Source organism: Allobosea sp. AK1 (genome assembly GCF_006714945.1).
GTDB classification, from domain to species: domain Bacteria; phylum Pseudomonadota; class Alphaproteobacteria; order Rhizobiales; family Beijerinckiaceae; genus Allobosea; species Allobosea robiniae.
This window is the reverse complement of the sequence record NZ_VFMG01000001.1, coordinates 829184-1047767: the sequence shown is the minus strand read 5'-3', so window position 1 is coordinate 1047767 and position 218584 is coordinate 829184. Positions and strand designations below refer to the sequence as shown.

General features: G+C 67.1%; 222 protein-coding genes and 1 tRNA gene (2 of these 223 cut by a window edge). 111 read left to right on the top strand and 112 right to left on the bottom strand.

Annotation, left to right across the window (positions count from 1 at the left end):
* Positions 1 to 679, bottom strand: partial view of a lyase family protein gene (locus FHT98_RS05420; protein ID WP_142112944.1) — the beginning only. Its footprint begins 860 nt before the window's first position; 679 of the gene's 1539 nt are visible here — the first part of the coding sequence; it begins with the start codon at positions 677 to 679; its stop codon lies beyond the left edge, outside the window.
* Positions 680 to 1009: 330 nt separating this feature from the next.
* On the opposite strand from FHT98_RS05420, the gene FHT98_RS05415 reads away from it, so the two are divergent.
* Complete coding sequence (locus FHT98_RS05415) at positions 1010 to 1525, top strand: GNAT family N-acetyltransferase (protein ID WP_142112942.1); 516 nt, start codon at positions 1010 to 1012, stop codon at positions 1523 to 1525.
* Here the strand turns inward: FHT98_RS05415 and FHT98_RS05410 are convergent.
* The 4 genes from FHT98_RS05410 to FHT98_RS05395 all read right to left on the bottom strand — a co-directional run bounded on the left by FHT98_RS05410 (position 1509) and on the right by FHT98_RS05395 (position 8550).
* Entirely contained in the window at positions 1509 to 3599 is a 2091-nt protein-coding gene (locus FHT98_RS05410; RefSeq protein ID WP_142112940.1) for a hypothetical protein, read from the bottom strand. The genes FHT98_RS05415 and FHT98_RS05410 overlap by 17 nt on opposite strands.
* A 169-nt stretch (positions 3600 to 3768) precedes the next feature.
* Complete coding sequence (locus FHT98_RS05405) at positions 3769 to 6594, bottom strand: DUF4159 domain-containing protein (RefSeq protein ID WP_142112939.1); 2826 nt, start codon at positions 6592 to 6594, stop codon at positions 3769 to 3771.
* 11 nt (positions 6595 to 6605) lie between these two features.
* Positions 6606 to 7523, bottom strand: a complete 918-nt coding sequence (locus tag FHT98_RS05400; protein ID WP_142112937.1) for a DUF58 domain-containing protein — start codon at positions 7521 to 7523, stop codon at positions 6606 to 6608.
* Between the two features lie 4 nt (positions 7524 to 7527).
* Positions 7528 to 8550: an AAA family ATPase gene (locus tag FHT98_RS05395; protein WP_244511926.1), complete on the bottom strand. Its 1023-nt coding sequence runs from the start codon at positions 8548 to 8550 to the stop codon at positions 7528 to 7530.
* Positions 8551 to 8742: 192 nt separating this feature from the next.
* Between FHT98_RS05395 and FHT98_RS05390 the strand changes: the two genes are divergently transcribed.
* Genes FHT98_RS05390 through FHT98_RS05375 form a run of 4 tightly spaced genes read left to right on the top strand, consistent with a single transcriptional unit; the run spans position 8743 to position 11516 of the window.
* On the top strand, positions 8743 to 9330 hold the full coding sequence (locus FHT98_RS05390) for a DUF1285 domain-containing protein (protein ID WP_142112934.1): 588 nt from the start codon (positions 8743 to 8745) through the stop codon (positions 9328 to 9330).
* On the top strand, positions 9324 to 9983 hold the full coding sequence (locus tag FHT98_RS05385) for a CoA pyrophosphatase (protein ID WP_349236262.1): 660 nt from the start codon (positions 9324 to 9326) through the stop codon (positions 9981 to 9983). The genes FHT98_RS05390 and FHT98_RS05385 overlap by 7 nt, the downstream gene beginning before the upstream one ends.
* Before the next feature lie 43 nt (positions 9984 to 10026).
* The gene (locus tag FHT98_RS05380) at positions 10027 to 10284 is read left to right on the top strand and encodes a DUF6111 family protein (protein WP_091856648.1); all 258 of its coding nucleotides are present in this window, start codon (positions 10027 to 10029) and stop codon (positions 10282 to 10284) included.
* Entirely contained in the window at positions 10281 to 11516 is a 1236-nt protein-coding gene (locus FHT98_RS05375) for a CCA tRNA nucleotidyltransferase (RefSeq protein ID WP_142112932.1), read from the top strand. The genes FHT98_RS05380 and FHT98_RS05375 overlap by 4 nt, the downstream gene beginning before the upstream one ends.
* A 27-nt stretch (positions 11517 to 11543) precedes the next feature.
* On the opposite strand, the gene hemF is transcribed toward FHT98_RS05375, so the two are convergent.
* From hemF to FHT98_RS05360, 3 genes are all read right to left on the bottom strand, one after another.
* Positions 11544 to 12470: an oxygen-dependent coproporphyrinogen oxidase gene (hemF, locus tag FHT98_RS05370; protein WP_142112929.1), complete on the bottom strand. Its 927-nt coding sequence runs from the start codon at positions 12468 to 12470 to the stop codon at positions 11544 to 11546.
* Complete coding sequence (locus tag FHT98_RS05365) at positions 12448 to 12945, bottom strand: tRNA (cytidine(34)-2'-O)-methyltransferase (RefSeq protein WP_142112927.1); 498 nt, start codon at positions 12943 to 12945, stop codon at positions 12448 to 12450. The genes hemF and FHT98_RS05365 overlap by 23 nt, the downstream gene beginning before the upstream one ends.
* A gap of 143 nt (positions 12946 to 13088) precedes the next feature.
* Positions 13089 to 13637, bottom strand: coding sequence for a hypothetical protein (locus tag FHT98_RS05360; protein WP_142112925.1), 549 nt, complete (start codon positions 13635 to 13637; stop codon positions 13089 to 13091).
* Positions 13638 to 14122: 485 nt separating this feature from the next.
* Here FHT98_RS05360 and FHT98_RS05355 point away from each other — a divergent pair, with 485 nt between their 5' ends.
* From FHT98_RS05355 to FHT98_RS05315, 9 genes are all read left to right on the top strand, one after another.
* On the top strand, positions 14123 to 15988 hold the full coding sequence (locus FHT98_RS05355; protein ID WP_061969519.1) for an ABC transporter ATP-binding protein: 1866 nt from the start codon (positions 14123 to 14125) through the stop codon (positions 15986 to 15988).
* Between the two features lie 192 nt (positions 15989 to 16180).
* A complete protein-coding gene (gene petA, locus FHT98_RS05350; RefSeq protein ID WP_282568642.1) occupies positions 16181 to 16729 on the top strand; it encodes a ubiquinol-cytochrome c reductase iron-sulfur subunit in 549 nt (182 codons plus the stop codon).
* Between the two features lie 53 nt (positions 16730 to 16782).
* Complete coding sequence (locus FHT98_RS05345; protein WP_061969516.1) at positions 16783 to 18063, top strand: cytochrome b; 1281 nt, start codon at positions 16783 to 16785, stop codon at positions 18061 to 18063.
* Between the two features lie 7 nt (positions 18064 to 18070).
* Positions 18071 to 18952, top strand: coding sequence for a cytochrome c1 (locus FHT98_RS05340; protein ID WP_061969514.1), 882 nt, complete (start codon positions 18071 to 18073; stop codon positions 18950 to 18952).
* 294 nt (positions 18953 to 19246) lie between these two features.
* A complete protein-coding gene (locus tag FHT98_RS05335) occupies positions 19247 to 20125 on the top strand; it encodes an S-methyl-5'-thioadenosine phosphorylase (protein ID WP_142112923.1) in 879 nt (292 codons plus the stop codon).
* A gap of 71 nt (positions 20126 to 20196) precedes the next feature.
* Entirely contained in the window at positions 20197 to 20724 is a 528-nt protein-coding gene (locus tag FHT98_RS05330) for an adenine phosphoribosyltransferase (protein ID WP_061970256.1), read from the top strand.
* A gap of 6 nt (positions 20725 to 20730) precedes the next feature.
* Complete coding sequence (gene mtnA, locus FHT98_RS05325; protein ID WP_142112921.1) at positions 20731 to 21840, top strand: S-methyl-5-thioribose-1-phosphate isomerase; 1110 nt, start codon at positions 20731 to 20733, stop codon at positions 21838 to 21840.
* Positions 21837 to 22481 carry a class II aldolase/adducin family protein gene (locus tag FHT98_RS05320; protein ID WP_142112919.1) on the top strand — a complete coding sequence of 215 codons (645 nt, stop codon included), beginning with the start codon at positions 21837 to 21839 and terminating at the stop codon, positions 22479 to 22481. The genes mtnA and FHT98_RS05320 overlap by 4 nt, the downstream gene beginning before the upstream one ends.
* Before the next feature lie 237 nt (positions 22482 to 22718).
* The gene (locus tag FHT98_RS05315; RefSeq protein WP_248309146.1) at positions 22719 to 23825 is read left to right on the top strand and encodes a GGDEF domain-containing protein; all 1107 of its coding nucleotides are present in this window, start codon (positions 22719 to 22721) and stop codon (positions 23823 to 23825) included.
* 15 nt (positions 23826 to 23840) lie between these two features.
* Here FHT98_RS05315 and FHT98_RS05310 read toward each other — a convergent pair whose 3' ends face one another.
* Entirely contained in the window at positions 23841 to 24854 is a 1014-nt protein-coding gene (locus tag FHT98_RS05310) for a MaoC family dehydratase (protein WP_142112914.1), read from the bottom strand.
* Between the two features lie 14 nt (positions 24855 to 24868).
* A complete protein-coding gene (gene ychF, locus FHT98_RS05305) occupies positions 24869 to 25966 on the bottom strand; it encodes a redox-regulated ATPase YchF (protein ID WP_091856275.1) in 1098 nt (365 codons plus the stop codon).
* 206 nt (positions 25967 to 26172) lie between these two features.
* Between ychF and FHT98_RS05300 the strand changes: the two genes are divergently transcribed.
* Positions 26173 to 26778 (top strand): DUF5666 domain-containing protein, encoded by a 606-nt coding sequence (locus FHT98_RS05300; protein WP_142112912.1) that lies wholly within the window; start codon positions 26173 to 26175, stop codon positions 26776 to 26778.
* 3 nt (positions 26779 to 26781) lie between these two features.
* Here the strand turns inward: FHT98_RS05300 and pth are convergent, their stop codons facing one another.
* From pth to FHT98_RS05265, 7 genes are all read right to left on the bottom strand, one after another.
* On the bottom strand, positions 26782 to 27396 hold the full coding sequence (gene pth / locus FHT98_RS05295) for an aminoacyl-tRNA hydrolase (protein ID WP_061969501.1): 615 nt from the start codon (positions 27394 to 27396) through the stop codon (positions 26782 to 26784).
* A 150-nt stretch (positions 27397 to 27546) separates the two neighbouring features.
* Complete coding sequence (locus FHT98_RS05290) at positions 27547 to 28167, bottom strand: 50S ribosomal protein L25/general stress protein Ctc (RefSeq protein WP_061969500.1); 621 nt, start codon at positions 28165 to 28167, stop codon at positions 27547 to 27549.
* Between the two features lie 135 nt (positions 28168 to 28302).
* Complete coding sequence (locus FHT98_RS05285) at positions 28303 to 30156, bottom strand: putative bifunctional diguanylate cyclase/phosphodiesterase (protein ID WP_142112910.1); 1854 nt, start codon at positions 30154 to 30156, stop codon at positions 28303 to 28305.
* Between the two features lie 108 nt (positions 30157 to 30264).
* A complete protein-coding gene (locus FHT98_RS05280) occupies positions 30265 to 30828 on the bottom strand; it encodes a VUT family protein (protein ID WP_061969498.1) in 564 nt (187 codons plus the stop codon).
* Positions 30825 to 31547 (bottom strand): 7-cyano-7-deazaguanine synthase QueC, encoded by a 723-nt coding sequence (gene queC / locus FHT98_RS05275; protein ID WP_142112908.1) that lies wholly within the window; start codon positions 31545 to 31547, stop codon positions 30825 to 30827. The genes FHT98_RS05280 and queC overlap by 4 nt, the downstream gene beginning before the upstream one ends.
* 11 nt (positions 31548 to 31558) lie before the next feature.
* Positions 31559 to 32503 (bottom strand): ribose-phosphate pyrophosphokinase, encoded by a 945-nt coding sequence (locus FHT98_RS05270; protein ID WP_061969495.1) that lies wholly within the window; start codon positions 32501 to 32503, stop codon positions 31559 to 31561.
* A 196-nt stretch (positions 32504 to 32699) separates the two neighbouring features.
* A complete protein-coding gene (locus FHT98_RS05265) occupies positions 32700 to 33260 on the bottom strand; it encodes a hypothetical protein (protein WP_061969493.1) in 561 nt (186 codons plus the stop codon).
* A gap of 242 nt (positions 33261 to 33502) precedes the next feature.
* On the opposite strand from FHT98_RS05265, the gene FHT98_RS05260 reads away from it, so the two are divergent.
* The 6 genes from FHT98_RS05260 to FHT98_RS05235 all read left to right on the top strand — a co-directional run bounded on the left by FHT98_RS05260 (position 33503) and on the right by FHT98_RS05235 (position 38778).
* Complete coding sequence (locus FHT98_RS05260) at positions 33503 to 33757, top strand: accessory factor UbiK family protein (protein WP_047577935.1); 255 nt, start codon at positions 33503 to 33505, stop codon at positions 33755 to 33757.
* Between the two features lie 325 nt (positions 33758 to 34082).
* Positions 34083 to 34589: a type III secretion system chaperone family protein gene (locus FHT98_RS05255; protein ID WP_061969490.1), complete on the top strand. Its 507-nt coding sequence runs from the start codon at positions 34083 to 34085 to the stop codon at positions 34587 to 34589.
* 115 nt (positions 34590 to 34704) lie between these two features.
* Positions 34705 to 35526: a pyrroline-5-carboxylate reductase gene (proC, locus tag FHT98_RS05250; RefSeq protein ID WP_142112906.1), complete on the top strand. Its 822-nt coding sequence runs from the start codon at positions 34705 to 34707 to the stop codon at positions 35524 to 35526.
* Positions 35527 to 35592: 66 nt separating this feature from the next.
* Positions 35593 to 36330 (top strand): TetR/AcrR family transcriptional regulator, encoded by a 738-nt coding sequence (locus tag FHT98_RS05245; protein ID WP_142112904.1) that lies wholly within the window; start codon positions 35593 to 35595, stop codon positions 36328 to 36330.
* A gap of 121 nt (positions 36331 to 36451) precedes the next feature.
* A complete protein-coding gene (locus FHT98_RS05240; RefSeq protein ID WP_142112902.1) occupies positions 36452 to 38422 on the top strand; it encodes a methyl-accepting chemotaxis protein in 1971 nt (656 codons plus the stop codon).
* Positions 38419 to 38778: a tRNA-binding protein gene (locus FHT98_RS05235; protein ID WP_091856284.1), complete on the top strand. Its 360-nt coding sequence runs from the start codon at positions 38419 to 38421 to the stop codon at positions 38776 to 38778. The genes FHT98_RS05240 and FHT98_RS05235 overlap by 4 nt, the downstream gene beginning before the upstream one ends.
* Before the next feature lies 1 nt (position 38779).
* Here FHT98_RS05235 and FHT98_RS05230 read toward each other — a convergent pair whose 3' ends face one another.
* Positions 38780 to 39706 (bottom strand): pyridoxamine 5'-phosphate oxidase family protein, encoded by a 927-nt coding sequence (locus tag FHT98_RS05230; RefSeq protein ID WP_142112900.1) that lies wholly within the window; start codon positions 39704 to 39706, stop codon positions 38780 to 38782.
* On the bottom strand, positions 39696 to 40334 hold the full coding sequence (locus FHT98_RS05225) for a glutathione S-transferase (RefSeq protein WP_142112898.1): 639 nt from the start codon (positions 40332 to 40334) through the stop codon (positions 39696 to 39698). The genes FHT98_RS05230 and FHT98_RS05225 overlap by 11 nt, the downstream gene beginning before the upstream one ends.
* A gap of 99 nt (positions 40335 to 40433) precedes the next feature.
* On the opposite strand from FHT98_RS05225, the gene FHT98_RS05220 reads away from it, so the two are divergent.
* Entirely contained in the window at positions 40434 to 41333 is a 900-nt protein-coding gene (locus tag FHT98_RS05220; RefSeq protein WP_142112896.1) for a LysR family transcriptional regulator, read from the top strand.
* An 8-nt stretch (positions 41334 to 41341) separates the two neighbouring features.
* Here FHT98_RS05220 and FHT98_RS05215 read toward each other — a convergent pair whose 3' ends face one another.
* The 3 genes from FHT98_RS05215 to FHT98_RS05205 all read right to left on the bottom strand — a co-directional run bounded on the left by FHT98_RS05215 (position 41342) and on the right by FHT98_RS05205 (position 44127).
* Positions 41342 to 42760 carry an ATP-binding protein gene (locus tag FHT98_RS05215; RefSeq protein WP_465246928.1) on the bottom strand — a complete coding sequence of 473 codons (1419 nt, stop codon included), beginning with the start codon at positions 42758 to 42760 and terminating at the stop codon, positions 41342 to 41344.
* Between the two features lie 35 nt (positions 42761 to 42795).
* Positions 42796 to 43539 carry a response regulator gene (locus FHT98_RS05210; protein ID WP_061969476.1) on the bottom strand — a complete coding sequence of 248 codons (744 nt, stop codon included), beginning with the start codon at positions 43537 to 43539 and terminating at the stop codon, positions 42796 to 42798.
* 84 nt (positions 43540 to 43623) lie between these two features.
* Positions 43624 to 44127 carry a MarR family winged helix-turn-helix transcriptional regulator gene (locus FHT98_RS05205; RefSeq protein ID WP_413813546.1) on the bottom strand — a complete coding sequence of 168 codons (504 nt, stop codon included), beginning with the start codon at positions 44125 to 44127 and terminating at the stop codon, positions 43624 to 43626.
* A 183-nt stretch (positions 44128 to 44310) separates the two neighbouring features.
* On the opposite strand from FHT98_RS05205, the gene FHT98_RS05200 reads away from it, so the two are divergent.
* On the top strand, positions 44311 to 45198 hold the full coding sequence (locus tag FHT98_RS05200; protein WP_061969474.1) for a branched-chain amino acid aminotransferase: 888 nt from the start codon (positions 44311 to 44313) through the stop codon (positions 45196 to 45198).
* A gap of 109 nt (positions 45199 to 45307) precedes the next feature.
* Here the strand turns inward: FHT98_RS05200 and FHT98_RS05195 are convergent, their stop codons facing one another.
* The 4 genes from FHT98_RS05195 to uvrC all read right to left on the bottom strand — a co-directional run bounded on the left by FHT98_RS05195 (position 45308) and on the right by uvrC (position 48858).
* Entirely contained in the window at positions 45308 to 45766 is a 459-nt protein-coding gene (locus tag FHT98_RS05195; RefSeq protein WP_142112893.1) for a molybdenum cofactor biosynthesis protein MoaE, read from the bottom strand.
* 3 nt (positions 45767 to 45769) lie between these two features.
* Complete coding sequence (gene moaD, locus FHT98_RS05190) at positions 45770 to 46063, bottom strand: molybdopterin converting factor subunit 1 (RefSeq protein WP_113584593.1); 294 nt, start codon at positions 46061 to 46063, stop codon at positions 45770 to 45772.
* Positions 46060 to 46671 carry a CDP-diacylglycerol--glycerol-3-phosphate 3-phosphatidyltransferase gene (pgsA, locus tag FHT98_RS05185; RefSeq protein ID WP_061970249.1) on the bottom strand — a complete coding sequence of 204 codons (612 nt, stop codon included), beginning with the start codon at positions 46669 to 46671 and terminating at the stop codon, positions 46060 to 46062. Before pgsA ends, moaD begins: the two co-directional genes overlap by 4 nt.
* A 66-nt stretch (positions 46672 to 46737) precedes the next feature.
* Positions 46738 to 48858 (bottom strand): excinuclease ABC subunit UvrC, encoded by a 2121-nt coding sequence (gene uvrC, locus FHT98_RS05180; protein ID WP_142112891.1) that lies wholly within the window; start codon positions 48856 to 48858, stop codon positions 46738 to 46740.
* 380 nt (positions 48859 to 49238) lie between these two features.
* Between uvrC and FHT98_RS05175 the strand changes: the two genes are divergently transcribed.
* The 3 genes from FHT98_RS05175 (at position 49239) to FHT98_RS05165 (ending at position 50182) form a co-directional block, all read left to right on the top strand.
* Positions 49239 to 49448 carry a cold-shock protein gene (locus FHT98_RS05175; RefSeq protein ID WP_061969466.1) on the top strand — a complete coding sequence of 70 codons (210 nt, stop codon included), beginning with the start codon at positions 49239 to 49241 and terminating at the stop codon, positions 49446 to 49448.
* Positions 49449 to 49588: 140 nt separating this feature from the next.
* Positions 49589 to 49879: a 30S ribosomal protein S21 gene (gene rpsU, locus FHT98_RS05170; RefSeq protein ID WP_091856290.1), complete on the top strand. Its 291-nt coding sequence runs from the start codon at positions 49589 to 49591 to the stop codon at positions 49877 to 49879.
* Between the two features lie 42 nt (positions 49880 to 49921).
* A complete protein-coding gene (locus FHT98_RS05165; protein ID WP_061969462.1) occupies positions 49922 to 50182 on the top strand; it encodes a hypothetical protein in 261 nt (86 codons plus the stop codon).
* Between the two features lie 149 nt (positions 50183 to 50331).
* On the opposite strand, the gene FHT98_RS05160 is transcribed toward FHT98_RS05165, so the two are convergent.
* The gene (locus FHT98_RS05160) at positions 50332 to 50685 is read right to left on the bottom strand and encodes a cupin domain-containing protein (RefSeq protein WP_142112889.1); all 354 of its coding nucleotides are present in this window, start codon (positions 50683 to 50685) and stop codon (positions 50332 to 50334) included.
* Between the two features lie 119 nt (positions 50686 to 50804).
* Here FHT98_RS05160 and FHT98_RS05155 point away from each other — a divergent pair, with 119 nt between their 5' ends.
* The 8 genes from FHT98_RS05155 to FHT98_RS05120 all read left to right on the top strand — a co-directional run bounded on the left by FHT98_RS05155 (position 50805) and on the right by FHT98_RS05120 (position 57069).
* Complete coding sequence (locus tag FHT98_RS05155) at positions 50805 to 51323, top strand: MarR family winged helix-turn-helix transcriptional regulator (RefSeq protein WP_142112887.1); 519 nt, start codon at positions 50805 to 50807, stop codon at positions 51321 to 51323.
* Positions 51320 to 51892, top strand: a complete 573-nt coding sequence (locus tag FHT98_RS05150) for a chloramphenicol phosphotransferase CPT family protein (protein WP_142112885.1) — start codon at positions 51320 to 51322, stop codon at positions 51890 to 51892. The genes FHT98_RS05155 and FHT98_RS05150 overlap by 4 nt, the downstream gene beginning before the upstream one ends.
* Before the next feature lie 142 nt (positions 51893 to 52034).
* The gene (locus FHT98_RS05145) at positions 52035 to 53054 is read left to right on the top strand and encodes an NADP-dependent oxidoreductase (RefSeq protein WP_142112883.1); all 1020 of its coding nucleotides are present in this window, start codon (positions 52035 to 52037) and stop codon (positions 53052 to 53054) included.
* Between the two features lie 84 nt (positions 53055 to 53138).
* Positions 53139 to 53993 (top strand): prolipoprotein diacylglyceryl transferase, encoded by an 855-nt coding sequence (gene lgt / locus FHT98_RS05140; RefSeq protein ID WP_142112881.1) that lies wholly within the window; start codon positions 53139 to 53141, stop codon positions 53991 to 53993.
* On the top strand, positions 53990 to 55081 hold the full coding sequence (locus tag FHT98_RS05135; RefSeq protein WP_142112879.1) for a class I SAM-dependent methyltransferase: 1092 nt from the start codon (positions 53990 to 53992) through the stop codon (positions 55079 to 55081). Before lgt ends, FHT98_RS05135 begins: the two co-directional genes overlap by 4 nt.
* 42 nt (positions 55082 to 55123) lie before the next feature.
* A complete protein-coding gene (pgeF, locus tag FHT98_RS05130) occupies positions 55124 to 55888 on the top strand; it encodes a peptidoglycan editing factor PgeF (protein WP_142112877.1) in 765 nt (254 codons plus the stop codon).
* A 140-nt stretch (positions 55889 to 56028) separates the two neighbouring features.
* Entirely contained in the window at positions 56029 to 56313 is a 285-nt protein-coding gene (locus FHT98_RS05125) for a hypothetical protein (protein WP_142112875.1), read from the top strand.
* 126 nt (positions 56314 to 56439) lie between these two features.
* Positions 56440 to 57069 (top strand): 2-hydroxychromene-2-carboxylate isomerase, encoded by a 630-nt coding sequence (locus FHT98_RS05120; protein ID WP_142112873.1) that lies wholly within the window; start codon positions 56440 to 56442, stop codon positions 57067 to 57069.
* Positions 57070 to 57072: 3 nt separating this feature from the next.
* On the opposite strand, the gene FHT98_RS05115 is transcribed toward FHT98_RS05120, so the two are convergent.
* A complete protein-coding gene (locus FHT98_RS05115; RefSeq protein WP_142112870.1) occupies positions 57073 to 57819 on the bottom strand; it encodes an SDR family oxidoreductase in 747 nt (248 codons plus the stop codon).
* Complete coding sequence (locus FHT98_RS05110; protein WP_061969445.1) at positions 57812 to 58627, bottom strand: glycosyltransferase family 2 protein; 816 nt, start codon at positions 58625 to 58627, stop codon at positions 57812 to 57814. The genes FHT98_RS05115 and FHT98_RS05110 overlap by 8 nt, the downstream gene beginning before the upstream one ends.
* A gap of 373 nt (positions 58628 to 59000) precedes the next feature.
* On the opposite strand from FHT98_RS05110, the gene FHT98_RS05105 reads away from it, so the two are divergent.
* Positions 59001 to 59651 carry an outer membrane protein gene (locus tag FHT98_RS05105; RefSeq protein ID WP_061969443.1) on the top strand — a complete coding sequence of 217 codons (651 nt, stop codon included), beginning with the start codon at positions 59001 to 59003 and terminating at the stop codon, positions 59649 to 59651.
* A 159-nt stretch (positions 59652 to 59810) separates the two neighbouring features.
* On the opposite strand, the gene FHT98_RS05100 is transcribed toward FHT98_RS05105, so the two are convergent.
* The 4 genes from FHT98_RS05100 to FHT98_RS05085 all read right to left on the bottom strand — a co-directional run bounded on the left by FHT98_RS05100 (position 59811) and on the right by FHT98_RS05085 (position 62503).
* Positions 59811 to 60413: a glutathione S-transferase gene (locus tag FHT98_RS05100; protein ID WP_142112868.1), complete on the bottom strand. Its 603-nt coding sequence runs from the start codon at positions 60411 to 60413 to the stop codon at positions 59811 to 59813.
* A gap of 34 nt (positions 60414 to 60447) precedes the next feature.
* Positions 60448 to 61299: a 23S rRNA (adenine(2030)-N(6))-methyltransferase RlmJ gene (locus tag FHT98_RS05095; protein ID WP_142112866.1), complete on the bottom strand. Its 852-nt coding sequence runs from the start codon at positions 61297 to 61299 to the stop codon at positions 60448 to 60450.
* Positions 61300 to 61362: 63 nt separating this feature from the next.
* Positions 61363 to 62028, bottom strand: a complete 666-nt coding sequence (locus FHT98_RS05090) for a ribonuclease T2 family protein (protein ID WP_142112864.1) — start codon at positions 62026 to 62028, stop codon at positions 61363 to 61365.
* Positions 62029 to 62044: 16 nt separating this feature from the next.
* Positions 62045 to 62503 carry a hypothetical protein gene (locus tag FHT98_RS05085; protein WP_142112862.1) on the bottom strand — a complete coding sequence of 153 codons (459 nt, stop codon included), beginning with the start codon at positions 62501 to 62503 and terminating at the stop codon, positions 62045 to 62047.
* Positions 62504 to 62676: 173 nt separating this feature from the next.
* On the opposite strand from FHT98_RS05085, the gene FHT98_RS05080 reads away from it, so the two are divergent.
* A complete protein-coding gene (locus tag FHT98_RS05080; RefSeq protein ID WP_061969434.1) occupies positions 62677 to 63312 on the top strand; it encodes a pyridoxamine 5'-phosphate oxidase family protein in 636 nt (211 codons plus the stop codon).
* A gap of 10 nt (positions 63313 to 63322) precedes the next feature.
* Here FHT98_RS05080 and FHT98_RS05075 read toward each other — a convergent pair whose 3' ends face one another.
* The gene (locus FHT98_RS05075; protein ID WP_061969432.1) at positions 63323 to 63736 is read right to left on the bottom strand and encodes a hypothetical protein; all 414 of its coding nucleotides are present in this window, start codon (positions 63734 to 63736) and stop codon (positions 63323 to 63325) included.
* A 133-nt stretch (positions 63737 to 63869) separates the two neighbouring features.
* Positions 63870 to 64781: a DMT family transporter gene (locus FHT98_RS05070; protein ID WP_061969430.1), complete on the bottom strand. Its 912-nt coding sequence runs from the start codon at positions 64779 to 64781 to the stop codon at positions 63870 to 63872.
* Positions 64782 to 64916: 135 nt separating this feature from the next.
* On the opposite strand from FHT98_RS05070, the gene FHT98_RS05065 reads away from it, so the two are divergent.
* Positions 64917 to 65240, top strand: a complete 324-nt coding sequence (locus FHT98_RS05065) for an ArsR/SmtB family transcription factor (protein ID WP_061969428.1) — start codon at positions 64917 to 64919, stop codon at positions 65238 to 65240.
* Positions 65237 to 65791: an SRPBCC family protein gene (locus tag FHT98_RS05060; protein WP_061969426.1), complete on the top strand. Its 555-nt coding sequence runs from the start codon at positions 65237 to 65239 to the stop codon at positions 65789 to 65791. Before FHT98_RS05065 ends, FHT98_RS05060 begins: the two co-directional genes overlap by 4 nt.
* Here the strand turns inward: FHT98_RS05060 and FHT98_RS05055 are convergent, their stop codons facing one another.
* The 4 genes from FHT98_RS05055 to FHT98_RS05040 form a co-directional block, all read right to left on the bottom strand.
* On the bottom strand, positions 65792 to 66316 hold the full coding sequence (locus FHT98_RS05055) for a winged helix DNA-binding protein (protein WP_061969424.1): 525 nt from the start codon (positions 66314 to 66316) through the stop codon (positions 65792 to 65794).
* A gap of 167 nt (positions 66317 to 66483) precedes the next feature.
* Positions 66484 to 67479, bottom strand: coding sequence for a TRAP transporter substrate-binding protein (locus FHT98_RS05050; protein WP_061969422.1), 996 nt, complete (start codon positions 67477 to 67479; stop codon positions 66484 to 66486).
* A gap of 35 nt (positions 67480 to 67514) precedes the next feature.
* Positions 67515 to 68825 carry a TRAP transporter large permease gene (locus FHT98_RS05045; RefSeq protein WP_142112859.1) on the bottom strand — a complete coding sequence of 437 codons (1311 nt, stop codon included), beginning with the start codon at positions 68823 to 68825 and terminating at the stop codon, positions 67515 to 67517.
* Positions 68826 to 68829: 4 nt separating this feature from the next.
* Positions 68830 to 69378, bottom strand: a complete 549-nt coding sequence (locus tag FHT98_RS05040) for a TRAP transporter small permease (protein ID WP_091856304.1) — start codon at positions 69376 to 69378, stop codon at positions 68830 to 68832.
* 223 nt (positions 69379 to 69601) lie between these two features.
* On the opposite strand from FHT98_RS05040, the gene FHT98_RS05035 reads away from it, so the two are divergent.
* Together FHT98_RS05035 and FHT98_RS05030 are read left to right on the top strand one after the other, a co-directional pair.
* Positions 69602 to 73201 carry a hydantoinase B/oxoprolinase family protein gene (locus FHT98_RS05035; RefSeq protein ID WP_142112857.1) on the top strand — a complete coding sequence of 1200 codons (3600 nt, stop codon included), beginning with the start codon at positions 69602 to 69604 and terminating at the stop codon, positions 73199 to 73201.
* A gap of 176 nt (positions 73202 to 73377) precedes the next feature.
* Positions 73378 to 74073, top strand: coding sequence for an SDR family oxidoreductase (locus tag FHT98_RS05030; RefSeq protein WP_185745073.1), 696 nt, complete (start codon positions 73378 to 73380; stop codon positions 74071 to 74073).
* Positions 74074 to 74085: 12 nt separating this feature from the next.
* Here the strand turns inward: FHT98_RS05030 and FHT98_RS05025 are convergent, their stop codons facing one another.
* The gene (locus FHT98_RS05025; RefSeq protein WP_142112852.1) at positions 74086 to 74703 is read right to left on the bottom strand and encodes a LysE family translocator; all 618 of its coding nucleotides are present in this window, start codon (positions 74701 to 74703) and stop codon (positions 74086 to 74088) included.
* Positions 74704 to 74811: 108 nt separating this feature from the next.
* On the opposite strand from FHT98_RS05025, the gene FHT98_RS05020 reads away from it, so the two are divergent.
* Positions 74812 to 75375 (top strand): GNAT family N-acetyltransferase, encoded by a 564-nt coding sequence (locus FHT98_RS05020; protein WP_248309145.1) that lies wholly within the window; start codon positions 74812 to 74814, stop codon positions 75373 to 75375.
* Between the two features lie 16 nt (positions 75376 to 75391).
* Here FHT98_RS05020 and FHT98_RS05015 read toward each other — a convergent pair whose 3' ends face one another.
* Positions 75392 to 76384, bottom strand: a complete 993-nt coding sequence (locus tag FHT98_RS05015; RefSeq protein WP_142112848.1) for an alpha/beta hydrolase — start codon at positions 76382 to 76384, stop codon at positions 75392 to 75394.
* Positions 76385 to 76597: 213 nt separating this feature from the next.
* On the opposite strand from FHT98_RS05015, the gene FHT98_RS05010 reads away from it, so the two are divergent.
* From FHT98_RS05010 to FHT98_RS05000, 3 genes are all read left to right on the top strand, one after another.
* Positions 76598 to 78244 carry a methyl-accepting chemotaxis protein gene (locus FHT98_RS05010; RefSeq protein ID WP_185745072.1) on the top strand — a complete coding sequence of 549 codons (1647 nt, stop codon included), beginning with the start codon at positions 76598 to 76600 and terminating at the stop codon, positions 78242 to 78244.
* Between the two features lie 81 nt (positions 78245 to 78325).
* A complete protein-coding gene (locus FHT98_RS05005) occupies positions 78326 to 79417 on the top strand; it encodes an ATP-dependent DNA helicase (protein ID WP_142112844.1) in 1092 nt (363 codons plus the stop codon).
* A 23-nt stretch (positions 79418 to 79440) separates the two neighbouring features.
* Positions 79441 to 79827, top strand: coding sequence for a DUF1801 domain-containing protein (locus FHT98_RS05000; protein ID WP_142112842.1), 387 nt, complete (start codon positions 79441 to 79443; stop codon positions 79825 to 79827).
* Between the two features lie 121 nt (positions 79828 to 79948).
* Here the strand turns inward: FHT98_RS05000 and FHT98_RS04995 are convergent, their stop codons facing one another.
* From FHT98_RS04995 to rplS, 11 genes are all read right to left on the bottom strand, one after another.
* Positions 79949 to 81022, bottom strand: coding sequence for a tetratricopeptide repeat protein (locus tag FHT98_RS04995; RefSeq protein WP_142112841.1), 1074 nt, complete (start codon positions 81020 to 81022; stop codon positions 79949 to 79951).
* A gap of 26 nt (positions 81023 to 81048) precedes the next feature.
* Positions 81049 to 81651 carry a 3-isopropylmalate dehydratase small subunit gene (gene leuD, locus FHT98_RS04990; protein WP_142112839.1) on the bottom strand — a complete coding sequence of 201 codons (603 nt, stop codon included), beginning with the start codon at positions 81649 to 81651 and terminating at the stop codon, positions 81049 to 81051.
* Positions 81652 to 81701: 50 nt separating this feature from the next.
* Entirely contained in the window at positions 81702 to 82334 is a 633-nt protein-coding gene (locus FHT98_RS04985; protein WP_142112837.1) for a LysE family translocator, read from the bottom strand.
* A gap of 3 nt (positions 82335 to 82337) precedes the next feature.
* On the bottom strand, positions 82338 to 82787 hold the full coding sequence (locus tag FHT98_RS04980; RefSeq protein WP_082617550.1) for a metallopeptidase family protein: 450 nt from the start codon (positions 82785 to 82787) through the stop codon (positions 82338 to 82340).
* Positions 82787 to 83032 (bottom strand): hypothetical protein, encoded by a 246-nt coding sequence (locus FHT98_RS04975; RefSeq protein ID WP_142112835.1) that lies wholly within the window; start codon positions 83030 to 83032, stop codon positions 82787 to 82789. Before FHT98_RS04975 ends, FHT98_RS04980 begins: the two co-directional genes overlap by 1 nt.
* A 23-nt stretch (positions 83033 to 83055) precedes the next feature.
* A complete protein-coding gene (gene leuC / locus FHT98_RS04970; protein ID WP_142112833.1) occupies positions 83056 to 84474 on the bottom strand; it encodes a 3-isopropylmalate dehydratase large subunit in 1419 nt (472 codons plus the stop codon).
* 111 nt (positions 84475 to 84585) lie between these two features.
* Complete coding sequence (locus FHT98_RS26135) at positions 84586 to 84738, bottom strand: hypothetical protein (RefSeq protein WP_156407152.1); 153 nt, start codon at positions 84736 to 84738, stop codon at positions 84586 to 84588.
* A 79-nt stretch (positions 84739 to 84817) separates the two neighbouring features.
* Complete coding sequence (locus FHT98_RS04965; protein ID WP_142112831.1) at positions 84818 to 85861, bottom strand: HlyD family secretion protein; 1044 nt, start codon at positions 85859 to 85861, stop codon at positions 84818 to 84820.
* A gap of 14 nt (positions 85862 to 85875) precedes the next feature.
* Positions 85876 to 87507 carry an efflux MFS transporter permease gene (locus tag FHT98_RS04960; RefSeq protein ID WP_142112829.1) on the bottom strand — a complete coding sequence of 544 codons (1632 nt, stop codon included), beginning with the start codon at positions 87505 to 87507 and terminating at the stop codon, positions 85876 to 85878.
* A complete protein-coding gene (locus tag FHT98_RS04955; protein WP_061969384.1) occupies positions 87504 to 87953 on the bottom strand; it encodes a MarR family winged helix-turn-helix transcriptional regulator in 450 nt (149 codons plus the stop codon). Before FHT98_RS04955 ends, FHT98_RS04960 begins: the two co-directional genes overlap by 4 nt.
* Before the next feature lie 177 nt (positions 87954 to 88130).
* On the bottom strand, positions 88131 to 88526 hold the full coding sequence (gene rplS / locus FHT98_RS04950) for a 50S ribosomal protein L19 (protein WP_091856317.1): 396 nt from the start codon (positions 88524 to 88526) through the stop codon (positions 88131 to 88133).
* 179 nt (positions 88527 to 88705) lie between these two features.
* Between rplS and FHT98_RS04945 the strand changes: the two genes are divergently transcribed.
* Positions 88706 to 89494, top strand: coding sequence for an SDR family NAD(P)-dependent oxidoreductase (locus tag FHT98_RS04945; RefSeq protein ID WP_142112827.1), 789 nt, complete (start codon positions 88706 to 88708; stop codon positions 89492 to 89494).
* Positions 89495 to 89514: 20 nt separating this feature from the next.
* Here the strand turns inward: FHT98_RS04945 and FHT98_RS04940 are convergent, their stop codons facing one another.
* Positions 89515 to 89682 carry a hypothetical protein gene (locus tag FHT98_RS04940; RefSeq protein WP_248309144.1) on the bottom strand — a complete coding sequence of 56 codons (168 nt, stop codon included), beginning with the start codon at positions 89680 to 89682 and terminating at the stop codon, positions 89515 to 89517.
* Between the two features lie 449 nt (positions 89683 to 90131).
* On the opposite strand from FHT98_RS04940, the gene FHT98_RS04935 reads away from it, so the two are divergent.
* From FHT98_RS04935 to FHT98_RS04925, 3 genes are all read left to right on the top strand, one after another.
* Positions 90132 to 92216 carry an elongation factor G gene (locus FHT98_RS04935; protein WP_142112824.1) on the top strand — a complete coding sequence of 695 codons (2085 nt, stop codon included), beginning with the start codon at positions 90132 to 90134 and terminating at the stop codon, positions 92214 to 92216.
* Between the two features lie 212 nt (positions 92217 to 92428).
* Positions 92429 to 94144: an AMP-binding protein gene (locus FHT98_RS04930; protein WP_142112822.1), complete on the top strand. Its 1716-nt coding sequence runs from the start codon at positions 92429 to 92431 to the stop codon at positions 94142 to 94144.
* Between the two features lie 99 nt (positions 94145 to 94243).
* Positions 94244 to 95353, top strand: a complete 1110-nt coding sequence (locus FHT98_RS04925) for a sulfite oxidase (protein ID WP_142112820.1) — start codon at positions 94244 to 94246, stop codon at positions 95351 to 95353.
* A gap of 126 nt (positions 95354 to 95479) precedes the next feature.
* On the opposite strand, the gene mtaB is transcribed toward FHT98_RS04925, so the two are convergent.
* Both mtaB and dapF read right to left on the bottom strand, forming a co-directional pair.
* The gene (mtaB, locus tag FHT98_RS04920; RefSeq protein ID WP_142112818.1) at positions 95480 to 96751 is read right to left on the bottom strand and encodes a tRNA (N(6)-L-threonylcarbamoyladenosine(37)-C(2))-methylthiotransferase MtaB; all 1272 of its coding nucleotides are present in this window, start codon (positions 96749 to 96751) and stop codon (positions 95480 to 95482) included.
* An 11-nt stretch (positions 96752 to 96762) separates the two neighbouring features.
* A complete protein-coding gene (gene dapF / locus FHT98_RS04915; RefSeq protein WP_142112816.1) occupies positions 96763 to 97647 on the bottom strand; it encodes a diaminopimelate epimerase in 885 nt (294 codons plus the stop codon).
* 201 nt (positions 97648 to 97848) lie between these two features.
* Between dapF and FHT98_RS04910 the strand changes: the two genes are divergently transcribed.
* Positions 97849 to 98676: a GyrI-like domain-containing protein gene (locus tag FHT98_RS04910; RefSeq protein ID WP_142112814.1), complete on the top strand. Its 828-nt coding sequence runs from the start codon at positions 97849 to 97851 to the stop codon at positions 98674 to 98676.
* Between the two features lie 113 nt (positions 98677 to 98789).
* On the opposite strand, the gene FHT98_RS04905 is transcribed toward FHT98_RS04910, so the two are convergent.
* The 4 genes from FHT98_RS04905 to FHT98_RS04890 form a co-directional block, all read right to left on the bottom strand.
* Complete coding sequence (locus FHT98_RS04905) at positions 98790 to 99848, bottom strand: MBL fold metallo-hydrolase (protein ID WP_185745071.1); 1059 nt, start codon at positions 99846 to 99848, stop codon at positions 98790 to 98792.
* A 59-nt stretch (positions 99849 to 99907) separates the two neighbouring features.
* Complete coding sequence (locus FHT98_RS04900; protein WP_142112812.1) at positions 99908 to 100534, bottom strand: LysE family translocator; 627 nt, start codon at positions 100532 to 100534, stop codon at positions 99908 to 99910.
* 81 nt (positions 100535 to 100615) lie between these two features.
* Positions 100616 to 100957, bottom strand: a complete 342-nt coding sequence (locus FHT98_RS04895) for a hypothetical protein (RefSeq protein WP_142112810.1) — start codon at positions 100955 to 100957, stop codon at positions 100616 to 100618.
* 162 nt (positions 100958 to 101119) lie between these two features.
* Positions 101120 to 101677 (bottom strand): CAP domain-containing protein, encoded by a 558-nt coding sequence (locus tag FHT98_RS04890; protein WP_061969358.1) that lies wholly within the window; start codon positions 101675 to 101677, stop codon positions 101120 to 101122.
* Positions 101678 to 102150: 473 nt separating this feature from the next.
* Here FHT98_RS04890 and ffh point away from each other — a divergent pair, with 473 nt between their 5' ends.
* The 5 genes from ffh (at position 102151) to trmD (ending at position 106124) form a co-directional block, all read left to right on the top strand.
* Entirely contained in the window at positions 102151 to 103725 is a 1575-nt protein-coding gene (gene ffh, locus FHT98_RS04885) for a signal recognition particle protein (RefSeq protein ID WP_061969355.1), read from the top strand.
* A 51-nt stretch (positions 103726 to 103776) separates the two neighbouring features.
* On the top strand, positions 103777 to 104145 hold the full coding sequence (gene rpsP / locus FHT98_RS04880) for a 30S ribosomal protein S16 (RefSeq protein WP_061969352.1): 369 nt from the start codon (positions 103777 to 103779) through the stop codon (positions 104143 to 104145).
* Positions 104146 to 104244: 99 nt separating this feature from the next.
* Positions 104245 to 104763 carry a ribosome maturation factor RimM gene (gene rimM / locus FHT98_RS04875; protein ID WP_142112807.1) on the top strand — a complete coding sequence of 173 codons (519 nt, stop codon included), beginning with the start codon at positions 104245 to 104247 and terminating at the stop codon, positions 104761 to 104763.
* Entirely contained in the window at positions 104753 to 105424 is a 672-nt protein-coding gene (locus FHT98_RS04870) for an HAD family hydrolase (protein WP_113584627.1), read from the top strand. The genes rimM and FHT98_RS04870 overlap by 11 nt, the downstream gene beginning before the upstream one ends.
* Positions 105425 to 105428: 4 nt before the next feature.
* Positions 105429 to 106124, top strand: a complete 696-nt coding sequence (trmD, locus tag FHT98_RS04865; protein ID WP_113584628.1) for a tRNA (guanosine(37)-N1)-methyltransferase TrmD — start codon at positions 105429 to 105431, stop codon at positions 106122 to 106124.
* Here the strand turns inward: trmD and FHT98_RS04860 are convergent.
* Positions 106115 to 106537 (bottom strand): rhodanese-like domain-containing protein, encoded by a 423-nt coding sequence (locus FHT98_RS04860; RefSeq protein ID WP_113584629.1) that lies wholly within the window; start codon positions 106535 to 106537, stop codon positions 106115 to 106117. The two genes, trmD and FHT98_RS04860, sit on opposite strands and share 10 nt — an antisense overlap.
* A gap of 5 nt (positions 106538 to 106542) precedes the next feature.
* A complete protein-coding gene (locus FHT98_RS04855; RefSeq protein WP_091856331.1) occupies positions 106543 to 107745 on the bottom strand; it encodes a pyridoxal phosphate-dependent aminotransferase in 1203 nt (400 codons plus the stop codon).
* A 163-nt stretch (positions 107746 to 107908) separates the two neighbouring features.
* Here FHT98_RS04855 and FHT98_RS04850 point away from each other — a divergent pair, with 163 nt between their 5' ends.
* On the top strand, positions 107909 to 108388 hold the full coding sequence (locus FHT98_RS04850) for a YaiI/YqxD family protein (RefSeq protein ID WP_142112805.1): 480 nt from the start codon (positions 107909 to 107911) through the stop codon (positions 108386 to 108388).
* Between the two features lie 3 nt (positions 108389 to 108391).
* Here the strand turns inward: FHT98_RS04850 and FHT98_RS04845 are convergent, their stop codons facing one another.
* Positions 108392 to 109204, bottom strand: a complete 813-nt coding sequence (locus FHT98_RS04845; RefSeq protein ID WP_142112803.1) for a crotonase/enoyl-CoA hydratase family protein — start codon at positions 109202 to 109204, stop codon at positions 108392 to 108394.
* Positions 109205 to 109345: 141 nt separating this feature from the next.
* On the opposite strand from FHT98_RS04845, the gene FHT98_RS04840 reads away from it, so the two are divergent.
* Positions 109346 to 110320, top strand: a complete 975-nt coding sequence (locus FHT98_RS04840) for a Bug family tripartite tricarboxylate transporter substrate binding protein (RefSeq protein ID WP_185745070.1) — start codon at positions 109346 to 109348, stop codon at positions 110318 to 110320.
* Positions 110321 to 110478: 158 nt separating this feature from the next.
* Entirely contained in the window at positions 110479 to 111612 is a 1134-nt protein-coding gene (locus tag FHT98_RS04835) for a PQQ-dependent sugar dehydrogenase (protein WP_142112799.1), read from the top strand.
* 7 nt (positions 111613 to 111619) lie between these two features.
* Here FHT98_RS04835 and FHT98_RS04830 read toward each other — a convergent pair whose 3' ends face one another.
* The 3 genes from FHT98_RS04830 to FHT98_RS04820 are packed head-to-tail and all read right to left on the bottom strand — an operon-like array spanning position 111620 to position 112629.
* The gene (locus FHT98_RS04830) at positions 111620 to 111922 is read right to left on the bottom strand and encodes a hypothetical protein (RefSeq protein WP_142112797.1); all 303 of its coding nucleotides are present in this window, start codon (positions 111920 to 111922) and stop codon (positions 111620 to 111622) included.
* Between the two features lie 38 nt (positions 111923 to 111960).
* Positions 111961 to 112317 (bottom strand): DMT family protein, encoded by a 357-nt coding sequence (locus FHT98_RS04825; protein ID WP_142112796.1) that lies wholly within the window; start codon positions 112315 to 112317, stop codon positions 111961 to 111963.
* Between the two features lie 51 nt (positions 112318 to 112368).
* Positions 112369 to 112629 (bottom strand): SemiSWEET family sugar transporter, encoded by a 261-nt coding sequence (locus tag FHT98_RS04820; RefSeq protein WP_142112794.1) that lies wholly within the window; start codon positions 112627 to 112629, stop codon positions 112369 to 112371.
* Positions 112630 to 112764: 135 nt separating this feature from the next.
* Between FHT98_RS04820 and FHT98_RS04815 the strand changes: the two genes are divergently transcribed.
* From FHT98_RS04815 to FHT98_RS04790, 6 genes are all read left to right on the top strand, one after another.
* On the top strand, positions 112765 to 113949 hold the full coding sequence (locus FHT98_RS04815; RefSeq protein WP_142112792.1) for a lytic murein transglycosylase: 1185 nt from the start codon (positions 112765 to 112767) through the stop codon (positions 113947 to 113949).
* A 77-nt stretch (positions 113950 to 114026) separates the two neighbouring features.
* A complete protein-coding gene (locus FHT98_RS04810; protein WP_113584633.1) occupies positions 114027 to 114416 on the top strand; it encodes a RidA family protein in 390 nt (129 codons plus the stop codon).
* Positions 114417 to 114523: 107 nt separating this feature from the next.
* Positions 114524 to 115633: a 3-isopropylmalate dehydrogenase gene (leuB, locus tag FHT98_RS04805; RefSeq protein ID WP_142112790.1), complete on the top strand. Its 1110-nt coding sequence runs from the start codon at positions 114524 to 114526 to the stop codon at positions 115631 to 115633.
* Between the two features lie 104 nt (positions 115634 to 115737).
* Positions 115738 to 116694 (top strand): protein-methionine-sulfoxide reductase catalytic subunit MsrP, encoded by a 957-nt coding sequence (gene msrP, locus FHT98_RS04800; RefSeq protein WP_142112788.1) that lies wholly within the window; start codon positions 115738 to 115740, stop codon positions 116692 to 116694.
* Between the two features lie 90 nt (positions 116695 to 116784).
* On the top strand, positions 116785 to 117360 hold the full coding sequence (locus FHT98_RS04795; RefSeq protein WP_061969321.1) for a methylated-DNA--[protein]-cysteine S-methyltransferase: 576 nt from the start codon (positions 116785 to 116787) through the stop codon (positions 117358 to 117360).
* A gap of 126 nt (positions 117361 to 117486) precedes the next feature.
* Positions 117487 to 118038, top strand: coding sequence for an NADPH-dependent FMN reductase (locus FHT98_RS04790; RefSeq protein WP_061969319.1), 552 nt, complete (start codon positions 117487 to 117489; stop codon positions 118036 to 118038).
* Positions 118039 to 118602: 564 nt separating this feature from the next.
* Here FHT98_RS04790 and FHT98_RS04785 read toward each other — a convergent pair.
* The 3 genes from FHT98_RS04785 to FHT98_RS04775 form a co-directional block, all read right to left on the bottom strand.
* Positions 118603 to 119493, bottom strand: a complete 891-nt coding sequence (locus FHT98_RS04785; protein ID WP_061969317.1) for a LysR family transcriptional regulator — start codon at positions 119491 to 119493, stop codon at positions 118603 to 118605.
* 143 nt (positions 119494 to 119636) lie between these two features.
* A complete protein-coding gene (gene trxB, locus FHT98_RS04780; RefSeq protein ID WP_142112786.1) occupies positions 119637 to 120602 on the bottom strand; it encodes a thioredoxin-disulfide reductase in 966 nt (321 codons plus the stop codon).
* Between the two features lie 87 nt (positions 120603 to 120689).
* Positions 120690 to 121700, bottom strand: a complete 1011-nt coding sequence (locus tag FHT98_RS04775) for a mitochondrial fission ELM1 family protein (protein WP_082617547.1) — start codon at positions 121698 to 121700, stop codon at positions 120690 to 120692.
* Between the two features lie 61 nt (positions 121701 to 121761).
* Between FHT98_RS04775 and FHT98_RS04770 the strand changes: the two genes are divergently transcribed.
* Entirely contained in the window at positions 121762 to 122226 is a 465-nt protein-coding gene (locus FHT98_RS04770; RefSeq protein ID WP_142115676.1) for an Lrp/AsnC family transcriptional regulator, read from the top strand.
* 11 nt (positions 122227 to 122237) lie between these two features.
* Here the strand turns inward: FHT98_RS04770 and FHT98_RS04765 are convergent, their stop codons facing one another.
* On the bottom strand, positions 122238 to 122729 hold the full coding sequence (locus tag FHT98_RS04765; RefSeq protein WP_142112784.1) for a hypothetical protein: 492 nt from the start codon (positions 122727 to 122729) through the stop codon (positions 122238 to 122240).
* A gap of 178 nt (positions 122730 to 122907) precedes the next feature.
* Between FHT98_RS04765 and FHT98_RS04760 the strand changes: the two genes are divergently transcribed.
* Positions 122908 to 123519 carry a MarC family protein gene (locus FHT98_RS04760; RefSeq protein ID WP_200959664.1) on the top strand — a complete coding sequence of 204 codons (612 nt, stop codon included), beginning with the start codon at positions 122908 to 122910 and terminating at the stop codon, positions 123517 to 123519.
* Positions 123520 to 123636: 117 nt separating this feature from the next.
* On the opposite strand, the gene greA is transcribed toward FHT98_RS04760, so the two are convergent.
* The 3 genes from greA to FHT98_RS04745 form a co-directional block, all read right to left on the bottom strand.
* The gene (gene greA / locus FHT98_RS04755; RefSeq protein WP_142112782.1) at positions 123637 to 124110 is read right to left on the bottom strand and encodes a transcription elongation factor GreA; all 474 of its coding nucleotides are present in this window, start codon (positions 124108 to 124110) and stop codon (positions 123637 to 123639) included.
* Between the two features lie 102 nt (positions 124111 to 124212).
* Positions 124213 to 127530, bottom strand: coding sequence for a carbamoyl-phosphate synthase large subunit (carB, locus tag FHT98_RS04750; RefSeq protein ID WP_142112780.1), 3318 nt, complete (start codon positions 127528 to 127530; stop codon positions 124213 to 124215).
* Positions 127531 to 127672: 142 nt separating this feature from the next.
* On the bottom strand, positions 127673 to 128887 hold the full coding sequence (locus FHT98_RS04745) for an MFS transporter (protein ID WP_142112778.1): 1215 nt from the start codon (positions 128885 to 128887) through the stop codon (positions 127673 to 127675).
* Between the two features lie 151 nt (positions 128888 to 129038).
* Between FHT98_RS04745 and FHT98_RS04740 the strand changes: the two genes are divergently transcribed.
* From FHT98_RS04740 to FHT98_RS04725, 4 genes are all read left to right on the top strand, one after another.
* Positions 129039 to 129407, top strand: a complete 369-nt coding sequence (locus tag FHT98_RS04740; RefSeq protein ID WP_082617545.1) for an ArsR/SmtB family transcription factor — start codon at positions 129039 to 129041, stop codon at positions 129405 to 129407.
* Positions 129408 to 129525: 118 nt separating this feature from the next.
* On the top strand, positions 129526 to 130587 hold the full coding sequence (locus FHT98_RS04735; protein ID WP_142112775.1) for a class I SAM-dependent methyltransferase: 1062 nt from the start codon (positions 129526 to 129528) through the stop codon (positions 130585 to 130587).
* Between the two features lie 144 nt (positions 130588 to 130731).
* Positions 130732 to 132039, top strand: coding sequence for a hypothetical protein (locus FHT98_RS04730; RefSeq protein ID WP_142112773.1), 1308 nt, complete (start codon positions 130732 to 130734; stop codon positions 132037 to 132039).
* 40 nt (positions 132040 to 132079) lie between these two features.
* Entirely contained in the window at positions 132080 to 132484 is a 405-nt protein-coding gene (locus FHT98_RS04725; protein WP_142112771.1) for a GtrA family protein, read from the top strand.
* Between the two features lie 31 nt (positions 132485 to 132515).
* On the opposite strand, the gene FHT98_RS04720 is transcribed toward FHT98_RS04725, so the two are convergent.
* The 3 genes from FHT98_RS04720 to FHT98_RS04710 form a co-directional block, all read right to left on the bottom strand.
* On the bottom strand, positions 132516 to 132986 hold the full coding sequence (locus tag FHT98_RS04720; protein WP_142112769.1) for a hypothetical protein: 471 nt from the start codon (positions 132984 to 132986) through the stop codon (positions 132516 to 132518).
* Positions 132987 to 132990: 4 nt separating this feature from the next.
* A complete protein-coding gene (locus FHT98_RS04715; protein WP_142112766.1) occupies positions 132991 to 133788 on the bottom strand; it encodes a hypothetical protein in 798 nt (265 codons plus the stop codon).
* Positions 133789 to 133921: 133 nt separating this feature from the next.
* The gene (locus FHT98_RS04710) at positions 133922 to 134617 is read right to left on the bottom strand and encodes a class I SAM-dependent methyltransferase (RefSeq protein ID WP_142112764.1); all 696 of its coding nucleotides are present in this window, start codon (positions 134615 to 134617) and stop codon (positions 133922 to 133924) included.
* 147 nt (positions 134618 to 134764) lie between these two features.
* Between FHT98_RS04710 and FHT98_RS04705 the strand changes: the two genes are divergently transcribed.
* The gene (locus tag FHT98_RS04705; RefSeq protein ID WP_142112762.1) at positions 134765 to 136018 is read left to right on the top strand and encodes an SAM-dependent methyltransferase; all 1254 of its coding nucleotides are present in this window, start codon (positions 134765 to 134767) and stop codon (positions 136016 to 136018) included.
* On the opposite strand, the gene FHT98_RS04700 is transcribed toward FHT98_RS04705, so the two are convergent.
* Positions 136019 to 136927, bottom strand: a complete 909-nt coding sequence (locus FHT98_RS04700) for a DMT family transporter (protein ID WP_142112759.1) — start codon at positions 136925 to 136927, stop codon at positions 136019 to 136021.
* A 91-nt stretch (positions 136928 to 137018) separates the two neighbouring features.
* Between FHT98_RS04700 and FHT98_RS04695 the strand changes: the two genes are divergently transcribed.
* The gene (locus FHT98_RS04695) at positions 137019 to 137951 is read left to right on the top strand and encodes a LysR family transcriptional regulator (RefSeq protein ID WP_142112757.1); all 933 of its coding nucleotides are present in this window, start codon (positions 137019 to 137021) and stop codon (positions 137949 to 137951) included.
* Positions 137952 to 137954: 3 nt separating this feature from the next.
* Here FHT98_RS04695 and FHT98_RS04690 read toward each other — a convergent pair whose 3' ends face one another.
* The 4 genes from FHT98_RS04690 to carA form a co-directional block, all read right to left on the bottom strand.
* Entirely contained in the window at positions 137955 to 138386 is a 432-nt protein-coding gene (locus FHT98_RS04690) for a group III truncated hemoglobin (protein WP_061969290.1), read from the bottom strand.
* Positions 138387 to 138437: 51 nt separating this feature from the next.
* Complete coding sequence (locus FHT98_RS04685) at positions 138438 to 139256, bottom strand: prephenate dehydrogenase (protein ID WP_142112755.1); 819 nt, start codon at positions 139254 to 139256, stop codon at positions 138438 to 138440.
* 173 nt (positions 139257 to 139429) lie between these two features.
* Positions 139430 to 139759, bottom strand: coding sequence for an NIPSNAP family protein (locus tag FHT98_RS04680; protein WP_061970231.1), 330 nt, complete (start codon positions 139757 to 139759; stop codon positions 139430 to 139432).
* Between the two features lie 29 nt (positions 139760 to 139788).
* A complete protein-coding gene (gene carA / locus FHT98_RS04675) occupies positions 139789 to 140997 on the bottom strand; it encodes a glutamine-hydrolyzing carbamoyl-phosphate synthase small subunit (protein ID WP_142112753.1) in 1209 nt (402 codons plus the stop codon).
* A 155-nt stretch (positions 140998 to 141152) separates the two neighbouring features.
* Between carA and FHT98_RS04670 the strand changes: the two genes are divergently transcribed.
* The 3 genes from FHT98_RS04670 (at position 141153) to rpoD (ending at position 145837) form a co-directional block, all read left to right on the top strand.
* Entirely contained in the window at positions 141153 to 141614 is a 462-nt protein-coding gene (locus FHT98_RS04670; protein ID WP_142112751.1) for a GatB/YqeY domain-containing protein, read from the top strand.
* 118 nt (positions 141615 to 141732) lie between these two features.
* A complete protein-coding gene (gene dnaG, locus FHT98_RS04665) occupies positions 141733 to 143631 on the top strand; it encodes a DNA primase (RefSeq protein ID WP_091856355.1) in 1899 nt (632 codons plus the stop codon).
* Between the two features lie 196 nt (positions 143632 to 143827).
* Entirely contained in the window at positions 143828 to 145837 is a 2010-nt protein-coding gene (rpoD, locus tag FHT98_RS04660) for an RNA polymerase sigma factor RpoD (RefSeq protein WP_061969278.1), read from the top strand.
* A gap of 58 nt (positions 145838 to 145895) precedes the next feature.
* On the opposite strand, the gene FHT98_RS04655 is transcribed toward rpoD, so the two are convergent.
* Positions 145896 to 146378, bottom strand: coding sequence for an SRPBCC family protein (locus FHT98_RS04655; RefSeq protein ID WP_061969276.1), 483 nt, complete (start codon positions 146376 to 146378; stop codon positions 145896 to 145898).
* On the bottom strand, positions 146375 to 146719 hold the full coding sequence (locus FHT98_RS04650) for an ArsR/SmtB family transcription factor (protein ID WP_142112750.1): 345 nt from the start codon (positions 146717 to 146719) through the stop codon (positions 146375 to 146377). The genes FHT98_RS04655 and FHT98_RS04650 overlap by 4 nt, the downstream gene beginning before the upstream one ends.
* A 119-nt stretch (positions 146720 to 146838) precedes the next feature.
* Here FHT98_RS04650 and FHT98_RS04645 point away from each other — a divergent pair, with 119 nt between their 5' ends.
* Positions 146839 to 147450 (top strand): LysE family translocator, encoded by a 612-nt coding sequence (locus FHT98_RS04645; RefSeq protein WP_061969272.1) that lies wholly within the window; start codon positions 146839 to 146841, stop codon positions 147448 to 147450.
* Positions 147450 to 147875, top strand: a complete 426-nt coding sequence (locus FHT98_RS04640; RefSeq protein WP_142112748.1) for a secondary thiamine-phosphate synthase enzyme YjbQ — start codon at positions 147450 to 147452, stop codon at positions 147873 to 147875. Before FHT98_RS04645 ends, FHT98_RS04640 begins: the two co-directional genes overlap by 1 nt.
* A 3-nt stretch (positions 147876 to 147878) precedes the next feature.
* Here FHT98_RS04640 and FHT98_RS04635 read toward each other — a convergent pair whose 3' ends face one another.
* Positions 147879 to 148130 (bottom strand): DUF2798 domain-containing protein, encoded by a 252-nt coding sequence (locus tag FHT98_RS04635; RefSeq protein ID WP_142112747.1) that lies wholly within the window; start codon positions 148128 to 148130, stop codon positions 147879 to 147881.
* A gap of 149 nt (positions 148131 to 148279) precedes the next feature.
* On the bottom strand, positions 148280 to 148597 hold the full coding sequence (locus FHT98_RS04630; RefSeq protein WP_142112746.1) for a hypothetical protein: 318 nt from the start codon (positions 148595 to 148597) through the stop codon (positions 148280 to 148282).
* Positions 148598 to 148807: 210 nt separating this feature from the next.
* On the opposite strand from FHT98_RS04630, the gene FHT98_RS04625 reads away from it, so the two are divergent.
* Together FHT98_RS04625 and FHT98_RS04620 are read left to right on the top strand one after the other, a co-directional pair.
* Positions 148808 to 149095 carry an HlyU family transcriptional regulator gene (locus FHT98_RS04625; protein ID WP_061969263.1) on the top strand — a complete coding sequence of 96 codons (288 nt, stop codon included), beginning with the start codon at positions 148808 to 148810 and terminating at the stop codon, positions 149093 to 149095.
* 128 nt (positions 149096 to 149223) lie between these two features.
* Positions 149224 to 150459 (top strand): MFS transporter, encoded by a 1236-nt coding sequence (locus FHT98_RS04620; protein ID WP_061969261.1) that lies wholly within the window; start codon positions 149224 to 149226, stop codon positions 150457 to 150459.
* Here the strand turns inward: FHT98_RS04620 and FHT98_RS04615 are convergent.
* Positions 150444 to 150881 carry a VOC family protein gene (locus FHT98_RS04615; RefSeq protein ID WP_091856362.1) on the bottom strand — a complete coding sequence of 146 codons (438 nt, stop codon included), beginning with the start codon at positions 150879 to 150881 and terminating at the stop codon, positions 150444 to 150446. The two genes, FHT98_RS04620 and FHT98_RS04615, sit on opposite strands and share 16 nt — an antisense overlap.
* A 136-nt stretch (positions 150882 to 151017) precedes the next feature.
* Here FHT98_RS04615 and FHT98_RS04610 point away from each other — a divergent pair, with 136 nt between their 5' ends.
* The 3 genes from FHT98_RS04610 (at position 151018) to FHT98_RS04600 (ending at position 154443) form a co-directional block, all read left to right on the top strand.
* Positions 151018 to 151425, top strand: coding sequence for an acyl-CoA thioesterase (locus tag FHT98_RS04610; protein WP_061969257.1), 408 nt, complete (start codon positions 151018 to 151020; stop codon positions 151423 to 151425).
* A gap of 411 nt (positions 151426 to 151836) precedes the next feature.
* Positions 151837 to 154242 carry a methyl-accepting chemotaxis protein gene (locus FHT98_RS04605; RefSeq protein WP_142112745.1) on the top strand — a complete coding sequence of 802 codons (2406 nt, stop codon included), beginning with the start codon at positions 151837 to 151839 and terminating at the stop codon, positions 154240 to 154242.
* Between the two features lie 125 nt (positions 154243 to 154367).
* A tRNA-Ile gene (locus FHT98_RS04600) sits at positions 154368 to 154443 on the top strand.
* A 90-nt stretch (positions 154444 to 154533) separates the two neighbouring features.
* On the opposite strand, the gene nhaA is transcribed toward FHT98_RS04600, so the two are convergent.
* Entirely contained in the window at positions 154534 to 156372 is a 1839-nt protein-coding gene (nhaA, locus tag FHT98_RS04595) for a Na+/H+ antiporter NhaA (protein ID WP_142112744.1), read from the bottom strand.
* 160 nt (positions 156373 to 156532) lie between these two features.
* Between nhaA and FHT98_RS04590 the strand changes: the two genes are divergently transcribed.
* Positions 156533 to 157087 carry an NADPH-dependent FMN reductase gene (locus FHT98_RS04590; RefSeq protein ID WP_061970229.1) on the top strand — a complete coding sequence of 185 codons (555 nt, stop codon included), beginning with the start codon at positions 156533 to 156535 and terminating at the stop codon, positions 157085 to 157087.
* A 196-nt stretch (positions 157088 to 157283) separates the two neighbouring features.
* On the opposite strand, the gene FHT98_RS04585 is transcribed toward FHT98_RS04590, so the two are convergent.
* Positions 157284 to 158237, bottom strand: a complete 954-nt coding sequence (locus FHT98_RS04585) for a ring-cleaving dioxygenase (protein ID WP_142112743.1) — start codon at positions 158235 to 158237, stop codon at positions 157284 to 157286.
* Positions 158238 to 158507: 270 nt separating this feature from the next.
* Here FHT98_RS04585 and FHT98_RS04580 point away from each other — a divergent pair, with 270 nt between their 5' ends.
* Positions 158508 to 158855, top strand: a complete 348-nt coding sequence (locus tag FHT98_RS04580; protein ID WP_091856366.1) for a hypothetical protein — start codon at positions 158508 to 158510, stop codon at positions 158853 to 158855.
* A 10-nt stretch (positions 158856 to 158865) separates the two neighbouring features.
* On the opposite strand, the gene FHT98_RS04575 is transcribed toward FHT98_RS04580, so the two are convergent.
* The 3 genes from FHT98_RS04575 to FHT98_RS04565 form a co-directional block, all read right to left on the bottom strand.
* The gene (locus FHT98_RS04575; protein WP_142112741.1) at positions 158866 to 159549 is read right to left on the bottom strand and encodes a metallophosphoesterase family protein; all 684 of its coding nucleotides are present in this window, start codon (positions 159547 to 159549) and stop codon (positions 158866 to 158868) included.
* A 62-nt stretch (positions 159550 to 159611) separates the two neighbouring features.
* Positions 159612 to 160259 carry a LysE family translocator gene (locus tag FHT98_RS04570; protein WP_142112739.1) on the bottom strand — a complete coding sequence of 216 codons (648 nt, stop codon included), beginning with the start codon at positions 160257 to 160259 and terminating at the stop codon, positions 159612 to 159614.
* 31 nt (positions 160260 to 160290) lie between these two features.
* Positions 160291 to 160914 (bottom strand): FMN-binding negative transcriptional regulator, encoded by a 624-nt coding sequence (locus tag FHT98_RS04565; RefSeq protein WP_142112737.1) that lies wholly within the window; start codon positions 160912 to 160914, stop codon positions 160291 to 160293.
* A 75-nt stretch (positions 160915 to 160989) separates the two neighbouring features.
* Between FHT98_RS04565 and pdxR the strand changes: the two genes are divergently transcribed.
* Positions 160990 to 162417 (top strand): MocR-like pyridoxine biosynthesis transcription factor PdxR, encoded by a 1428-nt coding sequence (gene pdxR / locus FHT98_RS04560; RefSeq protein WP_142112735.1) that lies wholly within the window; start codon positions 160990 to 160992, stop codon positions 162415 to 162417.
* Between the two features lie 2 nt (positions 162418 to 162419).
* Here pdxR and FHT98_RS04555 read toward each other — a convergent pair whose 3' ends face one another.
* The gene (locus FHT98_RS04555) at positions 162420 to 163046 is read right to left on the bottom strand and encodes a TetR/AcrR family transcriptional regulator (RefSeq protein WP_142112733.1); all 627 of its coding nucleotides are present in this window, start codon (positions 163044 to 163046) and stop codon (positions 162420 to 162422) included.
* Between the two features lie 8 nt (positions 163047 to 163054).
* Entirely contained in the window at positions 163055 to 164248 is a 1194-nt protein-coding gene (locus FHT98_RS04550; protein ID WP_142112731.1) for a CaiB/BaiF CoA transferase family protein, read from the bottom strand.
* 112 nt (positions 164249 to 164360) lie between these two features.
* Between FHT98_RS04550 and FHT98_RS04545 the strand changes: the two genes are divergently transcribed.
* Positions 164361 to 165512 (top strand): acyl-CoA dehydrogenase family protein, encoded by a 1152-nt coding sequence (locus FHT98_RS04545; protein ID WP_142112729.1) that lies wholly within the window; start codon positions 164361 to 164363, stop codon positions 165510 to 165512.
* Positions 165513 to 165518: 6 nt separating this feature from the next.
* On the opposite strand, the gene FHT98_RS04540 is transcribed toward FHT98_RS04545, so the two are convergent.
* The 4 genes from FHT98_RS04540 to FHT98_RS04525 all read right to left on the bottom strand — a co-directional run bounded on the left by FHT98_RS04540 (position 165519) and on the right by FHT98_RS04525 (position 169669).
* Positions 165519 to 166391, bottom strand: a complete 873-nt coding sequence (locus FHT98_RS04540) for an ABC transporter permease (protein ID WP_142112727.1) — start codon at positions 166389 to 166391, stop codon at positions 165519 to 165521.
* A complete protein-coding gene (locus tag FHT98_RS04535) occupies positions 166391 to 167308 on the bottom strand; it encodes an ABC transporter permease (RefSeq protein WP_142112725.1) in 918 nt (305 codons plus the stop codon). The genes FHT98_RS04540 and FHT98_RS04535 overlap by 1 nt, the downstream gene beginning before the upstream one ends.
* Positions 167309 to 167403: 95 nt before the next feature.
* Positions 167404 to 168927 (bottom strand): ABC transporter substrate-binding protein, encoded by a 1524-nt coding sequence (locus FHT98_RS04530; RefSeq protein ID WP_113584668.1) that lies wholly within the window; start codon positions 168925 to 168927, stop codon positions 167404 to 167406.
* A 76-nt stretch (positions 168928 to 169003) separates the two neighbouring features.
* Positions 169004 to 169669, bottom strand: a complete 666-nt coding sequence (locus FHT98_RS04525) for an RraA family protein (protein ID WP_142112723.1) — start codon at positions 169667 to 169669, stop codon at positions 169004 to 169006.
* Positions 169670 to 169821: 152 nt separating this feature from the next.
* Between FHT98_RS04525 and FHT98_RS04520 the strand changes: the two genes are divergently transcribed.
* Positions 169822 to 170802, top strand: coding sequence for a LysR family transcriptional regulator (locus FHT98_RS04520; RefSeq protein WP_248309142.1), 981 nt, complete (start codon positions 169822 to 169824; stop codon positions 170800 to 170802).
* On the opposite strand, the gene FHT98_RS04515 is transcribed toward FHT98_RS04520, so the two are convergent.
* The 3 genes from FHT98_RS04515 to FHT98_RS04505 all read right to left on the bottom strand — a co-directional run bounded on the left by FHT98_RS04515 (position 170780) and on the right by FHT98_RS04505 (position 174565).
* Positions 170780 to 172024: a Zn-dependent hydrolase gene (locus FHT98_RS04515; RefSeq protein WP_142112719.1), complete on the bottom strand. Its 1245-nt coding sequence runs from the start codon at positions 172022 to 172024 to the stop codon at positions 170780 to 170782. The genes FHT98_RS04520 and FHT98_RS04515 overlap by 23 nt on opposite strands.
* A 151-nt stretch (positions 172025 to 172175) precedes the next feature.
* Positions 172176 to 173429 (bottom strand): hypothetical protein, encoded by a 1254-nt coding sequence (locus tag FHT98_RS04510; RefSeq protein ID WP_142112717.1) that lies wholly within the window; start codon positions 173427 to 173429, stop codon positions 172176 to 172178.
* Positions 173426 to 174565 (bottom strand): glycosyltransferase family 4 protein, encoded by a 1140-nt coding sequence (locus FHT98_RS04505; protein ID WP_142112715.1) that lies wholly within the window; start codon positions 174563 to 174565, stop codon positions 173426 to 173428. The genes FHT98_RS04510 and FHT98_RS04505 overlap by 4 nt, the downstream gene beginning before the upstream one ends.
* A gap of 173 nt (positions 174566 to 174738) precedes the next feature.
* Between FHT98_RS04505 and FHT98_RS04500 the strand changes: the two genes are divergently transcribed.
* Together FHT98_RS04500 and FHT98_RS04495 are read left to right on the top strand one after the other, a co-directional pair.
* A complete protein-coding gene (locus tag FHT98_RS04500; RefSeq protein WP_142112713.1) occupies positions 174739 to 175908 on the top strand; it encodes a DUF1972 domain-containing protein in 1170 nt (389 codons plus the stop codon).
* Entirely contained in the window at positions 175905 to 177149 is a 1245-nt protein-coding gene (locus FHT98_RS04495) for a glycoside hydrolase family 5 protein (protein WP_142112711.1), read from the top strand. The genes FHT98_RS04500 and FHT98_RS04495 overlap by 4 nt, the downstream gene beginning before the upstream one ends.
* On the opposite strand, the gene FHT98_RS04490 is transcribed toward FHT98_RS04495, so the two are convergent.
* Positions 177091 to 178443 carry a VpsF family polysaccharide biosynthesis protein gene (locus tag FHT98_RS04490; RefSeq protein ID WP_185745069.1) on the bottom strand — a complete coding sequence of 451 codons (1353 nt, stop codon included), beginning with the start codon at positions 178441 to 178443 and terminating at the stop codon, positions 177091 to 177093. The genes FHT98_RS04495 and FHT98_RS04490 overlap by 59 nt on opposite strands.
* Positions 178443 to 180584, bottom strand: a complete 2142-nt coding sequence (locus FHT98_RS04485) for a GumC family protein (protein ID WP_142112709.1) — start codon at positions 180582 to 180584, stop codon at positions 178443 to 178445. The genes FHT98_RS04490 and FHT98_RS04485 overlap by 1 nt, the downstream gene beginning before the upstream one ends.
* A 206-nt stretch (positions 180585 to 180790) precedes the next feature.
* Between FHT98_RS04485 and FHT98_RS04480 the strand changes: the two genes are divergently transcribed.
* Positions 180791 to 182311 carry a glucosamine inositolphosphorylceramide transferase family protein gene (locus FHT98_RS04480; RefSeq protein WP_142112707.1) on the top strand — a complete coding sequence of 507 codons (1521 nt, stop codon included), beginning with the start codon at positions 180791 to 180793 and terminating at the stop codon, positions 182309 to 182311.
* On the opposite strand, the gene FHT98_RS04475 is transcribed toward FHT98_RS04480, so the two are convergent.
* The 10 genes from FHT98_RS04475 to FHT98_RS04430 form a co-directional block, all read right to left on the bottom strand.
* On the bottom strand, positions 182235 to 183398 hold the full coding sequence (locus tag FHT98_RS04475; protein ID WP_142112704.1) for a GNAT family N-acetyltransferase: 1164 nt from the start codon (positions 183396 to 183398) through the stop codon (positions 182235 to 182237). The genes FHT98_RS04480 and FHT98_RS04475 overlap by 77 nt on opposite strands.
* Positions 183395 to 184405 carry a sterol desaturase family protein gene (locus FHT98_RS04470; protein WP_248309141.1) on the bottom strand — a complete coding sequence of 337 codons (1011 nt, stop codon included), beginning with the start codon at positions 184403 to 184405 and terminating at the stop codon, positions 183395 to 183397. The genes FHT98_RS04475 and FHT98_RS04470 overlap by 4 nt, the downstream gene beginning before the upstream one ends.
* A 149-nt stretch (positions 184406 to 184554) precedes the next feature.
* Positions 184555 to 185577 (bottom strand): GGDEF domain-containing response regulator, encoded by a 1023-nt coding sequence (locus tag FHT98_RS04465; protein WP_142112702.1) that lies wholly within the window; start codon positions 185575 to 185577, stop codon positions 184555 to 184557.
* Positions 185578 to 185590: 13 nt separating this feature from the next.
* The gene (cheB, locus tag FHT98_RS04460) at positions 185591 to 186610 is read right to left on the bottom strand and encodes a chemotaxis response regulator protein-glutamate methylesterase (RefSeq protein WP_142112700.1); all 1020 of its coding nucleotides are present in this window, start codon (positions 186608 to 186610) and stop codon (positions 185591 to 185593) included.
* 28 nt (positions 186611 to 186638) lie between these two features.
* Positions 186639 to 188903, bottom strand: a complete 2265-nt coding sequence (locus tag FHT98_RS04455) for a hybrid sensor histidine kinase/response regulator (RefSeq protein WP_142112698.1) — start codon at positions 188901 to 188903, stop codon at positions 186639 to 186641.
* Positions 188900 to 189574: a chemotaxis protein CheW gene (locus FHT98_RS04450; RefSeq protein WP_248309140.1), complete on the bottom strand. Its 675-nt coding sequence runs from the start codon at positions 189572 to 189574 to the stop codon at positions 188900 to 188902. The genes FHT98_RS04455 and FHT98_RS04450 overlap by 4 nt, the downstream gene beginning before the upstream one ends.
* Positions 189575 to 189594: 20 nt before the next feature.
* The gene (locus FHT98_RS04445) at positions 189595 to 190872 is read right to left on the bottom strand and encodes a CheR family methyltransferase (RefSeq protein ID WP_142112693.1); all 1278 of its coding nucleotides are present in this window, start codon (positions 190870 to 190872) and stop codon (positions 189595 to 189597) included.
* Positions 190872 to 191336, bottom strand: coding sequence for a chemotaxis protein CheW (locus FHT98_RS04440; RefSeq protein WP_142112691.1), 465 nt, complete (start codon positions 191334 to 191336; stop codon positions 190872 to 190874). The genes FHT98_RS04445 and FHT98_RS04440 overlap by 1 nt, the downstream gene beginning before the upstream one ends.
* A gap of 26 nt (positions 191337 to 191362) precedes the next feature.
* Positions 191363 to 193000: a methyl-accepting chemotaxis protein gene (locus tag FHT98_RS04435; protein WP_091856390.1), complete on the bottom strand. Its 1638-nt coding sequence runs from the start codon at positions 192998 to 193000 to the stop codon at positions 191363 to 191365.
* A 146-nt stretch (positions 193001 to 193146) separates the two neighbouring features.
* On the bottom strand, positions 193147 to 194424 hold the full coding sequence (locus tag FHT98_RS04430; RefSeq protein ID WP_142112688.1) for an NAD(P)/FAD-dependent oxidoreductase: 1278 nt from the start codon (positions 194422 to 194424) through the stop codon (positions 193147 to 193149).
* A gap of 140 nt (positions 194425 to 194564) precedes the next feature.
* Here FHT98_RS04430 and FHT98_RS04425 point away from each other — a divergent pair, with 140 nt between their 5' ends.
* The 12 genes from FHT98_RS04425 (at position 194565) to FHT98_RS04370 (ending at position 208242) form a co-directional block, all read left to right on the top strand.
* The gene (locus tag FHT98_RS04425) at positions 194565 to 195443 is read left to right on the top strand and encodes a MurR/RpiR family transcriptional regulator (protein WP_142112686.1); all 879 of its coding nucleotides are present in this window, start codon (positions 194565 to 194567) and stop codon (positions 195441 to 195443) included.
* A 52-nt stretch (positions 195444 to 195495) separates the two neighbouring features.
* Positions 195496 to 197064, top strand: a complete 1569-nt coding sequence (locus FHT98_RS04420; protein WP_142112684.1) for an ABC transporter substrate-binding protein — start codon at positions 195496 to 195498, stop codon at positions 197062 to 197064.
* 33 nt (positions 197065 to 197097) lie between these two features.
* Positions 197098 to 198030, top strand: coding sequence for an ABC transporter permease (locus FHT98_RS04415; protein WP_061969193.1), 933 nt, complete (start codon positions 197098 to 197100; stop codon positions 198028 to 198030).
* On the top strand, positions 198027 to 198872 hold the full coding sequence (locus FHT98_RS04410) for an ABC transporter permease (protein ID WP_061969191.1): 846 nt from the start codon (positions 198027 to 198029) through the stop codon (positions 198870 to 198872). Before FHT98_RS04415 ends, FHT98_RS04410 begins: the two co-directional genes overlap by 4 nt.
* 41 nt (positions 198873 to 198913) lie before the next feature.
* Positions 198914 to 200401 carry a M81 family metallopeptidase gene (locus tag FHT98_RS04405; protein WP_142112682.1) on the top strand — a complete coding sequence of 496 codons (1488 nt, stop codon included), beginning with the start codon at positions 198914 to 198916 and terminating at the stop codon, positions 200399 to 200401.
* A 122-nt stretch (positions 200402 to 200523) separates the two neighbouring features.
* Positions 200524 to 201420: a helix-turn-helix domain-containing protein gene (locus tag FHT98_RS04400; RefSeq protein ID WP_061969187.1), complete on the top strand. Its 897-nt coding sequence runs from the start codon at positions 200524 to 200526 to the stop codon at positions 201418 to 201420.
* Between the two features lie 390 nt (positions 201421 to 201810).
* On the top strand, positions 201811 to 203058 hold the full coding sequence (locus FHT98_RS04395) for an MFS transporter (RefSeq protein ID WP_091856397.1): 1248 nt from the start codon (positions 201811 to 201813) through the stop codon (positions 203056 to 203058).
* Positions 203059 to 203065: 7 nt separating this feature from the next.
* Positions 203066 to 203911, top strand: a complete 846-nt coding sequence (locus tag FHT98_RS04390; protein ID WP_142112680.1) for a dihydroorotate dehydrogenase electron transfer subunit — start codon at positions 203066 to 203068, stop codon at positions 203909 to 203911.
* Positions 203908 to 204879: a dihydroorotate dehydrogenase gene (locus tag FHT98_RS04385; RefSeq protein WP_142112678.1), complete on the top strand. Its 972-nt coding sequence runs from the start codon at positions 203908 to 203910 to the stop codon at positions 204877 to 204879. The genes FHT98_RS04390 and FHT98_RS04385 overlap by 4 nt, the downstream gene beginning before the upstream one ends.
* The gene (locus FHT98_RS04380; protein ID WP_142112676.1) at positions 204876 to 206171 is read left to right on the top strand and encodes a Zn-dependent hydrolase; all 1296 of its coding nucleotides are present in this window, start codon (positions 204876 to 204878) and stop codon (positions 206169 to 206171) included. Before FHT98_RS04385 ends, FHT98_RS04380 begins: the two co-directional genes overlap by 4 nt.
* The gene (locus FHT98_RS04375; protein WP_091856401.1) at positions 206168 to 206869 is read left to right on the top strand and encodes an orotate phosphoribosyltransferase; all 702 of its coding nucleotides are present in this window, start codon (positions 206168 to 206170) and stop codon (positions 206867 to 206869) included. The genes FHT98_RS04380 and FHT98_RS04375 overlap by 4 nt, the downstream gene beginning before the upstream one ends.
* A 152-nt stretch (positions 206870 to 207021) precedes the next feature.
* The gene (locus FHT98_RS04370) at positions 207022 to 208242 is read left to right on the top strand and encodes an MFS transporter (RefSeq protein ID WP_142112674.1); all 1221 of its coding nucleotides are present in this window, start codon (positions 207022 to 207024) and stop codon (positions 208240 to 208242) included.
* Between the two features lie 58 nt (positions 208243 to 208300).
* Here the strand turns inward: FHT98_RS04370 and FHT98_RS04365 are convergent, their stop codons facing one another.
* On the bottom strand, positions 208301 to 209047 hold the full coding sequence (locus FHT98_RS04365; RefSeq protein ID WP_142112672.1) for a superoxide dismutase: 747 nt from the start codon (positions 209045 to 209047) through the stop codon (positions 208301 to 208303).
* Positions 209048 to 209295: 248 nt separating this feature from the next.
* On the opposite strand from FHT98_RS04365, the gene FHT98_RS04360 reads away from it, so the two are divergent.
* From FHT98_RS04360 to cheB (FHT98_RS04315), 10 genes are all read left to right on the top strand, one after another.
* Positions 209296 to 210768, top strand: a complete 1473-nt coding sequence (locus FHT98_RS04360) for a methyl-accepting chemotaxis protein (protein ID WP_142112670.1) — start codon at positions 209296 to 209298, stop codon at positions 210766 to 210768.
* A gap of 56 nt (positions 210769 to 210824) precedes the next feature.
* Positions 210825 to 211292, top strand: coding sequence for a response regulator (locus FHT98_RS04355; RefSeq protein ID WP_061966736.1), 468 nt, complete (start codon positions 210825 to 210827; stop codon positions 211290 to 211292).
* A 123-nt stretch (positions 211293 to 211415) separates the two neighbouring features.
* Positions 211416 to 211697: an STAS domain-containing protein gene (locus FHT98_RS04350; RefSeq protein ID WP_061966737.1), complete on the top strand. Its 282-nt coding sequence runs from the start codon at positions 211416 to 211418 to the stop codon at positions 211695 to 211697.
* A gap of 5 nt (positions 211698 to 211702) precedes the next feature.
* Positions 211703 to 212062, top strand: coding sequence for a response regulator (locus FHT98_RS04345; protein WP_091856406.1), 360 nt, complete (start codon positions 211703 to 211705; stop codon positions 212060 to 212062).
* Between the two features lie 10 nt (positions 212063 to 212072).
* Positions 212073 to 214376: a chemotaxis protein CheA gene (locus tag FHT98_RS04340; protein ID WP_142112668.1), complete on the top strand. Its 2304-nt coding sequence runs from the start codon at positions 212073 to 212075 to the stop codon at positions 214374 to 214376.
* Positions 214373 to 214885 (top strand): chemotaxis protein CheW, encoded by a 513-nt coding sequence (locus FHT98_RS04335; RefSeq protein WP_082617344.1) that lies wholly within the window; start codon positions 214373 to 214375, stop codon positions 214883 to 214885. The genes FHT98_RS04340 and FHT98_RS04335 overlap by 4 nt, the downstream gene beginning before the upstream one ends.
* Positions 214886 to 214950: 65 nt before the next feature.
* Positions 214951 to 216759: a methyl-accepting chemotaxis protein gene (locus FHT98_RS04330; RefSeq protein WP_142112665.1), complete on the top strand. Its 1809-nt coding sequence runs from the start codon at positions 214951 to 214953 to the stop codon at positions 216757 to 216759.
* A 1-nt stretch (position 216760) separates the two neighbouring features.
* On the top strand, positions 216761 to 217639 hold the full coding sequence (locus tag FHT98_RS04325; protein ID WP_244492787.1) for a CheR family methyltransferase: 879 nt from the start codon (positions 216761 to 216763) through the stop codon (positions 217637 to 217639).
* Positions 217636 to 218229 carry a hypothetical protein gene (locus FHT98_RS04320; protein WP_061966743.1) on the top strand — a complete coding sequence of 198 codons (594 nt, stop codon included), beginning with the start codon at positions 217636 to 217638 and terminating at the stop codon, positions 218227 to 218229. Before FHT98_RS04325 ends, FHT98_RS04320 begins: the two co-directional genes overlap by 4 nt.
* Positions 218229 to 218584: the 5' portion of a chemotaxis-specific protein-glutamate methyltransferase CheB gene (gene cheB, locus FHT98_RS04315; RefSeq protein WP_142112663.1), read on the top strand. The gene runs 748 nt beyond the window's last position; the window shows 356 of its 1104 coding nt (coding positions 1-356); its start codon is at positions 218229 to 218231; its stop codon lies beyond the right edge, outside the window. Before FHT98_RS04320 ends, cheB (FHT98_RS04315) begins: the two co-directional genes overlap by 1 nt.

The window sequence follows — 218584 nt, the reverse complement described above, 5'->3', positions numbered from 1 at the left end:
AGGCGTTCTCGACGAGGCCGGCGAATCCGAGATAGTCAGCCATGCGCTGGCGATCGAGCGGCCAGCTCGTGCCGTTGAGCACGGTCGTACCCATCGGCGAAAGGTCGACGCGGGCATAGGTTTCGCGGATGCGCTGTGCGTCGCGGTCGAGGCCGGCGGCGAGGCCCAGAAGATAATGGCCATAGCTGTTGGGCTGGGCGGCGACGCCGTTGGTGTAGTTGGGCACGACGGTGTCGCGATGCGTCGCCGCGAGATCGACCATGGTCCGTGTCGCCCGGTTGAGCTGGTCGGCCAGCAACAAGAGCCGGTCGCGCATGATCGCGGCGCGGTAGGTCGCATGCATGTCCTGGCTGGAGCGGCCGGCATGGATCAGCGTGACCTCGACCCCGGCTTCCTTGATCATCAGGGGCTCGAAGGTGATGACGGTCGAGGGGCGCTTGGCGCCGGGCTGGCCGCCGGCTTCGATCACTTTGGCGATGCCTTTCGCCAGCTTCGGCGCCAGCGACCGATCGAGCAGGCCCTGCTCCGAATTGATGACCGTGCTCGCCTTGTTGATCTCGCCGAGCCAGAAGAACTCGTCCCGGACGGGTTCTTTCGGTGGTGCCGTCTGCTGGGCGTGGGCGGGCAGGGAGATCGCCGTCAGAAGGAGGGCGGCGGCGAGCGGTTTCAATCCGGGCATCGATTCCTCCGTTCCGAAAGGCGATGGCGCTCTCGGTGTCTGTGGCCCTGTTTCCCCACCTGAAACTGGAGTTGAGACCAAAGCGGCGGGGCCGGCAAGCCATCGCAGGACCAGCGCAAAGCGGGGGCCGTCTGGCCGCGCATCAGATTCTTCCGAAAAGTGGATTCCCCTTTTCGGCCCGATGCTGTAGAGGCGCTTTCATGATGATCCGGCTGAGCCTGCGAGACCTGCGACGACCGGCGCGCTGAATGCGCCCTCCCGGTCATGCGCTCGCACGCGCCTGCCTTCGCTCTGCCGATCCGCCTCCCGCCGCGCTACACGTCGATCATCATGACATCCCTGCCTCTGACCATCCGCCACGAACTCCCCGTGGACGCCGCCGCGATCGAGCGCCTGCATGAGCGCGCCTTCGGCCCCGGCCGCTTCGCCCGCACCGCCTTCCGCCTGCGCGAGGGCGTGCCGCCCGAGCCGGCCCTGTCCTTCGCCAGCCATGTCGGCACCTTCCTCGTCGGTTCGGTGAAGGTGACTGCGGTCCTCGCCGGCGGCCACAAGGCGCTGATGCTCGGGCCGCTGACCGTCGATCCGGCTTTCGAGGGCCGGGGGATCGGTGCAGCCTTGATGAACCGCTCGATCGAGGCCGCGCGCGAGGCCGGTCACGACCTGATCCTGCTGATCGGTGACGCGCCCTATTACGCCCGCTTCGGCTTCAAGGTCCTGCCGCCTGGCCAGTTCGTACTGCCAGGGCCGGCCGATCCGGCGCGCTTCCTGGCCCTGGAGCTGGTCGAGGGTGTGCTGAAGCAGCGCAGCGGGGCGGTGACCTCGATGCGCTTCAGCTCTGACGCCTGAGGCGCCTGCCGCTCTCGCCAAGCCAGCCGGCGACGAGGGCGCCGAACAGCACGGCAAGGCCGAGCAGGCCGATGAAGAGCGGCGAGATGCGCACGCCGCGCACGATGCCGGAATCGCTGATCCGGAGGCCGATCCAGTCATTGCCGGCGAACTGGCTGCCCGAACGCACCGGCACGATGCGCGGCAGGTTGACGGCCGAGCCGCTCTCGCGGCCGATGCGGCGCGAGGAGCCGCCTGTCGCCTGCGCCAATTGCTGGAGCGCGCCGGGGTCGCTGACCACTTCCATCAGCTCGCGCGGGTTCTCCGGGCCGACGCTGGCGAAGGCGGTGAGGTTGTCGGCTGTCAGCCGGTAGAGCCCGAGATCGCTGGTCGGGATGCGGGCGGTGAACAGGCCGGGGCGGCCGGGCTCCAGCGTCACCGTGCGCGACTGGCCGTCGGGGCCGGTGATGATGACGGGCGAGGGGTTGTCGCGCAGCGTCTGGCGCTCGACCTCGACGGTGGCGCCGCGCACCGTGGCGCGCAAGGCCTCCTCCTCCAGCTCCGGCTCCTTCATCAGCCAGTGGCTGAGGCGGCGCAGCAGGTCGAGATAGGGGCCGCCATCGCGGAAGCCCCGCGCCCAGAGCCAGGCATGGTCGGACAGGAAAAGCGCGACGCGGCCCTTCTGCTCGCGTGCGAGCATCAGGAGCGGCCGCTCGCCCGGGCCGGTCATGACGGGGGCGGTGCCGGCTCGCGCCTGGGCGCCGACCATGCGCAGCCATTCGCCCCAGCGCGGCGGCGAGACTTCCGAGCCCGACAGGTCGCGCGTGACAGGGTGGCGCTTGCCGGGTTCGCTGACCTCTGCACGATAGGCCTCGTCGATGACGCTGCCATCGGGCAGGGCCGGCAGGATCTGGCCGAGCGGGGTGCGTGCCAGCGTCTGCGAGCCCGCATATTCCGGACCTGCCGCGACGAGCAGCGCGCCGCCGTCTCGGACATAGCGGACGATGTTCTCGAAATAGAGCAGCGGCAGGATCGACTGGTTGGCGTAGCGGTCAAAGATGATCAGGTCGAATTCCTTGATCTTGACCTGGAACAGCTCGCGCGTCGGGAAGGCGATCAGCGAGAGCTCGTTGATCGGCGTGCCGTCCTGCTTCTCCGGCGGGCGCAGGATGGTGAAATGCACGAGGTCGACATTGGCGTCGGCCTTGAGGAGGTTGCGCCAGGTGCGCTCGCCCGGATGCGGCTCGCCCGAGACCAGGAGCACGCGCAGCTTGTCGCGGACACCTTCGATGGTGATGACCGCGCGATTGTTCGCCAGCGTCAGTTCGTTCTCGATCGGCTGCGCCTCGATCTCGACGACGTTCGGCCCGCCGCGATCGATGCGGACGGGGACCTGCACGGTCTGGCCGGTCGCGACCTCACGGCGGGCGATGATCTCGCCGTCGCGGCGGATGGTGAGGCCGGCGCGGCCGGGGCCACCCTTGTCGACGACGCGCAGCCGGATGATCTGGTCCTTGCCGACAATGCCGAAGCGCGGCGAATCGACCAGCACGATGCGGCGGTCGATCTCGGCATTGCGGCCGGTGGTCAGGACATGCAGCGGCGCGCGCAGGCCGAGCACCTCGGCATTGGGCGGAGCATCGTGGGCGAGGCCGTCGGTGATCGCGATCGCGCCGGCGACGCGCTCCGAGGGCACATCGGCAAGGCTCGTCGACAAAGCCTCGAACAGGCGGGTGCCGTCATTCGTGCCTTGCGCGTCGCGCAGCTCGACGATCCGCGGCTCGACATTGGGAACGCCGCGCAACTGGCGCTCGATCTCGGCGACGGCGGCATCGGTCTGGGCCGCGCGGTCGGCAAGACGGTTGGAGGCGGAACGGTCGACCACGACGGCGACGACGTCCTTGACCGGCTCGCGATCCTCGAAGACCAGCGAGGGGTCGGCCAGCGCCGCTGTCAGCACGACAAGGGCGAGCGCGCGCAGGATGGCGCTGCGGCCGGCGAGGACGATGGCGGCGCCGGCAGCCAGAGCCGCAAGCACGGCGAGGCCGATCAAGAGCGGCAGGGGCACCATCGGGGCGAGGGAGACGCTCCACATCAGCGGGCTCCTCCTTGCTTTCCACCCTCAGCCCTCATCCTGAGGAGCGCCGCAGGCGCGTCTCGAAGGATGGTCCAGATGATTCCGGAGCCTCCTGAAACATCCTTCGAGACGCCGTTCCTGACAGAACGGCTCCTCAGGATGAGGGCTGAGGAGAAGAGATCGGACATCACTGGCCCAGCCTTTCCAGCAGGGCCGGGACATGGACCTGGTCGGCCTTGTAGTTGCCGGTGAGCGCGTACATGACGAGGTTGATGCCGCCGCGCAGCGCCATCTCGCGCTGGCGCGGGTCACCGCCGGAGAGCGGCACCAGCCCTTCGCCGCGGCGGTCGATCGCCCAGGCGGCGGCGAGGTCGTTGGCGGTGATGACGATCGGCGAGACATTGTCGCCGGCCCGCGCCGGGCGGCGCCCGTCGCTATCGGCGGGCGGCAGGGTCTCGACCCAGGTCGTGCCGGTGTCGTAGCGGCCGACGAGCTCGTCGAGGATGTAGAAGGTCTTGGTCAGGACGTGGTCGCGCGGCAGCGGCTCCAGCTCGGGGATGTCGAGCGTCTGCAGCATGCGCTTGAGCTGGTCGCCCTCGGGCGTGGTGCCGCCGCCGGGGCGGGCGCTCATGGCGTCGCGGGTGTCGAAGATCACGAGGCCGCCGCCCTTCATATAGGCTTCGAGCTTGCGCAAGGTCTCGGCCGTGGGGAGCGGGCGGCCGGCGACGATCGGCCAGTAGAGCACCGGGAAGAAGGCGAGTTCGTCGCGCTCGACGCTGACACCGACGGGATCGCCCGGCTCCAGCGCCGTACGGGCGCCGAGCACGGTGTTGAGACCGGTCAGCCCGGCCTTCGACATGTCGTCGACGGGTTTGTCGCCGGTGACGACATAGGCGAGCCGCGTCTGTGCGCCATTGGCAAGCAGGGCACGCGGGATCGGCGGGCGGGTATCGGCCTGCGCATTCGGTGCGGGTTGCTGGGCTCGTGCGGAATCGGGCGCAAGCGCGAAGGCGGCCGCGAGCGCGATCAGGATCGCGGCGGGCGCGGCGGCCCTGCGCAGACGCGCGACGTTGAGACGGCCGCCGAGCCAGAGCGTCGCCAGCGTGTCGATGACGAGCAGCAGCAGGGCGAGGACCAGCATCGGCGGGCGGATGTCGCGCGCGATCGGCTCGTCGATCGGCAGCACGGATACACCCAGGCTGGCGAGGTCCAGCGCCGCGAGCGTGTCGGTCGGCGTCAGCGCATTGACTGCGAGCGAGCCGTCGGTCGGGCCGTAGAGGCCGGGCGGATGGGCGAGCGTGGCGCGGCTGGCATAGTTGCGCGCCACCGGCTGGGCGGTCGCCGGTGCCGCGCGGAACTGGCCGATGCCGTCGAGCACGCGGGTCGGGGACAGGGTCTCGACCTTGGTCTCGTCGCCTTGCGTTTCGACGGTGGGGCCGTTGCCGGCGAGGTTGACGATCTTGCGGAGCATGTCGACGAAGAGGCCCGAGAGCGGAAGGTTCGACCAGGTGGTGTCGGCGGTGACATGAACCATGGCGATCAGGCCGTCGCCACGCCGCTCGGCGGTGACGACCGGCGTGCCATCCTCGAGCGCGGCCCAGGTCTTGCGCGACAGGTTCGGTTCCGGCTCGGCCAGGATCTGGCGGCTGACGCGGATGTCGTCGCTGATGGTCAGGCCGAAGAACGGGCTTTCGCGGGTGAAGGGTGCGAGCTTGCGCGGGCTTTCCCAGGACAGGCCGCCGCCGAGCGTGCGTCCGCCGCGGCGCAGCCGCACCGGCGTCAATTCGTCGGAAGCGGCGGCGAGGCGGGCGCCGGCGAAGCGCAGCAGCACGCCGCCGCGCTCGACGAAGCTCGTCACCTTCTCGGCGGTCTCGCGATCGAGCGCGCCGATATCGGCGAGGACCAGCACCGAGAGGTTCTGCGCCAGCATTTCGCCGATCGGATCGGTCGAGCCCTGCCGCGGCTCGCGGATCTCGGCGAAGGGCTGGAGCGCGCGGGAGAGGTAATAGGTCGGCGAGAGCAAGGGCTGGGCGGTGTCGGCGGTCGCGCCGGAGACGAGGCCGATGCGGCGGCGCTTGGCGCGGTCGTCCAGCAGTGCAACCGCGCCGGCACTGCGCTCGCCGATGATCTCCAGCCGCGAAACGGCGTTGCGCACCTCGATCGGCAGGGTGAGCCGGGCGGTCGTCTCCAGATTGCTGCCTTCGAAGATGAAGGGCGCGTTGCCGAGCGGCAGGCCCTTGAGATCGAGCGCGCGGACCTGGCCCGTCGCGGGGGCGCTGGCGACGGGACGCAGCACCTTGACGGTCAGGGCACCGGCGAGGTTCTCGGGGGCGGCGAGGGCAAGCTGCGCGGGCGGAGCGGCGTGGATCGCGAGGCGGCGTGCTTCGGCATCCTGCTTCAGCCGGGCGAGGAAGCTGCCGTCGTCGGAGACGCCGAGGCCGTCGGCGACCCAGACGATCTCGGCGGTGGGCGCGCTCTGCAGGAAGGCCTCGATGCGCGGGAGATATGCGGCGCGGTCCGGAGCGTGCGGCTGGAGCGGGAGGGCCCGCAAACGGTCGAGCGCAATGCGGGGCTCGGCCAGCGCGATGGCGGCAGGAGCTTCGGCGAGACCGACGACGGCGACCGGGCGGCCTTCGCGGGTCGCGGCGGCGATGCGCGATTCGGCGACGGATACGCGCTCCGGCCAGTCGGTCGCGGCGCCGAAGCCGTTATCGATCAGGAGCAGGACCGGGCCGCGCGAAGGCGCCGCATCCCGCACGGGATTCCAGACCGGGCCGGCGACGGCGAGAATGGCGAGCGCGGCGACCGCCATGCGTAGCGCCAGCAGCCACCAGGGCGTATGGGCCGGCGTCTCACGCTTGGCGATCAGGTCCGCCATGATCTTCAGCGGCGGGAAATCGATGCGGCGCGGGCGCGGCGGGGTGACGCGCAGGATCAGCCAGAGCGCCGGCAGCAAGGCGAGCGCCGCGAGAGCGAGCGGGGCGGAGAAGCTGAAGGGCAGGGCGCTGAGCATCGGCGATCCCCTCAGAAGCCGGAAGCGCTGCGCGAGGCGGCAATGAGGCTCGCGATGCGCAGCACCGCTTCGCTGGCCGGACGATCGGTGCGATGCAGCGTCAGGGTCCAGCCGGCCCTGCGGCAGGCCTCGGCGATGGCCTCGCGATGGGCGGCGAGACGCTGGCGGTATTCATCGCCCCAGGCCCCGGCGTCGCCGACGCGCAGGGTCAGCCCGTCCTCCAGATCGAAGAGCTCGGCCTGGCCGCTGAAGGGGAAGGTTTCCTCGATCGGATCGGCGATCAGCAGGACATGGCCGCGGGCGCCCGATGACGCCAGCGTGGCGATCCTCTGGGCCAGCGCCGAGGCGGGCGACAGCCCGTCGGTGATGATGATCGCGTCCGCCAGCCGGGGCAGGGGCGCTTCCGGCGGAAGGTCCGAGGGGGTGTTGCGCTCGTCCGCGATGACGGCCTGCGCCAGCAACTCGACGATACGACGGGAGGCCAACGCCCGCGTCAATCCGATATGGCCGACGCGTTCGCCGCCCTCGACCATCGTTTCGGCCAGCGCGAAGCCTGCGACCAGCGCGCGGTCGAGCTTCGAGGCCATGGCGAGCGAGGAGGCGAAGCCCATCGAGGGGGAGCGGTCGATCCAGAGCCAGATCGAATGCGAGGCTTCCCATTCGCGTTCGCGGACGAAGAGGTGGCCGTCGCGGGCGGAGCGGCGCCAGTCGATGCGCGAGGCCGATTCGCCGGCGACCAGCGGGCGGTACTGCCAGAAGGTCTCGCCCGGACCGGCGCGGCGCCTTCCATGGATGCCATGGATGCTGGCCGAGACGCGGCGGGCCTCCAGGATCAGGCGCGGCAGGCGCGCGGCGAGGTCGAGCGCATCCGTGAGGACCGGCCGCGATGGCCGCCTTTCGCTCGGACCCAGGACGCGCGTGCGCAGCATCGGCCTATCCCAGCCGTTCCACGAGCTTGCCGATCAGGCCCTCGACGGTCTCGCCATCGGCGCGGGCGGCGAAGGTGAGCGCAACGCGGTGCTTCAGGACGGGGATGGCGAGCGCCGCGACATCGTCGACGGAGGGGGCGAGCCGGCCCTCGACGAGGGCGCGTGCGCGCACGGCGAGCGTCAGCGACTGGCTGGCGCGGGGGCCGGGGCCCCAGGAGAGCTTGTCGGTGACCGAGGCCTCGCCCTCGCCGGGGCGGGCGGAGCGGACGAGGTCGAGGATCGCATCGACGATCGCCTCGCCGACCGGCAGGCGCCGGACGAGGCGCTGGATCGACATCAGCGTCTCCGCCGTCATCGCCGCGGCGGGCTTGTATTCGGCGGCGCCGGTGGTCTCCAGCAGGATCCGCCGCTCGGCCTCGCGGTCGGGATAGCCGACATCGATCTCGAGCAGGAAGCGGTCGAGCTGGGCTTCGGGCAGCGGATAGGTGCCCTCCTGCTCGATCGGGTTCTGCGTCGCCAGCACATGGAAGGGGGCGGGGAGGTCGTAGCGCTCGCCGGCGACCGTGACATGGTGCTCCTGCATCGCCTGGAGCAGGGCGGACTGCGTGCGCGGCGAGGCGCGGTTGATCTCGTCCGCCATCAGGAGCTGGGCGAAGACCGGCCCCTTGATGAAGCGGAAATGGCGCTTGCCGTCGCTCGATTCGTCGAGCACCTCGGAGCCGAGAATGTCGGACGGCATCAGGTCCGGCGTGAACTGGACGCGCCGTGCGGCGAGGCCGAGCACGGTGCCCATCGCCTCGACGAGCTTGGTCTTGGCGAGGCCGGGAACGCCGACGAGCAAGCCGTGGCCGCCCGAAAGCAGCGTCACCAGCGAGAGATCGACGACCTTCTGCTGGCCGAAGATGACCTGGCCGATCTCCTTGCGCGCCGCGCCGATGGCGCCGAGTGCCGCTTCCGCCGCCTCGACGATGCCTGTGTCGAGGTCGATCGGCGAGGTGCTCTCGTTTGCCCGGGCTTGCGCCGCCATGTCGGTCTCCTTCACCTTCGTCGCGAGGGCGCAGGCGCCCTGCGTCATCATCCAGGGAGTGTGGACGGGCCATCCTGCCGGCTCAAGCACCGAATGGAACGGTACACATCATCCGGCTTCACGATTATGTGGAGTTCAAGGCGGAAACGCGATGCAGCCACGATGCCGCAGCCGGGGAGCAGAGAGATCGAGATGACGGGACCGGGCCAGGCGATGGAGCGGTTGATGGCCTCGCTCGGTGGCGGCAAGGCGCGCGGCCTGCCGCCGGTGGAGCGCTGGGACCCGCCTTTCTGCGGCGATCTCGACATGCGCATCGCCGCGGATGGCACCTGGTTCTACATGGGCACGCCGATCGGCCGGCCGGCGCTGGTGAAGCTGTTCTCCTCGGTGTTGAAGCGCGAGGGTGACGATTACTTTCTCGTGACCCCGGTCGAGAAGGTCGGGATCACGGTCGATGACGCGCCGTTCCAGGCTGTCGAGATGCAGGTCGATGGCGAGGGCGATGGCCGGACGATCGCGTTCCGGACTCAGGTCGACGATCTCGTCGACGTGGGGCCGGACCACGCTTTACGTTTCGCGCGGGCTGCGCAGGACGGGTTGAAGCCCTATGTCCATATCCGGCGGGGCCTCTGGGCCCGGCTGACGCGGGCGCTGACCTATGACCTGCTGGCGCTCGGCGAGATCAGGGAGGTCGAGGGCACGGCGATGTTCGGGATCGCCGCCGCGGGGCAGTTTTATCCGGCACTGCCGGCGAGCGAGATCGAGGGTATCGGGTGCTGAACACAATCGAGTCTGCCCTCAACCTCAGTGCCGAGGGCTTCGCGACCTTGGCGCGCGAACGGCTGAGGGCCGAGCCGCCAGCGTTGGGGGATGTGATCAGCCGACCGCGCGGCGACCATGAGAATCAGTCTTCGCCGGTGCCGATCCCCGACGAGAAGCGGGCCGTGCCGGCTGCCGTGCTGATCGGCATCGTGCCGCGCCCCGAGGGGCCGACCGTGTTGCTGACGCAGCGTGCCGCGGCGCTCCGCAACCATTCGGCGCAGGTCGCCTTTCCCGGCGGGCGTGTCGATGCCGTCGATGGCTCGCCGATCGTCACGGCCTTGCGCGAGACCGAGGAGGAGATCGGCCTGTCGCGCTCCCATATCCGCACGCTCGGCTTCCTCGACGCCTATCTGACAGGCACCGGCTACCGGATCGTGCCGGTGGTCGCGCTGGTCGAGCCGCCCTTCTCGCTGACGATCAACCATAACGAGGTCGACGAGGCCTTCGAGACGCCACTCTCCTTCCTGCTCGACCCTGCCAACCACAAGCGCGAGGGCCGGGAGTGGAAGGGGCATTTCCGCACCTACTATGCGATGCCGTTCCAGGATCGCTATATCTGGGGGGCGACCGCCGGCATGATCCGCAACCTCTACGAGCGGCTGGCCGGATAAGACTGTACTGCGCGGAGGACGCGCCGAGGAAACGACGAAGCCGATGCTGCGCGCGATCATCGAAGAGGTTCTGCTCTTCGTCCTGCCCTTCTGCATTTTCGCAGGCTATCTCGTCATCAACAGGCGCAATCCCTTCGATGTCGAGCACTGGAGCCCACATGTCTTTCGCCTGGCGGTCGTGGGCTTCGTGCTGGCGATCGCCGTGCTGATCTATGGTGGCTTCATCGCGCCGCGCAGCGAGGGCGCCTACGAGCCGCCGCATATGGAGAACGGGGTTCTGGTGCCCGGCCGTTTCAAATGAGCGGGGACCGCGCCGGCGAGATCGCGCGCTTCCTGATGCAGCCGGCGCTGGCGCGGTTGCTGCTGGCGCTCGATGGAGACGGCGAGGAGACGCGCGTCGTTGGCGGTGCGGTGCGCAACCTCCTCATCGGCGAACCGGCAAGCGATATCGATCTCGCGACGACCGCCCTGCCGGAAGAGACGATACGGCGTGGACGAGCGGCAGGCTTCAAGGCGGTGCCGACCGGCATCGAGCACGGCACGGTGACGCTCGTCGCGGATGGCGCGAGCTTCGAGGTGACGACGCTCCGGCGCGATGTCGAGACGGATGGGCGCCGCGCGAAGGTCGTGTTCGGCCGCGATTTCGCAGCCGATGCGCTCAGGCGCGATTTCACCATCAATGCGCTCGGGCTCGGCCGAGACGGCCGGTTGCATGACTATTGCGGCGGGCTCGACGATCTCGCCGGGCGGCGCGTGTGCTTCATCGGAGAGGCGGATGCCCGCATCCGGGAGGATTACCTGCGCATCCTGCGCTTCTTCCGCTTCCATGCCCGCTATGGAGCGGGAGAGCCCGATGCGGAGGGACTGCGTGCCTGCATCGCCGGCCGCGAGGGGCTTGCCGGATTGTCGCGCGAGCGGGTTCGGGCTGAGCTGCTGAAGCTCCTCGTTGCGCCTGGCGTCGTCGCGACCATACGGGCGATGGCCGGCGCCGGGCTGCTGATGCCGGTGATCGGTGGCGTGCCACATCTCTCGCGCTTCGCCGCAGTCGCGGAGGATGACGGCGCCGACGTCTATCCGGCGTTTCGGCTGGCGGCACTGTCGGTTGCAGTGGGCGAGGATGCGTTGCGCCTGCGCGACCGGTTGCGGCTTTCGAACGAGGAGTTCGACCGGATCGAGCGCCTTGCGCGAGCGCTGGAAGGCCTGGGTGGACGGGCAAATCTTCCCAGCATTGCCAAGTTGCGCCACGTCGCGCATGGCGCGGGGGACGACGCCGCGGCTGCCGCGCTCGTTCTGTTGAATGTTTCCGCGGGTAGCGAAGACCGGAATGGCGTGCAGTGCCTCATCGGCGAACTCGGCCGGACGCCGCGCTTCGAGCCGACGGGCAAGGATGTCATCGGGCTCGGCATCTCGCCCGGGCCGCGCGTCGGACAGACGCTTGCGACGGCCCGGCAGAGCTGGATCGAGGCCGGCTGCCCGACCGGGGCGGACAAGCAGATGGAGTTCGTCAAGACGGCCCTGGCCGCTGCCCGCTAGCGCGGGCTGCGCCGGGAAGCTCTGCCCTCAGGGCCAGCGCACCGTCGGCGGCATGGAGGACAGGATCGACGCGACGTTGCCGCCGGTCTTCAGCCCGAAGATCGTGCCGCGGTCATAGAGCAGGTTGAATTCGACATAGCGTCCGCGCCGCACCTGCTGCTCGTGGCGCTCGGCCTCACTCCAGGGCTTGCCGATATTGCAGCGCAGGATGTTCGGGTAGCTGTCGAGGAAAGCCTCGCCGACGGCCCGTGTGAAGGCGAAATCGGCTTCGACGTCGCCGGTCCAGATGTAGTCGTAGAAGATGCCGCCGATGCCGCGCGGCTCGTTGCGGTGCTTCAGGAAGAAATACTCGTCGCACCAGCTCTTGAAGCGCGGATAGTCCGCCACGGCCGGAAATTCCTCGCAGGGTGCACGCATCGCGGCGTGGAAGGCCTGCGTATCCGGATCGTCCTGGTTGCGGCGCGCCTCCAGCACCGGCGTCAGGTCGGCGCCGCCGCCGAACCAGGGTTTCGTGGTGACGACGAGCCGCGTGTTCATGTGCACGGTCGGCGCATGCGGGTTCCAGGGATGGGCGATCAGCGAAATCCCCGTCGCATGGAAGCGCGGATCTTCCGCCGCGCCGGGGATCTGGCCGGCAAAATCCGGGTGGAAGGTGCCGTGGACCGTCGAGACGTGGACGCCGACCTTCTCGAAGACGCGGCCCTTCATGATCGACATGACGCCGCCGCCTCCGGGCGCGCCGTCATGGTTGGTGCGCTGCCACGGCGCGCGGACGAAGCGCCCGGGCGCATCCGCCTCGGGCGGGAAGGGGCCGGCGGCCTCGTCCTCGACCGCCTCGAAGGCGGCGCAGATGCGATCGCGCAGGGTCTCGAACCAGGCTGCGGCGCGGGGTTTCAATGCCGCAACGATAGCGGGATCGGCGGAAGGGGATTCAGCGGGCTTGGGCGTGACCATCATCTGTTCCATCGCGGCCCGGGAAGCCGCCAGTCTGTCGCAAGGCCTCGCCCATTACCATTGCCGCCGCCAGTGCGACATTGAGCGAGCGCAATCCCGACCGCATCGGAATGTGCAGGCTGGCCTCGGCGGCGGCGTGCACCTCGGCCGTCACGCCGGCCGATTCGCGCCCGACCAGGACGATGTCACCGGGGCGGAAGGCGAAATCGGGCAGGGCGGTCTCGCCGTCGGTCTCGGCCAGGACGAGGCGATGGCCTTGCGCCCGGCGCCAGTTCTCGAAGGCAGAGAAGGAATCGTGGCGCCGGACGGCGGCGCGCTCGAGATAATCCATGCCGGAGCGGCGGAAATGTCGGTCCGAGACATCGAAGGCTGTCGGCTCGACGATGTCGACGGCGATGCCGAGGCAGGCGGCCATGCGGATCATCGTGCCGGCGTTCTGCGGGATGTCCGGCTGGAAAAGGGCGAGGCGAAGCATGCGCCGGTGATGACGCGCGATGTCGTAAAGCGTCAAGCCTGGTCGACGAAAGCGCTTCGCCGTGCATGCCCGGCCGGGCTGAACCGGGAGAGGCTTTCGGCTCGAAGCCGACAGGCCTTCCCGATTCTCGCGGCGCTGCAGGCTCAGTTGATGCCGACACCGACGCCGACGCCACCCGAGCCGCTGCCAACACCGGCACCCACGCCGACGCCATCGCCGCCGATGCCGACGCCCGCTGCTGCGCCGAGCCCGCCGGCAGCATTGCCAAGTCCGGCGCCCAGGCCGGCACCCAGACCGTCGTTTCCGATGCCGGCTCCAGCTGCCGCGCCGACTCCGCCGGAGGAACTGCCGATTCCGGCGCCCAATCCGGCTCCGATGCCGCCATTGCCGGCGCCGACGCCTGCGGCAGCTCCCAGACCGCTATTGCCCGAGCCGGCATTCGCCGCTGCACCGATGCCCAAGCCGCCATTGCCCACCGCCGCGCCTGCTCCGACATTGGCGCCGAGGCTGCCGGCATTGGCGCCGACGCCAACTCCGGCGCCGAGCCCTCCGCCGGCCCCCGTTCCGGGCGAGCTCGGGCTGCCTGGATTGTTCGGATTGCCCGGCGTTCCGGGGTTACCCGGAGTGCCGGGGTTGCCTGGGTTGCCGGGATTTCCCGGATTGTTTCCGACGACGCCTGGTCGGGAACCCATCGAAGATCCGCGCGAGCTCACGACAGGGCTTTGCAGCGCAGCCAGCCTGATGCATTTGCTTTTGGCGGCACCGCGGAGGCCGTCGCATCCATCGAACGAGGTATATTCGGCTGTGCTGTTGCAAGCAGCGAGGAGTGTGCAAGCGCTGATGGCGCTGAGTATTCGCAATCGCATAGCTCTCTCCTTGGCGAGTTAATCTATGCGGTCGAGAACATATCTCATTGATTATAGGTTCCTTCGTCGTGATCTGAAGGGTATTGAAATATATACGTTTAAGTCGCCGATTTAATGTTTATTAGAGATTTATTTTCTGCTTTTCTTGCCAAGGCAGCGCGGTCGTCCCGCCCTAATGCCGCCACCCGGTGGGTCTAGCGGGGTTCCGGCGTCGCCTGTCCGCACCGCTCCTGACAAGGGGTGGCGCAGGAAGAACCGGTATCCCGAATTGTCGTTTGTTCCACCCCCTCATTCCCGGTAGCGAAGCAGACATGTTCGCTCCGCTCTTCCGCTGGCTCGAAAGCCGAATCGACGTCTTTGCCCGCTTCGACGAGCAGGAGACGCCGCCGCGCGGCGTCTGGCCCTTCATGTGGCACCACATCAAGGGCGTGAAGGGCTGGATGGCCCTGATCATGCTGACGGGCCTGGGCTTCAGCGGCATCGAGGCGGCGATGTATCTGATGGTCGGCTGGTTCGTCGACCTGCTCTCGACGCAGTCGCCGGAGACGATCTTCCGCGACCATGGCTGGCTCCTGGCCGGCGCGGCCTTCCTGCTCGTCGTCGTCCGGCCGCTGATCTATTTCGCCAACCACGCCATCGTCGACCAGGTCGTGGTGCCGCAGATCACCAACCAGATCCGCTGGCGCAACCATGTCTACACGCTCGGCCACGCGCTGGGCTACTTCCAGAACGATTTCGCCGGGCGCCTCTCCGCGCGTGTCATCCAGGCCGGGCAGGCGATCCGGGGTGCGACGATCGAGGTCATCGACGACCTCTGGTACGCGCTGGTCTTCGCCACGGTCGCGATCGGCTTCTTCGGCAAGACCAGCCCGTGGCTGGCGCTGCCGGTGATCCTGTGGCTTGCGGCCTATGTCGTGCTGCTGATCTATTTCGTGCCGCGGGCCAAGCGGCGCTCGGAGGCGAACTCGCTGGGGCGCTCGACCACGACGGGGCGCATCGTCGATTCCTATACGAACATCCTGACGGTGAAGCTGTTCGCCCGGGCCGATGCCGAGCGCTCGGCGGTGCGCGACTCGTTGTCGCGCTGGAACGCTTCCTTCCTCAATCTGTCGCGCCTGATCACCGGCGTCAGCGTCATCCTGCAGACGATGAACAGCCTGCTCGTGGTGGCCACGGCCTGGCTTGCGCTGCTGCTCTGGAGCCAGGGCGAGATGACGCCGGGCGCGGTCGCGGCCGCCATCGGGCTCGTGCTCCGGCTGGTGCAGATGTCGGGCTGGCTGATCCATCTGGTGCGCGGCATCTTCGAGAATATCGGCTCGGTGCAGGAGAGCATGGAGACGATCGCCAAGCCGCACGACCTGCCGGATGCGCCGGGCGCGGTGCCGCTGGTCGTCGACAAGGGCGCGATCAGCTTCGAGAAGATCCGCTTCAACTACGGCCGGGGGCAGGGGCTGTTCGACGGGCTCGATCTCCAGATCAAGCCGGGCGAGCGGATCGGGCTGGTCGGCCCGTCTGGCGCCGGCAAGTCGACCTTGGTGAACCTGCTGCTCCGGCTCTATCCGCTCGAGGGCGGGCGCATCCTGATCGACGGGCAGGACATCGCCCACGTCACGCAGGATAGCCTGCGAGCCCAGATCGGCATGGTGACGCAGGATAATTCGCTGCTGCACCGCTCGATCGGCGACAATATCGCCTATGGCCGCATCGGCGCGAGCGAAGCCGAAATCGCGCTCGCGGCGCAGCAGGCTGAGGCGCATGGCTTCATCCTGGGCCTCGGCGACCAGGACGGGCGCCAGGGCTTCGATTCGCGCGTCGGCGAGCGCGGCGTGAAGCTTTCGGGCGGACAGCGCCAGCGCATCGCGATCGCCCGCGTGCTGCTCAAGGATGCGCCGATCCTGATTCTCGACGAGGCGACCTCGGCGCTCGATTCCGAGGTCGAGGCGGCGATCCAGCAGCAGCTCGCTGCCCTGATGCAGGGCAAGACCGTGATCGCGATCGCGCACCGGCTATCGACCATCGCCGCGCTCGACCGGCTGATCGTGCTCGATGGCGGGCGGATCGCCGATATCGGCAGCCATAACGAGTTGATCGCGCGCGGCGGGCTCTATGCCCGGCTCTGGGCACGCCAATCAGGCGGCTTCCTGGCCGCGGCCGATCCGGAAAAGCTCGCCGTCTGAACGCCTTCGCCGGCGGACTGTGCGCCATGCATGGCCGAGGCGTTCGCGACAGTAGACTTCGTCCAATCTGCATGTCAAAGAGCCGAAGGTGACGCACCGCCGCATTGCGGCGGCAGCGACGCGCCCCTATGAGGGCGAGAGGCGACAATTTCGAGCTGTTACAGCTCGCAAGACGTGTAAGAGGTTTGGATCGTGGCGCACGCGACCGATACATCGACCGGAACAACCCGCCGCGATTTCCTGATGCTTGCCACCGGCGCCGCCGGCGCGGTCGGCATCGGGGCGCTCGTCGTCCCCCTGGTCAGCCAGATGGCGCCCGATGCGCAGACCGTGGCTGCCGGCGCGCCGGTCGATGTCGACCTGGCCCCCATCGCCGAAGGCCAGGCGATCAAGCTGTTCTGGCGCGGCAAGCCGATCTTCGTGCGCCATCGCACCAAGAAGGAAATCGACGAGGCGCTGGCCGTCGACATCGCGACCCTGCGCGATCCGCAGACCGACCAGCAGCGCACCAAGGCCGGCCACGAGCAGTATCTGGTCGTCTTCGGCAACTGCACCCATCTCGGCTGCATTCCGCTGGGCACCGCGCCCGGCGAATCGAAGGGCGATTTCGACGGCTGGTTCTGCCCCTGCCACGGTTCGCACTACGATTCCTCCGGCCGCATCCGCAAGGGGCCGGCGCCGCTCAACCTGCCGGTGCCGCCTTACGCTTTCACGGCGGACACCAAGATCAAGATCGGCTGAGCGATGCGCTCGACGCTTTCCTGCCAAGATGAGACAGCCTTGAGGCATTCTTCATGAGTGGTCACAGTTCCTACGTCCCGAAGACCGGCATCGAACGCTGGCTCGATGTGCGCCTGCCGATCATCCGGCTCGCCCATGATTCGGCGGTTTCCTATCCGGTGCCGCGCAACCTGAACTATCTGTGGACCTTCGGCGGCATCCTCGCTTTCATGCTGGTGGCGCAGATCGTCACAGGCATCGTCCTGGCGATGCACTACACGGCCAATTCGATGCTCGCCTTCAATTCGGTCGAGCACATCATGCGCGACGTGAACTATGGCTGGCTCCTGCGCTACCTGCACTCCAACGGCGCCTCGATGTTCTTCATCGCCGTCTACGTGCACATCTTCCGCGGGCTTTATTATGGCTCGTACAAGGCGCCGCGCGAGCTGCTCTGGATTCTCGGCGTGGTCATCTTCCTGCTGATGATGGCGACGGCGTTCATGGGCTACGTGCTGCCCTGGGGCCAGATGTCCTTCTGGGGCGCGACCGTCATCACCAACCTGTTCTCGGCCCTGCCGGTGGTCGGCGAGACGATCGTCACCTTCCTGTGGGGCGGTTACTCGGTCGACAACCCGACGCTGAACCGCTTCTTCTCGCTGCACTACCTGCTGCCGTTCATGATCTTCGGCGTCGTCGGGCTGCATATCTGGGCGCTGCACGTCGTCGGCCAGAACAACCCGACCGGCGTCGAGGTGAAGAACGTCCAGAAGGATACCGTGCCGTTCACGCCCTACGCGACCGTCAAGGACATCTTCGGCATGGTCGTGTTCATGATCCTGTTCGCCTGGTTCGTGTTCTACCAGCCGAACTTCATGGGCCATGCCGACAACTATATCCCGGCGAACCCGGCCTCGACCCCGGCGCATATCGTCCCGGAATGGTATTTCCTGCCGTTCTACGCGATCCTGCGCGCCATTCCCGACAAGCTCGGCGGCGTCATGGCGATGGGCGGAGCCATCGTGGTGCTCGCCTTCCTGCCCTGGATCGACACCTCCAAGGTCAAGTCGATGAGCTATCGGCCGATCGGGCGCCAGCTGTTCTGGGCCTTCGTCGTGGTCTGCATCGGCCTCGGCTATCTCGGCGCGATGCCGGCGGAAGGCGGCTACGTCATCGCCTCGCAGATCTTCACCGTGCTGTATTTCGGCTTCTTCGTCGCGCTCTTCGTCGTCGGCCTGTTCGAGCGGCCGAAGGCGCTGCCGACCTCGATCGCCGACTCGGTGCTCGCTTCCAAGGGCGGGTCGGCGGCGCGCGTCGCGACCGCCACCGCTGCCGAACCGAACGTCAAGGGCTGACGGAACCATGAGCAGAACATCGTTTCGTCTCGCCCTGACCGGGCTCACTGCTGCCCTCTCGCTGGCGCTGTTCCAGCCGGCCGCGCAGGCGGCCGAGGCCGGCCCGAAGCCGCCGGCGCTGAGCTGGTCGTTCTCGGGACCGTTCGGCAAGTTCGACCGGGCCCAGCTGCAGCGCGGCTTCAAGGTCTTCAAGGAAGTCTGCGCGAGCTGCCATGGTGCCAGCCTCGTCGCCTTCCGCAACCTGTCGCAGCCCGGCGGCCCCGAATTCACGCCCGGCCAGGTCGCCGCGCTCGCCGCGACCTACCAGGTCAAGGACGGCCCGAACGACCAGGGCGAGATGTTCGATCGCCCCGGCCGTGCGGCCGACCGCTTCCCGTCGCCGTTCCCCAACGAGCAGGCGGCCCGCGCGGCCCAGGGCGGCGCCTATCCGCCGGACTTCTCGGTGCTTGCCAAGGCGCGCACCTATACCCGCGGCTTCCCGACCTTCATCTTCGATATGTTCACGCAGTATCAGGAGCAGGGGCCGGACTACATCCATGCCCTGATGGTGGGCTACAAGGAGCCGCCGGCCGGCTTCCCCGCGCTGCTGCCCGGGCAGAACTATAACGAGTACATGCCCGGCCATCTGATCGCGATGCCGAAGCCGCTGAGCGATGGGCAGGTCGAGTATCCGAAGGGCGCGGACGGCAAGTCGCCGGTGCCTGAGACGGTCGACCAGTATGCCCGCGACGTCGCCGCCTTCATGGTCTGGATGGCGGAGCCGCATCTGGAGGCGCGCAAGCGCCTGGGCATGCAGGTGATGGCGTTCCTCACCATCTTCGCCTTCCTGCTCTACTACACCAAGAAGAAGGTGTGGTCGCGCATGCCGGACGGCTCGCCGGCTCACTGAGGCAGGCTGGATATCGTTTCAGAAAAGGCCCCGGCGACGGGGCCTTTTTTTGTTTTGCAGCCGTCATTTTCGGACGAAGCGAAGCGTAGATCCGGGAATGACGGGCAGGGGAGGATTCCAGAGCCTTCTTCGGCGAGAGATGCTCGGGTCAGGGCCGAGCATGACGGCGTCCGGTCCGGCCGTATTGCGACCGTCATCGAAAGGTGGTCCTTTCCGCGCCCGTATTTGTTGTCGCATCGAATCCTTCCGAAAAATGGCTTCCACTTTTCGGTTCGATGCTCGAGGAAATCGACCATGAGCGAAGCCGTTCTCGGAATCATCGGCGGATCGGGCATCTACGATCTGCCGGGCCTGACCGACCTGCGCGAGGAGCGCATCGAAAGCCCGTGGGGCGAGCCTTCGGATGTCTTGCGGATCGGCCGGATCGGCCAGACGAAGATCGTCTTCCTTCCTCGCCACGGGCGCGGCCACGCGATCCCGCCCTCCGAGATCAACTACCGGGCCAATATCGACGTGATGAAGCGGGCGGGGGTGACCGATCTCGTCTCGCTCTCCGCCTGCGGCTCCTATAAGGCCGAGCTCTATCCCGGCCTGTTCGTGCTGGTCGACCAGTTCGTCGACCGGACGAGCCGGCGCGAGAATTCCTTCTTCGGCCGGGGCTGCGTCGCCCATGTCTCCGTCGCCCATCCGGTCGGGCCCGCCCTGCAGGCGCGGATCGCAGCGGCGGCGCAGGCCGAGGCACTGCCCTTCGTCCGCGGCGGGACGCTGGTCACGATGGAAGGCCCGCAATTCTCGACCTATGCGGAATCGATGATCTATCGCGGTCTCGGCTACGACCTGATCGGCATGACGGCGATGCCCGAGGCCAAGCTCGCCCGCGAAGCCGAAATCACCTATGCCACGGTCGCGATGGTGACCGACTACGACTGCTGGCACGAGCTGCACGGCGCCGTCGATGTCGCCTCGGTCATCGCCGTGCTGCACGACAATGCCGACAAGGCGCGGCGCCTCGTGGCGCGGCTCGCCGCCGATTTCCCGGGGCAGCGCGAGCCGTGCCCGGCGGGCTCCCATAACGCGCTCGACAACGCCATCGTGACGGCGCCGGCCTTCCGGGATCCGGCGCTGCTGGCGAAGCTCGACGCCGTCGCCGGGCGTGTGCTCGAGGCGGCGTGATGGCGGCGCCCTTGACGAAGCCGGCCCGGCGTCGGACCAAGGCCTCCGTCAGTTCTTCCGAGACGGTGTCCATGAACCTTGCCGACAGCATCCGCGCGATCCCCGATTATCCTCGGCCCGGCATCGTCTTTCGCGACATCACCACGCTGCTCGGCGACGCGCGGGCCTTCCGCCGGGCGGTCGACGAACTGGTGCAGCCCTTCGCTGGCCTGAAGATCGCCAAGATCGCCGGGATCGAGGCGCGCGGCTTCATCCTGGGCGGGGCGGTGGCGCATCAGCTTTCGGCCGGCTTCGTGCCCGTTCGCAAGAAGGGCAAGCTGCCGCTGGAGACGCTGCGCGCGACCTATGCGCTCGAATACGGCACGGACGAGATCGAGATCCATCGCGACGCGGTGCAGCCGGGCGAGCGCGTCCTGCTGGTCGACGACCTGATCGCCACGGGCGGCACCGCGGAGGCGGCGGTCAACTTGCTCGCGGGGTTAGGCGCGGAGGTCGTTGCGGCCTGCTTCATCGTCGACCTTCCGGAACTCGGCGGCGCCGACAAGATCCGGCGGCTCGGCGTGCCCGTGCGCACGCTGGTCTCGTTCGGCGGGCATTGAGCGGGGATGAAGATCAACGGCCAGCATTACCGGACGATCTGGCTCGCGCAGGATGGCTGGCGCGTCGTCGTGATCGACCAGACGCGCTTGCCGTTCCGCTTCGAGACCGTGGCGCTCGGCTCGGCCGAGCAGGCGGCGGACGCGATCCGCAGCATGGTCGTGCGCGGGGCGCCGTTGATCGGTGCGACCGCCGCCTATGGCGTGGCGCTGGCGATGCGGACGGACGCCTCCGACGCAGCGCTGGAGGCTGCGCTCGCCCTGCTCGGCGCGACGCGACCGACCGCCGTCAATCTGCACTGGGCGCTGGCGCGGATGCGGGGCGTCCTCGCAAGCCTGCCCGCGACGGCGCGTGCCGAGGCGGCCTATGCGGAAGCCGCGGCGATCTGCGAAGAGGACGTCGCCTTGTGCCGTGCGATCGGCGAGCACGGCCTGCCATTGATCGCGGAGATCGCGGCGCGAAAGCCCGTCGGCGAGCCGGTCAACATCCTCACCCATTGCAATGCCGGCTGGCTTGCCACGGTGGACTGGGGCACGGCGCTAGCGCCGATCTATCTCGCCCATGATGCCGGCATTCCCATCCATGTCTGGGTCGACGAGACCCGGCCCCGCAACCAGGGCGCGGCCCTGACGGCCTACGAGCTCGGCTCCCATGGCGTGCCGCATACGGTGATCGTGGACAATGCTGGCGGCCATCTGATGCAGCACGGGCAGGTCGATCTGGTGATCGTCGGCACCGACCGCACCACGGCGGCGTGCGATGTCGCCAACAAGATCGGGACCTATCTCAAGGCTCTCGCGGCGCATGACAACGGCGTGCCCTTCTATGTCGCGCTGCCTTCGCCGACGATCGACTGGAGCATCAGCGACGGCCTCGCCGATATCCCGATCGAGGAGCGCGCGGCCCGCGAGGTCACGCATCTCTCCGGGCTCGCCGATGACGGTGAGGTCAGGTCCGTGCGCATCGTCGCGCCGGGCAGTGGTGCGGCCAACCCGGCCTTCGACGTGACGCCGGCGCGGCTCGTCACCAGGCTCATCACCGAGCGCGGCGTCTGCGCGGCCAGCGTTGAGGGCCTCGCACAACTCTTTCCCGACCTGGCGAGCAGAGGCACGGCATGACCGAAACGGAATTGCGGCAGGAGATCGTCTCGGTCGCGCAGGCGATCGACCGGGCGGGATTCTGCCCGTCGAAATCGGGCAATGTCTCGGCTCGTTTTGGCGATGGCCTGCTGATCACGCCGTCGGGCCTGCCCTATGCCCGGACGCGGCCTGAGGACCTGATCCATCTCAGCCTCGACGGCACGATCCTGAGTGGCAGCCGCAAGCCGTCCTCCGAATGGCCTTTCCATGTCGCGATCTACCGGGCGCGGCCCGGTGCGCAGGCGATCGTGCACACCCATTCGCCGCGCGCCACGGCCTTGTCTTCCACGCGGCGCGGCATCCCGGCCTTCCATTACATGATCGCGCTTTGCGGCGGTGCCGATGTGCGCTGCGCCGAGTACGCGACCTTCGGCACGCCCGAGTTGGCCGAGAACGCGGTGAAGGCGCTGGAGGGCCGCAAGGCCGTGCTGCTCGCCAATCACGGCGTGATCGCGCTCGGCCAGACCCTGGCGGGCGCGCATACCATCGTCGCTGAGGTCGAGAACCTCGCCGGGCAATATCTCGACATCCTCGCGGCAGGGATCGAGCCGGTCATCCTCGATGCCGCCGAAATGGAGCGCGTCGGCGCCAAATTCGCGGGCTACGGCAAGGTCGGCTGAGCCGCGTCAGAGCGCCCGATCGGGCAGGCAGGCCGCCGGCCGGGCAAATGCGGCCGACCGGTTTAAGTTTTCGGCAATGGCAACACCGGCATAACGGTTGCCGCCTTCCTCGCCTGGCAAGAGACCTTCGTGTCGCTCGACTATCAGTCCCTCCTGACGGCTTTCACCCTTTCGGGATGCGGATTGGCCGCAGCCTTCCTTGTGAGCTGGCTCGTTTCCAGGAAGGAAGGCTTCCTGATGGCCTGGACAATCGGCGTCGCGCTGATGGCCGTCGGCGTGCTGATCTATGGCGGCTATGTCAGGACGATGTCGCCGATCGTGGGGGCAGCCGGGTACACGGTTCTTCTGACGGGCCTCGCCTTCGTCTTCGGTGCCGGCCGCGAATTTCGCACGCGGGTTCTGCCCTGGCGCAGCATGGCCATCATGGCAATCGCGTCGTCGGCAGCCATGGCTGTGCCCATGCTGGCCGGCTATAACGGCATCGCGATCATCGGGCTCAATGTCGCGGCCGCGGCCATTCTGTTCGCAACAGCCTGGGACTATTGGCTCGGCCGGGCCGAAGCCAGGCTGGCGATCATGCTGTTGACCGGCCTGTATGTCCTGACCGGGCTATCCTTCGTTCCTTGCGCCGTTCTGCTGTTGCTGGATGGCCGCTGGGCTCTGCCGGGCATCCCCTCGAACTGGGCGGAAGACCTCAATATCGTCGTCTGCCTGACCACGCTCGCCGGCATCGGCGCGCTGTCCCTGGCCTTGAACCAGGCGCGGCTGGCGCGCGGCCACAAGCGCGACGCGGAAACCGATCCGCTGACGGGCCTGCTCAACCGGCGCGCGCTGCTCGACCGCATCGCGACCGAGATCGAAGGGCCCGCCGCCCTGATCATCTTCGACATCGATCACTTCAAGCGGATCAACGACATCCACGGCCACCTGGCGGGAGACGAGGTGTTGCGGGCGTTCGGGGAGATCCTGCTGTCATGCCGGTCGCAAGGACTGGCCGCACGGCTCGGCGGCGAGGAATTCGCACTGCTGCTGCCGGGCGATTCTCTTGTCGCGGCGGCCATCGCGGCCGAAAACGTGCGGGGGCGCCTCGTCAAACGTCGTTTCGCAGCGAGCGGTGCGGCGTTCGGGTGCACGCTCAGCGCAGGCGTCGCTCATGCGAAGGACAGCGTCATCGATTTCGATGCCTTGCTTCACGAGGCGGACAAGGGGCTCTACGCAGCCAAGCGGAGCGGGCGCGACCGGGTCGTGGTCGCATCGGACGATGAAGCGTTCCTCGCCCAGATGCGGTCTTCCTCCGAGGTGCCGCGCGGGCCTGTCGATCTCGTCAGGCTCAAGACCGGCTGAGGTCCGTCTTCGCGGTCAATCCGGCTTGCGCTCGACGAAGACGCAACCGTCGAAGCTGAAGACCTCTTCGCCGTGCTGGTTGATGCCGGTGTTGCGGTGGAAGAACAGTCCCCATTGCGGGCGCGAGGCGCTCTCGCGCTTGTCGATCACCTGCGAATGGTAGGTGATCCGGTCCCCGGCAAAGACAGGTTTCGTCCAGCGCAGGTTCCTGAAGCCTGGAGAGGAGCCGAGGCGCGCGGGGCGGTCTGACGCCACCGCGAGCTGGCGCTTGCGATGCAGAACCATGCAGGCCATCCAGACTGCGGCCGTGTGCCAGCCGGATGCGGCGAGCCTGCCGAAGGAGCTCCGGCGCGCCGCCGCCTCGTCCATGTGGAAGGGCTGGGGATCGAAACTGCGGGCGAAGGCGACGATCTCCTCGGGCGTGAAGACGAAGCTGCCGAGTTCGCTGCTCTCGCCGACCGAAAGCTCCTCGAAGAAGCGCGGCGGCTCGGGCGGCTCGGAGGAGGCTTCCAGCGGGCTCTCGATGGCGGGGCGCTCATAGACGGGGGCATGATCCAGCCAGGGACCGGCCGGATGCCGGCCGATGGCGGAGCCTTGGCGGCCGAACATGATCCAGTTGGTCTGCTCCAGCACCGGCTCGTCGCGCTGGTTCAGCAGTTCGAGCCGGAAGCGCACGAGGCCCATCTCGGGGCGCGAGCGCGAGGCCTTGCTTTCCAGCACGGTGCGCCGGGCGCTGACGCTGTCGCCGGGGAGGAGGGGACGCAGCCACTTCACCTCGTCGATGCCCGGCGCGCCCATGCTGGCGGCATCGAGCAGGAAATCCTCCGCCATGAGTCGCATCAGCAGCGCGCAGCTATGCCAGCCGGAGCCGATCAGGCGGCCGACGAAGCTCGCCTTGGCGGCCTCGGGATCGACATGGAAATCCTGCGCGTCATAGCGCGAGGCGAAGGCGACGATGTCGTCCTGCGAGACGTCGAGGCTGCGCGATCGGGCGCTCTCACCCGGGACGAAATCCTCGAAATACGACATCGCCGGCAGGGCCCTCAGTTCGCGAAGCGGAAATGCAGTACGTCGCCATCGGCGACGACGTATTCCTTGCCTTCGAGGCGGAACTTGCCGGCCTCGCGCGCACCGGATTCGCCCTTGTTGGCGATGTAGTCGTCGAAGGCGATGGTTTCGGCGCGGATATAGCCCTTCTCGAAATCGGTATGGATCACGCCGGCGGCCTGCGGCCCCTTGGTGCCCTTCTCGATCGTCCAGGCGCGCGCTTCCTTCGGGCCGACGGTGAAATAGGTGACGAGATGGAGCAGGCTGTAGCCGGCGCGGATCACGCGGTTCAGGCCGGGTTCGTCGAGGCCAACGGCCTCCAGGTAGTCCTTCTGGTCTGCGACCGGGAGCACGGCGATTTCGCTCTCGATCTTGGCGGAGACGACGACGGCGACTGCGTTCTCCTCGGCGGCGCGAGCCTTCACCTGTTCGGAGAAGGCGTTGCCCTTGTCGGCGCTGGCTTCCTCGACATTACAGACATAGAGCACGGGCTTGGACGAGAGCAGGCCGAGTGTCTCGAAGGTGCGGCGCTCGTCGGCCGCGACCTGGACGAGGCGGGCCGGCTTGCCGTCGCGCAGCAGCACGAGGCAGCGATTCATCAAATCGGCCAGCTCCTTGGCCTCCTTGTCGCCGGTCTTGGCCTTCTTCTCCAGCGGCAGGACGCGCTTCTCGAGGCTTTCGAGATCGGCCAGCATCAATTCGGTCTCGATGATCTCGATGTCGTTGATCGGAGCGACCTTGCCCTCGACATGGGTGATGTCGCCGTCCTCGAAGCAGCGCACGACATGGGCGATTGCGTCGCATTCGCGGATATTGGCGAGGAACTGGTTGCCGAGCCCTTCGCCGCGCGAGGCGCCGCGCACCAGGCCGGCGATGTCGACGAAGGTCAGCCGCGTCGGGATGATCTCCTTGGAGCCGGCGATGGCGGCGAGCTTCTCCAGCCGCTCGTCGGGTACGGCGACGTCACCGACATTCGGCTCGATCGTGCAGAACGGATAGTTCGCGGCCTGGGCCGCGGCCGTCTGCGTCAGCGCGTTGAAGAGGGTCGACTTGCCGACATTAGGCAGGCCGACGATGCCACATTTGAAACCCATGATCGCCTGTTCCGTTGCCCGTGGCGGATCGCCTATGCCGGGCGTGAAGCTTTGAAAGTTGCGGCCTTATTGGGGGGCTTGCGCGATAAAGACAAGTGCCGCGCGCCTGATGGCCGATGTGCCCCTCACGCGAACGTGCATGGCAGGCGGGCTGATGCGGGTGCTGGATCGGGCGGGCCGCCTGTCGCGGCGTTCGGAGCCTCGTCATGAAGCGTTTTCGTCTTGCGTTCGCCCTGTCGGCCTTCGCCCTTGCCGGCGGCATGGCCGTTGCCCAGGCGCCAGGAACGCGGTTGCGCGGCACGGTCGAGCGCGTGGAAGGGGCGACGTTGGAGCTCAAGGCGGCGGACGGCCGGGAGCTCAAGGTCGCGCTCGCGCCCGGCTACTCGGTCGGCGGCATGGTGGCGGCGAAGGCAAGCGATATCGCCAAAGGCAGCTTCATCGGCGTCGGCGCCAAGCCGCAGGCTGACGGCACCTTGCTCGCGGTACAGGTCGTGATCTTCCCGGAGGCGATGCGCGGCACGGGCGAGGGGCACCGGCCCTGGGGCGTGCTGCCGGATGCGACCATGACCAATGCGACGGTGGCCGAGACGGTCTCGCGGGTCGACGGCGCCAATCTGGTGCTGAGCTATCCGGGTGGCGAGCAGAAGGTGGCGATCACGCCGGAGGCGACGATCCTGATGGCAGCGCCTGCCGAGGCGAGCGAGCTCAAGCCTGGCGCGCAGGTCGCGATGACGGCGAGCCGGCAGGCGGATGGCAGCTACAGCACGAGCCGGATCACCGTGGCGAAGGCGGGTGCCAAGCTTCCGCTCTGAAGATCAGCCGTCGCTCTTTTCACCGAGCCGCTTCACGGCGCCGTGGCCACGCGCATCCATGAAGAGATGGACCTTGTTCTGGAAGCCGGCGTCGTCATGGGCGGCGAGGAGGGCCGCATGGTCGGCGCAGGCCGTGCAGAGATCCTCGACCCAGGGCTGCTCGGCCTTGCCGAAATCGTTCAGCACGTAGCTGTGCACCAGTTCCTTGAGGCCGGGATGGCCGATGCCCATGCGCACGCGGCGATAGTCGTTGCCGATCGCAGCCGTCGTCGAGCGCAGGCCGTTATGCCCGGCATTGCCGCCGCCGAGCTTGACGCGCAGCTTGGCGGGGGCGAGATCGAGCTCGTCATGGAAGACGACGACATCGGCCGGCGCGACCTTGAAGAAGCGCGCGGCCTCGCCGATCGCGCGGCCCGACTCGTTCATGTAGGTCTGCGGCTTGAGCAGGATGACCTTTTCGGTGCCGATCGTGGCCTCGCAGGCCTCCGCCTGGAAGCGGGCGCGCCAGGGCGAGGCGCGGTGCAGGCGCGCGATCTCGCCAAGGGCCATGAAGCCGATATTGTGGCGGTTGCGGGCATAGCGCGCGCCGGGATTGCCGAGGCCGGCGAAAATCAGCATGGCGAGGCTCCGCAGACTTGTTCGTTCAGCATCGGATCCGCCCGAAGGCCGGACACCGTTTTCCGGTTCGATGCCATAGCAAAACGGCCGGGAAACCCGGCCGTCTCGTGAGCGTTCGAGGTGAAAGCGGCGCCGGCTGGCGCCGTTTCATCAGGCCTTGGCTTCAGCCGCGGCTTCCTCAGTCTCGGCGGCCTCAGGCTCGGCCTCGACGGTCGGCGCGGAGATCGTGACGATCGTGGCGTCAGCGCCGACAGAGAGCTTGGCGCCGGCCGGGAGCTTGATCGCGTCGGCATGGACGGAGTCGCCGACGTTCAGGCCGGCAACCGAAATGTCGATGGAATCCGGGATGCTGTCCGGCTCGACGGTGACTTCGAGGGCGTGCTCGATGATCTGGACCAGGCCGCCGCTCTTGACGCCGGGGCTGGCTTCCTGACCGGTGACGTGAACCGGAACCTGGACCGTGACGGTCTGGCCCTTGGCGACGCGCAGGAAGTCGACATGGATCGGGAAATCCTTGACCGGGTCGAGCTGGTAATCGCGCGGAATGACGCGCTGCTTCTTACCGGCGACGGCGATCTCGAAGATCGTGGTCAGGAAGTGGCCGCCGAAAATCAGCTGGCGGGTCTTGTTGGCGTCGAGCGCGATGGCTTCGGGAGCAGCGCCCCCACCATAGATCACGGCAGGCGTCTGGCCCTGGCGGCGAACAGCACGGGCGGCCCCCTTGCCGACCTGTGCGCGCGCCGAAGCCTCGATTTGCTTCACGGCGGTCATGTTGGATGTCCTTGACTTGTAAATGACAAGGCCGCCACGTGGCGGCCATCGGATTTATGCGTTCAGAGCCTCCAAGGGTGTCAGCCGAACGCTGGGGTGCTCATAGGCGAAAACCGCCGCGATCTCAAGCCCGGCTCAGGCGGCGTTGGCGACAAGGCCGCGCGTGGGGACGGTCGCCTGGATCGGCTGGGCGAAGCGCTGCAGCCATTCGCGGATGATCGAGGCCGGAACCGGCGGCGAATAGAGGTAGCCCTGGCCGAGGCCGCAGCCCATTTCGCTGAGGCGCTCGGCCTGCGCCTGCTTCTCGATGCCCTCTGCGACGATCTTCATGCCGAGGCGGCGGGTCATCGTCAGCAGGGCCTCGATGATGATCTCGCTGCGGGCGCCGCTGTCGATCGAGCCGACGAAGGAGCGGTCGATCTTGATGATGTCGATCGGGAAATCGAGCAGGTGGGTCAGGGAGGCGAAGCCGGTGCCGAAATCGTCGAGCGCGACCGGCGAGCCATTGGCGCGCAGCGCTTCCATGGTGCGCGCGACGCCGTCCTTGCGCCCGCCCATGAAGACCTGCTCGGTGACCTCGATCACGAGCTGCTGCAGCGGTACGCCGGCCTTCTCCAGCGTGCGGGTGGCGCGCTGGACGAGGTCGCCCTTCTGGAAGTCGGCCGAGGTGACGTTGACCGCGACATGCTGGAAATTCAGGCCGCTCGCGCGCCACTCGGCCATGTCGGTGGCCACCGCCGTCAGCATCTGGGTCGTGGTACGATGGGCGATCTTCGGATCGCGCAGGGCGTCCTGGAATTCGCCGGCCGCGATGATGCGGCCGTCGTCGAGGCGCATCCGGGCCAGGGCTTCGAGGCCGACGACTTCGTTGGTGTCGAGGCGGATGACCGGCTGGTAATAGGGGATGATCCGGTCGTCGCCGAGAGCGCCCGCGACATCCCGCCGGGTGCGGATGCGATGCATCATCGCGCTGCGCAATTGCCTGCGAAAGCGGACATAGCGGCCGCGCCGGGTTTCCTTGGCGTGGTAGAGCGCGAGGTCGGCGTTCTGCCGCAGCGTGACGGTGTCCTGGCCGTCCTCGCCGGCGATGACCCCGCCGATGGTAATGCCCGGCACGAGGCTGTGGCCGTCATGGTCGAACGGAACCGCGACCGCCGCCATCGCGGCCGAGGCGAAGGCACGCATACGCGCAGGTTCCCTGCAATCGGGGACGAGAACGGCGAACTCGTCGCCGCCGATCCGGCAGGTGAGGCAGCCGGCCAGCGCGACGTCGAGCCGCCGGCCGACCACGGCGATCAGCGCATCCCCGGCGGCGTGGCCGAGCGTGTCATTGACCGTCTTGAGATGATCGATGTCGATCAGCATCAACCCGTAGCGGCGGCCGGCCGCGCTCATCTCCGCGATGGCGCTGTTGAATTGGCTGCGGTTCGGCAGTCCGGTCAGCGTATCGAAATAGGCGAGGCGGTGATTGCGGGTGCGGACTTCGTCATGCTCGATGGCGATGGCGCAGAGATGGACACAGGTCGCGACGATCCGGCGTTCGAGCGCTCCCGCACGGCGAGCCGTCCTGAAATAGAAGGCGAACGCACCGACCACCCGCCCGTCGCGCGCCTTGATCGGCGTCGACCAGCAGGCGCGCAGGCCGAGCGGCAGGGCGAGATCGGTATAGGCCCGCCAGAGTGGATCGGTGGCGATGTCGGTGACTTCGACGGGCTCGCCGCGGAAGATCGCGGTTCCGCAGGAGCCGACCTCCGGGCCTGCCGGCACGCCCTTGATGGCGCCGACATAGTGCGGGGGCAGGCTGGGCGAGGCGAGAGGCTGGAGGCAGCACTGGTTGTCGATGGCGACGACCGAGCAGATGACGCCGGGCGAGATCGCCTCGGCACGATGACACAGGCGCTCCATGCATGCGATCAGAGGCTCGCCACGCGCGATATCTTCAAGAATATCGTTCTGCAGAGCCTGCAGGCGGCCCGAAGGTCTGGTCACGGAGTTCCCGACAGAGTGCTCGTCGAAGAACCCCGATCCTGGCGCAAATGCCTTAAAGTCAGATTGAGGCGACGCCTCAAACTTTACGCGGCGGCGCGATGCCTGGAATCAGGCGGCGACCAGGCCCAGCCGCTCGTCGCGGCGGCGCAGGAGGTGCATCAGCGGCAAGGCGAGCAGCACCATCCAGGCCTTGCCGATGATCTGGCCGGCGAGAAAGTCGAGGCTGCCGAAGGCGAGATGCAGGAAGACGAGGCTGTCGACGACGAGGCCGATCACGCTGGAGGCGAAGACGGCCGTGACGAAGCGCCGGCGCTGCAGGGGCGTGTAGACCGCGAAATCGGCGAGCTCCGAGAGCAGGAAGGCCGCGACCGAGGCCAGCACGATGGCGGGCGGGGCGAGCATCGCGGAGATCAGGGTGCCGACCGCGATGGCGCCGAGACCGGCGAGCGGGCCAAGGCGGCGCTGGACGATGTCGCGCAATACCAGGGCAAGGCCGACCATCAGGACACCGCTCGGCGCCATCACGCCCGGCCAGACCGGGACGAGGCAGGGACCGTTCGGCACGCAGACCGCGCCGGCATTGCCGATCATCCAGTTGGCGGCGGGAATGGTCAGGCCGAACAGGACGAGGGCGATAACGCCTTCCGTCAAGCGCTGGCGGTCACGGGTCATAGGTCAAGTCCGCTGTCGTCGGGGGCTGCGAGGTAAGCCGCGAAGCCTTTTGATCGCAAATCGCAGGCCGGGCAATGGCCGCAGCCGTAACCCCAGCCATGCCGGGTCGTCCTGTCGCCGAGATAGCAGCTATGGCTGTCCTCAATCACGAGATCGAGCAGGGCCTGGCCGCCGATTTCGCGGGCGAGCGCGAAGGTCTGCGCCTTGTCGCGCCACATCAGCGGCGTGTGCAGCACGAGCCGGCGGTCGAGCCCGAGATTGAGCGCGACCTGCATCGCCTTGATCGTGTCGTCGCGGCAATCGGGATAGCCGGAATAATCGGTCTCGCAGACACCGAGCACGATGTGCTTGAGGTCGCGGCGATAGGCGAGCGCCGCGGCGAAGGTCAGGAAGATCAGGTTGCGGCCGGGCACGAAGGTCGAGGGCAGGCCGGCATCCGTGAAAGCGATCTCGGTCTCGCGGGTCAGGGCCGTCTCGGAGATCGCGCCGAGCACCTTGAGATCGACGACATGATCGGGGCCGAGCCGCTCGGCATAGCGGGCCGAGAGCGTGGGAAGCTTGGCGCGGATCGTCTCGCGGCATTCCATCTCGATGCGATGGCGCTGGCCATAGTCGAAGCCGATCGTCTCGACCGCGTCGAAGCGGTCGAGCGCCCAAGCCAGGGTCGTGGTGGAATCCTGGCCGCCGGAAAACAGGACGAGGGCGCGGGAGTTACCCAAGCCGGAACCTCTCAGTCGAACAGGCTCGACACGCTGGTCTCGCTCGCGGTGCGCTCGATCGCCTCGCCCATCAGGCCGGCAATCGAGATGACGCGGATATTGCGCGCGACCTTCACGGCCTCGGTCGGCATGATCGAGTCGGTGATCACCAGCTCCTTGAGCTTGGACGAGGCGATGCGGGCGACCGCGCCGCCGGAGAGCACGCCGTGGGTGATATAGGCGAAGACCTCCTTGGCACCCTGCTCGAGCAGGGCGTCGGCTGCATTCACCAGCGTGCCGCCGGAATCGACGATATCATCGATCAGGATGCAGGAGCGGCCCTCGACCGAGCCGATGATGTTCATGACCTCGGATTCGCCCGGCCGGTCACGGCGCTTGTCGACGATGGCGAGCGGGGCGTCGATGCGCTTGGCGAGCGCGCGCGCCCGGACCACGCCGCCGACGTCCGGCGAGACGACCATGGCGTTTTTCCATTCCAGCCGGTCCTTGATGTCGCGCGCCATCAGCGGGGCGCCGAACAGGTTGTCGGTCGGGATGTCGAAGAAGCCCTGGATCTGGCCGGCATGCAGATCGAGCGTCAGCACGCGGTCGACGCCGGCATGGGTGATCAGGTTGGAGACGAGCTTGGCCGAGATCGGCGTACGGCCGGAGGCGCGCCGATCCTGGCGGGCATAGCCGAAATAGGGGATCACCGCCGTGATGCGGCGCGCCGAGGAGCGGCGCAGCGCATCGGTGATGATCAGCAATTCCATCAGGTGGTCGTTGGTCGGGAACGAGGTCGACTGGATGATGAAGACATCCTGTCCGCGCACGTTCTCCTGGATCTCTACGAAGACCTCCATATCGGCGAAGCGCCGGACGGAGGCCTTGGCGAGAGGGATGCTGAGATGGTTGCAGATCGCCTCGGCCAGCGGACGATTGGAGTTGCCGGCGACGACTTTGAAGTGAGAGGCCATGCCGTAGCGCACCGTTGCATCAAGGCTGAGCAGGGAGGGCCGGCATTGCCGGCTCAATTCGAACGGCTCTTAACAGCGCGGTTGGATGGAGTCGACCGCTGCAGTGCAATATCGATGGCCAAAAAGCGCAGGGCGCTGCGCCGTGACCCGGAAACCACTGCCGCAGCGTCGCTGCACAGCGGGTCCTGGCGTGGCCTCAGCTCTTCTTCGGGTCCGTCGCAGCGACGCGGGTGCCCGGCTTCGCGGGTTTGCCGGTCTTGGTCTCGGTCTTGAGCGTCTCGACGGCGGGCGTGGTCACGAGAAAGCCCGCGATCGCATCCATCGAGTCGGAAGCGGCCTTGGCGACGACCGTCTGATCGATGCCGGCCCAGGGGTCGGAACCGCCGCTGCGCTTGCCGATGCTCTCGCCCTGTACGCGCTGGGCGCGCTGCTTGGTCGAATCATAGACATCCCAGACGAAGGCGAGCGAGGTCTGGCCGTCCTCGGTCGGCTGTGCCGTGAGGTAGCCCTTGACGCGGAAGCGCGCCGGCTTGTTGCCGGGGACGATCTCCATCTTGCGCTCGGCGGCGGCTTCGCCGAGCAGGCCCGCGAAGCTGGTGGTGACGTTTTCGGGCGCTCCGGAGATGCTCTGGACCGAGACCGGAACGCCCGGCGCATCGACGCGCGGACGGGCCGCGGTCTGGGTGGTTTCCTGGCAGCCGGCGACAGCCAGCGCAAAAACCGGCCCCAGAACGAGGCCGCTAAAACGGTTGATCATGACGCCTCCCGCCCTTTGGGCTGTGGACCGCTTCGAGATTCCCTGTGCCGCTGTTCTAGGCTCAACGGATGGCGAGGTCCAGATCGGGCAGGTCGAGCGCCTCGGCGGCGGCTTCGCCGGCGAGATGAAGTCCGGCCCATCGGGGCAGCGGGCATGCCCGACATCCGGTCGCAATTGCGGCTCCCGCCTGTGCTGCCTATAGGCTGTCGGCAGAGAGTTTCGCGCCTTTAAGGGAGAGAGCCATGGTGAACCCCGGCAACCGTATCCTCGACGATATCGCCCGTCTGGCCACCGATGCCGCCGGCGCGGCACAGGGCGTGCGGCGCGAGGTCGAGACGGTGGTCAAGACGCAGATCGAGCGCCTGCTGCGCGATCTCGACGTCGTCACCCGCGAGGAATTCGAGGCGGTGCGCGAGATGGCGCTGATCGCCCGCGAGGAGAACGACAAGCTCGCCGCGCGGCTGAAGGCGCTGGAGGAGAAGCTCGGCAAGGCCTGAGAACGGGCCGGGGCTGCTTCAAGAGCGGCCCCCGGTTGCCCTCAGGTTATGTCCACAGCCATGTGCTGTGGACAGCCCTTCGGGGGGATTGAGCCCGCCGGCCGAATCCGCGGAGCTTGGCGCCGTGTTGGGAGCGTCACAGCGCCTGCGCTATCGTCGGTGGAAAGAATTGATTCGTCGGGCGGATTCGTCCTGCCGCGCCGAATGGGAGCGCCTCTTTCAGAGGGGTTCCGGAGGTGTGTTGCGTTCCTTCGGCTTTCCAGTCGCCGTGTTCCTGTTCTCGAACGCGCCGGAGCCTTTCGCTCCGGAAGGTGGACCCTAGGGCATGATGGACCTCGATATGGATGCCGAGCTGGATCGGCCTTCCAACCCGCTTGACCTGTTTGAACGCCTCGCCGCCCTCAACGACTGGTCATTCGATCGCGACAGCGAAGATGAGCTCTCGGTCTCCGTGACCGGCGGCTGGTCGGAATACCATGTCGCGATCACCTGGCTCGCCGAGGTGGAAGCGCTGCATATCGCCTGCGCCTTCGACCTCAAGGTGCCGGAGCGGCGGCGTGGCGAGGTGCTGCAGCTCGTCAGCCTCGTCAACGAGCAGCTCTGGCTCGGCCATTTCGACCTCTGGAGCAGCGAAAGCGTGGTGATGTACCGCCACGCCCTGCTGCTTTCCGGTGGGGCCGAGCCGACCGAAGAGCAGGCGATCGCGCTGGTCAAGGCTGCGGTCGAGGCCTGCGAGCGCTACTATCAGGCCTTCCAGTTCGTCGTCTGGGCCGGCAAGACCGCGAAGGAAGGCATGGAGGGCGCGATCCTGGAGACGGTCGGCGAGGCCTGAGGTCGCGCCGACGTGATGGCCGGGCTTGACCGGGCCACCTCTTGCAGGCTCTGGTTCCGACATGCTCAGGCGCCAGCCCGGCATGACGCCCTGTTCCCAAGCGACGAGAACCGCCATGACCGCTTCCCTGCCGCAATCGCTCGTCCTCATCGGCGCCGGCAAGATGGGCGGCGCGATGCTGGAGGGCTGGCTGCGCATCGGCATCGATCCCCGGGGAATCAGCCTGATCGATCCCAAGCCGTCGGACGAGATGGTCGCGCTTGCCAACGACAAGGGCATGCGCCTCAATCCGTCCGCCAAGGATATTCCCGCCGCCGATGTCGTCGTGCTGGCGACCAAGCCGCAGATGCTCGATACGGCCGCGCCTGCGGTGCAGGCCTTCATCCATCCGAGGACGCTGCTGATCTCGATCCTCGCCGGCAAGACGCTGGGCGATCTTTCGGCGCGCCTGCCCAATGCCGGCGCGATCATCCGTGCCATGCCGAACCTGCCGGCCGCGGTGCAGCGCGGTGCGACCGCCGCGGCTCCCGGCAAGGGCGTGAGCGCGGCGCAGCGCGCCACCGCCGACGCGCTGCTCGGCAGCATCGGCAAGGTCGAGTGGCTCGACGACGAGGGGCTGATCGATGCGGTGACGGCCGTGTCCGGTTCGGGCCCGGCCTATGTCTTCCATCTCGTCGAGTGCCTCGCGGCTGCTGGCAAGGATGCCGGCCTGCCCGCCGATGTCGCGGAGCGCCTGGCCCGCGCGACTGTGGAGGGTGCCGGCGAGTTGCTGTTCCAGTCGCCGCTTCCGCCCGGCACGCTGCGCCAGAACGTGACCTCGCCCGGTGGCACGACGGCAGCGGCACTCGAGGTGCTGATGGCCGAAGACGGCATGAAGCCGCTGATGCGCAAGGCGGTGGCTGCTGCGAAACGTCGCGCTGGCGAGCTTTCCGGCTGAACCGCCTTCCACCTGCCACGATAGCGGCCTAACCTCTTCTCATTGCGAAGCGAGAGGAGCTGCCCCATGGCCCGCAAACCCGTTTCCACCCCGCCCCAGGCGGCGCCGCCTGCGGCCGATCCGCGCCGTCGCGCCGTCGATGCGCTGATGAAGCTCGCCGTCGAGCGACGCTGGGACGAGATCGAACTACCGGATATCGCGACCGAGGCCGGACTGACGCTGGCGCAACTGCGCGGGCTGTTCCCCTCCAAGCTCGCCATGCTGGGCGGTGTGACCCGCATCGTCGACGATGCCGTCCTGGCGGGCTCCTCGGACGATCTCGCCGGCGAGCCGGTCAAGGAGCGCTTGTTCGACCTCGTGATGCGCCGGCTCGATGCGATGGCGCCTTACAAGGCAGGTCTGCGCAAGATTGCGCCGGTCATCCGGCGCGATCCGCTGGCGCTGGCGGCGCTCAATCGCGGCGCCGTCAATTCCTGGCGCTACATGCTGGCTTCGGCCGGCATCCCGACCGAGGATGCATTGGGTCATCTGCGGGTGCAGGGCGCGGTTTTGCTGATGGCGCGCGTCTCCGAGGCCTGGCTCGACGACGACGAGCCGGAGCTGTCGAAGACGATGGCGCGGCTCGACCGCGAACTGAAGACGGCAGGGCGGATCATGGCGCGCGTCGAGGATGTCCATCGGCTGATGGCGCCGTTCCGCGGGCTGGCGCGGGCGATCTGCTCCGGGCGGCCTCTGAAGGCGCGCCGGCGCGAACGAGCCTCCGAGCGCGGCGAGGACAACGAGGACTACGCACCGGCGATCTGAGCGCCGCGCAGCTTCCGCGCTCGGCCTGCGACAAAATGTGGCGAAACTGCGCCAATGTTAAGCGTGCCTTAGCCAATCCTGCGCGAATGAGGGGAATTCCCCCATCGCGCAGGATACGCGAATGTCGTTCACCAGGAAGCTTGCGACCCTTTCGATCAGCCGTTCCTTCGGCCTGATCGCGGCCTTGGCCGTGCTGATCGCCGTCGGCGCCGTCGGCTATACGCTGAATGCCGCCCGCAACGAGATGATCACGCTCAAGCGGGCCGAGATGAAGAATGCGGTCGAAGCCGCCGCGACGACGGTCAAGGGCTACCTGGCGCGCGTCCAGGCCGGCGAGCTGAAGGACGAGGATGCCAGGAAGCTGGCGATGGATGCGCTCGGCAGCGCGCGGTTCGACAGCGGGAACTATTACTTCCTCATCGATTACGACGGCATCAGCGTCCTGCACGCCAACAAGAAGATCCAGTCGACGGACATGAAGCCGCTCAAGGACGCGGACGGCAAGTTCTTCGTCCAGGAGATGGTCGCGCTGGCGAAGGCGAAGACCGAGGGCTTCGTCGACTATGGCTGGCTCAAGGCCGGCGACAAGGACCCTTCGCTCAAGATTTCCTACATCATCGGCATCCCGCAATGGCAGTGGGTGGTCGGCTCCGGCCTGCATGTCCAGGATGTCGATGCGGCCTTCGTGAGCATGGTCGGCGGCGTTGCCAAGGTGCTGGTGCCGCTCGGTCTCGTCATGCTTGGCCTCGTCATCATCCTCAGCCGCCGCGCCTCCGGCATGCTGCATTCGCTGCGCGGTTCGATGGAGGGTCTGGCCGCGGGCCAGCTCGACACCACGATCGCGCATCAGGAGCGGCCTGACGAGATCGGCGCCATGGCGCGCACGCTGGTCGTCTTCCGCGATGCGGCCCTCGCCAAGGAGGCGATGGAGACCGACAAGCTCAGGATGGAAGAGGAGGCTGCCGGCCATCGCAGCGCCGCCGATGGCGAGCGCCGGCGCAACGAGGCCGACCGCGCCGAGCATGCCCGCGTGCAGGCCGACGTGGTGCTGGCTCTTGGCCAGGGGCTGGAGCATCTCTCGGATGGCGACCTGACCTACCGGATCGAGGCCGCCTTCTCGGCCGAATACGTCAAGCTCAAGGACGATTTCAACGGCGCCATCGCCAAGCTGCAGGATGCGATGCGCCAGATCGCGACCAATACTGACAGCATGAAGGCGGGCTCGACCGAGATCAGCCAGGCGGCGGACGACCTCGCCAGCCGGACCGAGCAACAGGCCTCCTCGGTCGAGGAGACCGCGACGGCACTCGACGAGCTTACCGCCACGGTCCGCCAGACGGCGGAAAGCGCGCGCCTTGCCAACCAGGCGACGGAGCAGGTCAAGACCGAAGCCGAGCAGTCGACCAGCATCGTCCGCGATGCCGTGACGGCGATGGGCGGCATCGAGAAATCGGCTCAGGAAATCTCGCAGATCGTCGGCGTCATCGACGAGATCGCCTTCCAGACCAATCTGCTCGCACTCAATGCCTCGGTCGAGGCGGCCCGCGCCGGCGATGCCGGCAAGGGCTTCGCGGTCGTGGCCTCCGAGGTGCGGGCGCTGGCGCAACGCTCGGCTTCCGCAGCGAAGGAGATCAAGACGCTGATCGACGCCTCGACCATCGAGGTCGAGAAGGGCGTCACGCTCGTCGGCCAGACCGGCGGCGCGCTCCAGCGCATGGCTTCCGAGATTACGCGCGTCACCTCGCTGGTCGCCGAGATCGCCGGTGCGGCGCAGGAGCAGGCCTCGGGCCTCCAGGAGGTGAATTCCGCGGTCGGCGAGATGGACCAGGCGACCCAGCAGAACGCCGCGATGGCCGAGCAGTCGACCGCCGCCGCGCATTCGCTCTCGCAGGAGGCCGACCGGCTCTCCTCGCTGGTCGCGCGCTTCCAGCTCGGCGGCGACGTCGCAAAGCTCAAGGCGATCTCCCAGACCATGCGGGCGGCCGTCGCTGCGGCGCCGCGCCCGGCGGCTCCGCGCGCCAAGGCCTCCAGCGGCAGTGCCGCTACGGCGCCCAAGACGGATGCGCGCGACGACGGGTGGGCGGAGTTTTGAGCGCGCCTTCCGAACCGGCCGCCCAGATCGGCTTCGATGATTTCCTGAAGGTCGACATCCGTGTCGGCACCATCGTCGAGGCCGAGCCCTATCCCGAGGCGCGCAAGCCCTCGATCAAGCTCGTCATCGATTTCGGCGGCACGATCGGCCGGAAGAAATCCTCGGCGCAGATCACGAAGCACTATCGGCCGGAAGATCTTCCCGGCCGGCAGGTCCTCGCGGTGGTGAATTTCCCGCCGCGCCAGATCGGCAGGTTCATGTCGGAAGTGTTGACGCTCGGCATTCCCGATGCCGAGGGCGAGGTCGTCCTGATCGGGCCGGGGCAGGCGGTGCCGGTCGGCGGAAGGCTCTTCTAGTCTAGGCGGCTGCCGCCCACAGGCCGGTCTGCAAGGTGGTCGGCGCGAATTCGGGTGCCGACCAGCGCAGCGGCAGCGCATGGGCCCGGCACCAGCCGCGCCGGACATGGAAGCGCCACAGGCGCTCGGCGCCATCGAGCCGCGCCAGTTCCGGTCCCTGCCAGAGGATCTCTGCCTCGCCCTGCAATTGCAGCAGCGTGCCCGTCTGGAAATCGACGAAGAGCAGCGCGGCGCGCGGCTCCTGCAGCAGGTTTCCGAAGGTGTTGAAGTAGTTGTTGCCCGCGAAATCCGGGATGGTGAGGGTGTCGCCATCGATCCGGACGAAGCCGGGGCGGCCGCCGCGATGCGAGATGTCGACGCCACCGGGTTCGCTCCCAGGCGCAGCGACACTGGCGATGAAGAGCGTATCGGCCCCGGCAATCAGCGAGCGCGCCTGCGCATCAAGGCTGGTCAGCTCCGATGCCGACGCGGCGAGCTCATTGCCATCCTGAACCCGGTTGCGGACCTGGATATACTTCGCGCAATTGCCGAAGCTTTGCGCGATCTCGACCGTAAACCTATTCGCAGCGACAGCCTCGATCCGGCCATTGGCGCGGTTGCGGCGGCGCGTCTCGAATTCGAGCCCGAGCAGGCCGATGGGGCTGTCACGCCGGAACGTTTCGAAAGCCGGATCATCTTTGGAGGGCAACGCCGCGACCAACAGTGCGGTCGGACTGGGGCTTGTCACGAAGCCGGGCTTGGCGGCCAGCACGGTCGCCAAGGGCCAACCGCCCGAGTCGGGCACACTGGCAAAGACCCAGGGCAACTGGCCGAAGAAGATGCGATGCTGATCCGGCATGAAGTTGCGGATACCGGCGCCACGCGAGGCGACACCGGCCAGAGTCTGCGCCGCCAGCTCACCGGCATGGAAGGGGCCGTCAGGCAGCATCGTCGTCGAGCTCTGCGGGAAGGGGCGAAGGCGGGATCGGCTTGAAGAAGGGCAGGGCCTCGATGCGCGCGAGCCAGTTGCACACGGCCGGATAGGGCTTCAGCGAGATGCCGCCTTCGGGCGCGTGCGCGACGTAGGAATAGCAGGCGAGATCGGCGATCGTCGGATGGGTGGCGGCGAGATAGTCGCGCGTCGCCAGATGCTCTTCCATGAAGGTGAGCAGCTTGGCCGCGATCCGCTGGGCGCGGGCCTTGTCGTCCTTCAGGCCGAACTGCGTGATCAGGCGCGCGATCGAGGGGCCGTGCATGACCTCGCCGGCGGCGATCGAGAGCCAGCGCTGGACATTGGCTGCGCCGATGGGATCAAGCGGCAGCCAGGTGCTGTCGGGGGCATAGCGCCGGACCAGATAGACCATGATCGCATTGCTGTCGGCGAAGGTGAGGTCGCCGTCCTGCAGCACAGGAATCTGGCCGAGCGGGTTGAGCTTGCGGAAGGCATCGCTCCGCCGGACATCGGCCGGGGCCTCCTCGTTGCGATAAGGCAGGCCAAGCGCGAGCAGCAGCAGTTCGACGCGGTGGGCATGACCTGAGAGGGGCGTTCCGTGGAGGATGATCTCTGGCGACGGCATGGCGGTTCTCCTGCTTCTGCCGGGCATCATGATCGTTTCGCTTAACTGTCGTAATCTGCTATTGGTTGAACTCAGAATTTCGGTTTGCGGAACGATGAGATGGACCGGATCGAGGAACTGGCGATCTTCGTCGCGATCGTCGATGCCGGCAGCCTTGCCGGTGCGGCGCGGCGGCTGCGCAAGTCCCGCCCGGCCGTGACGCGGGCGCTGGCCGGGCTGGAGGAGAGGGTCGGGACGCAACTGATCGCGCGGACGACACGGCGCCTGACCCCGAACGATGCAGGCCGGGAGCTTGCCGCAACGGCGCGGCGCCTGCTTGCCGATTACGAGGCGGCGCTCGGCGTTGCGGCGGCGGAGCCGGTCAGCGGCCTTCTGCGCATCACCGCGCCGCTTTCCTTCGGCCGGCGGCATGTCACGCCATTGGTGAGCGAGTTCCTCGATCGCTATCCGCAGGTGCAGGTCGAGCTCGTGCTGGCGGATCGCAATCTCGACCTGATCGAGGAGGACCTGCAACTGGCCGTCCGGATCGGGCCGCTGCCGAATTCCGGCCTGCTGATGCGCAAGGTCGGCGAGGTCCGGCGCATCCTCGTCGCCGCGCCGTCCTATCTCGCCAGCTGCCCGCCGCTGCGCCGACCGGCCGACATCGCAGCGCATGAGACCATCGCGAGCGTCGCCGCCAACCAGACGCTGACCTGGCGCTTCGGCGGGCCGCGCTCAGGCAGCGCCGTGGTGCTGACACCGCGCCTGATCGTCAACGAGGTGGAATCGGTGCTGATCGCGGCGCGGGCCGGGCGGGGGCTGGCGCGGGTGCTGTCCTATCAGGCGGCGGATGATCTCGCTTCAGGAGCGCTGGTCCGTCTGCTCGCGGAGTTCGAGCCGCCGCCGCTGCCGGTGCAGCTCGTGGTGCCGGGTGGACGGGCGCCGCCGCCGCGCGTGCGCGCCTTCATCGACCATGCAGTGGTGCGATTGCCCGCGCTTGCGCCGATCGGGGCCGGCTGAGGCCGATTCTAGACCGGCAGCCGGACGGTCGCCCGCAAACCGCCGAGCGGGGAGTCGCCGAGCATGATGTCGCCGCCATGGGCGCGGGCGATATCGCGCGCGATGGCAAGGCCGAGCCCCGTGCCGCCGCCATCGACATTGCGGGCTTCGTCGAGGCGGAAGAAGGGGCGGAAGACCTCCTCGCGCTGGTCCGGCGGGATGCCGGGGCCGTCATCGTCGACCATCACGATCAGGTAGCGCGCATCATGGGTCGCCCGGATCGCGATGCGGTCGCCGTAGCGCGCCGCGTTGGAGACGAGGTTGGTCAGCAGGCGGCGGAAAGCGTCCTGGCGGATCACGACGAGCGGATCGCCGACCACCGTCAGCTCGGTCTGGTGGCCCTGACGCTCGGCATCGGACTTCAACTCCTCGAGCAGGGAGCGGATGTCGGCCTCGACCGCGGTCTCGCCGGCGTCGCCGCGGGCGAAGGCGAGATAGTCCTCGAGCATGCGGCTCATCTCGTCGACGTCCTTCTCCAGCGCCTCGATTTCCGAGGAGCGCTCCATCAGGGCGAGCGAGAGCTTGAAACGGGTGAGGATGGTGCGCAGGTCGTGGCTGACGCCGTTCAGCATCGTCGTACGCTCGCCGATCGAGCGCTCGACACGCCGCTTCATCTCGATGAAGGCATTGCCGGCGCGGCGGACCTCGCGGGCGCCGCGCGGCCGGAAATCGGCGTCGCGGCCCTTGCCGAAGGCTTCGGCCGCATCGGCGAGCTTCAGGATCGGGCGGATCTGGTTGCGCAGGAACAGCACCGCGATCGTCAAGAGGATCAGCGACGTCCCGATCATCCAGAGCAGGAAGATATGGCTGTTCGAGGCATAGGCCGAATTGCGCCTTGTCAGGATGCGCATCACGTCCTTGCCGAGCTTGACGCGGATCTCGATCAGGCTGGAGCGGCCGACCGTGTCGAGCCAGAACGGGCGGGCGACCTGCTGCGACAGCTCGGTCGAGAGCGCGTTGTCGAGCAGCGAGAAGAAGGGGCGCGGGCCCGGTGCCGGCAGGTCGGAATCGGGGATGATGTCGAGGTCCATGCCGAGCCGCTCGGCCGCGATGCGCGACAGCGTCGTGGTATCGGCATCCTGCGGATAGCTTTCATAGACATCGATCAGCATGGCGATGTCGGCCGAGACGGCCGAAGACAGGCGCTGCGTCACGGTCTGCCAGTGCCGCTCCATGAAGACATAGGCGATGACCGATTGCAGCAGCACGACCGGCGCGATGACAATGACCAGCGCGCGCGGATAGAGCCCCTTGGGCATATAGCGCGCGATGATCTGCAAGGGCCGGCCGATGCGCTTGATCGTCGGTCGTACGGTCTTGCCGAGATTGTCCAGTGCCTTTTCCAGCCCGGCAAGGGCCCGCGCAAACCCACGCGCGACGGAACGCAGCGCAGACGAGCTTTTCCTGCCGGGTTGCAGCGGCGTCACGAGCGGTCCGTCACCAGCCTGTAGCCGACACCGCGCACCGTCTGGAGATAGAGCGGGTCGGTCTGGTCGCGCTCGATCTTGCGGCGCAGCCGGTTCATCTGGACATCGACGGTGCGGTCATTGGCGGCCGAGCCCTGCGCTGCCAGCTCCTCGCGCGGCACCACCTCGCCGGCGCGTTCGGCCAGCGCCGTCAGGATCTCGCGCTCGCGCTCGGTCAGGCGGATGGTCTCCTCGCCCTTGCGCAATTCGCCGCGTGCCAGCCCATAGATGAAGGGGCCGAAGCGGACGAAATCCGGCCGCGTGCCGGATTGCGCGGCTTCGACGACGAGCGTGCGCTTCAGGATATTGCCGAGCCGCAGCAGCAATTCGCGCGGCTCGAACGGCTTGGAGAGATAATCGTCGACGCCGATCTCGAGGCCGTTGATGCGGTCCTTGCCGTCGGCGCGAGCGGTCAGCATCAGGATCGGCACGGCGGAGCCACCGCGGAAGCGGCGCGCGAAATCGAAACCGTTCTCACCGGGCATCATCACGTCGAGCACGATCGCGTCGAAGACGAGGTTGCCCAGCCGCGTGTCGGCCTCGGCCGCATTGGCCGCCGTCGTCACCCGGAAGCCGTTATCGCCGAGGAAGCGCCCCAGCAATTCGCGCAAACGCCGGTCGTCGTCGACGACGAGGATATGCGGGGCCTCGTCGGGCAGCGGCTTGCGGGCCGGCTTCGCCAGGGTCTCGGTTGCGATCATTCTCGCGCCTTCTCTCCTGCGCCGACCGGATCGGCTACTCACGGTGCAGGGCTGCCATAGCATAACGCAGGGAGCCGGTCGCCGCTAAGGCTTGTCGAGAAGCCGTTCCACCTTCGGCCGCTCGGCCGCGTCGATCAGGGCGGCGAGATAGCGCGCGGCGATGGCCGCCGTCTCGGGCGCCGCGCCTTCGAGCGCGCGGTTGATGCGCTTCGCCTGGAGGCGGACGAGGCGCAGCGCCAGGTCCTGGCCCGAGGGCGTGGTGTGGAGATGGCGCTGGCGCTTGTCCTGCCGGCCGGTGCGCTGCTCGATATAGCCCTTCTCGACCAGCTCCTTGAGGACGCGGTTCAGGCTCTGCTTGGTGATCTGGAGGATGTCGAGCAGTTCGGCGATGGTCAGGCCCGGCCGGCGCTGGACGAAGTGCAGGACGCGGTGATGGGCGCGGCCGAAACCGTAATCGGCGAGGATGCGGTCGGGGTCGCCGACGAAGTCGCGATAGGCGAAGAACAAGAGCTCGATCAGGTCATGCGGCACCGCCTCGGAGGAGGGCCTGAGCGGCAGGTCTTCTGCGTCGGACGAGGGTGAGGCCAAAACGCGCCTTCCAAAAATTTGGGTCAGCCTTATTGACATATCTCAGACGCAAGATTACCGGTCAAGGGCGCTGAGCGAACGATTATTTCAAAGCGTCTCGCTGCAACGCAGCTTTAGACCCGCGCTTGCGTTCCGAAAACGGCTGTGCCGGAGTTCCGGAAACGAGCACCCAGGAGAAGGTCCATGTCAGTCATTCCTTTCGACCAGCGCGATGGCGTCATCTGGTTCGACGGCAAGCTCGTGCCGTGGAAGGACGCCCGAATTCACGTACTGACCCATGGACTGCATTACGGCTCCTGCATCTTCGAGGGCGAGCGCTCCTATGACGGCGTGATCTACAAGTGCACCGAGCACTCGCAGCGCTTCCACAAGTCAGCCGAGATCATGGATTTCACGATCCCCTATTCGGTCGCCGAGCTCGACGCGGCCAAATATCTCTGCCTGAAGGAGAACGGCCTGAAGGACGCCTATATCCGCCCGGTCGCCTGGCGCGGTTCGGAAATGATGGCGGTGTCCGGCATGAACAATTCTATCCACACCGCGATCGCCGTGTGGGAATGGCCGAGCATGTTCGACATGGCGGCGAAGCTGAAGGGCATCCGCCTCGACGTCGCCGATTACCGCCGGCCGGACCCGGCCTGCGCGCCGGTTCATGCCAAGGCTGCGGGCCTCTACATGATCTGCTCGCTCTCCAAGCACAAGGCGGAGCGCGGCGGCTATGCCGATGCGATGATGCTCGACTGGGAAGGCAATGTCGCCGAATGCACCGGCGCCAACATCTTCTTCATCAAGGACGGTGTGATCCACACCCCGCTGGCCGACCGCTTCCTGAACGGCATCACCCGCCAATCGGTGATCGACCTCTGCCGCCAGCGCGGCTTCGAGGTGGTCGAGCGCCGCATCCGGCCGGAGGAGCTGGAGAGCTTCAACGAGTGCTTCATCACCGGCTCGGCCGCCGAGGTGACGCTGGTCTCCGAGATCGGCCCGTACAACTTCATCACCGGCAACATGGGCAAGGTGATCATGGAAGATTATTCGGCTGCGGTGCGCCCGCAGACGAAGGCGGCATGACCCCGCTCCGTCATGCCCGGGCTTGACCCGGGCATCTCGGAAACCAGTGATCTTTCGTCATGAGATTCTCGGGTCGGAGCTTTGCTCCGCCCGAGAATGACGCTGTGGCTTATTCCCACCGCCGGGCGGCGTCGTCATCCTCGCCCTTGGCTTCGACCCAGCCGCCGAGCGTGCCGTCGGCTCGGTGCTCGCGCTTCCAGAATGGGGCGCGGGTCTTGAGGTAGTCCATCATGAAATCCGCGGCTTCGAAGGCTGCGCGGCGATGGGCGGAAGCCGCCAGCACCAGCACGATCTGCTCGCCCGGCCGGACCAGTCCGTAACGATGGATCGCGACGAGGCCGAGCAGCGGCCAGCGGCTCGCAGCTTCGTTAGCGACACGGGCGATCTCGGCCTCGGCCATGCCCGGATAATGCTCGAGTTCGAGCGCGGCGAGCGTGCCGGCCTCGTCCCGGCAGAGCCCGGTGAAGGAGACGACGGCGCCGATATCGGCGCGACCGGCCGACAGGGCGTCGATCTCGTCCTGAAGCGAGAAGTCCTCGTGCTGGATGCGGACGAGGGGAAAGAACACGGCCTAGCCGCCCGTCATTGGCGGGAAGAACGCGATCTCGCGGGCAGCGCCGAGCCGGGCCTGCGGCTTGGCATGGACATGGTCGAGCGCGGCCCGCACGACCGTTTCGTCGGCGAAGGCCGTCTCGTAACCCTCGCCGCGCGCCTTCAGCCAGCGCACGAGATCGGCGATGGTGGTGAGATCGGCGGGGATGTCGAGCGTCTCCTCGGGCAGGCCGACGCGCTCGCGCACCCAGGCGAAATAGACGATGCGGACGGGGCGCGTGCCCGCCGCTGCGGTCGCTGTCACAGTATTCATGGCGTGCGCTCGTCTTCTGCGACGAGATGGCGGATGCCGGCGTTGAAATAGTCCCAGCCGGTATAGATCGTCAGGCCGGCAGCAGCCCAGAGCAGGACGATGCCGATCGTGGTGTTGCCGGGCAAGACCTTGTCGCCGGCCGGGCCGACGACGAGGAAACCGAGCGCGAAGAGTTGCGCCGTCGTCTTCCACTTGGCGACCTTGCTGACGGGAACGCTGACCTTGAGATCGGCCAGGAATTCGCGAAGCCCGGAGACCAGGATCTCGCGGCAGAGGATCACGATCGCGGCCCAGAGCGTCCAGCCCTCGATCTGGCCCGTATAGACCAGCATCAGCAGCAGGGCGGCGACGAGCAGCTTGTCGGCGATCGGGTCGAGCATGCGGCCGATCGCCGATTGCTGGCTCCAGGCCCGCGCGATGTAGCCGTCGAGATAGTCGGTGATGGCGGCGAGCGTGTAGATTCCCAGCGCGAGCCAGCGCATCCAGTCGTCGCGCGGCCAGAACAGGATCGCCACCAGGGCCGGGATCGCCAGGATCCGCCCGTAGGTGAGGAGGTTGGGCAGCGACCAAGGGCCGCGCCGCCTGATGGCGTCTGGAAGAATCGTCACGGGATGCACCAAAGCAAGGCGGCAGCAGCAGCGTCAACACGCAACAGCGTGAATGTGGCAGAACTATCAGGCATCATGAAAGAAATCATGCACCGCCTTGGCCGTCGCGGCATTGACGCCGGGCGTGCGCATCAGGTCGTCGAGCTTGGCGCGCTGGATCGCCTTCACCGTGCCGAAATGCAGCAGCAGCGCCCGCTTGCGTGACGGCCCGATGCCGGGGATCTCGTCGAGCGGGTTCTTCATCGTCTCGCGCTTGCGCTTGGCGCGGTGCGTGCCGATGGCGAAGCGGTGGGCTTCGTCGCGCAGGCGCTGGATGAAATAGAGCGCAGGGTCGCGCGGCTGCAGCTTGAAGGGCTCGCGGCCGGCCATGTGGAAGGTCTCGCGCATGGCGTTGCGGTCTTCCCCCTTGGCGATGGCGACGAGCGGGATGTCGGCCGCGCCGAGCTCCTTCATGATCTTGAGCGCGGCGGTGAACTGGCCCTTGCCGCCGTCGACGATGACGAGATCGGGGCGGGAGGGGAAACCGTCCTCGTCCTTGCGGGGTTTCGGCGCCTTGCGCGCCTTCTTGGGCGGGGTCTCACCCTGGGAAGCGTCGTCAGGCGCCTCCCCGAGGGCGATCGTCACGGCTTCGTCGCCCCCTGGAGCATCCTTCGAGACGGCCGCGTCCGCGGCCCCCTCAGGATGAGGGCTCAGGGCAATGCCTTCTTCCCTTGCCAGCTTGGCGAATCTGCGCGTCAGCACCTCGCGCATCATGCCGAAATCGTCGCCGGCGATGGTGTCGGTCGAGATGTTGAAGGTGCGGTACTGATTCTTCACGAAGCCGTCCGGCCCGGCGACGATCATGCCGCCGACGGCGTTGGTGCCCATGATGTGCGAGTTGTCGTAGACCTCGACCCGGCGCGGCGGCGTCTCCATGCCGAAGGCGGCGCCGAGCGTGGCGAGCAGGGCGGTCTGGCCGGCATTGTCGGCGAGCTTGCGCGCGAGCGCCTCGCGGGCGTTCTTGACGGCATGGGCCATCAGGTCGGCGCGTTCGCCGCGCTTGGGATGTGCGACCTCGACCTTGCGGCCGGCGCGTGCCGTGAGCGCCTGGCCGATCAACTCGATTTCCTCGACCGGATGCGAGAGCAGCACGAGGCGCGGCGGCGGCTTGTCGTCGTAGAACTGGGCGACGACGGAGGCGAGCACCTCGGCCGGCGTCAAGGAGCGATCGGCACGTGGGAAGAGGGCGCGATTGCCCCAGTTCTGGTGGTTGCGGAAGAAGAAGATTTCGACGCAGAACTGCCCGGCCTGCTCGTCGATGGCGAAGACGTCGGCCTCCTCGACCCCTTGCGTATTGATGTCCTGCCCGGCCTGAACCGCCGATAGCGCAGCGAGGCGGTCGCGATAGCGCGCCGCCTTCTCGAATTCGAGCTCTTCCGCGGCGACCTGCATCCGGGCGGAAAGGAGCTGTTTCACCGCGGAGGAGCGGCCGGAGAGGAAGTCGCGGGCCTGGCCGGCGAGCGCCTGATAGTCGGGAATCGAGATCTCGCCGGTGCAGGGGCCGGCGCAGCGCTTGATCTGGAAGAGCAGGCAGGGGCGCGTGCGGTTCTCGTAGAAGGAATCCGAGCAGGTGCGGATCAGGAAGGCCTTCTGCAGCGCGTCGATGGTGCGCGTCACCGCCCAGACCGAGGCGAAGGGGCCGAAATAGTCGCCCTTGCGATGGCGCGAGCCGCGATGCTTCAGGATCGCGGGAGCGTCGTGCTCGCCGCCGGTCAGGAGGATATAGGGGAACGACTTGTCGTCGCGCAGCAGCACGTTGTAGCGCGGCCGGAGCTGCTTGATCAGGTTCGATTCGAGCAGCAGGGCCTCGGTCTCGGTGCCGGTGGTGACGAACTCCATATTCGCCGTCTCGGCGATCATCCGGGCGACGGCGTTGGTATGCGCCATGCCGCGGGCATAGGAGGTCACGCGGTTCTTCAGGCTCTTGGCCTTGCCGACATAGAGCACCTCGCCGGCGCGATCGAACATCCGATAGACGCCGGGTCTGTTCGGCAGGTGCTTCGCGAATTGCTGGATGACCTCGATGCCGGCCTTGAGCGCGCCGGGAGCGGCTTCCGCGAGGGCGAGCGCGGCTTCGGGCGCGGGGAGGGTGTCCTCCTCGTCCTCGAACTCGTCCTGGGGCAGATCGTCCTGGCGTTCGCGACTCATGCGCTTCTGTACTCTTGATCTCTGTATTTTCGGCCTCCATGTAGGATGCCGCAGCGGCTTCGTCATGTCAGGAGAGCGGATGCGGCGCCGCATCCGAGGCACATCCTCGATGAAACCGGCAGCGCGTCACGATCGGCGATGGTTTCTCATCGTTGTTCGCGGCTTTTCATGCTGCGCCTTTTTCGTTTTCCGGAGCAGCCATCCCGCCGCTGATTGACATCAGGACGGCCATGGCCTAATTGTTAATTTCGATTTAGGCCCGATGACTTGGCCATTCGCTGCTTTCGAGCGCGACATGCTGATGATTTTCTTCCTTTTATCGAACTCACTGCCGCATGTTTTCCATGGGGCTTGGATAAACATGTTTGCGGGAGGCTCATATGGCTTCTGGTTCGGTTAAGTGGTTCAACGCCACCAAGGGTTTCGGTTTCATTCAGCCTGACGATGGCGGCCAGGATGTGTTCGTTCACATCAGCGCTGTCGAGCGTGCTGGCATGCGCGATCTGCGCGAAGGCCAGAAGATCTCCTACGAGATCGTCCAGGACAAGCGTTCGGGCAAGAGCTCGGCCGACAACCTGCGGGCCGAGTAACCGCCTGGGAGGCGGAACGACGACGCTTTGAGGCGACCACGGATGTACCGGCGCCGCGACACGAAGTTTCGCACCAGCGGTTAAGTCGAAGGGTCGGGACCAACAAGCCCGGCCCTTTTGTGTTTTTGGAAAGGACAACCATGCAAGTTCTCGTTCGGGACAATAATGTCGAGCAGGCGCTCCGCGTTCTGAAGAAGAAGCTGCAGCGCGAAGGCGTGTTTCGCGAGATGAAGCAGCGCCGCGCCTATGAGAAGCCGTCCGAACGACGCGTGCGTGAGCAGGGCGAGGCGGTTCGCCGCGCCAAGAAGGCTGCCCGCAAGCAGGCGCAGCGCGAAGGCCTGCTGCCGGCGCCGAAGCGCAAGCTTCCCCTCGGCAAGGGCCGTCCCGGAGCCGGCCCCGGAGCCGGAGCACCGCGTCCTCCCTCCATCTGATCGGCGGAGACCAATTGGGGCCTGTTGAGTAAGGAGTTTCGAATGTCGAGCCGCAACATGAAGCTGGACGAGATCAAGGCTCGGGCGCAGGCGGCTTTCGAGACCACCGAGCAGCGCAAGAAGGATGCCCTTGTTGCGTGGCAGGCGCTTGAGGATCAGGCCAGCCAGACCCGCCTGAAGACCGAAAAGCTGCGGGCCCTGCGCCTTGCCCGGGATGCCGAGGAGGCTGCGGCCAAGGCGGCTGCCTCACGCAGCGAGGCGGCGACAAAGCGGCCGCGCAAGGCCGCTGCGAAATCTCTCTGAAACTTCGCTGACGATGACCAAGGGCAGGCGCCACGATGCGCCGCCCTTGCATTTCGTCCGCCACCGCGATCGCGCATTGCGCCCTTAGGGCGGCGCGGCGCCGTCAAGGCCGGCGCAATCGTTTCGCACAACGGCAGTTCTGTGCGCGCTCAGGCGGCAGCTCCTTCCCCGACCCAATCCTGAACGATAGCGTCGTTGGCGTGGATGCAGATGAGCTCCAGCCGCCCCGAGCCGATATTGACGAATTTGTGAGGGATTCCGGCCGGGCCGACCACGATTGCCCCCGCGCCGGCCCGCAGCTTTTCCCGGCCGACCGTGAATTCCGCCTCACCGGACCGGATCACCCAGGTTTCCGAATGCGGATGGACATGCAGGCCCGGTCCCTGGCCCGGCTCGTTGTCGACCAGGAAGAACGAGACCTGCGAGCCATAGCCGCCGCCCTCGAATTTCGCCGTCCGGCTCGTGCCGCTGCGCAGGATGTCGCTGTCGATCGCCGTCGTCATCACCATCTCCTCCAAATTATCTTTGTACTAAGATAATTGTCCGAAACTATCTTCATGTCAAGATATCTCTTGGCGCGAGGCCGGCTGTGAGGCAGAGGAGGGATGGGAAAGGGCAGGCGATGACGAAGATGGATCATGTCGAGCGGGTCAGGGCGCAATGGGCCCGCGAATTGCCGGACCTCGATACGACGCCCACCGCGATCCTGGGGCGGGCTTATCGGCTGTCCAATCTCGTGCGGCCGAGCATCGAGGAGACCTTCGCCGGGTTCGGCCTCGATCGTGGCGAATTCGACGTCATCAGCACCTTGCGCCGCAGCGGGCCGCCTTATCGACTGACGCCGACAGCGCTCTATCGTTTCCTGATGATCACCTCCGGCGGTCTGACGCACCGGCTGGGGCGGCTGGAGAAAGCCGGGCTGATCCGCCGCGAGAAATCGGCGGAGGACGGGCGCAGCCTGCTCGTCGTTCTGACCGAGCTGGGCTTCCAGCGGGCCGAGGAAGCGCTGCGCGCCGACATGGCGAGCGAGGCGCAGTTCCTCGCAAGTCTCGACCCGGCCAAGCGAGCGGCCTTGGCGGAACTTCTGAAGGAGCTTCTGGCGACGCTCGAAACCGAAGCGCCGCCGGAGCGGGAAGAATGACCGCTGCCGGATCCGGCCGGATCATCCTGCTCAACGGCGCGTCGAGCAGCGGCAAGTCCTCGCTGGCACGGGCCATCCAGGCGCGGATCGACCGGCCGTTCTGGCATATCTCGATCGACCATCTCCGCGATTCCGGCGTGCTGCCGAGCGCCCGGATCAAGAGTGGGGAATTCGACTGGCGGGCCATGCGGGAAACCTTCTTCCTCGGCTTCGAACGCTCGCTTGCCGCCTATGTCGCGGCTGGCAACGACCTCATCGTCGAGCACATTATGGAAAGCGAGGCTTGGCTCCTGCGGCTCGTCGACACGCTCGCCGGGCATGACGTCTTCTTCGTCGGTGTGCATTGCCCGCTCGAAGAACTCGAACGGCGCGAGCGGGAACGGGGCGACAGGCCGCTCGGCGATGCCCGGCGGGACTTCCATCGCATCCATTCCTACTGCCTCTACGATGCCGAGGTGGATGCGATGCAGGACAAGGAGGCCAATGCCGACGCGGTCATCGCCGCATGGCAGGCGCGGATGCGGCCCTCGGCCTTCGACCGGTTGCGCGAGCGCCACAGCTGCGGCTGAGCGAAGCCTGGCTCACCGATTGCCATGTCATCGACGCGCCCGCGCCGGCTGCGAATGCAGGGCGAGGGGACTGCCCTCGGCCTCAGGCTGCGCCAATATGATTGAGACAGGCTCGCGCCGATATCACCGAGGATCGAAACCCATGTCCCAGTCCGACAGCGCTCGAATCGTTCTCGCTTCCCGTCCGGAAGGCCGTCCCGCCCCGCAGAACTTCCGGCTTGAGCACGTCGCCATCCCGCCGATCGGCGACGGGCAGGTGCTGCTCAAAATCCTCTATCTCTCGCTCGACCCCTATATGCGCGGACGGATGAGCGCGGCGAAATCCTATGCTGCCGCCACCGAGATCGGGCAGCCGATGGAGGGCGGGACCGTCGGCGAGGTGATCGAGAGCCGCGATCCCGCCTTCAAGCCCGGCGATATCGTTCTCTCCCATTCCGGCTGGCAGTCGCATGCGGTCGCGAACGCCGCGCAACTGCGCAAGCTCGACCCGAAAGCCGCGCCGCTGACGACGGCGCTCGGCGTGCTCGGCATGCCAGGCTTCACCGCCTATGCCGGTTTGCTCACCATCGGCCAGCCCAAGCCGGGCGAGACGGTCGTCGTCGCGGCGGCGAGCGGGCCGGTCGGCTCGGCGGTCGGGCAGATCGCGCGGATCAAGGGCGCGCGGGCGATCGGCATTGCCGGCGGCCCCGAGAAATGCGCCTTTGTGCGCGACACCTTCGGTTTCGACGCCGTGATCGACCATCGCGATCCCGATATGGCGGCCAAGCTCGCGGCGGCCTGCCCCGACGGCATCGACGTCTATTTCGAGAATGTCGGCGGCCATGTCTGGGATGCGGTCTTCCCGCTGCTCAATACGTTCGCACGCATCCCGGTCTGCGGCCTCGTCGCGCAGTACAATGCCAGCGGCGCGTTTCCCGGGCCGGACCGGCTGCCGGGGATGATGCGCGACGTCCTGTCGAAGAGCCTGACGATCCGCGGCTTCATCCAGCGCGAATTCGCCGCCGCGCAGGCGCCGACCTTCCGGGAGGAGATGGCGCGCTGGATCGCGGAGGGCGCGGTCAAGTACAAGGAAGACATCGTTGCGGGCCTAGAGAACGCGCCCGAGGCCTTCATCGGCCTGCTGGAGGGCCGGAATTTCGGCAAGCTGATCGTCAAGCTCTGAGCGAGGGCGCCACGCGCCAGCCTTTTTCCTTGACCATTGAGCGGGCGCGCGGCCATCTCGCCGCGCCCGCCACCGGACCTCGCCATGCCCGTCTTTGCCATTCCCTTCCCGATGATCGACCCCGTCGCGGTGCAGCTCGGGCCGCTGGCGATCAAATGGTACGGGCTTGCCTATGTCGTCGGCCTGCTCGGCGGCTGGTGGTATGCGCGCAAGCTCGTGGCCTCGGACTGGCTCTGGGCGGGTCGGGCTCGGCCTCAAGCCGTCGAACTCGACGATATGCTGCTCTTCGTCGCCTTCGGCGTGGTGCTCGGCGGACGCACCGGATTCGTGCTGTTCTACGATCTGCCACGCTATCTCGAGCGGCCGCAGGACATCCTGGCGATCTGGCAGGGCGGCATGTCCTTTCATGGCGGCCTGATCGGCGCGACGCTGGGCCTGTGGCTCTTCGCCAGGCGGCGTGGCTATCCGGCCCTGTCGGTCTTTGACCTCGCTGCCGCGGTGGTGCCGATCGGGCTCCTGCTCGGGCGCATCGCCAATTTCATCAATGGCGAGCTCTGGGGCCGTCCGGCGCCCGATTTCCCCTATGCCATGGTGTTCCCGAATGGCGGGCCGCTGCCGCGCCATCCGAGCCAGCTCTACGAGGCCTTCGCTGAGGGGCTCCTGCTCTTCGTGCTGGTCAACCTGCTGGTCCGCTTCGGCGGCTTCAGGCGGCCGGGCCTGGTCGCCGGCGTCTTCGGCATGGGCTATGCGGTCGCCCGGATCGTCTGCGAGTTCTTCCGCGAGCCCGATCCGCAGCTCGGCTTCCTGTTCGGGACCTCGGTCGACGCGCTCTCGGGCGGCATCACCATGGGCATGCTGCTCTCGCTGCCGGTGTTCTTCGCCGGCCTGTGGCTGGTGCTGCGCAGCCGGCGCGAGACGCCCGGCGAGGCGCGGGCGTGACCACGCTCAAGGCCGAGATCATCGACCTGATCCGGCAGGAGGGGCCGATCGGCATCGGCCGTTACATGGCGCTGGCGCTCGGCCATCCCCGCCACGGCTACTACATGACGCGCGACCCTCTGGGGACTGAGGGCGATTTCACCACGGCGCCCGAGATCAGCCAGATGTTCGGGGAGCTGATCGGGCTCTGGGCTGCCCATGCCTGGCAGGCGATGGGCGCACCGGCGCGGTTCCGGCTCGTCGAGCTCGGGCCGGGACGCGGCACGTTGATGGCCGACATGCTCCGGGCGACGCGGATCGTGCCGGGGTTCCATGCAGCGCTCTCGGTGCATCTCGTCGAGACCAGCCCGGTGCTGCGTGCCCGGCAGGCGGCGACGCTCAAGGATTTCGAACCGGTCTGGCACGATGCGATTGCCGGCGCCCTCGAAGGCCCGGTGGCCGTTATCGCCAACGAGTTCCTCGACGCCTTGCCGCTCGACCAGTTCGTGATGACCCCGGAGGGGTGGCGCGAGCGGCTGGTCGGGCTTGGCGATGACGGAGAACTCACCTTCGGTCTGGCTGCTGTCGGCGAAGGCACCCTGAAGGTTGCTGCAGCTGCCGGCTCCGTATTCGAGCAGCCTGCCATTGCGCTCGACATCGTCACGCAGCTTGCCGGTCATCTGGCATCGCAAGGCGGGGTGGCTCTGTTCATCGACTACGGTTCGGCGCGCTCGGGGTTCGGCGATACGCTGCAGGCCATGAAGCGGCATGAATTCGTCGATCCGCTTGCAGAGCCCGGCGAGGCGGACCTGACAGTCCATGTCGATTTCGAGCGCATGGGGCAGGCGGCGTTCAAGGCCGGTGCCGCCTTGCACGGGCCGGCGACGCAACGCGATTTCCTGCTGGCGCTGGGGCTGCCGCAGCGGGCGCAGGCGCTGTCGCTCAAGGCGGACGCCGAGCAGCGGGTGGCCATTTCCGCCGCCTTCGACCGCCTGATCGCTCCGGGCGAGACCGGCATGGGCGATTTGTTCAAGGTTCTCGCGCTATCGCAGCGGAACCTGCCGCCCCTGCCCGGATTTGACCTTCATCGGCTGCCAGATCAGGGCTGACCTCAGCGGAGCCTCGCGGCCTCGCACCAACCGGACGAGATCATGTTCATCACCGCCCGCGAACTCGCCGGAGAAGCCGGCATCCGACACGCCTTCTTCACCCGCGAAGGTGGCGCCTCGACCGGCATCTATGCGTCGCTCAATGGCGGGCTCGGCTCCGCCGACGACCCGGCGGCGATTGTCGAGAATCGGGCGCGGATGGCGCGTCATCTCGAAGTCGCGCCGGAGAACCTGATCAGCCTCTACCAGGTTCATTCCGCCGATGTGGAGGTGGTGACCGGTCCCTGGCCGGGCGAGCGCCCCAAGGCCGACGCGATGGTGACCACCGCCTCCCACGTCGCACTCGGCGTCTCCACCGCCGATTGCGGCCCGATTCTCTTCGCCGATGGCGAAGCGCGGGTCATCGGCGCGGCTCATTCCGGCTGGAAGGGCGCCTTCACCGGCATCGTCGGCGCGACCGTGACGGCGATGGAAAAGCTCGGCGCACGGCGCGAACGCATCACCGCGGTGCTCGGTCCGACGATCAGCGCCAAGGCATATGAAGTCGGGCCGGAATTCATCGAACGCTTCAAGGCCGAGAACCCGACCTATTCCCGCTTCTTCAACCCGTCCGAGCGTGCCGCGCATGCGATGTTCGACCTGCCGGCCTTCATCGGGCTCAAGGCGCAGGAAGCGGGGATCGGCCGATTCGTCGATATGGGCCTGTGCACCTATGGCGACGAGCGTCGATTCTTCAGCTACCGGCGCACGACCCATCGCGGCGAGCCCGATTACGGGCGCCTGATCGCGGCCATCACCCTCGACTGAGCAGATTGCGGTTGATGGCGTGGCGCGACGGCTTGTCGCACCGCGCCGGCCGGGGCATCGTTCCCACGGGCCGTGGGGAACGCATCGCTTCCTCCTGCGGCATATGTCGTTCGGGCGGTGCATTGAGATGCGGGGCCGACATGGAACAGATCCTGATGAACCTGATCGCTGGTGCGATCGGCGGTAATGCGGCCGGCAAGGCCAGCCCGAGCTTCGATCTCGGGACGATCGGCAACACGATTTCCGGCGTCGTCGGCGGCGGCGTGCTCGGACAACTGATCCCGATCGTGCTGCCGGCGATCAGCGCTGCGGCGCAAGGCGGCAATTTCAGCATTGGCGGCATCCTGACCAACCTGATCGCGGGCGGCGCCGGCGGGGCGGTCCTGACCGCGATCATCGGCGCGCTGAAGAACAAGGCCGCCTGACCAGCTTCTGCATAAAGGCCCGGCTCCTTGCGGAGCCGGGCTGCGCATGACGCGCGGCCGGGACCTTGCGCGATGGCTCGGATGGCGGCGATGCTTGCGCCTCCAGCAGCAGCCTGCGAGGCAGTCTTGTCCCGGTCCATCACCTATTACTTCTCGCTGCATTCGCCGTGGACCTATCTCGGCAACGCGACCTTTCACGAGATCGCCCGCCGGCATGGCTGCGCGATCGACTACCGCCCGATGCCGTTGCGCTCGGTGTTCGACGAGACGGGTGGGTTGCCCTTGCCGAAGCGGCACCCCGTGCGGCAGCGCTACCGGCTGCTCGATCTCCAGCGCTGGCGCGCGGCGCGGGGTTTGCCACTCGTGCTGCAACCGAAGCATTTTCCCTTCGACCCGTCGCAGGCCGACCGCATGGCGATCGCGATCGTCACGTCCGGTGGCGACCCGCTGGCCTTCATCAGCGACGTGATGGCCGGCCTTTGGGCGCGCGACGAGGATATGAGCCAGCCCGACGCGCTGCTCGCCTGTGCGTCGCGCGCCGGTCTCGATGGGCCGGCGTTGCTCGCGGCTGCGGATTCTCCGGCGATCAGGCAACGCTATGAGGAGGCGCTGGGCCAGGCCGTCGAAGCCGGCGTATTCGGCGCGCCGAGCTATGTGCTCGATGGCGAAGTGTTCTGGGGACAGGACCGGCTCGAGTTGCTCGATTCGGCGCTCGCGAGCGGCCGGACACCCTATCGCTCGGATGGCGCCGTCTGAGAATCAGCCGACGATGTCGGGCGTGCGCCAGCCGAGGTGTTGGCCGGCATCGACGGCGATCATCTGGCCGGTCACGGAATCGGCGCGGGCGAGGTAGAGCACGGCTTCGGCGATCTCGTCGGGCATGACGCGATGCCCGAGCAGGGTTCCTGCAGCTTCCTGATCGAGCAGGTCCGCACCGTCATAATGATTGGGGAAGGTCGGGCCGGGGCCGACGGCGTTGACCCGAATGCGCGGGGCCAGCGCTTGCGCCAGTGTCCGGGTCGCGGTGAGCAGGGCGGCCTTGGACAAGGTGTAGGAGTAATATTGCGGCGTCAGTTTCCAGACGCGCTGGTCGACGATATTGACGACCGCGCCCTTCAGATCGGCGGGCAGACGCTCCGCCATGATGCCGACCAACTGAGAGGGCGCGCGCAGGTTGATGGAGAACTGACGGTTCCACGTCGCGATATCGAGCGAACGGACATCGTCGGCAACGAAGCTCGCGGCGTTGTTGACCAGGAGCGTGACCGGGCCGAGCGCCTTTTCCGCCGCGGGAATCAGGGTTGCGACGGCGGTGGGATCGACGAGATCGGCCGTCAGAAGGCAGGCCTTGGCGCCGCCGACCTCGAGCTTTCCCAGCAAGGCTTCGGCGTCCTGCCGGCTGTCACCGTGATGGATCGCGACCGCATAGCCGGCTTCGGCCAGCTTCTCGACAATGGCGCGGCCGATTCGCCGGGCGCCGCCGGTGACCAGTGCGACCTCAACCATCGCGGCCGTCACGATTCGCGGGGGGCGGAGCCGCCTGGGCAGAGGCACGTCGTTGCAGGCGGCGTTCCCAATGCTTGGCGACGCGCAGATAGCGATAGAAGGCGTAGTTCATCGCCGTCATGAAACCGTAGATGCCGCGCAATGCATGACGGCGCCCAATATAGGCCTTGAGGAAATTGGCGGGGAATTCGGCGACCAGCCGGAAGACGGACAGGGTACCGCCGCGCGCGTCGAGATCGTCGGCCTGCGCATCGCTATAGGCATTGAGCTTGTCCATCTGCTCGCCCAGCGAGCGAACGGAGAAATGATGCACGGTTCCGCGCAGGCGCCCGACCTGGGCATCCGGCGCAAGATCGACGCGATCATGCACGGGCGAGGCCGAATAGCGGCCCTTGCTCCTGCGGTAGAGACGCACGGGCGCAAGCGCATAGGCGAATCGGTGCGGCGCGCCTTCTCCCGGAAAGATCTCGGCGATTCTCAGCTTGTAGGCGTCCTTCGGCGGCGATCCGTTCGCGAAGAGCGCGGCGATCTCGGCTGCCAGATCGGGTGGCACGACCTCGTCGGCATCGAGGTTGAGCAACCAGTCATGACGGCATTGCTCTTCGGCGAAACGCTTTTGCTGGCCATAGCCCGGCCACGCATTGAAGATGACGCGGGCTCCGCGCGCTTCAGCGAGCGCTTGCGTGCCGTCGGTCGAGCCGGAATCGACGACCACGATGTCGTCGCTCAACGTCTGCGCCGCTTCGATCGTCCGGCCGATCCGGTCCGCTTCGTTCTGGGCGATGATGAAAATCGAGAGAGGCGGCACGGTCTTCTTCGGTTCCTGTCGTCTCAAGGCTTAAGCATGCTCGGGCCTGAGCGGCAAGACAGGCTGAAAAATGCGCAATAGGCAGTGGAACCTTGGGAAAACCACGGCGTTTGTAGGCCGGGCCATGTGCCTGAGCCAGCGGGCGATCGGATTGTTATTAGTATTCGATTTACCATAGTGGCTAGTCACTGGCTGGTTAACTCGGATTTACCTATTTGCGTTCAGTTATCGTATTCGTGCCGCATTTCTGCCGCGGTCTGCAAGGCAGATGTGCTTCCGATGCAACAGACAAAGCGCGCTCCCGGTCTTATAACGGGTTCATCGAAATCAACCGCCGGGTTTTCCGGCGTCAGCGACGACTAAGGAGTTTGTCATGAAGAAGTATCTGCTTGCGAGCGTTGCCGCGCTCGGCCTCGTCGCCGCTGGCGCCGCTTCGGCCGCCGACCTGCCGTCCCGCAAGGGCCCGATCGCCGCTCCGGTCTACATGCCGCCGGCTTTCACCTGGACCGGTTTCTACGTCGGTGCCAACGCCGGCTACGGCTGGGGTAACGTGAACGCTGGCGGCTTCGCCAACGTTGGCGATCTCGACGGCTTCGTCGGCGGTGGCCAGATCGGCTACAACTACCAGATGGGCCAGTTCGTCGTCGGTCTCGAAGCCGACCTGCAGGCTGCTGACCTCAGCAGCGGCAACAACCTCGGCCTCGTCGGCGTCAAGACCGATTACTTCGGCACCGTCCGTGCTCGCGTCGGCGTCGCCTTCGACCGGTTCATGCCCTACATCACCGGTGGTTGGGCCTACGGCAACGTGAAGACCTCGATCCCGGCGATCGGCTTCTCGACGGATCGCAGCCACACCGGCGGCTTCGCCGTCGGCGGCGGTCTCGAGTATGCCGTCACCAACAACATCATCGCCGGCGTCGAGTACCTCTACGTCGACCTGGGCGAGAAGAACCTCCTCGGTGGCGGCACCAAGGTCGGCACCGACTTCTCGGTCGTCCGCGCCCGCCTCAGCTACAAGTTCTGATCCTCTCCTTCCGGAGACAGAACGGACCCGGTGGCCTCGGCCACCGGGTTTTTTGTTGCCTGAATGCCAGGGCCTCCAGGTGGCAGGACATAAAAAAGCCGGCGACCAGAGTCGCCGGCTTTACAGTTTGGGGGTTGACGCTGTGCGCCGCCGTTTCGATCAGCCCTTGAAGCGGGTCGTCTCGAAAGCGGGGACGCGGGCGGCGAAATCGTCGAGCCAGGCGACGAGCTTCGGATGATCGGCCCGCCACTTGCCCTCGAAGCGCAGGTCGAGATAGCCCAGCGCGCAGGCGAGCGCGATCTCGCCGATGCGGGGGCGATCGGCGAAGACGGGCGGCGCGGCTTCGAGCGCTTCCAGCCCGCGCGCGACCTTGCCGTCCTGATGCGCGACCCAGTTGGCGTTGCGGGCTTCCTCCGGCCGGAAGCGCCCTTCATAGACCTTGAGCAGCGCGGCATCGCAGATGCCGTCGGCCAGAGCCTGCAGCCGCAACTGGGCGAAGCGCGCCTCGCCGCCCGGGATGAGCCTGCCGCCACTGAGATGGTCGAGATAATCGACGATGACGCGGGAATCGAACAGCGTCGTGCCATCCTCCAGCACCAGCGTCGGGATCTTGCCGAGCGGATTCTGTCGGCGCAGCGCCTCGGCCGGGTCGGTGGTGTCGGCCGGGACGATCTCGATGCGGTCCATCAGCCCGAGTTCGAGAGCCGCCATCTTGACCTTGCGGCCGAACGGGGAGGCGGGGGAGGAGCGCAGGACGAGCATCGGCGAAATCCTTGATGCGGAGCGGGGAGAGCGATCAGCCGTCGGGACGGATCGTCTCGCAGTGATAGCGCGGCCGCGCGCCCTGGGCGAGCCGTTCGGTCAGTGCCGGCAGCAGCGTTTCCGCCTCCTCGGCCAGCCGCCAGGGCGGGTTGACGACCAGCAGGCCGGTGGCACTGAGGCCGCCTGCCGCTTCCGGGCGGTCGACATCGATCTCCAGGCGCAGGAGCCGGCCGATGCCGGCATCATGGATGGCATCCATGAGGGATTCGACGCCGTTGCCGCCCTTGATCGGATACCAGAGCGCATAGATCCCGGTCGGCCATTTGCGGTGCGCCGCGATGAATTGTGCGGCGAGCGTGGCGAATTCGTCCTTCTCCTCGAAAGGCGGATCGATCAGGACGAGGCCGCGGCGTTCCTTCGGCGGAATATTGGCTCGCAGCGCCGTCCAGCCGTCGATGGCGAGCGGCTTGCAGCGCTGGTCGTACCCGATGGCTTCGGTCAGCTTGCGATAGGTCGAGGGATGAAGCTCGGCCGCGACCAGCCGGTCATCCGGCCGCATCGCATGGCGGCAGAGCCAGGGCGAGCCGGGATAGGCGCCGGAGCCATAGAGGGCGCGGGCGCCTTCCAGCGCGGCGCGATAGGGGACGAGCAGGGCTTCGACCGCGGGAGACAGGGGCGATCGATCGATCCGCGCGACGCCATCCTTCCATTCATGCGTCCTGAGCGCCTCTTCCGAATCGAGATCGTAGCGGCCGCTCCCGGCATGGGTGTCGATGATGCGGTAGGGCGTCGGCTTGGCGTTGAGATGCAGCAGGATGCGGGTCAGCACGACATGCTTCAGCACATCGGCGAAGTTTCCAGCGTGGAAGCCATGGCGATAGTTCATGCGGCCGTTGGTAGAGGAAGCCGCGCTGGACCGAAAGCGGCAAAGTCTTGCCGTATCCCGCTTTCAGCGCGGGCCGACGACCGTGAATTCCCGGGCGCGGCAGCCGGAGCGGTCAACCTGCTGGCAGGTGCGGAAGTCGCGGAGATCCCTGGTGAAGCAGATCTTGACCTCCTGGAGAACGCCGCGCTTGCAGGCCACCGACATCATATCCGGGCGGAGACCTGGATTGGCGGCGGCGAAGGCGCGTTCGAGATCGATCGCGGTCCAGCTCTGGTCGCGGTCCGCCTTGGCCAGGGTCGGCGGGATCACGACCTTCTCGCGGGCGCGGCGGACATCGCGAAAATAGTCGCTCGGGCTCGAGCCCGTGCAGGTGCCGTGCTTGCGCCACTGGTAGCGGGCGAGCCCCTCGGTCGGGAACAGGCCTTCCGCCTGTTCCATCGCGATCCGGGAAGGCGATCGTCCGGCCGGGCCGCAATCGCTGGGATAGCCGCGCTCGTTCTGTGGCCAGAGGCCATGCACGACGAAGCGTAGGCCGGAGCCCTCGCCGCATTGCTCGCGATTGCGCGTGCGGTCGCCGTCGAGTTCGCAAAAGCCCGGCGACCAGGACAGCGCCAGGACGTAGAAATCGAAATCGCCGGGCGCGGCGCTGCGTTGGCCGAAGCCTTGCGCATGGCCCGCGGCGATGAAGCCGAACAGTGCCAAGCCCGCCGCGACCAACAGCCGCTTCATCATCGGACCGCCTGGGTTACGGGCGCGCCATCTTGCAATTGGGTGCATAGGAACGCTGCCGGTCGAGGCCGTTGACGCACCAGTTGACGTTCCAGGTCATGCCGAAGAGGCCGAGAGACTCGCGTACGGAATAATCGACGCGGCGGAACTTGCCGTCGTTCAACAGGACGCGGCCACTGCAGAAGCGCCGCGGGATGAAGTCGGCGCCCCAGCTGCGATAGCCGATCTGCGAAACGCGATCGTAGGACAGCGCCTGGAGCGGGCCCCAATAGGTGTCCTCGCGGGAATTGAAGCGGCTGGTGACTTCACCGAGCACGGCGGGGTCGTCACAGCCGGGGAGGTTGCCGTACATCGCGAAGGTGCGGTTCTCCGCGCGGTCCGCAGGATGGACGAAGCGGCCGTTCGCTGCGCTGGTCGCGAAGCCCGCGATGCAGGCGATGGAAACAAGGGCGGTTCGCAGCAGGGCGCGGCGCATCGAATCAGGCCTCGTATGGGAGGGCGAAGTTGGCATGCACGATGGCGGTGCACCGGGCGCCGGTCAAGGCGGCAGAGAGCGCCATGCGGAGAAGTCGGGCCGGTACGAATCCCCCGCGCTGGCGCGATCCGCGGCAATCGGACAGATTGATCGGATAAACACGGGGAAATGACATGACGGACTGCTTCGACGATCCGGCGGCGCGCATCGAGGACGCGGATGCCTTGCGCGGCCATATCGGCCCGGTCTCGCCGTTGGCGACCGGCAAGGTGCTGCGCCGGCTCGACCAGTTCTGCCGGGATTTCATCGCGCTCTCGCCCTTCCTGGTTCTTGCGAGCTGCGATGCCGAGGGTAATGCCGATGCAAGTCCGCGCGGCGACGGGCCGGGCTTCGTGCGCGTGCTCGACGACAATACCCTGCTCATCCCCGACCGGCGCGGCAACAACCGGGTCGATTCCTTCGGCAACATCCTCTCCGCCCCGGGTGTCGGGCTCGTCTTCATGGTACCAGGGATTCCGGAGACCCTGCGCGTCAACGGCAAGGCGCACGCGACGCGCGATCCCGCTCTGCTGGCGCCTTCCGTCATGCAGGAACGCGTGCCGGTGACCGGGCTCGTTGTCACGGTCGAGGAAGCCTATTTCCATTGCGGCAAGGCGCTGATCCGCTCGAAGCTGTGGGACCCGGCCTCGCAGGTGCCGCGCAACTCCTTTCCGACGCTCGGCCGCATCATTGCCGACCAGACCAAGGCGGTCGATGGCGACGAGGCCGATCGCAATCTCGAGGAAGCCTACCGCCTACGCCTGTATTGAGGGTGCCTGCTCAGCGCTCGGACATGCCGCTGGCTGAGCGATCCTGCCGGCGGCGGTACAGGAGCGTGCCGAGTTGCCAGGCGGCGAAAGCAAGGAAGCCAAGGCCGATCAGGCTGCGGTTGCGCGCCGATTCCGAGAGATTTGCGAAGCTCCTGTCGTAGGAGAGCAGGGTTTTTCCTGCGCTCGTCGCCTCGTAGACAAGCCCAGCATCGGGGTCGACGAGGAAGCGCAGCGGCTGGCCCCAGCGAATATCCTCGAGGCCGTCGACCCAGAGATTGCGCGGCGGCGCGTAGGTCCGGAGCATCCGGCCGGATGCGACGAGGGGAAGGAGCTGGGTGCGATAGCCGCCGCGATTGCGGCCGATCCCGCCGCTGACGATGGGCGTCTCGATCGAGATCGGGCCGACATGCTCGGCAACCGTCAATCTGTCTCGGGGCAGGGGCCAGGCAAACCAGCCGGCAAGCGCCATGAAGAGGCCGAAGCCGGCCGCACCGAGGCCGACGGTGACGATCCAGGCGTCTGATGGCTTCCGATCCGTCGGCGTGCTCTTTCGCGTCTCAGCCTTGCTGGCGGATTGTAGCTGCTTTGACGACGGGTTTGTAGGTCGCAACGGTGGCGCGCCGCTCCAGGATGAGCAGGACGAGGCCGGCAGCCACGATCAGGGCCGCTCCGCAAAGCATGGCCGGCGTCGGCCAGTCGCCGAAGATGAACCAGCCGAAGACCAGCGCCCAGACGATCAGCGTGTACTGATAGGGCACGACGACCGAGGCCTCGGCCAGCTTGAGCGAGCGGGTGACGCAGATATGCGCACCCATCGCGACGATGCCGAGCAAGGCGAGGAGGGCGGCGTCCTTCAGGGTGGGTGTCACCCAGCCGAAGGGCAGGAGCGCGAGCCCCATCAGGAGGGCTCCGAGCGTCTGCCAGGCGACCAGCGTGACATCCGGGGTGCCGCGCAATTGACGCCCGGCGATCATCATCGCGGCGAAGAAGAAGCTGCCGAGCACGGCGATCAGGGCTGGCATGGACAGGCTGGCGCCGCTCGGATTGAGCGAGACCGCGACGCCGGTAAAGCCGAGCGCGATAGCGAGCCACCGCCAGCCGTCGATGCGCTCGCCGAGCAGCAATGCCGCGAGGATCACTACCCAGACCGGCGCCGCGAGCCAGATCGTCATCGCGTCCGCGAGCGGCAGATAGCTCACGGCAAGATAGAACAGTGCAACCTCGCCCGAGCTGAACAGCACGCGCAGGGCCTGCAGGCCGGGACGCTCCGGCCGCAATGTTCGCTGCACGCCCTGCTTGAACACGAAGGGCAGGATGACGACGAGCGCCGCCAGGCTGCGCACCACCAGGAGCTGCCCGACCGTGTAGGTCGCGACCAGCCATTTGCCCATGACGTCGTTCAGCGAAAACAGCAGGATGCCGATGAGCATCATGGCGATGCCGGCGAGCGAGGCGTTGCGGGCGGTCATGTCAGGCGAGGGTTTCCAAGGGCGAGCCACCACTGGCCGAGTTGGGAGCGCGTGGCAATCCGCGTCGCCGCATGCCTGCATGAGTTCTTGGTATTAAGTATTGACTTAATTAAGTGGATGTAAAATTATTAGGCCATGGATCGCTTTGCCGCCCTTGCCGACCCGACGCGCCGCAGCATCATCGAGATGCTGGGCGAGCGGGCGCTTTCGGCGGGAGAGATCGGCGCAGGCTTCAGCGCCAGCGCACCGGCGATCTCGCAGCATCTCAAAGTGCTGCGCGAGGCCGGGCTGGTGAGCGTCGAGGTCCGTGGACAGCAGCGGATCTACCGGCTCGACCCGGCGGGGCTCGCGGCGTTCGATGCCTGGCTCGGCAAGGTCCGGCGCTTCTGGGGGCGCCATCTCGATATCCTGGAACAGGAACTCGCAAAGCCCGAACAGGGCGAGGGAGAAAACCCATGAACGAATACGGTGTTGTGCAGGAAAGCGGCGCGGTGCGGTTCGAACGCCTGCTGCCGGGGCCGGTCGAACGGGTCTGGTCCTATCTCACCCAGTCGGAGAAGCGCGGGCAATGGCTGGCCTCCGGCGCCTTCGACTTGCGGGTCGGCGGCCAGGCGGAGATGCTGTTCAAGCATTCTGAGATCACCGACGAGACGCCGCCGGACGCCTATCGCGAGGTGCATGAGAACGGCGTGCGCTCGACCGGGACGGTCACGCGCTGCGAGCCGCCGCGGGTGATCGCCTTCACCTGGGGTGGTGGCGGGGAGCCGGAATCCGAGGTCGAGTTCGAGCTCGTGCCGAAGGGCGAGAAGGTTCTGCTGGTGCTGACGCATCGCAAGCTTGCGAACAAGGCCGAGATGACCAGCGTCTCCGGCGGCTGGCACCTCCATCTGGGCTTGCTGGAGGACCTGCTCACCGGCAGTCCGCGGCGCGGGTTCTGGTCGCGCCTCAAGGTGCTCGATGCAGAATATGCTGCGCGCTATGCCGACCTGAGCGAACCCGGCAAGGGCTGATCAGAGGCTGGCCGCCGCCCGCGCCGCCTGATCGTACTGGCCGGAAAGCGAGCGCATCGCGGCGGCGATCTCGGACAGGCGGGCCGGGTCGGCACTGGTAGCGCGGATCGACTTGACCAGGAGCTGCTCGCGGATCTGGGCATAGCGCCGGCAGGCCTCCTCGCCGGCCGGCGTGACCTCGACGGTCTTCTCTTTGCCCTTGCGGCCGCCCTTCAGCAGCTTCAGGCGCTCGAGCTTCTTCAGCGAGTAGTTCACCAGATGCGTGTCCTCGATATTGAGGACGAGGCAGATATCGGCAAGCCGCTTGGCCTTGCCGCGGTGATTGACGTTGTGGAGCACGAGCACGTCGAGCGGCGAGAGATCGGCGATACCGGCTGCCGCCATGCAGCGGATCATCCAGCGCTGGAAGGCGTGCACGCTCATGCTCAGCGCGAATTCGAACTCCGACAGAGCCGGCAGCGCTCCCGAGGCGAGATGCCCGGAAGAGACGATCGGGCCGAGGTCGTCGGGGGCCGGGGAGGTCATCGCGCTCGATCATCCTGAAGAAAAGAGCTTCGCCATCCCGGACACGCCGCGCGAGCGGCGCCGATCCGGGATCCATGCCTGAACCGTTCCGGCATGGGTCCCGGGTCTCCCTCCGGTCGCCCGGGATGACTGCTGTCGTGTTTCGACGTGCGGCGAGGTTGCCCGCCTCACATCTTCTTGTAGGCGTCGACGATGGCCTGGCCCTCGGCGCCGGCCTTCTTCAGCCAGTCGGCGGTGAGCTGCTCACCGGCCTTCTTGAAGCCGGCGGCGAGCGCGGGCGAAGGCGCCTGCACCTTCATGCCCTTGGCCTTGAGCTGCTCGATGTACCAGCCGGCCTTGTCCTGCCACATCTTCCAGCCGCGCTCCTCGGCCGTTGCGGAGGCCTTGAGGATCGCGTCCTGCGTCGCCTTGTCGAGGGCGTTGAAGGCCGCCTTGTTGACGAAGGTGGCGTCCTTCGGAATCCAGGCCTGCGTGTCGTAGAAATGGGTCAGCGATTCCCAGACCTTGGAATCGTAGCCGGTGCCGCCCGACGACATGAAGGAATTGACCACGCCGGTCGCCAGCGCCTGCGGCAGTTCCGCCGCCTGGATCGTGACCGCCTGCATGCCCAACAACTCGCCGAGGCGGGCAGTGCCGACATTATAGGCGCGCCATTTCAGCCCCTTCATGTCCTCGATCGTGTTGATGTCCTTCTTGGTGTAGACGCCCTGCGGCGCCCAGGGGACCATGAAGAGGAGCTTGATGCCCTGCGCGTCGAGCTTCTTCTCGATCGCGGCCTTGGACGCCTTGTAGAGCTTCATCGAGTCCGCGAAGGAGGTCGCCAGGAAGGGCACGACGTCGATGCCGAAGATCGGGTCCTCGTTCTCGTGGTTCGAGATCAGGACCTCGCCCATCTGGGCCTGGCCGGTCTGGACCGCGCGCTTGATCTCGGGCGCCTTGAACAGCGAGGCGTTGCCGTGGATCGTGATCGAAAGCTTTCCGCCGGTGGCCGCCTCGACGTCCTTGGCGAAGAGGACGAGATTTTCCGTATGAGGATTGTCGTTGGGATAGGCGGCGGGCAGGTTCCACTTGGTCTGGGCCGAGGCAGATGCGGCGCCAAGCGTCAGGGCGGTAGCGGCGACGCCGGCGACGAGGAGGCCCTTGATGAAGTCCTTGCGATACATGGTGTTGGCTCCGTTCCCTTGGTTTTGATGCGTTATCATTGAGGCGGAAAGGCCATCTGAGGCAAGATCATCACGATCCACGGGAAGATCGTGATGATCGCGACAGCGGCGACCAGCAGGAAGAAGAACGGCAGCGCCGCCAGCGCGACCGTGTTCGAATCCTTGCCGGACATCGTCTGCAGCACGAAGAGGTTGAAGCCGACCGGCGGCGAGACCTCCGCCATCTCGACGATCAGCACGAGGAAGATGCCGAACCAGACGAGGTCGAACCCCGCCGTCTTGATCATCGGGATGACGATGGCGGTGGTCAGCACGATCATCGAGATGCCGTCGAGCGCGGTGCCGAGGATGATGTACATCACGGTGAGCGCAGCGATCAGCGCGTAGGGCGAGAGGTGCAGCGAGTCGACCCACTCGGCCAGCGCCGCCGGGATGCCGGTATAGGCCATCGAGGTCGACATGAAGGAGGCGCCGGCCAGGATCAGCATGATCATGCAGGTGATCCGGGTCGTGCCCATCACACTCTGCCAGAACGCTTCCTTGGTGAGGGAGCCCGACCACCAGGCGATGCCGAAGGAGCCGAGCACGCCCCAGGCGGCGCATTCGGTCGCCGTCGCCCAGCCCAGCAGCAGCGACAGGAAGACCAGCGCGATCAGCAGCATGCAGGGGATGAGCTGAGCCGATTCCCTGAGCTTCTCCCGCAGCGGCATCTTCGGCTCGCGCGGCGGCGACTGGTCGGGATGCAGCAGGTGCCAGACGGCGATGTAGCCGGAATAGAGCGCCATCACGAGCAGGCCGGGCAGGAAGCCCGCGAGGAAGATCTGGATGATCGAGACATTGGCCGCCACCGCATAGACCACCATGGTGATCGAGGGCGGGATCAGGATGCCGAGCGTGCCGGCGCCGGCCAATGAGCCGAGCGCGAGCTTCTCGTTATAGCCGCGCTTCTTCAGCTCGGGCAGGGCGATCTTGGCGACGGTGGCGCAGGTCGCGGCGGAGGAGCCGGAGACCGAGCCGAAGATGCCGCAGGCGAGCACGTTGACGTGCATCAATCGGCCGGGCAGCCAGTTGAGCCAGGGGGCGAGGCCACGGAACATCTCTTCGGAGAGCTTCGTTCGGTAGAGAATCTCGCCCATCCAGATGAAGAGCGGCAGCGCGGCCAGCGTCCAGGAGGCGCTGTTGCCCCAGATGGTGGTCGCCAGCACGGAGCCGGCGGGAATGCCGCCGCCGACGAACTGCATCGCCACCCAGCCGCAAGCCATCAGCGAGATGGCGATCCAGACGCCGCCGGCGAGGAAGACGGCCAGCAGCAGCAGGAGCAGCCCAGAGATTTCGATCATCGACATGGCGTCAGACTCCGCTCGCCATGGCGCGCTCGACGATCTCTTCGTCCGACTGCGCAGGGGGCTTCTCGTAGCGCGGCTCGCGGCCGCGGATGACGACATGGACGAACTCGTCCAGCATCGCGATGAACAGGATGATCAGGCCGCCGGAATAGCCGAGCTGCGGAATCCAGAGCGGCATCGGCACGACGCCGCCGGCGACGTCGTTGAAGGCATAGGACTGCCAGGTCATGATCGCGGCGTGCCAGGCGAAGAAGCCGGAGAAACCGAGGCCGAGGACCAGCGAGAATACCTCGAAGACCCAGCGCTTGCGGCCCTGGAAATGGTCGATCAGCAGGCCGACGCGGATCATGTCACCCGACTTGAAGGTGTGGGCGAGGCCGAGGAAGGCCATCGCCGCCATGCACCATGAGGCGAAATCATCGCCGGCGGGGATGTTGAGGCCGATCTCGCGGCCGATCGACATGCCCATCATCAGCAGGAAGATCAGGATCAGGAAGATGCCGGCCGCGTAGCCGGCCCAGAGATAAAGCGTATCGAGCGTGCGACGGATCATGGCGCGCGCCGCTCCCGCCGGACAGGAGCGCATCCGCGCCCGGTTGCCAGGGTTGCTCGCATCGTCGCATCCTCCGCTTTCGCGCCGGCCTGGCCCCTCAGCCATGTTCCAGCCACAATCGGGATCGTAGCCGGCAGAATCGCCTTGTCAATAACTCATCGACGATTTATCGATAAAACGTCAGCGTAAATCATGGCTGGCTTGGCGGAGGGGAGAACGTCTTATGTCGGCGGCGCATTGGGACTTCTGGATCGATCGCGGCGGCACCTTCACCGACGTGATCGGACGCGATCCGGCTGGCAATCTCCATGCCAGGAAGCTGCTCTCCGAAAATCCCGGCGCCTATCGCGACGCCGCCGTGCAGGGCATCCGTGATCTTCTCGGGCTGAAAACGGGCGAACCGATCCCGGAGGGTGCCATCGGCGAGGTGCGCATGGGCACGACCGTCGCCACCAATGCGCTGCTGGAACGCAAGGGCGACCGGACGCTGCTCGTCACCACCAAGGGCTTCCGCGACGCGCTGCGCATCGGCTACCAGGCCCGGCCCGACATCTTCGCCAAGGAGATCGTCAAGCCCGAGCAGCTCTACGAGGATGTCGTCGAGGTCGAGGAGCGGGTGCTGGCCGACGGTACGGTCGAGCGCGCGCCCGACGAAGCAGCAATCCGCAACGCCCTGCAGGCGCAGTACGACGCCGGTTTCCGCGCGCTCGCGATCGTCTTCATGCACGGCTATCGCTATGCGGCGCATGAGCAGGTCGCGGCCCGGATCGCCCGTGCCATCGGCTTCCCGCAGGTCTCCGTCAGCCATGAAGTCTCGCCGCTGGTGAAGCTGGTCGGACGCGGCGACACCGCCGTGGTCGATGCCTATCTGTCGCCCATCCTCGGCCGCTATGTGCAGCAGGTTTCCGAGGAGCTCGACGTCGCCCGCACCGGCGCGCGCCTGATGTTCATGATGTCCTCGGGCGGGCTCACCGCGGCCGAGCTGTTCCAGGGCAAGGACGCGATCCTGTCCGGCCCTGCCGGCGGCGTGGTCGGCTTGGCCGAGACCGGTCGCTCGGCCGGTTTCGACAAGGTGATCGGCTTCGATATGGGCGGCACCTCGACCGACGTCGCGCATTTCGACGGCGAGTATGAGCGTGCTTTCGAGACCGAGGTCGCCGGGGTGCGTATGCGCGCGCCGATGATGCTGATCCATACGGTCGCGGCAGGTGGGGGGTCCATTCTGCATTATGACGGCGCGCGTTTCCGCGTCGGGCCGGATTCGGCTGGCGCCAATCCGGGACCGGCTGCCTATCGTCGCGGCGGGCCGCTCGCGGTGACCGATGCGAATGTCATGGTCGGCAAGCTGATCCCGTCCTATTTCCCGACGATCTTCGGGCCGAAGCAGGACGAGCCGCTCGATGTTGCGATCGTCCGCAACAAGTTCGCGGTGCTGGCCGCCGAGGTCGGCGACGGGCGCAGCCCTGAGGAGGTCGCGGATGGGTTCATCCAGATCGCCGTCGCCAACATGGCCGAGGCGATCAAGAAGATCTCGGTCCAGCGCGGCTATGACATCACCCGCTACGCGCTGAATTCCTTCGGTGGCGCCGGCGGCCAGCACGCCTGCCTCGTGGCGGATGCGCTCGGCATCAAGACGGTGCTGCTGCATCCGTTCTCCGGCCTGCTTTCGGCCTATGGCATGGGGCTCGCCGAAATCCGCTCGACCCGCACTGCGGCGCTGGATGTTGCGCTCGACGGCGAGGCCAAGACAGCGATCGAGACGGTCGCCGCGAAGCTTGCCGCCGATACCAAGGCGGAGGTTGCGGGCCAGGGCGTGACCGAGGGCGATATCGCGATCCATACCCGCGCCCATATCCGCTATTCCGGCACCGATACCGCGATCGCGGTTCCGGCCGGCACACGCGCCGCGATGCAGGAGGCCTTCCAGAGCGCGCACAAGGCGCGCTTCGGCTTCATGGACGAGACCAAGGCGCTGGTCGTCGAGGCGGTCGAGGTGGAGGCTGTCGGCGGCGGCGCGAAATTCGAGGAGGCTGCCGCTTCCGAGCAGGCGGGCGAGCCGGTTGCCGCCGAGCGCACCCGCTTCTTCGCCAAGGGGCAGTGGCACGATGCGGCGATCGTCCGGCGCGAGGCGATGAAGCCCGGCCAGAGCGTCGCCGGCCCCGCCATCATCATCGAGCCGAACCAGACCGTCGTCGTCGAGGAGGGCTGGAGCGCCAAGCTCACCGCCCGCGACCATCTCGTCCTCGTCCGCGTCAAGGCGCTGGTCCAGCAGGCCGCGATCGGCACCAAGGCCGACCCGGTCATGCTCGAGATCTTCAACAACCTGTTCATGTCGATCGCCGAGCAGATGGGCGTGACGCTGCAGAACACCGCCTATTCCGTGAACATCAAGGAACGGCTCGACTTCTCCTGCGCGGTGTTCGACCAGACCGGCGCGCTCGTCGCCAACGCCCCGCATATGCCGGTGCATCTGGGCTCGATGGATCGCTCGGTCGAGACGGTGATCGCCAACAACCCGGTGATCAAGCCGGGCGACGTCTACTGCCTGAACGCGCCCTATAATGGCGGCACGCATCTGCCTGACATCACCGTCTGCACCCCGGTCTTCGATGCCGAGGAGAAGGAGATCCTGTTCTGGGCGGCGAGCCGCGGCCACCACGCGGATGTCGGCGGCACGGCGCCGGGCTCGATGTCGCCCTTGGCGACCAATATCGAGGAAGAGGGCGTCTATATCGACAATTTCAAGATCGTCGATCAGGGCCGCTTCTGCGAGGAGGAGCTGGTCAAGTTGCTGACCGGTGCGCGCTATCCCGTCCGTAACGTCGTGCAGAACGTCAACGACCTCAAGGCGCAGATCGCCGCCAACGAGAAGGGCGTGGCGGAGCTGCGCAAGATGATCGGCTCCTTCGGGCTCGACGTGGTGCAGGCCTATATGGGCCATGTCCAGGACAATGCGGCCGAGAGCGTTGCACGACTCCTGACCAAGCTGCACGATTCCGAATTCACCTACCCGATGGACCAGGGCTGCGCGATCAAGGTGAAGATCACCATCGACCGCGAGAAGCGCGAGGCGACGGTCGACTTCACCGGCACCTCGGAGCAGCGCCCGGATAATTTCAACGCCCCGGCGCCGGTGACGCGGGCCGCCGTGCTCTATGTCTTCCGCGTCATGGTCGACGACGCGATCCCGATGAATGCCGGCTGCCTGCGCCCGATCCGGATCGTGGTGCCGGAGGGTTCGATGCTGGCGCCGCGCTATCCTGCGGCCGTGGTCGCGGGCAATGTCGAGGTCAGCCAAGCGGTGACGAACACGCTGTTCGGCGCGCTCAAGGCGATGTCCTGCTCGCAGGGCACGATGAACAACCTGACCTTCGGCAACGATCAGTATCAGTATTACGAGACGATCTGCTCGGGCTCGCCGGCGGGGCCGGGCTTCAACGGCACGTCGGGCGTGCATGTTCACATGACCAATTCGCGCCTGACCGATCCGGAGATCCTGGAAACGCGCTTCCCGGTGGTGCTGGAGGATTTCCACATCCGCAGGGGCTCGGGCGGCAAGGGCGAGTGGACGGCCGGCGACGGCACCTCGCGCACCATCCGCTTCCTCAAGACGATGGATTGCGCGATCCTGGCCTCGCATCGCCGGGTCCGGCCTTTCGGCGTCGACGGCGGCGAGGCGGGCGAACTCGGCCGGACGCTGGTGCGGAGGCTCTCCGGCGCGGTCGAGGAATTGAAGCCCTCCGACCAGACGCTGCTCCAGGCCGGCGAGGCGGTGACGGTGATCACGCCGACGGCCGGTGGATACGGCAAGGCGAAGGGCTGAGGCGCATTTGCCGTCATGGTCGGGCGTGTCCCGACCATCCACGTCTTCCTTTGTCGAGGACGGTGTTCAAGACATGGATGCTCGCCACAAGGGCGAGCATGACGCGTGAGCGTTCGTGCCTCTGGTCAGAATGCGCGGATCGTCCTTAGCTCCGTCTCATGACCATGGAGACGGACATGCCCCAGACCTGGATGATCACCGGCGCCAATCGCGGCATCGGGCTTGCCATCACCATCGAGTTGCTGCGCCGGGGTGACCGGGTGATCGCGGCGGCGCGCAATCCCTGGGGCGGGGCGCTCGCCGAGCTCGCGGCCGAGCATCCGGCGGCGCTGATCCCGGTGGAACTCGACGTGACCTCCGACGCCAGCATCGCCGCAGCGAAGGAAGCCCTGGCAGGGCAGGCGATCGACGTGCTCCTGAACAATGCCGGGCTTTATGGTCCGCGCGACCGGCAGAGCGGGCTCGACGTCGATTTCGACGCCTGGCGCGAGGTCTTCGAGGTCAATGTCTATGCGCCGATCCGGGTGGCGCAGGCCTTCCTGCCGAATGTCGAGGCGGGGCAGGGCCGCAAGATCGCCACGATCTCGAGCCGGATGGGCTCCATCGCCGCCAATCCGGGCAATGCGCTGATCTATCGCTCGTCGAAATCGGCGGTGAACATGGCGATGGTCGTATTCGGTAACAGCGTGCGGGCGCGCGATGTCAGCGTGATGCTGTTCCATCCCGGCTGGGTCCAGACCGACATGGGTGGCAGTGGTGCCGACATCACCCCGGCCGAGAGTGCGAGCGGGCTGATCCGCACCATCGATGCTTCCGGCATGGCTGAGGCCAACAGCTTCCGCGACTATACCGGTGAGGCGATCACCTGGTGAGGACAGAGGGTCTCAGTTCGCCCGCGTCGAGGCGAGCCAGAGTCCGCCGCCGACCAGGAAGCCGCCGCTGAGCTTCGACAGCAGCCGCACGCGACTGCGCGACAGCAAGTGCCCTGCCTTGCCGGAGAGCAGGGCATAGGCACCGTCGCTGAGAGCCGCGAAGGTGAGCGCCGTTGCGCCCATGATCGCGATCTGGGTGGCGTGGTCGCGCGCGGGATCGAGGAATTGCGGGAAGAAGGCGCCGAAGAACAGCAGCGTCTTCGGGTTGCTGAGAGCGACCAGCGCGCCCTGCAGGAAGAAGCCGCCGCGCGGCGGCTTCGCCGGCGCTGAGCCGTCGAGATCGGCGCCGGCCGAGCGGAACATCTTCCAGCCCAGCCAGATCAGGTAGGCGGCGCCAGCCAGCCTTACCCATTCGAACCAGTGGCCGAGCGCGGCGATGACCGAGCTCAATCCGATGCCGGCGACGAGGACCATGATGCCGAGCCCGGCCTGTGTTCCTGCCACGTTGAGGAGGCCGGCGCGGGTACCGTGCTTCAGGCTGTTGGCGACGATCAGCGTGACCGTTGGCCCGGGAACGCTGATGATGACGATGCAGGCGATGAGATAGGCGGCATAGACTTCAAGCGACATGGCGCTGACCTCCGGCAATGCCGCACAGTGATCTGCCGAACTTGGCCGCCTGTCCAGATGCTTCGCCTTGCTGCAGATGGGAGGTCGCGATGGTGCACGGGTTTTGACGTGAAGCCGCTGACGCCCGAACGCTGGAGCGATCTGGAGGATCTCTTCGGCCCGCAGGGGCCCTGCTATGGCTGCTGGTGCAACCATTTCCGCATGCCGCAGCGCTTGCGCAAACCCTTGCTCGGCGAAGGCGCGCGGCAATTGTTCGAGGATCGGGTCAAGAACGGGCCGCCGCCCGGCGTGCTGGCTTATGCCGAGGATAAGCCAGTCGGCTGGCTGCAGGTCGGCCCGCGCGCCGACATCCCCGAATGGAACAATCCGCGCCGCGCCTCGACGCCGCTGCCAGATGCGCCGGCAGAGGACATCGGCAACTGGGCGGCTTCCTGCTTCTTCGTGCGCAGGGGCTTTCGCGGCAAGGGCGTCACCGGCGCGCTGCTCGATGGGGCCGTCGCCTTCGCGCGGGAGAGCGGGGCGCGATTGATCGAGGCAGCGGCCATGGACAATCGGGACAAGCGCAGCGCGGAGGGGCTCTATGTCGGGCCGGAAAGCGTGTTCCTGCGCGCCGGTTTCATCGAGGTTGCCCGGCAGAAGCCGGGGCGGCCGTTGCTCAGGCTGGTACTGTAGGCGCCACGCGCTCCGGTCAGCGCGAAAGCTCGTTCAGGAAGGCCGTCAGCCGGTCGAGTGCCTGCTTCCCTTCCGGGCGGTCGAGATCGAACTGGTATTCATGCGGCAGCTTCGGCTCGGTTTCGGGCGGGAAGAACAGGGTGTCGACCCTGACGCCGCGGTCGCGCAGGGCCTGCGCCATCGCCGCCGATTGCGGCGCCAGCGGATCGCCGTTTCCAACCGAGATGAAGCTCGGCGGGAAGGCTTCCGTGACATAGCGTGGGACGGAGGCCTGGGTCAGGCGCTCGCTGTCCAGCGGGTTGGCCACGCCGAAATAGGCGGAGAGGACCGTGCGGACGAAGCTGCCGAACGGCCCGGTCAGGTCGATGGCGGTGAGGTCGAAGGCGCCGCAGAACAGCACCGTGCCCCGCAGGCTCGTGGGCGCGATGGCCGGCTTCAACCCGAGCAGTTCGCCATAGTCCTTGCCGGTCAGGCCAGCAGCGAGCTGGGAGGCGATATGAGCGCCGGCCGAATCGCCTGAGAGAACGATGCGCGTCGGGTCGAGGCCGAGGCGCTGCCCTTCGCGCTGCAGGAAGCCGAGCGCGGCGTTCGCCTGCAGGACCGGCGTGGGGTAGCGGCCGGTCGGCGCGCGGGTATAGCCGACCGCGACGACCGCGAAGCCGCGCCCGGCGAGGATCTTGAGATAGGGCGCAACATCTCCGCGATCCCCCGCGACGAAGGCGCCGCCATGAATCCAGACGACGGTCGGGCGCCCCGGTTCGATCCGCCCGCCGGACGGGAGATAGACGTCCAGCCGTTCGTCTTCCGCGCTGCCATAGCGGATGTCGCGCTGCTCGCGGATGCCGAAGGGGACGTGGCCAGCGAGCGCGGCTGTGGTCTTCGAGGCGCCATAGCCGAAGGCGAGGCGCGTCAGCAGCGTCGTGGGCCAGGGCGACAGAGCGAAAGCGGCATAGCCGATGAAGGCAAGGCCGAGGCAGAGCAGCAGAATCCGTTTGGCACGTCGTCTCATGGTGCGAAGCTAGGCCGGCCCGCGATCCCGGGCAATCGGGTCGAATTCCGATCGACGGGGCAAGGGGGTGGATTATTGTATAACCGGCTAAACTATTGATATTATTGCGTCATCACGCTTCGCGTTAACCTCGTGTTCGTTTGCCTCTGCCAGATGGACGGCAGCTACGAGACTGAGGCGGCGATGCGGCGACTGGGACTGACGGCGAAGATCATGATTTTCTTCGCCCTGCTGGCTCTCGCCGGGGCGCTGGGTCTCGCCAGCGCCTTGCGTGGTTTCGATGAGGCAAGGCGCATCGATGCCGCCGCCTTCTCGGATATCCGCCTCGCCGGCAGCGCCTCGCTTTTGTCGAGCAGGATCGCAGCCGCCGCGCTGCTCAGCCGGGTCGACACGGACAGCTCCCCGCAGGAGATCGAGGCGATGATCGGCAAGCTGGATGCCGCCATCGAACTGGTCGACGCGGCACGCGCGCATCTAATCTCGGCCCTGCCGGCAAGCCTGCGCGAGGCCAATCCAACGCTCGATGCGCGGATCAAGACCTTCATCGCCTTCCAGCACGGCATCGTCGATATCGGCCAGCGGATCTCGGCCAAGGCCGCCTTGCTGGAGGCGGGCGCGGCCGAGGCGCGCATCAATGTCGACGAGATCGTCGCGACAACCGCCGCGCTGCGCGACGAGCTCGCCAAGCGGGCAGGCGAGACCTCCATCCGCGCCGGTGCGCGAGCAGAAGCCGTTCGTCTGCGGACGATCCTTTTCGCGGTCCTCCTGCCGCTGGGTGGCGGGCTTCTGGCCTTGCTGATGCTGCGCAGCCAGTTGACGCGGCCCCTGCGCAACCTGATGGAGGCGATCCGGCAGGCGGTGGCGTCCGATGGGATCATCGACGTACCGCATCGCGACCGGGCCGACGAGATCGGCCAGCTCGCCCGCGTCGTGCGCCAGCTCAGCGAGGTCAGGGCGACGCTGGTGACGCGGGAAAGCGAGGCCGACGATGCGCGGCGCCTCGAACAGCTCCGCAATGCGGAGCTGGCCGGGATCGCCGACGAGTTCGAGGCACGGCTCGGCGTCCTGCTCGGCGAGATCGGCAGGGCGAGCGAGACGCTCCGCATGGCGCTTCAGGACGCCGCTGTCCGCGTCCACCAGATATCGCGGAGCACCGAGACGGCGGCCGCTTCCGTCGATGGCGCGGGGATCGATGCGCGACGCTCCAGCGAGGCGGCGCTGCGGCTGGATTTCGTCGTCGGCCAGATCAATCGCGAGGTAAGGCGGGTTTCGGAAATGGCGACCGAGGCGACGCGCGAGGCAGCCGGGACCCATGCGCTGGTGACGCGCCTGAGCGAAAACGCCGCCCAGATCCGCGATGTCGTGGGCATCATCGACGCAGTGGCGCGCCAGACCAATCTGCTCGCCCTCAACGCGACGATCGAGGCTGCGCGTGCGGGCGCCCATGGCCGCGGCTTCGCAGTGGTCGCCGCCGAGGTGAAGACGCTCGCCAACCAGGCCTCGGACGCCGCCGGGCGGATCGTCAGCCGGATCGCGCAGGCCGACGAGGCTTTGTCCCATGCCGCCGAAGCGGTTTCCGCCATCGGCACCAGCGTCGCAGCGGTCGAGCAGACCGGAACCGAGATCGCGACGATGGTCGGCTCGCATGTCGAATTGCTGGGCTCGCTCGGCGAGACCGTGGCGCGGATCTCGGACGTGACGGGCACGGCCGCCCTGGCGATGGGCGAGATCGCGGCCGCCAATCTCCAGACCGTCGGCCAGGCCGATACCGGTGCGGCGAGCGCGAGGGAACTCGACCGGCGGATCAACGCCCTGCAGGCGGAGGCTGCGGCTTTTGTCCAGCGTTTGCGCGCCGCCTGAGCGGTTTCAGGTGCGCCGGGCTTGCCTCCCAGCCCGACTCGGCCCCATCTGCGTCATGCCTTTTTCGACGATGATTCCGCGATGAGCTGGTCGCCCCAGCAGGATATGGCTTTGACCGCCGTGGCGCGCTGGCTGCAAACCGGCGAGCCGCAGCTCTTCCGCATGTTCGGCTATGCCGGAACCGGCAAGACCACGCTCGCGCGCCATATCGCCGAGGCGGTCGATGGCGACGTCGTCTTCGCCGCCTATACGGGCAAGGCCGCGCTCGTGCTGCGCAACAAGGGCTGCCATGGCGCGCAGACCATCCATTCGCTGATCTATCGCTCGCGCGGCGTCGACGAGGAGAGCCCGATCTTCGCGCTCAACCGTGACAGCGCCGCGGCCAAGGCCAAGCTCATCATCATCGACGAATGCTCGATGGTCGACGAGGAGCTGGGCCGGGACCTGCTCTCCTTCGGCACGCCGGTTCTGGTGCTGGGCGATCCCGCGCAGTTGCCCCCGGTCAAGGGCGGCGGCTTCTTCACCGAGCAGGAGCCCGACGTCATGCTGACCGAGGTCCACCGGCAGGCGGCGGACAACCCGATCGTGCGGATGTCGATGATCGTACGCGAGGGCGGGCAGCTCGAGCTCGGGGATTACGGGCCGAGCCGGGTGATCCGGCGCGGCGAGATCAATCCCGAGATTGTCATGGGGGCCGATCAGGTGCTGGTCGGCATGAACAAGACGCGGCGCAACTACAATGCCCGTATCCGCCAGCTGATGGGCCGTACCGACAACAGCCCCGTCGCCGGCGAGAAGCTGGTCTGCCTGCGCAACGACAAGAGCAAGGGCCTGCTCAATGGCGGCTCCTGGATCGTGCAGGAGATCAAGACCTCGAAGAAGGGAGTGGTCACCATGCGGGTGACGCCCGAGGACGATGCCGGAGCCAAGGCGGTCAAGGTCTCGGTGATGCCGAATTTCTTCGACGGCACCGAAGAGGAAATCCCGTGGGAGCTGCGCAAGCACACCGACGAGTTCACCTTCGGCTATGCGCTGACCGTGCATAAGTCGCAGGGCTCGCAATGGGATGATGTCGTGCTCTTCGACGAGAGCTTCGCCTTTCGCGAGCATCGGGCGCGCTGGCTCTATACCGGCCTGACGCGCGCGGCCGAGGCGATCACGGTCGTGGTCTAGGCTCTGGCGCGAAGGGAGCGGTCATGGCGAAGAACGAAATTCAGGATCCGGCCGCTTCCCGGCTGATCGACGAGAAGATCGAATCGCTCGTCGACTGGCGTGGCGCGACGCTGGCGCGGATGCGCGCGCTGATCCGGGAGGCCGATCCCGACGTGGTCGAGGAGGTGAAATGGCGCGGCGTGCCGGTCTGGTCGCATGGCGGGATCATCTGCACCGGCGAAACCTACAAGAGCGTGGTCAAGCTGACCTTCCTGAAGGGCGCCTCGCTGGCCGATTCCGCCGGCCTGTTCAATGCAAGCCTGGAGGGCAATGCCCGCCGCGCGATCGATATCCGCGAGGGCGAGGCGTTGGACGAAGACGCCTTCAGGGCCCTCATCCGCGAGGCCGTGGTGCTTAATATGTCGCGCTGAAGCGGGAAGAAAATCTCTCGAAGCCGGGGGCGCCATCTCCCAACGCTGCTGAATCGTCATGAATGCCGTCGGGCATTCGCTGCAGGTGGCACCGACCCTCGCGGCCAGCCTACCTCAGGGCCTACCGCCTGAAGGCAGCCATGCGGCTGCGCCACCAGGCGACGTGCCCGCGCATCCTGAACCCGGCCAGGTGAAACTGGCCGCGCAGATCCGGTGAGCCGGCGGCGGCTAGCGAGCGGGCGAGAACGGTCGCGGCCTCGTCGAAGCGACCTTCGTCATAGAGGGCGTTGGACAGCACGCGCAGCATCGCGGGATGGCCTTCCGTCAGCGCCACCGCCCGCTCCAGCGCGGCGAGTGCCTCCTCGATCCGGCCGGCGAAGCGAAGCTGTTCGGCCAGTGTCACCCAGGTGAAATGGGCGTTGGGGTTCAGTTCGAGGGCGCGGCGGGCGAAGGCGACCGCGCGTTCCGGGTTGCGTGGCCCGGCGGCACGGGCGAGCGCGATGAAATAGGAGGTCGAGTTACGGCGGTGATCGCGCGCTGCTTGCAGCAAGGTGCCGAACTCGGTCTCACCTGCGAGGACCCCGAGCGCCAGCGGGCGAAGCAGGCCGCATTCGCCGAGATAGGTGCCGGAGGGATGGCCGGAAAAGGGCAGGGCGACCCGCTGTATGCGCATCTCGCCTGCGATCAGCTCGACATGGCGGCGGTCGGCGGCGTGGGCGGGATCATAGACGATGACCGCTGGCAAATCCGCCGGGAGCGGCCCCGCAAGCTCACGCCGCCAGCGTATGCGGCGCACGGGCTTGGCCCAGCGGGTGTCGAACCCCGCCTTGTCGCGCGCCATGCTGTATTGTGGCGAGATCGCCAGTGCAGCCGCCGCACCGATCATCTTTCCGAAGCGGAGCGCAGCATAGCCGCCCATGCTGGAGCCGTAGGCGAGCACGCGCCGATAGGGAGCGGCTGCGGCCGCGACCGCAGCGACCATCTCGCGCCATTCCGGCTCCTGGTACCAGGAATTGCGCCGGTTCACGACATGGATCGCGGGGAGACCGGCCTGTGCGAAGGCTTCCTCGCCGAAGGCCGGACGATCCAGACCCGGATCATCCGTGTAGGAATCGAAGGTGACGACGCAATCCTCGCCCGGGCGCCGCGCGGCCTTGACCAGCAGGTTGCCCGAGCGAAAGAGGGTGTCGGTCACATCAGCCGTTCCGCGAGGCCTGGATCTCAGGCCCAGGCGCGCTGCTTCAGCTTTTCCTCATAGGCGTCGATCTTCGTGCCCTTCTCCATGGTCAGGCCGATGTCGTCGAGGCCGTTCAGCAGGCAGTGTTTGCGGAACGGATCGATCTCGAACTTGATCTCGCCGCCGTCCGGGCCCTTGATCGTCTGGTTCGCCAGATCGATCGTCAGCGTCGCGTTGGAGCCACGCTCGGCATCGTCGAACAGCATGTCGAGCTGCTCGGGCGTGACCTTGATCGGCAGGATGCCGTTCTTGAAGCAGTTATTGTAGAAGATGTCGGCGAAGCTGGTGGAGATCACGCAGCGGATGCCGAAATCGAGCAGGGCCCAGGGGGCGTGCTCGCGCGAGGAGCCGCAGCCGAAATTGTCGCCGGCGACGAGAATTTCCGCATTGCGATAGGCCGGCTGATTCAGCACGAAATCGGGGTTCTCCGAGCCGTCCTCCTTGTAGCGCATCTCCGAGAACAGCGCGGTGCCGAGACCCGTGCGCTTGATCGTCTTCAGGTACTGCTTGGGGATGATCATGTCGGTGTCGACATTGACCACCTTCATGGGCGCGGGGGTCGAGGTCAGGGTGGTGAAGGGCTGCATGGCGGAGACTCCGATGGGCCTTTTTGGCGATGTTCTTGCGGTGACGGAAATCAGAGCTGCGAGGTCAGCAGCTTGAAGCTGGCGAAGGTGAAGAAGGCGGCGAGGCAGGCCTCGGCCCGGCGGCGGATGCGGCGGTAGCCCGCGATCATCGATGCCGTGGAGAACAGCACGGCATAGAACTGGTTGATCGCGAGCGAGATCAGCATGCAGCCGCCGATGATGGCGTAGAGCACGACCGGCGGCGTATCGGGCCGCAGGGCCAGCGCGATGATCGCCGTCCAGCTCAGGATCGCCTTCGGGTTGGTGATGTGCATGAGGTAGCCGCGCAGGAAGGTGCGGCGACCCGAAGCGGCAGCCTTCACCGGGGGCATCTCGGCGCGCATCGCCGAGCGGGCCGAGCGCCAGGCGAGGAAGAGCAGGTAGAGCCCGCCGACGATCTTGATGGCATAGAGCGCGCCGGGATGAGCCACGACGATGCCGGTGACGCCGACGGCGGCGAGGATGCCCCATGTCAGGGAGCCGGCGGTAACACCGAGCGCCAGGGTGGAGCCGGCGGCACGGCCGCGCTCCATCGAGGTCGCCATGACCTGGAGATTGCTCGGGCCGGGGCTCGCGACCGCGAGGATGAAGGCCGAGTAGACCAGCATCAGGCCGGGCAGGTTGCGGATCAGTTCGTCGAGCATCGCCTAGCGCTCCGCCGCGGCTTCGATGGCTTCCATGTCCTCGTCGGAGAAGCCGAAATGGTGGCCGATCTCGTGGATCATGACATGGCTGACGATGGCCCCCAGGCTCTCGTCATGCTCGGCCCAGTAGTCGAGGATCGGCCGGCGGTAGAGATGGATGGTGTTGGGCATCTGGCCGGTCTGGGGGGAATAGCCCTGCTGCGGCAGGCCGACGCCGCTGAACAGGCCGAGCAGGTCGAACGGGCTCTCCGCCTCCAGCTCCTTCAGCACGTCGTCCTCGGGGAACTCGGTGACGTTGAAGATCACATCCGAGCAGAGCGCGCGGAATTCCTCGGGCAGGCGGTCGAAGGCGGCCTGGGCCAAAACCTCGAACGCCTCCTGAGACGGCGCCTTGGCCCCGTCCCAATCGATCTCCGCGGTTTTTACGACCCTGGCGTCCACGGCCCTGCCCATCACCAGATCTTCAATTGGTAGCCAAGCCACCAGGCCAGCACGATGACGCCGAGGAGCGAGAGGGCGCGGCCGATGCGCCGGCCCCAGAGCTCGACCTTGTCGCCCTCGGGCGCATCGGCGCCCGAGAAGTGATCGGCCGCCCGGCCCATCGAGGAGCCGAGCAGGCTTTCGCTGTCGCGCTTGACCCGGTCCAGCGCCGCCTTGGATTCGGCGGCGCGGCCGGTTTCGCGGGGATCGTTCGACATGGTCAGCTCCCCGCCTGTCCGCCTCAGCCCAGCGTACGGACGTCGACGAAGCGGCCGGTGAGGGCCGCCGCCGCCGCCATCGCCGGCGAGACGAGATGCGTCCGGCCGCGATAGCCCTGACGGCCCTCGAAGTTGCGGTTCGAGGTCGAGGCGGCGCGCTGGCCGGGCTTGAGCTGGTCGGGGTTCATGCCCAGGCACATCGAGCAGCCCGGCTCACGCCATTCAAAGCCGGCGGCGATGAAGATCTTGTCGAGCCCCTCGGCCTCGGCCTGCTCCTTCACCAGGCCGGAGCCGGGAACGATCATGCCGTAGTCGAGGCTCTCATGGAGCTTCTTGCCCTCGACGATCTTCGCGACGGTGCGCAGGTCCTCGATGCGGCCATTGGTGCAGGAGCCGATCCAGATCACGTCGAGCGGGATGTCGGTGATCTTGGTGCCGGCGGTCAGGCCCATATAGTCGAGCGCGCGCTTCTTCGAGGCGCGCTTGACCTCGTCCGCGATCAGCTCGGGATCGGGGACCGCGCCGGTGACCGAGATCACGTCCTCGGGGCTCGTGCCCCAGGAGACGATCGGCGGCAGGTTGGCGGCGTCGAGGCGGATGACGCGGTCAAAATGCGCGCCCTCGTCGGTGCGCAGCGTTTCCCAGTAGCGGACGGCGGCCTCCCAGGCAGCGCCCTGCGGCGCCTTGGGGCGGCCCTTCAGATAGGCGAAGGACTTCTCGTCCGGCGCGACCATGCCGGCGCGGGCGCCGCCCTCGATCGACATGTTGCAGAGGGTCATGCGGCCTTCCATGGTCAGGCCGCGGATGGCCTCGCCGGCATACTCGATCACCGAGCCGGTGCCGCCGGCGGTGCCGGTCTCGCCGATGATGGCGAGCGTGATGTCCTTGGCGCCGACGCCGGGAGCAGGCGTGCCGTCCACCTGGACGAGCATGTTCATCGCCTTCTTCTGGATCAGCGTCTGGGTGGCCAGCACGTGCTCGACCTCCGAGGTGCCGATGCCGTGGGCGAGCGCGCCGAAGGCGCCATGCGTCGAGGTGTGGCTGTCACCGCAGACGATCGTCGTGCCGGGCAGGGTGAAGCCCTGCTCGGGGCCGACGATGTGGACGATGCCCTGGCGCTTGTCGAGCTCGTTGAAGTACTCGACGCCGAAGTCCCGGGCGTTCTTGGCGAGCGCCTCGACCTGGATGCGGCTTTCCTCTTCCGCGATGCCCTTGCTGCGGTCGGTCGTCGGGATGTTGTGGTCGACGACGGCAAGCGTCTTCTCAGGGCTACGGACCTTGCGGCCGGTCATGCGCAGACCCTCGAAGGCCTGCGGGCTCGTCACCTCATGGACGAGGTGGCGGTCGATATAGAGCAGGCAGGTGCCGTCATCCTGCCGGTCGACGACGTGGTCGTCGAAGATCTTGTCGTAGAGGGTGCGGGGTCCGGTGGTCGCAGTCATGGTTTGAGGCCTCGGTCTTCGGAAATCTGCGTGAAGATTGATGCGCCGGCTCGCTTTGGCCGGCACGCAAAAACGGTTCGCCTGTCGCCGGCCGCGCGGAAGCGGCCGGTCTCAGGCGCCGGTAAGGCCTGCGGCAATCGAGGCGGTAAAGCGGCCGAAAAAGCGCCATGGCAGCCGGGCATGGTCGTGCAGCGCGGCAAAATCCTGCGTCGTCGGCAGGGGCGGCAGATGGCCCTCTCCCTGCACGACGCTGAAGCGCTGCAAATGATGCTCACACGGCGACATGGCTACTGTTTAGCAGTTCCAATCAAGCCGGACAATCGGCGCCGTTGCAGCCGCGCCATCAGCGTGACGCAGAGGTGTCGACGCTGACCACCACGGACATGCCGGGCGCCAGCCGCTCCGCCAGAGGCTGGTCGGGGTCGACAGCGATGCGCACCGGCACGCGTTGCGCGATCTTGATGAAGTTGCCGGTGGCGTTGTCGGGGCGGATGACACTGAATTCGGAGCCGGCGGCCGGCGAGAAACGCTCGATCTTGCCGGTCAGGCGGGCGTGCCGCAGCGCATCGACGGTGAAGCTCACCGGCTGGCCGGCGCGCATGCCGGCGAGCTGCGTCTCCTTGAAGTTGGCGACGACCCAGACCTGGTTCGGCACCAGCGCCATCAACTGCGTGCCGGCCGAGACATATTGCCCGAGCCGGGCCGAGACTTCGCCGAGCCGCCCGTCCTGCGGGGCGATGATGCGGGTGTTGCCGAGGTCGATTTCGGCGAGATGGACGGCAGCCTCGGCGCCCTCGACCGCTGCGACCAGCGACTGGCGGTTGACGATCGCGGTCTGGATGTCTTGCCGGGCGACGTCGACGGCGGCATTGGTCGCGGTGATTGCGGCGCGGGCCTGGTCGAGCGCCTGCTGGCTCTGGTCGGTCGAGGTCTGGCTGACGACGCCGCGCTCGCGCAGCGGCTCGATACGGCCCCAGTTCGCCTCCGCAGTGCGCAAGGCCGCCTCGGCGCTGGCGACATTGGCGACGGCGGCGCGAAGGCGGGCTTCGGCGGCGGCGCGCGACTGGTCGGAATTGGCGAGGCCGGCGCGCTGGGCGGCGAGGCCGGCGCGGGCCTGCTCCAGCTTCTGGGCGTAGATGCGATCGTCGATGCGCAGCAGCAGGTCGCCCCGCTTCACCGCGGCGAAATCCTGCACGGGCACTTCGGCGACATAGCCGGCGAGCTGCGGCGCGATGACGGTGACCTGGCCACGGACATAGGCGTTCTCGGTGGTTTCCATCGCGCTGGAAAAGGGCGGCAGCCGCCAAGCGTAGAGGATCACGGCGAGGCCGGCGAGGCCGATGGCGAGCGCGATATAGGTCGAGACGGAGCGGAGGGTGCGGGGCATGACGGGCTGGACGGTCAGGAGACGGGTTGAGGAGCGGGCGCGGCGGCGCGCTTGCGCAATTGCAGATAGGCGAGGTGAGAGAGGAGGCCGAGAAGGGCGAGGCTGGCAATGGCAGAGATCAGCATGAAGGCGTCGTTATAGGCGAGCACGATCGCCTCTTGCGTCGCCCGCTGGGCGAGCAGGGTCACGCCTTCCGCCCGCATCAGCGTCGCGTCGCTCAGGACATGGCTATAGGCGGCGCCGAGTTGATTGAGGCGTTGGGTCAGGAGCGGGTCGGACAGGACAAAATGCTCCGCCAGCATGTTGAAATGGAAACTGGTGCGCAGCGTGATGAAGGATCCGAAGAGGGCCGAGCCGAGAAGCCCGCCGATGCTCTGCGTGAACAGGAAGACGGTGATGAAGCTCAGGATGTAGATCGGGCCGCGCGCGATCGCGCCGCCCATGCCCTGCGCCATCGCCGCGGGCAGGAAGAGGCCGGAGCCATAGGCGACGAGCGCCTGGCTCAGCCGGATATCGTGCGGCCTCGTCTGGCTGGTGGCGCCGCTGTCGAGCCAGGCGCCGAGAGCGACGCAGGCAAGCGCGGTGGCGTAGAACCAGTTCTCCCGGCCGGGGCGCAGCAGGAGCGCGCAGGTGACGCCGCCGGCCAGGATCGCACAGAGGATGATCGTGTAGAGCGGTATGGTCTGTTCGTTCTGGATGCCGAGCGCCTGAAAGAAATTCGAGGCGCCGACCGTCTGTTCGGCCAGCACGATGCGCATCAGGAGGATGGCACCGGCGAAATGCAGCGTCGCCGGACTGGTCAGCCAGCGGATGTCGATGAGCGGGCTGTCGCGATGCAGCTCGACGATCACCGCCAGCGTGAGGCAGATCACGGCGCAGGCGAAGAGCCAGCCGAGCCAGGGGGCCTCGAACCACCAGTAGATCCGGCCGAGGCTCAGCGCGACCGCGATCGCGCCGAAGCCGATCGCGATCAGGAGATAGCTGACGATATCGAGCGGGCCGATCCATTTGACGCGCGGCGGCGTGGTCAGCGGCAACGCGTAGACGAAGCCGAAGGCGACCATGGCGAGGCCCATCTCGAAAAGCGTCAACCCGTGGAAGCCGCCGAGCTCCAGCAGCCAGGGCGAGATCAGGCGCGTCACGGGGATACCGAGCGTGGTGTTGGTCAGCGCCAGCGACAGGCCGACGGTGAGCTTCTTCTGCGGCGGCAGCGGTTCGATCATGTAGAAGAAAGCGAGCGAGGACATCGGCGCCGCCGCCATGCCGCTCATGAACCGCACGACCACGGCCGATGGCAGGTCATGGACGAAGACGAGGTTCAGGAAGGCGGCGAGGACGAAGCCGGCGAGGCTGATCTCGGCGAAATTGCGCAGGCCGTACTGCATCCGGATCTTGATCAGCGCGATCGAGAGCGAGACGTTCGGGGCCATATAGGCGGCGATCAGCCAGTTGGTCTCGGCGAGGGTGGCGCCGAGCTCGCCCTGGATCTGGTAGACATTGGTGTTGACCAGGTTCGCGCCGATCTGCTGGGTCATGGCCAGCGTCACCGAAGCCAGCATATAGGCGAGCGCGCGGGCCGGCGGCATGGTGAGCCCCGCCGGCGGGGGCGCGGCAACAGGCGCAGCGGTGGTTTCGGGCGTGCTCATGGGGCGGCGCTCCGCCCGGCGGCGATGTTGCGCGAGGTGCGGCGCAGGACGTCGAGCGCGGCTTCCAGCTCTTCCGGCGCGATGCCCTGCAGGATGCCGGCGCGCAGTTCGGTGAGGAAATTCAGGATGTCCTGTGCCTGTGCCCGGGCGCTTTCGGTCAGGAAGACGCGGCGTGCGCGCCTGTCGCCCTCGACGGCGCGGCGCTCGATCATGCCGTTGCGTTCCAGCCCGTCGAGGAGCCGGACCAGCGTCGGCTGCTCGATGTCGAGCAGGCCGGCGAGGTCGGACTGGATCGGGCCGTCTTCCCGCGCGAGCTCCATCAGCAGGCGTGCCCGCGACAGGGTCAGGCCCATGCCGCGGGCTCGCTCGTCGACAAGCGCTCTCAGCTTGCGGTTGACGGCGGCAAGTTCGCCGGTGAACGCGGCCTGAAGCTGGATGAGGTCCATAGGGGCAACATAAATAGCATGCTAATGATTGTCATACTTATATGCGCGCGTATCGCATATCAAGTGACAATAGAGCCATTTGATATGCGCTTTCAGAATGACTGTTTCGATCCGCGGGCAATAAAAAACGCGGCCCCGAAGGACCGCGTTCCAATCTTTTTGCGCTGAGGCTTCGGCTTACTTGCCGGCGGCCTTCTGGCCCTTGGCGGGCTTGGCATCGACGCGCTCGGCGATGCGGGCCGACTTGCCGCGACGATCGCGCAGGTAATACAGCTTGGCGCGGCGCACCTTGCCCTTGCGGATGACCTTGATCGAATCGAGGTTCGGCGAGAACAGCGGGAAGACGCGCTCGACGCCCTCGCCATAGGAAATCTTGCGAACGGTGAAGCTCTGGTTGAGGCCGCCACCGTTGCGGGCGATCACGACGCCTTCATAGGCCTGGACGCGGCTGCGCTCGCCTTCCTTGACCTTGACGTTGACCTGCACGGTGTCGCCGGGCTGGAAGGCGGGAATGGCCTTGCCTTCGCTCAGCTTGGCAATCTGCTCGGCATCGAGCTGTTCGATGATGTTCATGGGTCTCTCCATGGCCGTTGTCGCGTGTGTTCACGCGGGCGTTACGGCGCGCTGTTTTCAGTTGAGTGCGGGGCCTTACAGGAGCTGGTGGCGTTTGTCGAGCGGCAATGCCGGCTTGTTGGCGGCGCTGCCGGCGTGCATAGCCTTTGCGGACCCGACACGCCACCGGACGACACGCCATGACCGATGCCACCCCGAAGACCGCGCTCGTGACCGGCGCCGCGCGCGGCATCGGCCTTGCCGCCGCCAAGCGCTTCCTCTCCGAAGGCTGGCAGGTCGGCCTGCTCGACATCGATGGCGCCGGGCTTGAACGTGCTGCGGCCGAGATCGCCACGCCGGAGCGGACGTTGGTGCTGACCTGCGATGTGGCCATGCCCGCCCAGCTCGAATCGGCCTTCGCCGGCATGGCCAAGCGCTTCGGACGGCTCGATGCCCTCGTCAACAATGCCGGCACTGCGGTGTTCAAGCCCCTGCTGGAAACCACGCATGACGAATGGCAGCGGGTGCTGGCGGTCAATCTCACCGGGCCGTTCCTGGCGACGCAGCTCGCGGCGCGGGCGATGGCGGACAATGGCGGCGGCGCCGTCGTCAACATCACCTCGATCTCGGGCCTGCGCGCCTCGACCCTGCGCGTCGCCTACGGCACCTCGAAGGCGGCGCTGGCGCATCTCACCAAGCAGCAGGCGGTCGAACTCGCGGGCCTGGGCATCCGCGTCAACGCAGTCGCGCCGGGGCCGGTCGAGACGGCGATGGCCAAGGCGGTGCACAGCCCCGAGATCCGGGCGGATTATCGCGATGCCGTCCCGCTCGGCCGCTACGGGCTGGAGGAGGAATTGGCCGAGGCGATCTTCTTCCTCTGCTCCGACCGGTCGAGCTATATCACCGGGCAGGTCCTGGCCGTCGATGGCGGCTTCGACGCCGCCGGCATCGGCCTCGCGACGCTTCGCGGCGAGCGGCGGAATCTCTGACGGCGGGTGCCTCGACGCCTTTACCCCATCGCCTCACGCTTCTTCAGCAGTTCGTTGAGCATGTCCTGCTGCTCGCCGAGCCGGTTGGCGAGTGCTTCCTCCACGGCGGCGCCGGAGGCTCCCGTCGCCTGTTCCATCAGTTCGGAGATATTGCGCCGGAGGAGGGCGATGCGCTCGTCCAGATCCATTTGCGAAGCATTCTCGGGCATCGGCTGTCTCCATGCATCTCTACGGCCGCTGCGGCGGTCCGCCCATAGAATGTCCGGCGATCCTTCAGGTTCCCCGCTTCGGAGACGCAGGGAGCGTGCAGGTGCCGGCTCGCCTCTCGTGCGTGCAACCCGGCGGATCTCCCGATGAAATCACGGGCCTCGGCGGAGCGATAGTCGTTCCGATATCGGTGACGGTCCGGGCCTCGCCCGTTCGCCGCGACCGCGCCGACAAAGCGCTTGCGTCCGCTCCCGATCGGCGCGAACCTCTCCTCAACTGCCTCTCCGACGGCCGCCCGACCCTGTCGGGCCCGAGCGACCGCCGCCCATCCGGCGTGAGCGCATTCGCGGTTCCCGCCGGCTTCCACCGCGCCGGAGCCGGGGCCGCTCGAACCTCTCCTCCATCGCGGCCAGCCCCGAAGGAGGAAGTCATGCCTGCATCGGCTCAGAATGGCGGTTCCGCAGACGGCACCCGACGCGCGGGGCCGCGATGCATCGCGATCGTCGGCCCCTTCCAGAGCGGCAAGACCACGCTGCTCGAAAGCATCCTGATGCGATGCGGCGCGCTGACCCGCACCGGTACGGTCAAGGGCGGCAACACGGTCGGCGATGCGGCGCCGGAAGCCCGCGCGCACCAGATGAGCACGGAGCCCACGGTCGCGGCCGTCGATTTCCTCGGCGATACCTTCCATTTCATCGACTGCCCCGGCTCGGTCGAATTCCTGCACGAGATGCGCCATGTGCTGCCGGCGGTGGATGCGGCCGTCGTCGTCTGCGAGGCGGATGACAGGAAGGCGCCGGCGCTCGAGCTCGTGCTGCGCGAACTGGAGGAGGCCGACATCCCGCGCTTCCTGTTCCTGAACAAGATCGACACGGCTTCGCGCCGGGTGCGCGAGACGCTCGGCATCCTGCAACGGGCCTCGCGGACGCCGCTGCTGCTGCGCCAGATCCCGATCTGGCAGAAGGGCATCGCGGTCGGCTTCATCGACCTCGCCCTGGAGCGGGCTTTCATCTACCGCGAGCATGCGCCGAGCGAGATCGTGCCGCTGGCCGTCGACGAGGCCGGCCGCGAGAAGGAAGCGCGGTTCTCGATGCTGGAGCGGCTTGCCGATTACGACGACGACCTGATGGAGGAGCTGCTGGGGGACATGGAGCCGCCGCGCGACCGCGTCTTCGACGATCTCGCCCGCGAATTGCAGCATCGCCATGTCGTGCCGGTGCTGATCGGCGCGGCCGAGCGTGGCAATGGCGTGACGCGGCTGCTCAAGGCGCTCAGGCACGAGGCGCCCGGTCTCGCCGAGACGCGCGGGCGCGCGGGTATCCTCGCCGAGGGTCCGCCGCTCGCCCAGGTGATGAAGACCTGGCATTCGAGCCAGGGCGGCAAGGTCTCGCTGGCGCGGGTGATGCGCGGACGGCTGGCGGAGGGCGATGTCGTGACCTCGTCCGGCGGGGCGGAGGCCCGCATCGCCGGTGTCCTCGCCCTGAAGGGGGCGGAGCAGAGCCGCAAGCCGGCGGCGATGGAGGGCGAGGTCGCCGGCTTCGCCAAGCTCGACGGCATCGCGACGGGCGAGGCCTTCATGCTCGGCAAGACGCGGGCGGGCGTGATCAGCGCGGTCCCGCCGCCCGAGGCCGTCCACGCCTTCGCCATCGCCGTGAAGGACCGCAAGGACGATGTCAGGCTGGCGGCGGCGCTTCAGCGCCTGACCGAGGAGGACACGGCGCTCGCGGTGACGCAGGTGCCGGAACTCGGCGAAACCCGGTTGTCGGGCCAGGGCGAGATGCATCTGCGCGTGGCGCTCGAAAAGCTCGCCGGCCGCTATGGCGTGACGGTGACGAGCAAGACGCCGCAGGTCGGCTATCGCGAGACAATCCGCGGCCAGGCCGGGGCGCGGGGCCGGCATCGCAAGCAGAGCGGCGGCCATGGCCAGTATGGCGACGTGGTGATCGAGGTGGCGCCGCTGCCGCGCGGGGAGGGCATCCAGTTCGTCGACAAGATCACCGGCGGTGTCGTGCCGCGCCAGTATATCGGCTCGGTCGAGGCCGGCATGCGCGATTTCTGCGAGAAGGGGCCGCTGGGCTTCCCGATCGTCGATGTCGCGGTCGCCCTGACGGACGGCTCGTATCACACCGTCGATTCCTCGGACATGGCGTTCCGGCAGGCGGCGCGGCTGGCGATGAGCGAGGCGATGCCGCAAGCCAAGCCGGTGCTGCTCGAGCCGATCCTGTCGGTCGATGTGGTCATCCCTTCCGAGGCGATGTCGCGGGCTTCGGCCCTGATCTCGGGCCGACGCGGGCAGATCCTCGGCTACGACACGCGCGCCGGCTGGCGTGGCTGGGACCAGATCAAGGCGCTGGTGCCGGAAGCCGAAATGACCGGCCTGATCGTCGAGCTGCGCTCGGCCACCTCGGGCGTCGGCTCGTTCAGCGCGCGCTTCGATCACCTGGCGGAGCTTGCCGGCAAGCCGGCCGAGGCCGTGGTTTCCGCGCAGGCGCTGACCCTCGCGCAAGCGCGCTGATCCTGCCTCAGGCCCATCCTGCCCAAACCGGGAGCCGTCATTCGGCTCCCGGTTTGGGCTTGATTTCGTGCGGTGCGAACTGTTTAGATGTAAACATTCGACGGTCGATGACGGTCGGCGCTTGCGCTGTCGGCTGCTGTTCCGCACTGTACGATCATGAAAATGCACCGGAACCCGCCGTGAGGCGGTCAACCGGGCAACTGGAGGGAACGATGACTGCGACTGGCGCCACGCAGGCCAGGAATGCCTCGCGCCCGTGGCTTGCGCATTATCCGCCGGCCGTGCCGCCGGAGCTCGACGATGCCAGGATCGGGACGCTGGCTGACCTGATCGGCTCCGCTTGTTCGACCCATGCCGATCGGCCGGCGTTCGAGAGCTTCGGCAAGACGATCACCTTCGCCGAGACGCGTCGCGCCGCTGAGTCCTTCGCCGGCTGGCTGCAGGCGCAGGGCCTGAAGAAAGGCGATCGCGTCGCCCTGATGATGCCGAACATCCTGGCCTATCCGGCGGCGATCTTCGGCGTGCTGCTCGGCGGCTTTACCGTCGTCAACGTCAATCCGCTCTACACGGCGCGCGAGCTGACGCACCAGATCAACGATGCCGGGGCGCGGGTGCTCGTGGTGATCGAGAACTTCGCCCATGTCGTCGAGGAGGCGAAGCCGAACCTGAAGCTCGACGCCATCGTCATCGCCACGGCCGGCGACCTGATGGGCTTCAAGGGCAAGATCGTCAATTTCGTTGCGCGCCGGGTCAAGAAGGTGGTGAAGCCTTACGGTCTTCCCGGCTCCATCGGTTTCCAGCAGATCCTGCACGGCGGTGCCCGGATGACGCCGGTGACGGTCGTGCCTGAGGATGTCGCCTTCCTGCAATATACCGGCGGCACGACCGGCGTCGCCAAGGGCGCGACGCTGACGCATCGCAACGTCGCCGCCAACGTCCAGCAGGCCGGCCTCTGGCTCGAATGGATGCTGGAGCCGCCGCTCGGCCGCAGCGACTACCAGCACGTCATGGTGACGGCACTGCCGCTCTACCACATCTTCGCGCTGACCTGCTGCTGCATGTTCCTGCTGCGCATCGGCGCCAAGAGCCTGCTGATCGCCAATCCGCGCGACATACCCGGCTTCATCAAGACGCTGAAGGCGAGCCGCTTCACGCTCTTCTCGGGGGTCAACACGCTCTACAACGCGCTCGCCAACCATCCCGAGATCAAGGAAGTCGACTTCTCCGAGATGCGCTTCGCGGTCGCCGGCGGCATGGCGACACAGGCCGCGGTCGCCAAGCAGTGGAAGGCGGTGACCGGGCGCCCGATCATCGAGGGCTACGGCCTGTCGGAGACTTCGCCGGTCGCCACCATCAACCGGCCTGATATCACCGAGTTCAGCGGCACGATCGGCTATCCGATTCCCTCGACCGAGATCGCGATCCGCGACGCCGAGGGCAACGACATGCCGCTCGGCGAGGCCGGCGAGATCTGCATCCGCGGGCCGCAGGTGATGGCGGGCTACTGGAACCGCCCGGACGAGACCGCCAAGGCGATGACCGCCGACGGCTATTTCCGCAGCGGCGACGTCGGCATCATGCTGCCGGACGGACAGACCAGGGTGGTCGACCGGATGAAGGACATGGTGCTGGTCTCCGGCTTCAACGTCTATCCGAACGAAGTCGAGGACGTGCTGGCCTCGCATCCCGGCGTGCTGGAATCGGCTGTCATCGGCCTGCCCGACGAGCATTCGGGCGAGGCGGTGACCGCATTCGTCGTACGCAAGGACCCGACCCTGACGACGGATGCGCTGCGGGCCTACTGCAAGGAGAACCTCACCGGCTACAAGGTGCCCAGGCAGATCTTCTTCCGCGAGAGCCTGCCCAAGACCAATGTCGGCAAGGTTCTGCGCCGGGCGCTGCGCGAGGAGGTCGTCGCCAGGCGCTGACGTTGGGCGACGGTCGACAGCCGGTCGGGCAACGTGCCATCTCTTGTCGGCTTTCGCCGGGACGGGTGACCGTCTCGCGCCCCCGGAGATCCTCGCCGCTTGCCCCATCGCCTTGCCGAATTGCCGCTGCTGCGCCGTCTGAAGCCCGGCCTCCATGTCTATGAGGAAGAGGCGTTGAACGCCGAGCCGGCGCTGGCCCTGCTCGGCGAGTCGATCACGCCGGTCGATGCCTTCTTCATCCGCAACAACGGCCATCTGCCGGAGATCGACGACGACAGCGGCTGGACACTGACCATCGATGGCGAGGTCGAGCGCCCGGCCGTGTGGACCGTCGAAGGCCTGCGCCAGCGTTTCGAAACCGTGACGCTCACCGCTGTCCTGGAATGCGCCGGCAATGGTCGCTCTCGCTTTTCGCCGGCGACGGACGGGCTGCAATGGCGACTCGGCGCCGTCGGCTGCGCGCGTTGGACCGGGGTCAGGCTGGCGGACGTTCTGGAACATGCCGGCCCCAGGCCGGGCGCGGTCTATACCGCCCATCACGCACCGGACCGCCAGATCGGCAAGCCGGAGAAGGCGGCTTTGTCGCGCGGCCTGCCGATGGCCAAGGCGGTGGCGCCGGAAACCCTGATCGCCTTCGCCATGAACGGCGAGCCGCTGCCGCGGCTGCATGGCGGGCCTTTGCGGATCGTCGCGCCGGGCTACCCCGGCTCGGCCTGGCAAAAATGGCTGGACCGGATCACCCTGCGCGATGTCGAGCATGACGGCGAGAAGATGCGCGGGACGGATTACCGCCTGCCGATCCTGCCGGTGCGCCCCGGCGAGCCCCTCGATCCTGCGAATTTCGCTGTGATCACCGACATGCCAGTCAAATCGCTGCTTACGGCGCCGCTAGACGGCTTCGTGGCGAAGCAAGGCGAGCGATTGAAGGTCGCGGGCTTTGCCTGGAGCGGGGCGGTTCCGCTGGAATCGGTCGCGATCTCCAGCGATGGCGGCGAGAGCTGGCAGGATGTCGCATTGCAGGCCGGCGAGGGGCGCTTCGCCTGGCAACGCTTCGATACGGAGATTGTTGCCGGACAGCCCGGGTCGTTCGTCGTCATGGCGCGGGCGCGAGATGCCGAAGGTAACGTCCAGCCGTTGGAACCGGTCTGGAATCCGCGGGGATACTGCAACAATCAGGTCCAGCGGGTGCGTGGCTCGGTCGTCGCGTAGGGCTTTGAACCTTTTGGCGGGTTGCCGCGTCTAAGAAATGGGTCTGCCATTCCGGGCATGGCTCTGCCGCCTCGGTCACTCCTCCTCCCATCGGCGACCGAGGCGGCTATTCCCTCGCAAATGCGCTTAGGCCGCGAGAAGGGCCTTGTTGTCGGCGGCATGGCCGATCACCGGCAGGATCTCGCCCGGCGCGATATCGCGGGCGAAACGCACCAGCGTGAAATCCTCGGCGCGGCCGGTATTGCCGCGTTCGGTGAGGACGCTGAGCGGACGGCCGATGCGCTCGGCGAGATGGCGTGCCTGTGCCGTCCCAGCCGCAGCACGCAGCCTTGCAGCGCGCTCCGAGACGATCTCTCCCGAGAGCTGCGGCATCCGCGCGGCCGGCGTGTTGGGGCGGGCCGAATAGGGGAAGACATGGACGAAGCTCAGGCCGCATTCCGCCACGAGGTCGAGTGAGCGGGCGAACATCGCTTCGTCCTCGGTCGGGAAGCCGGCGATGAGATCGGCGCCGAAGACGATGTCGGGACGTAAGCGCCGGATTTCGGTGCAGAAGCGGATGGCGTCGTCGCGGCCGTGGCGGCGCTTCATCCGCTTCAGGATGAGGTCGTCGCCAGCCTGAAGCGAAAGATGCAGATGCGGCATCAGGCGCGACTCGGTCGCGAGCAGGTCGCGCAGGGCGTCGTCGACCTCGACCGCGTCGATCGAGGAGAGGCGCAGGCGCGGCAGGTCGGGCAGGGTGTGGAGGATCGCTCCCGCCAGCGCGCCGAGTGTTGGCTGGTCCGGCAGGTCGCGGCCGTAGCTGGTGAGGTCGACGCCGGTCAGCACGATCTCACGGGCGCCGGCCTCCAGCAGGGTGCGGCATTGCGCGACGACATCGGTGATGGCGAGCGAGCGCGAATTGCCGCGGCCGAAGGGAATGACGCAGAAGGTGCAACGATGGTCGCAGCCGTTCTGGACCTGGACGAAGCCGCGCGTATGGCTGGCGAAACGGCCGGTGACCGGAGCGCGCAAGGCCGTGCGGGTCATGATGTCGCCGACGTCGAGCTTGTCGGCGACAGTGGTGTCAGGATGTCCGAGGCTGTTGGAACGAGCGAGGGCAGACCAGCTCTCGGGCCGCAGTTTCTCGTCGTTGCCGAGGACGCGATCGACCTCCGGCATATCCGCGAAGCGGGCCGGTTCGATCTGCGCGGCGCAGCCGGTGACGATGACGGGCCTGTCCGGCTGCTCACGCTTGAGGCGGCGTACGGCTTGCCGTGCCTGCCGGGTCGCCTCGGCGGTGACGGCGCAGGAATTGACGATCGCAGCGTCCTTCAACCCGGCCGCTTCGGCCTGAAGCCGCAGTGCCTCGCTCTCGACGATGTTGAGGCGGCAGCCGAAGGTGACGACTTCCAGCGTCATAAGTCTGGCCCTCAGGCCGCGCTCGAAAACAACGCCGGATCGAGCGTGCCTTCCCATTCGAATTCGACCGGGCCGGTCATCAGGACATGGCCGTCGCGCTCGCGCCATTCGATGGCGAGATCGCCGCCGGGCAGGCTGACGGTTGCCTTGCGGGCGGTCAGCTCGCGGCGGACGCCCGCAACCAGTGCCGCACAGGCGCCCGAACCGCAGGCCTGCGTGATGCCGGCACCGCGTTCCCAGACGCGCAGCACGATGTGATCCGGCGCCTTCACAGCGGCGAGCTCGATATTGGCGCGATCAGGGAAGATCGGGTGGTTCTCGAGCAGCGGGCCGATCTGTTCGAGATTGTAGGCATAGGGGTCGTCGACGAAAAAGACGGCGTGCGGATTGCCCATATTGACGGCGCAGGGCGTATGCAGGATCGGATCATCGATCGGGCCGATCTGCAATTCGAAGCGGGCGGTATCCTCGAAGGGCTCGGCCAGCGGGATCTGTTCCCAGTCGAGGCGCGGCGCGCCCATGTCGACGGTGAAAAGAGCTTCGCCCTCGCGGATCGCCGGCAGCAGCCCGGCCCTGGTCTGGAGGGTGAGCCGGGTCTTGTCGGCATCGCCCATCTGCGGGTCGGCGATCATCGCCCAGGCGACGCAGCGCGTGCCGTTGCCGCAGGCGCCGGCCTCCGAGCCGTCGGTGTTATAGATGCGCACGAAAGCGTCGGTGCCGGGCGTCGCGGCATCGTGAAGGACCATGAGCTGGTCGAAGCGGGCGCGCGGCTCGGAGGCGATGGCGCGGGCTTCCGCTTCGCTGATGACATGCTTGGTGCCGCGCAGGTCCAGCACCGTGATCTGGTTGCCGAGCCCGTTCATCTTCAGGAACCGGCGATTGGCCAGAGCGTTCATTTGGTCACACGTCCCGTGAATAGTGGGTCTATGGCGGAGACGACGTGAAAAAGCCACCCTCGTCCCCGTTCCCTAGGAGAAGGTGGACATTCTATGTTGCGCCGCAAGGGCGCGAATCGCGTGAAACTCAGGGCCGTCATGATGCGGTATTCCCGGATTTGTGTTCTGACGCTTGCCGGCCTGGCGAGTTTGTCGAGCGGAATGGTCTTTGCCCAGGCGCGCGTGGCGCCACCGACCGCCGTCGAAACCGCGCCTCTGGCACCACCGCCCGGCGCCAGCCCCGCCCAGATGCCGTCCGCACCGGCGCAGACGCCGCCTTCGGCCGTGCCCGATTCCCAGCCGGGGCCGCAGCCGGTCCAGCCGGCCCCACCGCCGCCGAATCCGGTAACGCCGCAGCCGGTGCAGCCCGCGCCGACGCTACCGGGGCCGGCCGAACCGCAGCCGGTGCAGCCGCCGCCGACCCTGCCGCCTCCGGGCCAGTCCCTGCCGGCGCCGCCCGTGCAGCAGCAGACGGGCGTGCCTGATCCCAATGCGACGTTGGCCGGCAAACGCGGCGATGCCAGCGATATCGACGAGATCACGCTCGCTGCGAAGCCCGTCCTGCTCCTTTCGGGTCAGGCAAGCTGGGACCAGGGATTCCAGAAACTGTCGGAGAGCTTCAACGCCTTGCGCGCCGAAGCGCAGAAGGCGGGCCTGCCCGTCGCAGGCCGTCCGCTGGCGCTGTTCGTCGAGACGACGGATGACGGCTTTCGCTTCGATGCGATGCTGCCGGTTGCCGCGCCCGCCGGAGGGCAGGCTCCCGCATTCGGCGGCGGCGTGAAATTGAGCGCCTCACCGATGGGCAAGGCCCTGCGCTTCCTCCATGTCGCGCCTTATGACGACATCGATTCCACCTACGAGACGATCACGGCCTATCTCGAAGCCAAGAGCATCACGGTGAAGGACGCCTTCCTCGAGGAATATGTCAGCGACCTCAAGGATCCCGGCGATCCGAACCTCGAGATCAACGTCTACGTCCAGCCCAAGTGATCAGCGTCATGCTCGGGCTTGACCCGGGCATCTCGGAAACCAGCGGCCTCCCGTCCTGAGATTCTCGGGTCGAAGCTGTGCTTCGCCCGAGAATGACGCGGAGGTTCAGCCGGTCACACGTTCCAGCTCAAACCCGGCCGCATCGGTCTGAAGCGCTCTTCCGGCAGGCCGGCTTCCGCAAGCGCGGCCTTCAGCGCCTCGGGCGGGCGCTCGACGCCCTCGTCGGTGAGCTGGAAGGTGCCCCAGTGATGGCCGATCGCCTGCTGCGCCCCCAGCGCCAGCATGACCTTCACCGCCTCGTCCGGGTTCATGTGGTTGTCCGACATGAACCAGCGCGGCTCGTAGGCGCCGATCGGTAGCACGGCGAGATCGAACGGCCCGTGCCTGCTGCCAAGCTCCTCGTAGAGCGAGCCGTCATGATAGCCGGTATCGCCGATATGGAAGATCTTCGAGGCCGGTGTTTCCAAGATATAGGAACACCACAGCGCCATGCGCCGGTCGAAGGCGCCGCGCGCCGACCAGTGATAGCTCGGCACCAGCGTGACCGCGACGGTGTCCAAGAGCGTGAGCCGGTCGTTCCAGTCATGCGCCTCGGCGCGGGCATCGGGGATACGGGCGCGGACGATCGAGTCATTGCCGAGCGGCATGATCATCCGCGGCTGGTCTCTAGTGTGCAGCAGCGCCAGCGTCTCGATGTCGAGATGGTCGTAATGGTTATGCGTGATCAGCACGGCGTCGATCTTCGGCAGATCGGCGAAGGCGACGCCCGGTGCGTTCACGCGCTTGGGACCAATGAAGGAGAAGGGGCTGGCGCGCAGCGAATAGACCGGGTCGATCAGCAGGTTGAGGCCGGCGACCTGATAGAGGAAGGAGGCGTGGCCGAGATGGACGATCCGGACGCCATCGACGCTGGCCGGCGGCTTGTCCTGCGGCGGCGCCTGATAGGCGAGGGGGAAGGCCTCGCGCTCGCGCTTGCCGGTCTGCCAGCGCAGCACGTCGGCGAGGCCCTTGCTCACGGTGCGGCCGTCGCTGAAGACGAGCCCGTTGAAATGGTCGCTGACGGGGCCCTGGTAATAGGGATTGCGCGAGCGGGAGATCGCGGCCCAGGCAGCGCCGGTCGAAGCCAGCAATGCACCGAGGCCAACGAAGGAGAGAAGCTTGCGGCGGTTCATGGTGTAGAAGAGGTAGGCGGCCGCGACGCAGCGTCAAGGCCGCCCTCCCGATTGGCCGATCAGTTGCTGCCAGAGCGGATCGCGACGGTCGCGACGCCGGCGCCGATCAGCAGCGTGCCGCCGGCCTTGTTGAACAGCCCGATCGCGCGGGGATTGCTGACCACGGCCCGCGCTCGCGAGGCGATCAGCGCGTAGCCCATGGCATTGGCGAAGGCGAGCGTGATGAAGGTCGCCTCGAAGATCAGCATCTGCGTCCAGAAATCGCCCTTGGTGTCCAGGAACTGGGGCAGGAAGGCGACGAAGAAGGTGATGCTCTTCGGGTTCAGCGCCGTCACCAGCCAGGCATGGCCGAGCATCTTCCAGCCGGGAGCGGCATCTTCGCGGGGCTTGGCGTCGAGCGTGCCGCCGGCGCGGAAGAGCTTGATGCCGAGCCAGACCAGATAGGCCGCGCCGATCCATTTCAGCGTGGTGAAGACCAGGGCGGAGGTGGCGAGCAGGGCGCCGACCCCGAGCATCGAGAGCGTCATCGCGGTGAAATCGCCGAGCGCGACACCGACGGCGATCGGGAAGGCCGTGCGCCAGCCCTGGCCGAGCGCATAGGAGATGACGAGGAGAATCGTCGGTCCGGGAATGACCAGGAGGACGGCGGTGGCGGCGGTGAAGGCGATCCAGGCTTCGAAGGTCATGGTGATGGCTCCGCTAAAGACCAGAGCCATCACCAGATGCGGGTGTTTGTAAAGAGCGAAATCGAACCGCGTGAGGGCGGCTCAGAGCGCGCTGCGGAGGAAGTCGCAGAGGGCCGTACGAACGGCCGCTTCGGGAGCCATCTGGCCGGCCTGCACAGTGAAGGCGATGTCGATGCGCGTGCCCGTGGGCTGCTTGCGGGTGGTCACCTTCAGGAGCTGCGGACGCCCCGAGCCGGTGACTTCCTGCACGGCGGAGATCGTGCCGCGCGCCTTGTCGGTTCGGATATCCATGAAGTCGCGGTCGGCCTGGATCGCCCGGGTGATGATAGGCAGCACGGCGGCTTGGGATTTCTTGGTCAGCTCCCAGGTCTTGTAGGTAATCTGCGAGACCATCGGCACGCCGGCGGAGCTGAAATTGGTCATGCAAGGTTGAGCCTGCCCCTGCGTCACGCCCGCGATCAGCAACGGCGCAGCGAGAGCGAATGCTATTCCTGAAAATTTGGCCATCGTAGTCTGTATCCTCAATGAAAGGACACGATTGCTAGCTGCAACGACCAGTTCCTGTCATCTCGGAATTTCCGCTCGTCAACGTCTTTGGGTGGAACTGAGCGGGCCGGCGTCGAGTGTCACGCGCGGCTCCGGGTCGGCTGCGACGACCAGCGCCCACCAGACGCGATAGCTGGTGCGGGGGTCCTTCGAAAGCGCGATGCCGTAGCGGGTCGCTTCCTTCATCCGCAGATTGGTGTCGTGGCCGGGCGACTTGCGCCAGCCGTCGAAGGCTTCCTCGACCGAGAAATAGCCGCCGCCAAGATTCTCCGCAGCCCGGGCGCTGTCGACGCCGGCCGCTTGGATGCGGGCGGTGAAGTTGCCGCCGGCATCATGCGAGAGGGCGTTGGCCTTGACCATGGCATCGGCCTGGCGCTGCGCCATCGCCATCAGGCGTGGGTCCGGCCGGACGGGGCCGAGGCCGTTGCTCGCGCGATAGGCGTTGAGGATGCGCCCGGCCTGGGCCGGATCGAGCGAGACGGCGGCGACCTTCTCGACCATGCGCGGATCGAGCGGGCCTTCGCGACGCGGATCGCCGGCACAGGCGGCGAGCAGAAGAGCGAGAGCCAGCAAGGTCGAGGCGGGTTTCAGTTTCATGGGCCGGCTTGTTTTGCGAATCGGGCGCGCAGCGATGCCGCCAGATCGGGGCCGTTCTGCGGCCGAGCCTCACAATTCCGTGTAGAAGTCGAAACGCGTGTGAGGGAAGGGGCCGCTCCGGAACGAGACAGAGCGTCATTCTCGGGCTTGACCCGAGAATCTCTGGAGAGTGAGGCGCAGGAGCCCGCTCCGGCGGGAGATGCTCGGGCCAAGCCCGAGCATGACGGCCTTGAGAAGGCTCCGTTCGCAAGGGAAACCATCGCCAAACTTGACTTTCGCCACAGTCTTCCGCTTTAAGGCCGCATCCGTTTCGCCGACATCGCCGAAACCACATCCGCCGACCGGGCCGCGCAAGCCGCTTTCATGAGCCCGGAGGTCAACGCTCGACAGCGCGATTGCGCCCTCGGGCGCGAAACCGTTTGGCGATGAGGTCGTGGTGCTGAAGGCTTCCTGAGGCAAGCAGGCAGGTCCGCATGTTCGGCACGCTGAGCGACAGGCTCTCCGGCATCCTCTCGGGGCTGACCCGCAGGGGTTCGCTGACCGAGGAGGACGTCAACGCGGCTCTTCGCGAGGTTCGCCGCGCGCTGCTCGAGGCGGATGTCGCGCTCGAGGTCGTCCGCAGCTTCACCGATAAAGTAAGAGAGCGCGCCGTTGGCGCCGAGGTGCTGAAATCGATCACGCCCGGCCAGCAGGTCATCAAGATCGTCAACGACGTCCTGATCGAGACGCTGGGCGGCGAGGGCGAGAGCATCAATTTCGATGCCGTGCCGCCGGTGCCGGTGCTGATGGTCGGCCTTCAGGGTTCGGGTAAGACCACCTCGACGGCCAAGATCGCCAAGCGCCTGACCGAGCGCCACAAGAAGAAGGTGCTGATGGCGTCGCTCGATACGCGACGCCCGGCCGCCATGGAACAGCTCGCCATTCTCGGCCAGCAGGTCGGCGTGCAGACGCTGCCGATCGTCGCCGGCCAGTCGGCCGTGCAGATCGCCAGGCGCGCGGTCGAGGCTGCTCGCCTCGGTGGCTACGACGTCGTGATGCTCGACACAGCCGGCCGCGTGACGCTCGACGACACGCTGATGGCCGAGGTCGCCGAGGTGAAGGCCGCGACCAACCCGCATGAGGTGCTGCTCGTCGCCGATGCGCTGACCGGCCAGGACGCGGTCAACACGGCCCGTGCCTTCGATGCCCGCGTCGGCCTGACCGGCATCGTGCTGACCCGCATGGACGGCGATTCGCGCGGTGGTGCGGCGCTCTCGATGCGGGCCGTCACCGGCAAGCCGATCAAGCTCGTCGGTATCGGCGAGAAGGTCGACGAGCTCGACGAATTCCATCCCTCGCGCGTCGCCAACCGCATCCTCGGCATGGGCGATATCGTCTCGCTCGTCGAGAAGGCGGCGCAGACCATCGATGCGACGCAGGCGCAGGCGACCGCGCAGCGCATGGCCAAGGGCCAGTTCGACCTCTCCGACATGCGCGCGCAGCTCCAGCAGATGGAGAAGATGGGTGGCATCGGCGGCGTGATGGGCATGCTGCCGGGCATGAAGCAGGCCCAGTCCCAGCTCGCCAATGCGGGTGTCGGCGACACGATGTTCAAGCGCATGATCGCCGCGATCGACTCGATGACGCCGGCCGAGCGCAAGAATCCCGATTTGCTCAAGAACAGCCGCAAGAAGCGCATCGCGGCCGGCTCCGGCACCTCTGCCGAGCAGATCAACAAGCTGCTCAAGATGCATCGCGGCATGGCTGACGCCATGAAGATGATGAGCAAGCAGAAGGGCGGCATGCTCGGCAAGCTCGGCTCGATGTTCGGGCTCGGCGGCGGCCTGCCTGCCGGCATGCCGGACCCCTCGAAGATGGATCCGGCGCAGCTTGCGGAACTGCAGAAGCAGCTCGGCGCGGGCGGCGGTCTGCCCTCGATGCCGCCGGGCGGCTTCCCCGGCCTGCCCAAGGGTGTCACCCCGCCGGCGGGGATGATGCCGAAGCTGCCGGGCCTCGGCGGCAATGGCCTGCCCGGCCTGGGCAGCAACCCGTTCGGCAAGAAGAAATAGCCTTCACCATTCAACCCGACTTCAGACGTCAAACCAAAAGGAAGAAGACCCATGTCCCTCAAGATCCGCCTGACCCGCGGCGGCGCCAAGAAGCGCCCCTACTACCGCATCGTCGTCGCCGACGCCCGCTCGCCGCGCGATGGCCGCTTCATCGAGAAGATCGGCTCCTATGATCCGATGAAGCCGAAGGATTCGGCCGAGCGCGTCGTGCTCGACACCGAGAAGGTCCAGGCCTGGCTCGCCAAGGGCGCCCAGCCGACCGACCGCGTGCTGCGCTTCCTCGATGCCGCCGGCCTCGCCAAGCGCCCGGCCCGCAACAACCCGAACAAGGCCGTTCCCGGCGAGAAGGCCAAGGAGCGCGCCGAGAAGAAGGCCGAGAAGGCCGCTGCTCCGGCTGCCGAAGAAGCCGCCGAGGCGTGAGCTTGACTGTCCGTGCGTCTTTCTCGGGCGAAGCGCAGCTTCGACCCGGGAACCTTCTGTGGGAGATGCCCGGCTCAAGGCCGGGCATGGCGTGCTGACATGAGCGACCTCATCCTGCTCGGGATCGTCGGCGCGCCGCATGGCGTGCGCGGCGAGGTCAGGATCAAGACCTTTACCGGCGACCCGTTGGGTATCGCCGGTTACGGCCCGTTGTCGGACGGCAAGGGCCGCAGCTTCGAGATCACCGATATCCGCCCTGCCAAGGAGGTGGTCGTCGCCCGGCTCAAGGGCGTGACGACGCGCGAGGCAGCCGAGGCGCTGAACGGCACCGAACTGTTCGTTGCCCGCGACAAGCTCTCGGCCGGCGCGGACGAGGACGAATTCCTGCATGCCGATCTGATCGGTTGCAGCGTGGTCGGGCCGGACGGCACTGTGCTCGGCAGCGTCACCGTGGTCGAGAACTACGGGGCAGGCGACCTGCTCGACATCGAGACACCGGACGGACGCTCCGTCCTGATGCCCTTCACCAAGGCCTTTGCGCCGCGCATCGACATCGCCGCGCGCCGGATCGAGGCCGAGCCGCCGCTTGGACTGTTCGAGCCCGACGATGACAAATGATAGGCCGGCCCGCGCCCTGATCTTCGACATGGACGGCACCATCGTCGACAATATGCGCTTCCATGACGATGCCTGGGAGAGCTGGCACGTCAGCAACAAGTTGCCCTTCGACCGCAAAACCTTCGCGGCGCGCACCGCCGGAATGGCCGGCAACGAGATCATCTCCTCCTATTTCCCGCAGGCGGTCGTGGCCGAGCTCGATGCGATGAGCGACGCCAAGGAGGCGCTCTATCGGGAGGCTTATCTGCCGCATGTGACGCCAACTGCCGGCTTCCTCGAACTGATCGCGCGCGCCGAGGCGGCAGGCGTGCCGATGGCCGTCGGGACGGCGGCGCCGCCGGCCAATATCGAGGTCGTGCTGGATACGCTCGGCCTGCGCCAGCGCTTCGCGACGATCGTCTCGCCGAGCCAGGGCTTCCGTGGCAAGCCGCATCCGGACATGTTCCTGGCCGCGGCGGAGCGGATGAAGGTCGACCCCGCCGACTGCATCGTCTTCGAGGATGCGCCACTCGGCGTCGAGGCGGCGCGCCGCGCCGGGATGCGGGCCGTGGCGCTGCTCACCATGCTCGGTCCCGAGGGTTTTGCGGGCTATGACAACCTGATCGCCTCGGCTCGCGATTTCACCGCGCTGGACGGGTTGCCTGCGCTGCGCTTTGCTTGAAGGCATGTCCTTTCGCGCTTCGATCCTGACGCTCTATCCGGAGACGTTTCCCGGGCCGCTCGGCATCTCGCTTGCCGGCGAGGGGCTGCGCAAAGGATTGTGGTCGCTCGATACCCATCAGATCCGCGAGCACGGCATCGGCCGCCATCGCAATGTCGACGATAACCCGGCCGGCGGCGGCGCCGGCATGGTGCTGCGCTGCGACGTGCTGGCATCGGCGATCGATGCCGCCGTGCCGGCGGATGATGTTCGCCCGCGCCTGCTGATGTCGCCGCGCGGGCGGCCGCTCAAGCAGGATCAGGCGCGCGAATGGGCGGCGGGGCCCGGTCTCGTCATCGTCTGCGGACGTTTCGAGGGCGTCGACGAGCGCGTGATCGAGGGGCGCAATCTGATCGAGGTCTCGATCGGCGACTACATCCTCTCCGGCGGCGAGATGGCGGCGCTGACATTGCTCGATGCCTGCGTGCGGCTCATCCCCGGCGTGATGGGCAAGGTTGCCTCCGGCGAGGACGAGAGCTTCGAGAACGGTCTGCTGGAATACCCGCATTACACCCGCCCGCGCGAATGGGAGGGCCGGGGCCTGCCCGAGGCGCTGCTCTCCGGCGACCATGCCCGCATCGCGAAATGGCGGCGGGCGGAGGCGGAGCGGATCACGCAGGAGCGGCGGCCGGACCTGCTCGCCAAGCGGGATCAGGGATAGGCTGTCACCGGCAGTTTCTCGGCCAGCCAACCGCCCGGCCCGAGCATGCCGCCCCGCATGCCTGCGAGATCGCGCCAGCCTCGTCCGGCGAGCTTCTGCGCCACGGCAACCGCCTGCGCGCCCGTGCGGTCGATCAGGACGATGGGCTTACCGGGATTGTCGAGGCGTAAGCCTGCGATCCTGACCTCGAAGGCCGGTGCGTCGACGTCGAGAGCGAGAGCACCCTGCGGCAGGCCGGTATCGGCCCATTCCTGCGCATTGCGGATATCGACCAGGAGGATGCGCTTCGCCTGTGCCGCCTCATAGGCTTCGCGGGGCGAAAGCGTCGTCGCCGATTGCCCGAAAACGAAAGAGGCCGGGAGCATGAAGCCCCCGGCCAGAACGATCCGGCGCGTCGCGGCGCCCTTGGTCATCGTGCTCAGCGCAGCTCGGCGCAGAAGCGCTGGATGCGGCGGCAGGCCTCTTCCAGCTTCTCGTCCGAGGTGGCGTAGGAGATGCGGAAGTTGGGGCCCAGCCCGAAGGACGAGCCGTGCACGGCCGCGACCGCTTCCGTCTCGAGCAGGCCCATCACCAGATCCTCGTCCGTCTCGATCTTCTTGCCGTTCGGCAGGGTCTTGCCGATCAGGGCCGAGCAATCGGGATAGACGTAGAACGCGCCTTCCGGCACCGGGCACTTCAGGCCGCGGGTCTGGTTCAGCATGGAGACGACGAGGTCACGGCGCCGCTCGAAGGCCTTCCTGAAGACCGGGATGTGATCCTGCGTACCGTCGAGCGCCTCGACCGCGGCCCATTGCGAGATCGCCGAGGTGCCGGAGGTCTGCTGACCCTGGACGAGGTCCATGGCGTTGATGAGCGTTTGAGGGCCGGCAGCGTAGCCGATGCGCCAGCCGGTCATGGCGTAGGACTTCGAGACGCCGTTCATGGTCAGCGTGCGCTCGTAGAGGGCGGGCTCGACCTGGGCCGGGGTGACGAAGGTGAAATCGCCATAGACGAGGTGCTCGTACATGTCGTCGGTAAGGATCCAGACATGGGGATGGCGCATCAGCACATCCGTGAGTTTCTTCATCTCGGCATGGCTGTAGGCGGCGCCCGACGGGTTCGAGGGCGAGTTCAGGATCACCCATTTGGTCTTCGGGGTGATGGCCTTCTCGAGATCTTCCGGCTGCAGCTTGAAGTCGTTCTTGAGATAGGTCTCGGCATAGGTCGCCGTTCCCCCGCAGAGCGCGACCATCTCGGGGTAGGAAACCCAGTAGGGCGAGACGCAGATGACTTCGTCGCCGGGGTTCAGCGTGGCCAGCAGCGCGTTGTAGATGACGTGCTTGCCGCCGGTCGAGACGATGGTCTGGCTCGCCTTGTAGTCGAGGCCGTTCTCGCGCTTGAACTTGCGGGCGACGGCCTCGCGCAGCTGCGGGATGCCGGAGACCGGGGTGTACTTGGTCTCGCCGCGCTTGATCGCGGAGATCGCGGCTTCCTTGATATTGTCCGGCGTGTCGAAATCGGGCTCGCCGACGGAGAGCGAGATCACGTCCTTGCCCTGGGCTTTCAGGTCGCGGGCCTTCTGCGTGATCGTGATGGTCGCGGACGGCTTCACGCGCTTCAGGGCATCGGCAAGAAAGGCCATGGGACTGATCTCCGGGGAGGCGGACGGGTGAGCGCGGAAAAGGCGCGCGCGTGGTTTATGACTCAGCGGAGATGATCGCAAGCGCAACTGCTTGATGTTTTGCAGAAGCGTCATGAATTTGGAGCGGTTTGCTCTTGCGCCGCGAGCATGCGAAGGCCCGTCCATGACGAGCTCTGCCGGACCCATCGCTGTTTATGTCGATGCCGACGCCTGCCCGGTGAAGGACGAGGTCTATCGCGTCGCCGGCCGCCACGGCCTGCATGTCTTCGTCGTTGCCAACAGCTTCCTCAACGTGCCGCGCGAGCCCTGGATCGAGCGGGTGACGGTGCCGGGCAATTTCGACGCGGCCGACGACTGGATCGCGGAGCGGGTTTCGCGCGGCTCGATCGTGATCACCGCCGACATCCCGTTGGCCGATCGCTGCATCAAGGCCGGCGCGGATGTGATCGGGCCGACCGGCAAGCCCTTCAGCGAGGCCTCGATCGGTATGGCGCTGGCGACCCGCGACATGATGGAAGACCTGCGCGCGATGGGCGCGGCCAGCGGCGGGCCGAAGCCGTTCTCGGCGAAGGACCGCTCGGCCTTCCTGCAGGCGCTCGACCTCGCGATCCAGCGGCTGAAGCGGGCCGGCTTCAGCGCCTGACCCTCATATCTCCGAGAAGTCGCCGCCGCGCCCCTTGCCGGCAGCGAAGCGGCCCGCGCCTGCGGCGCCTTCCGTCGCGATGGTGTGGACGCCCCGCTGCCACTCCCGCCGTAATGCTTCCTGTACGCTCAGCCCATGGCCGGCTATGGCACTGGCACGGTCGGCACGGACCGCGCCCTGCGGGAAGCGCGCGATCTCCCGGGCCATCGCTTCGGCTGCTGCGCGGGCCTGGCCTTTCGGCGAGACCGTCTCGCACAGGCCGATGCGGAGTGCTTCGTCCGCCGCGACCTTGCGGCCGGTCATGATGATTTCCAGCGCGCGGCCCTGGCCGACGAGGCGCGGCAGGCGCACCGTGCCGCCGTCGATCAGCGGGATGCCCCAGCGCCGGCAATAGACGCCGAAATAGGCATCCTCCGCCATCACGCGGATGTCGCACCAGAGCGCGAGTTCCATGCCGCCCGCGACGGCCGGGCCCTCGATCGCGGCGATCAGCGGCTTGCTCATCTCCAGCCGCGAGGGGCCCATCGGCCCGCGGGGCGTCGTGCCGTCGGCGGCGGGAAAGGCGAGCCTCTCGACGATCTCGCTTTCGAAGCGCCCGGCATCGGTAAAGGCCTGGGCATATTTCAGGTCCCAGCCGGCGCAGAAGGCGCCGCCTTCACCCCAGAAGACGATCGCCGCCGTGTCCTCGTCGCTGTCGAGTTCGAGGAAGGCGCGAGTCAGCGCATCGGCGCTGTCGGGGTCCATCGCATTGCGCGCTTCCGGCCTGCTGTGGACGACCGTCGCGACCTTGCCCTGCCTCTCGATTCGTACCGCCATTCTCCGTCCCTCTCCTTGTTTCCCATGCAGATTAAGCTGTGTTTTCGAGCCCATATCTGGCGCTGGACGCATGGCGCCTTTGCCCGTAAATCTCGCCGGAAAGCAGGCCCGCCATCCAGGCGGGTACCGGGGAGGAAGCCCATGTCGTTGACCCGCCGTTCCACGCTCGGCCTGATGGCCGGCGCCGTATTCGCTCCGTCGATCGTCCGGGCCGAGAGCTTTCCCAGCAAGGTCATCACCCTGGTCGTGCCCTATCCGGCGGGTGGGCCGACCGATGCCATCGCACGCTTCGTGGCGCAGGATCTGACGATCGCCTTCGGGCACAACGTGGTGGTCGACAACCGCGCCGGCGCCTCGGGCGCCGTCGGCACGCGCGCCGTCGCCCATGGCCCGGCGGATGGCTACACCATCGTCTTCGGCAACAACCAGACGCATGGCAACAACATGTTCCTGCTGAAGGAGCCGGGCTACGACGCGGTGAAGGATTTCGCGCCGCTCGCCGGCGTCGGCGCCTTCGAGCATGCCTTCGTCGTGCGCAACGGCCTGCCGGCCAAGAACATCCAGGAGCTGATCGCGCTGGCCAAGGCCGATCCGGGCAAGCTCAACTATGGCTCGACCGGCGTCGGCTCCGGCTCGCATCTGGCGATGGAGCTGTTCATGCAGCGCACCGGCATCAAGATGACGCATGTGCCGTTCCGCGGCGCCGCGCCGCTGGTGCAGGAAATCATCGCCGACCGCATCGACGTCGCCAACTCCACCTTGCCGAGCGTGCTGGAGCAGATCAACGGCGGCGCGCTCAGGGCGCTGGCCCTGGCGAGCCCGGAGCGCAATCCGCGCGCCAAGGACATTCCCACGCTGCGCGAGCAGGGCGTGAGCAATGCCGATGCCGATTCCTGGGCGGCCTTCTTTGCCCCGGCGAAGACGCCGGACGCCGTGCTCGACACGCTGTCCAAGGCAGTGATCGCCTCGCTGAACAAGCCTCAGACGCGGGAGGCGATCCTGAAGCTCGGCTTCACGCTCAAGGTGCGCGACCCCGCAGCGTTCAAGCCCTACCACGTCCAGGAAATCGCGACCTGGAAGCAGATCATCGCCGATGCCGGCGTGAAGCCCGAGTAAGCGGGCACCGTCTCGAACATCCCGGCTGGCGCATCGCTCCGGCCGGGATGGCCGCGCCGATCGCCTCACTTCGTCGTGAGTTGGCTGCAACGGCTTGGCGATCGGCAGCGTTCCCCTCTATCTCCGATCTGTCGATCGGATGAAGCGAGGAGCGGACCATGCGGCGGTTGCGACGGGTTGGGGTGCTCGGGACGGCCCTGTTGGTCGCGGGCCTGACGCTGCCTGCGGCTGCCCAGAAGCGCTACCCCTCGAGTGCCGGGGAGCTTTCGGTCGAGACCGTCGCAAGCGGGCTCGAAAACCCCTGGGGCCTCGCCTTCCTGCCGGATGGACGCATGCTGGTCACGGAGCGGCCGGGCCGGTTGCGGCTCGTCGAGACCGACGGCAAGCTCTCACGGCCGATCACCGGCCTGCCGAGCGTGATGGCGCGCGGGCAGGGCGGTCTGCTCGGCATCGCGCTCGATCCCGCCTTCGCCCGGAATCGCCTCGTCTATCTCTCCTTTTCCGAGCCGCGCTCGGGCGGCAACGGCACCAGTGTCGCGCGGGGCCGGCTGAACGAGCAGGGCACGGCGCTGACGGCCGTCGAGGTGATCTTCCGGCAGATGCCGACGATCAGCTCCAACATGCATTTCGGCTCGCGCCTCGTCTTCGACCGCACGGGCGCGCTCTTCGTCACGGTGGGCGATCGCTACAGCCAGCGCGACCAGGCACAGAACCCGGCCAATCATATCGGCAAGATCATCCGTATCCGGCCGGAGGGCGGGGCACCGACCGACAACCCGAAGAAAGACGGCTGGGCGCCGGAGAACTGGTCGATCGGCCATCGCAATGTCCAGGGCGCGGCGCTGCATCCCGAGACCGGGCAGCTCTGGACCGCGGAGCACGCGGCGCGCGGCGGCGACGAGGTCAACACGCCCAAGGCCGGGCTGAACTATGGCTGGCCGGTCATCACCTATGGCGTCGACTATTCCGGGGCGAAGATCGGCGAGGGCACGGCGAAGCCCGGCATGGAGCAGCCGCTGTTCTACTGGGATCCGTCGATCGCGCCGTCCGGCGCCGCCTTCTATACCGGGCCGGTCTGGCCGGCCTGGAGGAACTCGCTCTTCGTCGGAGCACTCGCCGGGCAGATGCTGGTCCGGCTCTCCACCGAGGGCGAGAAGGTGACGGGCGAGGAGCGCCTGCTCACCGATATCGGCACGCGCATCCGCGACGTCGTCCAGGGACCGGACGGCTTTATCTACCTGCTCAGCGACGATGCCGACGGAAAGGTGCTGCGGGTGCGGCCGGCTCGCTAGGCGCCGGTCACGGCCCGCAGTCCCATTCGCGCTCGATGACGAAGACCTTGCGGGTCGCGAGGCTGCCGTTCGGATCGTAGAGATCGCCGACATAGTATTCGGTGCCGGCGGCGTCATGGGCGCTGCGCTCGACCTGGAGCGACCAGCCGTAGCCGACCTGCTTGCCGCCCTGCCAGTTGCGATGGACGGCGCTCGGCGAAGCCGCGGAGAGGATGCGCGCGTTCTCGTCGCTCGGGCTGCAGGTCGGGCCGGCGAGGGCTGTAGTCGGGGCGAGCACGAGGCCGCAGAAAATCAGTGCCGTCTTTTGCAAGGCAGTCGGTCCTATCGAAGAGAAGTGAGGCGTGGCGCTCAGGTCTTGGCGTGGAAGATGAAGAAGGCGCCGGCGGCAATCAGGGCAAAGCCGACCGCATGGCTCCAGGTCAGCGATTCCTTCAGCCAGAACACCGAGAAGCCGGCGAAGACGGTCAGCGTGATGACCTCCTGCATGGTCTTGAGCTCGGCCGCGGAGTAGACGGCGGAACCGATGCGGTTTGCCGGCACGGCCAGCATGTATTCCGGCAGGGCGATCATCCAGCTCGCGAGGATGGCGAGCCAGATCGCCGTGCTCTTGTAGCTGAGATGCCCGTACCAGGCGAAGGTCATGAAGATGTTCGAGCCGAACAGCATGGCGATCGGCAGGAGATGGGCCATTGAGAGCGAGGGCATGCCGGAGGCCTTCTGCGCGGCGGTGGGAATAGGTTGGATGCGTCCCGGCGTTCAGCCGAAGCGCAGCTTCATGGTGATGATGGCGAGAACGAGCAGCAGGGTCAGCGCATTGGCCGCGATGACCGGCCAGGACAGGATCTGGATGCCATAGCTCAGCCAAAGCGCGGTGCCGGTGGCGAAGAGCCCTTGCGTCCACAGCGAGATCGCACGCGTATCGCGGGTGCGGATGGTCCGCCAGGCCTGCGGCAACCAGCACAGGCTGGTCAGCGTGGCGGCGGCGAAACCGAGGAGCTCGATGGCGGCTGGCGACATGGCGGGCGAATCGCGGAAGGGATGCTGGCTCCCCCATAGCCGGATTCGCTTCTTCGTGCCGCCATTCTCGATGGTTAACCTCCCTTAACCACAGCGGCCTAGTTTCGCGTCTTTCAAGCGATTCGGTGGAGACCCATGCGCGCAATCACATTGGCCTTGCCCCTCATCCTCCTTGCCTCCGCCGCCTCGGCGCAGGGCGGCTTCCAGTCCTGCCTCAATGGCTTGCGGTCGGCCGCCGCCGCCAAGGGCGTCTCGGGCGCGACCTTCGACCGGGCCATGGCCGGCGTCGAGCCGGACATGAAGATCATCGAGGCCATGAACAACCAGCCGGAGTTCAAGACGCCGATCTGGGATTATCTCGGCACGCTGGTCGATGAGGAGAAGGTCGCGGAGGGCCGCTCGATGCTGCGCCAATACGCCTCCGTCTTTGCCGCCGCCGAGCGGCGCTTCGGCGTCGACCGCCACACCATCGCCGCCGTCTGGGGCGTCGAGAGCGATTTCGGCAAGGCGCGTGGCAAATGGCCGCTGGTGCAATCGCTCGCGACGGGCGCCTGCCTGGCGCCGCGCCGCAACGCCTTCTTCAAGGGCGAGCTGATCGCGACGCTGCAGATCATCCAGCGTGGCGACGTCAGGCCCGAACGGCTGTTCGGCTCCTGGGCCGGCGCCTTCGGGCATACCCAGTTCATCCCCTCGACCTATCTCAGGCTCGGTGTCGACGGCGATGGCGACGGCCGGCGCGACCTCGTCGATTCGATCCCCGACGCGCTGCATTCGACCGCGAATTTCATGGACAAGGCCGGCTGGGTCACCGGCGCGGCCTGGGGCTACGAGGTGCGCGTGCCGGACGGCTATCGCGGCGCGGCCGGCCGCAATCCGAAGCGTCCGCTGTCGCATTGGGCGGCGCAGGGCATCGTGAAATACGACGGCTCGCGGCTCGACGGCCATGGCAATGCCGGGCTCCTGATGCCGGCGGGGCGCAACGGGCCGGCCTTCCTCGTCTTCAAGAACTATGACGCCGCCTACAGCTATAACGGCGCGGATTCCTACGCGCTCGCCATCTCGCTCCTGTCCGACCGCCTGCGCGGCCGGCCGGGCGTGCAGGGCAACTGGCCGACCGACGACCTGCCGCTGTCGCGCGAGCAGCGCCGCGAGCTCCAGCGCCTGCTGATCGCGCGCGGCTACAATGTCGGTGAGCCGGATGGCGCGGTCGGTTCGCTGACGCGCGCTGCGATCAAGGAGATCGAGGCGAAGATCGGCATGCCCCAGACCGGGCGGCCGGGCGAGAAGGTTTTGCGCGCGCTCAAGGGCGGGCGAGTCTGACCTTGCAGAAAACGGGTGGCGTCGCGGGAGGGCTTGAGAAAAGCCTTCCCGCCGCATCTGAAGCCTCCGGAGACGCCATGACCCGCCGCCTGATTTCCACCGGCTCGCCCTTCGAGCGCAGTTTCGGCTATTCGCGTGCCGTGATCGACGGCGATCTCGTCTTCGTCTCCGGTACGACCGGCTATGACTATGCCACGATGACCCTGCCGGAAGATGCGGCAGAGCAGGCGCGCAACATCTTCCGCACGATCGGAACCGTGCTGGAGGAGGCGGGTTCCTCGCTCGCCCATGCCGTCAGGGCGCAGTATTTCGTCACCGATCGCAGCTATTGCGAGCCGGTGCTCGCCGTCTGCGGGGAATTCTTCCGCGAGATCAGGCCCGCTGCAGGCATCTACGTCGTGGCCGGGCTGCTCAAGCCGGAAATGAAAATCGAGATCGAGGTCACGGCGCGCCTGCCGAAGGCCTGAGGGCGCCACGCTCCGAACAGGGCAGGGCTGCATCGCGGCGCTTGCGCGCGCGCTGCAGCCCTCGTAATCACCCGCCAACGCAAACACGCGACGAGGCGAGGCGATCCATGGCGACCCACAAGCTCCTGCTGCTCCCCGGCGACGGCATCGGCCCCGAGGTGATGGGCCAGGTCGAGCAGATCGTCTCCTGGTTCGGGAAGCAGGGCCTCGGCTCCTTCGAAATCGAGAAGGGCCTTGTCGGCGGCGCGGCCTATGACGCGCACAAGCAGGCGATCTCCGAAGGCGACATGAAGCTCGCGCAGGACGCCGACGCCGTGCTGTTCGGCGCGGTCGGCGGACCGAAATGGGCCGACGTCCCCTATCAGCACCGTCCGGAAGCCGGCCTTTTGCGCCTGCGCAAGGATCTCGGCCTGTTCGCAAACCTCAGGCCCGCGATCTGCTATCCGGCGCTGGCCTCGGCCTCCTCGCTCAAGCCCGAGGTCGTCGAGGGCCTCGACATCCTGATCGTGCGCGAGCTCACCGGCGGCGTCTATTTCGGCGAGCCCAAGGAGATCGTCACGCTGGAGGACGGCTCGAAGCGCGGCATCGACACTCAGGTTTACACCACGCCCGAGATCGACCGGATCTGCCGGGTCGCCTTCGAGCTCGCCCGCACCCGCCGCAACAAGGTCTCCTCGGCCGAGAAGCATAACGTCATGAAGACCGGCGTGCTCTGGAAGCAGACGGTCACCGCGCTGCATGCGGCCGAATACAAGGATGTCGAGCTGGAGCATGTGCTCGCCGACAACTGCGCCATGCAGCTCGTGCGCTGGCCGAAGCAGTACGACGTCATCGTCTGCGACAACCTGTTCGGCGACATCCTGTCGGACGTGGCGGCGATGCTGACCGGCTCGCTCGGCATGCTGCCCTCCGCTTCGCTCGGCGCCGAGGACCCGGCCACGGGCAAGCGCAAGGCGCTCTACGAGCCCGTCCATGGCTCGGCCCCGGACATCGCCGGCAAGGGCCTCGCCAACCCGATCGCGATGATCGGCTCCTTTGCCATGGCGCTGCGCTACTCGTTCGGCGCGGGCGAGGCGGCCGACCGGCTCGAAGGCGCGATCGCCGATGTGCTGGGCTCCGGCACCCGCACCAAGGACATCGCGGCGCCGGGCGCCAACGCCGTCTCGACCAGCGAGATGGGCGAGGCGATCATCAAGGCGCTGGAAGCGCGCGGCTGATCTACCGGACGTGACGAGGGAGAGAAATTCTCTCTCCCTCGTGAATTGCCGTTACCCCGCTTTCGTGGCCTAACAACCGCCAACGAAAACGGAGTATGTCCGTCATGCTGATCAAACGCCGTGCCGGCTGGGACATGCCGGAAAACCAGGCCACGCCCGAGAGCGTGTTCCTCAACCGCCGCCAGCTGATGGCCGCAGGCGCTGGATTGATCGCAGGAGCGGCATTGCCGGGTGTCGCCGCGGCGCAGTCAGCCGATCCGACTGTTGATCTCTACCCGGCCAAGCGCAACGCCGCCTATGTGCTCGGCGTGCCGCAGACGGCGGAAGAGGACGCGGCGAACTACAACAATTTCTACGAATTCGGCATGTCGAAGGATATCGTCGACGCCTCAAAGCGCCTCGCCACACGTCCCTGGAATATTCAGGTCGACGGCCTCGTCGAGAAGCCTTTCGAGATCGGTTTCGACGACCTCGTCCGCAAGCTGCCAATCGAGGAGCGGCTCTATCGCTTCCGCTGCGTCGAAGCCTGGGCGATGGCAGTGCCGTGGACCGGCATTCCGCTCGCCTCGTTCGTTGCGCTGGCGAAGCCTCTCTCGGGCGCGAAATATATCCGCTTCGAGACCTTCATGAACCCGCGCGTCGCGCCGGGGCAGAACCAGCGCTGGTATCCCTGGCCTTATACGGAGGGGCTGACGATCGCGGAGGCGACGAACGAATTGCCGCTGCTGGTCACCGGCATCTACGGCAAGCCGCTGCCGACGCAGCACGGTGCGCCGATCCGCCTGATCACCCCGTGGAAATACGGCTTCAAATCGGTGAAATCGATCCGCAAGATCAGCTTCGTCGCCGAGCGCCCGAAGACCTTCTGGGAGGGCTTGCAGGCCTCGGAATACGGCTTCTGGGCTAATGTGAACCCGGCCGTGCCGCATCCGCGCTGGAGCCAGGCGAGCGAGCAGATTCTGGGTTCGCGCGAGCGGCGCCCGACGCAGATCTATAACGGCTATGGCGAGCAGGTCGCCGGGCTCTACAAGGGGCTGGAGGGCGAGAAGCTCTTCATGTGAGGGCAGGCCTCGGCAGGTTTCGGGTGCCGTCTCCTGCCGCTGTCGTGCTAGACCTCGTGTCATTCCAAGCCGGAACGACACGAGTCGAGCATGGCCAACCAGCACTTCCATCTGTTCGAAACCACGATCGGCCCCTGTGCCGTTGTCTGGGAAGGGGAGCGCTTCATTGGCGCGCAACTGCCCGAGCGCGACGAGGCGGCCGCCCGCAAGCGCCTGGAGCGGCGCTTCCCCGAGGCTGACGAGACGGAGGCTGAAGGCTTCGTCGCGGAAGCCGTGACCGGGATTCGCGCGCTGTTCGACGGCGAGAAGCGCGACCTCTCCCATCTGCCGGTGGCGCTGGAGAACGTCTCCGAGTTCAATCGCAAGGTCTACGAGGTCGCGCTCGCCATCCCGCATGGCGAGACGTTGACCTATGGCGAGGTGGCACAGCGTATCGGCGACCCCGGCGCGGCGCGGGCCGTCGGCGTCGCACTCGGCCAGAATCCCTGGCCGATCATCGTGCCCTGCCATCGCATTCTGGCGGCAGGGGGCAAGACCGGTGGCTTTTCGGCCGAGGGCGGCGTCGAGATCAAGCTCAGGATCCTGACCATCGAGAAGGCGCGCACCAGCGCCGAGCCCAGCCTGTTCGATGCCCTGCCGCTGGCGGCCCGGCCCGGGCGACACTGATGAGTGGGAGGCCTCCGGCCTCGCAGCTTGAAATCGCGCAATGTCCTCCTTGCAGCCCCGCTGCTTGCGCGCTCGGGCGCGCGGCCTCTACTGTTCCGGCCTTTCCACCCTCCACTGGGGACTATCATGGCCAAACTGAAGCTCGCCGTCATCGTGGGCAGCAACCGCCGCGAATCGATCAACCGCAAGCTGGCCGAGGCGCTGGTGAAGCTGAGCGCCGGCGCCTTCGACGCGACCATCATCCAGATCGACGACCTGCCGATGTTCAACCAGGACCTGGAGCCGAACCGGCCGGAATCGACCCTGCGCCTGAAGCGCGAGATCGAGGCGGCCGACGCGATCCTGATCGTCACGCCCGAGCATAACCGCTCGATTCCCGCGGTGCTCAAGAACGCCATCGACTGGGCCTCGCGCCCCTATGGCAAGAATTCCTGGGCGGGCAAGACCGTCGCGGTCACCGGCACCAGCGGGGGCGCCGTCGGCACGGCCGTCTCCCAGAACGAATTGCGGATGATCCTGACCAACCTCGCCGGAGTCGTCGTGGGTGGCCAGGTCTTCGTCACCTTCAAGGACGATCTGGTCGACGCCCAGCACAACGTCACCAACGAGGCCACGCGCGGCTTCCTGCAGGGCTTCATCGACAATTTCGCCCAGATCGCCGGCAAGCTCGCCGCCTGATCGACGCCAACGTCGCGCTGCCGCCAAGGCGTCGCCCTTCTGGGCGGCGCCTTTCTCATTTCCGGGGATGTCGGGAGGCAGGCAGGCTGACGGAGATCCCAGCCTTCACGCAAAAAAGAGCCGGCGTCCCCGAGGGGAGCCGGCTTTAAAAGTTTGAAACATCTGGCGAAACCGCCAAACATCTCAGAGGGGAACGGCTGAAACGAACTCAACGCCGGGAGGAGATTGCGGAGCCCGTTTCGAACAACCGTGAGTTCAATATCGGGCATGACCTGCCGTTTTGCAATGCAACATATCTTGGGTCCGCCATGCAGTGACTGCATGAACCAAGGGCAGATGGCGTGAATTTGAGCCTAAATGATTGAGAAATATGCGTTCATTGCAGGATGAGGCCTGCGCGGGAAAGTTGCAGGTCCCGCGAAAACCGGCATTTCGTCCGCTCCTGAACAGTTTTCAGGCGAACTGTCCGAATATGGCGCATGCGAAACGCGGGAATGGTCACAAAACCGCCAGAATCAAATCGGGCGCCTTGCGGCGCCCGATTCTTCGCGGAGACAGGCGAAATCAGTAGGTCCAGCGCTGGGCCTTCTGGATGAGGAAGTCGCGGAAGACCTGGACGCGGGCGACCGACTTCATCTCCTCCGGATAGACCAGATAGCTTTCGAGCTGCGGCATCTCGGTCTCGCGCATCAACTGCACGAGGGGCGAGCCGGTCTCGATCAGGTAATCCGGCAGCACGGCGATGCCGGCGCCCGAATCCACCGCGCGCTTCATCGCGGTGATATTGTTGACCGTCAGATGGATCGGCCGCGGATTGCGCTGGTCGCGCCCCATGGTGCCGAGCCAGTGCACCGCCGTCAGATAGGACGGCGAGGTGCCGCCGAAGGAGAGGATGCGGTGGTTGTCGAGATCGTCGTAGCTCTTGGGCTCGCCGAAGCGCTTCACATAGGCCGGCGAGGCGTAGACATGGAAATGCACCGTGAAGAGCTTGCGCTGGATCAGGTCCGGCTGCTGCGGCTGGCGCAGGCGGATCGCGATATCGGCCTCGCGCATCGACAGGTCGAGTTCCTCGTCGGTGAGGATGAGCTCGACCCTGATGTCGGGATAGAGATCCAGGAACTCGGCAAGGCGAGGCGTCAGCCAGTGGCCGCCAAGGCCGCGCGTCGCCGTGACCTTGAGCTCGCCCGAAGGATGCTCGCGCGTCTCGGAGAGCTGCGAGCGTGTCCGCTCCAGCCGCTGCGTCATCTCGCGCGCCGCTCGCCAGAGCAACTCACCCTGCTCGGTCAGGATCAGGCCGCGCGTATGCCGGTGGAACAAGGGCGCGCGCAGCTCTCGCTCGAGCGCCCCGATCTGCCGGCTGACGGCCGATTGACTCAAGCCGAGAACATCGCCAGCTTTTGTGAAGCTGCCTGACTCCGCGACCGTATAAAAGATTCTAATGCGGTCCCAATCCACCGCGCTTCCCCCGCTATGCGTTTTTTGCATGATGGGGGATAAAGGCGTGGTGCGTCAATGTCTGTGTGGCAGAAGTCTGCGTTATTCGCCGTGAATCTGGTGACGCAACCCATCAGAGTCAGTGATGGGTTGCGCCAAAGGCTTCATTCCGCTGCTTCGCGGCGATCCAGCGCGCTGGCGGCGAGCCAGCGTTCGGCATCGAGCGCGGCCATGCAGCCCAGGCCGGCTGCCGTCACCGCCTGACGATAATGCTCGTCGGTGACGTCGCCGGCGGCGAAGACGCCCTCGACATTGGTCCGGGTCGTGCCGGCCTCGACATCGAGATAGCCGGATTCGTTCATGGCGAGCTGGCCGACGAAGAGCTCCGTCGCCGGCTTGTGGCCGATGGCGATGAAGACGCCGTCGGTCTTAAGCTCGCTCTCGGAGCCGGTCTTGAGGTTCTTCAGGCGCAGATGCGTGACGTTGGGCGGGGTGGTGCCGCCGCAGATCTCGGCGATCTCGCTGTCCCAGACCACCTCGATCTTCGGGTGCTTGAACAGGCGCTCCTGCATCACGCGCTCGGCCCGGAGGCTGTCGCGGCGATGGATCAGGGTGACCTTGCTGGCGAGATTGGCGAGGTAGAGCGCTTCTTCCACGGCGGTGTTGCCGCCGCCGACGACGGCGACCTCCTTGTTGCGGAAGAAGAAGCCGTCGCAGGTGGCGCAGGCCGAGACGCCGAAACCCTGGAAGGCCTGCTCGGAGGGCAGGCCCAGCCACTTGGCCTGGGCGCCAGTCGCGATGATCAGCGCGTCGCAGGAATAGGTTTCGCCGCCGTCGCCCCAGAGCCGGAACGGGCGCTGGGAGAGGTCGACGCGGGCGATATGGTCGGAGACCATGCGGGTGCCCATGTGCTCGGCCTGGGCGCGCATCTGTTCCATCAGCCATGGGCCCTGGATGACGTCGGCGAAGCCCGGATAGTTCTCGACATCGGTGGTGATCATCAACTGGCCGCCAGCCTGCAGGCCGGAGATCAGCACCGGTTCCATCATGGCGCGGGCAGCGTAGATCGCGGCGGTGTAGCCGGCCGGGCCGGAGCCGACGATCATGACGCGGGCGTGGGTATGGGCCATCGTCTCAGTTCCTCTCCTGCGGGCTTGGAGCCGCAGTCTCGATCCGTCAGATACGCAGGCGTAGCACCGAAACAAGAGCGGCCCGGTTCAGGAGCCCGTGAACCCCAATGCCGCCCGGTGGCGCAGCCAGCCTTGCCGTATCGCATCGGCTATGATCGGCGTTGAGTCTATCGGTTCGTAAGCCTCGCCTTCAAGGCGTCCACAGAAGCGATGCACAACGCCCTCGCGTTCCAGCGCCGAGACCAGCGCCGCGATCTTGGGATGGCCGCCTGTGGGCTCGAAGACCAGCACGGGCACGCCCGCTGCCGCCGCCTCGCCGATCATGTTGGTGGAGTCAGCCGTCACGACCACGGCATCGGCATTGGCGAGCAGCGCGAGATAGGGATTCTCGCCCGTGCCGTCCCACCACCACCCGCTATGGCGGGTGAAGACGGCAGCGACGGCTGCTGCCAGAGCGGGCGAGGTGCGTCGCGAGGGCGAGCCCATCAGGCTCACGCCCGTTCGGGCGAGCGCGTCGAGCTGCTCTGCCAGGCGCTCGCTATCGGCCGGGGTGAAGCGGTGATGCCGGCTGTCGCCGCCGACGAGCACCGCGACACGCGGCTTGCGCAAGCTCGCGATGGCCGCAGGCGGCGCGGCGCGGGCGGCGGCGAGCCTCTCGGGCGTCAGGCGATGCGGCGAGGTCGTAGTAACCAGGACGTTGTCGCCGCGCAGCCGGTCATGGCCGGAGACCCAGATCAGATCGGCCGTGCCGGGGCCGGTGCGCGGATCCTTGAGGAAGACGGTGTAGGTCGCGCCGTTCGAGGCCTGCTTCAGGGCGCGCAGATAGGCGACGGCACGCCTGCCCGACGCGATGGCGATGTCGGGGAAGGGGGGCTTGAGCGGGCTTGCCGGGCGGTCCGGCGCCTCGCGCGGGTCGATCGGCCCGCGCGGCATCAGCCAGGCCCAGGGCCGGCGGGGTTTCACCCGGCGGATTTCGGGTACGACGCCCAATCGTTCGGCGACGCCCAGGCACTGGAGTTCGTCGCCGGCCTTGCCGTCGGTGAGGACCCAGACGGTCGGCTCCGGATTGTCGTGCATGGCGGTCTGGGCTCGTGGCATGCGCCTTGTATCGCTTGGCCGCGCCGTCTACACCAGCGCGACCTTCACGCGGGAATGTTCGTTGCGCCCCAAACTCGACGATATCGACCTGCGCATCCTGCGCGAACTCCAGGCCGATGGGCGCATGACCAATGTCGAGCTGGCAAGCCGCGTTGGCATCTCGCCGCCGCCCTGTCTCAGGCGCGTGCGCGCGCTGGAAGAGGCCGGGCTGATCCGCGGCTACCATGCCGATCTCGACGAGCGGAAACTCGGCTTCGAGGTGGTCTGCTTTGCCTTCGTGCATCTGGCGAGCCAGGCCGAGGCGGACCTCATCGCCTTCCAGGAGCGGATTCGGAATTGGCCGACGGTGCGAGAGTGCTGGACGCTCTCGGGCGATATCGACTTCGCCCTGAAATGCGTCGCGGCGGACCTGAAGGCTTTCCAGGATTTTGTCGCCGAACTCACGGCGATGCCGAATGTCCGCAATGTCCGCACCGCGCTCGCCCTCGACCGGGTCAAGGACGAACCGATCGTTCCCTTCGGCTGACAGCCGCGTCCTCAGCCCGCGAGGTAGTGCCTGATCCACCAGGCATTGTTGCGGGCGAGCGCCCTGAGGCGAAGCGGGTCGACATCCGCCACTTGCGGATTGCCGGCGCCGCTCGACGATTCGGTGGAGCGGATCGGGTAACTGGCGAGCGGCCGGCCGCTGCGGTCGTAGAGCGTAGCCGTGCTTTCGAGATAATCGTCGCTGGCGCCTGAGAAGCGACCGCCCCGGATATCGCTGGCGAGCCAGAGACGGCCGATGGTGACGACGAGCCGGGTGCCGGCGCCACGCTGCAGTGTCGGCCCCAGAATCTCGGTCAGGGTTTTCGCCAGTTCGGCCTTCACCATCGGCAGGTTCGGCCCCCACGCCTCGACGACCGAGGGCAGGGCCTCGACCCGGATGGTGCCGACGGCAGCCCCCTGAGCCGCTGCGGGTGAAATGGCCGGCGCCAGGGCCAGCGCGGTGGCGCCGAGCGCGGACGCCAGAACATGTCGACGCGTCATCATGGTCGGATCTCCGAAAAAGCCTGTCGCTTCAATGTAGGTGCGGAGCGGCGATAGTCCATGGCCGCGGTCTTCGCGCCGATCATGCCCGGGGGTGGTTGCCAAGTCGTGTCGAAATGCGGCCTATCGAGGCGGGGGAGACGCGCGGTCCGTCGCGCGCGGCAGACAAGGGGGCGCTATCGTGGATCGCTGGTTGACGGAGTTCGTGAAGCTCTGGGTCGTGATCGACCCGATCGGGACCTTGCCGGTCTTCCTGGCGGTCACGGCGGGCTTGAGCGCCTCTGCTGCGCGGCGCATCGCACTGCACGGCTCACTCGTCGCCTTCCTCGTGCTGCTGTTCTTCATCCTGCTCGGCCAGGTGCTGCTGTCGGCGATGGATATCGAATTGAGCTCCTTCCAGATCGCCGGGAACATCGTGCTGTTCCTGTTCGCGCTGACGATGATCTTCGGCGAATCGAAGCTGGAGGAGGACCAGAAGCTGCTGCGTTCCTCGGATCTCGAAAAGGCGGTCTACCCGCTGGCCATCCCCAGCATTGCCAGTCCGGGCGCGATGCTGACCGTCATGACCGTGACCGACAATTCGAAGTTCAGCCTCGCCGAGCAGGCCGAGACCATCGGCCAGATCGCGATCATCTTCGCGCTCATGCTCGTGCTGCTGTTTTGCGCCTCGCGGATCATCGCGGTGATCGGCAATGCCGGCGCCAGCGTCATCAGCCGCGTGATGGGGCTGATCCTGGCGAGCGTCGCCGTGGACGGCATTATCAAGGCGATGCGGGTCGTGCTGGCGGGGTAGAAGCGCCGTCATGCTCGGGCGAAGACCCGAGCATCTCTGGCCGAAGGAGGCTCCTATGCCTCCCTTTCATGAGATTCTCGGGTCTGCGCTGCGCTTCGCCCGAGAATGACGTTAATTTCAGCGGAAGATGACGCTGACGACTTCGTAGGACTTGCCGCCGCCGGGCGTGTTGACCTGGACGGAATCGCCGACCTTCTTGCCGATCAGCGCGCGCGCGATCGGCGAGCCGATCGAGACCTTGCCGGACTTCACGTCCGATTCCGGTTCGCCGACGATCTGGTAGCTCTTCTCTTCCTCGGTATCGTCATCGATCAGCTTGACCGTGGCGCCGAACTTGATGGTCTCGCCGCCGAGCTTGGAGACGTCGATGATGTCGGCGCGGCCGATCAGCGATTCGAGTTCCATGATCCGGCCCTCGTTGAGCGACTGGGCTTCCTTGGCCGCGTGATATTCCGCGTTCTCGGAGAGATCGCCCAGCGCGCGCGCTTCGGCAATCGCGGTGATGATGCGCTGGCGCTGGACCTGCTGACGGTCTTTCAGCTCGGCCTCCAGGGCAGCGAAGCCGCCCGCGGTCATCGGAACCTTTTCCATTCTTTCCGTCCCATAAGCTCCGAAAGCGCGGCCCACCGGCGGCATATCGACCGCCGGTTCCCGCGCTTCCGCTCAATATCCGAATTCGCGACGAACGGCCTGTCAGGCCGCGCGTTCGAAATACGACTGCAAGGATCGTACTTCGAGATCGCCGCTGCAATAGGCCTTGATGCCCTCCGCCGCCGCGATCGCGCCTGCCAAGGTGGTATAATAGGGCACCTTGTGCAAGAGGGCGGTGCGCCTCAGCGGACGCGAGTCCGCAAGAGCCTGTGGCCCCTCGGTGGTGTTGAAGACGAGCTGGATCTCGCCGTTCTTGAGCGCGTCGACGACGTGCGGACGCCCCTCCAGGACCTTGTTGATCTTGGAGGCCGCGATGCCCTGCTCCTGCAGGTGGCGCAGCGTCCCGCCGGTGGCGAGGATGCGGAAGCCGAGATCGGCGAGGATGCGGACCGCCGGCAGGATGCGCGGCTTGTCTTCGTCGCGCACGGAGACGAAGACCGTGCCCTTGACCGGCACCTTCGAGCCGGCGCCGAGCTGGCTCTTGGCGAAGGCCGTGTCGAAGGAGCGGTCGAGGCCGATGACCTCGCCCGTCGAGCGCATCTCCGGCCCGAGCAGGACGTCGACGCCGGGGAAGCGCGCGAAGGGGAAGACAGCCTCCTTGACGCCGACATGGGCGAGCTTCGGCGGTTTCAAGTTGAAGCTCGCGAGGCTTTCACCGGCCATGACGCGCGCCGCGATCTTGGCCACGGGCACGCCGATCACCTTGGCGACGAAGGGCACCGTGCGCGAGGCGCGCGGGTTCACTTCGAGCACGTAGATATCGCCGTCCTTGATGGCGTACTGGACGTTCATCAGGCCGCCGACGTCGAGCGCGAGCGCCATCGCCTTGGTCTGGCGTTCCAATTCGGCGATGGCCTCGGCCGAGAGCGAGCGCGGCGGCAGCGAGCAGGCCGAATCGCCGGAATGGATGCCGGCTTCCTCGATATGCTCCATGATGCCGGCGACGAAGACGTCCTTGCCGTCGCAGAGGCAGTCGACATCGACCTCGATCGCATCCGACAGGTAGCGGTCGAACAGCAGCGGGTTCTTGCCGAGCACCGTGTTGATCTGGCCGGTCTTGTCGTTCGGGTACTTGGCCTTGACCTCGGAGGGGATCAGCGAGGGCAGGGTGCCGAGCAGGTAGTCCTCGAACTGGACCTCGTCGCGGATGATCGCCATGGCGCGGCCGCCGAGCACATAGGACGGGCGCACGACGAAAGGCAGGCCGAGCTCGGAGACGATGATGCGAGCCTGCTCCACCGAGTAGGCGATGCCGTTCTTCGGCTGCTTGAGGTGCAGCTTGTCGAGCAGGCGCTTGAAGCGATCGCGGTCCTCGGCGAGGTCGATCATATCAGGCGAGGTGCCGAGGATCGGGATGCCGGCCTCTTCCAGAGCGTTGGCGAGCTTCAGCGGGGTCTGGCCGCCGAACTGGACGATGACGCCCATCAGCGTGCCGTTCTGCTTCTCGGTCTCGAGGATCTCGAGCACGTCTTCCGCCGTCAGCGGCTCGAAATAGAGCCGGTCGGAGGTGTCGTAGTCGGTCGAGACCGTCTCGGGGTTGCAGTTGACCATGATGGTCTCGTAGCCGGCATCGCGCAGCGCATAGCAGGCGTGGCAGCAGCAATAGTCGAACTCGATGCCCTGGCCGATGCGGTTCGGCCCGCCGCCGAGAATGACGATCTTCTTGCGGTCGGAGGGATTGGCCTCGTCGGCGGCCTTGCCGGCGAAGGGCATGGCGTAGCTCGAATACATATAGGCGGTCGGCGAGGCGAACTCGGCCGCGCAGGTGTCGATGCGCTTGTAGACCGGGCGGACCTCAAGCGCGCGGCGCAGGGTCCGGACTTCCGCTTCGGTCTGGCCGGAAACGGCGGCGAGGCGCTTGTCGGAGAAGCCCATCGCCTTGATCTGGCGGAAGGCGCCGGGCGTGGACGGCAGGCCGATCTTGCGGATCTTCTCCTCGGTCTCGACGATCTCGCGCATCTGGGCGAGGAACCACGGGTCGATCTTGCAGCTCTCGTGAATCTCTTCGTCGCTGAAGCCGGCGCGCATGGCCTGGGCGACTTGGAGGATGCGGTCCGGCGTCGGCGTCGAGATCGCCGCCTTGATGGCGTTGCGGTCGTCGCCCTTGCCGTAGCCCTCGATCTCGATCTCGTCGAGGCCGTCGAGCCCGGTCTCCAGCGAGCGCAGCGCCTTCTGCAGCGATTCCTGGAAGGTACGGCCGATCGCCATGGCCTCGCCGACCGACTTCATCGCGGTGGTCAGCGTCGGCTCGGAGCCCGGGAATTTCTCGAAGGCGAAGCGCGGGATCTTGGTGACGACATAGTCGATCGTCGGCTCGAAGGAGGCCGGGGTCGCGCCACCGGTAATGTCGTTCTCGATTTCGTCCAGCGTGTAGCCGACGGCAAGCCGCGCCGCGACCTTGGCGATCGGGAACCCCGTCGCCTTGGAAGCCAGCGCCGAGGAGCGCGAGACGCGCGGGTTCATCTCGATGACGATCATGCGCCCCGTGGCGGGATCGATCGCGAACTGGACGTTCGAGCCGCCGGTCTCGACGCCGATCTCGCGCAGGACCGCCAGCGAGGCGTCGCGCATGATCTGGTATTCCTTGTCGGTCAGCGTCAGCGCCGGGGCGACGGTGATCGAATCGCCGGTATGGACGCCCATCGGATCGAAATTCTCGATCGAGCAGACGATGATGCAGTTATCCGCCTTATCGCGGACGACCTCCATCTCATACTCCTTCCAGCCGAGCACGCTTTCCTCGATGAGGACCTCGCTGGTCGGGGAGGCGTCGATGCCGCGCTCGACTATGTCGATGAACTCGCCCTTGTTGTAGGCGATGCCGCCGCCGGTGCCGCCCATGGTGAAGGACGGGCGGATGATCGCGGGCAGGCCGATATCCTCAAGCGCGTCGAGCGCCTGGCCGAGCGTCTTGATGTGGTGCGAGCGCGGCGTGTCGAGGCCGATCTTGGTCATCGCCTCGCGGAAGAGTTCGCGGTCCTCGGCCTTGTCGATCGCCTCGGCGGTGGCGCCGATCATCTCGACGTTGAACTTCTCGAGCACGCCCATCTTCTTGAGCGAGAGCGCGCAGTTCAGCGCGGTCTGGCCGCCCATGGTCGGCAGCAGCGCGTCGGGGCGCTCCTTCTCGATGATCTTGGCGACGATCTCGGGCGTGATCGGCTCGACATAGGTCGCGTCGGCCAGGTCCGGATCGGTCATGATCGTCGCCGGGTTCGAGTTGACCAGGATGATCCGGTAGCCCTCGGCCTTCAGCGTCTTGCAGGCCTGGGTGCCGGAATAGTCGAACTCACAGGCCTGTCCGATGATGATGGGGCCGGCGCCGATGATCAGGATGGACTTGATGTCTGTGCGCTTGGGCATGATCTCGACCGGTCTTGGGCAGGCGCGCGCAAGGCCGCTCCGGTCGGGCGAGCGGAGCCATGCGAGCGTCTGAATGAATGCTAGGCGCTCGCTATAGACGGCGAAGGCGGAAGGGGAAAGCTAAAAGCGCTTCCCCCCTTGCTCAACGCACAGGCCTTGGTGCGGGGATGACGAGATCGATCTCCAGCGGACGGGGCTGCCGGCGCTTGCGCCGCATCGCGATGACGAGCACGGCGAGCGCTGCGACCTCGCAGGCGGCGCCGACGAAGCCGAGCGGCCAGGTGCCGGCATGGCGCATCACCTGCTGGCCGAGCGCCGCGCCGGCCGCGATGCCGAAATAGAGCGCGGAGGCGTTGAGCGAGAGCGCGACCACGGCGGCGTCCGGTGCCATCGCGGCCAGCCGCGACATCTGCGAGGGGTGGCCGGCCCAGCCCGCCGCGCTCCAGACCAGCAGCACGAAGGGAATCGGCCAGATCGCCAGCGCCGGCGGCAGCCCGACCGCGATGATGGAGGCGGTGGCGAGCGCCGCGGCCAGAATCGTCAGCACGACGGTGAGCGTGCGTTCGGGGCCGAAGCGGTCGCTGGCGATGCCGCCGAGCTGGTTGCCGATGGCCGAGCCGATGCCGGAGACGACGAGCGTCGCTGCGAGCCAGGGCCCGGCGATGCCGGCATGGTTGGTCAGGAAGGGGGCGATATAGGTGTAGAGAACGAAGGCGCCAGTGGTCCACAGCATGGTCGTTGCGAGCGCCAGCAGCACGTCGCCGCGGCCCGCGACCTCAAGCCGCTCGCGCAAGGTGTTGGTGCTGTGCGGCAGGCCCTTGGGCAGCTTGACCAGAAGGCCCGCCAGCGAGAGCGCGCTCAAGCCCGCCACGATCAGGAAGGCGAGGTGCCAGCCGCCGAAGCCGACCACGGCCGTGCCGATGGGTATGCCGAGAATCAGCGATACCGTCATGCCGCCGGTGACGAGCGCGATGGCGCGTCCGCGCCGCTCGGGGGCGGAGACCGCGACGGCGACCGCATTGGCGGCGGGCATGAAGACGCCGGCGGCGAATGCCATCACGATGCGGGCGGCCATCACCACCCAGAAGTCGTTGGCGAAGGCGGCGCCGAGATTGGCGAGGCCGAAGACGGTCATCGCGCCGACCAGTACGGTCTTGCGGTCGGCATCGCCGAGGACGGTGGAGAGGATCGGCGAGCCGATGGCGTAGGCCAGCGCGAAGATCGAGATGAGCAGGCCGGCTGTGTCGACGGAGACGGAGAGGCCGGAGGCGAGATGGGGCAGGATGCCGGTGACGATCAGGCTGCCCGTGCCGATGGCGAAGGCGCCGCCGGCGAGCGAGAGAAGGCGCGTATCCATGGGAATGATCCTTGCGGATGATCGCTGTTTCGAAAGCACGGTTCGAAATTCAAGGGTCGTTGAAATAAACCTGCCTCGCAATTACCACAAGGGTAATTTCAATGAATGTTGAATATTGTCAGGAGCGGTCGCATCGCCTATCTCGGAGGCCATGAAGCCGGTTTTTCACCCCGATATCGAGGATGTCGCGCCCGCCGACGTGTTCGCCGCGCTGGCCGACCCGATCCGGCTCGGCATCCTCGTCGCGCTGGCCGAGGTCAGCGAAGTCGACAAGGCGCGCTGCAGCCACTTCACCGCGCTCGCCTCGCCCTCGCTGCTCTCGTACCATTTCGCCAAGCTGCGCGAGGCCGGGATCACCCGCATGCGGGTGGAGGGGACCTCGCGCTATCTCAGCATCCGGCGCGACGAGTTGAACCAGCGCTTCCCGGGGCTCATCGCCAGCGTGATCGAGACCGCCAGGCGGGACCCGAATCTGCCGCGTCTCGGGCCGGAATGGCTTTCCGGCAGCGACGAGGCGTAGGGACAGACGTCGCCTCGTTGACAGGTATCCGGACAGGTTTAACGTCATCGTTTCCGCGATGGCGTCGAGCCGGTTCGCGATACGGCACCGGCCACGCCCGAACCCGAGGAGGATGGCCATGCGTGCTGCCGACTCTCAGAAACTCGATACTTTGGTGGAGCGTCTCGTTGGTGATGTCGGAGCTTCCGTCACCGGCGCCCTGATCGTGCTGGGCGACCAGCTCGGCCTCTACAAGGCCATGGGCGATGGCGAGCCCGTCACCTCCCAACAGCTGGCGCAGAAGACGGGCCTCAAGGAGCGCTATCTGCGCGAATGGCTCGCCGGCCAGGCCTCGGCCGGCTATGTCGATTATGACGAAGGCAGCGACAGCTTCAGTCTCTCGCCGGAGCAAGCCATGGCCTTCGCGGAGGAGGACAGCCCGGCCTTCTTCGCCGGGGCCTTCGAAATCATCCAGTCGATGTGGCTCGACGAGCCGAAGGTCGAGGAGGCCTTCCGCAACGGCTCGGGGCTTGGCTGGCACGAACACAGCAAGTGCCTGTTCCGCGGAACCGAGCGCTTCTTCCGTCCGGGCTACAATGCGCATCTGACGGCGGAGTGGATTCCGGCGCTGGATGGCGTCAAGGCCAAGCTCGAACGCGGGGCGACCGTCGCCGATGTCGGCTGCGGGCACGGCTCCTCCACCATCCTGATGGCACAGGCTTATCCGCAATCGCGCTTCCACGGCTTCGACTATCACGGGCCGTCGATCGAGAGGGCGCGCGAGGCGGCGGAAAAGGCCGGCGTCGGCGATCGCATCACTTTCGAGCGCGCCTCGGCCAAGGACTTTCCGGAGCGGAAATACGATCTCGTGACGATGTTCGACTGCCTGCACGACATGGGCGACCCGGTCGGGGCAGGAAAGCATGTGCGGGAGTCGCTGGCCAAGGACGGGAGCTGGATGATCGTCGAGCCCTTCGCGCATGATCATCTCAAGGACAACCTCAACCCGGTCGGGCGGATCTTCTACGGGGCATCGACGATGATCTGCACGCCGGCCTCGCTCTCGCAGGAGGTCGGGCTGGGGCTAGGCGCGCAAGCCGGCGAGATGCGGCTGCGCAAGGTCGCGATGGATGCGGGCTTCCAGCATTTCCGCCGCGCAACCGAGACGCCGTTCAACATGGTGTTCGAGGTCAGGGCCTGAGGCTGCCTGATTGACAGCGGGCGCGCCGGCGCCGGAGCGCGCCGGCCATATCGGCATTGTCCACTGTGGGAGCGCGGCAGTGGGTTGAGTTCTCGAGATGTTGATGCAATGTTATATCATTGCATTATTGCCTTGGAGCTTCCCGTGCCTTCCTTCCGTTTCGCTGCCGCTGGCCTCGCCGGCTGCCTGCTCGCCTCCACGGCTTTCGCCCATGACCATGCGCCGCTGCGCGGGCGATTGATCTTCGCCGATCACGAGAAGCCGGTCGTCCGCATCCTCGATCTCGACAGCGGCGAGGTCACGCACAGCTTCGACGTGCCGAAGGCCAATCCCGGTTTCGCCGGCGTCTCCGGCGGGCGCTATGTCGTGGTGAAGACCGGGGACGAGGCCGGCACGCTTGGTATCCTCGACAGCGGGCTGATCGCGGAATCGCATGGCGACCATGTGGATCTCGACAAGGCGCCGCCGAAGCTGCTCGATTTCGCCGTGAAGGGGGACCGGCCGGCGCATGTGCTCTCCGGCCATGGCCAGCTCGCGCTGTTCTTCGACGGGCTGCGGCCCTGGGAGGGCAAGAGCGAGCCGAGGGCGGTGCTGGTCGCGATCGACAGCCTCGCCAAGGACAAGCCTGCTGTCACGGTCTGGCCGAGCCCGGCGCCGCAGCACGGCATCGCGGTGCCGCTGGGCAACCGGCAATGGCTGATGTCGATCCCGAATCCGGCCTATGCCAGGGGCGACGACCGCAGCGCCTCCTCGCGACCCAACGGCTTCGAGATTCTTGAGCGGGGCATGGACTGGAAGCGGATCGCGCTGTTCGACGATGCCGGAAAGCCCGATGCCTCCTGCAAGCTCTTCCACGGCTCGGCCGAAGCGCGGGGGCGCCATGTTTTCGGCTGCGCCGAGGGCGAGGGCGGTGGCCTGCTCGTGCTGGCAAAGGCCGGGCAGGGAACCGCCGCGGCATGGAGCGGGCGCAAGCTCGGCTATCCCGACGAGCGCCGTGTCAGCGCCCTGAAGTCGCGGGCGGGCGGGCGCTATCTTGTCGGCAATTACGGGCTGAAGGCGCCGTATGACGCGCTGCTGCGGATCGATCCGGATGCAAAGGCGCTCAAGGCGGACGATGTGCTGGCGGTGCCGGGCGGGCAGGCTGCCTGCCAGTTCGAACTTAGCGGTAATGGCGGCCGGCTCGCCAATCTGACGCCGGACGGCAAGCTCCGGATTTACGAGATCGCGCCGTCCTGGAAGGAGCTTGCGGCCTTCGATGCCGTTGCCGCCTTCGATTGCGCCTATGGTGCGAAGACGCCGGTGCCGAGCCTTGCCGTGATCGGCGGCAGCGCCTTCGTCAGCGATCCGACCAATGGGCGCATTCGCGAATTCCATCTGGATACGTTGAAGCAGGGGCTCGACATGCCCGTCGGTGGCATGCCGGCCAATCTGGCTGGCAGCGACGCCGGCTGACGGGCTTCCGCGAACCCACGGCATCCTCTAGGAAGCGCGGATGCCGCTTCGCCAGTATCCGCGCCAGTTTCGCCAGCTCGCCGCCTATGTCCTGGCCGGCGGGCTGACCGCGGTCGCGCATTACGGCGTGCTGATCGGGCTGGTCGAGCTCGGCCGCATCGATCCCGTGCCGGCGACGCTCGCCGGCTTCATCGTCGGCGCGCTGGTGTCCTATGCGCTCAATCGCTGGATGACCTTCGATGCGACCCGCAGCCATGCCCAGGCCGGCTGGCGCTTCGCCCTGATCGCGGCTGGCGGCTTCGTGCTCACCGGCATCCTGATGCATCTGTTCGTGGCGCGGGCAGGGTTGCCCTATCTGCCGATGCAACTGGTCACCACGGGCGTGGTGATGGTGTTTTCCTTCCTCGGCCACAAATTCTTCAGCTTCGCGGACAGGGCGGCGTGAGGCGATAGGCTCGCACCGCCCTGTCCGGCTGTTACTGCGTCGGGGCGACGGTCAGCGTGAGCTGCCTGCGGCCCACGCGGCCTTCCTTGTCGGTGGCCTCGATCTCGATGACATGGCTGCCGCTCGGGACGACGACCGAAGGTGCGTCGATCCCGGCGGGTGTGATGAACGGCTTGATCCGCTGGGTGATGTCGATCGGCGGCTGGCGCCGGTAGAAGACGCGCACGGTCGCGGGGTCGATCGGAACGCCGTTGCTCGGCATGAAGCGCACGGCGAGGCGGAAGGGCTTGCCGTCGACGCCCTTGTCCGGGGTCGGCAGGGTGTCGATGCCGGGGCCGCGCGTCAGGTTGCGCGTGCTGGCCGGGGTCTTGGCCGCGGCCGGCAGCCCGGCTTCCTCGCGGGTGATGAGGTGGACCGGGTCGGCGGCTTGTGCCGCCGTCAGCATGGCGGCGGTGGCGAGAACGGCAGGCAGCATGTGCCGAGCGAGCACAGACTTCATCATCGTCCTATTTCACTCCCAGGATTGCGGCAATGAGACCGGCGATTGCCGAAATGGCGGTGCCGGCCATCAGGATGGTGGTTTCGATCGTCTTCAGCGTTTCCATCGGCACCTTGCCGTGGACGGCCTGCAGCCCCTTTCGCAGTTCCGGCAGCGAAACGAGGCCACGCGCGGTCAGCGCAGCCTGCGTCACGCGCAGCAACATCCCCGAGAACATGGAAGCGCCGATGCTCAGCGCGTAGAACGAAGTCTCGCGCCAGGCTGCCGGCCCTTGCGGAAGGAGCGGTATGTTGTCGTGCCAACTCAGCAACGCGTTCATGGTCCCGACAGAAAAAATCGCGAAAGCGATGGCAACGCCGATATCGAAGGCGATCAGGCGTGGGCGGAGGCCGAAATAGATCAGACCCGTCAGGAAGGGGATCGCGATCGAGGACAGGCGCAGGGTCCAGAGCGGCAGGTCGAGCCAGAGGATGACCGCGCAATAGGCGAGCAGCAGCAAGACCAGGCCGAAGGGCAGCACCCAGAAGCGCCGGCGCGCGACCGGCAGGACGCGCGGCTCGGCTTCCCGCCAAGGCGCGGCAGGCTCGACGGCGGCTGCTCTTTGAGGTTCGGCCACCCAAGTGCGGGCCATTGCAGCGCGATCGTCCTCGGCGCTTTTCTCGAAGGCGGCGAGGCGCTGTTCCAGCGCGTCGAGGCGATGCAGCAGCGGCAGCACGGGGGTGAGGTCCCGGCCGCAGCAGCGGCACGACAGCACGCCCCGATTGAGCGCGGCATCGCAGTAGGGGCAGACGAACTGGTCCTGCACGGAAATCTCGCGCCTTAAGGGGCAAGCCGCGCTCAAAGCCATATCTGATCCGCCAGATCAAGGTGTTTGGCGAAATTCCGTAAGGTAATATCGATGCAGGCCGCCGAATTTCCGGCTCGAATTCTACTTTCGTCTATATCTTGGCCTTGGTTGCCTTGAACGTCATCCGGTGCGGATTGTGCCCGAAGTTCTTCGGTTGCTGCACATCGGCGAAGCCCGCTTCACGGATCAGGGCAGTGATCGCGTCCGCGGTATAGGTCGAAAGGCCGTATTGCGCCCTGAGCTTGCGATAGTCCGAGAAGACGGTCCGGATGAGGCCGCCGAGGGCCGCCAGCAGGAAGCCGCCGCGCCAGGCGAAGGCGAGCAATTGCGAGGCGTCGGTCAGGGGGCTGACATCGGGCGGGATGATGTCGGCGACGACCAGTGCGCCACCCGGCTTCAGCCGGTCCCGCCAGATTTCGAGCAGCGCCTTCAATTCGTCGCGCGAGAGATACTGGAGCAAGGAGTTGGCGACCACGAGGTCGAGCGAGGCCGGGGGCAGGGCCTCGACCTCTTCCGGCGAGACCACGACGATATTGTCCTTGCGGCCGAACTGCGCGCGCAGCTTGTCGCGAACGGTCGGCGCCGCCTCGCAGAGATAGAGCCGCCCACAGGATGCGGCGACGCGGCCGGCATCCAGCGCCTCGCCGCAGCCATGGTCGAGGACGACGGCGTCGCCGGCCGGGATATGGGCGATGAGATCGGTCGCGATGGCGCGGTAATGCAGGGCCTTGTGGCGTGGCGAGACGTAGATCGAATGCTCGCCATTCCAGAAATCGCGCCAGGACATGTGTTCGGTCGACCCTCGGGTTGCAGCGATGTTCGCGATGACTACGCATAAGCCGGGTGGCTCTGCAACAGCCGGGCTTTCGAGGCCGCGGCGTTTCGGCTTTAGTTGTCGCTTCGTCCGGATGTCGAATCGAGACGAGGAGCGCCCATGCTGCTGCTGCCGCGATTGCTCAAGCGGTTCGTCCGCCACGGTCGCCTGACGGTCATCACGCCCGACGGCAAGAAGCATGTCTTCGGCTCGGGGCCGGCGGAACTGCTCTTCGCCGGCGTCACCAAGACCGCGCCTTCCGTGACCGTGCGTTTCCACGACAACCGCGTCGAGCGCGAGCTCTTCCTCAATCCCGAGCTCGCCCTGGCTGAAGGCTATATGGATGGGCGGATCGATTTCGAGGAAGGCACGATCCACGATCTGCTGACGCTGTTCTGGCTGCAGCGCCGCGAGATGCGCAAGGACCCGCTGCAGCAGGCGATCCGCAAGGTGCGCTTCAAGATCCGGCGCTGGCGGATGCATAACCCGCTCGGCGTCGCCGGCAAAAAGGTCAAACATCACTACGACATCCCGACCGATTTCTATCGGCTCTGGCTCGACGAGACGATGACCTATTCCTGCGCCTATTGGCACAGCCCCGATGTTGGGCTGGAGAACGCGCAGAAGGCGAAGCTCCGCCATCTCGCCGCCAAGCTCAGGATCGAGCCCGGCATGAGCGTGCTCGATATCGGCTCGGGCTGGGGGGAGCTTGCGATCTACCTCGCCAAGGCCTGCGGCGCGAAGGTGACCGGGCTCAACGTCTCGCCGGACCAGATGGCGGCGGCCCAGAAACGGGCCGAGGCGGCCGGCGTCGGTGATGCCGTCACCTTCATCAACAAGGACTATCGCGAACTCGGCGGTACGTTCGACCGCGTCGTCTCCGTCGGCATGATGGAGCATGTCGGCGTTGCGCATTACGGCGAGTACTTCGGCAGGATACGCGACCTGCTGACGCCGGACGGGATCGCGCTCGTCCACTGTATCGGTCGCGTCGGGCCGCCCGGCTTCACCGGGCCGTTCTTCGATAAATACATCTTCCCGGGCGGCTATGCTCCGGCTTTGTCGGAGGTCTTCGCGGCGCAGGAGCAGACGGGTTTGTGGGCGTCCGACTGCGAGTTCTGGCGCCGCCACTATCATTGGACGCTGGAGGCTTGGCGCGAGCGCTTCATGGCCAAGCGCGACGAGGTCGTCGCGATGATGGGCGAGCGCTTCGCCCGGATGTGGGAATTCTACCTCTGCGCCTGCTCGATTTCCTTCGATATCGGCGGCGACATGGTGTTCCAGCTCCTGCTAGGCCAGCACAAGAGCGCCGTCCCGATCATCCGCGACTATATCGCGGATGACGAGAAGGCGCTGGAGGCGAGAGGGTTCTGATCAGCGCTTGAGGTTGACGACGACGACCCCGGCGAGCGCCATGGCGCCGCCGATCAGCCCGAAGATCGTGGGGATTTCCCCGAGCCAGAGGAAGCCGATCAGCATCGCCATCGGCGGCACGGCATACTGGAAATTCGAGGCGCGGGCGGCCGGCAGGCGCGAGAGGGTGATCGCCCAGGTGCCGTAGGCGATCAGGCTCGGCACCACCGCGAGATAGACCACCGACCAGAACGAAATCGTGGGGGCGACCTGTGCCTGCTCGATCGCCGAGGGCAGGAAGGGCAGCAGCACGAAGCCGCCGATCGCCATGTTCCACGCGGCGACATGGAGCGGCTTGTAGCGGGCGAAGAGCGGCTTCTGCACGACCGTGGTGATGGCATTGCAGAAGGCCGCGCCGAGGATCAGCAGCACGCTGATGCCGATTTCGACGTCGAGCCCCTTGCCGAGCGCGATCACGCCGATGCCCGCGAAGGAGATGGCCGTGCCGAGCCAGGCGGTGAGGCTGAAACGCTCGCCCAGGATCATCATGGCAAGCACGGCCGTCATGATCGGGTTGGTGTTGATGATGAAGGCGGCGGGGCCGGCCGGCACGACGCGCTGGCCGAAATTCAGCAGCAGGGCGTAACCAGCGATGAAGATCACGCCGCCGACGAGGAAGCGCCAGATGTCGCCAAGCTCGGGCAGCTTCGCCCGCGTCGCGATGAGAAAGAGCGCGGCCGGGCCTCCGGCGAGCGCGAAGCGCAGCGCCGCCATCTCGGCCGGGCCGAAGCCGGCGAGGCCGGCGCGGATCGCCGGGAAGGAGGAGGCCCAGGCCATGACCGTGAAGGTCACGGTGAAGACCAGCGTCGGGTCGAGGCGCTGGGAGCCTGAGGCGGTCAGCGCGGGGGAGGCGCAGCTTGAGGAGGACATGGCGTCGATCCATCGATGACGAGAAGTTGCCCCCGATAAGCGCCTCGGCGAGCTGATTGACAAACGAACAATTCGCGCATGAGCTGTGAGGATGGATCACAGCTCGAACCTGCCGCCGCTCGACACCCTGCGCGCCTTCGAGGCGGCTGCCCGGACCGGCAGCTTCTCCGCCGCCGCCGAGGCGCTGAACCTGACCCATGGCGCGGTGAGCCGGCAGATCGCCAAGCTCGAGCATTGGCTCGGCCTGCGCGTCTTCCTGCGGCAGGCGCGCGGCGTCTCGCTGACGCCGGAAGGCCAGCGCCTGCTCCAGCGCACGCAGGAAGCCTTCGCGTTGATCGCCGATAACTCCGAGCGCTGGCGCGAGGCGCGGGGCGCTTCGGTGGTCAGGGTCAGCGCGCCGCCTTCGGTCTGCGCGCTCTGGCTGATGCCGCGTTTGGCCGTGCTGGAGGCGGGGACGCCCGCGCTGCGGATCGTCCTGCAGGTCGAGCATCGCAAGGTGGATTTCGAAGAAGAGGGCGTCGATCTCGGTATCCGTTGCGGGCGCGGCGGCGCGCCGGACCGGCTCTCGCTCAAGCTGTTCGAGGAGTGGTGCTTCCCCATCGCCTCGCCGCAGCTTGCCGAAGTGATCGGGGAGGGCGCGCCGGAGCGCCTGCTGGCTCAGCCGTTGATCCACGACTCGGATGCCGCCGGCTGGAAAGCGTGGTTCGCGGCGCAGGGGCTGGACTATCGCCCGCGCCCGCAGGATCGGCGTTTCGAGGACTACAATCTCGTGCTGGATGCCGTCGCGCATGGGCTTGGCATTGCACTGGCGCGCCCGCCTCTGGCACGCGAGCAGCTGGCTGTGGGACGGATCGTCAGGGTCGATGAACGCGAGGCCCTGAACCCGGTTTCCTACTGGCTCGACCGGCCGCTGGGCGCGCTTCGGCCGTCGGCGGCGGCGCTGGCTGAGCGGATCGCGCTGGAAGCGGGCGCCGATCGTGGAGAGATCGCGGCTTTTCTCAGCCAGGAAGCCAGAGCGGCCTGACGTCTAGGTTCCGCGCAAGCTGTGCCGCGGCGCTGCGAACTCGCCGCGCTGGCTGGCGCGGGCCATCTCGAAACTGTCGGCGATGCGGCGCGCCCGGACGATGAAGGCCTGTGCGATATCGGGCGGACAGACCTCATGCGCCGTGATCTCGAACAGGTCGAGCCAGCGGTCGAAATGCTTGCCTTCCAGCGGCAGGATCAGATGCGGGCGCATCGGGCGGCCATCGTAGCGGCCGGTGCGCAGCATCACGCCGCTCCAGAAATCGGTGATCTTGCCGATATGGTGGTCCCAGTCCTCGACCGCCGCCTCGAAGACCGGGCCGATCAGCTTGTCCTCCCGAGCCCGCGCATAGAAGGTGCGGACGAGCTCCGCGATCATCGGCTCGCGCAGGTCGGGGTGGGCGGCGCCCGGGTAGAGCAGGGGATTGTCGGTCATCGCAGGAGCATTCGTGATTTTCTACATTGTCTTCGGGTGGGACGGCGAAGGCTAGGCCTGCGCGACCTCTGCGACCTTGTGAGGCAGGGCGGCGGCTGACGGCGCGGCTTCAAGATGGCCGTTCTCCAGGAACAGCCGCATCTCCTCGGCCAGCGCGAAGAAGCGGTCGCGCACCGCCTTGGCATGCGGATTGGCGCGCTCGATCGCCATGAAAACGTTCGGTGCGTCGTAGCGCACCATCTCGGTCGCCTGCATCAGGAGGTCGAAGCTCGCCGTAGTCATCGTCCGGGGCAGGGGCTCCATCCGGACCAGGATCTTGGCGATGAGATGGGTCAGGCCCTGCACCATCGCAACCTCGCGGTCATGGGCGTCGGCCGTGGTGACGATGACCTTCAGCTTGAGGACATGGCGCAGGAAGGCGGCGATCCGCGGCGTGCTTTTCCCTCTGATGGGGCACAGCGCGATCTTTAGGCCGGCGAGCCCGTTGCGGGCGCTCTGCGGGCCGAAGAGCGGGTGCGTGCCGATGATCTCGACATCGTCGGGCAGCGCCGCCTGCATCGCGCGGGCCGGGCCGATCTTGACCGAGCCGACATCGAGCACGATCGCGCCGGCCTTGAGATGCGGACGCAAGGTCGTGATCGCCTCGGGGATGGACGGGACGGGCACGGCGAGGATGACGAGGTCGCAGGCTGCGACTTCCGCGGCGGTGGCAGGCTGCAAGCCTTTGCCGCTTGTATTGGCTGCAGGCGCGTTCCCGGGATCGCAGACCCGCAAGGCGAAATGCGGCTGGAGATGGCGGGCCATCAGGCGGCCGAAGGCGCCGAAGCCCATGATGCCGATGGTGGAGATGGTTCTGATCTTGGAGGACATCGTTTTCGCTCGGTGGTGAGCCGCGATGCCGGGTGATCTGCCTGAATTCAACCGCCAGCGCGGCGGTTGAACATGGGAATGCCACCGCCTCTATGAGGACGGGGCGTAATAGCCGTGAAGGAAGGCGAGCAGGCTGATCATGGTTCGCTTAAAGCGCGCGAGGCCGGCGCTTGTCAATCGAGCGGGGGCGAATAGGCGGTCAGCGTCATCAGGCGGTCCTCGATCGCGCCGACCATGTCGCCCTGCTCGATCTTGGTGACGCGCTTGATCTCGATCCATTCGGGATCGGCCATGAAACTCGCCCAGGCCGCCGCCTTCGTCTCGGCATCGGGCCAGGCGAGGATATAGGCGAACTCGGTGCGGGCGGCGCTGGCCGTCTCCCACATCGCCATGATCCTGAAGCCGTGGCGCGCCATGATGCGGGCGGCATGGTCGCGGAAACGGGCATGGAAGGCCGCCTTGTTGCGCTCGAAGATCTCGTAGATGCGCAACTGGTGGATCATGCCCGTCTCCTTCGGCATCAGGACGGCCCTCAGGCCGCCTTCTTCGCCTTCTCGGCCGCCATCAGCTCGGTGAAGCGGATGAAGAGGTAGTGGCTGTCCTGCGGGCCGGGCGAGGCTTCCGGATGGTGCTGGACGCTGAAGGCCGGGCGGTCGGTGAGCGCGATGCCGCTGTTCGAGCCGTCGAAGAGAGAGACATGGGTCTCGATCGCATGCGCGGGCAGGCTCGCCGGATCGACCGCGAAGCCGTGGTTCATCGAGACGATCTCGACCTTGCCGGTGGTCTTGTCCTGAACCGGGTGGTTGGCGCCGTGATGGCCCTGCTTCATCTTCATGGTCTGGCCGCCGATGGCGAGCGCCATCATCTGGTGACCCAGGCAGATGCCGAAGGTCGGGACCTTCCGGTCGAGCAACTGCTTGATCACCGGCACGGCATATTCGCCGGTCGCGGCCGGGTCGCCGGGGCCGTTGGAGAGGAAGATGCCGTCGGGATTGAGCGCGAGGATATCCTCGGCGGTCGCCGTCGAGGGCACCACGGTGACGTCGCAGCCGGCCTTGGCGAGCAGGCGCAGGATGTTGCGCTTCACGCCGTAGTCGATGGCGACGACCTTGAACTGGCTGCTGTCGCGCTTGCCGTAGCCGGCCGGCCAGATCCAGGGCGTCTCGTCCCAGTCATAGCGCTGCGCGGCGGTGACCAGCGGAACGAGGTCGAGGCCTGCCATCGAGGGCAGCGCGGCCGCCTGCTTCTTGAGGCGCTCGATGTCGAAGACGCCGTCCGGGCTATGGGCGAGGATGGCATTCGGCATGCCGTTGTCACGGATCAGTGCGGTTAGCGCACGGGTGTCGACGCCGCAGATGCCGACGATGTTGCGCGCCTTGAGCCAGGCGTCGAAATGCCGGTTGGCGCGCCAGCTTGAGGGCTCTGTGATGGCGGCATGGAGCACGCAGCCGCGCACGCCGGACGAGGCGGCGGCGTTCACCGTCTCGGTGTCCTCCTCGTTCACGCCGACATTGCCGACATGCGGGAAGGTGAAAGTGATGATCTGCCCGGCATAGGACGGGTCGGTCAGGATTTCCTGATAGCCGGTCATCGCCGTGTTGAAGCAGACCTCGCCCGGCGCCTCGCCGATGGCGCCGAGGCCGAAGCCTTCCAGCACCGTGCCGTCGGCCAGCACGAGGAGTGCGGTCGCGTGCGGTTCTGTCCAGCCGCCTGCGGCGGGGTTTCCTTCGGTGGCGGTCATGTCTATGTCTCGATCCAGGCCGCGCCAGCGGCAAAATGCGGGGGCGGGGCTGCAGCAATCCACTCCGCCGGTCTGGAACGCGAGCCTTAAAGAGCCGGGCCCGGCCCGTCAATCAAAGCCGGCGCAGGCCGCACAAAAGAAAAAGGAACAACGAGATGACGAGCCTGCGCGAGCGCTTCACGGCCGACATGAAGGAAGCGATGAAGGCCGGCGAAAAAGCCAAGGTCGCGGCGATCCGCCTGATCAGCGCCGCGCTGAAGGAAAAGGATATCGAGGCGCGCGGCGCCGGCAAGGGCGAGGCCTCGGCCGACGAGATCCTCGGCGTGCTCCAGAAGATGATCAAGCAGCGCCAGGAATCGATCGCGATCTACGACGCCAACAACCGCCCGGAGCTGGCCGAGGGCGAGCGCGTCGAGGTCGCGGTGATCTCGGCCTATCTGCCGAAGCAAATGTCGGACGACGAGGTGAAGGCCGCGATCGACAAGGCCGTGGCCGAGACCGGTGCAACCGCCGTCAAGGACATGGGCAAGGTCATCGGCGTCCTGCGCGCGGCCTATGCCGGCCAGATGGATTTCGGCAAGGTCAGCCCGATGGTGAAGGCCGCACTCGGCGGCTGAGCGTCTCGCGGCGACCGCCTTTCGAGGTTGCCCGCCATCACTGTGAATCACGGTTGAAAGCCAGCCGCCGGCGCGATCGGCGGTTGGCTTTCGGCTTCTGCAGGTCCACATAAGGTCGATGAAATTCCCGCCCTCCGTCCTTGATGAGATCAAGGCGCGGCTGCCTGTCTCGGCGGTCGTGGGCAAGCGCGTGCGCCTGCAGAAGGCCGGTCGCGAATGGAAGGGGCTCTCGCCTTTCAACGCCGAGAAGACGGCCTCCTTCTTCGTCAATGACCAGAAAGCCTCGTTCTTCGATTTCTCGTCGGGCAAGAACGGCGACATCTTCAAGTTCGTGATGGAGACCGAAGGGCTCTCCTTCCCCGAGGCCGTCGAGAAGCTCGCGGCCGAGGCCGGCGTCATCCTGCCGAAGATCACGGCGGAGGCGCAGGTTCAGGAGGAGAAACGCAAGGGGCTGCACGAGGTCGTGGAGCTCGCGGCGCAGTTCTTCGAGGCTGAACTGATGGGCGATCGCGGCGGCGGCGCCCGGCGTTATCTCGCGACGCGCGGCCTCGACGGCGAGGCGCGCACGCGCTTCCGCCTCGGCTACGGCCCGGTCGATCGGTTCGCGCTGCGCGACCATCTGGCGGGGAAGGGCGTTCCGGCCGAACTGATGATGGAGGCGGGACTGCTCGTGCATGGCGAGGAGATCGCCGTGCCCTATGACCGCTTCCGCGACCGGGTGATGTTTCCGATCCATGATTCCCGCGGGCGGGTCATCGCCTTCGGCGGGCGGGCCATGAGCTCGGAGGTCGCGGCGAAATACCTGAACTCGCCGGAGACGCCGCTCTTCCACAAGGGCTCGCTGCTGTTCAACCATCATAACGCCCGCAAGGCGTCGCACGACACCGGGCAGGTCGTCGTGGTCGAGGGCTATGTCGACGTCATCGCGATGTCGCTGTCGGGCTTCCCGCAGACGGTGGCGCCGCTCGGCACGGCGCTGACCGAGGACCAGCTCGGTCTGCTCTGGCGCATGGCCGACGAGCCGGTGATCTGCCTCGACGGCGACAAGGCCGGCCGCAAGGCCGCGAGCCGGGCAATCGACCTGGCCTTGCCGATGCTGGAGCCGGGCAAGTCGCTTTCCTTCGCTCTGCTGCCGGACGGGCAGGACCCGGACGACCTCGCTCGCTCGGGCGGGCGGCAGGCGATCGCGGAGGTGGTTGCGGCGGCGCGCCCGCTGGTCGACATGCTCTGGCAGCGGGAGGTCGAGGCCGGTCCGCTCGATACGCCGGAGCGCCGCGCCGCCTTCGAGCGGCGGCTGAAGGAACCGCTCGGGCAGATCCGCGACGAGACCACGCGCAAGCATTATCGTCGCGAGATGGACGAGCGGCTGGGGCAGCTCTTCGCCAGCACCGCGCCGGCGCGACAGGAGCGTGGCGGCGGAGGTGGAAATTTTCAGCGCAACCGGGGCGGATCGCCTCAGCGCGGTGGGTTCGGTCGGCAGGTGCCCCCCTGGCTTGCCGGTCCGCTCAAGGCTTCGAGCGCGGTGACACAGTCACGCATGCTGGCGAAGCTGCGCGGCGAGGACCAGCGCGAGGCCTTCATCCTGCTGGCGCTGGCGAGCCATCCCGATCTCATCCTGCGCTGCGCCGACGAGATCGCGGAGCTTTCGCTGGATGGGACCGCGGCCGAGCGTTTCCGGCAGGCGCTGCTCGATTCCGTCGAGGGCACGCTCGATCGCGAGGTGCTGGCGAATCGCTTGGCGCAGCCGCGGGTTCGGGAAGCGCAGGGCCACCTGATGGCGGTCACAGGGCCGGCCGAGCGATTAAAACTCGCGCAAGACGCTGATCCTGAATCGGTTTTCGACTCGATTCATCAGGCTCTCGTCTTGCATCATCGCGCGCGAACGCTAAATAGCGAGTTGAGAGCAGCCGAGCGCGCCTTGGCTGACGACGCGACCGAAGCCAATTTCGCCTGGATCAAGGACGTCAAGGCCCGCCTCGAGACGATCGAGGGTACCGAGGCCATGTCCGAGGATTGATCACCCAGCGATTGGTGGACGCGGGTCCATGCGCGCAAGCTGTCGGGTGGTTCACGATTCGTCAACGACGTCTGGTGCCATCTGCGAGCAATGATTTGGGTGGGTGAGCGCGCCGGACCTGCGGTCGCGCCGCCCTTTTATGCGTCGGTATATGGCTTTCTCGGTCATGGCCGGCGCGAGTGCGGAGCGCTGATTGATGGCGACTAAAGCGAGCGAACGGGAAAAGACCGATCAGGTCGTGCCGGATGCCCCCCCGACGACCGATGGCCCGTTGCTCGACCTGACTGATCAGGCCGTAAGGCGGATGATCAAGCTCGCCAAGAAGCGCGGCTATGTCACCTATGACGAACTGAACGAGGTACTGCCTTCGGAGGAATTCTCCTCCGAGCAGATCGAGGACGTGCTCGGCCAGCTCAGCGAGCAGGGCATTAATGTCGTCGACAACGAGGACCCGGAAGCCGCCGGCGAGGAGCGCGCTGCCCGCAAGGATGGCGGCGCCGACGAGGAAGAGCCTGAGGGCGGCGACATGGTCGACGCCTCGCGCCAGACCCTGCCGGTCGAGACCAAGCGCAATCTCGAGCCGACCGAGCGCACCGACGATCCCGTCCGCATGTATCTGCGCGAGATGGGCTCGGTCGAGCTGCTCTCGCGCGAGGGCGAAATCGCGATCGCCAAGCGCATCGAGGCCGGCCGCGAGGCGATGATCGCGGGCCTCTGCGAGAGCCCGCTGACGTTCCAGGCGATCATCATCTGGCGTGACGAGCTCGTCGACGGCAAGGTGCTGCTGCGCGACATCATCGATCTCGAGGCCACCTATGCCGGCCCCGACGGCAAGAACCCCGCCGTCGCCGGCGAGGAAGAGGCCGAGGAGAGCGAGCAGGCCGAGACTCCGGAGGGCGAGACCCCGCCGGACATGGACGACGACGACATGGAGAACAACGTGTCGCTCTCGGCCATGGAGGCCGAGCTCAAGCCGCGCGTGCTCGAAACCTTCAACGCCATTGCCGACGACTACAAGAAGCTGCGCCGCCTGCAGGACCAGGACATCGCGAACCGGCTGGAGAACACCAAGCTCTCGCCGTCGCAGGACCGCAAGTACAAGAAGCTCAAGGACGACATCATCACCGCGGTGAAGTCGCTCTCGCTCAACAACAACCGCATCGAGGCGCTGGTCGAGCAGCTCTACGACATCAACAAGCGCCTGATCGGCCATGAGACACGCCTGCTGCGCCTCGCCGAGAGCTATGGCGTCGGCCGTGAGGACTTCCTCAAGCAGCATGTCGGCGGCGAGCTCGACCCGAAATGGGTCCTGCGCGTCTCCAAGCTCGGCTCGCGCGGCTGGAAGGAATTCGTCGCGGCGGAGCTGGAGCGGATCAAGCAGCTGCGCGAGGAGGTGCACACGCTCGCCTCCGAGACCGGCCTGGAGATCCAGGAATTCCGCAAGATCGTGCTGATGGTCCAGAAGGGCGAGCGCGAGGCCCGTCAGGCGAAGAAGGAGATGATCGAGGCGAACCTGCGCCTCGTGATCTCGATCGCCAAGAAGTACACGAACCGCGGGCTGCAGTTCCTCGACCTGATCCAGGAAGGCAATATCGGCCTGATGAAGGCGGTCGACAAGTTCGAGTACCGCCGGGGCTACAAGTTCTCGACCTACGCGACCTGGTGGATCCGGCAGGCGATCACCCGTTCGATCGCCGACCAGGCCCGCACGATCCGCATCCCCGTCCACATGATCGAGACGATCAACAAGATCGTGCGGACCTCGCGCCAGATGCTGCACGAGATCGGCCGCGAGCCGACCCCGGAGGAGCTGGCCGAGAAGCTGGCCATGCCGCTGGAGAAGGTGCGCAAGGTCCTGAAGATCGCCAAGGAGCCGATCTCGCTCGAGACGCCGATCGGCGACGAGGAGGATTCGCATCTCGGCGACTTCATCGAGGACAAGAACGCGATCCTGCCGATCGATGCCGCGATTCAGTCGAACCTGCGGGAGACGACGACCCGCGTGCTGGCCTCGCTCACGCCGCGCGAGGAGCGCGTGCTGCGCATGCGCTTCGGCATCGGCATGAACACCGACCACACGCTCGAAGAGGTCGGCCAGCAGTTCAGCGTCACCCGCGAGCGCATCCGCCAGATCGAGGCCAAGGCGCTGCGCAAGCTGAAGCATCCGAGCCGCTCCCGGAAGCTGCGAAGCTTCCTCGACAACTGAGATAAAAAGAAGGGCGCCATCGGCGCCCTTCTTCGTTTCCCGCTCGACTTTGGTCAGCTCAGAGCGTTCGCGCCAGCGTGACCAGTTGCTCCCAGGCCGCGCCCCAGCCGTCGTGGAAGCCCATCTCCTCATGCTGCTGCTTGCCGGCGGCGTCCTTGTGATAGGCGCGGGCGATGTAGAGCGTGCCGGTCGCCGTCGGCTCGATCGTCACCGAGGCGGTCATGAAGCCGCCCTCGATCGGGCGGAAGCCCGGGCCGAGCGCGTCGGTGAAGAGCAGGAAAGTTTCCGGCACAACCGCCAGAACGCAGCCGTTATTGTCGTGCTTCTCGCCGTTCGGCCCTTCCATCACCGTGTGGAACTTGCCGCCGGGACGCAGGTCGAGCTCGCAGGCGGTCGTCTTCCAGGGCGCCGGGGTGAACCACTGCATCAGCAGCTTCGGCTCGGTCCAGGCACGCCAGACCAGGCGGGGCGGCACATCCGTCTCGCGCCGCAATTCGAGGTCGAGCGCCGGGTCGAAGGCGGTCGCATGCGTATCGGTCATCCGTTGTCCTCCTGATTTTTCAGTTGCAGCACCAGCCGGTCGAGCTGGTCGAGACGCCTGGTCCAGAGCGTGCGTTGCGCCTCCAGCCAATGCTCGGCCGCGGCGAGCGGTTCCGCCCGCAGGGTGCAGGTGCGCACCCGGCCGGCCTTGCGGGTGGCGACGAGGCCGCAATCCTCGAGCACCTTGAGATGCTGCAGGAAGCTCGGCAGCGCCATCTCGAAGGGCTTCGCCAGTTCGCTGACGGAGGCCGGCCCACGGCCGAGCGCCTGGACGACCGCCCGGCGCGTCGGATCGGACAGCGCGCGGAAGGTGTCGTCGAGGGCGGGCTGGGCTGCGACCATGCTCCTCGATAGCGTGCCGATAATACTTAGGTCAACGCCTAAGTTTTGAGAGCTGCTGACACGGCCTTGATCTTCGCTGCGGGAGAGGGCTTCCTGCGCATCACGTTTTTGGAGGCACCATGTCCCCTGAATTCCTGCTGACCTCGCTCATCATCGTCGCTTCGCCGGGGACGGGCGCGATCTACACGATCGCCGCCGGGCTGACGCGCGGTTCGCGGGCGAGCGTGCTCGCCGCCTTCGCCTGCACGCTGGGGATCGTGCCGCATCTGATCGCGGCGATGATGGGGATCGCGGCACTGCTGCATGCCAGCGCGCTCGCCTTCGCCATCGTGAAATATGCCGGCGTCGCCTATCTGCTCTACATGGCCTGGCAGACGCTCCGGGAGCATGGCGCGCTCAAGGTCGAAACCACAGCCGATGCGCGCTCGGCCTGGCTGGTGCTGCGCGACGGGCTGGCGCTCAACCTGCTCAACCCCAAGCTCTCGATCTTCTTCGTCGCCTTCCTGCCGCAGTTCATCGCGGCGAACGAGGCGAGCCCGATGGCGCGCATGCTGGAGCTTTCCGGCGTGTTCATGGCGATGACCTTCATCGTCTTCGCGCTCTACGGGCTCTTCGCCGCGGCGATGCGCGACAAGGTCATCGGCCGCCCAGTGGTGATGGCCTGGCTCAGGCGCAGCTTCGCCGCAGCCTTCGTCGCCCTCGGCGCCAAGCTCGCGCTGACCGAGCGCTGATGGCGCGGCAGACGATCCTGAGCGTCGAGACGCGCGGGCCGGGGCTCTACGAGTTCACCGACCGCGCCATTTCCTTCGTGAAGGCAAGCGGTGAGACGAGCGGGTTGCTGACGCTGTTCGTGCGCCATACCTCCTGCTCGCTCCTGATCCAGGAGAATGCCGACCCGGATGTGCGTGTTGATCTCGACGCGTTCTTCCGCAGGTTGGCACCGTCCGCGGATGATCCGGCGATGGCCTATCTCGCCCATCGCGACGAGGGGCCGGACGACATGCCGGCCCATATCAAGGCGGCGCTGACGCCGGTCTCGCTCTCGATTCCGGTGATGGGCGGGCGCCTCGCGCTCGGCACCTGGCAGGGCATCTATCTGTTCGAGCATCGCCAGCGGCCGCATCGGCGCGAGGTCGCCCTCCATCTCTCGGCGTGAAGATCAGGCCGGGGGCGCCACCACGAGCGCGACGAGGCGCCGGACGACCGGCAGGACCAGGAGCAGCGTCGGGAAGGCCACGACCCAGGACAAGGCCCAGGAGGCTGGCCAGGTCTGGAGGAACGCGGTGGTCGGGCCGAGCGCCTTCAGTGTCGAGATGCCGGAGACGACGAAGGTCATCAGCACGGACAGGAAGAACGGCATCACCACGCCGGCGTAGCGGGCGGGGAGGCGAGGGTAGGCAACGCTGGTCATGAGACAGGCTTTCGCAAGGGGCAGGTCGCTCGGACGCATCCGATACGGCTTGCGCCGAATGGATGCGTTGCCTGACGTGAGACGCTTACGAACGGGAGCGAAGCCCGATCGCGGCTGCATAGTCGATCGGAACGGGGTTGCCAAGCCGCCTACCGCGCCGCGAACATCTCAGGCTCCGGCAGCGGCTCCCAGGCCTCGCCCGCGCCGATGAAGCAGCTCCTGCCGGAGGGCGTGGTGGCCAGCAGCGTCCAGCTACCGGTCGGTCCGACATAGAGTTCGAACAACACGCCGCTCTCGGCCAACCCGCTGCCGATCATGCGTTCGCCGAAGGTGTCGTGCAGCTGGCCGACGACATGGTTGCGATCGGCGCAGGGCGGGCCGCGCGGCGAGGGGGACTGGGCGAGTACGGACGTCGCCAGCGTCGCGCCGGCCAAGCCCGCGATCATCAGGAATTTGCCGAGTGTCATGACCACCTCCCTGTCCGGAGGCAGCCGCTGGAGCGGCAGGATATCGGGAAGCCTTGCGGCTGCCCTGAACATTATCAATGTGGGAAGCGGCGAAACGTCCTTCAAGCAGCAGGGGCGATGGTGGGCTTCGCATTCTTCTGTCATGCGAAACAGCGCTCCCCTTGGCGCTGCTCCTGCCCTATACCGGGCCGTAAGCAATGCGGAGGCACCATGTCTTTCTTCAAGTCGCTGTTCGGGGGGCGCAAGCCGGCCGAGGACAAGCCTGCTGGCCCGGTCAAGACGATCGAGCACAATGGTTTCACGATCCATGCCACGCCCTACCAAGAGGCGGGCCAGTACCAGCTCTGCGGCGTCATCGAGAAGGTCGTCGACGGCGAGACGAAGAGCCATCGTTTCATCCGGGCCGACCGCTTTCCCGGACAGGCCGAGGCCGCCGACTTCACCCTGGTGAAGGGCCAGCAGATCGTCGACATGGAAGGCGACCGCATCTTCCGCTGAGCGGCTGATGCCGGGTGCCTGCCGCTGGCGCGCGGCAGGGCTGCCCCGCAGGCGCTTGCCCGGCGGATTCCAGTCGCTAAAGCTGCCCGGAGAAGAGCCATCTCCCAAGATATGGCCGCCGAGGAAGCATGTCCCAGGACGCCGACCGCTACCAACCCGATTCTTCCTATGCCTGGCTGAGGCTTGCCGTCGCATTGCTGGTCGGCACGATCGCCTGCGTCGGTTCCTGGTCGGTGGTCGTCGTGCTGCCGGCGATGCAGGGCGAGTTCGATACGCTGCGGGCCGGGGCCTCGCTGCCCTATACCTTCGCCATGCTCGGCTTCGGCGCCGGCAACATCATCATGGGTCGGGTCGCGGACCGCTACGGCATCATGGTGCCGATCGTGATGGGCGCCTTCCTGCTTGCCGCGGGCTATGCCGCAGCGGCGATGTCGCATTCGCTCTGGCAGTTCGCACTCGCGCATGGGTTGCTGATCGGCATGGGCAGCGCCGCCGGCTTCTCGCCGCTGATCTCGGATCTGTCGCACTGGTTCCGCAAGCATCGCGGCCTTGCCGTGGTCTGCGGTGCCTCCGGCAGCTATCTCGCCGGCGTGTTCTGGCCGCAGATCATCACCTGGGGCGTGGCCAACCATGGCTGGCGCGCGACCCATTTCGGCATCGCCGTCGTCACGCTGGTGGTGCTGCTGCCGCTCGCGCCGTTCTTCCGGCGCCAACCGACCGCTGCGACCATGGCCGCGGCGGAGGCGAGCAGCGCCGGGGCGCGCGGCGATCTCGGCCTCAGCGCCGGCCAGCTCCAGCTCCTGCTCTGCGTCGCGGGCTTCGCCTGCTGTGTCGCCATGGCGATGCCGCAGGTCCATATCGTCGCCTATTGCGGTGATCTCGGTTACGGCGTGGCGCGCGGCGCCGAGATGCTCTCGCTGATGATGCTGCTCGGCATCGTCAGCCGCATCGGCTCGGGCTTCGTCGCGGACCGGATCGGCGGCGCGGCGACGCTGGCGCTGGGCTCGCTGATGCAGGGCGTGGCGCTGTTCCTCTATCTCTGGTTCGACGGCCTGCAGTCGCTCTATGTCGTCAGCGGCATCTTCGGTCTGTTCCAGGGCGGCATCGTGCCGATGTACGCCGTCGTCATCCGCGAATACCTCCCGGCCAAGCAGGCCGGCATCCGGATCGGGCTGGTGATGTCGGTGACCGTGCTCGGCATGGCCTTCGGCGGCTATCTCTCGGGCGTGATCTTCGACTATTTCAGCTCGTACCGGATGGCGTTCCTCAACGGGCTCGCCTGGAACCTCGTCAATCTCAGCATCGTCTGCTGGCTGATGCTGCGGGCGCGCCGATCGATGCCGCCACTTCAGGTCGCGGGCTGAGAAGGGCGATAGGTGCCAAAGCACCAGACGTGGCCCTCGGGGTCCTTGCAAATGAAGTCGCGGCTGCCATAGGGCTGGTCGGTCGGCTCCATGCAGATCTGGGCGCCGGCCTTGCGAGCGCGTTCACAGCGTGCGTCGATATCGTCGGTGGCGATATAGGGCGAGGCGGTGGTGCCGCCGAGCTCGGCCGGGCGCGAGACAAGCTTGCCGAATTCGTTGCCCTCGGACGAACCGAGCATGACGAAGCTCGCCCCCATCCTGAGTTCGCCATGGAGGAGCGTCCTGCCGTCCTCCGAATAATAGGCAGCGTGCTTCTCGAAACCGAAGGCCTCGATCAGCCAGTCATACATGCGCGGTGCATCGGCATAGCGCAGCGAGATGATGATCATGGGCTCGGGTTTGGACGCATTGGCGCTGGGCATGGCATGAATCCCTGTTCGCGAGGCTTGCCGCGATTGTCGGCGAGATGGCCGGGCAGTGCAAAGCGCCCGCTTGCGTGTCCACCATGGCGCCAGCATCATCGGCTGAGCGGATTCCCCGCCTGCCTGAAGGACGCCCATGAGCCCTGCCACTGACGGACCCGAGGAAGCGCCGCGCGGGACGCTGACCGTGCGCACCATCGCCATGCCGGGCGATACTAACGCCAATGGCGATATCTTCGGCGGCTGGGTGATGTCGCGGATGGACCAGGCGGGCGGCATCGCAGGCGTCGACCAGGCGCAGGGGCGCGTCGTCACCATCGCGGTCGAGGCCATGACCTTCATCCGGCCGGTCAAGGTCGGCGACGTGCTGAGCGTCTATACCGAGATCGAATCCATCGGGCGGACCTCGATGAAGATCCATGTCGAGGCCTGGGCCAAGCGCTTCCGCACGACGCTGCACGAGAAGGTCACCGACGCCACCTTCACCTTCGTGGCGATCGACGAGGAAGGGCGGCCCCGGCCGGTGCCGAGAGGATCGGCCTGAATATTCGGCCCGATCCTCCCGGCTGTTTGATCGTGCATCGGCTTTTCGAAAAAACCGCGCTCCACTTTCGGGCCGATGCTCCCCTCAGAAGGTTGACGGGATTTAACCTCCCCTAACGTCAGATGAATCCCGCGACTGTCGGAGTGATTCAAAAGAATCCACTTTTAAGCGTTCTTTAAGCGCAATTGGAGGATGCTGCGCTCCAGACCGGGGGTACGCCTCGGCCGGGGGACTTCCATGGCCTTTCGACGCTGCATGCGGACCCAACCGCCTGGCTCATATGCCGGGGGAGGGAGGGGATTCGCGCATCAGTCTGATGATCGAGGCCGGTTCAGGGTGAACCTGAGCGGGGAATTCTTCCCGTTTTCCGAGCTCCTCTCCAGCGTTGCGTGAATTCCGGAGTACGACTTCATGACGAAAGCCAAGCCCGCGCGTGAGGGCAAGCCGCTGCGGATCGGTATCGCGCCACGCATCTACGCCGCTCTCGGCGTGATGACGGCGCTGACCATCGTCTCATCCTCGGTCGCCTGGTTCTCCTATAACAGCGTCGACCATACGGTCGACGACCTGGTCGGTCAGAAGATGCCCGTCGTGGAACTCGCGCTTGAGCTCTCGCAGGCGGCGACGCAGTCGACTGCACTGGCGGCGCGCTTCAGCGAAGTATCGACCCTCCAGCAGCGCGCGGCCCTGACCGGCGAGCTCGACAGCGTCGAGGCGCGCCAGCTGGAGCTGCTGCGGCGCATCGCCGAGCAGGGCAAGGTCGACAAGTCCAAGCCGCAATCGGCGATCGACGACCTGGCGCGGCAGATCAACGACATCAACGACCTGACGGGAGAGCGGCTGCGCAACGCCGCCGACACCGCCACTGCGCTGGCCGCCCTGTCCAAGGCTCGCGAAGGTTTCAGCGCCATGGCCGATTTCGAGACGGCTGACGCCCAGTTCAACGTCAAGATGAACATCACCAGCGCGGCGCAGCTCAGCGGCGCCGAATTCGATGCCGCCCTGTCCAAGGTGCTGGACAAGGATCTGTCCTCGCTCCAGACCGCCCAGGCGCTCCAGCTCCAGATCAGCGAGACCGTCGGCCTGCTGCGCGAGATCTCCCAGGTCGACAGCACCGAGAAGCTCGAGTTCGCCAAGTCGCGCCTGAAGGCCCAGCTCGGCCAGGTTCGCGGCCTCCTGACGGCAGCGGACATGCTGCAGGCCAACCCGGCGCGCGGGCAGGCGGTCAGCGCCGTGACCGATCTCGGCGAGGGCGCCAGCGGCCTGGTTGCCATCCGCGAGCGCGATCTTGCGACGCAAGCCGCTATCGTCGCCGGGCTGAAGAATCTCGACCAGGCGGCGCAGAAGGTTCGCCGCGAAGTCGGCGAGCTGGTGACGGCTGCCCGTGGTGGCGCCATCGCCGGGCGCGACTCGACCAAAGCCCTGATCGAGCGGAGCGAGCTCACGCTCGCCGCCATCGGCATCGGCGCGCTGCTGATCGCGCTCGCGCTGTCCTTCTTCTTCGTCCGCCCGATGATCATCGGGCGCCTCAACCGGCTCTGGGCTGCGACCCGTGCGATCGCCGATGGCGCGCTGGAGACGGTGGTCGATACCAAGGGCAATGACGAGATCTCCGACATCTCGAAGAGCGTCCTGCTGTTCCGCGACAATGCGGTGGCGCTGCGTGCCGCCGAGCTCGCCAAGGTCGAGGACGAGGCGCGGGCGCAGGAGCAGCGCCGCGAGATGATGCGCGAGCTGGGCGAGGCCTTCGGCGTCGTCGTCGCGGCCGCCGCGGCCGGCGACTTCACTCAGCGCGTCGCCGCGCAGTTCGCCGACCCCGAGCTCAATGCGCTCGCCGGTTCGGTCAACACGCTGCTGGAGACGGTCCAGACCGGCCTGCTCGAGACCTGCGACGTGCTGGCAGAACTCTCGGCCGGCCATCTCTCGACCCGGATCGAGGGGATGTATCAGGGCGCCTTCGCCGAGCTCAAGGACGGCACCAATGCGCTGGCCGAAGAGTTCGAGAGCACGCTCGCCCGCCTGGCCGAGACGGTTACCGCCGTCCGCAGCGCGACCAGCGAGATCCTCGACGGCGTCACCGATCTCGCCGAGCGCACCAGCGAGGAGAGCAATGCCGTCTCGATGGCGACCAACCAGCTCGGCGCCTTCGCCGGCACCGTGAAGAAGACCGCGAGCGAGGCGGCCCAGGCGACCGGCATGGCGCAGGGCGCGGAAGAGCGTGCGCAGCAGGGCGAGAAGGTCGTGGCCTCGGCGCTGGAAGCGATGCAGCGCATCCGCCAGTCCTCGAGCAAGATTTCCGAGGTCATCGCGATGATCGACGAGATCGCTTTCCAGACCAACCTGCTGGCGCTCAACGCAGCGGTCGAGGCGGCGCGTGCCGGCGATGCCGGCAAGGGCTTCGCGGTGGTCGCGACCGAGGTGCGCAGCCTCGCCAAGCGCTCGGCCGATGCCTCGAACGACGTCAAGAAGCTGGTCGAGGCGGCGCATGGCGACGTCAAGGTCGGCGTCGGCCTGGTCGAGGAGACCTCCGCGATGTTCGGCGCGATCGTCTCCTCGGTGAACGAGCTGACCGGGCTGATGAACGGCATCTCGCAGACCGCCCGCAACCAGGCGAGCGACGTCTCGGCGATCAACACCGAGATCGACGGCATCGGCACGATGGCGCACCAGAACGCCGCGCTGGTCGAGGAGACCAACGCTGCGCTCGCCCTGACGGACGAGCAGACGCGGGCGCTGACCGAGCATATCGGCCGCTTCACCTTCCGGCAGAGCCAAGCGGCCGAGCATGACGAACGCGAGGTCCCCGCCGCGGCATGACGCGCGCGATTGGAGCGATCCCGCTCCCATGAACGCAACAGGGCCTCCCGGTCGACCGGGAGGCCCTTTCGATTCCGGCCGCATGTGCCTTGCTTGCCGGGCGGCGGCGATGCTAGGCGAGGAGCGGGCCGGTAGCTCAATGGTTAGAGCTCGCTGCTCATAACAGCGCCGGTGCCGGTTCGAGTCCGGCCCGGCCCACCATCTTTTTCCCAACCATTTGATTTCGCTTCCTTGCCCGTTGGTGCGGGAACCAGCGTTAGGCTTTGGTGCGGGAAACTTCCATGACGGTGGTCAGCGATTGGCGTCGAGCCGCGGTGCCGCTCTCCAGAGCATGGCGGCTCCCAGCAGGGCGGCGCCGATCGAGGCGGCGAAGACCGCAATCTTAGCGGCGGCGAAATCGCCGGGATCGGCGAAGGCCTGGCCGGCGATGAACAGCGACATGGTGAAGCCGATGCCGGCAAGTGCGCTCGCGCCGGCAAGCTGCAGCCAGGAATACTCCGCCGGCTTCACCGCGACGCCGAGGCGGACGGCCAGTGCGGTGGCGCCGAGCATGCCGAGCGGCTTGCCGAGCACGAGCCCTGCCACGATCGCGAGCAGCAGCATCCCGCGGCCTTCGAGGACATCGGGCGCGATGACGACGCCGGCATTGGCGAGAGCGAAGAGCGGCAGCACCAGATAGCTCGAGCGGGCGCCGGCATGGCGGAGCAGGCGGTCGGCCGGCGATTCCAGGCGATCATGGATCGCGTCGAGCGCGCGCAGGGCCGGGGTCGAGGGGCCGTGCCGCAGGACCTCGGCACCATGGGCCGCTTCCGCCAGCATGATCGAATTGGCCTGGGCGGTGAGCGCGGTGAGATCTGCTGGCGGGCGCGTCGGAATGAACAGCGCCAGCACGACGCCGGCCAGCGTCGCATGCAAGCCCCCGGCATAGACGCAGAGCCAGAGCGCGATGCCGATCAGCGCATAGGGCGCGACGCGATAGATATGCGAGCGGTTGAGCGCTGCAAGCCCGCCCGTCAGGACCAGCGCGGCCAGCAGGTAGCCGAGCTGGAGCTTCCCGGAATAGAACAGCGCCACCACGATGATCGCGCCGATATCGTCGACGATGGCCGCGGCGGTGAGGAAGATGCGCAGCTCGATCGGCACCCGCGAGCCCATCATGACAATGATCGCGATCGCGAAGGCCGTGTCGGTCGCCATCGGCACGCCCCAGCCATGCGACCAGGGCCCGCCGGGCAGGACGAGCATGTAGAGCGCTGCCGGCACCACCATGCCGCCGACCGCGCCGGCGATCGGCAGCGCTGCGGAGCGCCGCCCGGCGAGATGCCCGACGGTGAACTCGCGCTTGATCTCCAGCCCGACGACCAGGAAGAAGATCGTCAGCAGGCCGTCATTGACCCAGTGCTGGAGCGACATCCCGAAGCGGGCATCGCCGAAGGACAGCGCCAGCTCGCGATGCCAGAACGCCTCGAAACCCGGCCCCAGCGGCGAATTGGTCAGTGCGATCGCGAGGATCGTCGCGAGCAGGAGCAGGATGCCGGCCGAGGGCCCCCAGCTGGCGAAATCGAGTGCTGCGGCCCGGAAGCGGTGGCCGAGCGTCCCCAGCATCGCATCGAGGAAGGAGCTTTCATCCCAGGGGCCATCATAACGCCGCTCGTTGATGAAGAAGCTCGGCGTGAAGCGCACGCCGCTGGCATGGGAGCTGGCGATGTCGGCTTCGACGCGTGCCGCGGCCCGCTGCGCGTCGGTGGCGTCGTGCTCGGGGTCGATATCCGCAAGGCCGAGATCGCGCGCGACCGCCTCGAGATCCTCTTCGGTCAGCACCTGGGAGCGGGTCATCAGCTTGACATGCGCGTCCCAGAACTGCTCAGCGGTCGCTGCGCGTTCGACGAGGGCGGCGGCGCGCAGTGCGATGTCGCTGCCGGTCAGGGGCCGATGGCGGAAGACGTAGCGCAGGCGCTCGCCGAGCTGGTCGCGGACCTCGGCAATGCGCTCATTGGCGGCGCGGCAATAGGGGCAGGCATAGCTGCCATATTCAACGAGCGTGATCTGGGCGAGGCCGGGGCCGAGGATGTGATCGATCCGATCATCGACCGAGCGGTCGAGGCGGTTGGCAATCGCGGCCTCGGACATCCCCGTGGTCCCCTTCCTTCGACGAAAGCCGCCCGCCGCCTGGGTGCGGCCTTCCGGGCAAACCGATCCTGCCCATGGTAGCCACAATCGGGAAGATGCGTCAGCATCGGGTTTGGCCGCGCCGGCCGTCGGTCGGGCCGTTGGGCGCGAGGGAGCAACGATGACACGCCTTCTGGGAATTTCCGGCAGCCTGAGACAGGCGTCTTTCAATACCGGCCTGCTGCGGGCCGCAACGGAGCTCACGCTCGACGGCGCGACCCTGCTGGCCGGCAGCATCGAGGGCATTCCGCTCTATAACGGCGACGACGAGCGGGAGCAGGGGATACCGCCCGCGGTGCAGGCGCTGAAGCAGCAACTGGCGGCGGCCGATGGCCTGCTGCTGTTCACGCCGGAATACAACAACTCATTGCCGGGCGTGTTCAAGAACGCGATCGACTGGCTGACGCGGCCGGCCTCCGATATCGGACCGCTGTTCGGTGGCAAGCCGGTCGCCGTGCTCGGCGCCTCTCCGGGCGGCTTCGGGACGATCCTGGCACAGGATGCCTGGCTGCCGGTGCTGCGCACCCTCGGGACCCGGCCCTGGTTCGAGGGCCGGCTGATGGTGTCGCGGGCGCAGAGCGTCTTCGATGCCGAGGGCAACCTGACCGACGAGACCACGCGCCAGCGTCTCGCGCAGTTCATCGCGGGTTTCGCCGCCTTCGCTGCCGGGCGCTGAGCCCCTGTCAGGAAGCGCAGCGCGAAAGCCAGTCCGCGGCCAGGTCGATCGACGGCATCAGGGCCGCCGGACGGCTGATCGAGGTGCTGCCGGATTGGGCGCGGTGATGAACGATCGAGACCCAGGAGCGTGATGGCTTGAGAGCTCATACGCTCCTGGGCCGGGTGTGGCGCGCGTCCGCCCGGGACGCGCGGGATCAGGCGAGCGGCTTGAGGTTGGCCTCGATCCGCGCCCGCTGCGCCTCGAGGAAGGGCGGCAGCGCCAGTCGCTCACCGAGCGTCTCCAGCGGCTCATCGACCGCGAAGCCGGGTCCATCGGTGGCGATCTCGAACAGGTTGCCACCCGGCTCGCGGAAATAGAGCGACCGGAAATAGTAGCGCTCGACTTCGCCGCTGGAGGGAACCCGGTTTTCAGCCAGGCGACGGGACCACGCGTTCATGCCTTCGAGATCCGGAGTCCGGAAGGCGACGTGATGGACACCACCCGCACCCTGCCGAGCGATGGGCAGGCCAGGCTGGACCGCAACGTGCAACTCCGCGGCCGGGCCACCTTCGCCCATCGTGAAGACATGCACCTCGCCTGCGCCGTCGGGCGAGGCGTAGCTGCGTTCGCGGCGCATGTTCATGACCTGCGTCAGCACGGCTTCGGTCGGACCGAGCTCGGGCACGCTGATCGTGATCGGACCGAGCCCCCGGATCTGGTGTTCTGCCGGGACGGGGCTGCCCGACCAGGCATGAGCCTCGCCCGTGCCGCTGTCATCGATGAAGCGCAGACGCTGCCCTTCCGGGTCTTCGGCGTCGAAGGACGCCCTGCCGTCCAGCAGCGCCACGTCGGTTTTGGCGTAGCCGCCGGCCGAAAGGCGCTCGTGCCAGAAATTCAGCGCGGTCTCGCCGGCGACGCGCAATCCTGTGCGCGAGATCGCATGCGTGCCGCGCCGTTCGGGCGCTGCCGGCCAGTCGAAGAAGGTGATGTCGGTGCCGGGGCTCGCCTGCCCGTCGGCGTAGAACAGGTGATAGGCCGAGGTATCGTCCTGGTTCACCGTCTTCTTGACGAGGCGCAGGCCGAGCGTGTCGGTGTAGAAGCGCTTGTTGCCGGGTGCGTCGGCGGTGATCGCCGTCAGATGATGGATGCCGCTGAGTTGAAGAGCCATGATCGTCCCTTTCTGGTTTCTCCTGCCTGATATCGAGGCGCCGGCTTGGCTCGGTAGGGGATGATTCAAGAACGGGTTGTTCGAGAAACGCGAACAGCTGGTCCCCGCGGCCTGGCCAGCTCTGTTTGACGTGCAAATCCGACGCGGTCCGGGTCTTGGCCATAACATCGCCCAGAAATGACCAAACCGGCTTCAGTCTGTGAACGCATTTGCACGGCCTGATACGGCCTCCATCGGCAAAACACAGGAGGATACTCCATGCGAACCGCCATGATTGCCATCGGCACTGCTTTGATCGTCTCGGGCAGCGCGATGGCGCAAGCTCCGGCGTCGCCGACAGCACCGGCACAATCGGCTCCCTCCACTCAAAAGGAAACGACGATCAAGTCGATCAGCGTCGTCGACATGGACGCATTGCCGGCTGCCGCCCAGGAGCAGGTCAAGCAGCAATCGGCGGCGCAGCCGGCCGGACAGCTTCAGCAGATCCAGGCCACGATCGAAAATGAGCCGAAACTGAAATCGGCCCTTGCCGTGAAGGGCTTCACGTCCCGGGACGTAGTGATGGCCGCGCTCGACAGCGAGGGCGAGCTGACCATCGTCGCGAAACGGGCGGCGTAAGCGGGATCGATCACCCCTCCCGGAGGATGCGGACGAGTTCCGCCTCGACCTCCGGGGGATGGCCGAGGGCTTCGAGCTTCGCGACCGTCGATTCGATGGGATAGTCGAAGCTGCGGAGTTCGAAGGCGCCATCCTGCCAGACCGCATAGCTAGGCCGGGGCTTGCCGCCGCGCGGCTGGCCGATGCTGCCGGGATTGACGACGGTCTTGTTCCCGATCCTCCGGATGAAGGGCATATGCGTGTGCCCGACCAGCAGCACGTCGGCATCGACGCTTTCCAGTTCGGCTGCCCAGCCATCCGCCTCCTCCAGCAGGTAGCCGTAATGCGGGTCCGACGGCGTGGCGTGGACGAGCTGGAACCGGGTGCCCTCGCGCACGGCCTGGACGGCGAGCGGCAGCTCGCGCAGATAAAGCTTCTGCTCTTCGCTCAGTTCTGCCGAAGTATGGCGGCGCGTCGCCTCGGCGATGGCGCGGAATTTCGGCGTCCAGCGGCTGTCGTCGTCGAAGCCGACGGCGTGGTCATGGTTGCCCTGGATCGCGATATCGGCCCGGTCGCGGATGATCTCGACGACTTCGCGCGGCTGTGGGCCGAAATTGACCTGGTCGCCCAGTACCCAGAGCTCGTCATAACTCTCGGAGAACGCCCGGAGCGCATCGAGATTGCCGTGGATATCGGAGATGATCGCGATCTTCATGGGGCGGCTCGTCGATGCTGTCGTCGATGGCCTATGCGGGCATGAACCACCGTCATCTCTGCTTAGGCCGGGCGCTTCGCGAAGGCGAGCCCGATCCCGAGGGCGACCATCGCGGCGCCCGAGCCTTCGCGCAGCCGGCGGACGAGGTTCGGCCGCGCCGCAGCACCCTGCCGGATGCGGCTGGCTGCGAACGCCACGCCGATATCGGCCAACGTGTTGAGGATGACAGAAACGAAGCCGAGCAACAGGAATTGCAGCGCGACATTCCCGGCGGACGAGTCCACGAATTGCGGGATGAAGGCGAGGAAGAACGCTGCCGTTTTCGGGTTGAGTGCTTCGACGATAGCGCCTTCCCGGAAAGCGCGCCGCGACCCGACCGGTGCGATGTCCTCACTCTGGATCAGGGCAGCGGCCGCATCGCGACGGGCGATCTGGATGGTGCGGATGCCCAGCCAGACCAGATAGACGGCACCGATGAGCTTCAGCGCGGTGAAGAGCTCGGCGCTGGCCAGCACGATCGCGGAGACGCCGAGCGCTCCGGCGAAAACATGAACCATGCCGCCGAGCCCGGTGCCGAAGCTCGACGCCATGCCCTCCGTGCGTCCGCCGGCCAGCGTGCGGGCGGCGACGTAGAATATGCCGGGGCCGGGTGTGATGGCGAGCAGAAGCGCTGCGACGAAGAAGAGGGCGAAGTGGGTGGGATCAGGCATAGGGGCGCGTTTCCGGATTGAAGGTTGGGGCTCAGACCGGGATCAGCGTCGCGACATGGCGATCCATCGGGCGATCGCTTTCGGCAAGGCCTGCGGTCACGCCCGCGCGGTCGGCCGGGCTGCGGTTCTGGCTGAGCTTGCGTTTGCCTTCGAGCGTCGCGATCGGCATGCGCAGGCCGACGATGCCGCGCAACTGGGCCTGGACGAATTCCGCCGGCGCATCGGAGACGGCCCAGGGCGCAGCGCGTTCGCCCTCGTGCAGATTGGTGAGGCGCGTCACGACATCGAGCAACCGGGCCGCATCGTCGAAGAACTCGACCGGGCCGGAGGCGTGGACCGTGACGTAATTCCAGGTCGGCACGACCTTGCCGGTCTCTTGCTTCAGCGCATACCAGCTTGGCGTGACATAGGCGTCGGGGCCGGAGAAGATGGCGAGGCCATTGCCGACCACGGGCGCGCGCCATTGCGGGTTCGCCCTGGCGAGATGTCCGTAGAGCACGCCATGCTCGCCCTCGGTCTCATCGATGAAGAGCGGCAGCGGCGTCGCCAGCGGGCCCTCCGTCGTAGCGGTGATGAAGGTGGCGAGCCGGGCAGCCCGGATCGTGGCCAGAAGGCTGCCCCTGTCCTCGTCGCGAAAGGCCGGTGGGGTGTACATGCGGGAACTCCTTGTGTCGGCGCTGTCATGCCTGCAATCTGGACCGATCGGAATATCCAGTTCTGAGGATTTCGTGTGGTCCAGTTTGAAGAGCAGGGCGTCGCCCGCCGGATCATCGCCGCGATCAAGCAGCGGATTCATGGCGGAGAGTACCGCCCCGGCGATCGCCTGCCGTCGAGCCGGGCGCTCGCCCTCGAATGGGGCGTGTCACGCACCACGGTGACGGCCGCTTATGCGCAGTTGATCGCGGAAGGCTATCTGCTCAATCGCCCCGGCGCGCGTGCCGTCGTGGCGCGCGGGCTTGCCGCGGCGCCGATACCCAAGGTTGCTGCGCCTGCAAGCGAGCGGGCTTTGTCCGACTTCGCCGAACGCCTGCTGGCCTTGCCCGCGCCGGCCCGGTTCCAGACCTATCGCGTCGCCGATCTCCGTTATGGCGACCTGAACGGGGCGGATTTTCCGATGCTGGCCTGGCGCCGCGCACTGAACCGCGCGAGCCTGCGCCGCACTGAGCGTCTGCGTTACAGCGACCCGCAGGGCTCGGCTCCGCTCAGGGCCGCTTTGCCGAGCTATCTGTGGCGCGCTCGCGGGATCAGCTGCGCGCCGAAACAGATCGTCGTCGTCAACGGCTCGCAGCAAGGCCTCGATCTCTGCGCCCGGTTGCTGCTCAATCCCGGCGATCGGTTCGTCATGGAGGACCCAGGCTACGTGCTGGCGCGGCATGCGTTCGCTGCCGCGGGCGGCGTGGCGGTCCCTGTCGCCGTCGATCGCGAAGGCATCCGGACGGATGGGCTGCCGGCAGCGCGATTAGCCTATGTCACGCCGTCCCATCAGTATCCGCTGGGCAGCGTGCTTTCGGCAGCACGGCGCCGAGCCTTGCTGGACTGGGCCGTCGAAGACGGGGCCGTGATCGTCGAGGACGATTATGACGGCGAATACCGGCACGGCGTCGCGCCGATCCCACCTCTCCAGACGTCGGCGCCCGATACGGTCATCTATCTCGGCACGGTCTCGAAGACGCTCTCGCCGACGCTGCGGCTCGGCTATCTCGTCGTCCCGCCCGATCTCTGCGGCGTCTTCGCGGAGGCCAAGCGCCTCACCGATCGGCACACGCCGCTGCTGGAGCAGGAGGCGCTGGCGGAGTTTCTCACCAGTGGTGGCTATGAGCGCCATATCCGCAGCATCCGCCGGCGCAATGCGGAGCGCCGGGCCACGCTGTTGCAGGCTCTGGCGACGGAGTGTGGTTCGCGCCTGACGGTGACCGGTGCGGATACCGGCCTGCATGTCGTCGCCTGGCTGAACGGTGTCCCGGCGGAGCGGGAGGCGAGCATCGTCGAAGCCGCACGCGCGGCCGGGATCGGGCTCTATCCGATCGGGCCGCTCTACGCCTCTCCCTTGGAGCGCCCGGCCGAGGCCGGGTTCGTCATCGGCTATGCGGCGCATGATGTCGACGTCATCCGCCGCGGTATCGCCGGGCTGGCCGAGGTGTTCGCGGCGGTCGACTGACCTCAGCCCCGCAGGCCGCCGAGCATCAGGTCGCAGTAATCCTGGGCGAAGGCCGCGGCGCGGCGGCCCTTGCCTGGCTTGAACCAGCGCACCATCCAGTTGAGCATCGAGAGGATGGCGCGGCTGGTGGTGTCGATATCGATCGGGCGGAAGGCGCCCTGGGCGACGCCGTCGGCGATGATCCGCCGTAGCGCCTGCTCGTGATCGTCGCGCAGCTTCTGCGCCTCCGCGATCATCACCACGTTCTCCATGCCGCCATAGCCGACGAGCATGGTGAGGAAGCCATCGTAATGCTCCTCGAAGAAATCCGCATGGGCGATCATGAAGCCGGCCAGGGCTTCTTCCGGGCCGGAGGTTTGCATCGTGGCTTGCGAGACATGCTGGCGTAAGCCCTCCAGCGTGCGCACGATGATCGCCTCGTAGATCTCCTTCTTGTTCGGGAAATAGTGATAGATCGCGGCTTTGGTGACCCCGACGGAGGCGGCGAGTTCTGCCAGCGACGTCCCGTCATAGCCGTCCTGGGCGAAGAGCCGGGCGGCATCGTCGAGGATGCGGTTGCGCGCATCCGGAATGATCGGCGGGCGTCCCTGGCGCTTCGATTTGATTTCGGTGTTGCCGGGCGCCGACATGGTCTGCGTCAGCCGATCGCGCCGGAGGACCGCAGCTGCTCGATCTGCTCAGGTCCAAGGTCGAGATGCTCGGCCAGAACCGCGTCGGTATGCTGCCCGATCGCGGGCGGCGGCGTCGGCTCCCGGCTGGGGCTTGCGGACATGCGCAGCGGACTGCGGACCGAGCGGAAGCTGCCGATGGTCGGAGCGGGCACGGAGACGACGCTCTGGCGCAGCGCCGCGATGTCGCTGGTCAGGGCCTGGCCAACGCTGCGGACTTCGCCGGCCGGCACGCTGGCGGCACGCAGCTCGGCGAGCAGCGCAGGCAGACTCAGGCTTGCGAAATGCTGTTCGAGCAGGGGGAGCAGCGTGTCCCGATGCTCGGTGCGCTTGCGATTGGTCGCGTAGCGCGGGTCGTCGGAAAGATGTGCCAGGCCGATGACCCGGCAGAAGCGGCGGAACTGCTCCTCAGTCCCGACGGCGATGGCGATGCGCCCATCGCTGCAGGCGAAGATCTGGTAGGGCGCGATGCTGGGATGGGCATTGCCGTAGCGGCCATGCTCCTTGCCGGTGTTGAGGTAACCCGAGGCGACATTCGCGAGGAGAAACAAGGCGCTGTCGTTGAGGCCGATATCGAGCCATTGCCCCTCGCCGGTGCGCTCGCGCATGTAGAGCGCCGCGAGCACCGCCTGGACCGCGTTCATGCCGGTGACGAGATCGATGAAGGCGACGCCGAGCCGCATCGGTTCGCCGTCACGCTCGCCGGTGATCGCCATGAAGCCGGATTCGGCCTGGATGATGAAATCGTAGCCGGGGCGCTCTTCAAGTTCGTGCCCGCGCCCGTAACCGGAGATCGAGCAAACGATCAGGCGCGGATTGATCGCCTTCAGGTCCTCATAAGTCAGCTTGAACTTGCGCAGCGAGGCCGGCCGGAAGTTCTCGACGAGGATGTCGGCCTTGCGGGCGAGCGCGACGATGATCTCGCGGCCCTCGTCTGTGCCGATATCGATGGTCAGGCTCTTCTTGTTGCGGTTGGCACCGAGGTAATAGGTCGAGATGCCCTCGACTGAGGGCGGCATCCAGCCCCGCGTGTCGTCGCCCGCGCCGGGCTGCTCGATCTTCCAGATCTCGGCGCCGAGATCACCCAGCGTCATGGTCGCCCAGGGGCCGGCGAGGACGCGGGAGAGATCGAGGACCTTGATGCCGTCCAGTGCCGCGCCCATCGCCTGCCGCCTCGCGCTCTCGATATTTACTTACCGGCTGGAAGGTATTTAACTGCCTCACCTTGTCAAGGAAGCCCGAGGCGCCGGGCGAAGGCAAGGGAGGGAGACTGCGATGGCCTTGGACAGCGAGACGATGCAGGGGTTGCTGGAGAGCGTGGCGCGTTTCGTGCGCGAGCGCCTGCGGCCCCTGGAGCATCAGGTCGCGCAAGAGGATCGTATTCCGGCCGAAATCCGCCGGGAGATCGCGGGTATGGGCCTGTTCGGTCTGTCGATCCCGGAAGAGTACGGCGGTCTCGGCCTGACGATGGAGGAGGAGGTCCGGGTTGCCTTCGAACTCGGCAAGACCTCGCCGGCTTTCCGCTCGCTGATCGGGACCAATAACGGCATCGGCTCGCAAGGGCTGATCATGGACGGCACGGAAGAGCAGAAGCGGCGCTACCTGCCGCGATTGGCCTCGGGCGAATTGATCAGTTCCTTCGCGCTGACGGAGCCGGAGGCGGGTTCGGATGCGGCCTCGCTGAAGACCTCGGCGCGAAAGGTCGAGGGCGGCTATGTCCTCAACGGCACCAAGCGCTTCATTACCAATGCCCCGCATGCCGGGCTGTTCACGGTGTTCGCGCGCACCGATCCGTCGCAGCCCGGCGCGAAGGGCGTCTCGGCCTTTCTCGTAGAGGCTGGGACACCGGGGCTCTCGCTCGGCCCGATCGACAAGAAGATGGGCCAGAGCGGCTCGCATACCTCGGACGTGATCTTCGAAGATTGCCGCGTGCCTGCCGATGCTCTGCTCGGCGGGCGTGAGGGGCAGGGTTTCCGCACGGCGATGAAGGTGCTCGATCGCGGGCGCCTGCACATCTCTGCGGTCTGCGTCGCGATGGCCGAGCGCGTGATCGATGACAGCCTGCGTTATGCGGTCGAGCGCAAGCAGTTCGGCCAGCCGATCGCGGAGTTCCAGCTGGTGCAGGCGATGCTCGCGGACAGCCGGACGGAAGCCTATGCGGCGCGCTGCATGGTGCTGGAGACGGCGCGGGCCAAGGATCGTGGCGAAGACGTCGCGACGGACGCCGCCTGCTGCAAGCTCTTCGCCAGCGAGATGGTCGGCCGGGTGGTCGACCGGGCCGTGCAGATCCATGGCGGGGCTGGCTATATCGCCGACCACGGCATCGAGCGCTTCTACCGGGATGCGCGCCTGTTCCGGATCTACGAGGGCACCTCGCAGATCCAGCAGATCGTCATCGCCCGCAACATGGTGAAGGCGTTGGGCTGAGCGCGCTCAGCGCCGCTCGTCGAGCGCGTCGCGGACGCCGTCGCCGAGCAGGTTCACTGCCAGGATCAGCAGGCAGAGCCCGGCGCCGGGCAATGCGATCAGCCAGGGGTCGAACAGGATGTGCTCGCGCCCTTCTGCGATCATCAGGCCCCAGGACGGCGTCGGCGGCTGGGCGCCGAGGCCGAGGAAGGAGAGCGCGGCTTCGAGCAGGATGACGTTGGCGATCTCAAGCGTCGCGACCACGATCAGCGTGTTGCGCAGGTTCGGCAGGATACCGTGCAGCATGATGTAGAGATGCGAAGCGCCGAAGGACTGGGTCGCCTGCACGAACTCCCGGCTGCGCAGGCTCTGCGCCGCGGCGCGCACGACCACCGCGAAACGGTCCCAGAGCAGCAGGCTGAGCACGATCGCGAGCGTCTTCAACGAGGCGCCGCCCAAGGCCACCGCCGCAAGCGCGACCAGCACGATCGGGAGCGAGAGCCGCGTCGTCACGATGAAGCTGATCGCCATGTCGACACGTCCGCCGAAATAGCCGGCGGCGAGGCCGAGCATCGTGCCGATGAACCCGGCGCAGAGCGTGACGCCGAGTCCGATCAGCAGCGAGACGCGTGCGCCATAGAGCAGGCGGGCGAGATAGTCGCGGCCGAGATGGTCGGTGCCGAGAAGATGGGCCGGGTCCGAGCCTGGATACCAGAAGGGCGGGATCATGCGCTTGCCGAGATCCTGCGCGATTGGGTCGTGGCTCGAAAGCCAGGGCGCGAAGATCGCGACGAAGACGATGATGGCGAGCAGGCCGCCGCCGATGCGGATGGCGCTGCTGGCGCTCAAACCCTTGAAGAGCTTGCGCCGGCGGATGGCAGGGCTGTCGGCGATCGACATCAGGCGCTCCTCAGGCGGGGATCGAGCCAGGCATTGATCAGGTCGGCCACTGTCGTGAGCGTCACGTAGATCAGCGAGAGGATCAGGATGATCGCCTGCACCACCGGCAGGTCGCTGCGCAGCAGCGATTCCCAGGCGAGGCGTCCGAGCCCGTTGATGGCGAAGACGCTCTCGATCACGATCGAGCCCGAGAGCATCAGGCCGAACTGGACGGCGGCAAGCGAGACCAGCGGCAGCACGGCGTTCCGCAGCGCATGGACCAGCAGGACGCGGGGCTGCGAGGCGCCCTTGGCGCGGGCGGTGCGGATATAATCGGCGGTGAGCACGTCGATCATGCCGGCTCGCGTCAGGCGCATCAGCGCCGGCATGGCGTAGTAGCTGAGCACCACGACGGGCAGGATATAGCCTTGCCAGTTCTCGGTGCCGGAGATCGGCACGAGCCCGTACCAGACGCCGAAGACGACGATCAGGATCAGACCGAGCCAGAAGCTCGGGATCGCCTGGCCGAGCACGGCGAGCATCAGCGCGATCCGATCGATCGTACCGCCGGGCTTGAGCGAGGCGAGGATGCCGAGCGGGACCGCGACGACGAGCGCGAGCAGGAAGGCGAGGGAGCCGAGGACGAGCGTGACCGAGAGCCGCTCCGCGATGATCGGCGCCACCGGCAGGTTGAAATAGAGGCTGGTGCCGAAATTGCCGGTGAAGGCATTGCCGATCCAGCTCAGGAACTGCAGCGGGATCGGCCGGTCGAGGCCATAGGCCTGCCGGATCAGTTCGACATCCTGCGCCCGGCCGGCTTGGCCGGCGAGGACGACGGCGGGATCGCCGGAGACGAACATCAATCCGAAGGCGACGGCCGAAACGGCGAGCGCCACGAGGGCGGCGACGATCAGGCGGCGCGCGAGAAAGGGCAGCATGACGGCTCCGGGAATAGCGGGTCGGCCTGCCTGGCAGGAGAGGCGCCGCTACCGGTCGAGAACCGACGGCGGCGCGGCGATGCGGGGGAGGGCTGTTACTTCCAGCTCGACAGCCACCAGCGGGCGAACTCGTCCGGATGGGGCTTGAAGGTCAGGTCCTTCGACAGGCCGTAATTGATGTTGAAGTCGTACATCGGCAGCCAATAGGCCTGATCGGCGATCTTCTTCAGCGCCTTGGCATAGTTCGCCTCGCGCAGCGCGCGGTCCTGCGAAGTGTCGGCCGCGTTGACCAGCTCCATGACTTCCTTGTCCTGGACGAGGTCGTCGGCGCCGCCGCCGAAGAAGTTGGAGATGATGAAGGCGACGTCGCCGGTGCCGTAGCTGCCCCAGTTGGTGAAGAAGGCCGGCAGTTCGCCCGCACGCCATTTCTGCACGCCGGCAGCATATTGCTGCTCGTTCAGCGTGGTGCGGATGCCGACCTTGCCGAGATCGCTGGCGATCGCCTCGGCGACCGGGCGCGGCATGGCGGCGAAGACCATCTCGATATCGACCCCGTTGGCGAAGCCGGCTTCCGTCAGCAGCGCCTTGGCCTTGGCCGGATCGTAGGCATATTTCGTCACGTCCTGAGCGCAGCCGAACTGCTTGGGGTTGCAGGCGGCGTTGAGGACCTGCGAGGCGCCGCCGGCGAAGGCCTTGACGATGGCCTCGCGGTTGACGGCGTGGTTGATCGCCTGCCGGACCTTCAGGTTCTTGGTCGGGTAGTCCTTGCCCTTGCCGGTCACGGTCATGCCGACATAGGAAATGCGCATGATCGGGCCGTTGACGATCTGCACGCGGCTGGCGAGGCGCGCGGCCTGGTCCGGCGGGATGCGCCAGGTCCAGTCGAGCTTGCCAGCCATCAGTTCGGCGAACTGCGTGTTCAGCTCGGGGATGGTGCGCACGACGATCTTGCCGATTGCGGGCTTGCCCTTCGGGCTGCCGGCATAATGGCCGTCGAACCGCTCGAAGGCGTAGCGGATGCCGGGCGTCATCTCGGTGAGCTTGTAGGGGCCGGTGCCGACGGGCTTGGCCGCCATGCCGGCCGAGCCGACCTCCTTGAAATACGCGGCCGGATAGATCGGCAGCGCATCGGCCAGCATCTCGACGGCGCCGGCGAAGGGCTTGGCCATCTTGATGCGGACCTGGAAGTCCGAGACCTTCTCGACCTTGTCGATCCAGTCCACGGCGATGCGGAAGCGCGTGCCGTAGGCGGGGTCGAGCACGGTGGTCAGGGTGTAGACCACGTCGTCGGCGGTGAACTTGGCGCCGTTATGGAAGGTCACGCCCTCGCGCAGGTCGAATTCCATCGTCGTCGGATCGACGAAGCGCCAGGCCTTGGCCAGCGCCGGCTTGATCTCGCCGGTGTCGAGATCCTTGTAGAGCAGGCCGTCATAGATGTGCCGGGCCAGGATCAGGCCCTCGCGGCCGGCGATCTTGTAGGTGTCGAGCGCCTCCGGCTCCAGCGCGAAGGCGGCGTTGAGCGTATCGTCGGCCTTGCCGGCCATGGCCGGAGCCGGTGCCAGCGCAAAGGACGCAGCCAGCAGCGCGCCGGCCAGCGCGGTCGTTCCCAAAATCTTCATCGGTCTGTTCCCCTGTGTCTTCTGGATGATCCGTCCGGCCGAAGCGCGCCTCTATGGGCGATTCTGCGGCCGGGGCCTACGAGGCTCGCGATGTTTCGAAGAGTTTCCGCGCGCCGTTGATCTCGTCGATGCGTTCGCCCTTGCTGACCCGCTCGATGACGCCGGGCTCGGCCGCCTGCATGGCGGCGCAGGTCCGGGCGAGCGTCTCCGCCTCGGCGGGATCGATGACGCAGACGCCATTCTCATCGGCGAGGACGAGGTCGCCGGGGCGCACCGTCGCGCCGCCGCAGTTCACGGTCTCGCCGATGGAGCCGCCCTTGCCGAGGAGCTTGGTCGTCAGCGGCGAGCGGCCGCGGCACCAGACCGGCAGGCCCGAGGCCCTGATCGCCGCGACATCGGTGACGAAGCCGTCGATGACGATGCCGACGATGCCGGCGGCCTGGGCGGCGGCGGTCATCACCGCGCCCCAGCAGGCATGGCGATCGTCGCCCTGGCGATCGATGACGAGGATGTCGCCGGGCTTGGCCTGCGTCAGGGCGCAGGAGAGAACCGCGCCGTCATCGGCGGGGACGCTGACCGTGAAGGCCGGGCCGCAGACGCGCGGGCCCTCGATGACGCACTGGATCGCGGGGACCATGAAACCTTCGGTCAGGATATGGCCGAGCGTCGCGGTCTCGATCTCGCGGAAGAGCGCGGCGCGCTGTGCGATCGAGGCTTCGGCCGATGATTCGGTCGCTGTCATGGTCGCCCTTGCGCTGGAGAATGTCCGTTCTGCCGAACCTACGGAAGCACCGAAACCGGGTCCAATAGACAGTTCCTATGCTAAGCATAGGCTTGCCACGGCAGCGGGTTTGCATAAGGGGCAGGGGCCACCAAGGGAAGAGAGATACGCGCTTGAACGGAACGAAGCCGAAGCTGCACCATCTCAACTGGAACCTGCTGCACACCTTCCTCGTCATCGTCGAGGAGCGCAGCATCACGCGGGCGGCCGACCGTCTGCTCGTGCGCCAGCCCACGGTCAGCGCGGCGCTGCAAAGGCTCGAGGAGACGCTGGGCGGCCAGCTCATCCAGCGCGACAGCCGGCGCTTCGTCCTGACCAAGCGCGGCGAGCTGCTCTACAAGGAATGCGTCGACATCTACCGCAGCGTGGCGCGGATCGGCGACCGGCTGTCGGAGGATCATGACGACCTGACCGGGCTGGTGCGGCTGCTCGTCGTGACCCATGTCGTGCTGCCGCCGCTCGACCGGACGCTGACGCTGCTCAACCGCAAGCATCCCGGCGTCAGCGTGCGCATCGACGTCGCCAACAGCCAGGACATCGTCCGCGCCATCTCGCAGAAGCTCAGCCCCTTCGGTTTTTGCTTGCTCGCCAAGCCTTTGGCCGGGCTCGATTGCCGGCCGCTGCTGCGCGAGGAATTCGGCATCCTGTGCGGGCGCGGACATCCACTCTTCGGGCTCTCGGATGTGCCGCTGGCGGAATTGCGCGACGAGCCCTTCGTCGCGCTCGCCTGCGGGCAGGACGGGGCGCTGGAGCCGATGGTCTCCGTCAGGGAAGGAGCGGGGCTCGGCAGCCGGGTCGTCGGCTCCAGCCCCAATCTGGAAGAGGTCACGCGGATGATCGCCGCCGGACTCGGCATCGGCATCCTGCCGCTCGCCTCGGTGGCGGAGGCGCTGGAGAACCGCTCGCTGTGGAACCTGGCGCGGCCCGAGGATCTGCTCGGCGCCGACCTCTATTTCGTCTCCAACCCGGCCATGCAGCTCAGTGCCGCGGAAGAGGCCTTCCTGCGGCTGTTCGAGCAGCGGCTCAGCACCGCCGAGGAGGAGCCGGCGGCCGAGGCCGTCGCTGTTCTGCTCAGCGATCCGCCCGTTTCATGACGGTGTGAAGCAGCACGTTGAGACCGGGTTCGAGGTCTTCCTTCGTGCAGAGCTCGGCGTTGTTATGGGTGATGCCGCCCTTGCAGGGCGCGAAGATCATCGTCGTCGGAGCGTGGCGCGCGACGAAATAGGCGTCGTGCCCGGCCTGGCTGAGGATATCCTGCGTGCGATAGCCCAGCGCCAGCGAGGTCTGGCGGACGCTGTCGATCAGCTCCTGCGCAAAGATCTTCCCGCCCCATTTCCAGATATCGAGGATCTCGGCGGTGCAGCCGGCGCGGGCGGCGGATTCGCCGACGGCGCGGCGGACGCGCTCGGCCATGACCTCGGAGGTTTCGGGATCGGGATGGCGGACGTCGCAGACGGCCTGCGCCCAGTCGGAGAGGATGCCCGGTTTGTTCGGCCAGGCGGCGAGGCGCGCGGCCGTCGCCTTGCCGCCGCCGGCGGCATAGGCCCAGCCGATCTCGTCGGTCTCGACCAGCAGGCGGGCGCCTGCGAGCAGGGCGTTGCGGCGGCGCTCCATCGGCCAGGGGCCGGTATGGGCGGTCTCGCCCTTGAACTCGACGAGCATGCCGGTGCTCGGGAAGCCGCCGGTGACGACGCCGACCTGCATGCCGTCGCGGTCGAGATAATAGCCCTGCTCGATATGGAACTCGACATAGGCATCGAAGGCGTGGGGCTTCGCTTCCATCTCGCCGCGATAGCCGATCCGCTCCAGCTCCTGGCCGATCGTGCGGCCTTCCTCGTCGGTGCGCCCCTGCGCGAAGTCGAGCGTATAGGCGCCAACGAAGCAGCCGGAGCCGACCATCGGCGGCGAGAAGCGTGCGCCTTCCTCATTGGTCCAGTTGACGATCTCGATCGGCCGGCGCGTGCGATGGCCGAGCGCATCGAGCGTGCGGCAGACTTCGAGACCGCCGAGCACGCCGGCGATGCCGTCGAAGCGGCCGCCATTGATCTGGGTATCGAGATGGCTGCCCATCACCACCGGGGGCAGGCTGTCATCGATACCGGCGCGGCGGGCGAAGATGTTGCCGATGCCGTCGACGCGGACCTCCAGCCCGGCCTCGCGGCACCAGCCGACGAAGGTATCGCGGATGTCCTTGTCGGCATCGGAGAGGGCGAGGCGCGAGAGACCGCCCGGCCGGCCCGGGCCGATTGCCGCCGAACGCTCGATCGTGGTCCAGAACCGCTCGATGTCGATACGGGCCGTGTCGAGGCTGGGCATGATCGTCTCCTCTCCGCCGGGGCGGGCGGGGGCTGCTGCGGGCGAACAGGTCCGCTCTGCCAGGGCGAGCGAACCATCCGCCGCAGGATTTCAGGCCGGGGGCGGCGCAGGCAAATAGATATTGCCTATGCTTGCCATCGGTGCGCCCGCGTCAGCGCAATTGGCCAGCCGCTTCGGCCGCTCGTTGCCGGGGCCGGACGATCGCCCAGGAGCCGACGAGCACGATGATCTCGGAGAGCGCGCCGCCGAGCAGCGCCCAGGACGGCGAGACCGTCAGCAGCAGGACGAAGACGAGCAGCAATCCGGCGGCGGCAGCGATCGCCGAGAGAATGGCGATCGAGCGATAGTCCTGCACGATCTCCAGCCAGATGCGCGGCATGACATAGAGCATCGGCAGGCTGCTCATCACCCAGGCGAGCACGGATATCTCGAAGAACCGCGCGCCCTCGAGGCTGCCGGGCTCGATGAAGGGCAGGGCGATCAGGATGGCGACGCCGTAGAGGAAACCCAGCCCTGCCAGCACCGGCGGCCAACGGCGCAGCCTCTGCCCGACCTTGGCGAAATCGCGATGCGCCATGAGCTTCGAGAGCTCGGGGTGCATCATGTTGGCGAAGGCTGTGGAGACGATGCGCAGCGGCACGAAATTGACCAATGCCGCCGCGATCGGGGCGTAAGCCGCCGGGCCGGCCATCGCCGCGACCATCAGTGCCATGCCCTGGCCCTGCAGGTTGGTGATCGTCACGCTCAGCACCGACCATTTCAGGTCGCGCCAGAGCCGACGATAGCGTCGCCAGACATGCCGGCCGAAGCTGAGCCGAAGCGTGCGCCGTCCGAGGACCAGCAGCACCGCGATGCCGAGTGCATTGGCGCCGGCCATCACCATGAAGGTGTGCAGGAGGATGTGGGTATTGTCCCAGATCACCCAGGCCGTTCCCGCCGTCCCGCTCAGCGTGAAGGCGAGGTCGCTGGTGCTGACCAGCATCTGCCGGCCGCGGGCGAAGAAGACCATGCGGACATGCGCCCGCATCGCCCACAGGCCGACGAAGGCGCCGCCGAACAGGGCCCCCTCGTCGAGCCAGACGCCGAGCACGCCGGTGACGACGAGGCCGAGCAGCAGCGACAGCAGCATCGCGGCCGAGCCGAAGCTGACCTCATAGGCGCCTGCCGCACCGGAGCGGCGGCTCTGGGCGATCGCGATGCTGGCGGGCAGGGCCGTGAGCGCGCGGATATAGGTCAGGCCGAGGCCGCCGACGACCATCACCAGCGCAAAGATGCCGTAGTCGCGTGCCGATACCGCATGCAGCAGCGCGATGTTGAGGCCGAGATGGAAGGCGCTCTGCATCGCCTCGCCGCCGACCATGACGACGAGCCGCAGGATGATGCGGCGGATAGCCTGGAGGTTCATCGCAGGCCGGCCGAGCTCTGGCGCAGCATGTCGTCGGCGACGGCGGCGATGGCCTGGGCCACCGCCTGCTCGCTGAACAGGGCGGTGAAGCGCTCGCGCCCGGCCCGCGCCATCGGCGCGAGGATGTCCGGCTTGTCGACGATCTCTGCGAGAGCCTGCGCGAGTGCGTCCGCGTCGCCCGGCGGCAGCAGGCGGCCGGTGATGCCGTCTTCCACCACCTCGCGCAGGCCGCCGATGGCGGAGGCGAGCGGCGGACGACCGAAGGCCATCGCCTCGATCGCGACGCGGCCAAGCGATTCGGGCCGGCGCGACGGCACGGCGACGACATCCGCCCAGCGATAGAGCGGCGTCGGATCGTCGAGGAAGGGCTCGACGCTGACATGGGAATCGAGGCCGGCGCTTGTCACGGATTCGCGCAGGGCGATTTCGAGGCCGGGATCCTCGAAGGCGCTGCCGACGATACGGGTCTCGATGCGCTCGCGGATTTCCGGGCGCAGGGCGGCGAGCGCTGCGAGCAGGATTTCCTGTCCCTTGATGCGATTGATCCGGCCGAGCATCAGCACGCGCAGACGGCGCTTGCCGTCATAGTCTGTCGGCGCCCAGTCGGCGGGGCCGGCGACGCCGTTATAGATCACGTCCGAGGGAAGGCCGGGCGGGGGCTCGAAGGCCTCGCGCGTCGCCCGCGAGTTGAAGATCAATCGGGCGCGACCCCAGAGGACGAGCCGGCGCAGCAGCGTGCGGGTCGCGCCTTCGGGAATCTCGTGGATGTGCTGGAGCGCCTTGCCCGGGAAGAACCTGGCGGCGAGGACGTGATCAACGATGACCGAGGTGTTGATGTAGACGAGATCGCAACGCCTGAAGCGTCGTGCGGCCCGGAGAACGGCGCGGGGGAGGACGACCGGCGCGGTTGCGATCAGCCGGGGCAGGTCCTTGCGCCTGAGCACCCAGAGCGGCTCGAGCACGATCCGGCTGGCGCTGCCTTCGAGCAGCCCCCGGATCGGCCCCTCGCGTGGCAGGACGACCTCGATCTCGGCGGAAGGATAGGCTTGGCGCAGGGCCGCGACGCTTTCGGCGAAGCTGCGATCCGAGCCATAGAGCTCGTAACCCTGGTGAATGCAGGCAATGCGGAGGGGCACGATCCATTTCCGTTCGAGGCCGCGGCGGTCCGTTCCGGCCACGTCCGGAATTCGGGAAAGCAGACCCTAACCATTCCAAATGAAAGGAGGATAAATCACGGTTCTTCAAGGCATAATGCGAGATGCGACGTTTTGCTCGCGATTCTTCGCGAGCCGGTTTGGACAGTTTTAAAATGGCTACCCCTCCCACCCTGCTGATCCTTGGAACACGCGGGATTCCGGCAGCGCATGGCGGTTTCGAGACCTTTGCGGAGAAACTGGCGCTCTTTCTCGTCGAGCGTGGCTGGCGCGTCGGCGTCTACTGCCAGGATGAGGTGACCACCGTCACGCAGCGCTTTCGCAGCGAGATGTGGCGGGGCATCGAGCTGATCCGCACGCAGGTTGCGTCGGAAGGGCCGCGGGCGACGCTCGAATTCGACTGGCACTGCGTACGCGATGCGGCGCGGCGCGAGGCGGTGAGCCTCGTGCTCGGCTATAACGGGGCCGTCTTCCTGCCCTGGCTGCGCCTGTCCGGGCGGAAGATCCTGACCAATATGGACGGCATCGAATGGCGCCGGCCGAAATGGTCCTTTCCGGTCCGTGCCTGGTTCTGGGTCAATGAATGGATCGCGGCCTGGACGTCGAACCGGCTCGTGGCCGACCACCCGATCATCGCTGATCATCTGGCGACCCGCCGACCGCGCGCGGCGACGGCGATGATTCCCTATGGCGGCGTGCCGATCCTGTCGGCGCCGGTGGCGCCGCTTGCCAAGCTCGGCCTTGAAAGCGGCCGCTACCTCGTCTCGATCGCCCGGATCGAGCCGGACAATTCGATCCTCACGCTGGTCGAAGCGTTCTCGCGCAAGCCGCGCGGCATGAAGCTCGTGGTCCTCGGGACGCTTTCCGACGAGATCGACTACCATCGCCGGATCATGGCCGCGGCCGGGCCGGAGGTGCTGACGCCGGGTGCGATTTACGATGCGAATATCGTCCAGGCCCTGCGCTTCCATGCCCGCGCCTATATGCACGGCCATACCGTCGGCGGCACCAATCCGTCGCTGGTCGAGGCACTCTGGGCGGGCAATCCGGTCATCGCGCACGACAATCCCTATAACCGCTGGACGGCTGGCGATGCCGGCTTGTTCTTCTCCGACGAGGCAAGCTGCTCCGAGGCGATCGACAGGCTGATCGCCGATGACGACCTCGCCGGGCGCCTGAAGGCGGCGGCGCTGGCGCGGGCGCGGGAGAGCTTCGAGTGGGATGCCGTGCTCGAACATTACGAGCGGGAGGCGCTGGCTCTGATGAACCGGGGCGCCGAGCCGGAACTGACCGCCGTCAAACTGGCGGACAAGGGCTGCGGATGAGCTTCAGCCGCCGGGCCGTTCTGGCGGGCGCTGCAGGAGCGGCCCTCCTCGGCCGGGATCGGGCGCGGGCGGCAGGACCGATCGTCCTTCGGCGCGGGATCAACCTCTGGCCCTGGTTCTCGCTGACGCGGGAATTTCCGGCGCCGCGCACCGACTATGACTGGCCGCCTTTCCAGCTCGACCGACCGGTTCCGACCGCGTGCGATCTCGGGCAGTTGCGGCGGGCGGGCTTCGATTTCGTGCGCATCCCCGTCGACCCCGGCCCGATCGTCGCAGCGGCGCCGCACGAGCGCGCGATTCTGCTGGATCAAGTCATGGCTGCGGTCGCGCTGGCGCTCGGCCAGGATTTCACGGTCGTGCTCAATCTCCACGCGAATGCCGCGACACATCACTGGACGCCGGCGCATTTCTTCGGCAGCGAGATGGCTCCAGGCTTTCCCGCCTATCTCGCGTTGATCGCCGAACTGGCGCGGCGACTCGCCCTGCTGGGTCCGGACCGCGTCGCGCTCGAACCGGTCAACGAGCCGTTCCAGGCCTGCGGCGCGGCCGAATGGGAGCGGCTCCAGAAGCGAATGCTCGGCGCCGCCCGCAGCGCCGCGCCCGGCCTGACCCTGGTCGCGACCGGGGCTTGCGGCAGCATGATCGCCGGGCTGGAGCCGCTGAAGGCGAGGGCACTGGCGGCTTTCGAGCCGCTGCTCTTCACCTTCCATTTCTACGAGCCCTATCTGTTCTCGCATCAGGGCGCGAAATGGATGAGCGAGCCGTTCTATCCGGCGCTCAACGCGGTGCCCTGGCCGGCCTCGCGCGGAACGCTGGAGGCGACGCTCGCTGCTGTCCGCGTTCGCATGGCGGAGCTCGGCCAGCCGGCAACGGGACGCGGCGCAGCCACCTATCGGGAGACCGAGCGGGTGCTGAAGGAGTATTTCGACGCCCGGCCGGACCGCCCCTTCATCGAGGGCTACCTGCGGAACGTTCGAGCCTGGTCGGAGCGCGAGGGCGTCGCGTCCGGCCGCATCCTGATGGGCGAATTCGGTGCCGTCCGCACAGGGGCCGGCATCGCCGCCTCCGCGCCCGCCGACCGGGCGCGCTATGTTCGCGACGTCCGGATGAGCGCGGAGGCGCTCGGCTTTCCATGGGCCTTCTGGAACCTGTTCGACAGCCTCGGTCTGCTGGTCGACGATGTCAGCCGGCGGCCTGACCCGGCCATGATCGAGGCGCTCGGGCTGACGATGCCGGGCTGAGCGCGTTTGTCCGGCCTTGACGCTCCGGCCGGTAGAGGCAGAGCACGACGATCGCGAACTTGGCAGGCAGCGTGGTCTTGGTCGCGATGCTCTCCGAGCCGTTCAGGAGGATGATCCAGACCACCATCGGCAGCCAGACGCCGCCAGCCCGCCCCAGCCGCGCGAGCTCGTACATGAACAGGCCGAAGGCCACGGTGACCAGCGCGGTGACGATCGCGCCCTGGTAGAGGATCATGCGGATGAAGGGGTTCTCGATGCCCCATTCCAGGCCGTTGACGCGCCGGAGCGTGTCGACGAGCTCGTTGTCCGGGCCGAAGACGAGGTCGCCCAGCGAGAACATGCCGAGCAGGTCGAGCATTTCCTTGCGGGCATTGGCGCTGCCGCCGTCGGAAATGAAGCGCGCGGCCAGATCGTCGAAGAAGCCGAGAACCGCCAGCCCGCCGATCGCGACCGGCAGCAGCGCCGCCAGCAGGCAGCCGATCGCGGTGCCGACCAGCGAGACCCTGCCGCGGCGCAGCGAGGCGAACAGCACGACGATGCCGTAGCAGAGACCCAGTGCCAGCGAGGCCAGAAGCGCGGTGCGCCCGCCGAAGACGACGAGGGCGGCGCTCTGCAAGGCGATCAGCGTGCCGCGCACGGACGGCGACAGGGGGCGGGCGCCGCTGATCAGCGCCATCAGGTAGCAGGCCGTGATCATCGCATTGGCGAGGGGATGGCCATGCAGTGCGGCCGAGCGCGTGTCGGTCTCAAAGGCGATGCCGTCGAAGCGGTAGGGGAACAGCCTGATCTGGGTGACGAATTCGGCGAGCGCGAGCAGGGCGTTCAGCGTCATCACGACATGCAGCAGCGTGGTCAGCGTCGCCATGGTCTCGTCATCGGCATCGGCTAGCAGGAAGACGAGGAGGCAGGCGGCGACATAGGTGTCGACCAGACCGCCGATGCCGGCGCCGCCGCGCAAGAGGGTCACCACGATGACGGCGATGGTGACGACCAGCATCAGCAACGTCGCCGGCCGGGCGCTGGCGAGATGGATGCCGCGGCTGACCGGGTCGCCACTGGCGATCAGGCTCCAGCAGAAAACCAGCACGATCATGTAGGTCGAGGGGTGGATCTTGGTGGCGGCGGAGCCGGCGAGGCCGTCGTAATTATAGCCGACAAGCCAGAGCATACCGCCGGAGACGCAGAACAGCACCAGCACCGCGGCGAGCGTGCCGATGCGGCTCAGGCCGCCGAGGCGCGCCCAGACCGGTGCTGCCCGAAGCCCTGCGGCGGCGCCGGGGCCGGCGGTGCGCATCAGCCGCTTCCGCCGTTGTCGACGAGGATCGTCGCCGTGATCGAGCGACCCATGATGCGCGCGGCCTCCATGGCCTGGACGATATCCTGCTGGCGCGTGGCATAGAGCCGGGCGACCAGCACGATCTCCTCGGCCATGCCGACGAGCGGGGCGATCCTGACATTGCGGCCGAGTGCGCCGCCATCCATCACGACGAGATCGAAATGGCGGCTCGCATCGGCCAGCATCCGCGTCGCGAAGGTGCGGCCGACGCCCTTCTGCGGCGGGGCCTTGCGGCGCCCGCCCGACATCATCGCGACATCCTTGCTGGCGCCGAAATGGATCGCCGCCTCCAGGCTGCTTTCGCCACGGAGCAGGTCCATCAGGCCGGGGCCGGTTTCCTCCGGCGCCTTTTCGAGATCGGCATCGACCAGCAGCACGCGCTCGCCCTGTTGCACGGCTGCTTCCGCAAGGAGATCCGTCACGCGCTCGCGATCGGCCGCGTCGGCCTCGACCGAAGTCAGGAGGAGGCTGCGGGCCGCCGTCGCACCCGTTTCCGGCGCGTTGAACAGGCGCAGCAGCGCGAGCCCGGCCTCGCCATCGGCTTCCGCTGGCGCGGGCGACGCCTTCCATAGGCGCCAGCGTCGTTTCGTGGCCGGCTTGCGCGGACGCATGATGGCGATGACCGGCGCGCCCACCAGCGCCTCCGTCTGGGAACGGGACATGAGATGAGGCGCGGCGTATTCCCCGATCAGCGCGAGGCCCGCGCCAAGGCCGAGGCCCAGCATTCCGGCAGCGGCGATGAGTGGCAGGGTCGGCGGCCAGCTCTTCTGTTGCGGCGGCTGCGCCCGGCTGATGATGCGGGCATTGGTGGTGTCGAGACTGGCCTGTTCGCGGGTTTCCTGGGCGCGCAGCAGGAAATTGGCATAGACGGTGCGGGCAGCCTCGAGATCGCGCTGGAGATCGCGCAGCCGGACCGAGGCCTGGTCTGCTCCCTGCGTCTGCCGGGTCAGGGCTTCCAGCTTGCCGGACAAAAGCTTCTCGTTGCCGAGCGCGCGCTCGTAATCGGTGCGCACGGATTGCTCGACGCGGGCGATTTCGGTCGCGATCATCTGGCGGATATGGACGAGCTGGCTCTGGGCCGCGCCGATCGAGGGATGGCGCGGGCCGAGCTGGCTCTGCAGATCGGCCGCGCGCTGGACCAGCGTCGCCTCCTGCTCGCGCAGCTTGGCGACGACTGGTGACTGGATCGCCTCGGTCGAGCTGCCGGCGAGGCTGCCGCCGCTGCGGCGCTGCTGGGCGATCTGCTCGACCTGGGATTTGAGCGCGGCCGTCCGTGCCTGGGCCGCGGAGAGCTGGTTGCTGATCTCGCCGAGCTGCTGGTCGCTGATCAGCCGACCGGAGGAGGCTACGAGATTGTTCTCCTGGCGGTAGCGCTCGACGGCATTCTCGGCCTTCTCGACACGCTTGCGCTGTTCGTCGAGCCGGGCGGTCAGGGAATCGGCAGCTTCGATCGCTGCCTTGCTGCGGGCATCGGCCTGGTCTGCGAGATAGGCTTCGGCGATGGCGTTGGCGAGTTTCGCGGATTTCTCCGCGTCCTTCGTCGTCACGACGACGTCGACGACGAAGACCTTGTCGGCGCGGCGCACAGAGAACAGGCGGCGCAGATTGGTCAGCGTGCGCGTTTCCGCCGGCGTCAGGCTGCCATCGGCATTCGGCGGATCGGCGGCGCCCAGGCCGAAAAGGCGCGAGAGCAGGCCTCGACCGTTGAACTCGCTATCCTCCGCGAGATGCGTGGCGCGGATGGCGCGCATCAGCACGCTGGTGGACTGGATGACGCTGGTCTGGCTCTCGACCTGCGCCAGGCCGCCATCCGGAGAGACGGTGCTGGGGTTGACGTCGTTGCTGACGACGTTGCGATCGCGCGGGTCGATCAGGAGCTGGGCCGAGGCGGTATAGAGCGGGGAGGTCACGACGCCATAGGCCAGCGCCAGGCCCGCCAGCAGGCCGGCGATGCCCAGGATCATGAAACGGCGGTGCCAGAGGATGCGCCAGAGCTCGGAAATCTCGACAGCGCCATCCGGGCGCCGGCGATAACCTTCCCGAGGAGCCGGCTGCACCGCTTCCTCCTGCCGATGATCGCTCGCAGCCAGGCTGGCCATTCCTCTACTCTACTCAACGCAACAATGCCGGCACAGCGGCCTTTCCAGGCCGCGGCACCTCCGGGACCATGCCATCGACTCCTTAACAAGCCCCGTTCGGCCGTGGCTCCGCTGCGGCGTCAGGGCTAACGAAATCGAAATCCCGGCATGGCAGGTTGCCTGCTGCTGGCGAGCCGCTCGGCGCGCGCTGCCGCGTGGGATGGGGCATGCGACTGACGTTGACGATCGGTGCTTCGCCGTTGCGGCGATGGCATCTCCTGCTGATCGATCGCCTGAGCGGCATTCCGGGCCTCGATCTATCGATTTTGCTGCCGGAGGCCGATCCGGCCGACCGGAGCGGGCTCCGCCTTCTGTTTCGCGTCGAAGGCCTCCTCCACGGCCTGCGGCCCGATAGCCTGTTCGCTACGGCGCCCCGCAGCGCTGTGACGGTTCCGACCGGCCGGTCGGCCGGAGCTGCCGATCTGGTTCTGGATCTCGGCAAGGGAGCGACAGTCGTGCCGGGCCGTCGCTGGACCCTGCATGCCGACGGAGAGGCGGGAGAGGGCGCTCTCGTTGCTGCCTTGCTCGCCGGGCGGATGCCGCTGGTCGAACTGAAGGAAGGCGGCGAACTGATCGCCGCCGGCCGCCCGGGAACCGAGTATGGCCGCGTCCTTCTGGCGACGCTGGACGACGTCCTCAGCCGGCTGGTGACGCTGATCGTTGCCGCCGTGTCCGGCGGGCGACTGCGTGTTCCGGTCCTGCCAGTGATGGAGGCCGAGCAGCCGGCTACGTCCGCGCCGCAAGCCGGCATCGCGAAGACCATCGTCAAGGCCGGGGTCTCGAAAGCGCTCGCACTGGTCTACCGGGCCTGTTTCCACGCGCCGCATTGGCGGGTCGGCTGGCGCAGGTTCGACGGCCCCGACCTGTTCGCGTTGAAACGGCATCCCGACAGCGGCTGGACCGATCTGCCGGATGACGGCACCCGCTTCTATGCCGATCCGTTTCCGATCCTGCACGAAGGCCGGCTCACGCTCTTCGTCGAGGATTTCGTCCATGCGACCGGCAAGGGCATCATCTCGGCGGTCGAGTTCGGATCGGACGGTCCGTTGGGTAGGCCCGAGCCCGTCTTCGAGCAGCCGGGGCACCTGTCCTATCCCTTCGTCTTCGCGCGGGACGGGGAAATCTGGATGATTCCGGAAAGCTGCAGCGCGGGGCGGGTCGACCTGTTCCGCGCCACCGCCTTCCCGGGCGGCTGGGTGAAGGAGGCGACCCTGATCGAGGGCGTCACCGCGAGCGACGCCACAATCATCGAGCGGGACGGGCTATGGTGGCTGTTCGCGACGGTGCGCGATGGCGGCGGGGCGTTCTCCGACGCGTTGCATCTGTGGTCGGCGCCGGATTTCCGAGGGCCCTGGACCCCGCATCGGCGCAATCCCGTGCTGATCGACATCGCCTCGGCGCGCCCCGCCGGCCGCATGGTCCTGCGTGACGGCCAATTGCTGCGCCCGGTGCAGGATTGCCGCCAGGGTTACGGCAAGGCGCTCGGCATCGCCCGCGTCACCCAACTCGACGATGCCGGTTTCGCGCAGGACATCGAGACTATCCTGGAGGCCGGTCCGCTCTGGCCCGGTCGTCGCCTGCACAGCCTGAACAGCGCCGGCGGCTTCGAATTCATCGATGGCTCGGCGATGGTTCGGCGGAATCCGCTGGCTCGGCGGAAGCCGGCGGACGCGAGCGCCAGTTCCTGAGGGCATGGCCGGCGCCGTCGGCCATCATGGCGAGCCGTCCGACCAGCGTGCGCGCGCCGGTCACCGAATCCAGCGTCTCGGATTGCGTGGCGAAGCGCCGCTTGAAGTCCTCGCCGCCGCACATGAAGTCGACCATCTCCAAACCCCGGTCGATCGACCATTGGATATAATCCATCATCAGGACCATGCCGGGCGAGGCGCGCTCGAATTCCGGGTCGTAGGTGGTGATGAAGGCCATCATCCGCCGGCGCTGAACGACGTTGATCGAGACCGCGACGACGGTGCCGGCCAGTTCCAGCACGAAGACATGCAGGATGCCGAGCCGGGCCATCACGCCGACCAGCGCGGCAAGCGCGGGCGCGCCCTCATCGAACAGGTCGGAAGCGCGGCCATGCCGCTCCAGCCATTTGCGCTTGAGCGCGGCAACGCGCGCGAGCACCGGCTCCAGCGGCTCGTCCGGCGCCATCAGACGGAAGCAGAGTTCGCCGCCTTCCTCCATGAATTTCCGGCCACGCCGGTAGTTCTGCCGCGTCTTCTTCGACTGCGCCTCGAACCAGTCCGTGCCGCGCTGCCAGGGGCCGGCGACGCGATAGCTGATCTCGCTGCGATGGTTCGGGCGCAAGGTGCCCGCCGTGATGTCCGAGGCGATGATGCTCCGCATTGCGGCATCCGGCAGCAGCCGGTTGAGATAGAGCATGTCGAAGCGGCCGGTCGCGGCGATCTCCCACCACAGCGCGGCGACGGCATCGCGATTACGGTCCGGCGCCAGGAGGGCATCGCCGTAGTCGCTGTGCTCCTTGGCCGCCCATTCCAATACGGTGACGCCCCGGCGCCGGATCGTGGCGAAGGGCAGCACGGCTTCGAGCTCGGCGCCGTTCCAGACCAGGCCGATCACGAGGTCGCGGTCGTCGCGGCGTGTCGCGGTGCGCCACCAGGCATCGATCCAGGCATGGCTCTGGAAGACGATGCCGTCGGCACGCTGCCACAGGGCGTTCCAGGCCGGCGCGAGCGCGGCGAACTCCTGATAGGAGGTGATCGTCTCGATGTGCCGGCCGCCTGCCGCAGCGAGCCGCTTCTGCCCGCTCACGACCGGGTTTCCTCAATATCCGGCGTGACCTGCTGCTGGCTGGCGCGGGGGCGCAGGCGCAACCTGATCTGCCGCCACATCCGTTTCAGCGGCATCAGATAGAGGCCGGAGAGGGACTGGTAGTCGCGAACATTGCGCTCCATCAGCCCGAACTTGAAGTCCTCGTCGGGCTTCGGCACGCAGAGCGTCCCGAAGAAGCGATCCCAGAACGAGAAGAGCAGGCCGAAATTCTTGTCGTAATGGCGCGGGTCGACGCTGTGATGCAGCTGGTGCCAATGCGGGCACAGGACGACGTTGTTGAGCGATCCGAACGAGATCTTGAAATGGGTGTGCCTGACGAAGTCCATCATCAGGATGTTGCGCATCACATAGACATTGATGCCGAAGACGGTGAGTTCGACCAGATTGAGCGAGACCAGCGACCAGATGCCGAAGCAGATGCCGGGGATGACGCCGTCCCAGGCACGGTTCATCAGTTCGTCCAGCGGGTGCACCCGGTCCTTGGTGATGCCGACCATCACCTCGGCGGAATGATGGACCTTGTGCAGCTCCCACAGGATCGGGAAGCGGTGCTGCGCGACATGGTAGAAATAATAGGAGATGTCGTAGGCCAGCAGCATCGTCACGGTGAAGATCACCGTGGTGACAGGGCCGGCCGGGCCGGGGATCAGCGGCGCGTCGATCTGGAAGAGCGCCGCCAGCAGGCGGTTGGTCGCATAGCCGACCGCGACGACGAAGGTGATGCCCGCCGGCAGCATCAGGAAGGGCATGAGCGCCTTGCGCGTGACCCAGAACAGCAGGTCGGCCTTCGCCGAGGGGTGGGTGATGATCTCGTGGGGAAACACGAAATCGAAGAACTCGCGGAAGCTGCGCTCCTTCGTCGTCCTGAGATAGGCGACGAGCGCGCTCACCAGCGCCGTCAGCAGGAGCATCCCGGTCGCCACCAGGCTCGTCGCCGAGATCTTGTCGAGGATCTTGCCGATGAAATCGGCCATTTGCGCAAACATCGGCATCTCAATCATCGATGCGGGGGGCACATCATTGGCACGCTGGTGATTAAGGCTTCGGCCGACGGGATGAAAGGTCGATGCCCGGGGTTAAGCCATTTCTGGTTAAGCCCGGGCGACCGCATTCGCAGAATCCGGGGCTGCGCCATTCAGCGATCGGGCGACAGCTCCGCATAGATCAAGCGGTTGCGCCCCTCGTTCTTGGCGCGGAAGAGAGCAAGGTCGGCGGCATTGACCAGTCGGGCGGGATCGCCTTCGGCATCCGGCCAGGCGGTCGCCACGCCGACGCTGATCGTCACCCGCTCAGTGCCATGGGCGATGTTCAGCTCGCGCACGCCCTGCACCAGCCGCTCGGCGACATGGCTCGCGCCTTCCTGCGGCACGCCGGTCAGGATCACCACGAATTCCTCGCCACCGAAGCGCGCGGCGAGGTCGGTCGAGCGGGTCGAGCCCTCCTGGATCACACGTGCGACCTGCTTCAGCACGTCGTCGCCGGCGAGATGTCCATAGGCGTCGTTGTAGCGCTTGAAATGGTCGACATCGATCATCAGCACCGAGAGCGGGCTTTCGGTGCGCTGGCAGCGCTTCCATTCGGCGGCGAGATATTCGTCGAAATAGCGGCGGTTGCCGAGACCGGTGAGCCCGTCGATCCGGGTCAGGCGTTCCAGTTCGAGATTGGCGCGCATCAACTCGCGCTGGCTTTCGCGCAGCGCGCGATAGGCCTCGTCGCGCTGGAGATGATCGAGATAGGCGCGGGTGTGGTAGCGCACCCGGGCGATCAGTTCGAGCTTGTCGGGCAGCTTGACGAGATAATCGTTGGCGCCGGCCTGGAACGCCTCGCTCTTCGTCGACGGGTCCTCCTTGGTGGAGAGCACGATGACGGGCACGGCATGCAGGGCCGGATGCTTGCGATATTGCCGGACGAGGTCGAGCCCGTCGACGCCGGGCATGACGAGGTCCTGCAGGATGACCGTCGGCTTGACGCGCTGGGCGACCGCGATCGCCTCCAGCGGGTCGGTGCAATAGTGGAAGTCGAGATCACCATGATGGGCCAGCGCGCGACGGACGGCTTCGCAGACCATGACCTGGTCGTCGACCAGCAGGACCATGGACAGGTAGCTGTCGGCCGGAAGCGGGACGTCGGGCAGGGAGGATTTCGTTTCGCCTGTCATGGGAAAACCTTCATCAGGGCGACGGAGCGTACACCTCGGTCAGGCGAGGGGCGATCGCGCCCAGTGGTAGAATTTCGACGGCCGCGCCGATGGCGGCTGCAGCCTTGGGCATCCCGTAGACCGCGCTTGTGGCTTTGTCCTGCGCGATCGTCAAACACTGCCTGTCGCGCAACAGTTTCAGGCCACGGGCGCCGTCGCGGCCCATGCCCGTCAGCAGGACGCCGATCGGGTCTCCCTGCCAGCTTTCCGCAACGCTCTCGAAGAACACGTCGACCGACGGACGATAGGGATAGTCGCGCGGCTCGGCCCGATAGCCTAGCTCGCCGCCCGGCTTGAAAACGAGATGATCGGGGCTTGCCGCGATCAGCACGGTGCCGCGCTCCGGCCTGTCGCCTTCGCGGGCCGGCCGGACGGGCAGGCGGCAATGCTCGCCGAGCCAGCTTGCGAAGCCCGGCACGAACTGCTCGTCGAGGTGCTGGACCAGGATGATCGCAGCCGGGAATTCGGGCGCGAGCCCACCAAGCAGGGTCGCCACGGCGGCCGGACCGCCGGCGGAGGCGCCGATGGCGACGAGACGCTGGGAGGGAGAGGCCGCTGCCGGCGGCCGGCGGGGGCTCGGGTTCACCGGCGGCAGGTTGCGCGACAGGCGACCGATCGTCGCGATGCGCGTCAGCAGGGCGGCCGTCTGCGCCGAGGTATGGCCGCCGAGACCGACGCTGGGAATATCGACCGCATCAAGCGCGCCATGGCCCATCGCGTCGTAGACGCCGGAGACATTGGCATCGACGCTGGCCGTGACCAGCAGGATCGGGCAGGGCGTCTCGGCCATGATCCGGCGCGTCGCCTCGATGCCGTCCATCTCCGGCATGTTCAGGTCCATCAGGATCAGGTCGGGCCGGTCGCGCCGGCAGGCCTCGACCGCCTCGCGGCCGTTCATGGCGATCCAGGCGACCTCGTGCTCCACCGTGGAAGCGATGACGCGTCGCAACAGCTCGACCGCCATCGGCAGGTCGTTGACCAGACCGATTCTCATGAAACGCCCCCACAGCGGATGCCCGGATTCATGGCTCGCCAATCAGGTCGACGACCGCATGGATCAAAGTTTCGTCGTGGAAGCTCCCCTTGGTCAAATAGTAATCCGCGCCGGCATCGAGGCCGCGGCGGCGATCCTCCTCGCGGTCCTTGTAGGAAACGATCATCACCGGCAGGTTCCGCAGGTTGGGGTCGCGCTTGATCAGGGTGACGAGCTCGATGCCGTCCATGCGGGGCATGTCGACATCGGTGACGACGAGGTCGAACGGATCGGAGCGCACCGCGTTCCAGCCGTCCATGCCGTCCACGGCGACCTCGACCTCGAAGCCGTGATGGTCGAGCAGCTTGCGCTCCAGTTCGCGCACCGTCAGCGAATCGTCGACGACGAGGACGCGCTTGCGCCGTTTCTGGCCGGCGCGCGACACGCTGCGTTCCAGCGTCCTGAGGCGCCCGCCCGAGACCAGCTTGTCCATCGAGCGGATCAGGTCCTCGACATCGAGGATCAGGACCGGCGAGCCATCGTCCATCAGGGCGGCGGCGCTGACGTCCTTGACCTTGGCGAGGCGCGGATCGAGCGGCCGGACCACGAGTTCGCGCTCGCCGAGAAAGCGGTCGACCACCAGCGCATAGAGATTGTCGCCCTCGCCGACGACGACCGTCGGCAACTCCGCTTCGCCGATCGCGGCTTCGCCCCGGCCGAGGACCTCATGGGCAGTGACGAGCCCGACCTGCTGCTCGCCATGGCGGAAATGCGGACGGCCTTCGAGCAGCTCGATCTTGTCGCGCGGCAGCCGCAGGGCGCGGGCGATCGCGGCGAGCGGCAAGGCATAGGGCTCGCCGTCGATCTCGACGAGGAGGGCACGGATCACCGAGAGGGTCAGCGGGAGCTGAAGCTGGAAACGCGTTCCGATGCCGGGCTCGGAGGCGACGGTGACCTGGCCGCGGACCTGCCGGACCATCGCCTGCACGGCGTCGAGGCCGACACCGCGGCCGGAAATGTCGCTGACCGTCGCCTTCATCGAGAAGCCGGGCAGAAAGAGGAATTCGAGCAGCTCCTCCTCGCTGAGGTCCCAGACGGTTTCGGCCATGGTCAGGCCGCGGGCGAGCGTCGCCTGGCGGAGCGCCTCGATATCGATGCCGCCGCCATCGTCGGAGACGATGATCTGGAGCAGGCCGGCATTGTGCCGGGCTTCGAGCCGGACCAGACCCTCCGCCGACTTGCCGGCGGTGCGGCGCTGCTCGGGCACCTCGATGCCGTGATCGACCGCGTTACGAAGGAGATGACCGAGGGGCGCGTCGAGCTGGTCGAGGATATCCCGGTCGATGCTGGTGGCGCCACCGACGATGTCGAGGCGCACCGTCTTGCCCAGTGCGCGACCGATATCGCGGACATTGCGCTCGAAATGCCGGACTCCGTCCTCGAAGGGGCGCATCCGGCTTGCCAGCGTCTCGTCGTAGAGCCGGTTGGCGAGATCGGTCGCGCGCCGGTCGACCGTGTCCATCTCGTCGAGACGCTGGGCGAGCAGCGCCTGGCCCTCGGCCAGCTTGAGCTGTGCGGTCGCCAGCGCCTGTGCCGCCCTGCCGGCGCCATCGGCGGGCATTGCGGCCTGCAGGTCCTCGAAGCTCTTGGTGAGCTCGGCCTGGACGCGCCGCAGCCGCAGCAAACCATCATTGAACGGGCGCAGCCGGCGCGCCGACATCAGCGATTCACCGGCAAGGCCGAGCAGGCGGTTCAGGCTGTCGGCGGTGACCCTGACCATGCGCTCGCCGGTCGCGGAATCTCCGATAGGCGCAGGCGTTTCGGGGAGGGCAGCAGGCGGGAGAGGCGGCTCTGCGCCGGGTGCCATGCCGGCCGGGTTGGCATCTGGACCGGATGCGCCCGGCGAGGGTGCGTCGCTCGTCTGGGAAGCGCCGCGCAAGGTCTGTGCGAAGGCCTCGATTCGTGCTCCGGTCTGGGTGTCCGGCTCCCCTGATCCGGAAGCGATTTCGCCGAGCAGGTCGATGCCGGCGAGCAGCGCGTCGATATGCCTGCGGTTCAGCCGGATCTTGCCGTGCTGGGCGGCGACGAGGCATTCCTCCATCTCGTGCGCGACCTGCACGGCCGGCGCGAGATCGATGATGCGGGCGGCGCCCTTCAGCGAATGGGCGGCGCGCATGCAGGCTTCGAGATGGACGGCGGCGGCCGGATCACGTTCCAAAGCAAGCAGACCGGTCGTGAAGGCCTGCGACTGCGCCGCAAGCTCCGCCCGGAACAGTTCGAGCATCGAGAGGTCGCTGAGATCCTCGCCGCTCATGCGATGCTCCGGTCGATCAGGTCGAGCAGGCGCTTGGCATCGAGGCAGCCGACTGCGCGTCCGTTCCACGGGATCATCGTCTCGACGACGCTGGCCGCCGCGCGGCCGACCGTTGCCGGCACCGCGCCGCGCTCGTGGGCGCGATAGGCGTGCAGGCCATGGACTTCGTCGACCTCGAAGGCGACGTGCCTGGTCTCCTCGCCGGTGACGACGAGGCGCGGGAAGATCGCGATCCGCTCGGCGCCGCGCGTTGCGGCCGCGGCTCCGATGCCGAGCAGAGCGGGCAACGAGACGCAGATGAGGAGTTCACCCCGGACATTGACGATGCCGCGGACAGCCTCGCTGCGGCGATGAGGCAAGGAATGGACCGGGCGCGGCTCGGCGATCTCGCGGCAGATCCCCGCCGGCAGGCCGAGCCATTCCTCGCCGATGCGGAAGATCAGAACGCTGTCGACCTCTTCGCCTTCGGGCGCCTTCTCGTCGAGCCTGGCAAAATGTCGTGTCCATTCGTCGCGGTAGCCCGGCGGCAAGGGACGATCGAGCAGCTTGCGGGCGATCTGCGCATGGGTCGGGCAGTTGCGGCAATGGAGATGCTCGTCCAGCTCCGGGCAGGAGCGGTCGCCGCTGACGCCGATCTCGCGCCAGCATTCGGCGATGTCGTCGGTCGTCATTGAATCAGTATCGGCGGGCATCAGGTGCCGCTCCGCTTCGTCAGCCGGTCGAGCCGGTCGGCCAGGGCCTTGGCGCCGCTATGATCGCCTCGTCGCTGCTGGAGCAGCCTGAGCTGGGCCAGTGCCCGCTGGTGGTCCGGGGCGAGATAGAGCGCCTTGCGGTAGTTCCGCATGGCGTCCTCCATCGCATCGGCCGCGTCATGGGCAAGCCCCAGCCAGTAGAACGCATCCGGCGAGGGGCCGAATTCGGCGATATGGCGCTCGGCGGCTGCGCTCACCTCGGCGAGGCGCCCGGCATCGGCGGCGCGCTCGATCCCCGCCAGGCTGGCTGCTGCCCGATCCGACGCGGGCGCGGACGGCGCGGCGAGCGGCGCCTTTTGGGTGAAGGGACGTGGCGTCGAGAGCGGTGCGGCCGGTTTGGCCTGGAGCGAGGGGGCAGCCTTCGCCGGAGCCGGCGGTGGCTTTCGCGCAGCCGGCGGCTCGGCGGGTTTCACGCGGGCGGCCTGTGCCTTCACGAACGCGAATGCCCGCGGAAAGCGTACCGATGCGAAGCCGAGCAGAGGCGGCAGGCCGGATTCGGCCGGGCCGACCAGCAGCAGGCCGTCATCGGCCAGCATCTGCCGGAGCCGGATCAGCGCCGCACCTTGTGTCTCGCGGTCGAAATAGATCAGCAGGTTCCGGCAGAAGGCGACGTCATAGGCCTCCTGGCCGGCATTCGTTGCCGTGGCCAGCACATTGCCGAGGCGGAAGCGGACGTGCCGGCGGACGATGTCATGTGGTCTGAAACCACCGTCACAGGCCTCGAAATAGCGATCGCGAAAGGCGATATCGGTGCCGCGGAAGGAATTCTTGCCGTAGATGGCGCGCTCGGCATGGACGAGGTTGCGGGTGCTGATGTCGATCGCATCGATCTGGAAGCTGCCATCCGGAAAGCCGGCATCGAGCAGGGCCATCGCGATGGAATAGGGTTCCTCGCCGGTCGAGCAGGGCAGGCTGAGCAGTCTCAGCGGGCGATTGCCGGTCCGGTGCTCGCGCAGATGCCGGACCATCGCACCGAAGGCCTCACGATCGCGAAAGAACCAGGTCTCGGGGACGATGACCGCGTCGACCAGCTCCTGCCGCTCGGCCGGGCTCTCGGTCACGAACGCCCAATAGGCGTGAAGGTCGGGGATGGCGCAGGCGGTCATCCGCCGCTTGAGGGCATGGCGGATCACGGAGGCGCCGACCGTCTCCATGCTCAGGCCGATGGTTTCCCTGAGCAGCTTCTCGAAATCCCGGATCGGAGCGGTCTCGTCCATCACGGCTCTGCCGCTTGCTGACGGAACAGGATGTCGCGGATTTCGGGCGTGAGCAGGGCCTCGCCCCGGACCCATTGGATCAGGCCGCGCTCATCGCTGGCGACCGGGCCGAGATAGGGCGGCATGCCGGCCTCGACGCCGGAGGTGGTGAAATCCGCCGCATCGCGCGCGATGGTCTCGACCGCCTGCTCGACCAGCAAACCGAGAAGGTCGTCGCGACCGGGACCGGAGGGGTAGCGCAGGAGGATGATGCGGGTGCTCAGGCGCGGCTCGGCCGGGCGCCCGAGCGCCAGCACTGCGAGATCGATGACCGGCACCGGCCGGCCGCGATAGCTGATCGCGCCGGCCACGCCTGCGGGCGCGCCGGGCAATTGCTTGGTCGCGAGCAGCGGCAGCACGGCCTCGACCTGCCCGGTCTCGAGCACGTAGCGATCCTGCCCCAGCTGGAACATCAGAAACAGCATCGTGCGGTTCCGTTCCGCCCTTCCTGTCAGGCGCGCAGCTTGAAGCGCGAGATCGAGCTGCGCAGCCCGTTCGAGACCTGGTTGAGCTCGTCGATGGCGAGCGTCGACTGCTGCAGGGATTCGACCGTCTGCTGCGCGGCCTCGCTGAGCTGGGAGAGCGCCTCGCTGATCTGGCCGGCCCCGGTCGCCTGCGCCTGCATGCCTTCATTGGCCCCCTCGAAGCGCGGAACAAGCCCCTGGACCTGCTCGATGATCTCCGAGAGCTGGCCTCCGACCTGCTGGACCTCCTGCATGCCGCGCCGCACCTCCTCGGAAAACTTGTCCATGCCCATCACGCCGGCGGCGACGGCCGACTGGATGTCCTTGACCATCTGCTCGATGTCGTAGGTCGAGACGGCGGTCTGGTCGGCGAGGCGGCGGATCTCGGTCGCGACCACCGCGAAGCCGCGGCCATATTGCCCGGCCTTCTCGGCCTCGATTGCGGCATTGAGCGAGAGCAGGTTGGTCTGGTCGGCGACCTTGGTGATGGTGGTGACGACCTGGTTGATGTTGCCGGCCTTCTCGCTGAGGATCGCGAGCTTGGCGTTGATCGCGCCTGCGGCCTCCATCACCTGCCGCATCGTGCTTTCCATGCGCGCGAGCCCGGCCTGCCCGCCATTGGCGAGCGTCGCGGTCTGCTCGGCGACGGCCGAGACCTCGTCCATCGTGTGGGCGAGTTCGTTGGAGGTGGCGGAGATCTCCTTGGCAGTGGCGCCGATCTCGGTCGTGGTGGCGGCGATCTCGTTGGCGGTCGCCTGCTGTTCCTTCGAGGTCGCGGCAACCTCGGTGATCGAGGTGTTGACCTGGATGCTCGACTTCTGGATCTGGCCGATCAACCCGGCGAGATCGTCGGCCATGGCGTTGACGCCGTCGGCGACCGTGCTGAATTCGTCGCGCCGGGCGAGCGTCAGGCGCTCGCTGAAATCGCCGCGCCGCATCGTGTCGACGATGCCGAGCAGCTTGCCGAGCGGCACCGTGACGGCCCGGAACAGCAGATAGCCGCAGAGAATCGCGAGGATGAATGCGATCACGAAACAGACGATCAATCCGAGCTCGGCCGCCTCGACGATGGCGACGATCTTGCGGGTCGAAGCATCGGCTTCGGCCTTGTTGAACGCGATCATGGCCTTGGCCACGGACTGAATCCGGGCTGCGATCGGGTCCAGGTCTCGCTTCGCTGTTGCGCTCTGGTTGAGTGCCGGTTCATTGGCGCCTGAGAGCCTGCCCGCTGCGATGATCGGGTCCGCGGCTGCGGTGAACTGGTCGAAGAGGTCTTTGAAAAGTGTGTGATTCTTCCGGTCTTCAGCGGTGGTGACGGCTGCGTCGTAGCTTCTGAGAAGCCCGCGCATGGCTTCGCGATTGGCGGCAACGGCTTCCGCGACCTGTCGCTTCTCCTCCGGGGTGTCGGCCAGCACGAACTCGCGGATCAATCCGCGCGTCTCCGTCCAGCTCGCCAAGAGCTGCGCGCTGATATCGAGGCCGGGAATGGTCTTGGCCTCGACCTCGATGGCCTGCCGCTGGGCCTGGAGGAACCAGAGATAGCTGGCGCCGGCCATGGCGGTCATCACTGCGAGGATCGCGGCGAAGCTGATCAGGATGCGGCGGCGTATCGTCAGGCTCTTCATCGCTCAATCCATCGTTGCGGCGCGCCGGTCGCTTCGGGCTGCTGCATGAGCCAAATCGTTCGCAGATCATTGTTAGCGAGGAGTTATTGCGTCTCCGTTGCGGAAACGCTTCGCAATGATAGCTGTACAGTGTCGCGGCCGTGCCGTCAGGCGCTGCGGGCCTGCGGCAGGAAACGTTCGGCCGCGAAGGGCGCAGGGTCACACAGGGTCGGCGCGCCGGTCATCATTTCCGCGAGCAGGCGGCCGGTCGCGGGTCCTAAAGTGAAGCCGTGATGGGCGTGGCCGAAAGCGAACCAGAGGCCGCGATGGCGTGGCGCGGCTCCGATGATCGGCAGCATGTCGGGCAGGCAGGGGCGGGCGCCGCGCCAGGGTTCGGCATCGAGGCGGCGGCCCAGAGGCACGATCTGCCGCGCGATGCGCTCGGCCCGGTCGAGCTGCCAGGAATCCGAGGGCTCGTCGCGGCCGGCGAGCTCTATCCCGGTGGTCAGACGGATGCCACGCTGCATCGACGTCAGCACGAAGCCGGCCTGGGCATCGCAGAGCGGATGCCGCGGCGCGGCTTCGTGGGCGCTGTCGTAATGCATGTGGTAGCCGCGCTTGAAGCCGATCGGGAAGCGATAGCCGAAGCGCTCGATGAGATCGCTCGACCATGGTCCCAGCGCGACGACGGTCTCCGGCGCGCGCCATTCCGCGCCGTCGACTGACAGGCGCCACTGCCCGTCCTCCTGATGCAGGCCGGTCGCGTCGGCCGGTTTCAGCAGGCCGCCGCGCGCGACGAAGAGTGCTGCATAGGCGCGCGTCACCGCGCCGGGGTCGCTGACCGTGACCGGGTCGCGCCAATGCACCGCGCCGGCAACGCTGCCGGCGAGCAGGCCGGGCTCCAGACGGCGCAGCGCGGCGTCATCGAGCAGATCATAGCTGAGGCCGTAGGCAGCCAGTTCGGCCGCCCCGCGGGTCGCCAGATCGAGGCCTTTCTGCGTGCGATAGAGCTCGATCCAGCCTTCGCCGCGCATCAGGGCCTCGGTGCCGGCCGCTTGCGTCCAGCGCCGGTGCTCATCGATGCAGCGCTCGATCAAGGGCAGGATGGCGCGGCCGAGCCTGTCGAGCCGGTCAGGGGCCGAGTTCCACCAGTAGCGCGCGAGCCAGGGCGCCATCCGCAGCAGGGCCGCCGGACGGTAGCGCACGGCGATGGAGCGGTTCGAGGCGAGGCTCGCCAATGTCGCGAGATCGCGCGGGAAGGCATAGGGCACGACGGAAGAGCGCTCGATCAGCCCGGCATTGCCATGGCTGGTCTCGGCACCCGGCTCGCCGCGATCGACGAGCAGCACGCGCCGGCCACGCTCCTGCAGATGCAGCGCCACGCTGACGCCGACGATGCCAGCGCCGAGCACGATCACATCGGCCTGTCCTGTCGCGGTCGCCATCGTCGTCGGAATCCGTTCCATCTGCCCCAAGCCGGGCATAGCGGAAGCGAGCCCCACTTGAACAGGTTTTGCAAGAAAATAAAAACTGTTTGACAGCTTGAAAGAAAAATTTCTTGATCTCCCGGAACGCGGGAGTGCCGATGTCGCAGACGCTTCGCCAGAGATTGCAGGCTTGCCTCGCCAGCGGCTCGAAAGCCGACAAGGCGCTGGCGAGCTATATGCTGGCGCAGATGCCGAGCCTGCCCTTCGAGACGGCGGCGAGCCTGGCCGAGAAGGTCTCGCTCAGCGAGCCGACGGTCGGGCGCTTCTGCCGGACGCTCGGCTACAGGAGCCTGAAGGACCTCAAGGCCAGCCTCGCCGAGGAGATCGGCGACAGGCCCTGGCTGATCAGCGACCGCCTGCGCGATTTCCAGCAGCGCAGCCTTGCCGGCGACGATCAACTGGCGCGCAGCCTCCAGCTCGAGATCGCCGGTCTCGTGCGCATCTATGAGCTCGCCCAGAGCGAGGAGTGGAAACGAGTGGCCCGCCGTCTGGCGACGGCGCCTTCCGTTCATGTCACGGGATTCCAGACCGAGCGCGGCCTCGCGCAATACCTCGCCAACCAGCTCCAGTATCTGCGCGACGGCGTGCATCTGGCCGATCTCGCGGCAGGCAATTTCTCGGAATTGCTGCTGTCCGGGGAGGAGGGGCGCTGCCTCGTGATCTTCGAGGCGCGGCGCTATTCGCGCATGGCCAAGGTGCTGGCCGGGCAGGCCAAGGCGGCGGGCATCAGGACCACGCTGATCACCGATTCCTTCTGCGACTGGGGGCAGGGGCTCGTCGACGAGATGCTGGTCGTCTCGACCGAGTTCAACCTGTTCTGGGACTCGACCGCGCAGATGGCGAGCCTCAGCAACCTGCTGATCAACGCGGTCTTCGTCGAGCTCGGCCCGCAGGTCGAGGCGCGCCTGAACCGGATGGCCGCGCTCTACGGCCATTTCACCGGCCATGCGGGGGACAGTTCCGGCCCACTCGGCTGACGGACGCAATCACAGCTCTTTGCAGCATCTCGAAACAAAAAGGGGAAGCGGGATGAAGACGATGATCAAGGGGAGCCTGCTGGCGCTGGGCCTGTCGGCGTTCGCCGCCACGACGGCGCTGGCGCAGGAAGCCACGTTCGTGATGACCGCGCGCCTCGTCGGCGCGCCGACCTACAACCCGATCAAGGCGACGAAGCTCAATACGGCGACGACGCTGATCTTCGACCGGCTGGTGGTGCAGGATGCTGACCAGAGCTTCCACGGCCAGCTCGCGACCTCCTGGGAAACGAGCCCGGACGGCATGCTCTGGACCTTCAAGCTGAAGCCCGGCGTCAAGTTCCACAATGGCGAGCCGTTCAACGCCAAGACGATCGAATGGTGGGTGCCGCAGTTCAAGGGCACCGAGAATGCCTTCACCGTCGAGGCTGTCGACAAGGTCGAGGTGGTCGACGACCTGACCGTGCGCTTCCACATGAAGCACCCCGACCCGAACCTGCTGTTCAACCTCGCCAGCTCCTTCATGTGCGTGCCGGAGCCGAAATCCTACGAGGCGCTGGGCGACAAGTTCGGCGTGACCGAGGCGATCGGCACCGGCCCCTACAAGATGCAGCAGTTCACCGTCGGCCAGCAGACCGTGCTCGTCCGCAATGACGACTACAAATGGGCCTCCGACCTCTCGAAGAACCAGGGGCCGGCCAAGTTCAAGAAATTGACCTTCCGCGAGATCGGCGAGGAATCGACCGCCTATCTCGAACTCAAGACCGGCGGAGCGGATCTGCTCGTCAATGTCCCGACCGACTTCCTGCCGCGCATCCAGGCCGACAAGGCGGTGAAGCTCGTGACCATCCCCGGCAACGAGCTGGTCTACATGCCGATCAATACCAGCGTCGAGCCGTTCACCGACATCAAGGTGCGCGAGGCGACCGCCTTTGCCGTGAACCAGAAGGAAATCCTGACCAGCCTCTATGGCGGCAATGGCGCTGTCGCCGACACCTTCCTGATCTCCTCGCTGAAGGAGGCGCAGGTCGATCCGAAGTACAAGATCTCCTACGATCCGGAGCGCTCGAAGAAGGTGTTCGAAGCAGCCGGCTGGAAGCCTGGCCCCGACGGCATCCGCGTCAAGGACGGCAAGCGCCTCGAGGTGAAGCTCTGGGCCCAGAACGGCACCGAGTTCAAGCGCCTCGCCGAGATCGTGCAGGCGCAGCTCAAGGCTGTCGGCATGCAGGCCGAGATCAGCATCATCGATGCCGGCTCGATCAATGCGCAGTACCGCAAGAAGACCGAGCACCAGCTCGCGGTGCGTGCCTATCAGTGGACCAATGCCGATATCGTCGACTGGTTCTTCGCCGCCAAGCGCGCGGGCTACCCCAATGTCTCGATGTTCAACGATCCCGAGGCGGAGAAGCTCAACGACATCGCCATGAACAAGTCCAAGACCTGGGACGAGCGCGTCGAGAACTTCACCAAGTACCACGAGTACGTGCTGTCGCAGTATCCGTTCGCGCCGATCTACCAGCCGGTGCAGAGCGTGGCCTATGGCAAGCGCATCACCGTGCCCGAGACGATCCGCGGCACCGGCTTCTACGGGCCGACCATGCTCGACATCGCGCCGGCGAACTGAGCCGGGACGACGTATCACGCAGGAGATCGATCCTTGCTGCGCTTCGCGATCCGGCGCCTCGCCATGCTGGTGCCGGTCTTCCTCGCCGTCTCGCTGGTGATCTTCATGATCATCCATCTCGTGCCGGGCGACCCGCTGGAGCATCTGATCCAGGTCGGCTCCTCGCCCGAGCAGCGGGCGCAGATGATCGCGCGCTACGGGCTGGACCAGCCGCTGCTGGTCCAGTACGGGCGCTGGCTCGCCAAGGTCGTGACTGGCGACTTTGGCGACGCCATCGTGATGCGACAGCCGGTTTCGCAGCTCATCGCCGAGAACATGCCGCACAGCCTCGCGCTCGGCGGCACGGCGCTGCTCTTCTCGACGGTGGTCGGGATCGTCACCGGCGTGCTCGCGGCCTCCTTCCGCGACAGCCTGTTCGACCGGGCGGTGATGGGCTTCATCCTGCTGGGGTCGACGCTGCCGAGCTTCTGGCTGGCGCTCCTGATGATCCTGATGTTCGCCGTGCAGTTCGAATGGTTCCCGGTCTCAGGCGCGCGGACATGGGACGCGCTGGTGCTGCCGGCGCTGACCATCGGCATCGGCGGCACGGCGTTGATCGCCCGCGTCACCCGCGCCGCCATGGTCGAGATCTCGCAACGGGATTTCGTGCGGGTGCTGCAGGCCAAGGGCGTGCCGTTCTGGCGCATCCAGCTCCGGCACGTGCTGCAGCAGGCGATGCTGCCGGTGATGACCATCCTCGGCCTGCGCATCGGCTGGATTCTCGGTGGCGCGGTCACGGTCGAATATGTCTTCGCCCGGCCGGGGCTCGGTTCCCTGCTGATCACGGGCCTGGGCCAGCGCGACTATCCGCTGGTGCAGGGCTGCCTCTTGATGCTCGCGATCGCGGTGATGCTCGGTACGCTGATCGGCGACCTCGCCCAGGCGGCGCTCGATCCGCGCCTGCGCGAAGCGATGGGTGCACGATGAGCCGCAAATCCCTTGCTGGCCGCATCCTCCGCTCGCCACGCGGCGCCATCTGCGCGCTGTTCCTGCTCGCGCTCGTGCTCTGCGCGATCTTCGCGCCCTGGATCGCACCTTACGACTACGCCGCGCAGAAGCTCTCCATGGCCAACACGCCGCCGTCAGTCGCCCATTGGCTCGGCACCGACGAATTCGGGCGCGACCTGCTCTCACGCATCATCCAGGGGGCGCGGACCTCGCTCAGCGTCAGCGTGCTCTCGATCGCCTTGTCGGTGCTGATGGGCGCGACGCTGGGCGCCGCCGCAGGTTATTTCGGCGGCATCTTCGACAGGATCGTCACCGTCTTCGTCGACCTGACCTGGTCCTTCCCGGACATCCTGCTGGCGCTGATCCTGATCGCGATCCTCGGACCCGGGCTGCATTCGACCGCGATCGCCATTGCGATCGCCTATCTCGCGCAGTTCACCCGTTTGACGCGGGCGCAGGTGATGGCGCTGAAGGGCGAGCTCTTCGTCGATGCGGCGGTGACGGCGGGCGCCAGGCCGGGGCGCGTGCTCTTCCTGCATCTCCTGCCCAATGCGATGACGCCGGTGATCGTCGCCGGCATGCTGGCGACGGGCGATGCGATCGTGCTCGAAGCGACGCTCGGCTTCTTCGGGCTCGGCGCTCAGCCGCCCGTCCCGAGCTGGGGGGCGATGATGAGCTCCGGCACCGCGCAGATCTTCATCGCGCCCTGGATCATCATCTTCCCCGGTCTCGTCATCGCCACCACCGTCATCGCCATCAACCTGTTCGGCGATGCGCTGATCGAGGCGCTCGATATCCGCCGTCCGCTGCGGGACGGCTGACGACCACCATCGGACACAGAGAGAAAACCGCGAGGAACGCCATGAGCTTCACCGTCCTGACCGCCGAGTTCTCGCATGAGAGCAACACCTTCAGCCGCTGCCCGGCCGATTACGCCGCCTTCACCGATCGCGGCATCCAGCTTGGCGATGACGCGATCGCCGCGCGGGCCGAGGCCAACACGCCGATCGCCGGCTTTCTCGATATCGGCCGCCCGGCGGGGTGGAAGGTCATCCATGCGATCAGCGCCGCCGCCCAGCCTTCCGGGCCGGTGACGCGCGATGCTTTCGACCGTATCGCCGGCGTGATCGTCGAGACCGCGAAGGCGCATGCGGGCCAAATCGACGGCGTGCTGCTCGGCCTCCACGGCGCCATGGTCACGGAGTTCTGCGAGGACGGCGAGGGCGAGTTGCTGGAGCGGGTCCGCGCCGTGCTCGGGCCTGACGTTCCGATCGGCATCACGCTCGACCCCCATGCCAACGTCACCCGCAAGATGACCGATCTCGCCAATATCGTCGTCTCCTACAAGACCTACCCGCATGTCGATGTGCGCGAGACCGGCAAGCTTGCGGCCGGCATCATGCAGCGGACCATGAAGGGCGAGATCAGGCCGGTGACGCTGCGGGCCGAGCGGCCGATGCTGGAGGAGGTCAATGGCGGGCGTACCGATATCGGCCCGATGGTCGAGCGCATCGCCAAGGCCAAGGCCTATGAGAAGGAGGCGAACGTCTTCGCCGTCAGCGTCAATGGCGGCTTCGGCAATGCCGATATCCACGAGGTCGGCCCGACCGTGCTCGTCACCTGCGACGGCGAGCGCGAGAAGCATCAGGCCTTCGCCGAGGCGATGGTCGAGGACATGTGGCAGCGCCGCTTCGAGAAGGTCACGGAATTCCTCTCGGTCGAGGACGCGGTGGCTGAAGCCAGGTCCTATGTCGCGGCGAAGGGGCCGCTGATCATCGCCGACTACGCCGACAATCCCGGCGGTGGCGGCTATGGCGATGCGACGGGCCTGCTCAAGGGCATGATCGCAGCCGATCTAAAGGACGCCTGTTTCGGCCCGATGGTTGATCCGGAGGTCGCCGCCGAATTGCGCAAGGGCAAGCCGGGCTCGACGGTCTCGGTCAAGCTCGGCGGCAAGGTCGATCCCGAGATCGGCGGCGGGCCGCTTGAGCTGACCGGCACGCTCGTCAGCGTCAGCGATGGCGATTGGGTCGGCGACGGCCCGATGATGGGCGGGTTGCAGGCGAGCTGGGGGCCCTGTGCTGTGCTGCGCGTCGGCGATGTCGAGATCCTCGTCACGACCATCCGCGCCCAGATGAACGACCTGCAGCAGTTCCGCGCCTTCGGCATCGACCCGGCCGCGAAGCGTGTTGTCGGGCTGAAGTCGATGCAGCATTTCCGCGCGGCCTTCGAGCCGGTCGCTGGCAAGGTCATCGTTTGCGACAGCGGGGCGCTCTGCACCCCGGATCTCAGCAAGCTGCCCTATCGCCGGGTGCGCCGGCCGCTCTACCCGCTCGACAAGGTGGCGTGAGGCCGCGAGCAGTCTTGAAATCGACAAGGCCGGCGCGGCGACGCATCGGCCCTGTTCGCATTGGCGCGGGAGTGCGGTACCCTATCTAAATTTTGAGATTCGATTGCCCTGCGAGAGGCCCGATGTCCATCCGCTTCGATGAGATTGGCAAGCGCCTCAAGGCCTATCGGCTGGGGCGTGGGCTTCCGGCGGAGGATGTCGCGGAGAGCCTGGGAATTTCGCGGGCGGCCGTCTACCGGATCGAGAGCGGCGGCGTCGTCAAGATCGAGACGCTGGAACGGCTGGCTGCCGTGCTGGAGACGACGGTCGCGTCGCTGCTCGGGGCCGGCGTCGAGTATTATTCGAGCCCGGTCAGCTATTTCGAGCGCATGCGGCAGATCGAGGAGCAGTCCGACCAGGTCGTGGCGCATTTCCCGCCGCTCTCCTATCTGCTGACCTCGGCGGCTTATTCGGACTTCCTCCGGGCGACCCTGATCGAGGCCCTGCCGGCCCATCTCGCCGACCGCGACGGGGCTGTGGCCGAGATCGACGCGATCATCGCAATCCTCGACGAGCGCAAGGCGACCCGGAAGCGCCGGCGGCTCAGCGTCGTCAACTTCGTCAATGTGCTGGAGATCGAGCGCTGGCTGAAGCTCGGCATCGTCGGCCGTTTCAGCCTGCCGCCGGAGGAGCAGGCGCGCCGGCGCCGTGCCGCCCGCCACGAGGTCGAGCACCTGATCGCGCTGATCGAGGCCGAGCCGATGGGTGTGCAGATCGGCCTGATCGAGGAAACGCTGCCCAATATCACCTTCCAGCTCTTCCGCAGCGAGGAACGGACGCTGCTCGGCCTGAGCCCGTATCGGCTGGGCGGGGAACTGCCGAATGTCCGCTCCGGCATCGCCATGCTGACCGCCGACGAGCAGCCGGTGCGTCTCTACGAGCAGTTGAGCGAAGATCTCTGGAGCCGCGCCCGCAAGGGCGGCGAGGCCGGCGCCGCGCTGCGGGCGGTGGTCGAGCGGTCGGGTATCGCGCTGGGCTGATTTTCCGATTTGCACCGAAACACGCGGGTCATCCCGGGTCTCCGCTTCGCTGCGTCCGGGATGACTCGCGTGGAAAAGAACCGGAGGTTTCCGGTAGACGCCGCATATTCCTCCTGTCGCAAAATTGAGATTTGATCTTGTAATTGAGATTAAGCTGTGCGACAGATTCGCATGGCGCCGGGCGCGGCTATGGTCCGGCGGCTTTCAGAATTCTCGTGGCGGGGCCGGAGCCCAGGACCACCAAGCGGCGCGCAAAGCGCCCCGAGAATGAGGGCCCGAGGCCCGAACTCATTGAGCATGATCTGCGCAGGGGCGGACGCGCGCGCGTCCGCCGGCTCACTGTTTTCCGGTGCCCGGCGACGGTTCGAGACAACAAAAGGGGACGTCATCATGAGCGATATCCAGGCATCGAGCGCGGGCTCGATCGAGGGCTCCGGCCCGACCGAGGTCGACGGCAAGGCGCGCAAGGCCTTGTGGGGTGCGGCGATCGGCTATGCGATGGACGGGTTCGACCTCTTGATCCTGGGCTTCATGCTGCGGGCGATCTCGGCCGACCTCCAGCTCAGCCAGGCCCAGGCCGCCTCGCTGGTCACCGCGACGCTGGTCGGCGCCGTGCTCGGCGGCATCGGCTTCGGCATGCTCTCGGACCGCATCGGCCGCGTCCGCGTGCTGACCTGGACCATCGTCCTCTTCGCCGTCTTCACCGGCATGTGCGCCTTGGCGCAGGGCTACTGGGACCTGCTGATCTACCGCACCATCGCCGGCCTCGGGCTCGGTGGCGAGTTCGGCATCGGCATGGCGCTCGTCGCCGAGGCCTGGCCGGCCTCGAAGCGGGCGCGTGCCTCCTCCTATGTCGGCCTCGGCTGGCAGGTCGGCGTGCTCGCCGCGGCAATAGCCACCCCGATCCTGCTGCCCACGATCGGCTGGCGCGGCATGTTCGCCATCGGCATCCTGCCGGCGGTCGCGGCCTATTTCATCCGCCACTCCCTGCACGAGCCCGAGGTCTTCGTCGCCCGCTCCAAGGACCGGCCGAAGGAATCGGCGCTGCGCCTCTTGGTCAAGGATCGCGAGACCGCCAAGCTCAGCCTCGGCATGGTCATCCTCTGCTCGGTCCAGAACTTCGGCTATTACGGCGTGATGATCTGGCTGCCGAACTACCTCGCCACGCGGTTCGGCTTCGCGCTGACCCAATCGGCGGTGTGGACGGCGGTGACCATCGGCGGCATGGCGCTCGGCATCTTCGCCTTCGGCCATATCGCCGACCGCATCGGCCGGCGCCCGGCCTTCTTCGGCTACATGATCGGCGCCGCCGTGATGGTCGTGGTCTATTCGCGCCTGACCGATCCGATGCAATTGCTGGTCGCCGGCGCGGTGATGGGCTTCTTCGTCAACGGCATGCTCGGCGGCTATGGCGCGCTGATCAGCGAGCTCTTCCCGACGGCGGCGCGCGCCACCGCCCAGAACGTGCTGTTCAACATCGGCCGCGGCGTCGGCGGCTTCGGCCCGGTCGTAGTCGGCGCGATCGCGGCGGCTTATGGCTTCCAGACCGCCATCGCGCTGCTCGCCGCCCTCTACATCCTCGATCTCCTCGCCATGTGGCTCCTCATCCCGGAGAAGCGCGGCGCGGAACTGACGTGAGGCAGGCATGAGCCAGCAGCCCATCATCGCGGCCGGCGGGTGTTCCGCCGGCTGGAAGCCGAGCATCGTCGCCGAGCTGGCACGGGTCGTGCGCCACGTGGCGGTCAATGCCGAATACCGCCATCTCGTGCTCGATTGCAGCGAGAAGGCGGCTGCGGCGCAGCCCGGCCAGTTCTTCCAGTTGCTCTGCCCGCATCCGGTCGGCGAGCAGCCCTTCCTGCGCCGGCCGATGAGCCTCTATGGCGCCGATCCGGAGAAGCGCCAGGTCGAGTTCCTCTACAAGGTCACCGGGGCGGGCACGCGCGGCCTCGATACGCTCGAGCCGGGCGACAGCCTCGACATCATGGGCCCGCTCGGCACCGGCTTCACGCTGGACGAGAGCATGAGCCATATCATCGCCGTCGGGCGCGGGGCGGGGCTTGCGACGCTCGCACCGCTCGCCGCCGCGGCGAAGGCGAAGGGGATCAAGGTCACCGCCATCCTCAGCGCAAGGCGGCCGGAATTGCTGGTCTCGGTCGATCTGTTCCGGAGCAAAGGCGCGGAGGTCATCGCGGTCACCGATTCCGAGCAGACGAGCGGCCCGGCCAATGTCGAGCGAATCCTGCGCCGCGAGATCGCCGAGGGGCGCTGCGACGCCTTCTTCACCTGCGGATCGAGCCGCCTGATGCGCGTGCAGCAGCGTCTCGCCCGCGAATTCGGCCTGTCCGGACAGGTTGCGATGGAGCAGCAAATGGCCTGCGGTATCGGCCTTTGCTATTGCTGCGTGCGCGACTTCAACGTCGATGGCGAGATCGTCAACCGCCGCGTCTGCTGGGACGGGCCGGTCTTCGACCTGATGGAGGCGCTGCCATGAACGCCGCCGCCGTGAGGCCTGCGATCGATCTCTCGGTGAAGGTCGGCGGGCTCACCCTGCGCAATCCCGTCATGCCGGCCTCGGGCACCTTCGCCGAGGGGCTGGAGAAGGTGATGGACTTCAACCGGCTCGGCGCCTTCGTCACCAAGACGATCACCCGCGAACTGCGCGCCGGCAATCCGCTGCCGCGCGTGGTCGAGCGGCCCGGCAGCCTGATCAACGCGATCGGCATCCCCTCCAAGGGCGTGCCCTATTTCATCGAGAAGACGATGCCGCATTACGCGGCCTATGACACGCCGCTCGTCGTCTCGATCTCGGCGCCGACGGCGGAAGGTTTCGCCAGCCTCGCAGCCGAACTCTCGATCCCCGGCATCGCCGCGATCGAGGCCAATATTTCCTGTCCGAATATCGAGGAGGACGGCAAGGCCTTCGCGATGCGGGCGGAGTCGACGGAAAAGGTGACGCGCGAACTGCGCCGGGCGACCAAGCTGCCGCTCTGGGTCAAGCTCACGCCCAATACCGGCGACGTGCCGGAGGTGGCGCGCGCGGCGGAAGCTGCGGGGGCGGATGCCGTGGTCGTCGCCAACACCATCCTGTCGATGGCGATCGACCTCAAGACCTTCAAGCCCTGCCTCGGCAACATCATGGGCGGGCTGTCCGGGCCCGCGATCAAGCCGATCGTGCTGCGCCAGGTCTTCCAATGCGCCAAGGCAGTATCGATCCCGGTGATCGGCTGCGGTGGCATCTCGACCGCCGAGGACGCGATCGAATACATGCTCGCCGGCGCCACCGCCGTGCAGGTGGGCACCGCGACCTTCCTGCAGCCGGCAGCGATGACGACGATCATCGACGGGCTGGAGACATTCTGCCTGCATCGCGAAATCCCGCGCGCCGCCGACCTGATACGCGGTGTCGTGATCGAGGAGGCGGACGAGCCCGAGCTCTCCTGGCTGGACCCGGTGTCATGAGCGTCGCCGCGATCGAACGCCCGAACGGCTTTGCGGGGAATGCCGAGGACCGGGCGCTGGCCGAGGCATTGTTCGATGCGCTGAAACAGGCGACCGGGGACGGCATCGGCATCACCCGCGAGGCTTATGGCCCCAAGGAGAGCGAGGCGCTCGACATCGTCGAGGCGCGGGCGCGCGAATTGGGCCTCGCGACCGAGCGCGATGCCGGGGCCAATCTCGTGATGACGCTGGAAGGCAGCGAGCCGGACTTGCCCTTCCTCGCCTGCGGCTCGCATCTCGACTCCGTGCCGCAGGGCGGGAATTTCGACGGCGCGGCCGGCGTCATCGCCGGGCTCGCCGTCATCGCGGGCTTCCGGGCCGAGGGTTTCGTGCCGCGTCGGACGATCAAGGTCTACGGCCTGCGCGGCGAGGAAAGTTCGCGCTTCGGCCGGGCCTATATGGGTTCGAGCGCGCTGTTCGGGAAACTCTCGGCCGCCGATCTCGCGGTGAAGGATGCGAGGGCCGGGCGCACGCTGGCGCAATGCATGGCCGATGTCGGCGTCGACATGGGCCGCGTGAGCAAGGGTGAGCCATTGCTCGATCCCACCGCGGTCTTCGCCTGGATCGAACTGCATATCGAGCAGGGGCCGGTGCTGGTCGCGCGGGATTTGCCTGTCGGCATCGTCACCGGCATCAGGGGCAATATCAGGCATCGCACGGTGGAATGCGTCGGCGAGGCCGGCCATTCCGGCGCGGTGCCGCGCTGGCTCAGGCGCGATGCCGTCTTCGCCACGGCCGAGCTCATCACCCATCTCGACCGACATTGGCGCACGTTGCTGGAGCGTGGTCGCGACGTCGTCGTGACCTCCGGCGTGTTCGGCACCGATCCGCAGGAGCATGCCATCGCGCGCATTCCCGGCCGGGTGAACTTCTCCTTCGAGGTGCGCAGCCAGAGCCGCGAGACGCTGGAGGCCTTCTACGACCTCTTCCTTTCGGAATGCGGGATGATCGGCGAGGAGCGCGGCGTGGACTTCAAGCTCGACCGCCGGCTGGAGGCCGAGCCCGCCGTGATGGATGCCGGCTGGATCGCCAGGCTGAAGACCGCGGCGCGCGATCTCGGCCTGCCGGACGAGGAGATTCCGAGCGGGGCAGGGCACGACTCGGCGGTTTTCGCCAATGCCGGCATTCCCAGCGCCATGCTCTTCGTGCGAAACGAGCACGGCTCGCACAACCCGCACGAGGCGATGGAGATCGACGATCTCCTGGCCGGCATCGCGGTGATGCGGGCAGCGATCCGGGAGGCGGTGCGATGACGGTCACTCAGGCGATCCGCCCCGAGCGGGAGATCAGCCACGCGGTCGCGCGGCTGCTGCTGCGCGCCGGCGCCGTCCATGTCAGCCGGCAGCAGCCCTTCGTGCTGGCGGCCGGCTGGGCGAGCCCGGTTTATGTCGATGTCCGCCTGTTGCTCGGCGAACCGGACCTGCGCCGCGCGGTCACCGAACTGGCGGCTAGGCATCTCCGCGCAGGCTTTCCGGATGGCGGCTTCGATGCGGTCGTCGGTGCGGAGACGGCCGGCATTCCCTTCGCCGCCTGGCTTGCCGATGCGCTGGACCTGAAGCTGCGCTATGTCCGCAAGCGCCCGCTCGGCGTCGGCCGCAATGCCCAGGTCGAGGGCGGGCCGGTCGATGGCTTGCGCGTCCTCCTGATGGACGATCTGACCACCGATGGCGCGAGCAAGCTCAATTTCGTGCGCGGCCTGCGCGCGGCGGGGGCCGATGTCGGCGACGTGCTGACGATCTTCTATCATGACGCCTTCCCCGGAGCCGGCGAGCGCCTGACCGAGGCGGGACTGAGCCTGCATGCGCTGGCGACCTGGGCCGATGTGCTCGCCGCCGACGACGAGAATCGGCTGGCGCGCGAGGATCGCGCCGAGATCGAGCGCTTCCTCGCCGATCCCGTTGCCTGGTCGATGCGCCATGGTGGCCGTGCCAGCCTGACGCCGCGCCTCTGAGAGGAGGGCGGCAGGCCGCCGGCCCATGCGGTGAGTGCAATGCCGTGACGCCGGCTTATGAAATTGTGCGCGGGCCGGCGATCATCTAGAGCCTTCAACCGCGTCACGAGGCAGGAATCGGCCTGCCGGAGACGCCGCGGGACTAAGCCCAGATGACCGTCAGCGCGCCGATCGCCTCCCTGCCGCAACGCGCCATGATGCCGGTGCTGATCGCGCTGAGCTTCACGCATCTGCTCAACGACATGATCCAGTCGCTGATCCCGGCGATCTATCCGATCATCAAGGAATCCTACCGGCTCGATTTCGGCCAGATCGGCCTGATCACGCTGACCTTCCAAGTCTCGGCCTCGCTGCTGCAGCCGGCGGTCGGGCTCTACACCGACAAGCACCCGATGCCCTATTCGATGGTGGTCGGCATGGGCTTCACGCTCGCCGGCCTGATCGGGCTCGCCTATGCCGGCAGCTACGGCTTCCTGCTGCTCTCGGCGGCCTGCGTCGGCATCGGCTCCTCGATCTTCCATCCCGAGGCGACGCGGATGGCGCGTAACGCCTCCGGCGGCCAGCACGGGCTGGCGCAGGGCATCTTCCAGGTCGGCGGGCAGACCGGCGGGGCGCTCGGGCCGCTGCTGGCGGCCTTCGTCATCGTGCCGCGCGGGCAGGGCAGCCTCGCCTGGTTCTCGGTCGCCGCGCTGGTCGCGATGATGCTGATGGTCTGGACTGCCGCGAGCTATGCGCGGCTCGACAAGGCGAGGCCCCCGAAGGCCGCAGCGGCTGCGGCACCGGTCCGTCCGGGCAAGCGCTCCGTCGCCTTCGCGATCACCATCCTGATCATCCTGCTGTTCTCGAAGAACGCCTATTCGGCGAGCTTCACTTCGTTCTACACCTTCTACCTGATCGGCAAGTTCGGCATCTCCGTGCAGAATTCGCAGGTGATGCTGTTCCTGTTCCTCGGCTCCTCGGCGGTGGGCGCATTGGCCGGCGGCATGCTGGGCGACCGGATCGGCCGCAACAAGATCATCTGGTTCTCGATCCTGGGCGCGCTGCCGTTCACGCTGATCCTGCCCTATGCCGACCTGTTCTGGACCGGCGTGCTGACGATCCTGATCAACCTGATCATGTCGAGCGCCTTCGCCGCGATCCTGATCTATGCGCTGGAATTGCTGCCCGGCCGCGTCGGACTGGTCGGCGGCTTCTTCTACGGGCTGTCCTTCGGGCTCGGCGGGCTCGCGGCGGCGCTACTCGGCGAGTTCGCCGACATTCTCGGCATCGAGATGGTCTACAAGATCTGCTCGTTCATTCCGCTGATGGGCCTGCTCGCCTGGTTCCTGCCGCGGCTGAGCGAGGGCACGCGGGGCGCCAGGGTCGGGCATTAGGCGGCTTGCGTCGTCACGCTCGGGTTGGACCCGAGCATGACGCTAAGGGCAATGCCCCTCAGAGCGCGAGCTTGCCGGCTTTGGCGGCGGCATAGCGCTCGTTGACCTTCTTCCAGTCGACCACGTTCCACCAGCCCTTGAGATAGTCGGCGCGGCGGTTCTGGTACTTCAGGTAATAGGCGTGCTCCCAGACGTCGTTGCCGAGCAGGACCATCTGCTTGTCCATGATCGGGCTGTCCTGGTTCGGCTTGCCGAGCAGGGCGAGCTTCCCGGCCTTGTCGACGGTGACGAAGACCCAGCCGGAGCCGAAGACGCGCAGACCCGCCGCCTCGAAATCCGTCTTGAACTTGTCGAAGCCGCCGAGGTCGCGGGTGATCGCGGCGGCGACGTCGCCGGTGGGAGCGCCGCCGGCACCCGGCCCCATCACCTCCCAGAACATGCTGTGATTGGCATGGCCGCCACCATTGTTGCGGACGAGGGTGCGGATGCTCTCCGGGAGCTGGCCGAGATCGGCGATCAGCTCTGCGACCGAAGCCTTGGCGAGGGCGCCATTGTCCTTGGCGGCGTTGTTCAGCGCGGCGACATAGGCGGCATGGTGCCGGTTGTAGTGGATGTCCATCGTCGCCGCGTCGATATGTGGCTCGAGCGCATTGGCCTCATAGGCGCGCTTCGGCAGCGAGAACGGGCCGGTTGGGGCTGCCGGCGCTGCCGCCTGCGCCCAGACCCTCGGCGCGGCGACGACGGCGAATGCGGCGGCTCCGAGGCCGATGAGGCCACGGCGGGAGACGGCGGAAACTGCGGTCATGGGAATCCTCCGGAAAGCGTTTTGGCGTGTTGGCTTCCTGCTCAACGCGCGTTTCCCGTTGCGGGTCCGCCGTCGATCTCTGCAGCTATAGCATGGCCGTGCCCGGCAGTTGACCCAAGGGCAATATCACAATCCCGGCGCGTATATCGAAAGTGGTAAACCGTCCGATCGCGCTCTTAACCGGCGATTTACCGCGTTTCTCTACGGTTCTGGTAAGAAATCCTCCCGGGTTGAAGGGGCGCCCCGCCATGCATGCACTGGCTCGCAAGCTCGACCTGCCCGTTGACGAGGCAGGGCAGGACTTTGCCGGCGAGCCGACAGGGGTCGGTGCGGAGCGCGCGGTGCGCGAAATTGCCGCCCGTTTCGGCAAGCTCAGTGCCGAGATCACCGATATCGCCGGGCGCGTCGGCGACGTGACGCAACAGTTCGACCAGCAGACGGCGGGGCTGCGTCGGGTGGTCGGCGCGGTCGAGCAAGTGTCGCAGGCGAACAATGCGATCCGGCAGGCGGCCGAGGGTGCGCAGGCTGCCGCGTCCGGTGTCCGCAACGGCCTCGAGCGCGTGACCAAGTCGGTGCGGCTCGGTCTCAATGCAGCGCAGGCCGACATCGAGACGCTGTCGCAGGAAGCCCAGTCGATGTCGCAGGTGCTGGCGCAGGCCGTCGGCGACGCGCACAAGGCGCGGGCGTCGAGCGACGCGATCCAGTCGATCACCCGCGAGATCCAGCTCCTGTCGATCAATGCCGGCGTCGAGGCGGCGCGCAGCGGCGAGGCCGGCAAGGGCTTCGCTGTGATCGCCGCCGCCGTGAAGGCGCTTGCCGAGCAGACCCGCGCGGCGACGGCGGCGAGCGCCGCGCAACTCGACCTGCTGGTCAAGGCGGTCGATGCCGTCGCCCGGCGCAGCCAGGAGAACGCGCAGACGGCGCAGCGCGCGCAGGCGGGCAGCCAGACTATCTCGCTGCAGATCGGCGAGTTCGACAGCTTCGGCCGCTCCGTCGTCGAACTGATCGGCGAGATCGAGGCCGTATCACGCCCGACCCGGGAGAATGCCGAGGCCTGCGCCAAGGCCGGACAGGACCTCGCCGGCCTCGTGGCCGGGGTCGATGCGTCCACCGACAATCTCGAGCAGGCGGGGCAGCGCACCGAGGCGCTGGTCGCGATCAGCGAGGGCATCCTCGGCTCGATCGCGGCCTCGGGCGTGCGGACGGCGCAGTCGGAACTGATCGCGACCGTCATGGAGACGGCCAGCCGGATCAGCGGGTTGTTCGAGGGGGCGCTGGCGCGCGGAGAGATCGGGCTCGCCGAGCTGTTCGACGAGACCTACCGGCCAATTCCGGGCTCGGATCCGGTCCAGCACATGACCCGTTTCGTCGCCTTGACCGACCGACTGCTGCCGCCGCTGCAGGAGGAGCTTCTGACCTCGAACGGGCGGATCGTGTTCTGCGCGGCGGTGGACCGCAACGGTTTCCTGCCGACGCATAACCGCAAATATGCGCAGGCCCAGGGCTCCGATCCGGTCTGGAACAACGCCAATTGCCGGAACCGGCGGATCTTCGACGACCGGACCGGCCTCGCCGCCGCCCGCAACCGCAAGCCCTTCCTGCTGCAGAGCTACCGACGCGACATGGGCGGGGGGCAGTTCCTGGTGATGGAGGACCTGTCGGCGCCGATCATGGTCAAGGGCCGGCACTGGGGTGCCTTCCGCTTCGGCCTCAAGGTTTAAAGCTTCGTCCGTGTCTGCCCTGTCGAGTTGAGTGAGCGAGTTCCCGAGTCAGCGCCATGCATATCGCGCCATCCTTCCCCAACCTGTCGGTTCTGCTCATCGATCCGAGCCCGCATTACCGCCGCATCGTGCGCACGATGCTGTATCAGGCGCAGCTCAACCGCATCTTCGAGGCGGCCGACCTCTCGTCGGCGGCTTCGACCTTCATCCAGAAGCAGCCGAACATCGTCATCCTCGACTGGGACATGCCCGAGGGCAACAGCATCAAGTGCCTGGCGGCGATCCGCTCGTTCAAGACCTCGCCCTTCGCCAAGGCGCCGGTGCTGGTGATGATGGAGCGGCCGGACAGGCGCTCGGTCGTCCAGGCCGCAAAGCTCGGCGCGCATGAGATCATCACCAAGCCGATCTCGCCCAACAATCTCTGGCTTCACCTGTCGGGTGTCATCAACGTGCCGCGAAAGTACCGGGAGGCGACGGGCAAGATCACGCTGGTGCCGCGCGCGATCAGCAACAACATGTTCTGACGCTCGTGGCTGCGCACCGCAATTGCCACGAAAGCGCCAAGAATATTGATAGGCGCGTCCCTATTTAGCGAAGTTTTTACCAGTTTGCCGCGATGCTCCAGGCGCAATCCTGGGTCGCCCTCCATGCTCATCACCGTCTCGCTTCCCCCTTTCCTCGGCCGCTCCGAGGCTGCGACGTTCCGCAACCAGCTTCTGGTGGCACTGGAACAGCGGGAAAGCATCGCCGTCGAATGCGCCGAGGCGGGAGCCTTGCCCAGCCTCTGGATCCAGCTTCTTCATTCCGCAGCCACCAGCGCCGCCGCGCGGGGGCTTTCGGTCACGCTCAAGGCGGCTTCCGAGGAATGCCGCGAATCCTTGCGGGCGATCGGCTTCGATGCCGCTCACAGCGCTCTCGTTCTGGAGTGACAGGCATGAAAATCCTGGCGATCGACGATACCAAGACTTTGCTCAGTCTGCTTAGCCTGACGCTGCGCAATGCCGGCCATGAGGTGGCCGAGGCCGAGAACGGCGAGGACGGCCTCAACAAGTTCGAGCAGTTCAAGCCCGATCTCGTGATCACTGACCTGAACATGCCGATCATGGACGGCATCGAGTTCACCCGTGCCTGCCGCTCGCGCCCGGCCGGGCAGAACACGCCGATCATCGTGCTGACCACGGAGAACGGCGCCGAGATCAAGGCGGAAGGCCGCCGCGCCGGCGCCAGCGCCTGGATGGTCAAACCTTTCGAACCCAACACGCTGCTCGGCCTCGTCGCGCGCTACCAGAACTGAAGGTCGGCCGATGGATCCGTTGGCAGAACTCAAGCAGACCTTCTTCCAGGAATGCGAAGAACTCCTCGGCGCGCTGGAGCAGAAGCTCCAGGCCCTCGACGAGGGCTCCGTCGATCCCGAGGACGTCAATGCCGCCTTCCGCGCCATTCACTCGATCAAGGGTGGGGCCGGCGCCTTCGGCTGCACGGAGCTGGTCGGTTTCGCGCATGTCTTCGAGGCCTCGCTCGACCATCTGAGGTCCGGCCGCGTCGCCGTCGAGGATGCGCCGTTCACCCTGTTCCTGCGCTGCGCCGATGCCGTTGCCGATCTCGTCTCGGCCGCCCGCAACGATGAGCCCGCGACCGAGCGGCCGGATCTGCTGGCCGCGCTCGAGCAGGTCGGCAAGGAGCCGCAGGCGCCCATCGCCGCGCCGCCACCTCCCGCTTCTGATCCGGTAGCTCCTGCCGCCGACAACGACGCACCCATCGGCATCGCCGCGCTCGGGAACCTGCTCGCGATGGTCGAGGCGAAGACGGCGGCGCCGGCCGCTGCCGCCGACGATGGCTGGGACGACGAGCCCGCTGCAGCGTCTGCCCCTGTCGCGGGCAAGCCAGGCCGCGACGTGCAGTTGCGCATCGCGCCGGAAACGGACCTGTTCCGCCGGGTGATCGAGCCGCGTGTCGTGCTCGGCTCGCTGCCGGCCGCCGACATCGTTTCGATCCGTTGCGACCTGAGCCAGGTGCCGCCGCTGGAAAGCCTCGATGTCAGCGATTGCTGGCTGCGCTTCGACGTGGTCTTGCGCACCGAATTGTCGGTCGAGGACCTGCATGGCCGCTTCGACTTCAGCCTGGCGAACGAGGAATTCGAGATCGCCTTCGCCGAGGAGGCCGTGACTGAGGCACTTCCGGCGAGCGGGCCGGAGGCGGCTGAGCCCGAAGTCTCCAGCGCGGTTGCCGCCGACCTCTCGGCGATCCTGGCCATGCTCGGCCCGGCACCGGAAGCGGCGAACGAGCCCGATATCAAGCCCGAGCCGGCCCCGGTTGCCGTCGCTGCTCCGGTCGTCGCCGCCGAGCCGGCGGTCGCCCGCGCCGCGCCGCGTGCTCCGGCTGCCCCCGATGCCTCCGCACGCCAGCGCCAGGCGGTCAGCGTGCGCGTCGATCTCGACCGCATCGACAAGCTGATGAACCTCGTCGGCGAGATCGTCATTACCCAGTCGATGCTGGTCGAATGCGTGCGCTCGCTGCCCTACGACGTCCACGCCAAGACCGCCGAGGGCATGCTGACCCTGTCGCGCCAGACACGGGAGCTGCAGGACCATGTCATGGCCGTGCGGGCGCAGCCGGTGAAGGCCGTGTTCCAGCGCATGCCACGGCTGGTGCGCGAGCTCGCCCAGACGCTGGGCAAGGAAGTGCGTCTCGTGCTCGAAGGCGAGAACACCGAGGTCGACAAGACGATCATCGAAGAGCTCGCCGATCCGCTGACCCATATGATCCGCAATTCGATGGATCACGGATTGGAGACGCCTGACGAGCGCATCGCGGCCGGCAAGCCGCGCGAGGGCACGATCAGGCTCATCGCCGAGCATCGCGCCGGCCGCATCGTCATCTCCGTCACCGATGACGGGCGTGGCATCGGCCGCGACCGACTGCTCGCCAAGGCACGCTCGCGCGGCCTCGTCGGTGCCGACGAGCGGCTGCAGCCGGAGGAGATCGACCAGCTCATCTTCGCCGCCGGCCTGTCGACGGCCGAAGTCATCAGCGACGTGTCGGGGCGCGGCGTCGGCATGGACGTGGTGCGCCGCAACGTCGAATCGCTCGGCGGGCGTATCAGCGTCGATTCCGAGCCGGGCCGGGGCTGCAAGTTCACGCTCGCCCTGCCGCTGACGCTCGCTGTGCTCGAAGGCATGGTGATCCGCTGCGGCGACGACCGCTATGTCATCCCGATCGCCTCGGTGATCGAGACGCAGCATCTCGCCTCGACGCCGATCGAGCGTCTGCCCTTCGGCCAGGAGGTGCTGCGCTGGCGCGGCGAGGTCACGCCGCTCTACCGGCTCGGCGACGTGATGGGTTCGATGGGCACCACCAACGAGAACATCGTCATCATCGCCGAGACCGAGCGCGGCAACAATGTCGGCATCGCCGTCGACGAGATCGTCGGCCAGCAGCAGGTCGTCGTGAAGAGCCTCGAGGCCAATTACGGCGCGGTCAACGGTGCCTCGGCGGCGACGATCCTCGGCGACGGCCTCGTCGCCCTGATCCTGGATATCGACTCGATGCTGCGGCTGGCCGCTTCCGCCAGCCGCTCCCCCCAATCTGACCTCAAGATGGCTGGATGACCATGAGCCTCCAACTCGGCGAAAAGCACTTCTCGTCGGCGCAGCCGGAATCGGCGGCGCGCCGCATCGTGACCTTCAAGGTCGGCGATCGCACCTTCGGCATCGATGTCGGCATGGTTCGCGAGATCAAGGGCTGGCAGGCGACGACGCCGCTGCCGCATGCGGCCCCGCATGTGCGCGGCGTGCTCAACCTGCGCGGCGTCATCCTCGCGGTCTACGATCTGCGCACCGCGATCGGGCTTGGTGCCACCGACGCCACCGCGACCCATGTCATCGTGGTCGTCGATGTCGAGGACAAGACCGCCGGCCTGCTGGTCGACTCGGTCTCGGACATCGTCGATGTGCCGGTCAGCGCGGTGCGCCCGGCTCCGGAGCTGGAACGTGACGAGCACGGCCTGATCGAAGGCCTCGTCCTGCTCGACACCGACATCGTCGCGCTGCTCGACCTTGCGGCGGTGATCCGCGACGGCGGCGCCGAGGCCCAGATCAAGACCAGCCGGGCCGCCTGACCTTTTCGAGACCAGCCCGAGCGTAGCGTTCAAAAGCGGGCGAGAACAAGAAACGATCGACCCCTATGGGCAGCGCGCTCGGCCCCTTCTCACGTCTCTCGGTCAGCCAACCGCTGCTCGCCGCCGGTTCGGCGGCGCTCGCCGGCAGCGTGGCGTCCTATGCGGCACTGGCCGGCGCTCCCGCGCTGGGTGCCGCCGCTGTTGCGGGCGTCGCATTGCTCGGCGGCTTTGCCGCCTGGGGCGCGGCCCGTCCGCTCGCGCGCAGCGCGGCGGCTGCGGCGCGCCTGGCCGAAGGCGGCGAGGTCACGCTTCCCGACACATCCGGATCGGGTGAGGGCGCGGAACTGTCGCGCGCGCTCGCAGCCATTCGCGAGCAGGGCCAGGAAGCCGAAAGGCTGCGCGTCGCGCTCGATCAGGGTCGCGCCAGCGTCATGCTCTGCGATCCCGATGGCCGGGTGGTCTATGTCAGCAAGGCGCTGCTGCGCTTCTTCGGCGAGGCGCAGGAGGATTTTCGCGCCGCCTTTCCGGGTTGCTCGGCCAAGGACATGCTGGGCCGCGTCATGGAGCGCGTGCAGGGCGAGCACCAGCCGGTCGGCGGCCAGCCAGTGCGCCTGACGCTCGGCCGTCGCACGATCTGCCTGACCTTGACGGCCATGGTGCGCAGCGATGGCCGCAGCCTCGGCACCGCCGTGGAATGGCGCGAGATGACCGGGGATCTCAAGCTCGCGGCCGAGATCGTGGAACTGGTCGAGGCGGCCGAGGCCGGCGACTTTTCCCGCCGCCTGTCGTCGGACGGGCAGCCGCTGCCGCTCGGCCATGCGGTCAAAGGCCTGAATCGGATCAACGCCGCGCTCGAAGGCACGCTCGACGAGATGGCCCATGCTGTCGCCGGGGTGGCTCAAGGCGATTTCAACCGGCACGTTCCGGTGACCAGCCAGGGCAGTCTCGGTTTCCTTCAGGACAGCCTCAACGACGCCTTCGGACATGTCGGCGCGACGCTTGCGACCCTTCGCGACAGCGCGGGCCGGGTTTCGCATGTCGCAGCCGAGGTCGATGCCGTGACGACGGAGCTTGCAGCGGGAGCCGGGCGGGCGGTTGCAGAGCTCGGTGAAGCCTCTGCGGCAGCCGAACAGGTCGCGGCCTCCGTCGGGCGCAGCAGCATCCGCACCCGCGAGGCCGGCGAGCTCGCCGGCGAGACGATGAGCGTCGCGCAGCAGGGGCAGGGCGTCGTCACCCGCGCTGTCGCGGCGATCGAGCGGATCGAAAGCTCGTCACTGAAGATTTCCGAGATTGTCGGGGTGATCGACGAGATCGCCTTCCAGACCAATCTGCTGGCGTTGAACGCCGCCGTCGAGGCGGCGCGCGCCGGCGATGCCGGCAGGGGTTTCGCGGTGGTCGCCTCCGAGGTGCGGTCGCTGGCGCAGCGCTCGGCGGGGGCCGCCAAGGACATCAAGGGGCTGATCGCCTCGTCGAACGGGCAGGTCGCGGAGGGCGTCGGCTTCGTCCGCGAGACCGGCACGGCGCTGGAACGCATCGTCACTGCCGCGGGCAAGGTCGCGACAACGGTTTCAGAGATTTCCACGGCAGCGGCCGAACAGGCGCAGGGCGCCGGCGAGATGGGCCGGAGTGTGGCGAAGATGGACAAGGGTGTCAGGCAGAACGCCGCCCTGGCCGAGCGCAGCGCCGCGGCGGCTGTCGAGCTCGCCGACCGGGCAGCGGCGCTGCATGCCACGATCGAAGCATTCAGCGGCGGCCATGCCGCGGTCGGCGGCGCGCTGCCGCCGCGCCGCGCCCCGGCCGCTGCGCAGCCGCCGCGGACGATGCCGCAGCCACAGCATCGCCGCGCCGCCGCCGGCGGCCGCACGGGGATTTGAGATGACCAGACCTGCCTCGTCGAATCCCTTTGCCATGATCCAGCCCGGCATGGCCGATGTCACGCTGACGCGCGACGACATGAAGTTCATTGCGACGCTGGTCTATGAGCAGGCCGGCATCGTCATCCGCGAGCACAAGGAAGCGATGACGCGCGGGCGGCTGGCACGGCGCGTCAAGGCGCTCGGCATGGGTTCGGTTGCCGAATACTGCGCCTTCCTCAAGACCCCGCAGGCGGCGGGCGAGCTGCCGGAGCTGATCAATGCGGTGACGACCAACCACACCGCCTTCTTCCGCGAGCGCCACCATTTCGACCATCTGCGCAAGGATGTGATGCCGCGCCTGCTGCAGGAGCGGGGTGGGCGGCGCGGCCGAATACGCATCTGGTCGGCCGCCTGCTCGTCCGGCGAGGAGCCCTATTCGATCGCCGCTTCCTGCCGCGACGTGATGGGTCCGCGCAGCGATGTCGATTTCAAGATCCTGGCGACCGATATCGATACCGATATCCTGGTGCGGGCCGAGGCCGGCCTCTATCCGGCGGAGCTGTTCGAGCGCCTGCCGGGCGATGTGAAGCCCTTGCTCAAGCTCGAAGGCGGGGCAGGGCGGGGCGAGGCCCGCATCGTCGAGGAACTGCGCCGCATGATCGCCTTCAAGCGGCTGAACCTGATCGAGAAATGGCCGATGAGCGGCCCGTTCGACGTGATCTTCTGCCGCAACGTCTTCATCTATTTCGACACGCAGACCAAGGCCTCGATCCTCGACCGTTTCGTGGCGCTGCTGGCGCCCGGCGGCTTCCTCTATCTCGGGCATTCGGAATCGCTGCCGCAACCGCATCCGAAGCTGCGCCTGATCGGCCGTACCATCTACGAGAGGACCGCATGAGCGTTTCACGGTCCTCCCGCCGTTATTTCGATCCGCGTTTCCAGGCGACGATCATCACGGTCGCGCCGGGCGAGCACGAGATCACCTCCGCCAAGGACGAGATCGTGGCGACGGTGCTCGGTTCCTGCGTCTCGGTCTGCATGCGCGATCCGGTTGCCGGCGTCGGCGGCCTCAACCACTTCCTGCTGCCGAAGAACAACGGCAATGCCGATCCGAGCGCCGGCGAGCGCTATGGCGATACCGCCATGGAAGTGCTGATCAACGACCTGCTCAAGCGCGGCGCCAAGCGCAACAATTTCGAGGCGAAGGTGTTCGGCGGTGCGCGCGTGCTCTCGGGCGCGACGATGCTGGCGATCGGCGACGGCAACATCGCCTTCGTCAACGAGTTCCTGAAGGTCGAGGGCATCCCGGTGGTCTCGCGCGATGTCGGCGGGACGCGCTCGCGGCGCATCCATTACCAGCCTTCGACGGGCCGGGCCTGGGTGCAGCACGTCCAGCCCACGGCGCGCGACAGCGGCCACGAGCAGGAAATCGCCTATCTCAACCGGCTCAAGACGCAGCCGGTGGCCGGTGAAGTGGAGGTCTGGTGATGAACATGCCGCTATCCTCCGCCACTCCGGTCAAGGTCCTCGTCGTCGACGATTCCATCCTGATGCAGAAGCTGATGACGCAGATCATCGACTCCGCGCCGGGCTTCAAGGTGATCGGCGTCGCGGGCAGCGCCGAAGAGGGCTGGGACGCGATCCAGGAGCTGCGGCCCGACGTCGTGACGCTTGATCTCGAACTGCCGGGCCGTCACGGCCTCAAGCTCCTGGCGCGCGTCCTCAAGCAGGATCCGCTGCCGGTGCTGATCGTCTCGGCCTTCGGCGGGCCGGGCGCCGACAACACCATTCAGGCGCTGGAGCTCGGTGCCATCGACTTCATCGAGAAGCCCGATGGCACGAC

What these genes read in the sequence shown, in the direction of transcription:
- FHT98_RS04765 (WP_142112784.1), bottom strand. Translation starts at nt 122,729, where the DNA reads ATGATGACGCGTCGACATGTTCTGGCGTCCGCGCTCGGCGCCACCGCG.
- FHT98_RS05125 (WP_142112875.1), top strand. Translation starts at nt 56,029, where the DNA reads ATGGAACAGATCCTGATGAACCTGATCGCTGGTGCGATCGGCGGTAAT.
- FHT98_RS04850 (WP_142112805.1), top strand. Translation starts at nt 107,909, where the DNA reads ATGACGAGCTCTGCCGGACCCATCGCTGTTTATGTCGATGCCGACGCC.
- FHT98_RS04565 (WP_142112737.1), bottom strand. Translation starts at nt 160,914, where the DNA reads ATGTACACCCCACCGGCCTTTCGCGACGAGGACAGGGGCAGCCTTCTG.
- FHT98_RS04725 (WP_142112771.1), top strand. Translation starts at nt 132,080, where the DNA reads ATGCCGCTTCGCCAGTATCCGCGCCAGTTTCGCCAGCTCGCCGCCTAT.
- FHT98_RS05335 (WP_142112923.1), top strand. Translation starts at nt 19,247, where the DNA reads ATGAGCGAAGCCGTTCTCGGAATCATCGGCGGATCGGGCATCTACGAT.
- FHT98_RS05080 (WP_061969434.1), top strand. Translation starts at nt 62,677, where the DNA reads ATGACGGACTGCTTCGACGATCCGGCGGCGCGCATCGAGGACGCGGAT.
- FHT98_RS05090 (WP_142112864.1), bottom strand. Translation starts at nt 62,028, where the DNA reads ATGAAGCGGCTGTTGGTCGCGGCGGGCTTGGCACTGTTCGGCTTCATC.
- FHT98_RS04965 (WP_142112831.1), bottom strand. Translation starts at nt 85,861, where the DNA reads ATGCCCCGCACCCTCCGCTCCGTCTCGACCTATATCGCGCTCGCCATC.
- FHT98_RS05280 (WP_061969498.1), bottom strand. Translation starts at nt 30,828, where the DNA reads ATGACCCGTGACCGCCAGCGCTTGACGGAAGGCGTTATCGCCCTCGTC.
- FHT98_RS04820 (WP_142112794.1), bottom strand. Translation starts at nt 112,629, where the DNA reads ATGTCGCCAGCCGCCATCGAGCTCCTCGGTTTCGCCGCCGCCACGCTG.
- leuC (WP_142112833.1), bottom strand. Translation starts at nt 84,474, where the DNA reads ATGACTGCGACCACCGGACCCCGCACCCTCTACGACAAGATCTTCGAC.
- uvrC (WP_142112891.1), bottom strand. Translation starts at nt 48,858, where the DNA reads ATGAGTCGCGAACGCCAGGACGATCTGCCCCAGGACGAGTTCGAGGAC.
- FHT98_RS04515 (WP_142112719.1), bottom strand. Translation starts at nt 172,024, where the DNA reads ATGCCCAGCCTCGACACGGCCCGTATCGACATCGAGCGGTTCTGGACC.
- FHT98_RS04940 (WP_248309144.1), bottom strand. Translation starts at nt 89,682, where the DNA reads ATGGATCTGGACGAGCGCATCGCCCTCCTCCGGCGCAATATCTCCGAA.
- FHT98_RS05255 (WP_061969490.1), top strand. Translation starts at nt 34,083, where the DNA reads ATGATGGACCTCGATATGGATGCCGAGCTGGATCGGCCTTCCAACCCG.
- FHT98_RS05165 (WP_061969462.1), top strand. Translation starts at nt 49,922, where the DNA reads ATGTCGAGCCGCAACATGAAGCTGGACGAGATCAAGGCTCGGGCGCAG.
- FHT98_RS05320 (WP_142112919.1), top strand. Translation starts at nt 21,837, where the DNA reads ATGACCGAAACGGAATTGCGGCAGGAGATCGTCTCGGTCGCGCAGGCG.
- FHT98_RS04585 (WP_142112743.1), bottom strand. Translation starts at nt 158,237, where the DNA reads ATGGCTCTTCAACTCAGCGGCATCCATCATCTGACGGCGATCACCGCC.
- FHT98_RS04425 (WP_142112686.1), top strand. Translation starts at nt 194,565, where the DNA reads ATGTCGCAGACGCTTCGCCAGAGATTGCAGGCTTGCCTCGCCAGCGGC.
- FHT98_RS04905 (WP_185745071.1), bottom strand. Translation starts at nt 99,848, where the DNA reads ATGAACCGCCGCAAGCTTCTCTCCTTCGTTGGCCTCGGTGCATTGCTG.
- FHT98_RS04345 (WP_091856406.1), top strand. Translation starts at nt 211,703, where the DNA reads ATGAAAATCCTGGCGATCGACGATACCAAGACTTTGCTCAGTCTGCTT.
- FHT98_RS04910 (WP_142112814.1), top strand. Translation starts at nt 97,849, where the DNA reads ATGGTCTTTGCCCAGGCGCGCGTGGCGCCACCGACCGCCGTCGAAACC.
- FHT98_RS04465 (WP_142112702.1), bottom strand. Translation starts at nt 185,577, where the DNA reads ATGACAGGCGAAACGAAATCCTCCCTGCCCGACGTCCCGCTTCCGGCC.
- FHT98_RS05105 (WP_061969443.1), top strand. Translation starts at nt 59,001, where the DNA reads ATGAAGAAGTATCTGCTTGCGAGCGTTGCCGCGCTCGGCCTCGTCGCC.
- FHT98_RS04825 (WP_142112796.1), bottom strand. Translation starts at nt 112,317, where the DNA reads ATGCCCTCGCTCTCAATGGCCCATCTCCTGCCGATCGCCATGCTGTTC.
- FHT98_RS04615 (WP_091856362.1), bottom strand. Translation starts at nt 150,881, where the DNA reads ATGCCCAGCGCCAATGCGTCCAAACCCGAGCCCATGATCATCATCTCG.
- rplS (WP_091856317.1), bottom strand. Translation starts at nt 88,526, where the DNA reads ATGAACATCATCGAACAGCTCGATGCCGAGCAGATTGCCAAGCTGAGC.
- FHT98_RS04420 (WP_142112684.1), top strand. Translation starts at nt 195,496, where the DNA reads ATGAAGACGATGATCAAGGGGAGCCTGCTGGCGCTGGGCCTGTCGGCG.
- FHT98_RS04955 (WP_061969384.1), bottom strand. Translation starts at nt 87,953, where the DNA reads ATGGACCTCATCCAGCTTCAGGCCGCGTTCACCGGCGAACTTGCCGCC.
- FHT98_RS05260 (WP_047577935.1), top strand. Translation starts at nt 33,503, where the DNA reads ATGGTGAACCCCGGCAACCGTATCCTCGACGATATCGCCCGTCTGGCC.
- FHT98_RS04860 (WP_113584629.1), bottom strand. Translation starts at nt 106,537, where the DNA reads ATGACCAAGGGCGCCGCGACGCGCCGGATCGTTCTGGCCGGGGGCTTC.
- rpoD (WP_061969278.1), top strand. Translation starts at nt 143,828, where the DNA reads ATGGCGACTAAAGCGAGCGAACGGGAAAAGACCGATCAGGTCGTGCCG.
- FHT98_RS05240 (WP_142112902.1), top strand. Translation starts at nt 36,452, where the DNA reads ATGTCGTTCACCAGGAAGCTTGCGACCCTTTCGATCAGCCGTTCCTTC.
- FHT98_RS05060 (WP_061969426.1), top strand. Translation starts at nt 65,237, where the DNA reads ATGAACGAATACGGTGTTGTGCAGGAAAGCGGCGCGGTGCGGTTCGAA.
- FHT98_RS04555 (WP_142112733.1), bottom strand. Translation starts at nt 163,046, where the DNA reads ATGTCGGCGCCCGGCAACACCGAAATCAAATCGAAGCGCCAGGGACGC.
- FHT98_RS04690 (WP_061969290.1), bottom strand. Translation starts at nt 138,386, where the DNA reads ATGACCGACAATCCCCTGCTCTACCCGGGCGCCGCCCACCCCGACCTG.
- FHT98_RS04385 (WP_142112678.1), top strand. Translation starts at nt 203,908, where the DNA reads ATGAACGCCGCCGCCGTGAGGCCTGCGATCGATCTCTCGGTGAAGGTC.
- FHT98_RS04320 (WP_061966743.1), top strand. Translation starts at nt 217,636, where the DNA reads ATGAGCGTTTCACGGTCCTCCCGCCGTTATTTCGATCCGCGTTTCCAG.
- FHT98_RS04390 (WP_142112680.1), top strand. Translation starts at nt 203,066, where the DNA reads ATGAGCCAGCAGCCCATCATCGCGGCCGGCGGGTGTTCCGCCGGCTGG.
- trmD (WP_113584628.1), top strand. Translation starts at nt 105,429, where the DNA reads ATGTCCTTTCGCGCTTCGATCCTGACGCTCTATCCGGAGACGTTTCCC.
- FHT98_RS04640 (WP_142112748.1), top strand. Translation starts at nt 147,450, where the DNA reads ATGGCGCGGCAGACGATCCTGAGCGTCGAGACGCGCGGGCCGGGGCTC.
- FHT98_RS05330 (WP_061970256.1), top strand. Translation starts at nt 20,197, where the DNA reads ATGAACCTTGCCGACAGCATCCGCGCGATCCCCGATTATCCTCGGCCC.
- lgt (WP_142112881.1), top strand. Translation starts at nt 53,139, where the DNA reads ATGCCCGTCTTTGCCATTCCCTTCCCGATGATCGACCCCGTCGCGGTG.
- FHT98_RS05035 (WP_142112857.1), top strand. Translation starts at nt 69,602, where the DNA reads ATGTCGGCGGCGCATTGGGACTTCTGGATCGATCGCGGCGGCACCTTC.
- FHT98_RS04975 (WP_142112835.1), bottom strand. Translation starts at nt 83,032, where the DNA reads ATGTCGAACGATCCCCGCGAAACCGGCCGCGCCGCCGAATCCAAGGCG.
- FHT98_RS04590 (WP_061970229.1), top strand. Translation starts at nt 156,533, where the DNA reads ATGACACGCCTTCTGGGAATTTCCGGCAGCCTGAGACAGGCGTCTTTC.
- FHT98_RS04670 (WP_142112751.1), top strand. Translation starts at nt 141,153, where the DNA reads ATGACGAGCCTGCGCGAGCGCTTCACGGCCGACATGAAGGAAGCGATG.
- carA (WP_142112753.1), bottom strand. Translation starts at nt 140,997, where the DNA reads ATGACCGCCACCGAAGGAAACCCCGCCGCAGGCGGCTGGACAGAACCG.
- FHT98_RS05340 (WP_061969514.1), top strand. Translation starts at nt 18,071, where the DNA reads ATGAGCAGAACATCGTTTCGTCTCGCCCTGACCGGGCTCACTGCTGCC.
- FHT98_RS04605 (WP_142112745.1), top strand. Translation starts at nt 151,837, where the DNA reads ATGACGAAAGCCAAGCCCGCGCGTGAGGGCAAGCCGCTGCGGATCGGT.
- FHT98_RS05095 (WP_142112866.1), bottom strand. Translation starts at nt 61,299, where the DNA reads ATGAACTATCGCCATGGCTTCCACGCTGGAAACTTCGCCGATGTGCTG.
- FHT98_RS04745 (WP_142112778.1), bottom strand. Translation starts at nt 128,887, where the DNA reads ATGGATACGCGCCTTCTCTCGCTCGCCGGCGGCGCCTTCGCCATCGGC.
- pgeF (WP_142112877.1), top strand. Translation starts at nt 55,124, where the DNA reads ATGTTCATCACCGCCCGCGAACTCGCCGGAGAAGCCGGCATCCGACAC.
- FHT98_RS05225 (WP_142112898.1), bottom strand. Translation starts at nt 40,334, where the DNA reads ATGCCGTCGCCAGAGATCATCCTCCACGGAACGCCCCTCTCAGGTCAT.
- FHT98_RS04540 (WP_142112727.1), bottom strand. Translation starts at nt 166,391, where the DNA reads ATGTCGATCGCCGACAGCCCTGCCATCCGCCGGCGCAAGCTCTTCAAG.
- FHT98_RS04630 (WP_142112746.1), bottom strand. Translation starts at nt 148,597, where the DNA reads ATGACACTCGGCAAATTCCTGATGATCGCGGGCTTGGCCGGCGCGACG.
- FHT98_RS05045 (WP_142112859.1), bottom strand. Translation starts at nt 68,825, where the DNA reads ATGTCGATGATCGAAATCTCTGGGCTGCTCCTGCTGCTGCTGGCCGTC.
- msrP (WP_142112788.1), top strand. Translation starts at nt 115,738, where the DNA reads ATGCTGATCAAACGCCGTGCCGGCTGGGACATGCCGGAAAACCAGGCC.
- FHT98_RS04935 (WP_142112824.1), top strand. Translation starts at nt 90,132, where the DNA reads ATGCCTGCATCGGCTCAGAATGGCGGTTCCGCAGACGGCACCCGACGC.
- FHT98_RS05380 (WP_091856648.1), top strand. Translation starts at nt 10,027, where the DNA reads ATGCTGCGCGCGATCATCGAAGAGGTTCTGCTCTTCGTCCTGCCCTTC.
- FHT98_RS05160 (WP_142112889.1), bottom strand. Translation starts at nt 50,685, where the DNA reads ATGACGACGGCGATCGACAGCGACATCCTGCGCAGCGGCACGAGCCGG.
- FHT98_RS05270 (WP_061969495.1), bottom strand. Translation starts at nt 32,503, where the DNA reads ATGGCCTCTCACTTCAAAGTCGTCGCCGGCAACTCCAATCGTCCGCTG.
- FHT98_RS04500 (WP_142112713.1), top strand. Translation starts at nt 174,739, where the DNA reads ATGGCTACCCCTCCCACCCTGCTGATCCTTGGAACACGCGGGATTCCG.
- nhaA (WP_142112744.1), bottom strand. Translation starts at nt 156,372, where the DNA reads ATGTCCGAGGCCGCGATTGCCAACCGCCTCGACCGCTCGGTCGATGAT.
- FHT98_RS05115 (WP_142112870.1), bottom strand. Translation starts at nt 57,819, where the DNA reads ATGGTTGAGGTCGCACTGGTCACCGGCGGCGCCCGGCGAATCGGCCGC.
- FHT98_RS04335 (WP_082617344.1), top strand. Translation starts at nt 214,373, where the DNA reads ATGACCATGAGCCTCCAACTCGGCGAAAAGCACTTCTCGTCGGCGCAG.
- FHT98_RS04495 (WP_142112711.1), top strand. Translation starts at nt 175,905, where the DNA reads ATGAGCTTCAGCCGCCGGGCCGTTCTGGCGGGCGCTGCAGGAGCGGCC.
- FHT98_RS04445 (WP_142112693.1), bottom strand. Translation starts at nt 190,872, where the DNA reads ATGGACGAGACCGCTCCGATCCGGGATTTCGAGAAGCTGCTCAGGGAA.
- FHT98_RS05230 (WP_142112900.1), bottom strand. Translation starts at nt 39,706, where the DNA reads ATGCTGCCTGACGGCCCCTTCCATGCCGGTGAGCTGGCGGCGCAGACT.
- FHT98_RS04930 (WP_142112822.1), top strand. Translation starts at nt 92,429, where the DNA reads ATGACTGCGACTGGCGCCACGCAGGCCAGGAATGCCTCGCGCCCGTGG.
- FHT98_RS04695 (WP_142112757.1), top strand. Translation starts at nt 137,019, where the DNA reads ATGGATCACAGCTCGAACCTGCCGCCGCTCGACACCCTGCGCGCCTTC.
- FHT98_RS04570 (WP_142112739.1), bottom strand. Translation starts at nt 160,259, where the DNA reads ATGCCTGATCCCACCCACTTCGCCCTCTTCTTCGTCGCAGCGCTTCTG.
- FHT98_RS04775 (WP_082617547.1), bottom strand. Translation starts at nt 121,700, where the DNA reads ATGCCACGAGCCCAGACCGCCATGCACGACAATCCGGAGCCGACCGTC.
- FHT98_RS04680 (WP_061970231.1), bottom strand. Translation starts at nt 139,759, where the DNA reads ATGATCCACCAGTTGCGCATCTACGAGATCTTCGAGCGCAACAAGGCG.
- FHT98_RS05345 (WP_061969516.1), top strand. Translation starts at nt 16,783, where the DNA reads ATGAGTGGTCACAGTTCCTACGTCCCGAAGACCGGCATCGAACGCTGG.
- dapF (WP_142112816.1), bottom strand. Translation starts at nt 97,647, where the DNA reads ATGAACGCTCTGGCCAATCGCCGGTTCCTGAAGATGAACGGGCTCGGC.
- FHT98_RS04900 (WP_142112812.1), bottom strand. Translation starts at nt 100,534, where the DNA reads ATGACCTTCGAAGCCTGGATCGCCTTCACCGCCGCCACCGCCGTCCTC.
- FHT98_RS04710 (WP_142112764.1), bottom strand. Translation starts at nt 134,617, where the DNA reads ATGTCCTGGCGCGATTTCTGGAATGGCGAGCATTCGATCTACGTCTCG.
- FHT98_RS04985 (WP_142112837.1), bottom strand. Translation starts at nt 82,334, where the DNA reads ATGCTCGACGAACTGATCCGCAACCTGCCCGGCCTGATGCTGGTCTAC.
- FHT98_RS05050 (WP_061969422.1), bottom strand. Translation starts at nt 67,479, where the DNA reads ATGTATCGCAAGGACTTCATCAAGGGCCTCCTCGTCGCCGGCGTCGCC.
- FHT98_RS04395 (WP_091856397.1), top strand. Translation starts at nt 201,811, where the DNA reads ATGAGCGATATCCAGGCATCGAGCGCGGGCTCGATCGAGGGCTCCGGC.
- FHT98_RS04620 (WP_061969261.1), top strand. Translation starts at nt 149,224, where the DNA reads ATGTCCCAGGACGCCGACCGCTACCAACCCGATTCTTCCTATGCCTGG.
- FHT98_RS04815 (WP_142112792.1), top strand. Translation starts at nt 112,765, where the DNA reads ATGCGCGCAATCACATTGGCCTTGCCCCTCATCCTCCTTGCCTCCGCC.
- FHT98_RS04645 (WP_061969272.1), top strand. Translation starts at nt 146,839, where the DNA reads ATGTCCCCTGAATTCCTGCTGACCTCGCTCATCATCGTCGCTTCGCCG.
- FHT98_RS05000 (WP_142112842.1), top strand. Translation starts at nt 79,441, where the DNA reads ATGGCGAAGAACGAAATTCAGGATCCGGCCGCTTCCCGGCTGATCGAC.
- FHT98_RS05030 (WP_185745073.1), top strand. Translation starts at nt 73,378, where the DNA reads ATGCCCCAGACCTGGATGATCACCGGCGCCAATCGCGGCATCGGGCTT.
- FHT98_RS04845 (WP_142112803.1), bottom strand. Translation starts at nt 109,204, where the DNA reads ATGGCGGTACGAATCGAGAGGCAGGGCAAGGTCGCGACGGTCGTCCAC.
- greA (WP_142112782.1), bottom strand. Translation starts at nt 124,110, where the DNA reads ATGGAAAAGGTTCCGATGACCGCGGGCGGCTTCGCTGCCCTGGAGGCC.
- FHT98_RS05025 (WP_142112852.1), bottom strand. Translation starts at nt 74,703, where the DNA reads ATGTCGCTTGAAGTCTATGCCGCCTATCTCATCGCCTGCATCGTCATC.
- leuD (WP_142112839.1), bottom strand. Translation starts at nt 81,651, where the DNA reads ATGCAGCCCTTCACCACCCTGACCTCGACCCCCGCGCCCATGAAGGTG.
- FHT98_RS04470 (WP_248309141.1), bottom strand. Translation starts at nt 184,405, where the DNA reads ATGTTTGCGCAAATGGCCGATTTCATCGGCAAGATCCTCGACAAGATC.
- FHT98_RS05070 (WP_061969430.1), bottom strand. Translation starts at nt 64,781, where the DNA reads ATGACCGCCCGCAACGCCTCGCTCGCCGGCATCGCCATGATGCTCATC.
- FHT98_RS04575 (WP_142112741.1), bottom strand. Translation starts at nt 159,549, where the DNA reads ATGAAGATCGCGATCATCTCCGATATCCACGGCAATCTCGATGCGCTC.
- FHT98_RS04360 (WP_142112670.1), top strand. Translation starts at nt 209,296, where the DNA reads ATGCATGCACTGGCTCGCAAGCTCGACCTGCCCGTTGACGAGGCAGGG.
- FHT98_RS04510 (WP_142112717.1), bottom strand. Translation starts at nt 173,429, where the DNA reads ATGAACCTCCAGGCTATCCGCCGCATCATCCTGCGGCTCGTCGTCATG.
- FHT98_RS04365 (WP_142112672.1), bottom strand. Translation starts at nt 209,047, where the DNA reads ATGACCGCAGTTTCCGCCGTCTCCCGCCGTGGCCTCATCGGCCTCGGA.
- FHT98_RS04835 (WP_142112799.1), top strand. Translation starts at nt 110,479, where the DNA reads ATGCGGCGGTTGCGACGGGTTGGGGTGCTCGGGACGGCCCTGTTGGTC.
- FHT98_RS04945 (WP_142112827.1), top strand. Translation starts at nt 88,706, where the DNA reads ATGACCGATGCCACCCCGAAGACCGCGCTCGTGACCGGCGCCGCGCGC.
- FHT98_RS05065 (WP_061969428.1), top strand. Translation starts at nt 64,917, where the DNA reads ATGGATCGCTTTGCCGCCCTTGCCGACCCGACGCGCCGCAGCATCATC.
- FHT98_RS05245 (WP_142112904.1), top strand. Translation starts at nt 35,593, where the DNA reads ATGGCCCGCAAACCCGTTTCCACCCCGCCCCAGGCGGCGCCGCCTGCG.
- FHT98_RS04810 (WP_113584633.1), top strand. Translation starts at nt 114,027, where the DNA reads ATGACCCGCCGCCTGATTTCCACCGGCTCGCCCTTCGAGCGCAGTTTC.
- proC (WP_142112906.1), top strand. Translation starts at nt 34,705, where the DNA reads ATGACCGCTTCCCTGCCGCAATCGCTCGTCCTCATCGGCGCCGGCAAG.
- ychF (WP_091856275.1), bottom strand. Translation starts at nt 25,966, where the DNA reads ATGGGTTTCAAATGTGGCATCGTCGGCCTGCCTAATGTCGGCAAGTCG.
- FHT98_RS04410 (WP_061969191.1), top strand. Translation starts at nt 198,027, where the DNA reads ATGAGCCGCAAATCCCTTGCTGGCCGCATCCTCCGCTCGCCACGCGGC.
- FHT98_RS04655 (WP_061969276.1), bottom strand. Translation starts at nt 146,378, where the DNA reads ATGACCGATACGCATGCGACCGCCTTCGACCCGGCGCTCGACCTCGAA.
- FHT98_RS04330 (WP_142112665.1), top strand. Translation starts at nt 214,951, where the DNA reads ATGGGCAGCGCGCTCGGCCCCTTCTCACGTCTCTCGGTCAGCCAACCG.
- FHT98_RS05365 (WP_142112927.1), bottom strand. Translation starts at nt 12,945, where the DNA reads ATGCTTCGCCTCGCCCTTTTCCAGCCGGACATCCCGCAGAACGCCGGC.
- FHT98_RS05360 (WP_142112925.1), bottom strand. Translation starts at nt 13,637, where the DNA reads ATGGGTTCCCGACCAGGCGTCGTCGGAAACAATCCGGGAAATCCCGGC.
- FHT98_RS05390 (WP_142112934.1), top strand. Translation starts at nt 8,743, where the DNA reads ATGACGGGACCGGGCCAGGCGATGGAGCGGTTGATGGCCTCGCTCGGT.
- FHT98_RS04435 (WP_091856390.1), bottom strand. Translation starts at nt 193,000, where the DNA reads ATGAAGAGCCTGACGATACGCCGCCGCATCCTGATCAGCTTCGCCGCG.
- FHT98_RS04455 (WP_142112698.1), bottom strand. Translation starts at nt 188,903, where the DNA reads ATGAGCGGCGAGGATCTCAGCGACCTCTCGATGCTCGAACTGTTCCGG.
- FHT98_RS04795 (WP_061969321.1), top strand. Translation starts at nt 116,785, where the DNA reads ATGGCCAACCAGCACTTCCATCTGTTCGAAACCACGATCGGCCCCTGT.
- FHT98_RS04960 (WP_142112829.1), bottom strand. Translation starts at nt 87,507, where the DNA reads ATGAGCACGCCCGAAACCACCGCTGCGCCTGTTGCCGCGCCCCCGCCG.
- FHT98_RS05315 (WP_248309146.1), top strand. Translation starts at nt 22,719, where the DNA reads ATGGCCTGGACAATCGGCGTCGCGCTGATGGCCGTCGGCGTGCTGATC.
- FHT98_RS04375 (WP_091856401.1), top strand. Translation starts at nt 206,168, where the DNA reads ATGACGGTCACTCAGGCGATCCGCCCCGAGCGGGAGATCAGCCACGCG.
- FHT98_RS04440 (WP_142112691.1), bottom strand. Translation starts at nt 191,336, where the DNA reads ATGCTGTTTCTGATGTTCCAGCTGGGGCAGGATCGCTACGTGCTCGAG.
- mtnA (WP_142112921.1), top strand. Translation starts at nt 20,731, where the DNA reads ATGAAGATCAACGGCCAGCATTACCGGACGATCTGGCTCGCGCAGGAT.
- FHT98_RS04735 (WP_142112775.1), top strand. Translation starts at nt 129,526, where the DNA reads ATGCGTGCTGCCGACTCTCAGAAACTCGATACTTTGGTGGAGCGTCTC.
- dnaG (WP_091856355.1), top strand. Translation starts at nt 141,733, where the DNA reads ATGAAATTCCCGCCCTCCGTCCTTGATGAGATCAAGGCGCGGCTGCCT.
- FHT98_RS05010 (WP_185745072.1), top strand. Translation starts at nt 76,598, where the DNA reads ATGATTTTCTTCGCCCTGCTGGCTCTCGCCGGGGCGCTGGGTCTCGCC.
- FHT98_RS05410 (WP_142112940.1), bottom strand. Translation starts at nt 3,599, where the DNA reads ATGTGGAGCGTCTCCCTCGCCCCGATGGTGCCCCTGCCGCTCTTGATC.
- FHT98_RS04350 (WP_061966737.1), top strand. Translation starts at nt 211,416, where the DNA reads ATGCTCATCACCGTCTCGCTTCCCCCTTTCCTCGGCCGCTCCGAGGCT.
- FHT98_RS04355 (WP_061966736.1), top strand. Translation starts at nt 210,825, where the DNA reads ATGCATATCGCGCCATCCTTCCCCAACCTGTCGGTTCTGCTCATCGAT.
- FHT98_RS04325 (WP_244492787.1), top strand. Translation starts at nt 216,761, where the DNA reads ATGACCAGACCTGCCTCGTCGAATCCCTTTGCCATGATCCAGCCCGGC.
- FHT98_RS04895 (WP_142112810.1), bottom strand. Translation starts at nt 100,957, where the DNA reads ATGACCAATTTCAGCTCCGCCGGCGTGCCGATGGTCTCGCAGATTACC.
- FHT98_RS04535 (WP_142112725.1), bottom strand. Translation starts at nt 167,308, where the DNA reads ATGCTGCCCTTTCTCGCGCGCCGCCTGATCGTCGCCGCCCTCGTGGCG.
- carB (WP_142112780.1), bottom strand. Translation starts at nt 127,530, where the DNA reads ATGCCCAAGCGCACAGACATCAAGTCCATCCTGATCATCGGCGCCGGC.
- FHT98_RS04400 (WP_061969187.1), top strand. Translation starts at nt 200,524, where the DNA reads ATGTCCATCCGCTTCGATGAGATTGGCAAGCGCCTCAAGGCCTATCGG.
- FHT98_RS04480 (WP_142112707.1), top strand. Translation starts at nt 180,791, where the DNA reads ATGCGACTGACGTTGACGATCGGTGCTTCGCCGTTGCGGCGATGGCAT.
- FHT98_RS05200 (WP_061969474.1), top strand. Translation starts at nt 44,311, where the DNA reads ATGTCAGTCATTCCTTTCGACCAGCGCGATGGCGTCATCTGGTTCGAC.
- FHT98_RS04580 (WP_091856366.1), top strand. Translation starts at nt 158,508, where the DNA reads ATGATTGCCATCGGCACTGCTTTGATCGTCTCGGGCAGCGCGATGGCG.
- FHT98_RS04870 (WP_113584627.1), top strand. Translation starts at nt 104,753, where the DNA reads ATGACAAATGATAGGCCGGCCCGCGCCCTGATCTTCGACATGGACGGC.
- FHT98_RS04890 (WP_061969358.1), bottom strand. Translation starts at nt 101,677, where the DNA reads ATGAAACTGAAACCCGCCTCGACCTTGCTGGCTCTCGCTCTTCTGCTC.
- FHT98_RS05290 (WP_061969500.1), bottom strand. Translation starts at nt 28,167, where the DNA reads ATGACCGCCGTGAAGCAAATCGAGGCTTCGGCGCGCGCACAGGTCGGC.
- FHT98_RS04840 (WP_185745070.1), top strand. Translation starts at nt 109,346, where the DNA reads ATGTCGTTGACCCGCCGTTCCACGCTCGGCCTGATGGCCGGCGCCGTA.
- pth (WP_061969501.1), bottom strand. Translation starts at nt 27,396, where the DNA reads ATGCTGATTTTCGCCGGCCTCGGCAATCCCGGCGCGCGCTATGCCCGC.
- FHT98_RS05405 (WP_142112939.1), bottom strand. Translation starts at nt 6,594, where the DNA reads ATGCTCAGCGCCCTGCCCTTCAGCTTCTCCGCCCCGCTCGCTCTCGCG.
- FHT98_RS05355 (WP_061969519.1), top strand. Translation starts at nt 14,123, where the DNA reads ATGTTCGCTCCGCTCTTCCGCTGGCTCGAAAGCCGAATCGACGTCTTT.
- FHT98_RS04405 (WP_142112682.1), top strand. Translation starts at nt 198,914, where the DNA reads ATGAGCTTCACCGTCCTGACCGCCGAGTTCTCGCATGAGAGCAACACC.
- FHT98_RS04650 (WP_142112750.1), bottom strand. Translation starts at nt 146,719, where the DNA reads ATGGTCGCAGCCCAGCCCGCCCTCGACGACACCTTCCGCGCGCTGTCC.
- moaD (WP_113584593.1), bottom strand. Translation starts at nt 46,063, where the DNA reads ATGAATACTGTGACAGCGACCGCAGCGGCGGGCACGCGCCCCGTCCGC.
- FHT98_RS04625 (WP_061969263.1), top strand. Translation starts at nt 148,808, where the DNA reads ATGTCTTTCTTCAAGTCGCTGTTCGGGGGGCGCAAGCCGGCCGAGGAC.
- FHT98_RS05375 (WP_142112932.1), top strand. Translation starts at nt 10,281, where the DNA reads ATGAGCGGGGACCGCGCCGGCGAGATCGCGCGCTTCCTGATGCAGCCG.
- FHT98_RS04685 (WP_142112755.1), bottom strand. Translation starts at nt 139,256, where the DNA reads ATGTCCTCCAAGATCAGAACCATCTCCACCATCGGCATCATGGGCTTC.
- FHT98_RS04610 (WP_061969257.1), top strand. Translation starts at nt 151,018, where the DNA reads ATGAGCCCTGCCACTGACGGACCCGAGGAAGCGCCGCGCGGGACGCTG.
- FHT98_RS05055 (WP_061969424.1), bottom strand. Translation starts at nt 66,316, where the DNA reads ATGACCTCCCCGGCCCCCGACGACCTCGGCCCGATCGTCTCTTCCGGG.
- FHT98_RS05395 (WP_244511926.1), bottom strand. Translation starts at nt 8,550, where the DNA reads ATGGCGGCGCAAGCCCGGGCAAACGAGAGCACCTCGCCGATCGACCTC.
- FHT98_RS04740 (WP_082617545.1), top strand. Translation starts at nt 129,039, where the DNA reads ATGAAGCCGGTTTTTCACCCCGATATCGAGGATGTCGCGCCCGCCGAC.
- cheB (WP_142112700.1), bottom strand. Translation starts at nt 186,610, where the DNA reads ATGAGAATCGGTCTGGTCAACGACCTGCCGATGGCGGTCGAGCTGTTG.
- FHT98_RS05150 (WP_142112885.1), top strand. Translation starts at nt 51,320, where the DNA reads ATGACCGCTGCCGGATCCGGCCGGATCATCCTGCTCAACGGCGCGTCG.
- FHT98_RS04545 (WP_142112729.1), top strand. Translation starts at nt 164,361, where the DNA reads ATGGCCTTGGACAGCGAGACGATGCAGGGGTTGCTGGAGAGCGTGGCG.
- FHT98_RS04485 (WP_142112709.1), bottom strand. Translation starts at nt 180,584, where the DNA reads ATGGCCAGCCTGGCTGCGAGCGATCATCGGCAGGAGGAAGCGGTGCAG.
- FHT98_RS04430 (WP_142112688.1), bottom strand. Translation starts at nt 194,424, where the DNA reads ATGGCGACCGCGACAGGACAGGCCGATGTGATCGTGCTCGGCGCTGGC.
- rpsU (WP_091856290.1), top strand. Translation starts at nt 49,589, where the DNA reads ATGCAAGTTCTCGTTCGGGACAATAATGTCGAGCAGGCGCTCCGCGTT.
- FHT98_RS04525 (WP_142112723.1), bottom strand. Translation starts at nt 169,669, where the DNA reads ATGACAGCGACCGAATCATCGGCCGAAGCCTCGATCGCACAGCGCGCC.
- FHT98_RS04450 (WP_248309140.1), bottom strand. Translation starts at nt 189,574, where the DNA reads ATGACGACCGACGACATCGCCGAATGCTGGCGCGAGATCGGCGTCAGC.
- FHT98_RS05100 (WP_142112868.1), bottom strand. Translation starts at nt 60,413, where the DNA reads ATGCTCGTCCTGCGCTCCTCCCCCGCCTCCCCGTTCGGCCGCAAGGTC.
- FHT98_RS05415 (WP_142112942.1), top strand. Translation starts at nt 1,010, where the DNA reads ATGACATCCCTGCCTCTGACCATCCGCCACGAACTCCCCGTGGACGCC.
- mtaB (WP_142112818.1), bottom strand. Translation starts at nt 96,751, where the DNA reads ATGACGCTGGAAGTCGTCACCTTCGGCTGCCGCCTCAACATCGTCGAG.
- FHT98_RS05300 (WP_142112912.1), top strand. Translation starts at nt 26,173, where the DNA reads ATGAAGCGTTTTCGTCTTGCGTTCGCCCTGTCGGCCTTCGCCCTTGCC.
- FHT98_RS04705 (WP_142112762.1), top strand. Translation starts at nt 134,765, where the DNA reads ATGCTGCTGCTGCCGCGATTGCTCAAGCGGTTCGTCCGCCACGGTCGC.
- FHT98_RS05220 (WP_142112896.1), top strand. Translation starts at nt 40,434, where the DNA reads ATGGACCGGATCGAGGAACTGGCGATCTTCGTCGCGATCGTCGATGCC.
- trxB (WP_142112786.1), bottom strand. Translation starts at nt 120,602, where the DNA reads ATGGCCCATACCCACGCCCGCGTCATGATCGTCGGCTCCGGCCCGGCC.
- ffh (WP_061969355.1), top strand. Translation starts at nt 102,151, where the DNA reads ATGTTCGGCACGCTGAGCGACAGGCTCTCCGGCATCCTCTCGGGGCTG.
- FHT98_RS05015 (WP_142112848.1), bottom strand. Translation starts at nt 76,384, where the DNA reads ATGAGACGACGTGCCAAACGGATTCTGCTGCTCTGCCTCGGCCTTGCC.
- FHT98_RS05175 (WP_061969466.1), top strand. Translation starts at nt 49,239, where the DNA reads ATGGCTTCTGGTTCGGTTAAGTGGTTCAACGCCACCAAGGGTTTCGGT.
- FHT98_RS04700 (WP_142112759.1), bottom strand. Translation starts at nt 136,927, where the DNA reads ATGTCCTCCTCAAGCTGCGCCTCCCCCGCGCTGACCGCCTCAGGCTCC.
- rpsP (WP_061969352.1), top strand. Translation starts at nt 103,777, where the DNA reads ATGTCCCTCAAGATCCGCCTGACCCGCGGCGGCGCCAAGAAGCGCCCC.
- FHT98_RS05155 (WP_142112887.1), top strand. Translation starts at nt 50,805, where the DNA reads ATGACGAAGATGGATCATGTCGAGCGGGTCAGGGCGCAATGGGCCCGC.
- FHT98_RS04635 (WP_142112747.1), bottom strand. Translation starts at nt 148,130, where the DNA reads ATGACCAGCGTTGCCTACCCTCGCCTCCCCGCCCGCTACGCCGGCGTG.
- hemF (WP_142112929.1), bottom strand. Translation starts at nt 12,470, where the DNA reads ATGGTCACGCCCAAGCCCGCTGAATCCCCTTCCGCCGATCCCGCTATC.
- FHT98_RS04380 (WP_142112676.1), top strand. Translation starts at nt 204,876, where the DNA reads ATGAGCGTCGCCGCGATCGAACGCCCGAACGGCTTTGCGGGGAATGCC.
- FHT98_RS05145 (WP_142112883.1), top strand. Translation starts at nt 52,035, where the DNA reads ATGTCCCAGTCCGACAGCGCTCGAATCGTTCTCGCTTCCCGTCCGGAA.
- FHT98_RS05040 (WP_091856304.1), bottom strand. Translation starts at nt 69,378, where the DNA reads ATGATCCGTCGCACGCTCGATACGCTTTATCTCTGGGCCGGCTACGCG.
- FHT98_RS04855 (WP_091856331.1), bottom strand. Translation starts at nt 107,745, where the DNA reads ATGGCCTTTCTTGCCGATGCCCTGAAGCGCGTGAAGCCGTCCGCGACC.
- FHT98_RS05210 (WP_061969476.1), bottom strand. Translation starts at nt 43,539, where the DNA reads ATGATCGCAACCGAGACCCTGGCGAAGCCGGCCCGCAAGCCGCTGCCC.
- FHT98_RS04550 (WP_142112731.1), bottom strand. Translation starts at nt 164,248, where the DNA reads ATGGGCGCGGCACTGGACGGCATCAAGGTCCTCGATCTCTCCCGCGTC.
- FHT98_RS04490 (WP_185745069.1), bottom strand. Translation starts at nt 178,443, where the DNA reads ATGCGCACCGCCGGCCCCGGCGCCGCCGCAGGGCTTCGGGCAGCACCG.
- FHT98_RS04790 (WP_061969319.1), top strand. Translation starts at nt 117,487, where the DNA reads ATGGCCAAACTGAAGCTCGCCGTCATCGTGGGCAGCAACCGCCGCGAA.
- FHT98_RS05085 (WP_142112862.1), bottom strand. Translation starts at nt 62,503, where the DNA reads ATGCGCCGCGCCCTGCTGCGAACCGCCCTTGTTTCCATCGCCTGCATC.
- leuB (WP_142112790.1), top strand. Translation starts at nt 114,524, where the DNA reads ATGGCGACCCACAAGCTCCTGCTGCTCCCCGGCGACGGCATCGGCCCC.
- FHT98_RS05400 (WP_142112937.1), bottom strand. Translation starts at nt 7,523, where the DNA reads ATGCTGCGCACGCGCGTCCTGGGTCCGAGCGAAAGGCGGCCATCGCGG.
- FHT98_RS05310 (WP_142112914.1), bottom strand. Translation starts at nt 24,854, where the DNA reads ATGTCGTATTTCGAGGATTTCGTCCCGGGTGAGAGCGCCCGATCGCGC.
- FHT98_RS04340 (WP_142112668.1), top strand. Translation starts at nt 212,073, where the DNA reads ATGGATCCGTTGGCAGAACTCAAGCAGACCTTCTTCCAGGAATGCGAA.
- FHT98_RS04530 (WP_113584668.1), bottom strand. Translation starts at nt 168,927, where the DNA reads ATGAAGATTTTGGGAACGACCGCGCTGGCCGGCGCGCTGCTGGCTGCG.
- FHT98_RS04370 (WP_142112674.1), top strand. Translation starts at nt 207,022, where the DNA reads ATGACCGTCAGCGCGCCGATCGCCTCCCTGCCGCAACGCGCCATGATG.
- FHT98_RS05265 (WP_061969493.1), bottom strand. Translation starts at nt 33,260, where the DNA reads ATGATCAACCGTTTTAGCGGCCTCGTTCTGGGGCCGGTTTTTGCGCTG.
- rimM (WP_142112807.1), top strand. Translation starts at nt 104,245, where the DNA reads ATGAGCGACCTCATCCTGCTCGGGATCGTCGGCGCGCCGCATGGCGTG.
- FHT98_RS04980 (WP_082617550.1), bottom strand. Translation starts at nt 82,787, where the DNA reads ATGGGCAGGGCCGTGGACGCCAGGGTCGTAAAAACCGCGGAGATCGAT.
- FHT98_RS05005 (WP_142112844.1), top strand. Translation starts at nt 78,326, where the DNA reads ATGAGCTGGTCGCCCCAGCAGGATATGGCTTTGACCGCCGTGGCGCGC.
- FHT98_RS04720 (WP_142112769.1), bottom strand. Translation starts at nt 132,986, where the DNA reads ATGATGAAGTCTGTGCTCGCTCGGCACATGCTGCCTGCCGTTCTCGCC.